We start from the raw sequence: 205,696 nt of genomic DNA, 5'->3' as shown, positions 1-205,696 counted from the left end.
GGAGACACCACTACCGTTGCTCATGAACGTCCTCCTTCTGCTCTTTGGGACACCAAGCCCGTCAAGCGCATCAGGAGGACGTTCCCCACGCCAGACCGAAGACGCTCAACGTCTTCCTATGCCGCGGTGCGTGAACTGCGGTGCGCTGCCGCCTTGAGCAGGAGATCCTGTGCAGATGCCTGACCGCGTGATGTTCGTTCAGCTGAAGACGGGCCACGACATCGACACGGGCCCGGCGTGGATCAGCGTCGTGTCGTTCAACCGCTCCTGGAAGACGGCGCGTTGGCACGGGAAGACCCTTCACCGCTGGACTGGCATGTTCGACGCGAACTTCTATGACGTGGAGACCGACGAGGAGTACTGGATATCGGGCCCCCACCGGGACCGTCAGGACACCAGGTACAGCAGCATCAGACCGACCATCGACGATGACGCCCGAAGTGCCTACGAGGCGTTTCTAGCGGGGGCTCCGCTGCCGGGGCGCGAACGCGGCTGACCACCCGCTCATACCGCTGGTCGTGCCGATGACCGCACATCTGCGTGGCCGCCTCAGCGTGGTCGATCGCTGGGCCGAGCGGCCGGCGACGAGGTTCGAGCGCACGGGGACGGCCGCCGGCCGCGCAGCGTCGCCGACCTGCGGTACCGAGGGACCGCCTGACCGACCGGGCGCAGCGCGGATCGGGGGTGGGTCAGCCGGCCCCGGCGATGTTGACCAGCCACGAGGTCCCGAACCGGTCGACGCACATCCCGAACTCGTCGCCCCACGGCTGGGTGGCCAGCTCGACCATCACGGTCCCGCCATCCGACAGCGCCTGCCAGTAGCCGCGCATTTCCTCGGTGTCGTCCCCGCCGAGGCTGACCGCGAGGTTGTTCCCGGGCCGCACCGTCTCGCCCGGCAGCAGGTCGGCGGCCATCAGCGTGAGACCAGACGCTGTGTCCAGCCGGCCGTGCATGACCTGGTCGCCGATGCCGTGGTCGTCGGTGCCGAAGTCGCCGAAGTGGTTGATCGTGAGGTCTCCGCCGAACACCTCCTGGTAGAACGCCAGGGCGGCCGAGGCATCACCCGCGAAGCTCAGGTAGGGGTTCAGTCGAGTGGTCATGGACCGACGATAGGGGGCTCATCCCCATCCGATGGTGAAGGTGAGGGCGCTGCGGCCGTCGGTGCGGCGGCGTAGCCTGCGCCGATGGCCACCGCGCCCGTCCGCCGCCTCACCGACGACGTCCCCGCCGACATCGAGCGGGCCCTGCGCCGGCTGTGCCTCGCCCTCCCGGACGCCTACGAGGAGCACGCCTGGGTCGGCACCCGCTGGCGGGTGCGAACGCGGACCTTCGTGCACGTCCTCGGGGTCGACGACCCCGTCGACGGCCCCCAGGTCGTCATGACCTTCCGCGCCGCAGGCGAGGAGCTCGAGGCGCTCCGGCACGCCGGCCCGCCTTTCTACGTCCTCGGCTGGGGCCGCAACGCGATGGGTCTCGCGCTCGACGCCGCCACCGACTGGGACGAGGTCGCCGAGCTCGTCGTCGAGTCGTACTGCGTGCTGGCGCCGAGGAAGCTGGTCGCGCTCGTCGACCGCCCGGACCCCACCCAGGCAGGCATGGGTGCGAGAGGGTGATCCGTCCTCGCGGGCCGCGGGGTCAGTGACCGCCGGGGTGACCGCTCGAGATGACGCGCCCGCCCTCCCCGTTGCTGTTCGGGATGTAGTTGCCACCGGGCGGACGTCGGGACGCAGGGCGGTCGGCCACGAGCCGGTTCATCAGGTCGCCGACCCGGCGCAGCCCTGACCGGACCGACGACAGAACAGTGCGCATCTCGTCCCCTCGGGAGCTCGTGACCTCTCCACGAGCATCCCACCAAGGCCGCCCCCGCGCCACGGTTCAGGTGTCGTGGTGCACCTCGATGCCGAGCAGGCGCGCCAGGGACCGCAGCTCGCGCTCGACGCCGGCGACGGCGGCCTTCGGCGGCTCGTCGTCCCAGTGGACGGCGTGCACCCGGAGCAGCCCGGCGTCGTGGTCGGCGTGCGCGTCGACCTTGCCGACGAGCCGGTCGCCGTGCAGGACCGGCAGGGCGAAGTAGCCCCAGCGTCGCTTGGCGGCCGGCTTGTACATCTCGAGCTGGTAGTCGAACTCGAAGAGCTCGGCCATCCGCTTGCGGTCGAAGACCAGCCGGTCGAGCGGTGAGAGCAGGGCGGTCCGCCCGGTGAACCCGCCCTCGAGGTACTCCGGGTCGACCCGCCACCGCCCGCGCACCCCCTCGACGACGGCCTCGACCCCGGCCGCCCCGACGTGGTTCGGTTCGCCCGGGGGGAAGGTCACGCGGGCCCGGGCGATGCCGAGGCCCACGAGCCGGCGCCGGTCCCGCTCGGTCTCGGCCTCGTCGTACGGCACCGTCGGCCCGTCCGGGTACACCCGCGAGGCGAGGTCCCACGTGCGTTCGCGGTTCTCCCGCGCGGACACCGCCACCTCGCCGCGCTGCTCCATCATGTCGAGCATCCGCTGCACGTTCTTGCTGTTCGTCCACCCGGATGACCGCCACGGCACGACGCAGGTGTCCGGGATCTCGCGGGCCGGCAGCGGACCTTCGGACCGGAGCCGGGTGAGGATGTCGTCGCGGCAGGCCCGGTTCTGCTCGACCCAGGCCTCGATCTCGCGCCGCCAGTCGCTGAGCGGCTCGACCCCCGGCCAGGCGTCCATCTCCGCGCGGAACAGCGCGAGGTCCTCGGCCGGCCGGAGGTACCCGACGTGCTCGACGAGGGACCGCGACTCGAGGAGGTCGTCGAGCGCGTCGGGGGAGTACGCCGACCCCAGCCGGCTCCACAGCACGAGGTCGGCGTTCGGCGCGACGTGCGCCGTGAGGTCCATCTGGAGCAGGCCGAGGTGCCGGACGACCTCGAGCGGGTCGGACGGGCGGTCGGCGGTGAGCAGCTGGGCGCGGACGGCGACCCGGCGGGCGTCCCGGCGGGAGAGCTCGATGACCATGCGGACGACGCTAACGGCCGGTGCGGACGGAACGCGTCCGCATGGCAGGGTGGAGCCGTGAGCACCGTCGGACTCCTCCTCGCCGCCGGCGCCGGGCGCCGGATGGGCGGACCCAAGGCCCTGGTGCGTCCCGACCCCACCGGTCCGACCCTCCTCGAGACGACCGTCGACCGGCTCCAGCACGCCGGCCTCGAGCGCGTCGTCGTCGTCCTCGGCGCCGCTGCCGGCGAGAGCACCCCGCTCGTGCTGTCCGTCCACGCGGAGCCGGTCCTCGCCCCGGACTGGGAGGAGGGGATGGGCGCCTCGCTGCGCGCCGGCCTCGCCCACCTCGACGAGACCACCGCCGACGACGTCGAGGCCGCGCTCGTCACCCTCGTCGACCTGCCCGACGTCGGCACCCGCGTCTACCGCCGTGTCCTCTCGGCCGGCCGCGGCGCGGGCCGCAGCGTCCTCGCCCGGGCGACCTACGCCGGGACCGCCGGCCACCCCGTCCTCCTCGGCCGCGACCACTGGGCCGAGGTCGCCCGCACCGCGCGCGGTGACCGCGGGGCCCGCGACCACCTCGCCGCGCACCCGCCCACGCCCGTCGAGTGCGGCGACCTCGCGCACGGCCGCGACGCCGACACCCCGGACGACCTCGCCCCGGGGGCGACCCCGTGACCGAGCCACCCACCCCGCGACGCTGGCCCCGGCGCGTCTACGACCACGGCACCGACCCCGACCCCCGCTTCTCGCTCGCCAACGAACGCACGTTCCTCGCCTGGGCGCGCACCGGGCTGGCCCTGCTCGCGGGCGCCGCCGCGCTCGACGCCCTCGACCTGCCGCTGCCCGACACCCTCCAGGCCCTCCTCGCCGCCCTGCTCGCCGTGGCCGGCACGCTCGTCGCCGGAGCGGCCTGGTGGAGCTGGGCGCGCGTCGAGCGGGCGATGCGCGAGGGGCGGCCGCTGCCCGGCAACCCGGCGATGGTCGTCGTCCTCGTGGCGCTCGGAGTCACCGGGCTCGCGCTCGCCGTCGCGAGCCTCACGAGGGGCGCCGGATGAGCGAGCACGTCGTCCGCGACCCCGGCGCCCAGCAGGAGCGCACGACCCTCGCGTGGCGCCGCACCGGGCTCGCGCTCGTCGTCGCCGCCTTCACGGTCGGCCGGCTGGCCCTGCCGACCCTCGGGCCGTCGGTCGCCCTGCCGACCGTCCTCGTCGCCGCCCTCGCCACCTACGTGGTCGCGGACACGTTGCGGCAGAGGCGCATCGGCGTCGCCCATCCCGACGACCCACGGTTCTGGGTGCTGCGCGACGGCCGGGTCGTCGCCGCCGTCGCGGTCGTCGTCATGGCCATCGGCGTCGGCGAGCTCGCCCTCGCCGTCGCCGCGCTCGTGTGACCGTCGTCCTTCCACAGCGGCCCGTCGTGGGTGATGCTGTCGCCATGGACCCCCGGACGACGTTCGACTCGGCCGCCGACCTCGCGAGCGCCCTCGGCGGGGCCGGCTACCTCACCGACGACGCCCTCGCGACGGTCACGTGGCTGTCCCTGCGCCTCGGCCGCCCGCTGCTCATGGAGGGCGAGCCCGGCACCGGGAAGACCGCCCTCGCCGAGGCGCTCGCCGAGACGATGGACCTGCCGCTCATCCGGCTCCAGTGCTACGAGGGCATCGACGCGAGCCAGGCGCTCTACGACTGGGACTTCCCCCGCCAGATCCTCCACGTCCGCGCACTCGAGGCCGTCGAGGGCGGCGCGCGCGACGTCCGCGAGCTCGAGGCCGACCTCTTCGACGAGCGCTTCCTCCTCTCCCGCCCGGTGCTGCGGGCGCTGCGCGAGGCGCCCGCCGTGCTCCTCGTCGACGAGGTCGACCGCGCCGACGACGAGTTCGAGGCCTTCCTCCTCGAGGTGCTCTCGACCTGGCAGGTGACCATCCCCGAGCTCGGGCCGGTGCAGGCCGCGACCCCGCCGGTCGTCGTCCTCACCTCCAACCGCACCCGCGAGCTGCACGACGCCCTCAAGCGGCGCTGCCTCTACCACTGGCTCGAGCACCCCGGCATCGACCGCGAGCTGGCCATCGTCCGCACCCGTGCCCCCGAGGTGCCGGAAGCGCTTGCGGCGCAGGTCGTCCGCGCGGTCCACGCCATCCGTGAGGACCGCGAGATGCTCAAGCCCCCCGGCGTCGCCGAGACGCTCGACTGGGCGCGGGCCCTCCACGAGCTCGGCACCCGCACCCTCGACACCGAGACCGCGGCGGCCACGCTCGGTGTCGCCGTCAAGTACCGCGAGGACGCCGAGCGGGTCAAGCGCGCCCTCGACGTCATGCTCACCCCCTGACCCGGACGCGACCGTGAGCACCGTCCAGCACCGCCTCGACGCCGCCGAGCACGTCCGCCCGCCGGAGGAGGTCCTCCTCGGGTTCGCCCGGACCCTGCGCGCCGCCGGCGTGCACGTGACGGCCGACCGCGAGCGCACCTACCTCGAGGCGGTCGCCGCGGTCGGGCTCGACGACGCGGTCGCGGTCTACCACGCGGGCCGGGCCACCCTCTGCGCGTCGCCGGCCGACCTCGAGCGCCACGACCTCGTCTTCGCGGAGTGGTTCGGCGGCACCCGCGCCGGCACCAAGGCCCGCGACCCGCTGCCCCGGGTCACCCCGCAGGCCTCGCTCGAGGCCGAGGGTGGCACCGCGGGGGAGGAGGGGGACCCCGAGGACGTCCGTGCCCGGGCCTCGGCCACCGAGGTCCTGCGGCACCGCGACGTCGCCACCTTGACCCGCCGCGAGCGCGAGGAGCTGGCCCGCCTCTTCGGACGCCTGCGCCCGCGCGCCCCGATGCGGCGGGCGCACCGCTGGGAGGCATCCCCCCGCGGCACGGTCGACGCCCACCGCACGCTGCGGGCGATGCTGCGGCGGATGGGCGAGCCGGGCGAGGTCGCGTGGCGGCACCGGGGCAGCCGGCCCCGCCGGGTCGTGCTCCTCGTCGACGTGTCCGGGTCGATGAGCGCCTACGCCGACTCGCTGATCCGGTTGTGCCACACCTACTGCGCCGCGGGGGTCCCCACCGAGGTGTTCACCCTGGGCACGCGCCTCACCCACGTCACCCGGCCGCTGCACCAGCGCGACCCCGACCGCGCGATCGTCGCGGCCGGCGAGGCGATCCCCGACTGGTCCGGCGGCACCCGGCTCGCCGAGGGGCTCAAGGTCTTCCTCGACCGCTGGGGTCGTCGCGGGATGGCCCGGGGCGCGGTCGCCGTCGTTTTCAGCGACGGGTGGGAGCGGGAGGCCCCCGAGGCGCTCGGCGAGCAGGTGCGCCGGCTGCGCGCGGTCGCCCACCGGGTCGTCTGGGTCAACCCGCACCGGGGCAGGGCGGGCTACGAGCCCGTGCAGGGGGGCATCATGGCGGTGCTGCCGCACGTCGACGACTTCGTCGCCGGGCACTCGATGGCGGCGTTCGAGGAACTCGTGGAGGTGGTCGCGCGTGCGTGACGTCCTGGACCAGCTGGTGGGGTGGTGGCGCGCCGGCGAGACGGTCGGCGTCGGCACCGTCGTCGCGACCTTCCGCTCCGCGCCACGACCGGCCGGCGCCTCGATGCTCGTCGGTCCCGGCGGCGAGGCCGTGGGGTCGGTGTCGGGCGGCTGCGTCGAGGGCGCCGTCTACGAGCTCTCGCAGGAGGTCGTCGGCGACGGCTCGCCGGTGCTCCAGCGGTACGGGGTGTCCGACGACGACGCGTTCGCCGTGGGGCTCACCTGCGGCGGCATCCTCGACGTCTTCGTCGAGCCGGTGTCGCAGGAGACCTTCCCCGAGCTCGGCGCGGTCGCCGACGACGTCGCCGACGGCCGCCCGGTCGCCGTCGCCACCGTCATCGACCACCCGGACCCCGCCTGGCTCGGCCGCCGCCTCGTCGTGCGCCCCGAGGACGCCGCCGACGCCGTGTCCGGCAGCCTCGGCTCGCCCCGGGCCGACGGCGCCGTCACCGACGACGCCCGCGGCCTCCTCGCGGCCGGCCGCACCGAGACCCTCACCTACGGCCCGGACGGCGAGCGCCGCGGCGAGGGGATGCGGGTGTTCGTCAACGCCTTCGCGCCGCGCCCGCGGATGCTCGTCTTCGGCGCCATCGACTTCGCCGCCGCCGTCGCGCACGTCGGTTCCTTCCTCGGCTACCGGGTGACGGTGTGCGACGCCCGCCCCGTCTTCGCGACGAACAGCCGCTTCCCCGCCGCCGACGAGGTCGTCGTCGAGTGGCCGCACAAGTACCTCGCCGCCGAGGTCGAGGAGGGCCGGGTCGACGGGCGCACCGTCGTCTGCGTCCTCACGCACGACCCGAAGTTCGACGTGCCGGTGCTCGAGGTGGCCCTGCGGATGACCGACGTCGCCTACGTCGGGGCGATGGGCAGCCGGCGCACCCACGAGGACCGGCTCGAGCGGCTGCGCGAGGCGGGGATGACCGACGCCGAGCTGGAGCGGCTGTCCAGCCCCATCGGGCTCGACCTCGGGGCGCGCACGCCGGAGGAGACGGCCGTCTCCATCGCCGCCGAGATCGTCGCGCTCCAGTGGGGTGGACGCGGGTCGCGCCTCCAGGACGTCGGCGGCCCCATCCACCACCACGCGGACGTCGCCGCCGAGCCGGTCTGACGGCCGTCGCGGTTTCCTGCCCGGAAAGACCGGGGCCGGGGCGCGGGCCCCTCCGTTCGGGTGGTTCAGCCGAAACCCTTGTCCGCAGAGGATGGGTGAAGCAAGATCACGCTCACGAGCCCGATCCCCCGTGAAGGAGTCAAGGATGACTCGGATCACCGTCACCGTCGACGGCGCCTCCTACACCGACGAGGTCGAACCCCGGATGCTGCTGGTCCACTACCTCCGCGAGGTGGTCGGCAAGGTGGGCACCGTCGTCGGGTGCGACACGAGCAACTGCGGGGCGTGCACCGTCCATCTCGACGGCCGCAGCGTCAAGTCGTGCAACGTCCTCGCCGTCCAGGCCGACGGCCGCGAGGTGACGACCATCGAGGGCCTCGCCACCAACGGCGAGCTGCACCCGATGCAGGCGGCCTTCCACGAGAACCACGCGCTCCAGTGCGGGTACTGCACGCCGGGCATGATCATGCAGGCCGTCGACCTGCTGAACGAGAACCCGAACCCCACCGAAGACGAGATCCGCCAGGGCATGGAGGGCAACCTCTGCCGCTGCACCGGCTACCACAACATCGTCAAGGCCGTGGCGGCCGCCGCGGGTGCCAGCGAGAGGAGCGACGCCTGATGACCGCCGTCGACGACCGTCCCACCACCGAGATCGGCACCGCCCGCCGGCGCAAGGAGGACCGGCGCCTCGTCACCGGCCGCACCCGCTGGACCGACAACATCCAGCTCCCGGGCATGCTCCACCTCGCGATGGTCCGCAGCCCGTTCGCCCACGCGAAGATCAACGGCATCGAGACCGCCGAGGCCAAGGGCGCGCCGAACGTCATCGCCGTGATGACCGGCCACGACATCGCGGACATCCAGGGCGTCAACATCACCGCCTGGCCGATCACGCCCGACCAGAAGAGCCCCGACCACCTCCCGATGCCGCTCGAGCGCGTGGCCCACGCCGGCGAGATCGTCGCCGTCGTCGTGGCCCGCACCGCGGCCGCCGCCCGCGACGCCGCCGAGCTCGTCGACGTCGACTACGAGGAGCTACCGGCGGTCCTCGACCTCAAGGCCGCGACCACCGACGAGGTGCTCGCGCACCCCGACCTCGGCACGAACAAGAGCGCCTTCTGGCAGCTCGACTCCAAGGCCGGCGGCACCGGCGGCGACATCGAGGAGGCGATCGCCAGGGCCCGCGAGGGCGGCATCGTCATCGAGCGCGAGTACCGCCAGCAGCGGCTCATCCCGGCGTTCATGGAGCCGCGCTCCACGGTCGTAGACCCCACCGGCGAGCAGGTCGTCATGTGGACCGCCACCCAGGCCCCGCACGTGCTGCGGTTCTGCATCGCCGCCACGACCGGCCTGCCGGAGAGCAAGATCCGCGTCATCGCCCCGGACGTGGGCGGCGGCTTCGGCGGCAAGCTGCAGTCGACGCCCGAGGAGTTCATCACCCTCGCCGTGGCCCGCAAGCTCGGCAAGCCGTGCAAGTACACCGAGACCCGCAGCGAGACGATGGTCTCCGCGCACCACGGCCGCGACCAGTGGCAGAAGCTGACGCTCACGGCCGAGAAGGACGGCACGGTCACCGGTCTCAAGGTCGAGCTGCTCGCCGACCTCGGCGCCTACGCCGCGCTCGTCGGCGGCGGCGTCCCGGTCCTCGGCGCGTGGATGTTCAACGCCATCTACAAGTTCCCGGCCTACCAGTTCAACACGACGAACTACTACACGAACAAGACGTGGGTCGACGCCTACCGCGGGGCCGGCCGGCCCGAGGCCACCTACGCCATCGAGCGGCTCATGGACGAGCTCGCCGCCGAGGTCGGGGTCGACCCGCTCGAGATCCGCGAGAAGAACTGGATCAAGCACGACGAGTTCCCGTTCACGACCGTGGCCGGGATGACCTACGACTCCGGCAACTACGAGGCGGCCACCGCCCGGGCCAAGGAGCTCTTCGGGTACGACGAGCTGCGCGCGGAGCAGAAGCGGCGCCGCGAGTCCGGCGACCCGGTCCAGCTCGGCATCGGCGTCTCGACCTTCACCGAGATGTGCGGCCTGGCCCCCTCCCGGGTGCTCGGCTCGCTCAACTACGGTGCGGGCGGCTGGGAGTCGGCGAGCATCCGGATGCTCGCCACCGGCACCGTCGAGGTCGTCACCGGCGCCTCGGCGCACGGCCAGGGCCACGAGACGGCGTGGAGCCAGATCGTCGCCGACCGGCTCGGTGTGCCGTTCGACAGCGTCGAGGTCCTCCACGGCGACACCCAGATCGCGCCCAAGGGCATGGACACCTACGGCTCGCGCTCGCTCGTCGTCGGGGGCGAGGCGCTCGTCCGGGCCGCCGACAAGGTCATCGAGAAGGCCAAGCCGATCGCGGCGCACCTGCTCGAGGCCAGCGTCGACGACCTCGAGTTCAGCGCCGGTCAGTTCACCGTCAAGGGCACCGACAAGGGCATCGGCATCGGCGACGTCGCGCTCGCCACTTTCGCGGCGCACAACTACCCCGAGGGCGTGGAGCCGAGCATCGACGCCGACGCCACCTTCGACCCGGTGAACTTCTCCTTCCCGCACGGCACCCACCTGTGCGCGATGGAGGTCGACACCGAGACCGGCGCCACGCGCATGCGCAAGTACGTCTGCGTCGACGACATCGGCAACATCATCAACCCGCTCATCGTCGAGGGCCAGGTGCACGGCGGCCTCGTGCAGGGCATCGCGCAGGCGCTCTGGGAGGGCGCGGAGTACGACGACCAGGGCACGCTCGTGTCCGGCTCGTTCGTCGACTACACCCTCCCGACGACCGCCGACACGATCAGCTTCGTCACCGACCACACGACCTCGCCCGCGACGTCGAACAGCCTCGGCACCAAGGGAGTCGGCGAGGCGGGCACCATCGCCTCGACACCCGCGGTGGTCAACGCCATCGTCGACGCGGTCCGCCAGTTCGGGGTCGACGACATCCTCATGCCGTGCACCCCCGAGCGGGTGTGGAAGGCCATCCGGTCGGGCGGTGGCACGCAGGACGCCGCGACGACACCCGCGCAGCAGGCGCACTTCGACGAGGGGACCCCCAACCAGGATCCCGCGGCCGGCACGACGGACGGAGTGGTGCAGTGATCCCCGCAGCATTCGACTACGTGGCCCCGACGAGCCTCGACGACGCCCTCGCGGCCCTCGCCGAGGCCGGCGACGACGCCAAGGTCCTCGCGGGCGGGCAGTCGCTGCTGCCCATCCTCAGGATGCGCCTCAACGCCCCGGAGAAGGTCGTCGACCTCGGCCGGATCGAGGCGCTGCGCGGCGTGCGCGACGGCGGCGACCACGTCGCCATCGGTGCGATGACGCCCTACGCCGAGGTCGTCGGCGACGCGCTCGTGCGCGAGCACGCCGGGCTGCTGGCCAAGGCCGTCGAGACGGTCGCCGACCCGCAGATCCGCCACCGCGGCACCGTCGGCGGCGCCCTCGTGCACGCCGACCCGGCGGGCGACGTCGGTGCCCCGGTCCTCGCCCTCGACGCGACGATGGTCGTCGTCGGCCCGGGTGGGGAGCGCACGGTGCCGGCCGCCGAGTTCTTCCGCGACCTCTTCGAGACCGCGGTCGACGACGGCGAGCTCCTCACCGAGATCCGCATCCCGAAGCACACCGGGTGGGGCTCGGCCTACGAGAAGTTCGTGCGCGTCTCCCACCAGTGGTCCATCGTCGCGGTCGCCGCGACGGTGCGGGTCGAGGGCGGCTCGATCGCCGAGGCCCGGGTGGGTCTGACGAACATGGGCTCCACCCCGCTGCGGGCGACCGCCGTCGAGCAGGCGCTCGTCGGGTCCTCGGCCTCTGGCCTGGCCGACGCGTGCGCCGCGGCCGCCGAGGGGACCAACCCCCCGAGCGACCTCAACGGCGACGCCGACTACCGCAGGCACCTCGCGACCGTCCTCACCCGGCGCGCGGTGCAGAAGGCCATGGAGGGCTGATCGCGGCATGCAGCTGACGCACGACTTCACCGTCCCCGCCGACGTCGACACGACCTGGCGCACCTTCATGGACCTCGAACGGGTCGGGGGGTGCTTCCCGGGTGCCACGGTCACCGAGGTGACCGAGGACGGCTTCGCGGGGACGGTGAAGGTCAAGCTCGGTCCGATCGCGTTGCAGTACAACGGCACCGGTCACTTCGTCGAGCGTGACGACTCGTCGCACCACGCGGTCATCGAGGCCAAGGGCAAGGACAAGCGGGGCAACGGCACTGCCGGGGCGACGGTGACCATCCAGCTGGCGCCCGACGGCTCGGGCACCAAGGTCGACGTCACCACCGACCTCGCGGTCACCGGCAAGCCCGCGCAGTTCGGCCGCGGCGTCATGCAGGACGTCTCGGACAAGCTGCTCGGCCAGTTCATCGGCTGCATCGAGAGCCAGCTCGCCCACGCGGGGGAGGCGGCGGAGGACCACGGCGGCACCGAGTCGGCGGTCACGGAGTCGGCGGCCGCCGAGCCCTCGGTCACCGAGCCGGCCGAGACGGTGCCGGCGCCCGAGGTGGAGGACGCCGCGGCCGCAGCGCCGGCGACCACACCGTCACCGACGCCGCGACCCACCCCCCGACCGGCGCCGACGACCTCGGACGACGACGCCCTCGACCTCGGGGCCACGGTGCTCCCGGTCCTCGTGCGCACCTATGCCCCGTACGTCGTCGTCGGCGTCATCGGCCTCGTCGTCGGCTGGCTCATCGGGCGGGGCTGACCGCAGGCCAGAGCGGTCTGCATCGATACCCTCGGGGGTATACGATGGCGGCATGCGAAGGATCGTCGTCGTCGGAGGGGTCGCCGGTGGCATGTCCGCGGCGACCCGGTTGCGCCGTCTCGACGAGGAGGCGTCCATCACCGTCCTCGAGCGCAGCGGCCACGTCTCGTTCGCCAACTGCGGCCTGCCGTACCACCTCGGCGGCGTCATCGAGAAGCGCTCGTCCCTGCTGCTCCAGACGCCCGAGTCGCTCGCGGCCCGCTTCGCCATCGACGTCCGCGTGCACCACGAGGTGCGCGCGATCGACCGCGAGCACCGGCGGGTGTCGGTGCGCGACCTCGCGACCGACGAGTCCTTCGAGCTCGGCTACGACGCCCTCGTCCTCTCGCCGGGGGCCCGGCCGGTCGTGCCGAACCTCCCGGGGATGTCCGTGGCGCACACGCTGCGCGACATCGAGGACCTCGACCACCTCGTCGCCGCTGCCCGCGACGTCGAGGCCGCGGTCGTCATCGGGGGAGGGTTCATCGGGGTCGAGGTCGCCGAGAACCTCGTCCACCGGGGCATCCCGGTGACGCTCGTCGAGGCCACCGACCAGGTGATGGCCCCGCTCGACCCGGAGATGGTCGAGCCGGTGCACGACGCGCTGCGGGCCGCCGGCGTGCAGCTGGTCCTCGGCGCCTCGGTCGAGCGCATCGAGCCGGCGCACGTCACGGCGACGACGCTCGACGACGGGACGGTCGCCACCGCGGTCGGCGTCCCCGTCGTCCACCTCTCCGACGGCCGGGCGCTGCCGGCCGGGCTCGTCGTGGCCGCCATCGGGGTCCGCCCGGAGCGGGCGCTCGCGGAGGAGGCCGGGCTGGCCATCGGCGAACGCGGGGGCATCCTCGTCGACGAGCAGCTGCGCACCTCGGACCCGGCGATCTTCGCGGTCGGCGACGCGGTCGAGAAGCACGACGGGCTCGACGCCTCGTCGGTCCTCGTCCCGCTCGCCAACACCGCCAACCGGCAGGGGCGGGTCGTCGCCGACGTCATCGTCGGGCGGCCGGGCGCCGACCGGCCGGTGCTCGGCACGGCGATCGTCGGGGTCTTCGGGGTCGCCGCGGCAGCGGTCGGGTGGAACGAGAAGCGGCTGCGCGCCGCCGGCCGCCCGCACCGGGTCCTGCACACGCACCCCGGCTCGCACGCCGGGTACTACCCCGGCGCCGAGACGATCGCCCTCAAGCTGCTCGTCGACCCGGACACCGACGCGATCCTCGGCGCCCAGGCCGTCGGCCGCGACGGCATCGACAAGCGGATCGACGTCATCGCCACGGCGATGACCGGGGGCCTGACGGCCGGCGAGCTCGCCGACCTCGAGCTCGCCTACGCCCCGCAGTTCGGGTCCGCCAAGGACCCGGTGAACATGCTCGGCTGGGTCGACCGGGCCGTCGCCGACGGTGACGTCGAGACCGTCCAGTGGCACGAGCTGGGCGCCGCGCTCGCCGCCGGGGCCACCCTCGTCGACGTCCGCAGCCCGGCCGAGCACGCGGCCCGTCCGATCCCCGGCGGGGTCAACGTCCCCGTCGACGACCTGCGGGCCCGGATGGACGAGCTGCCGGACGGGCCCCTCGTCGTGCACTGCGAGGTCGGGCTGCGTGGCTACGTCGCCGCCCGGCTGCTCGCCCAGCACGGCCGTGAGGTGCGCAACCTCGACGGCGGGTACCGCACGTGGCGGGCCGGGACCGCCGCGACGCACGTGGCCGAGGAGGTCAGCGCGCCGGCCTGACCCGCACCGGTCGGTGGCCGGCGGGCCGCGGGGTCCGCGAGGCGGACGGGTCGCGCGGGGCGAGGCCGGGCGTGGGCAGGGCGCGGAGCTCGGCGGCCGTGCGTCGGGCGTCGGCGTCGTGCTCGACGGCGCGCAGCCAGTGCGCGACGCGTCCGCCGTTGTCGAGGGCGGCGCGGCGGTGCGTGCGCTCCAGGAGGTAGGCGACCGGGGCGACGAGGGCGCCGGTCACGGCGAGGGTGGTGACGGTGTCGAGGATCTCTGTCGTGGTCATGGCAACAGTTTGACGATCATCGGCATCCTGCCACGAGTGGCAGATCTGTCTCTGGTCGGCAATTTCCTGCCATACTCGTGGGCATGGCCCTGCGCACCGTCGCCGTGATCCTCCAGGAGCCGGTGGCCCTCTTCGAGTACGGCGTCCTCGCCGAGGTGTTCGGCATCGACCGCACCGACGAGGGCGTGCCCGCGTTCGAGTACCGGGTGTGCTCGGAGGAGGACCGGCCCCTTGACGCTCGCAACGGGACCTCGGTGAGCGCCGCCCACCGCCTCGACGCGGCCGCCGACGCCGACCTCGTCGCGGTGCCCGCCTCACCGGCGGCGTGGAGCTCCAGCCCCGCGGTGCTCGACACGATCCGGGCGGCGCACGACCGGGGGGCCTGGATCATGTCGGTCTGCTCGGGGGTGTTCAGCCTCGGTGCGGCCGGGGTGCTCGACGGGCGCTCGTGCACGACGCACTGGCGGCACGCCGAGGAGCTCGCGGCGATGTACCCCGCGGCGCGCGTCGATCCCGACGTCCTCTACGTCCGCGACGGCAACGTCATCTCGAGCGCGGGCACCGCGGCCGGCATCGACGCCGCCCTGCACCTCGTCCGCACCGAGCTCGGTGCCTCCGTGGCCGCGACCATCTCGCGCCGCATGGTCGTCCCGCCGCACCGGGACGGCGGCCAGCGCCAGTACGTCGAGCGCCCGGTGCCCACGTGCGAGGCCGAGAGCCTCGGCCCGGTGCTCCAGTGGATGGTCGAGCACCTCGAGCAGACCTTCACCGTCGACGACCTCGCCCGGCGCGCGACGATGTCGCCGCGCACCTTCGCCCGACGGTTCGTCGCCGAGACCGGCACGACGCCGCACCAGTGGGTCACCGACCAGCGGGTGCTGCGGGCGCGCCACCTGCTCGAAGCGAGCGACCTGTCCGTCGAGGAGGTCGCGCGGGACGCCGGGTTCGGGTCCGCGGCGCTGCTGCGCCACCACTTCGCCAAGTGCACGGGGATCTCGCCCACCGCGTTCCGGGCCCAGCACCGTCTGACGGCCTGACCGGCCGGCCCCGGCTCGCTGAGGGCCGAAGAGGGCCCACCCTCCACCGACCTTCACACGATCTCCACACGGAGCCCCCGCGGGCTCCAGCCGGGCGGTCCTACGCTCGCAGCATGACCGAGGGGACGGCCGCCGCGCCGCACACCGCGACGCACACCGTGCTCGTCGTCGAGGACGAGCCGACGATCAACCGCGCCGTCACCGACCGGCTCCGGGCCGAGGGCTTCACCGTGCACCAGGCCTTCGACGGCCCCGCCGCCGTCGCCGCCTTCGAGGAGCACGACCCCGACGCCGTCCTCCTCGACGTCATGCTCCCCGGCTTCGACGGCCTCGAGGTCTGCCGGCGTATCCAGGCCGTGCGTCCCGTCCCCGTCCTCATGCTCACCGCGCGCGACGAGGAGACCGACGTCCTCGTCGGCCTCGGCGTCGGCGCGGACGACTACGTGACCAAGCCGTTCTCGATGCGCGAGGTCGTCGCCCGGCTGCGCGCCCTCCTCCGCCGGGTCGAGCGGGCGCAGGAGCTCGCCCGCACGAGCACCCGGCTCGACCTCGCCGGCCTCGTCGTCGACCCGGCCGCCCGCCGCGTGAGCATCGACGGCGGCGACGTCCACCTCACCCCGCTCGAGTTCGACCTCCTCTGCGCGCTCGCGGCCGCCCCGGGCACGGTCCGCTCGCGCGAGGACCTCATGCGCGAGGTCTGGGGCTGGGGCGACGCCGCCGGAACCCGCACCCTCGACAGCCACGTCAAGGCCCTGCGCGCCAAGATCGGCGCCGACCGGGTGCGCACCGTCCACGGCGTCGGCTACGCGCTCGAGGTCGGCCGGTGAACCCCGACCGCCCGCTCGACGGCGTCACCTCCATCAAGCTCAAGCTCGGCGTGCTCGTCGGCGCGAGCGTCGTCGCCACCGTGCTCGTCGCCGCGATCGGCGACGGGGCCGGCGTCCCCTGGTGGGCGAGCCTGCCGGTCACCGCGGGTGCCGCCGTTGGGGTGACCCAGTGGCTCGCCCGGGGGATGACCTCGCCGCTGCGGGCGATGACCGACGCGGCCCGGCGGATGGCCGTCGGCGACTACGGCCAGCGCGTCACCGCCACCTCGTCCGACGAGGTCGGCCAGCTGGCGCGCAGCTTCAACGCGATGGCCGCCGAGCTGGCCGGCGCCGACCTCGAGCGACGCCGCCTCATCGCGACCGTCTCGCACGAGCTGCGGACCCCGCTCACCGCTCAGCGCGCCCTCCTGGAGAACCTCGCCGACGGCGTGACCGACCCCGACCCCGACACCCTGCGCGCCGCCCTCGCCCAGTCCGAGCGGCTGAGCACGCTCGTCGGCGACCTGCTCGACCTCTCCCGCATCGACGCCGGCGTCGCGCCGCTCGCCCTCGCCCCCGTGCGGGTCGCCGGCCTGCTCGCCGCGTCGGTCGAGGAGGCCGGGGTCTCCGGGCGGCCGGTGCGGCTGCTGCACCGGGTCGAGCCGGCCGACCTCACCGTCGCCGCCGACCCCGCACGGCTTGCCCAGCTGGTCGCCAACCTCACCGACAACGCCGTGCGGCACAGCCCGCCCTACGGAGAGGTCCGGCTCGAGGCCCGCCGCGAGGGCGAGGACCGCTGGGTGCTCGAGGTCTCCGACGACGGTCCGGGCATCGCCGCCGAGGACGCCGAGCGCGTCTTCGAGCGCTTCGGCACGGGGTCGGACTCCGCGGGTGGCACCGGGCTGGGGCTGGCCATCGTCCGCTGGGTCTGCGAGCTGCACGGCGGCCGGGTCGAGGTGGTCCCGAGCGGCGGCGGCGCCTGCTTCCGGGTCACCCTCCCCGTCGCCCCGAGCACCGAGCGCCCCGTCCACCTCCGCGAGCTGCCCACGGCCGCACGCCGTCCCGCACCCCGTCCCACGACCCCGACCGAGGAGACCCCGATGAGCACCGCGACCCCCGTGCCCGCTCCGCCCGCCACCACGCCGGTCGGGCCCTACGGCGGGGGGTCGGGTCCGATCGAGACCTCGCTGGCCCGCATCTGGCCCGAGCCCGACCGCCGCCCGCGCATCGGTGTCGTCGGGGCCGCCGCCGGCATCGGCCTGCTGGCCTCGCTCACCTGGCCCTACCGGGGGATCGGGCTCGCGACCTCGCTCGTCATGGTCGCGACCGGCGTCCTCATGTGGGCGGTCGCCCGGCACCGGCGCGACCCGTGGACCGTCGGCGGCGCCGTCGTCGCCCTCCTCCTCGCCAGCGTGGCGACCGTCCGGGACGCCGGCGGCGTCGTGACCCTCTCGGTCCTCGCCGGCGTGGCCGTCGCGGCGGCAGCCCTCACCCGCGCCCACGGCCTGCTCGCGATCGTCTCCAGCTGGGCGGCCTGGCCGCTCTCGGCGCTGCGCGGCCTGCCCCTCCTCGGCCGCACGATCACGGCCACGAGCCGGGTGTCGGTGCTCTGGCCGGTGCTGCGCACGGTCGCATTCTCGCTGCTCGTGCTCGTCGTGTTCGGCGGTCTCTTCGCGACGGGCGACGCGGTCTTCGGGTCGTGGGCCTCGGCGCTCGTGCCGGACCTCGGCTGGGACACCATCGTCCTGCGGGGTTTCCTCTTCGTGCTCGTCACGGGGGTCGCGCTCACCGGGGCCTACCTCGCGCTCAACCCGCCGGCGGCCGACCTCGTCGCCGTCCCCCCGAGCCGGCGCACCCGTCCGGTGTGGGAGTGGGCGGTGCCCGTGGGCGTCGTCGTCCTGCTCTTCGGCGGCTTCCTCCTCGCCCAGGCCACGGTGATGTGGGGAGGCGACGCCTACCTGCGGCGCACGACCGGGCTGACGCACGCCGAGTACGTGCACCAGGGCTTCGGGCAGCTGACCGTCGCCACCGCCTTCACCGTCCTCGTCATGGCCCTCACCCTGCGGGTCGCCTCCCGCGAGAGCGCCCGCGACCGGCTCGTCGTCCGGGTGCTGCTCGGCGCGCTCGGGGTCTTCACCCTCGCCGTCGTCGCCTCGGCCCTCTACCGGATGTCGCTGTACCAGGACGCCTTCGGGTACACCGTGCTCCGGGTCTTCGTCGACGGCTTCGAGCTCTGGCTCGGACTCGTCGTCCTCATGCTCCTCGGTGCGGTCATGGGGCTGTCGTGGCGTTGGGTGCCCCGGGCCGTGCTCGTGTCGGGGGCCGCGTTCACCCTCGGCTTCGCGGCGATGAACCCCGACGCGTGGGTCGCCGGGCAGAACATCGACCGCTACGAGGCGACGGGGAAGGTCGACACCCTCTACCTGTCCAGCCTGTCGGCCGACGCGGCGCCGGTCATCGCCGAGCGGCTGCCGCGGGAGATGGCGGCCTGCGTCGTCTCGTCGCCGGCCGACCTCGAGGTGTTCGACCGCCGGGCCACCGACGACGTGCTCGGGTGGAACCTCGGCCGGGCCCGGGCCGAGGACGCCCTCGCCGGCCTCGGCGCCCGGCCGGCGGACTGCGGCGCGTACCTCACCGACACCTACCAGCGCTGACGCAGCGGCCCCGGCGGGTGGCATGCTCGCCGTCATGGACGACCGCACCGTGCTCGTGCTCAACGGCCCGAACCTCAACCTCCTCGGGGAGCGCGAGCCGGAGGTCTACGGGCACGACACCCTCGCCGACGTCGAGCGGCTCTGCGCCGAGGAGGCCGCACGGCACGGGCTGACCGTCGACTTCCGGCAGAGCAACCACGAGGGCACGCTCGTCGACTGGGTGCAGGAGGGCCGGGCCGGCACGGCGGGCATCGTCCTCAACGCGGCGGGCTACACGCACACCTCCGTCGCCCTGCGGGACGCGCTCTCGGCCTGCCGGGTGCCGCGCGTCGAGGTGCACATCAGCGACATCCACGCCCGCGAGGAGTTCCGGCACGTCTCGTACCTCGCCGATGTCTGCGACCACCACGTCATCGGGCGCGGCGTCGCGGGGTACGCCGAGGCGATCGCCTGGCTCGCCGCCCGCCGGTGACTTCCCGGTAGGTACTAGGACGTCCTACTATCTCGGGAGACCCCGACCGAAGGACCACCCCATGGCACCGCAGCCGAGCGAGGGGCTCCACGTCCCCGAGCACCCCGTCCGCATCGTCACGGCCTCCGCGCTGTTCGACGGCCACGACGCCTCGATCAACATCATGCGGCGGATCATGCAGAGCCAGGGCGCGGAGGTCGTGCACCTCGGCCACAACCGCAGCGTCCGCGAGGTCGTCGACGCCGTCATCGACGAGGACGCCCAGGGCGTGGCGGTCAGCTCCTACCAGGGCGGGCACGTCGAGTACTTCGAGTACCTCGTCGAGCTGCTCCGCGAGGCCGGCGCACCGCACGTGCAGGTCGTCGGCGGGGGCGGCGGCGTCATCGTCCCGGCCGAGATCGAGCGGCTGCGCGGGGCCGGCGTGACGATCTTCAGCCCCGAGGACGGCCAGCGCCTCGGCCTGCCCGGGATGGTCAACCAGGTCGTCGCCGCCTGCGACACCGACCTCTGGGAGGTCGCGCCGACCACCGTCGAGGCCGTGCTCTCCGGCGACCGCTCGGCCGTCGCCCGGGCCGTCACGGCCGCCGAGACCGGCCACCTCTCCGACGCGATGCGCGCCGAGCTCGAGCGCGCCGCGGCCGCCCGCACCGTCCCGGTGCTCGGCATCACCGGCACCGGCGGCTCCGGCAAGTCCAGCCTCACCGACGAGCTCGTCCGCCGGCTGCGCGTCGACCAGCAGGACAAGCTGCGCGTCGCCTGCGTCGCCGTCGACCCGACCCGTCGCCGCGGGGGCGGGGCGCTGCTCGGCGACCGGATCCGGATGAACAGCCTCGACGGCGACCGGGTCTACTTCCGCTCCCTCGCGACCCGCGGCGGGCGCGAGGTGCCCGAGGCGCTCGGCGACGTCGTCACCATCCTCAAGGCGGCCGGGTACGACCTCGTCGTCGTCGAGACGCCGGGCATCGGGCAGGGCGACGCCGCCATCACCTCCTACGCCGACGTCAACCTCTACGTGATGACGCCCGAGTTCGGCGCCGCCAGCCAGCTCGAGAAGATCGACATGCTCGACCTCGCCGACGTCGTCGCCGTCAACAAGTTCGAGCGCCGCGGCGCGATGGACGCCCTGCGCGACGTCGGCCGCCAGATGGTCCGCAACCGCGAGGCGTTCGGCAAGCGTCCCGAGGACATGCCGGTCTTCGGCACCTCGGCCGCGACCTTCAACGACGACGGCGTCACGGCGCTCTACCAGGAGCTCCGCTCGCAGCTGGCCGGTGCCGGCCTCCCGGTGGCCGAGGGCACGCTGCCGGTCGTCGACGTCCGGCACTCGACGATGCTGCGCCAGGTCGTCCCGCCGCAGCGCGTGCGCTACCTCGCCGAGATCGCCGAGACGGTGCGTGGCTACCACGCCGAGACCGAGCGCTGGGCCGATGCCGCCCGCCGCGTGCAGCGCCTCGGCGACGCGCGCGAGGCGCTCGCATCGGCGGGCAGGAACACCGCCGACCTCGACGCCCTCCTGGAGGAGGCCCGCGAGGACCTGCCCGCGGCGCTGCGCAAACAGCTCGAGCAGTGGCCGTCGGTCGTCGAGGCGTACTCCGGTGACGAGCAGGTGGTCACGGTGCGCGACAAGGAGATCCACACCAAGCTCGTCCGGGAGTCGCTCTCCGGCAACGAGATCCGTCGTGTGTCCCTCCCGCGGTACCACGACGACGGCGACCTGCTGTCGTTCCTCCGCCGCGAGAACCTTCCCGGGGTGTTCCCCTTCGCCGCAGGGGTGTTCCCGTTCAAGCGTGACGGCGAGGACCCCGCCCGGATGTTCGCCGGCGAGGGCGACCCGTTCCGCACCAACCGCCGCTTCAAGCTGCTCTCCGAGGGCCAGCCGGCCACCCGCCTCTCGACGGCCTTCGACTCGGTCACCCTCTACGGCCGCGACCCCGACCGCCGCCCCGACATCTTCGGCAAGGTCGGCACCTCCGGGGTCTCCGTCGCGACGCTCGAGGACATGAAGACGCTCTACGACGGCTTCGACCTCACGTCGCCGACGACGAGCGTCTCGATGACGATCAACGGCCCGGCGCCCACCATCCTCGCGTTCTTCCTCAACACCGCGATGGACCGCGAGGTCGAGAAGTGGGCGGCCGAGAACGGTCGTGAGCCCGACGACGCCGAGCGCGAGGCCGCCCGGGCCCGGGCGCTGGCCACGGTGCGCGGCACCGTGCAGGCCGACATCCTCAAGGAGGACCAGGGGCAGAACACCTGCCTGTTCTCCACCGAGTTCTCGCTGCGGATGATGGCCGACATCCAGGAGTGGTTCATCGAGAAGAAGGTCCGCAACTTCTACTCGGTCTCGATCAGCGGGTACCACATCGCCGAGGCCGGGGCGAACCCCATCAGCCAGCTCGCGTTCACCCTCGCGAACGGCTTCACCTACGTCGAGGCCTACCTCGCGCGCGGCATGGACATCGACGACTTCGCGCCGAACCTGTCCTTCTTCTTCAGCAACGGCATGGACCCCGAGTACACCGTCATCGGCCGCGTCGCCCGGCGGATCTGGGCGGTCGCGATGCGCGAGAAGTACGGCGCCAACGAGCGCAGCCAGAAGCTGAAGTACCACGTGCAGACGAGCGGCCGGAGCCTGCACGCGCAGGAGATGGACTTCAACGACATCCGCACGACGCTGCAGGCGCTCACCGCGATCTACGACAACGCGAACAGCCTGCACACCAACGCCTACGACGAGGCGGTCACGACCCCGAGCGCCGAGTCGGTGCGCCGCGCGCTGGCCATCCAGCTCATCATCAACCGCGAGTGGGGCCTGGCGATGAACGAGAACCCGCTACAGGGCTCGTTCGTCGTCGACGAGCTGACCGACCTCGTCGAGGCCGCGGTGCTCGCCGAGTTCGACCGGATCTCCGAGCGCGGGGGAGTCCTCGGCGCGATGGAGACCGGCTACCAGCGCGGCCGCATCCAGGACGAGTCGATGCTCTACGAGCACCGCAAGCACGACGGCTCGCTGCCCATCGTCGGCGTCAACACCTTCGTCCGGCCGGACGCCGAGGTCTCGCCGAAGGAGGTCGAGCTGGCGCGCGCGACGGAGTCCGAGAAGGAGGGCCAGCTGGCCCGCGTCGAGGGCTTCCGCGAGGAGCACCGCACCGAGGCGGAGGCGGCGCTCGCGCGGCTCAAGGAGGCGGCGACCACCGGCGAGAACGTGTTCGCCGTGCTCGTCGACGCGGCGCGGGTGTGCTCGCTCCAGCAGGTCACCGAGGCGTTCTTCGAGGTGGGCGGGCAGTACCGCCGCAACGTCTGAGGCCGGCGGACCGGTCCGGTCAGGCGAGCTGCTTGCGCACCACCCGGCGGCGCAGGGTCGGTTCGGCGTGCACGGCGTACCCGGCGTCGAGGAAGACCTGGAGCAGGCCGACCGACGCCTCGTCCCAGATGACCGTCTTCCCCGGCGGCGGCTCGGTGGGGTAGCCCTCGAGCACCCGGGCGCCGACCTGCTCGCCGTACTCGACGGTGGCGGCGGCGAGCTCGTACATGAGGCCCTGCTTCCGGAAGCCCTTGCGGACGACGAAGCAGGTGACCGACCAGATGCCCTCGGCGTCCGGATCCATCCGCATCCAGGGCTGCTTGCGCGCCCAGATGCGCGGGTACTGCTCGCGCGGCTCGACGGCGACCCAGCCGGCCGGCTCGCCGTCGACGTAGCCGACGAGGCCGGACGTCGGGCCGTCGGTGCCGCAGCCGGTCTGGGCGAGGAGCGCGGCGTCGCGCTCGTCCTGGGTGGTGTCGCGCCAGATCCAGCCCGGCACCTTGAGGGCCTGGCAGCGGCACTTCCGGGCGCCGCCGGCCTCGAAGACCGCCTCGACGTCCTCGGGCGCGGCCTCGTTCGCCGGCCTCCAGGTGAACTCGGGCACGGGAGGAGCCTACGAAACCCGGGTGCCGGGCGTCGGTGCTCCGTCGTAGGTTTCTTCCGATGGGGACGACGACCGTGACGCCACCCACCTCGGCCGTGCCCACAGCGGCCGAGGTGCGCCACGTCGTGCCCGGGCGCCGCCTCGACCTGCACCGGCTGCGCGGCTGGTCCACCGGGTGGGCGCTGCTCGCGTCGGCCACCGGCGCCGTCGGGCGCACGCTCGGCACGGTCGTCGCCGGGCTGCTCGCCGCGAACCCCTCGACCCGGCTCGTCGGCCTCCTCGCGCTCTGCGTCGTCGGCGCGGCCGTCCTCGACACCGCCGGCCGCACGGTCTGGGCCGCCGTCGTCGACCGCGCCGAGGGCCGGCTGCGCGACGACCTCGTCCACGCCGCCCTCGCCCAGCCGCTGCACGCGCTCGGCGAGCAGGCCGTCGGCGAGGTCCTCGACCGGGTCGACGCCGACACCCACGACGTCGGGGCGATGCTGCGCCGGCAGGTCTGGGACGCCCTGAAGACCGTCTTCGCCGCCGTCCCGATGTGGATCGTCGCCGGCCTCACGTGGTGGCCGGCCTGGGCGCTCTTCCCGGTCGCGGCAGCGGGCTCCTTCCTCCTCGTGCGCCGGCTGCTGCCGACCATCGCGGAGCGCAAGGTCGTCGAGGAGATGGCCTGGACCGACCACGCCGCGGCGCTCGAGGAGGGCGTCACCGCCCGCGACGACCTGCGCACCAGCCTCGGGCAGGCACACGTCGTCGCCCGCCTCAGCGGCCTGTCCGCGCGGGTGCACCGGCGCTTCCGCGAGGTCGTCGACCTCCAGGTGCGGGTCACCCGGCGCACCGGCCTGCTCCTCTACGGGATGCTCGCCGGCACGCTCGTCGCGGGTGTCGCGATGGTGGCGGGGGGCGGCCTCTCGGTCGCCCGGCTCGTCACGCTCTTCCTCGTCACGAGCACCTTCGTCGGGCAGGTCGACCAGATGGCGCGCCACCTCCCCGAGCTCCAGGCCGGCCTCGGGGCGATCACCCGGCTGCGCCAGCTGCTCGGCGCCGCCCCCGAGCCCGACGGCGGCCGGCCCGTCCCCGACGGTCCCCTCGAGCTCGAGTTCCGCGACCTCCACTTCGCCTACCCGGAGGGCGGGTTCGCCCTCCAGCACGTCGACCTGCTGGTCCCCGGCGGGCAGACCTGCGCGCTCGTCGGCCGCACCGGCTCGGGCAAGTCGACCCTGGCCTCGCTCGTGTCGCGCGCGGTCGAGCCCGCCGCCGGCACGGTGTTCCTCGGGGGCGTCGACGTCCTCGACCTCGACCTCCAGCAGCTCCGCGCGGCCGTCGGCGTCGTCACCCAGCGCACCGAGATCCTCGCCGGCACGCTCGCCGAGAACATCACGCTCTTCGCCGACCTGCCGCGCGCCCGGGTCGAGGCCGCGGTCACCCAGCTCGGGCTGGAGGAGTGGGTCGCGGCGATGCCCCGGGGGCTCGACACCCTCCTCGGTCCGGGGGGCACCGCCCTGTCGGCCGGCGAGGAGCAGCTCGTCGCGTTCGCCCGGCTGCTCGTGCGCGACGTGGCCGTCGTCGTCCTCGACGAGGCGACCGCCCGGATGGACCCGCTCACCGAGGCGCTCGTCGTCCGGGCCGCCGACCGGCTGCTCACCGGGCGCACCGGCATCCTCGTCGCGCACCGCCTCTCCACCACCCAGCGCGCCGCCCGGGTCGCCGTGCTCGACCACGGGCGGGTCGTCCAGCAGGGCCCGCGGGCCGAGCTGGCGGTCGCCGAGGGACCGTTCCGGGCCCTGCTCGCCGCCAGCGGCGACGACCTCGCCGCCGGCCCGGACGAGGCACCGGCCACCGCCCCTGCCGGCGTCGCGGTCGCCGGCGCGCGCCGGGCCGGGCCGCCGCCGGAGCTCGCCGACCCGGGGGAGGGGCCCTCGCTCGCGCGCGGCATCCTCTCCGCCCTCCTCGTCCGGCCGCGGTGGGGCATCTGGCCGGCGCTGCTGTTCCTCGTCTCCGCGCTCGGCGGGGCGTTCGGGGCCGCCACCGGCTACGTCTGGGGGCGGGTCGTCGAGCACCTGCGGGGCGGGGCCGGCTGGGACACCGAGACCGTCGTGCTCACCTCGCTCACCGCCGCGTCGGTGCTCTTCGCCCCGCTCGTCCTCGTCGCCGCGATGCGCCGGTACCCGCGGTGGTGGATCGAGGTGATGCTCCGCGTGCGGATGTCGGTGCTGCTCGGGCAGACCCGTCAGCACCGCCTCGAGCGCACGCCGGCCGGTGAGGTCGTCGCCCGCTCGATGGACGCCGACCGCTACGCCCTCTACGCCGACCGCTGGGTCGACTTCCTCAACGGCCTGGCCATCGTCGCCGTCACCGCGGCCCTCGGCGGCAGCCTGCTGGCCGGCGGCGTGCTGCTCGTCGTCCTCGTCGGGGCGGCGCTCGCCTCGGCGGTGGGGCGGCCCATCGCGGGGCGCTCGGCCGCCGAGTCCTCGCGGGCGCGGGCGCGCTTCGGGCGGGCCGTCGTCTCCGTCCTCGAGTCGGCGCGCACCGTCAAGCTGGCCGCCGCGACGCCGTCCGCGCACGCGCACCTGCGCTCGGTCGACGCCGGGCGGGTGCAGGCGGCGGTCTTCGAGCACCGGGTCCAGGCCGTCCTCGACGGCGTGCCGATCGTCATGGTGCAGGCCGGCGTCGTCGCCGCGTGGGGCGTCTACGTCCTCGAGGGATGGGGCCTCGCGACGGCCATCCTCGTCGCCGGCGCGGTCAACGGCTTCGACTGGTTCGGCCGGGTCGCGGGGGCCGTCGTCACCGAGGCACCGGGCACCCGCTCGTGGCAGCGGGCCACGAGCCGGCTCGCCGGCGGCGTCGACCTCGTCCGGCTGCCCGCGGGCATCGACCTCGTCGAGGGCACCGCCCCCGAGGCCACCGTGCCGAGCCGCGTCCCGCTCGAGGAGCTGCGGCTCACCGGTGTCGGGGCGGTGCACGACGACGGCACGCGCGGCGTCGAGGGGGTCGACCTCACCGTGCCGGCCGGCGAGCTCGTGCTGCTGCTCGGCCAGGTCGGGTCCGGCAAGTCGAGCCTGCTCGGCGCGCTCGCCGGCCTCCTCGAGCACACCGGGTCGATCACCTGGAACGGGGTCGAGGTCGAGGACGCCGAGGTGTTCCTCCGTCCGGGGCAGGTGTCGCACGTGGCCCAGGTGCCGCGGGTGCTCTCCGGCACCTTCGCCGACAACGTCGTCCTCGGCCACGGTCGCACGCTCGGCCCGGCCATCGCCGACGCCCGGCTCGACGACGACGTCCGTGAGGCCGGGGGCCACGACGCCCTCGTCGGGCACCGGGGCGTGCGGCTGTCGGGCGGGCAGGTCCAGCGGCTCGCGCTGGCCCGGGCCCTGGCGGCCGAGACCGAGCTGGTGCTCGCCGACGACGTGTCGAGCGCGCTCGACGCCGCCACCGAGGTCGAGCTGTGGTCGGCCCTGCGCGCCCGGCGCGCGACGGTCATCGGGGCGACCTCGAAGCGGGCCGCGCTCGCCCAGGCCGACCGGGTCGTCGTGCTCGTCGACGGGCGGGTCGCGGCCACCGGGCCGTGGCGCGAGCTCGCGCCGGCGTGGGGGCACCTCGCCGGCTGACGCCGGGCCGGGTGCTCGGTCGGCTGCGGCCGGTCAGGCGCCGGCGTTGGCCCGGAGCCAGGCGATGTCGGCCGACTGGCCCTCGGCGTCGCCCGGGGTCTCGACGACCACCGGCGCGCCGGCCTCGCGCACCACGTGGGCGATGTCCGCGCCCTCGATGTGCCCCGACCCGAGGTTGGTGTGCCGGTCGGCGCCGGAGTCGAAGGTGTCGCGGGAGTCGTTGCAGTGCACCAGGTCCACCCGCCCGGTGATGGCGCGCACCTTCTCGACGACGCTGCCGAGGTCGTTGCCGCCGGCGTGGGCGTGGCAGGTGTCGAGGCAGAAGCCGACGGTGTCGCCGCCCTCGGCGCGTCCGATCGCCTCCCAGAGCCGCTCGATGGCCTCGAGTCGGCGGGCCATCGCGTTGTCACCGCCGGCGGTGTTCTCGATGAGCAGCGGGACCGGCATCTCGAGGCCGTCGACGCACTTGCGCCAGTTGTCGAAGCCGACGCCCGCGTCCTCGTCCTTGCCGAGGTGCCCGCCGTGCACGACGACGCCCTTGGCCCCGATCTCGGCCGCGGTGTGCAGGTGCTGCTGGAGCAGCTTGCGCCCGGGGATGCGGATGCGGTTGTTCGTCGCGGCGACGTTGATGGGGTACGGCGCGTGGACGTAGAGGTCGACGCCGGCCGCCTCGGCGGCCTCGCGCAGCGCCGCCGCGCCGCCCGCGTACTCGACGACCGGGCCCTTGTAGCTCTGCGGGTCGCCGAGGAAGAACTGGCTGAGGGTCGCCCCGCGGGCGACCGCCTCGGCCACCGGGTCGCTCTGGTCGACGTGTCCACCGATGCGCAGCGTCATGGGGCCCACGCTACGACCCGACGCCGACGCCCGGGGACCCGCGACCTCCCGGCGACAGGGCAGGATGGCGCCCATGCAGATCGCGAACACCTCCGCCATCGTCACCGGGGGCGCCTCCGGCCTGGGTGCGGCCACCGCCGCCGCCCTCGCCGCGGCCGGCGCCCGGGTCGTCGCCCTCGACCTCCCCGACGCCTGCGCCGCCGCGCCGGACGTCCCCGGGGTCTCGTACGTCCCCACCGACGTCACCTCCGAGGCCGACGTCCGCGCCGCGGTCGCCGAGGCCGCCGGCGACCCCGAGCGCCCGCTGCGGGTCGTGGTGAACTGCGCCGGCATCGGGCCGTCCCAGCGCATCCTCGGACGCAAGGGCACCCACTCCATCGACCTGTACCGGAAGGTCCTCGAGGTCAACCTGCTCGGCACCTTCGTCGTCCTGACGGTGGCCGCCGAGGCCATCGCGGCCACCGAGCCCGACGCCGACGGCCAGCGCGGCGTCGTCGTCAACACGGCCTCGATCGCCGCGTACGACGGCCAGGTCGGGCAGGCGGCGTACTCCTCGAGCAAGGGCGGCATCGTCGGGCTCACCCTGCCCGCCGCCCGCGACCTCGCCCAGTACGGCATCCGGGTGGTCACCATCGCCCCCGGCATCGTCGAGACCCCGATGCTCGCCACCGTCTCCGACGAGTTCCGCGCCGGGCTGGCCGCGGGCGTCCCCTTCCCGCAGCGTCTCGCGAAGCCCGAGGAGTACGCGAAGCTCGCCCTGGCGATCGTCGACCACGACTACCTCAACGGCGAGGTCATCCGGATGGACGGCGCCCTGCGGATGGCGCCGCGCTGACCCCCTGATGAGCCTCCTCGACGACCTCGGCGCGCCGGTGCCCCTCGCGGGCCCGGCGCGCCGCGTCGTCTCCCTCGTGCCCTCGCTCACCGAGGCGCTCGCGGCGACCTGTCCGGACCGGCTCGTGGGCGCCACCGACTGGTGCACCCACCCGGCGGGGCTCGACGTCACGCGGGTGCGCGGCACCAAGAACCCCGACCTCGCGGCCGTCGTGGGGCTCGCGCCCGACCTCGTCGTCGCGAACAAGGAGGAGAACCGCGAGCTCGACGTCCGGCGGCTGCGCGAGCAGGGGGTGGCCGTCTGGGTCACCGACATCGAGACCGTGCCGCAGGCCCTGACCTCGATGCGACGCCTGCTCGCCGAGGCCCTCGTCGTCGACGACCCCGGATGGCTCGTCGAGGCGTCCGACGCGTGGTCGGGTCCGTTCCCGGCCCCGCGGGCCCGGGCCGTCGTCCCGATCTGGCGGAACCCGTGGATGGTCGTCGGGCGGCCCACGTTCACCGCGGACCTCCTCGCGCGGGCCGGGTTCGAGGTGGTCACGGGGGGAGCGGACGGCCGCTACCCGCACGTCGAGGTCGCCGCCCTCGACGACCCGTCGGCGGCCGACGTCGTCCTCCTCCCGGACGAGCCGTACGAGTTCACCGCGGCCGACGGTCCGGAGGCGTTCTCCCGCGTGCCGACCCGGCTGGTCTCGGGGCGCCTGCTCACCTGGTACGGACCGGCCCTCGTGGAGGCCCGGATTTCGCTCGACCGAGCGTGACCGTGTAGTGTCTCCGTCGCGCTCAGGGGTGGTTTCACCGCCCCCGCGCACGCCCCCTTAGCTCAGTCGGCAGAGCGTTTCCATGGTAAGGAAAAGGTCGTCGGTTCGATTCCGACAGGGGGCTCTGGTCCGGTCGGAGCCCAGCTCCCCGAGAGGGGCCCCGGTCGTTCCCCCAAGGCGGGGTAGCTCAGCTGGTTAGAGCGCACGACTCATAATCGTGAGGTCGCGGGATCGAGCCCCGCTCCCGCTACGCATCGGTCGCGATTTCTCCGGGAACACCGGCGTCGCGTACCCTGTTGTGCTGGTGCCGCGCGTGGGCCGTCCCCGCGCCCGCGCCGCATCCGAAGATCCACCACCGTTTTCCCGAGAGCAGGTTGCCCCGTGGCCAGCAAGAGCGCCGACGTCCGCCCGAAGATCACCATGGCGTGCACGGAGTGCAAGGAGCGCAACTACATCACCAAGAAGAACCGCCGCAACGACCCCGACCGGCTCGAGCTGGCGAAGTTCTGCCCGCGCTGCAAGAAGCACACCGCGCACCGCGAGACCCGCTGACGCGTCCCCGCGTCGCCCGACGAGGCCGCCCGCACCCCTCCGGTGCCGGCGGCCTCGTCGCGTACCGGGACCGGTCGGTCGACGCACGGTCGGGGTCGCCGGAGGGTCGGGTCCGGCCCCTAGAGTGGGCGGCATGGCCGTGAACCCCGACTACGTCGGACGCACCTACCCGCCGAGCGGGCCCTACCCGGTCGACGCCGCGCTCATCGCCGCGTTCGCCGCGGCGGTCGGCTCCTCCGACCCGGTCCACACCGACCCCGAGGCCGCCCGCGCCGCCGGGTACGCCGACGTCGTCGCCCCGCCGACGATGGCCGTGCGCTTCGCGCAGGCCTCGGACCGGGCCTACGTCGCGGACCCCGAGGCGGGCATCGACTACAGCCGGGTCGTGCACGGCGAGCAGCGCTTCGTCCACCACCGCCCGATCACCGCCGGCGACGAGGTGCTCGGCACCCTCACCGTCGACCAGATCCGCCAGGCCGGAGGGCACTCGATGATCACGACCCGCACCGAGCTGGCCACGGCGTCCGGGGAGGCGCTCGCGACCTGCACCTCGACGATCGTCGTCCGGGCAGGGGAGGACTGATGGGCGCGCGCTCCCTCGCCTCCGTCTCGGTCGGTGACGTCCTCGGGCCGGTCACCGTCCCGGTCGGCCGCGACACGCTCGTGGCCTACGCGAACGCCTCGGGCGACCAGAACCCCATCCACCAGGACGAGGAGTTCGCCCGCTCGGTCGGGCTCCCCGACGTCATCGCCCACGGGATGTGGACGATGGGCGCCGCGGGCACGGTCGTCGCCGAGTGGGCGGGGGACGCCGGACGGGTGATCGAGTACGGCACGCGGTTCACGAAGCCGGTCGTCGTGCCGGTCGGCGGGGCCCGGATCGACGTGACCGGCACGGTCACCTCCGTCGACGCCGAGTCCGGCCGCGTGGGCGTCGACCTCACCGTGACGAGCGAGGGCCAGAAGGTGCTCGGGCGCTGCGTCGCGGTCGTGCGCCTCGACTGATGCGCGAGCTGCACGACGAGCCCCTCGCGGGCTGGACGACGATGCGCGTCGGCGGCCCGGCGGCCCGGATGGTCGTGGTCGAGACCACCGACGAGCTCGTCGACGCCGTGCGCGAGGTCGACGACGCCGACGAGCCGCTCCTCGTCCTCGGCGGCGGCTCCAACCTCGTCCTGCCGGACGAGGGGTTCGCGGGGACCGTGGTCGCCGTCGCCACGCGCGGGGTGAGCGTCGACTCGGCCGACTCCTGCGGCGGGGCCAACGTCACGGTCGCCGCGGGCGAGCCCTGGGACCCGTTCGTCGAGCGGGCGGTCGCCGAGGGGTGGTCGGGCATCGAGGCGCTCTCGGGCATCCCGGGGTCGACGGGGGCGACGCCGATCCAGAACGTGGGGGCCTACGGCCAGGAGGTCGCCCAGACCATCGCCCGGGTGAGGGTGTGGGACCGGCTCGAGGAGAAGGTCCGGACGATGACGTCGGTGGACTGCCGGTTCACCTACCGGCACTCGCTCTTCAAGGGCACCGACCGGTACGTCGTGCTCGACGTGATGTTCCAGCTCGTCCTCCAGTCGCTGTCCCAGCCGGTGCGCTACGCCGACCTCGCGACCCAGCTCGGGGTGGCCGCGGGGGAGCGCGTGCCACTGGCCGAGGCGCGCGAGGCGGTCCTCGCGCAGCGCCGGCGGCGCGGGATGGTGCTGGCCGTCGAGGACCACGACACGTGGTCGTGCGGCTCGTTCTTCACCAACCCGGTGCTCACCACCGAGGAGTTCGCCGCCCTCGAGGCGCGGGCTGCGGACCGGCTCGGTGCCGACGCGCCCCCGCCACCCCGGTTCCCCGAGGCGGGGGACCGCGTGAAGACCTCGGCCGCCTGGCTCATCGAGCGCGCGGGCTTCGGCAAGGGGTACGCGATGCCCGGGCCCGCGGCCGTGTCGACGAAACACTCGCTGGCCCTGACCAACCGAGGGTCGGCGCGGGCGGCCGACGTCGTGGCGCTGGCCCGCGAGGTGCGCGACGGGGTGCGCGAGGCCTTCGGGGTGACGCTCGTCAACGAGCCGGTGCTGCTCGGGCAGGAGCTCTAGGCGGCTCCCCTCTGCACGGGCGGGACAGGCTCGCCGGGTCGTCAGGCGACTCCCTCCTCGCGGCCGACAGCGTCGGTCTCCCACGGCACCGGCGCGCTCCAGTGCGGCGGCACGGTCCCGACGCGGGTGGCCTCGGTGTTCCACCACCACCGGGGTGGGAAGTCGACCTGCTCGGTGTCGTGGTGACCCGGGAAGCGTCGGCTGCCGTCGCGGACACGGGCCAGGAGCTCGGTGCGCGGCCAGTGCTCCGGTGGCACGGGGACCGGGAGTGCGGCTCCGGCCGGGGCCGGTGCGCCGGTCGGCGGGGGAGAGGGACCGGTGACCGACCGGCGGCAGAGTGCCAACCGGTACTCGGTGCCCTCGAGGGCGGCGACGACGTCGGCGAGGCGCAGCCGCTCCGCGCCGGCCTCGAGCCGGGCCAGCCGGCTCGTCGACCAGCCGCGCAGCGACGCGTACGCGCGCTGGCTGAGGCGCAGCCGGTGCCGGGTGGCGCGCAGGGCCAGCCCGATCTCCTCGCCGAGCGTGAGGGTCGCCCGCGCCTCGAGGAGCTCGGCGGCGAAGGTGGGGTAGCTGTTCGGTCGGCTGTCCATGGAGGGAGCGTCGTCGGGCGGCGCCGGTGGTGCCAGACCCGGGCGGCGGCCTGTGGATCACGGCCTCGGGGAGCGCCCCTGTGGACGATGCGGACCCGGATGGGGGGTGTGTTCGACCGCTCTCGGTTGCTTCACATACCGACTCAACCGAGAGCAGTCGGTTGACGCCCAGGCCGGCCGGCCGACGGGTCGTGTGTGCTCTCGGTTACTTCACATGCCGACTCGACCGAGAGCACTCGCGCCGCACCCGGCGCCGTTCGGAGGTTCGGGTGGGGTGTTCGGCCGCTCTCGGTTGCTACACATGCTGACTCAACCGAGAGCAGTCGGATCACCCCCCGCCCGGGTCCTCGAGCCACGCCGCGATGTCCCGCTCCGCTGCCGCGCGGACCTCGGCCGGCGCCCGGCTCGCCGCGAACGACGCCCGTGCCAGCCCGGCCAGCTCGGCGTCGGACAGGCCGTGCACCGTCCGTGCCGTCTCGTACTGCTCGGCCAGCCGCGACCCGAAGATCAGCGGGTCGTCCGCCCCGAGCGCCACCGTCGCCCCCGCCGACAGCAGCCGCCGCAGCGGCACCTCCTCCGGCACGTCGTACACCCCGAGCGACACGTTCGACCCCGGGCACACCTCCAGCGCCACCCCGGCCTCGACGACCCGGTCGAGCACCCGCGGGTCCTCCACCGACCGCACCCCGTGACCGATCCGGTCCGGCACGGCGGCCTCCAGCGTCGCCGCCACCGCCTCGGCCCCGAGGAGCTCCCCGGCGTGCGGTACCGACGCCAGGCCGGCCCGCCGCGCGATCCCGAAGGCGGCCGCGAACTCGGCCGTGTCACCCCGCCGCTCGTCGTTGGACAACCCGAACCCGACGACCGTCCCCGCCCCGGACCCCGCGTACCGGGCCGCGAGCCGCGCGAGGGTCCGCGCCTCCAGCGGGTGGCGCATCCGGGAGGCGGCCACGACGACCGCCACCTGTGCCGCGCCCGGCACCCGGGACACCTCGGCCGCCTCGTCGAGCACGATCTCCAGGGCCGGCGTGATCCCCCCGACGAAGGGCGCGTACGACGTCGGGTCGACCTGGATCTCGAGCCACCGCGAGCCCTCGGCCCCGTCGTCGAGCGCGGCCTCGCGGACGATCCGCCGCATGTCGGCCTCGCCCCGCACGCAGGCGCGCGCGACGTCGTAGAGGCGCTGGAAGCGGAACCACCCGCGCCGGTCGGCGGCGTCGAAGAGCGGCGGGTAGTCCGTGGTCAGCGTCGCCGGCAGCCGCAGCCCGTGCGAGCGGGCCATCTCGCGGACCGTCTCGACCCGCATGGAGCCGGTGAAGTGGAGGTGGAGGTGGGCCTTCGGCAGCGTGCCGACCGGGCGGGACGCCGACGGCTCGGCGCCCGTCGCCGGACCCCGTCCGGCGCCGTCGCTCACTCCTCCGAGGTCTCCTCGTCGACGTCGCCCTCGCCGACCACGTGGACCGCGGCCTCCTCGGCCGAGGCCGCCGCACCGTCGATGCCGACGTCCTTGCCGACGAGGTCCTTCTCGTCGTCTGAGCCGAGCCCCTCGTCCGGCGCGATGAGCCGTCCGGCCCGCTCGTCACCGACCTCGCCGTCGCCGAGCCAGTCGTCCTCGGCGTCGATCGCGTCGGGGTCGTCGCCGCCGACGCGGTCCTCGTCGAGCCCGGACTCGTTGTCCGGCGCCCCGTAGGCCGACGCCGGGTCGGGCACCTCCTGGTGGATGCGCTCCTCGATGGTCTCGTCGCGCCCCTGCTCCTCGGCGGTCACCCCGTGGGCGATCGAGCCGTGCAGACGCTCCGGCGGGGAGTACCCGCGGTCGAGCACGTCGTCGACGTCCTCCTGCTCGAGGGTGTCCTCGGGCTGGAGCTGGTCCTCGTCGCCGTAGGTGGGCTCGTCGCGCTCGTCGGGGTGCTCGCTCATCCCGTCACCCTACGTCGCCGACGAGCTGCTCGGCCGCGGCCAGGGCGACGCACGTCGCGACCCCGGCCATCGCCGTCTCGACCTCCTCGAGGACCGGGAACGACGGCGCGAGACGGATGTTCCGGTCGCGCGGGTCCTTGCCGTACGGGAACGAGGCCCCGGCGGGGGTCAGCGCGATGCCGGCCTCCTTGGCCAGCGCGACGACGCGCGAGGCGCACCCGTCCGGCACGTCGAGGCTGACGAAGTAGCCGCCGCGCGGACGGGTCCACTCGGCGATCCCGAGTCCGTCGAGCCCGGCCGAGAGGGCGGCGTCGACCGCGGCGAACTTCGGCGCGAGGATCTCGCGGTGCCGGCCCATGTGCGACCGCACACCGTCCGGGGAGCCGAAGAACTGCACGTGGCGCAGGTGGTTGACCTTGTCGGGTCCGATCGAGGCGAACTTCAGGTGCCCGAGGTACCAGCCGACCGTCTCGCGCGACCCGGCGAGGAAGGCCACCCCGGCGCCGGCGAAGGTCACCTTGCTCGTCGAGGCGAAGACGACCGGACGGTGCGGGTGCCCCGCGGCCGAGGCGAGCGAGAGGATGTCCGCGGACTTGGCCTCGTCCTCGGTGAGGTGGTGCAGCGCGTAGGCGTTGTCCCAGAACAGCCGGAAGTCCGGCGCGGCGGCCGGCATCGCGGCGAGCCGGGCGGCGACCTCCTGGGTGACGACCGACCCGGCGGGGTTGGCGTAGGTCGGCACGATCCACATGCCCTTGACGCTCGGGTCGTCGCGCACGAGGGCCTCGACGGCGTCGACGTCCGGCCCGTCGGCGAGCATCGGCACCGTGACCATCTCGATGCCGTAGGACTCGAGCATCGTGTAGTGCCGGTCGTAGCCGGGCACGGGGCAGACGAAGGTGACCTTCTCCTCGTCCTTCCACGGCCGCGGCGAGTCGACCCCGCCGTGCAGCAGGTGGAAGACGAGCACCTCGTGCATCATCGACAGGCTCGCGTTGCCCCCGGCGACGATCTGGTCGGTGTCGACCCCGAGCAGCTCGGCGAACATCTCGCGCAGCTCGGGCAGTCCCTCGAGGCCGCCGTAGTTGCGGACGTCGGTGCCGGCCCGGTCGCGGTGCCCCTCGGGCAGGGAGAGCAGCCGCTCGGAGAGGTCGAGCTGCTCGGCGCTCGGCTTGCCGCGCGTCAGGTCGAGGCGCAGCCCCCGCTCGGTGAGGGTCGCGTACGCCGCGCGCTGCTCGTCGAGGAAGGCACGCAGCTCCTCGGGGGAGCGGTCGGCGAGGGGGGTCCGGGAGACGTCTGCGGTGCTCACCCACCCATCGTGGCAGAGGCGCAGCCGGGGCCGTCGGGGCCGACCAGGGAGCGACCGGCGGGGGAGTGCTCCCCATCGCGAGCCGCCGGGAGGGCTGGCACGGTCGGGGACTGCCGGGGGGCGAACCGCGCCCCTCCACCAACCCCTGGGGGAACCACATGAAGCTCCGCACCCGCCCGCTCCTCGCCGCGCTCGCCGTGGCGGGCGTCACGGCCGCCGGCCTCGTCGGCACCACCGCGACCGCACCGGCCGCCGAGGCCGCAGCCCCGACGACGATCCGGGTCATCCAGCACAACACCGACCAGCACAAGGACCGCTTCCAGCAGGTCGTGCGCGACCTCGAGCAGGGCAGGGCGGATGTGGCAACCATGCAGGAGGTCTGCCAGTCGTGGGTCAAGGACCTCAAGAAGAAGCACAAGGGGTGGACGGTCAGCTACCACGAGCAGACGTCCAACGACCGGTGCCCGGCGGGCAAGGGCAACGTCGCGATCCGTCCGGGCAAGGGGAGCATCTTCGCGGAGGCGTACAAGGTCCCCGGCGAGGGCAAGACCTTCGGCCTGGCGTGCGTCGTGTTCGGCTTCGGGGGCCACCGGACCCACGCCTGCTCCACCCACCTGTCGACGTACGACACGAACGCGGCGGTGGTGCGCCGTGGCGAGACGGAGCGGATCAAGGCGATCACGAACGCGTGGATCGACGCCCAGGACGCCGTCATCGTGGCCGGTGACCTGAACTCGCAGCCCACCTCCACCGAGCTCGACCCGCTGTACATGTACCCGCAGGCGCGCTCGGAGGGCCGCTTCGTCGAGGCCGGGCAGCTGCCCAAGGGGCGCATGAAGCGCGTCGGGCCGGACACCCACCGCAAGGGCAAGATCGACTACGTGTTCTTCTCGGAGAACCACACCCCCCTCGGGGCGGGCGGCAAGCTCGTGCAGGATCCGACCACCGGGCACAAGATCCTCCGCGTCACGACCACCCTGCGCTGAACGACGACGGACGGACTCGGGATGCCCCGGGTCGGGCGGGTTCGCGCCCGGACCGGGGCGTCACGTATGCTGTCCGTTCGGTGTGACCACCATCCTTCGGCGTGCCCGGGGGAGGTCGCACCACCCCGGGCCCGCCCCCCAACGGCGGTCCCACAGGGCAGTGGCTCAATTGGTAGAGCACCGGTCTCCAAAACCGGCGGTTGGGGGTTCGAGTCCCTCCTGCCCTGCGTCGCACGTGTGGTACGTCCACGAAACGCGGCCCGCCTCGTCGGGCTGCCTTCGCGGACGCACCGCCCGGAAGGCACCCGAACCGAACAGCTCGACGTGAAGAGGCACCGTGACTGACGTGGGTCAGACCAGGACTCCCTCCAAGCCCGCCAAGGGCACGGAGCGGGGCGGCAACCGCGTCTCCCGGTGGTTCCGCGCCATCGGCCTGTTCGTCAGCCAGATCCTCGACGAGCTGCGCAAGGTCGTCCGGCCGACCCGGAACGAGCTGTGGAACTACACCATCGTCGTCATCGTGTTCGTCACGGTGATGATGGCGATCGTCTCCGGCCTCGACTTCGGCTTCAGCAAGCTGATCGCCCTGGTCCTGGGCGACGGTTCCTGACCCGCACGCGCACGCAGCTCCCGGCACCAGCAGACGAAGGAAGAGGTCACCCGTGTCCGACCAGTGGACCGACAACCCCGACGTGGCGTCCGACGACGCCCCCGAGGTGGCGCTCGAGGCCGTGACGGAGGAGTCCGCCGCGGACGCCCCCGCCGCCGACCTCCCGGTCGACGAGACGCCCGTGCAGGAGGCCGACCTCGAGGCCGCCGAGGCCTTCGACGCCGCGCCGGCCGACGACGAGACGGACACCGACGCCGACGAGACCGTCGACGCCGACGAGACCGCCGACGCCGAGGCGGACGACGCGGACACCGACGCCGACGACACCGCCGACGCGGCCCCGGCCACTCCCGTCGACGAGGACGGCGACGTCCTCGAGGGCATCGACCCGGTCCAGGCGTTCAAGGACGACCTCGCCTCGAAGTTCGGCGACTGGTACGTCATCCACTCCTACGCGGGCTACGAGAACCGCGTGAAGGCCAACCTCGAGAACCGGACGCAGTCCCTCAACATGGAGGACTACATCTTCGAGACCCAGGTCCCGATGGAGGAGGTCACCGAGATCAAGTCCGGGCAGCGCAAGCTCGTGCGCCGCGTCCGGATGCCCGGCTACGTCCTCGTCCGGATGGACCTCACCGACGAGTCGTGGGGCGCCGTCCGGCACACCCCGGGCGTCACCGGGTTCGTCGGCAACGCCCACCAGCCGGTGCCGCTGACCCTCGACGAGGTCTTCACGATGCTCAAGCCGGCCGACCTCGAGTCGCCGGCCGCCGCGAGCGCCTCCGGTGGCACCCAGGCCGCCGGCGGCGGTGGGACGAGCGAGACCACGGTCGTCGACTTCGAGGTCGGCGAGTCCGTCACCGTCATGGACGGCCCCTTCGAGACCCTGCCGGCGACGATCTCCGAGATCAACGCCGACACCCAGAAGCTCAAGGTGCTCGTCTCGATCTTCGGCCGGGAGACCCCGGTCGAGCTCTCCTTCAGCCAGGTCGCCAAGATCTGAGCCGCTGAGGAGCCCTGCCCCGGGGACCCGGGGCTGCAAAGGGGTCATCGCCCACGGCGTCGGCCCACCACCACCGAAGAAGGACAGTCATGCCCCCCAAGAAGAAGGTCTCCGGCTACATCAACCTGCAGATCCAGGCAGGTGCCGCGACCCCCGCGCCCCCCGTCGGCCCCGCGCTCGGTCAGCACGGCGTCAACATCATGGAGTTCGTCAAGGCGTACAACGCGGCGACCGAGCACCAGCGCGGCAGCATCATCCCCGTCGTCATCACGGTCTACGAAGACCGCTCCTTCACCTTCATCACGAAGACCCCGCCGGCCTCCGAGCTCATCAAGAAGGCCGCGGGCGTCGCGAAGGGCTCGGGCGAGCCGCACAAGACCAAGGCCGGCAAGCTCACGAAGGACCAGCTCCGCGAGATCGCCGAGGCCAAGATGCCCGACCTCAACGCCAACGACGTCGACGCCGCGATGAAGATCATCGCCGGCACCGCCCGTCAGATGGGCATCGAGACCGAGCTCTGAGCCCGGTCCCACCCCCTGTGGCAGGGCCTGCTTCGGCCCGGTGACCACGACTCCACCACCACACCAGGAGCAGCACATGAAGCGCAGCAAGGCGTACAACGCCGCGACCGAGAAGATCGACGCGGACAAGCTCTACAGCCCGCTCGAGGCCGTCCGCCTCGCCAAGGACGTCGCGTCGGCCAAGTACGACGAGACCGTCGAGGTGGCCTTCCGCCTCGGTGTCGACCCGCGCAAGGCCGACCAGATGGTCCGCGGCACGGTCAACCTGCCGCACGGCACGGGCAAGACCGCCCGCGTCCTCGTCTTCGCCAACGGCGACAAGGCCGAGGCGGCCACCGCGGCCGGCGCCGACTACGTCGGCTCCGACGACCTCCTCGAGAAGGTCGCCGGCGGCTGGCTCGACTTCGACGCCGTCGTCGCCACCCCCGACCTCATGGGCAAGGTCGGCCGGCTCGGCAAGGTCCTCGGTCCGCGCGGCCTCATGCCGAACCCGAAGACCGGCACCGTCACGATGGACACCGCCAAGGCCGTGTCCGACATCAAAGGCGGCAAGATCGAGTTCCGCGTCGACAAGCACGCGAACCTCCACTTCATCATCGGCAAGGCCTCCTTCGACGAGAAGTCGCTCGTCGAGAACTACGCCACCGCCCTCGAGGAGGTGCTCCGGCTCAAGCCGGCCGCCTCCAAGGGCCGGTACATCACCAAGGCGACCCTGTCGACGACGATGGGCCCGGGCATCCCGCTCGACGCGAGCAAGACCCGCAACCTCACCGAGGAGACCGTGGAGGCCTGAGCCCCACCGCCCCTCGACCGAGCCCGCCGCCCCTTCCGGGGCGGCGGGCTCCGTCGTGCCCGGGCCGGGGCGTCGGTGACGACTTCGTCACGAGCTGGGGAACCCGCGCACGCCGGCCCCCGTCCGACACGTACGCTGGCCACACGCGGGGGTCGCAGACGACCACCGCTCCACGACGACCTCACGGGGGAAGTTCCGCATGAAGCGCTCGATCCTGTCCGCCCTCGCCCTGTCCGGGGCGCTCGTCCTCGGAGCCTGCGGCTCCGCCACCAACGACACCGCCGGCGGCAGCAAGGCCGCCGCCACCAGCGAGGCGCCCGCGGCGGCCTCCGCCAAGGTCGGCGACACCGTCGACCTCGCCGAGCTGGCGACGAAGAGCTCGGCCGCCGTCAAGGAGAAGGGCACCGCCCACATGACGATGCAGGCCGCGACCTCGGGCACCATCGAGGCCGACGCCGACTACAGCGGTGACTCGCCGAAGATGGCGATGACGGTCTCGGAGTCCGGCGACACCTTCCAGATGGTCTACCTCGACAAGGTCATGTACATGGGCGGCGACTCCTTCGCCGAGATGACCGGCGGCAAGAAGTGGATCAAGATCGACCCGCAGGGCGACGACATGATGTCGAAGATGATGGGCCCGATGCTCGACCAGATGGAGAGCACGGTCGCCAACCCGGCCGAGCAGCTCAAGGGCGTCGAGGGCGCCACGGCCACCGTCACCAAGGTCGCCGACGGCGTGACGACCTACCAGGTCAAGCTCAGCAAGGAGCAGCTGGCCGCGATGGTCAAGAAGCAGGCCGCGGGCCTGCCGGGCCTCACCGAGGAGGCGCTCAAGAAGGTCCCGGACGGCGTCACCTACGACATGTCCGTCGACGCCGAGGGCCTGCCCGTCACCGTCGCCATGGACATGGGCGGCGAGAAGATGACGATCACCTACTCCAAGTGGGGTGAGCCGGTCGAGGTCAAGGCCCCCGCGGCCTCCGAGGTCGGCACCTTCCAGATGCCGACGAGCTGACCGCTCGCACCCAGCAGCACCCGCCGCGGGGCCCCCGGGGCCCCCCCGGGGCCCCCCCCCCGGGGGGGGGGGGGCCCCCCCCCCCCCCCCCCGCCGCCCCCCCCCGCCCCCCCCCCCCCCCCCGCCGGCGATTTGGGCGGTGGCCGCGCCGTCCCGTACGCTGGTCCACGACCGAAGACCGCCGGTTGTCCCGTGCACCCGCACGAGACCGAAGGTCCCGCCGACAGCGGGCCGCCAGCGCAGGCCACGACGTACCGGACCACCGGTGGCACCACGCCGCCGCGCCTCCCGAGCCCCGTGCCCTGCGCCGGGGCTCTCTCTCGTTCCCGGGCCCCTCACCGTGTGGTCCGACCCGACGGAAAGGAGGCCCGAATGTCACGTGCCGACAAGGCTGCGGCCATCGCCGAGCTCTCGGAGAAGTTCAAGAGCTCCAACGCCGCCGTCCTCACGGAGTACCGGGGACTCTCGGTGGCGCAGATCACCGAGCTGCGCAACTCCCTGCGTGGCAACGCGACCTACGCCGTGGTCAAGAACACGCTGACCCAGCTCGCCGCCACGGACGCCGGGGTGACCGCGTTCGACGGTCAGCTCGTCGGCCCGTCCGCGATCGCCTTCGTCGAGGGCGACCCCGTGGAGGCGGCCAAGGGTCTGCGCGACTTCGCCAAGGCCAACCCCCTCCTGGTGATCAAGGGCGGCGTGCTCGAGGGCAAGGCCCTCTCCGCCGCGGAGATCACCAAGCTCGCGGACCTCGAGTCCCGCGAGGTGCTCCTCGCCAAGCTGGCCGGCGCCATGAACGCCTCGCTCAGCCAGGCCGTCTACCTCTTCGCCGCCCCGCTCAGCAAGGCCGCTCGCACGGTCGACGCGCTGCGGGCCAAGGTCGAGACCGAGGGTCCGGTGGCTGCCGCCGCCGACGCCCCGGCCGAGGCCGCTGCGGACGAGACCCCCGCCGAGGCTGCCGCCGAGGCCACCGACGTCGCCGAGGGTGGCGACGAGAGCTGACCCCCGGGTCCGCTCACCACCGAAACGCCACTCACGGCACCACGCTGAATCGAAAGGACGCCATCATGGCCAAGCTCAGCACCGACGAGCTCCTTGACGCCTTCAAGGAGATGACCCTCATCGAGCTCTCCGAGTTCGTCAAGCAGTTCGAGGACACCTTCAACGTCACCGCCGCCGCGCCCGTCGCGGTCGCCGGTGCCGCCGCCCCGGCCGCCGGTGGCGGCGACGCCGCCGAGGCCGCCGAGCAGGACGAGTTCGACGTCGTCCTCGAGGCCGCCGGTGACAAGAAGATCGCCGTCATCAAGGAGGTCCGCGCGCTGACCTCCCTCGGCCTCAAGGAGGCCAAGGACCTCGTCGACGGCGCCCCGAAGCCCGTCCTCGAGAAGGTCGACAAGGCCGCGGCCGAAAAGGCCAAGGAGCAGCTCGAGGGCGCCGGCGCCACCGTCACCCTCAAGTGACCTCGTCCCCGTGAGGGGATGACGCCACGCCCAGCGGGGCCCGACCGTTCGCGGTCGGGCCCCGCTGTCGTCCCGCCCCGGCCACCAATCCGCGCGACCGGCCGCGCCGAACGTCCTTCCGTGGCAGCCTGTCCCCACCGCGGGCGGGGGGCGGGGCACCTGAGAAAAGCCATAGGTCACCAAAGCACCGTCGCCGCGGTCGACATGGTCTGATGGTCCGCGGCCCGCTACCGAGAAGTAACTTCCGGGCCGCGCACGGGCAGGACGAACGGCTGGGAAGGGCGACATGGGTGTCGAGATCGCGGTGAGCGGGCTGACCAAGCGCTTCGGCAGCCAGCTCATCTGGGACGACGTCACCCTCACCCTCCCCGCGGGGGAGATCTCGGTGCTCCTCGGCCCGTCGGGCACGGGCAAGTCGGTCTTCCTCAAGACCCTCGTCGGCCTCATCCGCCCCGAGCGCGGGTCGATCGTCATCGAGGGCCAGGACCTCGTGCAGCTGCGGGGTGACGACCTCTACGAGGTCCGCAAGCTCTTCGGGGTGCTCTTCCAGGACGGGGCGCTGTTCGGCTCGATGAGCCTGTTCGACAACGTCGCCTTCCCGCTGCGCGAGCACACGCGCAAGGGCGAGAAGGAGATCGGCGACATCGTTCGCGAGAAGATGGAGCTCGTCGGTCTCGCCGGCGCCGAGGGCAAGCTGCCCGGCGAGATCTCCGGCGGGATGCGCAAGCGCGCCGGCCTGGCCCGCGCCCTCGTCCTCGACCCGCAGATCCTCCTCATCGACGAGCCCGACTCCGGGCTCGACCCGGTCCGCACGAGCTACATCAACCAGCTCTTCGTCGACCTCAACGCCCAGATCGACGCGACCTTCCTCATCGTCACGCACGACATCAACACCGCGCGCACGGTCCCCGACAACATCGGCCTGCTCTACCACCGCCACCTCGCGATGTTCGGCCCGCGCGAGATGCTCCTGTCCTCCGAGGAGCCCGTCGTCCGCCAGTTCCTCAACGCCCAGACCATCGGCCCGATCGGGATGTCCGAGGAGAAGGACGCCGACGAGCTCGCCGCCGAGTCCGGCCAGGAGCTGCCGCCGCTGCCGCCCATCCCGCTCCAGCTGCCGACGAGCGACGGCACGCCGCGGCGGGCCGAGCGCGAGGCGGGGGAGTGGTGCCGCAGCAACGGCGTCACCCCGCCCCCGGGCAGCTTCGCCTCGACGACGGCCGGCATCGTCGGCGTCGACCAGGGAGCCGACGCATGACCGTCGTCACCAACGGCCTCAAGCAGGCCGGCTCCTTCTTCGGGCTCGTCGTCGACGTCGCGAAGGCGGTCCCGAAGCGGCCCTTCCAGCTCAAGGAGTTCATCCAGCAGGCGTGGTTCGTCGCGTCGGTGACCATCGTGCCGACCGCGCTCGTGTCCATCCCCTTCGGCGCGGTCATCGCCCTCCAGCTCGGCACCCTGACCCGCCAGCTCGGCGCCCAGTCCTTCACGGGCGCCGCGTCCGTGCTCGCCGTCGTCCGCGAGGCCTCGCCGCTCGTCACCGCGCTGCTCGTCGCGGGCGCCGGCGGCTCGGCCATCTGCGCCGACCTCGGCTCGCGCAAGATCCGCGAGGAGATCGACGCGATGGAGGTGCTCGGCATCTCCCCGATCCAGCGGCTCGTCGTGCCGCGCGTCCTCGCGACGATGCTCGTCGCGGCGCTGCTCAACGGGCTCGTCTCGGTCGTCGGCGTCGCCGGCGGCTACGTCTTCAACGTCATGGTGCAGGGCGGCACCCCCGGCGCCTACCTCGCGTCGTTCACCGCCCTGGCCCAGATCGCCGACCTCGTCACCTCCGAGATCAAGGCCCTGCTCTTCGGGGCCATCGCGGCGCTCGTCGCCTCCTACAAGGGGCTGACGGCCGGCGGCGGCCCGAAGGGCGTCGGCGACGCCGTCAACCAGGCCGTCGTCATCACCTTCATGTTCCTGTTCGTCGTCAACTTCGTCATCTCGGCCGTGTACTTCCAAGTCGTGCCGCAGAAGATCTGACGCCGATGTCGAAGCTCTCCTCCGCCTCGCGCGCCCCGCTCCGGCTCCTCGACGAGCTGAGCGGGCAGATGCGCTTCTACGTCGCGTCCGTCCGCTGGGTGCCCCGCACCGTCACCCGGTACCGCAAGGAGGTCGTCCGGCTGCTCGCCGAGGTCTCGCTCGGCACCGGTGCGCTGAGCGTCATCGGCGGCACGGTCGGGGTGCTCACCTTCCTCGCCTTCTTCACCGGCTCGCAGGTGGGGCTGCAGGGCTACAGCTCGCTCGACCAGCTGGGTACCGGGGCGTTCGCCGGGTTCGTCTCGGCCTACCTCAACACCCGCGAGATCGCCCCGCTCGTCGCCGGCCTGGCCCTGGCGGCGACCGTAGGATGCGGCTTCACCGCCCAGCTCGGGGCGATGCGGATCAGCGAGGAGGTCGACGCCCTCGAGGTCATGGGCATCCCGAGCCTGCCGTTCCTCGTGACGACCCGGATGATCGCCGGCTTCGTCGCCGTCATCCCGCTGTACGTCCTCGGCCTGCTCTCGTCGTATGCGGCGACGCGCTTCATCGTCACCGACTACTTCGGGCAGTCCAAGGGGACCTACGACCACTACTTCCACCTGTTCCTGCCACCGGGCGACATCCTCTGGTCGTTCGCGAAGGTCCTGATCTTCGCCGTCGTCATCATCGGCATCCACTGCTACTACGGCTACACCGCGAGCGGCGGCCCGGCCGGTGTCGGCGTGGCCGTCGGGCGGGCCGTACGGACCTCGATCGTCGCGGTCAACGTCGTCGACTTCTTCCTCAGCCTCGCGATCTGGGGCGCGACGACCACGGTGAGGATCGCCGGATGAGCGGTGGGTTCCTCGGGGGGCTGCGGGAGCGGGCGTACGGCGTCGCGTTCCTCCTCGTCGTCGCGCTCGGCGTCACCCTGTCGATCGCGGCCTTCGAGAAGGTCTTCACCGATGTCGTCACGGTCGCGCTGCGCACCGACCGGATCGGCAGCCAGATGCAGGAGGCCGCCGACGTCAAGATCCGCGGCGTCATCGTCGGCGAGGTCCGCACCATCACCTCGGCCCCCGACGGCGCGACCCTGACCCTCGCGCTCGACCCCGCGTCGGTCCACCTCATCCCGGCGAAGGTCAGCGCCCGGCTGCTGCCCAAGACCCTCTTCGGCGAGCGGTTCGTCGACCTCGTGCCGCCGCAGGGCACGACCGGCCGGGCCATCCGCGAGGGCGACGTCATCCCGCAGGACCGCACGAGCGTGGCCATCGAGCTCGAGCGGGTCTTCGACGAGCTGCTGCCGCTGCTGCGCACCGTCAAGCCCGAGAAGCTCGCCGCGACGCTCAACGCGCTCGCCACCGCCCTCGACGGCCGGGGCACGAAGCTCGGCGAGAACCTCGTCCTCGTCAACCGGTACTTCACCGAGCTGAACCCGCAGCTGCCGCTCATCCAGGCCGACATCAGCGGCCTCGCCGACCTCGCGAGCACCTACGCCGACGCCGCGCCGAACCTGCTGCGGGCCGCGAACGCCCTGCGGACGACGAACGCGACGATCGTCGAGAAGAAGGACCAGCTCGCCGGGTTCCTCGCCGGCACGGCGGGGTTCGCGAACACGACCGCGGAGTTCCTCGAGAAGAACGACGACCGGATCATCCAGGTCGGCCGGGTGCAGCGGCCGACCCTCGCCGTCCTCGCCAAGCACGCGCCGGTCTACCCCTGCCTCGCCAAGGGGCTCGTCAACTGGATCCCGCGCGCCGAGGGCATCTTCGCGAACGGCCAGTTCCACATCACCCTCGAGACGCCGCCGCAACGCAACGGGTACCGGCCGGGCCAGGAGCCCGCGTGGAACGACGACCGCGGGCCGAGCTGCCGCGGCCTGCCGAACCCCGGTGGCAGCCAGGCGAACCCGCGCGGTTCGGCGGCCTTCGCCGACGGCAGCGGTGGCGCCTCCCGTTCCGCCCTGCCCTCGGCGCTGCTCGCCCCCACCGGGCTCGCCGTGGGCAACGTCGACTCCGGGCTCGCCGGCACCGAGGCGGAGCAGGAGGTCGTGGCCATCGCCCTCGCGTCCGAGGGCGGCGGGGAGCCCTCGGCGCTCACCACGCTGCTCGCCGGCCCGATGCTGCGCGGCAAGGTGGTGAACCAGTGAGGACCACGCCGAGCCTCGTCAAGCTCATCGCCTTCGTCGTCGTCACGGTGCTCGCCACCGGGATCCTCGCGGCGACCATCGCCAACGTGCTGCCCGGCGACAAGGCGTCGTACAAGGCCGTGTTCACGGACGTCACCGGGCTGTCGGCCGGCCAGGACGTGCGCATCGCGGGCGTGCGGGTCGGCACCGTCAAGGACATCGCCGTCGCGCGCGACCGGGTGCACGCCGAGGTCACCTTCGACGTCCTGCGCTCGACCTCGCTGACCCGCGGCACGGCGGCGACCATCAAGTACCGCAACCTCGTCGGCGAGCGCTACGTCGCCCTCACCCAGGAGCCGGGCAACGCCGCCCCGCTGCCCGAGGACGGCACCATCCCGGTCGCGCAGACCCACCCCGCGCTCGACCTCACCGTCCTCTTCAACGGCTTCAAGCCGCTCTTCGCCGCGCTCTCGCCGCAGGACGTCAACGAGCTGTCCGCGCAGATCATCTCGGTGCTCCAGGGCGAGGGCGGCGACATCAACAGCCTCCTCGGCCAGACCGCCTCGCTGACCACCGCGCTCGCGGACCGCGACGAGGTCATCGGGCGCACCATCGACAACCTGACAACGGTCCTCACGACGGTCGAGTCCAACGACACCGCCTTCACGGACTTGCTCACCCAGCTCCAGCGGTTCGTGTCGGGGCTCTCGCAGGACCGCAAGGCCATCGGCGACTCGCTGACCAACATCAACCGGCTCACCGGTGACACCGCGAACCTGCTCGCCGCGGGTCGTCCGGACCTCAAGGCCGACATCGCCAACCTCGGCGACCTCGCCGCGACCCTCGACGAGCCCCAGAACACCAAGGAGTTCGAGCGCTTCATCGGCCAGGCTCCGACGAAGATCACCACGATCACGCGCACGGCCACCTACGGCTCGTGGTTCAACTTCTACCTCTGCCGGTTCGACGTGAAGAACCTGCTCCTGCCCACGGGCAAGACCCCGGGCGACCTCGGCTACAACGTGGCGGCCGCGAGGTGCAACGGATGAGGTGGCGTCGGCAGGGTCCCCCGAGGGACCGCAACACCCTCCGGCTCGGCGTCGTCGGGCTGGCCGTCGTCGCCCTGCTCATGGTGCTCGCGTTCAACGCGGCCAGCCTGCCGGTCATCGGCGGCGGCGACCGCTACAGCGCCGCCTTCACCGAGGCCGGCGGCCTGCGCGACGGCGACGACGTGCGCATCGCCGGGGTGAAGATCGGCGACGTCACCGGGGTCGACCTCGAGGGGTCGCACGTGCGCGTCGACTTCCGGGTCACGGGCGACGTCGCGTTCGGACCCTCGACCGCCGCGTCGGTGCGCATCAAGACCCTCCTCGGCGAGAAGTACGTCTCCCTCGAGCCCCGCGGCACTGGGCAGATGAAGGAGGGCACGCAGATCCCGCTCACGCGCACCGTCTCCTCCTACGACGTCATCACCGCCTTCAGCGACCTGACCCGCACGACCGAGCGGATCGACACCGACCAGCTCGCGCAGTCCCTCGACGTGCTCGCCACCGAGTTCAAGGACACCCCGGCCAACGTCCGGACCGCCCTCGACGGCCTGAGCCGGCTCTCGGCCACGATCGCCAGCCGCGACGAGAAGCTGCGCGACCTGCTGCGCTCGGCGAACGCGGTCACCGGCACCGTCGCCGAGCAGAACGCGGTCGTCGACAAGCTCATCAAGGACGCCGACCTGCTCGTCGCCGAGCTCGAGACCCGGCGCGAGGCGATCCACACCCTCTTCACGAACACCAGCGCCCTCGCCCAGCAGGTCACCGGCCTCGTCCGCGACAACCGCACGCAGCTCAAGCCCGCGCTGGCCTCCCTCCAGGGCGTGCTGGCCACCCTCCAGAAGCACGAGGCCGACCTCAAGAAGACGATCGCGGCGATGGCCCCGTTCACCCGCCTCTTCGCCAACACCCTCGGCACCGGGCCGTGGTTCGACACCTACATCCAGAACCTCACGAACCCGATCGGCGGGGTCGGACGATGAGGCGCCCCCAGCTCCGGGTCCCCGACCGCCTGCGGTCGGTGTCGCGGCGGACCGCGGCCGTCGCCGGCGTCGTCGTGCTGGCCCTCGTCGCCGCCGCGGTCGTGCTGTGGCCGCGTCCCGCGCCGGTCCGCGTCAGCGCGGACTTCGTCCGGGCGGTCGGCCTCTTCCCCGGGTCGGACGTGCGCATCCTCGGTGTCAAGGTCGGCGAGGTCCTCAGCGTCGAGCCGCGCGGCGAGCACGTCCGGGTCGACTTCGAGTTCACCTCCGAGCACCCCGTCCCCGCCGACGCCCAGGCCGCGGTCGTCGCGCCCTCGCTCGTCAGCGACCGCTACGTCCAGCTGCTCCCGGTGTGGACGAAGGGGGCCCGGATGCGCACCGGCGCGCACATCCCGCTCGAGCGCACCGCCGTCCCCGTCGAGCTCGACCGGGTCAGCCAGAGCCTCGACGACCTCATGGTCGCGCTCGGCCCGGAGGGGGCCAACTCCGAGGGGGCGCTCTCGCGGGTCCTCGAGACCGGCGCCGCCAACCTCGACGGCAACGGCCAGAGCCTCCACGACACCACCGTCAACCTCTCCCGGGCGGTCCAGACCTTCTCCGAGGGCCGCGGCGACCTGTTCTCGACCGTGAAGAACCTCAACACCTTCACCGAGACCCTCGCCGCCAACGACCAGCAGGTCCGCCGGCTCAACACCAACCTCGCGTCCGTGAGCACGGCGCTGGACAGCGAGCGCGACGACCTCTCGGCGGCCCTGGCCAACCTCGCCGTCGCCCTCGACCAGATCACCTCGTTCGTCCAGGACAACCGGGCGCTGCTCAAGGACGACGTCGCGCGCCTCACCGACGTCACCGGCGCGGTCGTCGACGAGCGCAAGGCCCTCGCCGAGACCCTCGACGACGCACCGGTCGCCCTCTCGAACCTCCAGCTCGCGTACAACCCCGCGAACGGCACGCTCGACACCCGGGCCAGCATCCAGGGCACCGACGACCCGGGGCTGCTGCTCTGCGCGCTGATCACCGGTCCCACGGGGACCGGCAACACCGACCTCTGCAAGCTCTCCGGGCTGCTCGACCTCAAGCTGCCGGACCTGCTCGGCGGGCTCACCGGGGCGGCCGGCGCCCCGGACGGCGGGCTGCTCAAGGGCGCCGACCCGACCCTGGGAGGGCTGCTCGGATGACCCGCCGCACCCGCACCGCCGTCACCGCGCTCGTCAGCGCGCTGGCGCTCGTCGTGCTCGCCGGCTGCTCGAGCGTCTACGACCTGCCGCTGCCCGGCGGCCCGGGCGCCGAAGGCCGCCAGATCTCGGTCCGCGCCGAGTTCGCCGACGTCCTCGACCTCGTGCCGCGCTCGTCGGTGAAGATCGACGAGGTGACGGTCGGCGAGGTCACCGACATCGAGCTCGACGGCTGGACCGCCCGGGTGACGATGCGGATCCCCGCCGCCAGCAAGCTCCCCGACGACACCCGCGCCGAGCTCAAGCAGACCTCGCTGCTCGGCGAGAAGTACGTCGCCCTCGAGCGTCCCGAGGGCGGGGGCACCGGCAGCCTCGCCGACGGCGACCTCATCCCGCTCGAGCGCACCGGCCGCAACCCCGAGGTCGAGGAGGTCCTCGCCGCCCTCTCGATGCTCCTCAACGGCGGCGGCGTCGGCCAGCTGAAGATCATCGAGTCCGAGCTCAACGACGCGATGCGCGGCAACCACGAGGAGATCGACAGCCTCATCACCCAGCTCGACACCTTCGTCGGCGGCCTCGACGAGCAGAAGGCCGAGATCATCCGGGCCATCGACGGGATCGACCGGCTGAGCGCCTCGCTCGCCGAGCGCAAGGACCAGCTGGCGGCCGTGCTCCAGGAGCTGCCGAAGGGGCTGGCGATCCTCGCCGACCAGCGCGAGCAGCTGACCCGGATGCTCACCGCGCTCAGCCGGCTCGGGAAGGTCGGCAGCACGGTCATCGAGGCCTCGCGCGACGACGTCCTCGCCAACCTCGCGGCCCTCAAGCCGATCCTCGCCCAGCTGAACGCGGCCGGCGACGACCTCCCGAAGTCGCTCCAGCTGCTGCTCACCTACCCCTTCCCGGACTCCTCGCTCCAGGCGATCAAGGGCGACTACACGAACCTGCGGGTCACGGCCGACCTCGACCTGCGGAACCTCACCCTGCCGACCCCCACGGGCCTGCCGCTGCCCTCGGTCCCCGTCCCGAGCCTGCCCATCCCCTCGCTCCCCGTGCCGACGATCACCGTCCCCCTCCCGAGCCTGCCCGTGCCGACGCCGAGCCTGCCCCTGCCGACGAAGTCCGGTGGACCGCTGTGCCCGCCGATCTGCATCGGCGGCGCCTCGGCGTCCTCCGCCGCGGGCGAGGACATGAGCTGGACGACCCTCTACACCGGGGGGCAGCCGTCATGATCCGCCGGCTCACGAAGGTCCAGCTCGCGCTCTTCCTCGTCATCACCGTCGTCGCGACGTCGTACCTGTCGGCGCGCTACGTCGGGCTCACCGAGCGCGTCCTCGGCGGCGGCCCCACGGTCGTCGCCGACCTCGCGAGCTCGGGCGGCATCTTCGAGGGTGCCGAGGTCACCTACCGCGGGGTCCGGGTGGGGCGGGTCTCCGAGCTGTCCCTCAGCGCCGACGGCGTCCGCGTCCACGCCCGGCTCGACCGCGGCAGCGAGGTGCCGAAGGACACCCGCGCCGTCGTCGAGAACCGCTCGGCGGTGGGGGAGCAGTACCTCGACCTCCAGCCGAGGTCCGACGGCTCGCCGTACCTCGCCGACGGCGACGTCATCCCCCGGGCCGACACGGCGACGCCGCTGCGCGTCGACACCCTGCTGCTCGACGTCGACCGCACCGTGCGCTCGGTCCCGAAGGACGACCTCACGACGGTCGTCGACGAGCTCGGCACCGGGTTCGAGGGCACCGGCGACGACCTCGGCCGGCTCATCGACAACGGGGATGCGTTGACCCGCAGCGCGATCCAGGCCCTTCCGGACACCATCGCCCTGCTGAAGTCGGGCAAGGTCGTCCTCGACACCCAGCGCGACACCGCCTCGCAGATCAAGGACTTCTCGGGCGACCTGGCCCGCATCTCCGAGACCCTCCAGGCCTCCGACCCCGACCTGCGGGTCGTCCTCGACCGGGGCACGGTGGCGTCCAAGGAGCTCGAGGCCGTCGTCAAGGAGAACCGCGACTCGCTCGGCACGCTCGTCGCCAACCTCGTCACCGTCGGGCAGGTGACGAGCGCCCGGGTCGACGGCATCGACCAGATGCTCATCACCTACCCCGAGGTCGTCGCCGGCGGCTACACCGTCGTGCCGGGCGACGGCAGCGCCCACTTCGGCGTCCAGCTCACCCAGTCGCCGGCCCCCTGCACGAAGGGCTACGGGGGCACGACGAAGACCGACCCGAACCGCACGTCCGGGCTGCCGCCGGTGAACACCGCCGCCCGGTGCACCCTGCCGCGCGGGTCGTCCTCGACGGTGCGCGGCGCGCAGAACGCCCCGGGCGCCCGCCCGGTGGGCAGTGCGAGCTACGCGATGGCCTATGGTTCCGAGCCGGTGCCGCTCGGGACCACGGCCTACGGGGCGCCGACCCGGGTCGCGGCACCGCTCGCCCCCGCCGGCAGCGGCGCCGGGGCGTGGTCCTGGATCATGGAGGAGGCAGCCCGGTGACGCGCTCGGTGCGCCTGCTGTGGGCGCTCGTGGCCCTCGTCGTGCTCGCGACGGTGGTGCTCGCGGGGACCCGCGGACGGGCCTGGTACGACGCCCGGCAGGAGCAGCAGGCCCAGCGCGAGGCCCTCGCCGCCGGCCGGCAGCTCGCGGTGAACTTCGCGACCCTCGACTACCGCACGGTCGACGCCGACACCGACCGGGTCAAGCAGGGCGCCACGGGGGAGTTCCTCGACAGCTACACGACGAGCCTCTCGGACCTGCGCACCGTCGTCACGCAGAACAAGTCGACCTCGCGGGTCGAGCGCGCCGAGGCGGCCCTCGTCTCCGGCGACCGCGACTCCGCCCAGGTGATCGTCGGGGTCGTCGCGCCGACCTCGAACACCAACGCCCCCGACGGCGAGACGAAGACGTACCGGATGAAGCTCGGCCTGCGCGAGGTCGGCGGCACGTGGAAGGTGGAGCGCCTTGAGTTCGTCGGATGACCGCCGCCGCCCCCGGGTGGCCGGCCAGCGCCGCCGGCACGGCCGGCCCGTCACCGACCCGGCGTCCCCGCAGGTCACGGGCCCGGAGGAGACGGAGGAGACCACGCTCGCCCCCGTCGGCGAGCCCGACGCGCACCCCGAGCCCGAGCCCGAGGTCGCCGTCGAGCCGGCCGACGAGGAGCCCGCGCCCGACGCCGAGCCCGACCGTGCCGCCCCCGACCCGGCCGAGGACGCGGCGGGGGAGCGCACCGGTCGGCGGCTGCCGGCCGGCGCCGCGGCCCCCCTCGTCGCGCTCGTCGTGGCCCTCGTCGCCTTCGCCCTCGTCCTCACCGTCTCGCTGCGCGACCCGAGGGCCCGCGAGGCCGACGCCCGCGCGGCGACCGCCGCGGCGCGCACCAGCCTCGAGCAGCTGCTGTCGTACAGCTACCAGACCCTCGACCAGCAGACCGCCGCGAACGCCGCCCTGCTGACCGGTGCCTTCAAGGACGAGTACGCGCGGACGATGGGCACGACGATCGCCCCGGTGGCGACGAAGGACGAGGTGACGGTCCGGGCCCGCAGCTACGAGGCGGGCGTCATGGGCCAGACGCCGGACACCGTCACGGTGCAGGTCTTCCTCAACCAGGCGAAGACGAGCAAGGGCGAGGACCAGCCCTCGGTGGACCAGAACCGGGTCATCGCGACGATGCGCCGGGTCGACGGGCGCTGGCTCGTCGAGAAGCTCTCGGCCTACTGAGGACGCCGTCCGCGACCCCCGCGGCACGCCCGGATTCCCCGTATCGCTTGACGCGAGGGGGGCCGGGGGCCATCCTGTTCGCGTCGCCCGCTCACGCGGGTCGGCCGCACCGGGAGCCGCAGGGCTTGACGCGGTTGGACGGTGCTGCCTTCTTCGGGTATGCTATCTCTTTGCGCTGCCCCTAACCTTCCCCCGCTCGTCGATGAGCCGTTCCACCGCCATGCCCCCGGCTGTCCCGGGAGACCCGCGGCGGGACGTGTCCACGGTGATCGGTGGGGTCGGGAGCGGCCAGCCCGCAGTTACGACCAGGCCCGTGGAAGGAACTCTCCTTGGCTGCCTCGCGCACCACGTCGAACCCCATGAACTCCGCCCGGACGGCTTCGGGCCGTCTGTCCTTCGCCAAGATCCGGGAGCCCCTCGAGGTCCCCGACCTCCTGGCCCTCCAGACCGAGAGCTTCGACTGGCTCCTCGGCAACGAGCGCTGGCAGGAGCGCGTCGCCACCGCCCTCGAGGCCGGTCGTGACGACGTCCCCGAGCGCTCCGGCCTCGAGGAGATCTTCGAGGAGATCTCGCCCATCGAGGACTTCAGCGGCTCGATGTCGCTGAGCTTCCGCGACCACCGCTTCGAGGACGTCAAGTACTCGATCGAGGACTGCAAGGAGCGCGACCAGACCTACTCCGCGCCCCTGTTCGTCACCGCGGAGTTCATGAACAACACCACGGGCGAGATCAAGAGCCAGACCGTGTTCATGGGCGACTTCCCGCTGATGACCGAGCGCGGCACGTTCATCATCAACGGCACCGAGCGCGTCGTCGTCTCCCAGTTGGTCCGCAGCCCGGGCGTCTACTTCGAGCGCACGCCGGACAAGACCTCCGACAAGGACGTCTACTCGGCCAAGGTCATCCCGAGCCGCGGTGCGTGGCTCGAGTTCGAGATCGACAAGCGCGACATGGTCGGCGTCCGCGTCGACCGCAAGCGCAAGCAGTCGGTCACCGTCCTGCTCAAGGCCCTCGGCATGTCCGAGGCCGAGATCCTCGAGCAGTTCGGCGACTACGAGTCGATGCGGCTCACCCTGGAGAAGGACAACACCACCGACCAGGACGACGCGCTGCTCGACATCTACCGCAAGCTGCGTCCGGGCGAGCCGCCGACCAAGGAGGCCGCGCAGACCCTGCTCGACAACCTCTACTTCAACGGCAAGCGCTACGACCTGGCCAAGGTCGGCCGGTACAAGATCAACAAGAAGCTCGGCCTCGACAGCGAGCTGAGCCACTCGACGCTCGCCATCGAGGACGTCGTCGCCACGATCAAGTACATCGTCGCCCTCCACGCCGGCGAGGAGACCCTCCCGGGCCAGCGCCGCGGCGAGGCCGTCGACGTGCGCGTCGAGACCGACGACATCGACCACTTCGGCAACCGTCGCCTGCGCAACGTCGGCGAGCTCATCCAGAACCAGGTCCGCACGGGCCTGTCCCGGATGGAGCGCGTCGTCCGCGAGCGGATGACCACCCAGGACGTCGAGGCGATCACGCCGCAGACGCTCATCAACATCCGCCCGGTCGTGGCGTCCATCAAGGAGTTCTTCGGCACCAGCCAGCTCTCCCAGTTCATGGACCAGAACAACCCGCTCGCGGGCCTGACGCACAAGCGGCGTCTGTCGGCCCTCGGCCCGGGTGGCCTCTCCCGCGACCGCGCCGGCATGGAGGTCCGCGACGTCCACCCGTCGCACTACGGCCGCATGTGCCCGATCGAGACCCCTGAGGGCCCGAACATCGGCCTCATCGGCTCGCTCGCGTCCTACGGGCGGATCAACTCCTTCGGCTTCATCGAGACCCCGTACCGCAAGGTGACCAACGGTGTCGTCACCGACGAGGTGCACTACCTCTCGGCCGACGAGGAGGACGAGCACGTCATCGCGCAGGCGAACGCCACGCTCGCCGACGACAACGCCACGTTCGCCCACGAGCGCGTCCTCGTGCGCGTCAAGGGCGGCGAGGTCGAGTACGTGCCGGCCGACGAGGTCGACTACATCGACGTCTCCCCGCGCCAGATGGTCTCCGCGGCCACCGCGCTGATCCCGTTCCTCGAGCACGACGACGCCAACCGCGCCCTCATGGGCTCGAACATGCAGCGCCAGGCCGTCCCGCTCGTGCGGGCCGAGGCCCCGCTAGTCGGCACCGGCATGGAGTTCCGCGCCGCCGTCGACTCCGGTGACGTCGTCGTCGCCGAGAAGGCCGGCGTCGTCACCGAGGTCTCCGCCGACCTCGTCACCGTCGCCGGTGACGACGGCACGACCCGCACCTACCGGATCGCGAAGTTCGACCGGTCCAACCAGGGCAACAGCTACAACCAGGTCGTCCGAGTCGACGAGGGGCAGCGGGTCGAGGCCGGCCAGCTCATCGCCGACGGTCCCGCCACCGACGGTGGCGAAATGGCGCTCGGGCGCAACCTGCTCGTGGCGTTCATGCCGTGGGAGGGCCACAACTACGAGGACGCGATCATCCTCAGCCAGCGCCTGGTGCAGGACGACGTCCTCTCCTCGATCCACATCGAGGAGCACGAGGTCGACGCCCGCGACACCAAGCTCGGCCCGGAGGAGATCACCCGCGACATCCCGAACGTCAGCGAGGACGTCCTCGCCGACCTCGACGAGCGCGGCATCATCCGGATCGGTGCCGAGGTCCGCGACGGCGACCTCCTCGTCGGCAAGGTCACGCCCAAGGGCGAGACCGAGCTGACCCCCGAGGAGCGCCTGCTCCGCGCGATCTTCGGCGAGAAGGCCCGCGAGGTCCGCGACACCTCCCTCAAGGTCCCCCACGGCGAGACCGGCACCGTCATCGGCGTCAAGGTCTTCGACAAGGACGAGGGCGACGAGCTGCCCCCGGGCGTCAACCAGCTGGTCCGCGTCTACGTGGCGAACAAGCGCAAGATCACCGACGGCGACAAGCTCGCCGGCCGCCACGGCAACAAGGGCGTCATCTCCAAGATCCTCCCGGTCGAGGACATGCCCTTCCTCGAGGACGGCACGCCGGTCGACGTCGTGCTCAACCCGCTCGGTGTCCCCGGCCGCATGAACGTCGGACAGATCCTCGAGCTGCACCTCGGCTGGGCCGCCAGCCGGGGCTGGGAGATCGAGGGCACGCCCGAGTGGGCCGAGCTCATCCCGCAGGACGCGCGCCAGGCCCCGGCCGGCACCCGCGTCGCCTCGCCGGTGTTCGACGGTGTCCGCGAGAACGAGATCGTCGGTCTGCTCGACAGCACGCGCAAGACCCGCGACGACGTCCGCCTCATCGACGGCACGGGCAAGGCCCGGCTCTTCGACGGCCGCTCCGGCGAGCCGTTCCCGGAGGCGGTCTCGGTCGGCTACATGTACATCCTCAAGCTGCACCACCTCGTGGACGACAAGATCCACGCGCGCAGCACGGGTCCGTACTCGATGATCACCCAGCAGCCGCTCGGCGGTAAGGCCCAGTTCGGTGGCCAGCGCTTCGGTGAGATGGAGGTCTGGGCCCTTGAGGCGTACGGCGCGGCCTACGCGCTCCAGGAGCTCCTGACGATCAAGTCCGACGACGTCAACGGCCGCGTCAAGGTCTACGAGGCGATCGTCAAGGGAGACAACATCCCCGAGCCCGGCATCCCCGAGTCCTTCAAGGTGCTCATCAAGGAGATGCAGTCGCTCTGCCTCAACGTGGAGGTGCTGTCCAGCGACGGCTCCACCATCGAGATGCGCGAGGCGGAGGACGACGTCTTCCGCGCCGCCGAGGAGCTCGGCATCGACCTGTCCCGGCGCGAGCCGAGCAGCGTCGAAGAGGTCTGACAGGTGACCCGGCCCGACTCACACCGGTCAGACCACAGATTTCGCTAGAACGAGAGAAGGAACCACGTGCTCGACGTCAACTTCTTCGACGAGCTCCGGATCGGCCTCGCGACGGCCGACTCCATCCGTGCCTGGAGCCACGGTGAGGTCAAGAAGCCCGAGACGATCAACTACCGCACCCTCAAGCCCGAGAAGGACGGCCTCTTCTGCGAGAAGATCTTCGGCCCCACTCGTGACTGGGAGTGCGCCTGCGGCAAGTACAAGCGGGTCCGCTTCAAGGGCATCATCTGCGAGCGCTGCGGCGTCGAGGTCACCCGCGCGGCCGTGCGTCGTGAGCGGATGGGCCACATCGAGCTCGCCGCGCCCGTCACCCACATCTGGTACTTCAAGGGTGTCCCGAGCCGCCTCGGGTACCTGCTCGACCTCGCCCCGAAGGACCTCGAGAAGGTCATCTACTTCGCGGCGTACATGATCACCTCCGTCGACGAGGACCAGCGGCACGCCGACCTCCCGTCGCTCGAGGCCCAGATCCAGGTCGAGAAGAAGGAGATCGAGAACCGCCGCGACGCCGACGTCGAGGCCCGGGCCAAGAAGCTCGAGTCCGACATCGCCGCGCTCGAGGCCGAGGGCGCCAAGTCCGACGCCAAGCGCAAGGTCCGCGACTCCGCCGAGCGCGAGATGAACGCCATCCGCCGGCGCGCCGATCAGCAGGTCGAGCGGCTCGAGCAGGTCTGGGACCGCTTCAAGAACCTCAAGGTCCAGGACCTCGAGGGCGACGAGGTCCTCTACCGCGAGATGCGCGACCGGTTCGGCCTCTACTTCGAGGGCGGCATGGGTGCCGCGGCGATCCAGAAGCGGCTCGAGACCTTCGACCTCGAGGCCGAGTCCGAGGCGCTGCGCGAGATCATCGCCACCGGCAAGGGCCAGCGCAAGACGCGTGCCCTCAAGCGGCTCAAGGTCGTCAGCGCCTTCCAGACGACGACCAACCAGCCGTCCGGCATGGTCCTCGACGCGATCCCGGTCATCCCGCCGGACCTGCGCCCGATGGTGCAGCTCGACGGTGGCCGCTTCGCGACCTCCGACCTCAACGACCTGTACCGCCGGGTCATCAACCGGAACAACCGCCTCAAGCGACTGCTCGACCTCGGCGCGCCCGAGATCATCGTCAACAACGAGAAGCGGATGCTCCAGGAGGCCGTCGACAGCCTCTTCGACAACGGTCGTCGCGGCCGCCCGGTCACGGGCCCCGGCAACCGTCCGCTGAAGTCGCTGTCCGACATGCTCAAGGGCAAGCAGGGCCGGTTCCGCCAGAACCTGCTCGGCAAGCGCGTCGACTACTCCGGCCGGTCGGTCATCGTCGTCGGCCCGCAGCTCAAGCTGCACCAGTGCGGCCTGCCCAAGCAGATGGCCCTCGAGCTCTTCAAGCCGTTCGTCATGAAGCGGCTCGTCGACCTCGACCACGCCCAGAACATCAAGTCCGCCAAGCGGATGGTCGAGCGCCAGCGCCCGGTCGTCTGGGACGTGCTCGAGGAGGTCATCACCGAGCACCCGGTGCTCCTCAACCGTGCACCCACGCTGCACCGCCTCGGCATCCAGGCCTTCGAGCCGCAGCTCGTCGAGGGCAAGGCCATCCAGATCCACCCGCTCGTCTGCACCGCGTTCAACGCGGACTTCGACGGTGACCAGATGGCCGTGCACGTTCCGCTGTCGGCGGAGGCCCAGGCCGAGGCCCGCATCCTCATGCTGTCCTCGAACAACATCCTCAAGCCGGCCGACGGCCGCCCCGTGACCATGCCCACCCAGGACATGATCATCGGCCTCTACCACCTCACCTCCGAGGTCGAGGACGGCAAGGGCGCGGGCCGGGTCTTCAACGGCCCGTCGGAGGCGCGGATGGCCTTCGACGCCGGCGAGATCGAGCTCGGCTCGCGGGTCCGGATCCGGCTCGAGCACCTCGTGCCGACGCCGCTGTCCGAGCTGCCCGAGGGTGTCGAGGCCGACGCCGACGGGTTCGTCGAGACGCTGACCCTCGAGACGACCCTCGGTCGCGCGCTCTTCAACGAGACGCTCCCCGAGGACTACCCGTTCGTCAACGACCAGGTCGACAAGAAGCGCCTGTCGACGATCGTCAACGACCTCGCCGAGCGGTACAGCAAGGTGCAGGTCGCGGCGAGCCTCGACGCGCTCAAGGAGTACGGCTTCCACTGGGCCACCCGGTCCGGCACCACGGTCGCCATCTCCGACGTCGTCACGCCCCCGCGCAAGCTCGAGATCCTCGACGGCTACGAGACCAAGGCCACGAAGGTCCAGACGCAGTACGAGCGCGGTCTGATCACCGACGACGAGCGTCGCCAGGAGCTCATCGAGATCTGGACGCAGGCCACGAACGAGGTCGCCAAGGAGATGGAGGCCAACATCCCGCGGAACAACACCATCTTCCGGATGGTGTCCTCGGGTGCTCGCGGTAACTGGATGCAGCTGCGCCAGATCGCCGGCATGCGTGGCCTGGTGTCGAACCCGAAGGGCGACATCATCCCGCGGCCGATCCGTGCGAACTTCCGCGAGGGCCTCACCGTCCTCGAGTTCTTCATCTCGACGCACGGCTCCCGCAAGGGCCTCGCGGACACCGCGCTCCGCACCGCCGACTCGGGCTACCTCACCCGTCGCCTCGTCGACGTGTCGCAGGACGTCATCATCCGTGAGGACGACTGCGGCACCGAGCGCGGCCTGCCGATGCCCATCGCCGCCACCGACGAGCGCACGGGCAACCGTGCGGTCCACGACGACGTCGAGACCTCGGTCTACGCGCGCTCGCTCGCCGAGGACGTCGTCAGCGACGGCGAGGTCCTCGCCGAGGCCGGCATCGACCTCGGGGACGTCGTCATCGGCGCGCTCTTCGCGGCCGGCGTCGACTCGGTCAAGGTCCGCTCGGTCCTCACCTGCGACTCCAAGGTCGGGACCTGCGCGAAGTGCTACGGCCGTTCGCTGGCCACCGGCAAGCTCGTCGACATCGGCGAGGCCGTCGGCATCATCGCGGCCCAGTCCATCGGTGAGCCCGGCACCCAGCTGACGATGCGGACCTTCCACACCGGTGGTGTGGCCGGTGACGACATCACCCAGGGTCTGCCGCGTGTCGTCGAGCTCTTCGAGGCGCGCACCCCCAAGGGTGTCTCGCCGATCGCCGAGGCCTCCGGCCGCGTCACGATCGAGGAGACCGACAAGGCGCGTCGCATCCTGCTCACGCCGGACGACGGCTCCGACGAGCACGCCTACCCGGTGACGAAGCGGGCCCGCCTGCTCGTCCAGGACGGCCAGCACGTCGAGGTCGGCACGCAGCTGACGCAGGGGTCGATCGACCCCAAGCAGGTGCTGCGCATCCTCGGTCCGCGCAAGACGCAGGAGCACCTCGTCGACGAGGTGCAGAACGTCTACCGCCAGCAGGGTGTGTCGATCCACGACAAGCACATCGAGGTCATCGTCCGGCAGATGCTGCGCCGGATCACGATCATCGAGTCGGGCGACGCCGACCTGCTCCCGGGGATGCTCGCCGAGCGCGGGCGCTTCGAGGAGGAGAACCGTCGCGTCGTCGCCGAGGGCGGCAAGCCGGCCTCGGGTCGTCCCGAGCTCATGGGCATCACCAAGGCCTCGCTCGCGACCGAGTCGTGGCTGTCGGCGGCCTCCTTCCAGGAGACCACCCGCGTCCTCACCGAGGCGGCGATGGAGGGCAAGTCCGACTCCCTCCTCGGCCTCAAGGAGAACGTCATCCTCGGCAAGCTCATCCCGGCCGGCACCGGCCTGCCGCGCTACCGCAACATCGCGGTGGAGCCCACCGAGGAGGCCAAGGCCGCCATGTACTCCATGCCGAACTACGAGGACTACGCGTTCTCGTTCGGCCCGGGGTCCGGCGAGGCCGTCCGCCTCGACGACAGCGAGCTCGGTCTCGACCGGCTCTGAGTCGCCGCACGCCGCACGGGCGGGCACCACGGTGGGAGACCACCGGGTGCCCGCCCGTCGGCGTTCCGGGGTGCTGGACGGGGGGTAGGGCCGGGAGGACGATGGGCTCGTGCGACACCGACGACTCCTGGCGGCCGGCGCGGCCCTCGACCTGCTGGCCGTGCTCGCCTGCCTCGTCCTCCCGCTCTACTCCGGCGACGGGTCCGGTGGTCCGGGCTCGGCGACGCTGCTCGCCGTCAACGGCCCCGGCGCGCTCCTCCCGCTCGGGCTCCTCCTCGGGCTCGGCCTCCTCGCGTGGGCGGCGCCGTGGCGGATGCTGCGGCTGCTCGCCGTCCTGCTGCACGGGGTGCTCACCGTGCTGGCCCTGTTGAGCATCGGGGTGTTCTTCCTCCCCGCCGCCGCCGTGCTCGCGCTCGGGGGGTTCCGCGAGCTGACCGCACCGACGGCCCCGCGGGTCACGGCCCCGGCCTGACCGCGCGTCGTCCGTGCCTAGGGTGGCGGGCATGGACGAGCCCCCGGTGACGCTGGCCCGCGCGGACACCGCCCACGGCGAGGTGGCCCTGCGCCGCCGCGGCGACGTCCTCGAGCTCGTCGTCGACGGCGTCTTCGCGATGGACACCGTCGACACCTCCACCGAGGTCGTCCTCGCCACCGAGGCGCTGGGCCGGCACCCCGCACCCCGCCGCGTGCTCGTCGGCGGGCTCGGGCTGGGCTTCACGACGCGCGCGGTCCTCGACGACCCGCGGGTCGCCCACGTCGACGTCGCCGAGCTCGCCGGCCCGCTCGTCGCCTGGGCTCGGCAGGGACTGGCCCCCGAGCTCGCGGGTCTCGAGGGGCCCCGGTGCGCCCTTCACGTCGCCGACGTCGCCGCCGTCCTCGCCGGCCGCGCGGGACCGCCCGGGCCGTGGGACCTCGTGCTCCTCGACGTCGACAACGGGCCGGACTTCCTCGTCCACGCCGGCAACGCGGCGCTCTACCGGTCACCCGCGCTCGCCACCGCCCGGGCCGCCCTCGCCGTCGGCGGGCTGCTCGTCGTCTGGTCCTCGCACCGGGCCCCCGGGCTGCTCGCGGCCCTCCGGACGGTCGCCGAGCCCGGCGACGTCGTCGACGAGGTCGTCCTGACGGTGCACCGCGAGGGCCGCGACCTCGACTACGCCCTGTACTCGTTCGCGCGCGCGCCGCTGCCCGGGGGAGGATGAGGGCATGCGCCGCGACCTCGTCATCCGTCCGGAACGGCCCGAGGACGTCGCCGCGGTCCGCGACCTCGTCCAGGTGGCCTTCGCGGGCACCGAGTACTCCGACGGCTCCGTCGAGGTCGCGATCGTCGACGGGCTCCGCGCCGACGACGACGTGCTGCCGGCGCTGACCTTCGTCGCCGAGCTCGACGGCGAGGTCGTCGGCTCGGTCGTCTGCAGCCGGGCGTCGATGGGCGCGGGGGAGTCGGTCGGGCTCGGACCGCTGGCCGTGCGGCCCGACCACCAGCAGCAGGGCATCGGCTCGGCCCTCGTGGCCTCGGTCGTCGCGACGGCCGAGCAGCGGGCCGAGCCGAGCCTCGTCCTCCTCGGCGACCCGGGCTACTACGGCGCGTTCGGCTTCGAGCCGGCGGCGCGGCACGGCGTCGGCTCGCCGGGGCCGTGGGGCGAGGAGTACTTCCAGGTGCTCACGCTGCGGGCCTGGCGCCCCGAGCTGGCCGGCCCGTTCCGGTACGCACCGGCCTTCGAGCGTGCCGAGGCGACGGCGTGAGCGCTGCGGAGCGGACCGCCCTGCTCGGCCGCCTCTCCGGCGTGCGGCGGCACGTGCTCGACCAGCTCGACGGGCTCGACGACGAGCAGCTGCGGCGGCCGGTCCTGCCCTCGGGGTGGAGCTGCCTGGGCCTCGTCCGCCACCTCACCCTCTCCGACGAGCGGTACTGGTTCGAGGTGGTCGTCGCCGGCGGGCCGCTCGACTTCTTCCCCGAGGGCGAGAACGCCGACTGGGTCGTCGGTCCCGACGAGCCGGCCGCCGACGTCCTCGCCGCGTACCGGGCCGCGGTCGCCGCGGCCGACGACGTGCTCGCCGCCACCGACCTCGACGCCCCGCCGGCCCGTACCGAGCCGTGGTGGGCCGAGGTCGGGATGGCCTTCCCCGACGTGCGCTCCGTCGTGGTCCACGTCCTCGTCGAGACCGCGACCCACGCCGGACACCTCGACGCCGTCCGCGAGCTCCTCGACGGACGCCAGCACATCGTCCTCTGAGCGGCCGGGCGGGAAGAAACCGCCCGGATCTGCGCGTTGAGCAGGGTGGACGAGCAGCACGAGGACCCCGGCAACCGATTTGGACCGCCCCGCGCGGGCCGGTATCCTCGAACACTGTGTCTGGCTAGGTCCAGACCCTGGAGCCGGGACCGGTGCCGTGAGGCAGCGCCACCGGCCTCGCCCACCTCCTGCCGGGCGCCCCGCACACCATCCTCCCGAGGGTGGCGCATGGGGAGTGCAGGGAGGAGCAGCCGGAGCGACACACCCGAGCGCGGGGGTCGAGCACCGGCCATGACAAGGAGCGACGGCACCGCAGCCGCCGCTTGACCAGACGAGACGAAGGAACCAGGTTGCCTACCATCAACCAGCTGGTGCGCAAGGGCCGGCAGGACAAGGCCGTCAAGGCCAAGACCCCTGCCCTCAAGGGCTCTCCGCAGCGCCGTGGCGTGTGCACCCGCGTGTACACGACCACCCCCAAGAAGCCGAACTCCGCCCTCCGCAAGGTCGCCCGCGTGCGCCTCACGAGCGGCATCGAGGTCACCGCCTACATCCCCGGTGTCGGCCACAACCTCCAGGAGCACTCGATGGTGCTCGTCCGCGGCGGTCGTGTGAAGGACCTCCCCGGCGTGCGCTACAAGATCATCCGTGGCGCCCTCGACACCCAGGGCGTGAAGAACCGTCAGCAGGCGCGCAGCCGCTACGGCGCGAAGAAGGGTAAGGCCTGATGCCTCGCAAGGGTCCCGCCCCGAAGCGGCCGCTCGTCATCGACCCGGTCCACCAGTCCCCGCTGGTGACCGCGCTCGTCAACAAGGTCCTCCTCGACGGCAAGAAGTCCACCGCCGAGCGCATCGTCTACGGCGCGCTCGAGGGCTGCCGCGAGAAGACCGGCACCGACCCGGTCCAGACGCTCAAGCGCGCGCTCGACAACATCAAGCCGACCCTCGAGGTCAAGTCCCGCCGCGTCGGCGGTGCGACCTACCAGGTCCCGATCGAGGTCAAGCCGAACCGCGCGACGACGCTGTCGCTGCGCTGGCTCGTCGGCTACTCGCGCCAGCGTCGCGAGAAGACGATGACCGAGCGCCTCATGAACGAGATCCTCGACGCCTCCAACGGCCTCGGCGCCGCTGTCAAGCGCCGCGAGGACACCCACAAGATGGCCGAGTCCAACAAGGCCTTCGCCCACTACCGCTGGTGACCCGCCCCGGGGAGCCCGGCCGCACCCGGCCGGCTCCTCGGGCCACCCGCGGCAGCCACCGCACCGCACCACCCGAAGCGACGAGACGAGAGCACCGAACGTGGCACAGGACGTCCTGACCGACCTCACCAAGGTCCGCAACATCGGCATCATGGCGCACATCGACGCCGGCAAGACGACGGCGACCGAGCGCATCCTCTTCTACACCGGCGTCAACCGGAAGATGGGCGAGACGCACGACGGCGCCTCGACCACCGACTGGATGGAGCAGGAGAAGGAGCGGGGGATCACCATCACCTCCGCGGCCGTCACCTCCTTCTGGGAGGGCCACCAGGTCAACATCATCGACACCCCCGGCCACGTCGACTTCACCGTCGAGGTCGAGCGCTCGCTGCGTGTCCTCGACGGCGCCGTCGCCGTCTTCGACGGCAAGGAGGGTGTCGAGCCGCAGTCCGAGACGGTGTGGCGCCAGGCCGACAAGTACAACGTCCCGCGCATCTGCTTCGTCAACAAGATGGACAAGCTCGGCGCGGACTTCTACTTCACCGTCGACACCATCAAGGACCGCCTCGGCGCGGAGCCCCTCGTGCTCCAGCTGCCGATCGGTGCCGAGAACGATTTCGTCGGGGTCATCGACCTCGTCTACATGCGCGCCCTCGTGTGGCCGGGCGACGCCAAGGGTGACGTCACCCTCGGTGCCAAGTACGAGATCCAGGAGATCCCGGCCGACCTCGCCGAGAAGGCGGCGGAGTACCGCCACCACCTCGTCGAGCGCGTCGCCGAGACCGACGACACCCTCATGGAGAAGTACCTCGAGGGTGGCGAGCTCACGCCCGAGGAGATCAAGGCCGGCATCCGCCAGCTGACCATCTCCTCCGAGCTCTACCCCGTGCTCTGCGGCTCCGCGTTCAAGAACCGCGGTGTCCAGCCGATGCTCGACGCGGTCGTCGACTACCTGCCGTCGCCGCTCGACGTCGCCGCCATGGAGGGCCACGCCCCGGGCAACGAGGACGAGAAGGTCGAGCGCAAGCCGTCCAAGGACGAGCCGTTCTCGGCGCTGGCCTTCAAGGTCGCCTCGCACCCGTTCTTCGGCACGCTCACCTTCATCCGCGTGTACTCCGGCCACATCTCGGCCGGCACCCAGGTGCTCAACAGCACCAAGGTGAAGAAGGAGCGCATCGGCAAGCTCTTCCAGATGCACGCCAACAAGGAGAACCCGGTCGAGGACGCGATGGCTGGGCACATCTACGCCGCCATCGGCCTCAAGGCCACGACCACGGGCGACACCCTGTGCGACCTCAACGCGCCGGTCGTCCTCGAGTCGATGACCTTCCCCGAGCCGGTCATCCAGGTGGCCATCGAGCCGAAGACCAAGGGCGACCAGGAGAAGCTCGGCACGGCGATCCAGAAGCTCGCCGAGGAGGACCCGACCTTCCAGGTGCACCTCGACGAGGACACCGGCCAGACGATCATCGCCGGCATGGGCGAGCTCCACCTCGACATCCTCGTCGACCGCATGAAGCGCGAGTTCAAGGTCGAGGCCAACGTCGGCAAGCCGCAGGTCGCGTACCGCGAGACCATCAAGCGCGCCCTCGAGCGCTTCGACTACACCCACAAGAAGCAGACGGGTGGCTCGGGCCAGTTCGCGAAGATCCAGATCGCGCTGGCGCCGCTCGACACGGCCGAGGGCGAGCTCTACGAGTTCGACAACAAGGTCACCGGCGGTCGCGTGCCGCGCGAGTACATCCCGTCGGTCGACGCCGGTATCCAGGACGCGATGCAGTACGGCGTCCTCGCCGGCTACCCGCTGGTCGGCATCAAGGCCACGCTGCTCGACGGTGCGGCCCACGACGTCGACTCCTCGGAGATGGCGTTCAAGATCGCCGGCTCGATGGCGCTCAAGGAGGCCGTCCGCAAGTGCGAGCCGGTCCTCCTCGAGCCGATGATGGCCGTCGAGGTCCGGACGCCCGAGGACTACATGGGCGAGGTCATCGGCGACATCAACGCCCGCCGTGGCCAGATCCAGGCCATGGAGGACATCAGCGGCGCCAAGATCGTGCGCGGTGTCGTCCCCCTGTCGGAGATGTTCGGCTACGTCGGCGACCTGCGGTCCAAGACCCAGGGCCGGGCGAACTACTCCATGGAGTTCGACTCCTACGCCGAGGTCCCCAAGTCGGTGGCCGAGGAGATCATCAAGAAGACCCGGGGCGAGTGACCGCTAGAGTGGTCGCTGGTCTCCGCTGAGAGAAGCATCAACCCAACCCAGAACGACGCCACGTCCTGCCCGGTCGTGCGTTTCCAAGAAGAGTCCTGAGGAGGACATCAAGTGGCGAAGGCAAAGTTCGAGCGGACCAAGCCGCACGTCAACATCGGCACCATCGGTCACATCGACCACGGTAAGACGACGCTGACGGCTGCGATCTCCAAGGTCCTGCACGACAAGTACCCGGACCTGAACCCGCAGTTCGCGTTCGACGACATCGACAAGGCGCCCGAGGAGAAGCAGCGCGGCATCACGATCTCCATCGCGCACATCGAGTACCAGACGGAGCAGCGCCACTACGCGCACGTCGACTGCCCGGGTCACGCCGACTACGTGAAGAACATGATCACGGGTGCGGCGCAGATGGACGGCGCCATCCTCGTGGTCGCCGCCACCGACGGCCCGATGCCGCAGACCAAGGAGCACGTGCTCCTGGCCCGCCAGGTCGGCGTCCCCTACATCGTCGTGGCGCTCAACAAGGCCGACATGGTCGACGACGAGGAGATCCTCGAGCTCGTCGAGATGGAGGTCCGTGAGCTGCTGACCTCCTACGAGTTCCCGGGCGACGACCTGCCGGTCGTCAAGGTCTCCGCGCTCAAGGCCCTCGAGGGCGACGCCGAGTGGGGCCAGACCGTCCTCGAGCTCATGGACGCGGTCGACACCTACATCCCGGAGCCGGAGCGCGACACCGACAAGCCGTTCCTCATGCCCGTCGAGGACGTCTTCACGATCACCGGTCGTGGCACCGTCGTCACCGGCCGCATCGAGCGCGGCATCCTCAAGGTCAACGAGGAGGTCGAGATCGTCGGCATCCACGAGGGCCCGGCGACCAAGACCACCGCCACCGGCATCGAGATGTTCCGCAAGCTCCTCGACGAGGGCCGTGCGGGCGAGAACGTCGGCCTGCTCCTGCGTGGCATCAAGCGCGAGGACGTCGAGCGTGGCCAGGTCGTCGTCAAGCCGGGGTCGATCACCCCGCACACGGCGTTCGAGGCCAACGTCTACATCCTCAGCAAGGACGAGGGTGGCCGTCACACGCCGTTCTACGACAACTACCGTCCGCAGTTCTACTTCCGGACCACGGACGTCACCGGTGTCGTGAAGCTCCCCGAGGGCACCGAGATGGTCATGCCCGGTGACAACACCGAGATGTCCGTCGAGCTCATCCAGCCGATCGCGATGGAGGAGGGCCTGCGCTTCGCCATCCGCGAGGGCGGCCGCACCGTCGGCGCCGGCCGGGTCACCAAGATCAACAAGTGACCTGACGCCGGGTCACCCGGCAGCCGAAGGGCCCGCTCCCCGAGAGGGGGGCGGGCCCTTCGCCGTGCCTGCGGGTCAGCAGGTGAGGCCGATGACGAAGTAGCCGTCGGCGGCCGTGTTCGACGTGTCGGCGATGCCGACGGTCACGGTGTTCGTGCCGCCCGCGCCCACGTCGGGCGAGACGTCGAGGTTGTTGGCCCAGGTGATGCTCGAGGCCGTCGCCGCGCACTGCTGGACGTCGCGCTCGAAGGTCACCGTGTACCTGCCGGTGCCGGTCCGGGCCACCGAGGTGACGCCGGAGGAGATGCCCGAGTAGATCGAGCCGCCGGAGCTCACGGCCGCGTAGAGGGGCTTGACGTAGTAGCCCGCGACGTCGACGAAGAGGTGGGCCGCGCCCGGGGTCTTGAGGTTGAACTGCCCGGAGGAGTTGACCTTGAGGTTGACCATGTTGGCCACCGGTCCGGAGGGGTTGTAGTTGACGAGCGAGGCGTTGGGCTCGGCCGTGCCGGTAGCCCAGCCGCGGACGTCGCTCGTCGTGCCGTTGCGCGAGATCGCACCGAGGTTGAGCTGCACCGAGGTGGCGATGTCCGGGATGCCGCAGCTGCCGGCCTTGCCGCCCTGGGTGGCGTAGCTCGCCAGGGTCGCGTCGAAGGTGCGCTGACCGTTGACGAGCGCGCCACCGGAGACGCGGGTGTCGATGATGCGGCACGGAGCGACGGCGACGTACTGCAGCTCGGAACCGGGCGGGAACGCCGCCGAGATCGCCGCGACGGCGGGTGCGGCCTTGCCGGAGGCCACGCCGTTGGGCGAGTCCGGGCCGGCGGCCACCGCGGAGGTGGCGGACAGGACGAGGGCGCCGGCACAGACGGCGCCGAGGAGACCGAGCGCCGGACGGCGCAGGATGCGTGACGTGCTCATGGGAAGCACCTTTCGTGGGGTGGGCGGCGAGGACCCGCCGAGTGCCACGAAGGAGACCGGGCCGCCCCTCGTGATACGCCGCCCCCCGTCGGCGCAGGTCAGGCCGGTGCCAAGCGCTCCGCGGCCACCCGGGCGAGCTCGTCGCGGACCCGGCCGATGGCGGGGGAGGGGGCCATCGTCCGCCGCCAGGTCATCATCACCCGGCGGGTCGGCACCGGGTCGGTGACCGCGACGGGCACGACCGCCGCCGGCAGCTGCTCGCGGCCGAGCCGGGGGACGAGCCCGACGCAGACGCCCTCGGCGACGAGCCCGACCTGGGAGGAGAACTCCATCGCGCGGTGCCGGACGTCGGGCCGCCGGCCGTGCAGGTCGAACATGTGGGTGAGCCAGCCGTCGCAGACCGAGCCCACGGGGGCGCAGACCCACGGCTCGTCGGCGAACGCGGTGGCGTCGACCGGTCCCCGGCCGGCGAGCGGGTGGCCGGCCGGGACGAGCACGTCGGCGGTGTCGGTGCCGAGGAGGACGACCTCGAGGTGCTCGGGGAACGGCAGCGGCAGGTCGCCCCAGTGGTGGACGAGCGCGGCGTCGGCCGCGCCGGAGGCGACGAGGTGGATCGCGTCATGGGGGTCGTGCTCGACGACCGTGACGTCGAGCAGCGGCTCGGCGCCCGCGAGGGCCCGCAGGGCCGGCGCGACGAGGCCGCGGACCGCGGTCGAGAACGCGACGAGGCGCACCGAGCCGCTCACCGGGCCACCGGTGACCCGCCCGAGCCCGGACTCCAGGGCCTCGAGACGGGCGAGGATGTCGGCGCCCTCGTCGACGAGGTGGCGGCCGAGCTCGGTGAGCATCACCCCGCGGCCGACCCGTTCGAGGACCGCACCCCCGACCCGCCGCTCGAGCCGCTTGACCTGCTGGGAGACCGCCGACGGGGTGTACCCGAGGTCGGCGGCCGCGCCCCCGATCGAGCCGGTCCGGCGGACGGCGCTGAGGGTCACGAGGTGGTCGACGTCGATCATGAAGCAACGCTACACGGTTCGCGGTGGGGAACATCGCTGGTGCTGAACGGTCCGGTCGAGGACGATGGACGCCATGCCCCTGCGCGACGCCCTCTCCGCGGTCCTCGTCATGGTGCTCTGGGGGATGAACTTCGTCGTCATCGACCGTGGGCTGGCCGGGGTCCCGCCGCTGGTCTTCGTCGCCCTCCGGTTCGCGGTCGTCCTCCTCGCCCTGCCCTTCGTCGCCCGCCCCGCCGTCCCGCTGCGCCGGGTGCTCGCGGTCGGTGCGTGCATGAGCCTCGGGCAGTTCGGGCTGATGTACACCTCGCTCGCCGTCGGGATGCCGCCGGGCCTGGCCTCGCTCGTGCTCCAGGCCCAGGCGGTGCTCACCGTCGGTCTCGCGGCACTCGTCCTCGGCGAGCGGCCGCTGCGGGTCCAGCTGCTCGGGGTGGGGCTCGGCGTGGTCGGGCTCGGGGTCGTCGGTCTGGGGCGCGGGGGCAGCGTGCCGGCCCTCGCGCTCGTCCTCTGCGTCCTCGCCGCCCTCTCGTGGGCCACCGGCAACGTCCTCGTCCGGCGGCTTCGGGTGCCCGGCGGCCTCGGGCTCACGGTGTGGTCGGCCCTCGTCGTGCCGGTGCCCGCGCTCGGCCTCGCCCTCGTGGTCGACGGGCCCGCCGAGGTCGGGCGGGCGCTCACCCACCTCACCGCCGTCAACTGGCTCTCGACCGGCTACACCGCGGTACTCGCGAGCCTCGTCGGGTACGGCATCTGGAACCGGCTGCTCGAACGCCACCCGGCCTCCGACGTCGCGCCGTTCACCCTCCTCGTCCCGCCGGTGGGGATGGTCACCGCCTGGCTCGCCGACGGGGAGGTGCCGACGCCGCTGGCCGTCACCGGCGGTGTCGCCCTCGTCCTCGGGGTGGCGCTCGTGACCCTCGGGCCGCGATGGAGACGGCGGCGACGCGCCATGTCTCCCGGGGTGCCCACCGACGGGTCGGTGCGGGTGTAGGGCCCGATTTGGCGAGGGCGCGGGGGCTCTGGCAGACTAACGGGGTTGCTTGGCGTGCGTGAGCGACCCGCGAGGGTCGCCTGCGCCCACCGCGACGAGGAACTCGCACCGCCGGTCGGCGGGGCGGCTCGCTTCGCGAAGTGCCAGGCCCCGGTTCCACCGGGACAGCCGAACCCAGGATGAGGCACGGGAGACCGTGCGCCACCCGCACTGCGGAACAAGGGCGACACGCCCGACCGCGGGGGTCGGAGGTCCGACGGAACCGGCCTTTGACAGATGGACGGCGAGTAGAGAGACGGGAACGTCAGATGGCGGGACAGAAGATCCGCATCCGCTTGAAGTCGTATGACCACGAGGTCATCGACAGCTCGGCGCGCAAGATCGTCGACACGGTCACGCGGGCCGGTGCGACCGTGGTCGGCCCCGTGCCGCTCCCGACGGAGAAGAACGTCTTCTGCGTCATCCGGTCGCCGCACAAGTACAAGGACAGCCGCGAGCACTTCGAGATGCGCACGCACAAGCGCCTCATCGACATCATCGACCCGACGCCCAAGGCCGTCGACTCGCTGATGCGTCTCGACCTCCCGGCTGACGTCAACATCGAGATCAAGCTCTGAGGCTCGCGATGACCACCACTGCCACGAAGACCCAGAAGGGTCTGCTGGGCACCAAGCTCGGCATGACCCAGGTGTGGGACGAGAACAACCGTCTCGTGCCCGTCACCGTCATCCAGGCCGGCCCGAACGTCGTGACCCAGGTCCGCGCCGCCGACACCGACGGCTACGCCGCCGTCCAGCTCGGCTTCGGCGCCATCGACCCGCGCAAGGTCACCAAGCCGCTCACCGGCCACTTCGAGAAGGCCGGCGTCACGCCGCGCCGCCACCTCGTCGAGATCCGCACGGCGGACGCCGGCGAGTACACGCTCGGCCAGGAGCTCGGCGCCGACACCTTCGAGGTCGGCCAGTCGGTCGACGCCACCGCCACCACCAAGGGCAAGGGCTTCGCCGGTGTCATGAAGCGTCACGGCTTCCACGGCGTCAGCTCCTCGCACGGTGCGCACAAGAACCACCGCAAGCCCGGCTCGATCGGTGGCTGCGCCACCCCGGGCCGCGTGTTCAAGGGCATGCGCATGGCCGGCCGCATGGGCGGCGTGCGCCACACCACGCAGAACCTCACGATCCACGCCGTGGACGCCGAGAAGGGCCTGCTGCTGCTCAAGGGTGCCGTTCCCGGTCCCCGCGGCGCGGTCGTCCTCGTCCGCTCGGCCGCGAAGGGGGCCTGACATGGCTACCAAGACCCTCGACGTCACGCTCCCCGCGGAGATCTTCGACGTCCAGACCAACGTGCCGCTGATCCACCAGGTCGTCGTCGCGCAGCTCGCCGCCGCCCGCCAGGGCACGCACGCGACGAAGACGCGCGGTGACGTCCGCGGTGGCGGTCGCAAGCCGTACCGCCAGAAGGGCACCGGCCGCGCCCGCCAGGGTTCGACCCGTGCGCCGCAGTTCGCCGGCGGTGGCACCGTCCACGGCCCGCAGCCGCGCGACTACGCCCAGCGCACGCCCAAGAAGATGAAGGCCGCCGCCCTGCGCGGTGCCCTCTCCGACCGGGCCCGCCACGGCCGCGTCCACGTCGTCGAGGCGATCGCCAACGGTGACGCCCCCTCGACCAAGGCGGCCCGCGAGCTGTTCGCCGGCCTCACCGAGCGCCCGAACCTGCTCGTCGTCCTCGACCGCGCGGACATCGTGTCGCTCAAGTCGGTCCGCAACCTCGCCGAGGTGCACGTGCTCGCGGTCGACCAGCTCAACACCTACGACGTGCTGTGCGCCGACGACGTGGTCTTCACCAAGGCCGCCTACGAGGTCTTCACCGGCGAGACGGTCGAGGCCGCCAAGCCGGCCAAGAAGGCCCCGGCCAAGAAGGCCGCCGCCGCCAAGGCTGATGTGGAGGACGAGAAGTGAGCCAGGGCAAGAACCCCCGCGACATCCTGATCGCGCCGGTCGTGTCCGAGAAGTCCTACGGGCTCCTCGACGAGGGCAAGTACACCTTCATCGTCGACCCGCGCTCGAACAAGACCGAGATCAAGATCGCCGTCGAGAACGTCTTCGGCGTCAAGGTCGACTCCGTCCACACGATGAACCGCAAGGGCAAGGCCCGTCGCACGCGGTTCGGCATCGGCAAGCGCAAGGACACCAAGCGCGCGATCGTCACCCTCCGCGAGGGCTCGATCGACATCTTCGGCAGCGCCGGCGCCTGAGGAACAGGACTGAACTGACATGGGTATCCGCAAGTACAAGCCGACGACGCCGGGGCGTCGTGGGTCGAGCGTGGCCGACTTCGTCGAGGTCACCCGCTCCACCCCCGAGAAGTCCCTCGTCCGCCCGCTGACCAAGAGCGGCGGCCGCAACAACAACGGCCGCATCACCACCCGTCACATCGGTGGGGGCCACAAGCGCGCCTACCGCGTGATCGACTTCCGTCGCCACGACAAGGACGGCGTGCCCGCGAAGGTCGCGCACATCGAGTACGACCCGAACCGCACCGCGCGCATCGCGCTGCTGCATTACGCCGACGGCGAGAAGCGCTACATCCTCGCGCCGCGCGGCCTGGAGCAGGGCATGACGATCGAGAACGGTCCGGGCGCCGACATCAAGCCGGGCAACACCCTGCCGCTGCGCAACATCCCGACCGGTACGGTCATCCACGCCGTCGAGCTCAAGCCCGGTGGCGGCGCGAAGATCGCCCGCTCGGCCGGTGTCCGCGTGCAGCTCGTCGCCAAGGACGGCCCCTACGCGCAGCTGCGCATGCCGTCCGGTGAGATCCGCAACGTCGACGTGCGCTGCCGCGCCACCGTCGGCGAGGTCGGCAACGCCGAGCAGTCGAACATCAACTGGGGCAAGGCCGGCCGCATGCGCTGGAAGGGCAAGCGCCCGACCGTCCGCGGTGTCGTCATGAACCCGGTCGACCACCCGCACGGTGGTGGTGAGGGTCGCACCTCCGGTGGCCGCCACCCGGTGAGCCCGTGGGGCAAGCCCGAGGGCCGCACCCGCCGCCCCGGCAAGCCGAGCGACAAGCTCATCGTCCGTCGCCGTCGTACTGGCAAGAAGCGCTGATAGGAGCCTGGAATGCCTCGTAGCCTGAAGAAGGGCCCCTTCATCGACGACCACCTGCAGAAGAAGGTGGATGTCCAGAACGAAGCGGGCACCAAGAACGTCATCAAGACCTGGTCGCGCCGGTCGGTCATCTCGCCCGACATGCTCGGCCACACCCTCGCCGTCCACGACGGCCGCAAGCACGTCCCGGTGTTCGTCACCGAGGCGATGGTCGGCCACAAGCTCGGCGAGTTCGCACCGACCCGCACCTTCAAGGGTCACGTGAAGGACGACAAGAAGGGGCGTCGTCGCTGATGGCCGCCGAGAACACCACCGTCGAGTCGCGGGCCGTCGCCCGCCACACGCGGATCACCCCGATGAAGGCCCGCCGGGTCGTCGACCTCATCCGCGGCAAGAACGCCACCGAGGCCGTGTCGGTCCTGCGCTTCGCCCCCCAGGGCGCGAGCGAGCAGGTCCTCAAGGTCCTCGAGTCGGCGATCGCCAACGCCCGGGTCAAGGCCGACCAGACCGCCGAGCGCTTCGACGAGCGCGAGCTCGTCGTCTCCGCGGCCTTCGTCGACGAGGGTCCGACGATGAAGCGTTTCCGTCCGCGCGCGCAGGGTCGCGCCGGGCGCATCAACAAGCGCACGAGCCACATCACCGTGGTCGTCGCGCCCAAGCCCGCCAAGACCACGAACGGAGGCACTCGCTGATGGGCCAGAAGGTCAACCCGCACGGCTTCCGTCTCGGGATCACCACGGAGCACAAGAGCCGCTGGTTCGCCGACTCCACCAAGGAGGGTCAGCGCTACCGCGACTACGTCAAGGAGGACGTGGCGATCCGCAAGCTCATGTCCACGGGCATGGACCGCGCCGGCATCGCCCGCGTCGACATCGAGCGCACGCGTGACCGCGTCCGCGTCGACATCCACACCGCGCGCCCGGGCATCGTCATCGGTCGCCGCGGCGCCGAGGCCGACCGCATCCGCGGCGAGCTCGAGAAGCTCACCGGCAAGCAGGTCCAGCTGAACATCCTCGAGGTCAAGAACCCCGAGGTCGAGGCCCAGCTCGTCGCGCAGGGCATCGCCGAGCAGCTGTCGGCCCGTGTCTCGTTCCGTCGCGCCATGCGCAAGGGCATGCAGTCCGCCACCCGCGCCGGCGCCAAGGGCATCCGCGTCCAGGTCTCCGGCCGCCTCGGCGGCGCGGAGATGAGCCGCACCGAGTTCTACCGCGAGGGGCGCGTGCCGCTGCACACCCTCCGCGCGCAGATCGACTACGGCCTGTACGAGGCCAAGACCACGTTCGGCCGCATCGGCGTCAAGGTGTGGATCTACAAGGGCGACATGACCGCTCGCGAGCTCGCGGCCCAGCAGGCCACCGCTCCGCGCCAGGGTCGTGGCCCGCGTCGTGACGGCGCCGACCGTCCGGCCCGCGCCCGTCGCACCGACGCCCCCGCTGCCGCCCAGGCCCCGGCCGAGCAGGCCGCGGCCGCTCCGAGCACCGAGGAGTCCTGACCATGTTGATCCCCCGTCGGGTCAAGCACCGCAAGCAGCACCACCCGGGTCGCTCGGGCGCTGCCAAGGGTGGTACGACCATCGCGTTCGGTGACTACGGCATCCAGGCCCTCGAGCCCGCCTACGTCACCAACCGCCAGATCGAGTCCGCGCGTATCGCGATGACCCGCTACATCAAGCGTGGCGGAAAGGTCTGGATCAACATCTACCCGGACCGTCCGCTCACGAAGAAGCCGGCCGAGACCCGCATGGGGTCCGGCAAGGGCTCGCCGGAGTGGTGGATTGCGAACGTCAAGCCGGGTCGTGTCATGTTCGAGCTCTCCGGTGTCCCGGAGGACGTCGCGCGCGAGGCCCTGCGTCTCGCGATGCACAAGCTGCCGATGAAGTGCCGCTTCGTCCGGCGTGAGGGTGGTGACTTCTGATGGCAGTCGGTTCCAAGGACCTGACCTCCAAGGAGCTGCGGGGCCTCGACGACGAGCGCCTCGTCGACGAGCTCCGCAAGGCCAAGGAGGAGCTCTTCAACCTCCGGTTCCAGTCGGCCACCGGCCAGCTGGACAACCACGGCCGGCTGCGTGCCGTCCGCAAGGACATCGCCCGCATCTACACCGAGATGCGCGAGCGCGAGCTCGGCATCGGCGTGAAGGGTGAGGCCAAGTGAGCAACGAGAAGGACGAGACCGTGACCGCCACCGTCGACCGCAGCTACCGCAAGACCCGCCAGGGCTACGTGGTGAGCGACAAGATGGACAAGACCGTCGTCGTCGAGGTCGAGGACCGCGTCAAGCACGCCCTCTACGGCAAGGTCATGCGCCGCTCGAGCAAGGTCAAGGCCCACGACGAGGCCAACGCCGCCGGTGTCGGCGACCGCGTCCTCATCATGGAGACCCGGCCGCTGTCCGCGACGAAGCGCTGGCGCGTCGTCGAGGTCCTCGAGAAGGCCAAGTAAGCCTCCGCCGCAAGGCAGCCCAGTCAGTTCGGCCAGGCTCGCCCCCGGGTGAGAACCAGCACGACGAGTAGGAGTTAGACAGTGATCCAGCAGGAGTCGCGACTGCGTGTCGCCGACAACACCGGTGCGAAGGAGATCCTCTGCATCCGTGTTCTCGGTGGTTCCGGTCGCCGGTACGCCGGCATCGGCGACACCATCGTCGCCACCGTCAAGGACGCGATCCCCGGCGGCAACGTCAAGAAGGGCGACGTCGTCAAGGCCGTCATCGTCCGGACCAAGAAGGAGCGCCGTCGTGCCGACGGGTCCTACATCCGGTTCGACGAGAACGCCGCGGTCATCCTCCGCAACGACGGGGACCCGCGCGGCACGCGCATCTTCGGCCCGGTGGGCCGCGAGCTGCGCGAGAAGAAGTTCATGAAGATCATCAGCCTGGCCCCGGAGGTGCTCTGACCCATGGCGAAGATCAAGAAGGGCGACACCGTGCAGGTGCTCGCCGGCAAGGACAAGGGCAGCACCGGCAAGGTCATCGCGGTCAACCGTGAGACCGGTCGCGTGACCGTCGAGGGCGTCAACCGGGTCACCCGGCACACCAAGGCCGGCGAGTCCAGCCGCGGCAGCCGCACCGGTGGCCTCATCGTCCAGGAGGCGCCGATCCACGTGAGCAACGTCGCGATCGTCGACCCCTCGGACAAGAAGCCGACCCGGATGAAGACCCGCGTCGAGACCGTCGAGCGGGACGGGCGCCAGAAGGCGACCCGCGTCCGCGTCGGCGTGCGCTCGGGCAAGGACCTGTGAGAGAGATGGCTGACACCGCTACCAAGCCGCGTCTCAAGACGCGCTACCAGGACGAGATCAAGGGCTCCCTGCGCGAGCAGTTCGCGTACGCGAACGTCATGCAGGTCCCCGGCGTCGTCAAGGTCGTCGTCAACATGGGCGTCGGCGACGCCGCGAAGGACAGCAAGCTCATCGAGGGTGCCGTCCGCGACCTCACCGCCATCACCGGCCAGAAGCCCGTGGTCACCAAGGCCCGCAAGTCGATCGCGCAGTTCAAGCTGCGCGAGGGCATGCCGATCGGCGCGCACGCCACGCTGCGCGGTGACCGCATGTGGGAGTTCCTCGACCGTCTCGTGACCGTCGCCCTCCCGCGCATCCGCGACTTCCGCGGCCTCTCGCCGCGGCAGTTCGACGGCCGGGGCAACTACACCTTCGGCCTCACCGAGCAGTCGATGTTCCACGAGATCGACCAGGACCGGATCGACCGCGTCCGGGGCATGGACATCACGATCGTGACGACCGCGACGAACGACGACGAGGGACGCGCGCTGCTCAAGGCGCTCGGCTTCCCGTTCAAGGAGAACTGAGCATGGCCAAGACCGCCCTCGTCAACAAGGCGAACAAGAAGCCGAAGTTCTCGGTGCGTGGCTACACGCGCTGCCAGCGCTGCGGCCGCCCGCACTCGGTCTACCGCAAGTTCGGCCTGTGCCGGATCTGCCTCCGGGAGATGGCCCACGCGGGCGAGCTCCCGGGCGTGACCAAGTCCAGCTGGTAAGTCCTTCCCCCGCCGCCTCGCGCGGCACCCCCATCCACAGACCATCTACAGCGCAGGTCCGCCGGAGAAACCGTCCGGAGGAAACCGCACTGAGAGAGGGCGGAGAAGCCCAATGACCATGACCGACCCGATCGCGGACATGTTGACCCGCGTCCGGAACGCCAACTCGGCGCACAAGGACGACGTCTCCATGCCGTTCTCGAAGCTCAAGAGCCACATCGCCGAGATCCTCGAGGCCGAGGGCTACATCGCCGGCTGGTCCGTCGAGGACGCCGAGGTGGGCAAGACCCTCACGGTGCAGCTCAAGTACGGCCCCAACCGGGAGCGCTCGATCGCCGGCCTGCGCCGCGTCAGCAAGCCCGGCCTGCGCGTCTACGCCAAGTCGACCAACCTCCCGAAGGTGCTCGGCGGGCTCGGCGTCGCGATCATTTCCACCTCGTCTGGGCTCCTCACGGACCGCCAGGCCGCGACCAAGGGTGTGGGCGGGGAAGTCCTCGCCTACGTCTGGTAAGGGGCAGCAGACATGTCGCGAATCGGACGACTCCCCGTCACCGTGCCCTCCGGCGTCGACGTGACCATCAGCGGTCAGACCGTCACCGTCAAGGGCCCCAAGGGCGAGCTGAGCCACACCGTCGCCGAGCCGATCACCATCGAGCAGGCCGACGGCACGCTCGAGGTCAAGCGCCCGGACGACGAGCGCGCGTCGCGCTCGCTGCACGGCCTGACCCGCTCGCTCATCAACAACATGGTGCTCGGTGTGACCGAGGGCTACGAGAAGAAGCTCGAGATCCACGGCACCGGCTACCGCGTGCTCGCCAAGGGCTCCAACCTCGAGTTCGCCCTCGGCTACTCGCACTCCATCACCGTCGAGCCGCCGGCCGGCATCACCTTCGCGGTGGAGAACCAGACCCGGTTCTCGGTCCAGGGCATCGACAAGCAGCTCGTCGGCGAGGTCGCCGCGAACATCCGCAAGCTCCGCAAGCCCGACCCGTACAAGGGCAAGGGCGTCCGCTACGCGGGCGAGCACATCCGCCGCAAGGTCGGAAAGGCTGGTAAGTAACCGATGGCTCTGATCGTCAAGCGCGCCAAGGGCAAGTCGGCCGCACGCGTCCGCCGTCACACCCGCGTCCGCAAGCAGGTCGCCGGCACCGCCGTGCGTCCCCGCCTCGTCGTCTCGCGCTCCTCGCGCCACGTCTTCGTCCAGGTCGTCGACGACACCGTCGGCAAGACCGTCGCGTCGGCCTCGACGATGGAGGCCGACGTCCGCGCCCTGACCGGCGACAAGCGGGACAAGGCCAAGAAGGTCGGCGAGCTCGTCGCCGAGCGGGCCAAGGCGGCCGGTGTCGAGGCCGTCGTGTTCGACCGCGGTGGCAACCGCTACCACGGCCGCGTCGCCGCCATCGCGGACGGCGCTCGGGAAGGCGGGCTGGCCCTGTGACCCACGCTGCCCGTACCACCACGAACGTCGAGAAGAGGAACATCTGATGCCAGGACCCCAGCGTCGAGGCACCGGGACCGGTGGCGCCGAGCGCGGCGACCGTCGCGACCGCCGTGACGGCGACCGTCGCGGCGGCCGGGACTCCCGGGAGGCCGAGAAGAACCAGTACCTCGAGCGCGTCGTGACCATCAACCGCGTCGCCAAGGTCGTCAAGGGTGGTCGTCGCTTCAGCTTCACCGCCCTCGTCGTCGTCGGCGACGGTGACGGCACCGTCGGTGTCGGCTACGGCAAGGCCAAGGAGGTGCCCGCGGCGATCGCGAAGGGTGTCGAGGAGGCGAAGAAGAACTTCTTCCGCGTCCCGCGCATCCAGGGCACCATCCCGCACCCCGTCCAGGGTGAGGCCGCCGCCGGTGTCGTCATGCTCCGCCCCGCCAGCCCCGGTACCGGTGTCATCGCCGGTGGCCCGGTGCGTGCGGTGCTCGAGTGCGCCGGCATCCACGACGTGCTGTCCAAGAGCCTCGGCTCGGACAACGCGATCAACATCGTCCACGCGACCGTGACGGCCCTCCAGGGGCTCGAGCGTCCGGAGGCCGTCGCCGCCCGTCGTGGGCTGCCGGTCGACCAGGTCGCCCCCGCCGCGATGCTCCGCGCCCAGGCCGCCGGCCTGGCCGAGGCCAAGGCCGGTGCGTGATGGGACGTCTCAAGGTCACCCAGACCCGGTCCGGCATCGGGGGCAAGCAGAACCAGCGCGAGACGCTGCGCTCCCTCGGTCTGAAGCGGATCGGCGACGTCGTCGTCAAGGAGGACCGTCCCGAGATCCGCGGGATGGTCAACACGGTCCCGCACCTCGTGACCGTCGAGGAGGTTGAGTGAGCATGGCCGACACCAAGGCCACGAAGTCCGCTGCGTCCGAGGGCGCCTCGGCGCTCAAGGTGCACCACCTGCGTCCGGCTCCCGGCGCCAAGTCGGCCAAGATCCGCGTCGGTCGCGGTGAGGGCGGCAAGCGCGGGAAGACCGCCGGTCGCGGTACCAAGGGCACCAAGGCGCGCTACCAGGTTCCCGCCGGGTTCCAGGGTGGCACCACGCCGCTGCACATGCGGTTCCCGAAGCTGCGCGGCTTCAAGAACCCGTTCAAGACCGAGTACCAGGTCGTCAACCTCGACAAGCTCGCGTCGCTCTACCCCGAGGGTGGCGACGTGACGGTCGAGGACCTGGTCGCCAAGGGCGCCGTCCGCGACGGCCACCCGGTCAAGGTGCTCGGCACCGGCGAGATCTCCGTCAAGGTCTCCGTGACCGCCGACGCGTTCTCGACCAGCGCCAAGGAGAAGATCGAGGCGGCGGGCGGCTCGGCGACGACCGCCTGACGCCCACCATGACCGCGCGCCGCAGGGCCGGCTCCGGAGAGACCTTCGGAGCCGGCCCTGCGTCGCGTCGGACGCAGCCGTCCGGTACCGGGGCTTCCCGGACGGGCGGGTATGTTGTGACGGATCGCTGACTAGGCGGCCACACCCCCGGCCGCACCCTGGAGGACCCTGTGCTCACCGCTTTCGGCCGCGCGTTCCGGACGCCCGACCTGCGCAGGAAGCTGCTGTTCACCCTGTTCATCATCGTGGTGTTCCGGCTGGGCTCGCACGTGCCGACCCCCGGGGTCAGCTACCCGCTCGTGCAGCAGTGCATCGCCGGCGCGGACAACAGCAACCAGCTGCTCGGCCTGATCAACCTCTTCAGCGGCGGCGCGCTGCTCCAGCTGTCGATCTTCGCGCTGGGGATCATGCCGTACATCACGGCGAGCATCATCATCCAGCTGCTCACCGTCGTCATCCCGCGGTTCGAGGCCCTCAAGAAGGAGGGCCAGGCCGGTCAGACGAAGATGACGCAGTACACCCGGTACCTGACCATCGGGCTGGCCGTCCTCCAGAGCTCGACGCTCATCACCTTCGCGCAGAACCCCGCGACGCTGTTCAACAACCCGTCGTGCACGAACATCCTGTCCGACGACTCGGTCGTCACGATCCTCATCATGGTGCTGACGATGACCGCCGGCACCGGCATGATCATGTGGCTCGGCGAGCTCGTCACGGACAAGGGCGTCGGCAACGGGATGTCGCTCCTCATCTTCACCTCGATCGCCGCGCAGTTCCCGTCCTCGCTGTGGCAGATCCAGCAGCGCTCGGGCTGGGGCGTCTTCCTCGGGGTCATCGCGCTCGGGTTCGTCGTCATCGCCCTCGTCGTCTTCGTCGAGCAGAGCCAGCGACGCATCCCCGTCCAGTACGCCAAGCGGATGGTCGGCCGGCGCGTCTACGGCGGCACCTCGACGTACATCCCGCTCAAGGTCAACATGGCCGGCGTCATCCCCGTGATCTTCGCCTCGTCGCTGCTGACGCTGCCGACCCTCGTGGCACAGTTCAACCAGAGCCCGACCGGCGTCAACGCCGGGTGGGTCGACTGGATCAATGCCCACCTCGTGCGCGGCGACCACCCGTACTACATGGCCCTCTACACGGGCCTGATCCTGTTCTTCACGTTCTTCTACGTGTCGATCACGTTCAACCCCACCGAGGTCGCCGACAACATGAAGAAGTACGGCGGCTTCATCCCGGGTATCCGTGCCGGGCGACCCACGGCCGAGTACCTCAACTACGTCCTGACCCGGATCACCGTGCCCGGCGCGATCTACCTCGCGCTGATCTCGCTCCTCCCGCTCGTCGCGCTGGTCCTCGTCGAGGCGAACCAGAACTTCCCCTTCGGCGGCACCTCGATCCTCATCATCGTCGGTGTCGGACTGGAGACGGTGAAGCAGATCGAGGCCCAGCTGCAGCAGCGTCACTATGAAGGGTTCCTCCGCTGATGCGACTCATCATCCTCGGGCCGCCCGGTGCCGGTAAGGGCACGCAGGCGTCCCGGATCGCCGAGCACTTCGGCATCCCGGCCATCTCGACCGGGGACATCTTCCGGGCCAACATCAAGAACGAGACCGAACTCGGGCAGCAGGTCAAGGAGATCCTCGCCTCCGGCGGGTACGTCTCCGACGAGATCACGAACGCCATCGTCGAGGACCGCCTCGGCCAGGACGACTGCGCACGGGGCTTCCTCCTCGACGGCTACCCGCGCACCCTCGCCCAGGTCGAGGCGCTCGACGGGATGCTCGCGGCCGCGGGCGGTTCGCTCGACCACGTGCTCGAGCTGACCGTCGACGACGACGTCGTCGTGGGCCGGCTGCTCAAGCGGGCCGAGATCGAGGGCCGGTCGGACGACAGCGAGGAGGTCATCCGCGAGCGGATGGCCATCTACCACCGCGAGACCCGGCCGCTCTCCGACACCTACGACGCGCGCGGCCTGCTCGTGCGCGTCGACGGCGACGGGGCCGTCGACGAGGTGACCGAGCGGATCACCTCCGCCCGGGCCCCCGCCGGCCCCCCGCGGCGGCCCCCCCCCGGCTACAGCACACCACACGCCGTCTGCACCCCGTGCCGGACGGCGTGTTCTGTACTTTCGACGGGGTCCTGTGGAGAACCCGGCGGCCGACCTGGCGACAGCCGCGACGCTGGCCCGCATGCACCCGTCCGACTTGCCCGAGAGCCTCGGCAGCGGTGCCTTCAGCACGAGTGCCGCGCGGGCGGCCGGGGTGCCCGCGAGCAGGCTGCGTCGCGCAGACCTGCACCACCCCACCCGCGGAGCACACGTGCGAACGGTGCCGACCGCGCTCGTCGACCGCGCGGCGGGTTACCTCGCGGGGCTGCCGGACGGGCGGGCGTTCTCGCACCTGACGGCGGCTCGACTGCACGGGCTCCCGCTCCCGGCGCGCCTCGAGCAGGAAGCCGACGACGGGCCGCTGCACGTCATGGCGAACACCTCGGACGGGCACACCCGGCGTCGAGGCTGCACCGGCCATCGCGGCCTGGAGGGACGAAGCGCCGCGGTCGTCCACGGGCTCCCGGTGGTCGCGCCCGAGGACACGTGGTGCGACCTCGGCGAGCTGGGGCATCGGCTGGGCGTCGACGACCTCGTCGTCGTCGCGGACGCCGTCGTGGCCACCGTCCGGACCGGTGTGCCGGATGCCCAGTGGATGCTGCGCCGACCGCTGGAGGCGCGGGTCCGGCCACGGGGAAAGGTGAGGCTGCTCGAGGCGCTCGACCTGGTTCGTCCGGGGGTGCGCTCACCGATGGAGACCCGTGGGCGGCTGATGTTCGTCCGTGCCGGCTTCCCCGAGCCGGAGGTCAACGGGGTGGTCACGGACCGGCACGGGGAGTGGCTCGCCGAGGGCGACCTCGTCTGGCGCGAGGCGCGGGTCATCGGGGAGTACCAGGGCGCGGACCACGCGTCGCGTCGACGACGGAGCGCAGACGCGTCCCGGCGCCTCGGGCTCGAGGGAGAGGGCTGGACCGTCCTCGAGATCTGGGCCGAGGACGTCCTCGTCGGCGGTCGTCGGACCGCATGCCTCCTGCGGTTCGCCCGTGAGCTGCGGCTCGACCCGCGCCATCTGCAGATCTGACCCCGTCGAGAGTACAGAACACGCCGTGTGCATCCCGGGCCATGCGGCGTGTTCTGTACTCTCGACGGGTTTCAGGCGGGGGACGGGGCGCGGGTAGGGTTCCGCGGCATGGGACTGTTCAGCCGTGACCGGTGCGAGGGGAAGACGCCCGAGCAGCTCGCGATGATGCGCACCGCCGGCCTGCTCGTCGGACGCACCCTCGAGCTCGTCGTCGCGGCGGTCCGCCCGGGGGTGACGACCCTCGAGCTCGACGCCCTCGCCGAGGCGCACATCCGCGACCACGGTGGCGTCCCCAACTTCCAGCTCGTCCCGGGGTACCGGCACACCCTCTGCACGAGCGTCAACGACGAGATCGTCCACGGCATCCCGGGCGGACGCGTCCTCGAGGCCGGCGACCTGCTCTCGGTCGACTGCGGGGCCGAGGTCGCGGGCTGGAACGGCGACTCCGCCGTCACCGTCGTCGTCGGCGGCCCGGACGCGGCCCGCCCCGAGGACCTCGCCCTCTCCGAGGACACCGAGGCATCCCTCTGGGCCGGCATCGCGGCGCTGCGGGTCGGCGGCGCGCTCTACGACGTGGGTGCCGCGGTGGAGGACGCCGTCGTCGAGGCCGGCACCCGGCGCGGCCGCGAGTACGGCATCGTCGAGGACTACGTCGGCCACGGCATCGGCACCTCGATGCACATGGACCCCCAGGTGCCGAACTACCGCGTGCAGGGCCGCAGCCCCCGCGTCCCCGACGGCATGACGATCTGCATCGAGCCGATGGTCACCCTCGGCGACCAGGACAACACGATCCTCGACGACGAGTGGACCGTCGTCACGCGCGACGGCTCGCGGGCCGCGCACTGGGAGCACTCGGTGGCCGTCACCGAGGCCGGCACCTGCGTGCTCACCGCGCTCGACGGCGGCCGGTCCCGCCTCGAGGGCCTCGGCGTCAGGTACGCCGACATCGCCCCCGCCTGACCCCTCGTCGCGCCGCCCGGGTGACCGATCTCTCGGTGTCCGGCCCGTCCCGCGTGGCTAGGGTTGACGATGGACCCAGACCACCGACCGAGGAGAGCTCGATGACGACGTCGTCGCCTCCGCACGACCTCCTGCCGCTGGCCGGCGACTTCGACCCGCGCACCCGGCAGGACTGGACCGCCCTCGTCGCCGACGTGCTCAACAAGCGTCGCGCGGAGGGCGACCGGCTCGCTCCGGACGCCGCCGCGGAGGCGCTCGTCACCGCCCTCGACGGCGGCCTGGGCACCGAGGGCCTCTACCTGCGCGAGGACCGGCCGCTCGGGGTCCCCGGCGCGATGCCGTTCACCCGGGGCCGTGTCGTCCGCGACGGCACCGTGCCCTGGGACGTCCGCCAGCTCCACGACGACCCCGATGCCGCGCGGACGCGCGCGGCCGTCCTCGACGACCTCGAGCACGGCGTCACCTCGGTGTGGGTCCACGTGGGGGAGGACGGCCTCGCGGCCACCGACCTCGCCACCGTGCTCGCCGACGTCCACCTCGACCTCGCCCCCGTCGTCGTCAGCTCCACCACGGACCAGCCGGGCGCCGCCCGGGCCCTGCTCGACGTCGTCGGCGACCGGCCGACGGCGGGCGGCAACCTCGGCCTCGACCCCGTCGGGGCCGCCCTGCGCACCGGCACGACGCCCGACCTCGGGCCGCTCGCCGAGCTCGTCCGGGAGGCCGGGGCCCACGACGGGTGGCGGGCCGTCACCGTCGACGCCCGGGTGCTCCACGACGCGGGGGCCAGCGAGGTCGACGCGCTCGCGGTGGCCGTCGCCACCGGGATCGCCTACCTGCGCCACCTCGAGGCGGCCGGCATCGACCCCGTCGACGCGTTCGGCCACGTCGAGTTCCGCGTCAGTGCCACCGCCGACCAGTTCCTCACCGCAGCCGTCCTGCGCGCCCTGCGCCGGGTCTGGGCGCGGGTCGGCGAGGCGCTCGGGGTCGCCGAGACAGACCGGGGGGCCCGCACCCACGCGGTGACGAGCCTGCGGATGGCCACCCGCGAGGACCCGTTCGTCAACGTCCTGCGGGGCACCCTCGCGACCTTCGGCGCCTCCATCGGCGACGCCGACGCGATCACCGTGCTGCCCCACGACACCGTCGCCGGTCTGCCGGAACGGTTCTCGCGCAGGCTCGCCCGCAACACCCAGATCCTGCTCGCCGCCGAGTCCAACGTCGGCCGGGTCACCGACCCCGGCGGCGGCTCGTGGTACCTCGAGTCACTGACCGACGAGGTGGCCGAGCACGTGTGGACCCGCTTCCAGGAGGTCGAGCGCGCCGGCGGTGTGCTCGCCGCCCTCGAGGCCGGCCTGCTGCGCGAGTGGGTCGACACGGCCGTCGCCGAGCGCGACCGGCTCGTCGCGACGCGGCAACGCCCGATCACCGGCGTCTCGACCTTCCCGAACCTCGCCGACACCGCGGCCGAGCGGCGACCCAGGGTCGCCCTGACCACCACGGACGCCGCCTTCGCCCCCCGCCGCGACGCCGCCGCGTTCGAGGCCCTGCGCGACCGCGCGCGCACCCTCGAGCGGGCCGCGGTCACCGTCCGCACGATCGGCGCCCAGCGCGACTTCGGCGCCCGCCAGGGCTTCGTCGCCAACCTGCTCGCCGCGGGCGGCATCGCGACCACCGACGACACCACCGCGACCGCCGTCCTCGCGAGCAGCCGCGCGCAGTACGGCGAGCACGGCCGCGCCGCGGTCGAGGAGCTGCGGGCCGCCGGCGCCGAGCGCGTCCTCGTCGCCGGCCGCGCCGCCGAGCTCGGCGACGCCGCCGACCTCGTCGACGGCGAGGTGTTCGACGGGATGGACGTCGCCGCCTTCCTCGGTGACCTGCTCGACCGGCTCGGCGCCCCGGCGGAAGGAGACCCCCGATGACCGCCGTCCCCGACTTCACGACCCTCGACCTCGGCCCCGGCACCCCCGCGGACGACGCACCCACCGCGCCCGTGGGCGACACCGAGACCTGGCTCACCCCCGAGCAGATCCCGGTCAAGGCGCTCTACACCGAGGACGACCTCGCCGGGCTCGACTTCCTCGACACCGTGCCCGGCGCCCCACCGTTCCTGCGCGGCCCCTACCCGACGATGTACACGACCCAGCCCTGGACCATCCGTCAGTACGCCGGGTTCAGCACGGCCGAGGAGTCCAACGCCTTCTACCGCCGCAACCTCGCCGCCGGTCAGAAGGGCCTGTCCGTCGCCTTCGACCTCGCGACCCACCGCGGCTACGACTCCGACCACCCGCGGGTCGCCGGCGACGTCGGGATGGCCGGCGTGGCCATCGACTCGATCTACGACATGCGCACGCTCTTCGACGGCATCCCGCTCGACCAGATGTCGGTGTCGATGACGATGAACGGCGCCGTCGTCCCGGTGCTCGCGCTCTACGTCGTCGCGGCCGAGGAGCAGGGGGTGAAGGCCGAGCAGCTGACCGGGACCATCCAGAACGACATCCTCAAGGAGTTCATGGTCCGCAACACCTACATCTACCCGCCCGAGCCCTCGATGCGGATCATCAGCGACATCTTCGCCTTCACGAGCCAGGAGATGCCGCGGTTCAACTCGATCTCCATCTCCGGGTACCACATGCAGGAGGCCGGGGCGACGCAGGACCTCGAGCTCGCGTACACCCTCGCCGACGGCGTCGAGTACCTGCGGGCGGGGAGGGCGGTCGGGCTCGACGTCGACCGGTTCGCCCCCCGCCTGTCGTTCTTCTGGGCGATCGGGATGAACTTCTACATGGAGGTCGCCAAGATGCGGGCCGCGCGCCTGCTCTGGGCCCGCCTCGTGCGCGACCAGGGGGCGCAGAACCCCAAGTCGCTCAGCCTGCGCACGCACAGCCAGACCTCCGGCTGGAGCCTCACCGCGCAGGACGTCTTCAACAACGTGGTCCGGACCTGCATCGAGGCGATGGCCGCGACCCAGGGCCACACCCAGAGCCTGCACACGAACGCGCTGGACGAGGCGATCGCGCTGCCGACCGACTTCTCGGCCCGGATCGCCCGCAACACCCAGCTGCTCCTCCAGCAGGAGTCCGGCACGACGCGCACCATCGACCCGTGGGCCGGGTCGGCCTACGTCGAGCGGCTCACCCACGACCTCGCCCGGCGCGCGTGGGAGCACCTCGAGGAGGTCGAGGCGGCCGGCGGGATGGCCAAGGCGATCGAGGCCGGCATCCCGAAGATGCGCATCGAGGAGGCCGCCGCCCGCACCCAGGCGCGCATCGACTCCGGCCACCAGCCGGTCATCGGCGTCAACACCTACCCCGTCGACGAGGACGAGCCCATCGAGGTGCTCAAGGTCGACAACGCCGCGGTGCGGGCGAGCCAGGTGGCCAAGCTCGAGCGGCTGCGGACCGAGCGCGACGAGGACGCCTGCCGTGCCGCCCTGGCGCGGATGACCGAGGCCGCCCGGGCCGGGTCCGACGGCACGATGGCGACGAACCTGCTCGCGCTGGCCATCGAGGCCGCGCGGGCCCAGGCCACCGTCGGCGAGATGTCGCTGGCGATGGAGGAGGCGTTCGGCCGCTACACCGCCCAGATCCGTACGATCGGGGGCGTGTACAGCGCCGAGGCGGGGCAGGACGCCACCGTCCACGCCGCCCAGCAGGCCGTCGAGGAGTTCGAGGAGGAGCAGGGCCGGCGTCCGCGCATCCTCGTCGCGAAGATGGGCCAGGACGGCCACGACCGCGGGCAGAAGGTCATCGCCACCGCGTTCGCCGACCTCGGCTTCGACGTCGACGTGGGCCCGCTGTTCCAGACGCCCGAGGAGGTCGCGCGCCAGGCCGTCGAGGCCGACGTGCACGTCGTCGGCGTCAGCTCGCTCGCCGCCGGGCACCTCACCCTCGTCCCCGCGCTGCGCAAGGCCCTCGACGACCTCGGCCGCGAGGACCTGATGATCGTCGTCGGCGGCGTCATCCCCGACCAGGACCACGAGGCCCTGCGCGCGGCCGGCGCCGACGACATCTACCCCCCGGGCACCGTCATCAGCACGGCGGCCCTGGCCCTCGTCGGCGAGCTGCGCGAGCGGCTCGGGTGAGGGGTCCGGTCCCGGTCGAGGAGCTCGTCGCGGGGGTGCGGGCGGGGGAACGACGCCACGTCGCGCGCGCCATCACGCTCCTGGAGTCGCGGCGCCCGGACCACCGCGAGCAGGCCCGCGAGCTGCTCGCCGCCATCGCCGACCGGACCGGCGGGGCCGTGCGCGTGGGCATCAGCGGGGTGCCGGGCGCGGGCAAGTCGACGTTCATCGACGCGCTCGGGGTGCGCCTCGTCGAGCAGGGGCACCGGGTGGCGGTGGTCGCCGTCGACCCCACCTCGCGGCGCACCGGCGGCTCCATCCTCGGCGACCGCACCCGGATGGGCCGGCTCGCGGCCTCGGACGACGCGTTCGTGCGCCCCAGCCCGTCGGGCCGGCACCTCGGGGGCGTGGCCCGGGCGACCCGCGAGTCGATGCTCGTCCTCGAGGCCGCGGGCTTCGACGTCGTCGTCGTCGAGACCGTCGGGGTCGGGCAGAACGAGGTCGCGGTCTCCGAGATGGTCGACACCTTCCTCCTCCTGACCCTCGCCCGGGCCGGCGACCAGCTCCAGGGCATCAAGCGCGGCATCCTCGAGCTCGCCGACGTCATCGCGGTCAACAAGGCGGACGGCGACGGCGAGAACCCGGCGAAGGCGGCGGCCCGCGAGCTGGCGGGCGCCCTGCGGATGGTGATGCCCGGCCCCGACGTGCGCCGGCCGCCCGTCCTCACCTGCTCGGCCCTCACCGGCGCCGGTCTCGACGAGGTGTGGCAGGCCGTGCTCGAGCACCGTGCGTACCTCGAGGAGCGGCACTCCCTCGCCGAGCGTCGGGCCCGCCAGCAGGAGGACTGGATGTGGGCGCTCGTCGACGCCGAGCTGACCGACGGCGTGCGCGCGGCCCCCTCGGTCCGCGCGCAGCGGGCTGCGGTCGAGGCCGCCGTCCGCTCGGGCGAGCTGAGCGCGGTCGAGGGCAGCGCCCGCCTGCTCGGGCTCTACGCCGCGGACCTGCGCGCCACCGATTCCGAAGGCTGACCGGCCCCATCGTCCGTTCGGCCGATGCGCGGGTGGCCGGTCGGACGCCCGTGCTCGGCCGATCCGGCACGTCGGAGCGCTGTCGGTGGCCCCCGGGGGGTGGGGCGGGGCATCGTGGATTCCGCACCCGGTGATCGGGCCATCCGGCCCGAACCCTGTCCACCGGGCGCAGAGCCCGGGTCCACCCCCTGCACGGACCTGAGCTCGACCCGAGTCCACCGGGTCGGCCAACCCTGCAACGGCCGACCCGGTGGACTGTTTCGTGGGGGCCTCCCGGGCGCGGACGACCGATTTCGTGTCGACCCCCCTCCTGCCGTACCATTGAACGTCGGTCACGTGTGCGTTCCTGCATGGGTGCATCCCTGCCAGGAGCAGCTCGGGGCCGATTTCCATGAGCCAGCCCGACCGCAACGAGGGCTGGCCGCACGGCGGATTGAGAGGGTATGGCCAAGAAGGACGGCGTCATCGAGATCGAGGGCACGATCGTCGAGGCACTCCCGAACGCGATGTTCCGGGTGGAGCTGACGAACGGTCACAAGGTGCTCGCGCACATCTCCGGCAAGATGCGACAGCACTACATCCGGATCCTCCCCGAGGACCGTGTGGTGGTCGAGCTGAGCCCGTACGACCTGACTCGCGGCCGCATCGTCTTCCGCTACCGCTGAGAACCACGAATCGACGAGACAGCAAAGGCGACATGAAGGTTCAGCCGAGCGTCAAGAAGATCTGTGACAAGTGCAAGGTGATCCGCCGCAACGGCCGGGTCATGGTGATCTGCGAGAACCTGCGCCACAAGCAGCGCCAGGGCTGACGCGAGTCAGACGCAGCACCGCCCCGTGAGGGGCCGCACGAGGTCACCGATCCTCGAGCAGACGCAGAACAACAGAAGCACGCAGCACCCGACCCCCGACGGGCCACCTGGAACAGCAGGTGGGCGCGGGACGTCACCCCCGGCCCGGAGGCCGGGGACCGGACCAGGATGGCCGGACCGGTGCTGCTCCAGACCTCCGGACACCAGAGAAGGAACCATCCCCACATGGCACGTCTGATGGGCGTCGACCTCCCGCGCGACAAGCGCGCCGAGGTCGCACTGACCTACATCTTCGGAGTCGGCAAGACCAGCGCGAAGAAGGCGCTCGAGGCCACCGGGGTCTCCCCGGACACCCGGGTCAAGGACCTCGGTGACGACGACCTCGTCAAGCTGCGCGACTGGATCGAGGACAACCTGCGGGTCGAGGGTGACCTCCGCCGCGAGGTCGCGTCCGACATCCGCCGCAAGGTCGAGATCGGGTCCTACGAGGGCCTGCGTCACCGTCGTGGCCTGCCCGTCCGCGGGCAGCGCACCAAGACCAACGCGCGCACCCGCAAGGGCCCCAAGCGCACCGTGGCCGGCAAGAAGAAGGCCGGTAAGTGACCTGCGGCTGACGCAGCTCACCCCACCGCTTCCGAAGACTCAGTAGGAGAAACACATGCCTCCCAAGGGCCGCACGACCGGCGCCAAGAAGGTGCGCCGCAAGGAGAAGAAGAACGTCGCCGTGGGCCAGGCCCACATCAAGAGCACGTTCAACAACACGATCATCTCGATCACCGACCCCACCGGGGCCGTCATCAGCTGGGCCTCGGCCGGGCAGGTCGGCTTCAAGGGCTCGCGCAAGTCCACGCCGTTCGCCGCGCAGACCGCCGCCGAGGCCGCTGCGCGCCGTGCCATGGAGCACGGCATGCGCAAGGTGGACGTCTTCGTCAAGGGCCCGGGGTCCGGTCGCGAGACCGCCATCCGCTCCCTGACCGCCGCCGGCCTCGAGGTCGGCTCGATCCAGGACGTCACGCCCCAGCCGCACAACGGTGTCCGCCCGCCCAAGCGCCGCCGCGTCTGAGCGACCGACAGACTTCGCGAAAGGTAAGAGAGAGACATGGCCCGTTACACCGGACCCATCACGAAGAAGTCGCGTCGCCTCAAGACCGACCTCGTCGGTGGTGACAAGAACTTCGACCTCCGCCCGTTCCCGCCCGGCCAGCACGGCCGTCGCCGGATGCAGGAGAAGGAGTACCTCACCCAGCTGCAGGAGAAGCAGAAGGCCCGCTTCACCTACGGCGTCATGGAGAAGCAGTTCCGTCGGTACTACAAGGAGGCGGCCAACCGCCCCGGCAAGACCGGCGAGAACATCCTGACGATCCTCGAGTCCCGCCTCGACAACGTCGTCTACCGCGCCGGTCTGGCCCGCACCCGTCGTGCGGCCCGTCAGCTCGTCACGCACGGTCACTTCGAGGTCAACGGCGTGCGCGTCGACGTCCCGAGCTACCGGGTCGAGCAGTACGACATCATCACCGTGCGCAAGCAGTCGGTCGAGACCTTCCCGTTCCAGCTCGCGCGCGAGACCTACGGCGACCGGCCGACCCCGGCCTGGCTGCAGGTCGTGCCCGGCTCGCTCCAGGTGCTCGTCCACCAGCTGCCGACCCGTGCGCAGATCGACACGGTGCTCACCGAGCAGCTCATCGTCGAGTACTACTCGAAGAACTGACCGGGCACGGGTGCCGCGCGCCACGAGCGCGCGGCACCCGGACCCGAGGGTGGCCGCACGGACCGATGTGAGGTCACCGGCGGGAGGCGACTCCCGCGTTTCACGAGGCGTCATATGGCGGTCGCCCGTGGGAAGGAACAACCGTGCTCATCGCACAGCGTCCCGTCCTCAGTGAGGACGTCGTCTCCGAGTCCCGGAGCCGTTTCGTCATCGAGCCCCTCGAGCCCGGCTTCGGCTACACGCTCGGCAACTCGATGCGCCGCACCCTGCTCTCGAGCATCCCGGGTGCCGCGGTCACGAGCATCCGCATCGACGGCGTGCTCCACGAGTTCTCCACGATCCCCGGGGTCAAGGAGGACGTCACCGAGATCATCCTCAACATCAAGAGCCTCGTCGTCTCCTCGGAGCACGACGAGCCGGTCGTGATGTACCTCCGCAAGCAGGGCGCCGGCGCGGTCACCGCGGCCGACATCGCCCCGCCGGCCGGTGTCGAGGTCCACAACCCCGACCTGCACATCGCGACGCTCAACGACAAGGGCACCGTCGAGATGGAGCTCACCGTCGAGCGCGGTCGCGGCTACGTCTCCGCCGTCCAGAACAAGGCCGGCGACCAGGAGATCGGCCGCATCCCGGTCGACTCCATCTACAGCCCGGTCCTCACCGTCACCTACAAGGTCGAGGCCACCCGCGTCGAGCAGCGCACCGACTTCGACCGCCTCGTCGTCGACGTCGAGACCAAGTCCTCGATGGCCCCGCGCGACGCGCTCGCCTCCGCCGGCAAGACCCTCGTCGAGCTGTTCGGCCTGGCCCGTGAGCTCAACGTCGAGGCCGAGGGCATCGACATGGGTCCCTCGCCCACCGACGCCGCGCTCGCCGCCGACCTGGCGCTGCCGATCGAGGACCTCGACCTCACGGTCCGGTCCTACAACTGCCTCAAGCGCGAGGGCATCCACACCGTGGGTGAGCTCGTGGGCCGCAGCGAGGCCGACCTGCTCGACATCCGCAACTTCGGTGCGAAGTCGATCGACGAGGTCAAGGCCAAGCTCGCCGGCATGGGCCTGGCGCTCAAGGACAGCCCTCCCGGGTTCGACCCGAGCCTCATCGCCGACCGCTACGACGACTTCACCTTCGGTGAGGGCGAGGACGACTCGGCGTTCGCCGAGGACGAGCAGCTCTGACCTAACCGCCTCCGGCACGTCATTCAAGGAGAACAGCAATGCCTACCCCCACCAAGGGTCCCCGCCTCGGAGGCGGCCCGGCTCACGAGCGGCTGATCCTGGCCAACCTCGCGACCTCGCTCTTCGAGCACGACCGCATCACGACCACCGAGGCCAAGGCCAAGCGCCTGCGCCCGCTGGCCGAGCGCATGGTGACCTTCGCCAAGCGCGGCGACCTCTCGGCCCGTCGCCGGGTCATGACCGTCGTCCGCGACAAGGGCGTCGTCCACCGCCTCTTCGTCGAGATCGCTCCCGACATGGCCGAGCGCAACGGCGGCTACACCCGCATCACGAAGATCGGTCCGCGCAAGGGCGACAACGCCCCGATGGCGGTCATCGAGCTCGTCCGCGAGCCGGTCGCCAAGAAGGCCACCGTCAAGGAGGCCGAGGCGGCCACCAAGCGTGCGGCCAAGGACGCCAAGACGAAGGACGAGCCGAAGGTCCCGGCCCCCGGCTCCGCCGGGGAGGAGGCCCCCGCGGCCGAGGAGACCGAGACCACCGAGGCCGCCGCGGTCGAGCTCCCCGAGGGTGCCGTCGCCGCGACCGAGGACGGCTCGGCCCCCGAGGGCTACACCGTCAAGGGCAACGCCGACTCCGGCAAGTACCACGTCGAGGGTTCGCAGTGGTACGACCAGACGGTCGCCGAGTTCTGGTTCAAGGACGCGGAGGCCGCCGAGGCCGCCGGGTTCGAGCCGGCCGGTGGCGCCGCGAAGCAGCAGGTGGAGGACGAGGACTGATCTCCTCCCCACGCCTCACGAGGGCCGTCTCCCGCACGGGAGGCGGCCCTCGTCGCGTCCGCTCCCCCCTACGCTGGTCCGGTGACGGTGCGCCTGCGGATCGACCTCGGCTACGACGGCACCGACTTCTCGGGCTGGGCGGCGCAGCCCGGCCTGCGGACCGTCGAGGGGGTGCTGTCCGAGGCGCTGGCGACGGTGCTGCGGGCCCCGGACCCGGTGCGGCTCACCGTGGCCGGGCGCACCGACGCCGGGGTGCACGCACGCGGCCAGGTGATGCACGCCGACGTCGAGGAGGACGCCTACGCGCGGCTGCCCGGGCGCTCGGACCGGGCGCCGGAGGTGGCCGCGGTGGCCCGGCTCTCGGGCGTGCTGCCGGCCGACGTCGTCGTGCACCGGGTGGCCGTGGCGCCGGAGGGCTTCGACGCGCGGTTCTCGGCCCTGCGCCGGCGCTACCGCTACCGGGTGTGCGACGACCCCGCGGCCGCCGACCCGCTGCGCCGCCGCGACACCGTGGTGCTGCGCGACCGGCTCGACGAGGCCGCGATGGACGAGGCGGCGCGCTCGCTCGTCGGGCTGCACGACTTCGCCGCGTTCTGCAGGCGGCGAGAAGGGGCCACGACCGTCCGCACGCTGTTGGAGTACTCGTGGCACCGGGCCGACGACGGGGTCCTCGAGGCCACCGTCGTCGCGGACGCCTTCTGCCACAGCATGGTCCGCGCCCTCGTCGGGTCCGTCGTGCCGGTGGGGGAGGGGCGGCATCCGGTCGGGTGGCCGGCCGAGGTGCTGCGCGGCGGCGTCCGTGACCCCCGCGTCAGGGTGATGCCCGCGCACGGCCTCTCGCTCGAGGAGGTCGTCTACCCGCCGGACGACGCGCTCGCGGCCCGCGCCGACGAGGCCCGGGCGACTCGGACCCTGCCCGGCTGAGCGGGCCGCGCCTACGGTGGGGGTCGTGACCCATCCCGCCCGCTTCGACGACGCCGACCCGCTGCTCGCCCGGGTGCGTGACCTCGCCCTCGCCCTGCCGGGTGCCGACGAGAAGGTCAGCCACGGTCGGCCCACGTTCTTCACGAGGAAGGTCTTCGCCATCTTCGGTGGGGTCGTCAAGGGCGACCACGGCTCGGACGCGCTGCGGCAGGCGCTCGTGTTCCTCCCGGATGCCGACGAGCGGCCGGCTCTCCTCGAGGACCCGCGCATGGTCGTGCCGGGCTACGAGGGCGCCTACGGCTGGCTGGCGCTCGACCTGCGCGGTGACACCGACTGGACGGAGGTGGCCGAGCTCGTCGAGTCCTCGTTCCGGGCCACGGCCCCGGCCCGCCTCGTCGCCGAGCTCGACGCCCGGCCCGACTGATCGCCCAGAACCCACCCAGAACCGCCTCCTCGGGCCCCTCGGAGGTGGGTCCCGGGCAATAAGTGGGTGAACGAGGGGGCCGTCGTCCGGGAGGATGGTCGCTCGTGGGACACCTCGACGTCGGCGCCGTGAGCCTCTCGCTGCCGGACGGCCGGCCGCTGCTGCGCGAGGTGAGCTTCCGGGTCGGTGACGGCACGAAGACCGCGCTCATCGGTCCGAACGGCACGGGCAAGACGACCCTCCTGCGCATCCTCGCCGGCGACCTCACGGCCCACGACGGGGCGGTGACGCGCAGCGGCGGACTCGGCGTCATGCGCCAGTTCATCGGCTCGGTGCGCGACGACACGACGGTGCGCGACCTGCTCGTGTCGGTGGCGCCCGACCCGGTCCGCCTCGCCGCCCTCGCCGTCGACCGCACCGAGCTGGCGATGATGGAGCGCGAGTCCGAGCAGGACCAGCTCGACTACGCGCAGGCGCTCGCCGACTGGGGCGACGTCGGCGGCTACGAGTGGGAGACCCTCTGGGACGTCTGCACCGTCGCGGCGCTCGGCATCCCGTTCGAGCAGGCGCAGTGGCGGCGGGTGGCGACCCTCTCGGGCGGGGAGCAGAAGCGGCTCGTCCTCGAGGCGCTGCTGCGCGGCCCCGACGAGGTGCTGCTCCTCGACGAGCCGGACAACTACCTCGACGTGCCGGCCAAGCGCTGGCTCGAGGAGCGGCTCGTCGAGTCGCCGAAGACGGTCCTGTTCGTCAGCCACGACCGCGAGCTGCTCGACCGCGTCGCCACCCGCATCGCCACCCTGGAGCCGGGGCGGGGCGGCAACTCCGTCTGGGTGCACCCCGGCCGGTTCTCGACCTACGAACAGGCCCGTGAGGACCGCAACGACCGGCTCGACGAGCTGCGCCGCCGCTGGGACGAGGAGCACGTCAAGCTCAAGGAGCTCGTCGTCATGTACCGCGTCAAGGCCAAGTACAACGACGGCATGGCCTCGCGGCTGCGGGCCGCCGAGACGCGGCTGGCGAAGTTCGAGGAGGCCGGGCCGCCCGAGGCCGTGCCGCTGCGGCAGAAGGTGTCGATGCGGCTCACCGGTGGGCGCACGGCCAAGCGCGCCGTCGTGACCACCGGTCTCGAGCTGCGGGTCGACGGGCAGCGGCTCGTCGAGCCGTTCGACGCCGAGATCTGGTTCGGCGAGCGGGTCGGGGTGCTCGGCAGCAACGGCTCCGGCAAGTCGCACTTCCTCCGGCTGCTCGCGGCGGGCGGCTCCGACCCGGACCGCGAGCACCAGCCGGTGGGCGAGATCCGGCCCGAGCCGGTCGAGCACGCCGGTCGGGTGGTCCTCGGGTCGCGGGTGCGCCCCGGCTGGTTCGCGCAGACCCACGACCACGTCGCGCTCCACGGACGGACGCTGCTCGAGATCCTCCACCGCGGCGACGAGCACCGCGCGGGGATGCCCCGCGACCTCGCCGCGCGCGCCCTCGACCGGTACGGGCTGGCGCGGGCCGCCGAGCAGACCTTCGACTCGCTCTCCGGGGGCCAGCAGGCGCGGTTGCAGATCCTCCTCCTCGAGCTCTCCGGGGCGACCCTGCTGCTCCTCGACGAGCCGACCGACAACCTCGACCTGCACTCGGCCGAGGCGCTCGAGGACGCCCTCGTCGCGTTCGAGGGCACGGTCGTCGCCGTGACCCACGACCGGTGGTTCGCCCGCGGCCTCGACCGCTTCCTCGTCTTCCGCGCCGACGGTACGGTGGCCGCCACGGACGACCCGGTGTGGGACGAGGGGCGCGTCCGCCGCGACCGGTGACCGACCGAGGAGCACGGATGGACCCGCAGACCCCCGCCGACCGGCACCGTGAGGTCGCCTCGACCTTCGGCGCGCGGGTCCGCGGCACCCGCGACTGGGACGTGCCGGCCCCGGTGGAGGGGTGGGACGCCCGGGCCGTCGTCGAGCACCTGACGACGTGGTTCCCGGCGTTCCTCGCCACCAGCGGTGTCGCGTTCCCGGCGCAGCCGAGCGCGGCCGAGGACCCGGTCGGCGCCTGGGAGGCGCAGACGGCGGCCGTGCAGGCCCTCCTCGACGACCCGGCCACGGCCGGGCAGCGCCTCGACAACCCGCACCTCGGGTCGATGACCGTGGCGCAGGCGACCGACATGATCTACACGACCGACGTCCTGCTCCACACGTGGGACCTGGCGCGGGCCACCGGGCAGGACGACCGGATGGACCCGGAGGTCTGCGCCGCCCTCGTCGAGGGGATGGCCGGCGTCGAGGAGTCGATGCGCTCCTCCGGGCAGTACGGCCCCCGGGTCCCGGTGCCGGACGACGCCGACCCGCAGACCCGGCTGCTCGGGTTCATCGGCCGCGACCCGTGGTGGCGCCCGCCGGCCGGGTAAAGACTTCGTCAGTTGTCCGCCCCGGGCCTTCATGTAAAGCGTTTTCGCACCTAGGTTTCGACTCGCACGCCCGAGCCGGACGGCCGCCGCCGTCGACCCACCCCGAGGAGCACCGATGCTTCGTCCCCGTCGACGCCTGTCCGTCCTCGCCGCCGGGGCCCTGGTCCTCGCCGGCGCCGTCGTCGGGGTCTCGCCCGCCGTGGCCGACCACACCCCGACGCCCTCCCGGGTGACGCTCATGGGTGACCTGATGAGCGAGCTGGGTTGTCCCGCAGACTGGTCCGAGGACTGCACGGCCACCGACCTGCTGCCCGTCAGTGGGTCGCCGGGGGTGTTCGCCCGCACCTTCACCGTCCCGGCGGGGAACTACCTCTACAAGGTCCGGCTCGACGGGTCGTGGACCGAGAGCTACGGCGACGCGACCTTCGGCCTGCCCGACGGCAACATCCCGCTCCCGGTCACCGCGCCGACGAGGCTGCGCTTCACCTACGACCACGCGACCCACCGGGTGCGGGTGGGCCCGGCGTCCGCGCCGCCGAGCCGGCCGACGAGCACCGACGCCCGTCTCGCGAAGGACGGCCTGCGCAAGGACCTGACCCGCGAGAACTTCTACTTCGTCATGGCCGACCGGTTCGCCAACGGCAGCACCGCGAACGACACGGGCGGGCTCACCGGCTCGCGCAGCAGCACCGGGTTCGACCCCACCGACCAGGGCTTCTACCACGGGGGTGACCTCAAGGGCCTCATGAAGAAGCTCGACTACATCGAGGGGCTCGGGACGACGGCCATCTGGATGACGCCCTCGTTCAAGAACAAGCCGGTGCAGGGCGAGCCGGGGTCGGAGTCGGCCGGCTACCACGGCTACTGGGTCACCGACTTCACCCAGATCGACCCGCACCTCGGCACCAACGCCGAGCTCAAGCAGCTCATCGACCTCGCCCACAAGCGCGGGATCAAGGTCTTCTTCGACATCATCACGAACCACACGGCCGACGTCCTCGACTACCCGTCGTCGGCCTACGACGACCAGGGCCAGGTGCCGTACCGCACGAAGGCGGAGTCGCCGTACACGGACGCCCAGGGCAAGCCCTTCGACGACCGCGACTTCACGATGATCGGTGACGACTTCCCCGAGGTCGACGCCGCCACCTCGTTCCCGTACGTGCCGACCTTCCGCACCGAGGCGGACAAGACGGCCAAGGTGCCGGCCTGGCTCAACGACCCGACGATGTACCACAACCGCGGCACCTCGACCTTCTCCGGCGAGAACAGCGAGTACGGCGACTTCCCGTCCGGCAACCGCTCGGCCCTCGACGACCTCTGGACCGAGCGCCCCCAGGTCGTCCAGGGCATGGAGGACGTCTACAAGACCTGGGTGAAGGAGGCCGGCGTCGACGGCTTCCGGATCGACACCGTCAAGCACGTCAACATGGACTTCTGGAAGCAGTTCGGCCCGGCGCTGCAGGGATACGCGGCGTCGGTCGGCAACAAGGACTTCTTCATGTTCGGCGAGGTCTACGACGCCGACCCGCGGTTCATGTCGCAGTACACGACCGAGGGCCGCCTCCAGGCCACCGTCGACTTCGGCTTCCAGGGCAGCGGGGTGAACTTCGCCAAGAGCAAGCCGACGAGCGAGCTGCGCGACTTCTACGCCCTCGACGACTACTTCACCGACGCCGACTCCAACGCGTACTCGCTGCCGACCTTCCTCGGCAACCACGACATGGGCCGCGTCGGCAGCTTCCTGCGGCAGGAGGGCACGTGGACCGACGCCCAGCTGCTGCAGCGCGACGAGCTGGCGCACTCGCTGATGTACCTGACCCGCGGCCAGCCGGTCGTGTACTACGGCGACGAGCAGGGGTTCTCGGCCCCGAAGGACGTCCCCGGCGGGATCGGCGACCAGCGTGCGCGCGAGGACATGTTCCCGAGCAAGGTGGCGCTGCACAACGACACCTACGACCTCATCGGCACGGACGCCACGACCGCCGACGCGAACTACGACACGAAGCACCCGCTGTACCGGCACATCGCCGAGCTGGCGAAGCTCCGCGACCGCCACCCGGCCCTGGCCGACGGTGCCCAGATCCACCGCTTCGCCTCGAACAGCGCCGGCATCTTCGCCTTCAGCCGGATGGACCCGCAGGAGAAGGTCGAGTACGTCGTCGCCGTCAACAACGCGGAGACGGCGAAGACGGCGACCTTCGCCACCTACCAGCCGGCCCGCAGCACGCTCAAGGCCGTCTGGCCGGCGTCGGCGCCGAAGCACCTGCGGACCGACGCGGAGGGGCGGGTCACCGTCAGCGTCCCGCCGCTGTCGGCCGTCGTGTACCGCGCGACCTCCCGGCTGCGGGGCGACCGGGTCGCACCCCGCCCGCAGTTCGTGGCGCCCGGTGCGGCCGGCATCGTCTCCGGGCGGGCCGAGGTGGGCGTCACGGTGCCCGGTGGCGACTTCACCCAGGTCACCTTCGCCTGGCGGCCCGTGGGCTCGACGCGCTGGCAGGTGCTCGGCACCGACGACAACGCGCCGTACCGTGTCTTCCACGACGTGCGCGGCCTCGCCCAGGGCACGCCCGTCGAGTACCGGGCGATCGCCCGCGACCACGACGGCGACCTCGGGGTCGTCTCGACGAGCGCCGTCGTGGGCCAGCCGCAGCCGCCGGCCGACCCCGGCGTCGTCCTCGGACCGATCACCCAGCCGGGCGCCGTCTCGGTGCCCGGTAGCCACGGCGACGAGATCGGCTGCGCGGCCGACTGGGACCCGCCGTGCGACGCCGTGCAGCTGACCCTCGACGACGACCAGGTGTGGAAGGGCACGTTCACCCCGAAGGCCGGCCAGTACGCGTTCAAGGCGGCCGTCAACCGCTCGTGGGACGAGAACTACGGGGCGGGAGGCAAGCGCAACGGCTCGGACATCGCGTACACGGCCGACGGCAGCCCGGTGTCGTTCTACTTCGACTACCGGACCAAGTGGGTGACCAACACCGCGCTCGACCCCGTGCTCGTGGCGACCGGTGACTTCCAGTCCGAGCTGGGCTGCCCGACCGACGGCGACGCGTCGTGCATGCGCTCCTGGCTGCAGGACCCGGACCGGGACGGCACGTACTCGTTCTCGACGATCGGCATCCCCGCGGGGACGTACTCGGTCTCGGTCGGGTCCACCGGGCCGGTGTCGTTCACGGTGGGCGAGGGGGAGGCCACGACGATCTCGTTCCAGCGCTCGACCTCGACGCTGTCCGTCGACACCTTCGTGCCCGACCTCGGTCCCGACCTCACGACCAAGCGGGCGTCCTGGCTGACGCGCGACCTCGTGTCGTGGAACCTCCCCGACGCCCGCGGCCGGTGGACCTACCGGCTGCACTGGGGCGCGGCCGGGTCGCTGGCGCTCGACGCCGAGACGGTCGGGGGCTCCTCGATCCCCCTGACCCTCGACCCGCGCGGCCTGCCGTCCTCGCTCGCGACCCGGTACCCGGACCTCGCCGACCACGAGGTGCTGCGCCTCGGACGCCACGACGCGCGGGACGCCCGGGCGATCTCGCGGGCCGGGCAGGTCGCGGTCGTCGCGTACGACGAGCTCGGCCGGGTCGTGCAGGCGACCGGGGTCGAGGTCGTCGGGCGGTTCTAGCCGGTCAGCGGCCGATCGTCACGTCGGCGCCGTCGAGGCGCACGGCGAAGCCCACGGGGGTCACCCGGACCTCGCGCAGCACCATGCCGTCGGGCGCACCGGGGACGTCCTGACGGATGGTGACGAGCCGCCGCGCCAGGGCGCTCGCGGCCGAGTCGACGAACGAGGGACCGCCGAGGTCGACGGTCTCGGGCTCGATGAGGAGGTCGCCGCCGGACGCGACGACGCGGCCGGTGGCCCGCAGCGTGACGTCGCGGCCGAGGATGGTCGCCGTGCGCTCGACGCCGGCCAGGCCGTTACCGGCCGGGAAGAGGCGCACCCCGTCGCCGACGCGGGGAGCCACCGTGCCGAACGGCAGGGTCGCGGTGAGGTCGAGGCGCTGGGCGCGCAGGCCGTCCGGTCCGAACCGCACGCCGGTGCCGTCGGCCCGGACGTCGGTGAGCGAGCCCTCCTCGGCGACGACGTCCGCGCTGTCGACCCGCACCGTGCCGAGCCACGTCTCGTCGGCGGCGAGGTCGGCGGGCGCGGAGGGCGAGACGCTCGGTGCGGCCGTGGACGGTGAGGGCGACGCGCCGCCGCCCGAGCCGAGCGAGAGCAGGAGGGCGACGGCCGCCACGGCGAGCACGGCGAGGGTGGTGACCACCCCGAGGAGGAAGCGCTTCACCCGGTCAGGGTGTCACGCGGGCACCGCCCCGAGCGTCCGGGTGAACCCCTCGGGCACGAGCACGTCGTCCGGGGTGAGGTCGTGCACCGAGGCCTTCCCGAGCCCGAGCAGGGCCGAGGAGATGCCACCGGAGAGGATGTCGAGGACGTTCTCGACCCCCGCCTGCCCGTTGGCGGCCAGACCCCAGAGGTAGGCCCGGCCGATCATCACCGCGCGGGCGCCGAGGGCCAGCGCCTTGACGACGTCGCCGCCGCGCCGGATGCCGGAGTCGAAGACGACCTCGACCTCGTCACCCACCGCCTCGGCGATGCCGGGGAGCATCCGGATCGCGCCGGGGATGCCGTCGAGGTTGTTGCCGCCGTGGGTCGAGACCGAGATGGCCGTGACGCCGGCGTCGACGGCGCGGCGGGCGTCGTCGACCCGGCAGATGCCCTTGAGCATGAACGGTCCGCCCCACGCCTCGCGCATCCAGGCGATGTCCTCCCACGACGGCGGCGGCGTGGTCATCCACTCGCCGTAGGCCCCAAAGAAGGTCGGGCCCTTCTGGCCGGGGGCGCCCATGTTCGGTGTGGTGAGGTCCGGCAGGGCTCCGGAGCGGACGAAGTCGAGCAGCCACCGCGGCTTGCGGATGACCTCGGGCGCGAAGGACATCATCGCCCTCGGGGTCAGGGCCTCCGGGATGGTCGGGCTGCCCCAGTCGCGGCCGTGCGAGAACGTCCAGTCGAGCGTGGCGATCACGCCCTTGGCGCCGGCGGCCCGGGCCCGCTCGAAGCGCTGCTCGATCGTGTCGCGCCCGCCGGACCAGTAGATCTGGAAGAAGGTGTTCGGGTTCGCGGCGACGACGTCCTCGATGCTGCTCGAGCCGAACGAGCTGAGCCCGATGGCCGTGCCGCGGGCCGCGGCCGCCCGGGCGACGGCGACCTCGCCCTCGGGGTGGACGGCCTGGACGCCGGTGGGGGAGATGATGACCGGCAGCGCGAGGTCGACGCCCATGACGGAGGTCGCGAGCGAGCGCTCGGCGGGCCCCCCGGCGACGTGCGGTGCGAACCCGAGCTCGGAGAACGCGGCGATGTTGTCCTCGTAGGTCAGGCCGCGCTCGGAGCCGGCGAGCAGGGCCTTGTAGACCGAGCGGGGGAGCCGCTTCTCGGCCCGGCGCTGCGCCTCGGCGACGGTCTCGAACCATCCGGTGCTGCTCATGGGGTGGCCTCTCGTGGGGTGTCGGTGGAGTCGGTGCTGACGGGGGTGCTGCGGGTGCGGAGGGAGGGCAGGAGGGCGCGGGCCGAGCGGGCGCGCAGGCAGCCCCACCAGAGGCCGGCGCCGTAGGCGAGGTCCTCGGCCCGCCGGAGCGCGACGTAGCGGGGCAGGTCGAGGTCCGGGCGGACGCGGTGGTGGTCGAGCACCCCGTCGACGACGGCGGCCACGAGGGCGGCCCGGCGGGCGCGGCGCGAGAACGGCGCGAGGGCCGCGGTGACCGGCCAGTGGTGGCGGACGAGGAGGCCGGCGGTCTGGGTGAGCGTGGCGTGGAGCCCGACGGCGAGCACGGCGACGGCGGCCCGGTGCGGCCGGTCGCTGCCCCGGAGCCGGCGGGCGAGGGACCGCTCGGCGAACGCGGTGGCGGCGAGGGCGACCGGCAGGCTCCAGCGCCGCTGCGCGAGGACGGCCCCCGCCGCGACGGCGGCCCACGGGGCGAGGACGGCCGGCGCCACGGCATCGCCGTGTCGGGCGGCGAGCAGCGCGGCACCGCTGCCGTAGAACGCCTTCCGGCGCAACCAGGCGGTCGTGGTGGTCCGGTGCTCGTGGCGGACGACGACCGACGGGTCGTAGCGGACGACGTGCTCGCGCGCGAGGCGCCACACGAGGTCGACGTCCTCGGCGACCTCGAGCGCCTCGTCGAAGCCGCGTCCGAGCGCGTCCCGCCGTCCGAGCAGCACGGCACTCGGGACGTACGACACCCGGCCGTGCGGGTGCACGCGGGCGGGGGAGGGCCCGAGGTCGAGGGAGGAGCGGGCCGCCTCGAAGCGCGCCAGGACCCCCCGTCCCTCGTCGAGGCCGAGCACCCGGGGCGCGACGAGGGCGACGGCCGGGTCCTCGAGGTGGCGCCGCAGGGCCGCGAGCGCGGCCGCGTCGAGGACGACGTCGGAGTCGACGAACGCGACGACGTCGGAGGTCACGGTGCGCAGGCCGGTGTTGCGGGCGGCGGCCGGGCCCCGGCGCTCGGGGTGGCGGACGTAGCGCGCGTCGTGGCGCCGGCAGACCTCGACGAGGGCGGCGGGGTCGCGGGAGCCGTCGTCGACGACCACGGCCGGCACGCCGCCCAGCCCGGAGAGCAGCCGGTCGAGCGGGCCGGGGCGGTCGAGGACGGGGACGACCACGGTGACGTCGGTCGTCGGGGCGGGGGGCGAGCCGTTCCACCACGGGTGGGCGAGACCGCGGTCGAGGAGCATCCGGGCGACCCGGGCGGAGGTGGGGTCGTCGACGACGAGCGCGTCCCGCTCGTCGAGCCGCTCGAGGGCCGCGGGCCGCAGGTGGACGAGCCGGCCGGAGGACCCCCCGAAGAGGGTGCGGCCGTCGTCGCAGCGGTGGGTGTCGGCGGCGAGGCGCACCCGGAACCCGCGGGGGAGGTCAGCCACGGCCGAACCCCCCGTCCGCGGGGAGGACGGCTCCGTGGACGACCGGCCCGGCCGTGCAGGCGAGCTCGACGACGGCGGCGACCTCGTCGGGGTCGAGGGCGCGCCGTGACGCCTGGTGCTCGGCGAGCGTGGCGACGTCGTCGAGGCCGTAGAGGCGGGCCGTGGCGACGAGCATCTCGGTGTCGGTGGCTCCCGGGGCGACGCCGACCGCGGTGACCGACGTGCCGGCGAGGTCGGCGGCGAGGGCGCGCACGACGCCCGTCGCGGCGTGCTTGGCGACGACGTAGGCGGACAGCCCGTAGAGGCCGCGCTCGCCGGCGACCGAGGTCGTGACGCACACGGTGGGACGGTCGCCGGCCGGGCGGGCCAGGAGGTGCGGGACGGCCGCGGCCGCGAGGTTCCACGCCGTCGCCGCGTCGGCGGCGAGGAGGACGTCACGGACCTCGGAGGCCGTCTCCCACAGGGGGTTCCCGCCGGCGATGACCGATGCGGTGCTCACGGCGACGTCGAGCCGTCCGTGCCGTGCGGCGACGTCGTCGACGGCCGCGCGGGTGGCCGCGAGGTCGCGCAGGTCGAGGTCGGTCACCTCGATGCCGTCGGCGCGGAGGCCGTCGGCATCGACCGCGGTGGCGTGGCGGTAGCCGAGGGTGTCGGTGTCGAGTGCGTCGAGGACGACGACCGGTCCGCGGGCGGCGAGCCGCCGGGCGACGGCGGCGCCGATGCCGCGGGCGCCCCCGCCGACGACCGCGACCGGGCCGGCGCTCACGCCGGCACCTCCGACGAGGTCGGGCGCAGGAGCCGGCCGGCGTCGTCGACGAGCCCGGACCGCACCTGACGGGTCACCCGGTCGACGAGCCGCTCGAGGAGGTCCTCGCCCTCCTCGGCCGTGGCGCCGACCGGGTCGCCGAGGACACCGCCGGGCGAGACGGCGGCCACGCCACCGGCCCGCAGCCGGGGGAGGAGCGCGGCGACCGGCTCGACCGGCCCGGCGGCGGCGGCGTCCATCCGGACCGTGTCGGGCTCGAGGGCGAGCAGCAGCGAGGTCTCAGCGCGACCGGCGTGGGCGTCCCACCCCGGCTCGGCGCACGAGGTCCACGCGACGTCGTGCGACTCGCGGCGCAGCTGCCCCACGGCCCGGTCGAGCGCCTCGGCGTTGCCCCCGTGCCCGGTGACGAGGACGACCGGACCGCACCAGCGCCGTACCGAGCGGACGAGCTCGACGACGAGGTGGACGAGGGCCTCGGTGCCGATCGACACGGTGCCCGGGAAGTCCTCGTGCTCGCCGCTGGCGCCGTACTCGACGACGGGCGCGACGAGCACCGGGCGGTCGTCGAGCCGCCCCGCCACGGCGTCGGACACGGCGCGGGCGACCGCCGAGTCGGTGCGCAGCGGGAGGTGCGCACCGTGCTGCTCGAGCGCCCCGAGCGGCACGAGGACCGTCGCGCCGCGCAGGTCGGCGCCGGAGGTGCGCGTGCCGAGGTCCACGGGTCAGCCCGTCGTCAACGGGTCCCGGCCGGCGCCGAGGGGGCTCTCGTCGCACGGAGAGGCCGGTGGGCGGCGGGCGATCGTCACGGGGACGGGGGCGTTGCGCACCGGACCGCTGTGGCTGTGGTCCTGGGAGGGTGCCGGTCGGGTGCCGTCGGCGACCGCCGCCAGTGCACCCGTGGCGTTGCCCTTGACGCACTCCGGGTCGGGGCCGTCGAGCGGCAGCCCGGTGAAGAACTTGGCCGCCATGCAGCCTCCCCGGCAGGCGTCGTACGCCGAGCAGCGGGTGCAGGCGCCACCGGTCTGCGGCGAGCGCAGGTCTGCGAAGAGTGGGGCGTCGCGCCACACGCTGCCGAACCCGTCGCCACGCACGTTCCCGGCGAGGAAGCGGTCGTGGATGGCGAACGGGCAGGCGTAGACGTCGCCGACGGGGTCGACGAGGCAGACGACCCGGCCGGCGCCGCAGAGGTTGAGGCCGGGCAGCGCGTCGCCGTAGGCGGCGAGGTGGAAGAACGAGTCGCCGGTGAGCACGCCCTTGCCGTGCGCGACGAGCCAGTCGTAGATCTCGCGCTGCTGCTCGGGGAGCGGGTGCAGCTCGTGCCACACGTCGGCGCCGCGGCCGGCCGGGCGCAGGCGGGTCAGCCGCAGCATCGCCCCGTGCTCGTCGGCGATCTCCTTGAACCGGTCGAGCTGGGGGACGTTCTCGCGGGTGCAGACGACCGAGAGCTTGGTGTCCTGCATCCCGGCGTCGCGCAGGTTGCGCAGGGCGCGCAGGGCGGCGTCGAAGGTGCCGGCGCCGCGGACGCGGTCGTTGACCTCGGCGGTGGCGCCGTCGAGGGAGACCTGCACGTCGACGTAGTCGGTGCGCGCCAACCGCTCGGCACGCTCGGGGGTTATGCGGAAACCGTTGGTGGAGAACTTGACCCCGACGTGGTGGGCGACGGCGTGGTCGACGATCTCCCAGAAGTCGGGACGGACGGTGGGCTCGCCGCCGCCGATGTTCACGTAGAACACCTTCATCGCCTCGAACTCCTCGATGAGCCCGAAGCACTCCTCCGTCGTCAGCTCGCGCGGGTCACGGCGGCCGGAGGAGGAGAGGCAGTGCACGCACGCGAGGTTGCAGGCGTAGGTGAGCTCCCAGGTGAGGCAGATGGGGGCGTCGAGGCCGTGCTCGAAGTGGTCGACGAGCCGGGTCCCGGTGGCGGGGCGCTCGGGGGCGAGGGTCATGCGGTCCTCCTCGTGATCATCCGCTGCTCGGCGAGCCGGTGCAGCGCGGCGTCGAAGCCGGCGCGCTCGGCGGCCGGGACGCCGGCGCGCTCGAGGGCGTCACCGACGGTCGGGGCGTCGGCCAGGCCCTCGACGACCGCGACGAGGCGCCGGTCCTTGAGGAAGGTCAGGCGCCGGGTCGTGAAGTCGTAGAGCAGGGCGCCGAACGGCTCGGGGCGGATGGCCACCGAGCCGTTCAGCTCCCAGGGCTGCTCGAGCACGGCGGCCTCAGTAGACGCCGCACATGCCGTCGATCGACACGTCCTCGACGAGGGCGTCGGCGAGCAGCTCCTCGCGCCCGGCCTCGGTGGCCTCGGTGGTCGTGTCCTGGCCCAGGTCCTCGGGGGTCATGGCGACTCCTTCCCAGCTGCGTCGGTGGTGGCCGGACCCCGTCGTGGGGCCGTCACCCCACGCTAGGAACGGGCGCCGTCGCGGCCCACCCGTCGCCCGCACGGGCGCGGCCTGCCGGACCGGGCAGGGGAGGGGTGGCCACCTGCCCGGTCGGTGGGGTGCGACCACCGTCCGGCGAAGGGGCCCGGCCCGGGCGGGGCGGGCGGTTTCCACGACCTCGTCTACCCACGCCGGGCGGCCGTCCCTAGCGTCGAGGTCGCTGGTCCGAGACTGCCTCAACGAGGAGGATGTTCCATGCAGGTCGACGAGCTACTGAAACCGTTCCCCATCAAGGAGTTCCACCCCTTCCCCCGCGCGCTCATGGGCCCGGGCGCCCACGAGATGATCGGTCCCGAGGCCCTCAAGCTGGGCTTCCGCAAGACCCTCGTGATGACCTCCGGCCTCCGCGGCACGGACGTCGTCCACAAGATCGTGGAGTCGATGAAGTACCACGGCCTCGAAGTCGTCGTGTACGACAAGGTCGAGTCCAACCCCAAGGACTACAACGTCATGGACGCGGTGTCGCTCTACCAGGACAACGAGTGCGACTCGTTCGTGTCCATCGGTGGCGGCAGCTCGCACGACGCCTGCAAGGGCGCCCGCATCGCGGTGGCCCACGACGGCCGCAACGTCAACGAGTTCGAGGGCTTCAACAAGTCGGAGAACCCGAAGAACCCGCCGCACATCGCGGTCTCGACGACGGCCGGCACGGGGTCGGAGACGTCCTGGGCGTACGTCATCACCGACACGACGACCGACCCGGACAACCCGCACAAGTACGTCGCGTTCGACGACGCGTCGGTGACGACGCTGGCCATCGACGACCCGGTGCTCTACTACGACTGCCCGGTCGACTACACGGCCCAGTGCGGCTTCGACGTCCTCGCCCACGCGAGCGAGCCCTACGTCTCGCGGCTCAACTTCGAGCCCTCGCTCGGCAACGCGCTGCGGGCCATCAAGCTCACGGCGGAGAACCTGCGCCAGGCGGTCTGGAACGGCCAGGACCTCGCCGGCCGCCAGGGGATGATGTACGCGCAGTACATCGCCGCGCAGGCGTTCAACTCCGGCGGCCTCGGCATCATCCACTCGATCAGCCACGCGGTGTCCGCGTTCTACGACACCCACCACGGGCTGAACAACGCGATCGCGCTGCCGCGGGTCTGGGCCTTCAACATGCCCACCCAGTACAAGCGGTTCGCCGAGATGGCCGAGGCGATGGGCGTCGACACCTACGGGATGACCGACGTGCAGGCGGCCGACGCCGCGCTCGAGGCCGCCATCCGGCTGCTGCGCGACGTGGGCATCACCGAGAAGTTCACCGACGTCACCGCCGACACGTACTCGAAGAACCGTCTGGGACAGGGCCCGACGAAGTTCTACGAGAACGCGAAGACGATCACCGGTGACGAGGCGGACGTCGACCGCATCACGAACCACGTCCTCGGCGACGCCTGCACCCCGGGCAACGCCAAGGAGTGCACCTTCGAGACCGTGCGGCCGGTCGTGGACCACTGCATGAACGGTGACCTCGACGACCTGCTGTCGTGACGACCCCGGTGCCGCCCGGCGCGCGACGCGCCGCCGGGCGGCACCGGCACCATCCCCACCGACGCCGCTGGAGGACCCGTGACGGACACCGACCCAACGCCCACCACCTTCGCGAGCGTCGAGGACGCGCGCGAGCGGCTGCGGGAGGTGGGGTACCTCACCGACGACCGGCTCGCGACGACGGCGTTCCTCCAGTCGGCACTCGGCAAGCCGTTGCTCCTCGAGGGGCCGGCGGGCGTCGGCAAGACCCAGCTGGCACAGAGCGTCGCCGCCGCGACGGGCCGACGGCTGCTCCGGTTGCAGTGCTACGAGGGGCAGGACGAGACCAAGGCCCTCTACGAGTGGGACTACGGCAAGCAGCTGCTCTACACGCAGATGCTCCGCGACAAGATCGGGCAGGTCGTCGAGGACGCACCGGACATCGGCAGCGCCGTCGAGCGGATCGCGGCCCAGGACAGCGTGTTCTTCTCCGAGCGCTTCCTCGTCGCCCGCCCGCTGCTGGAGGCCATCACGTCCGAGGACCCGGTCGTCCTGCTCATCGACGAGGTCGACCGGGCCGACGAGGCGCTCGAGGCCGTCTTCCTCGAGCTGCTCGCCGAGTTCCAGGTGTCTGTGCCGGAGGTGGGCACGTTCGTCGCCGCGAGCACGCCTCTCGTCGTCCTCACGTCGAACAACACCCGCGACCTGTCGGCCGCGCTCAAGCGCCGCTGCCTGCACCTGTTCCTCGACTACCCGTCCGCGGAGCGCGAGCTCGAGATCATCCGGTCCAAGGACACCGGCCTGGCCGATGCGCTCGCCGAGCAGCTCGTCGGGGTGGTCCGTGGCCTCCGGGGGCTGGAGCTGCGCAAGGCCCCGAGCATCTCGGAGACCATCGACTGGGCCCGGACGCTCGCCGTCCTCGGGGTCACCGAGCTGTCGGCGCCGGTGCTCGCCGAGACCCTCAACGTCGTCACGAAGTACGAGCGCGACCTCGGCCTGGCCACCCGCGAGCTGCCGCGGCTCGTCGACCCGAACCAGACCGTGCCGGAGGACCGGGGCCACGGGCACGGGCACGGGCACGGCCACGGGCACTCCCACGACGACGCCGACGGCCCGGACGGACGTGACGTGCGGGCCGGGAAAGACCAGCCCGGGCGCCACGACGAGGCGTACTACGGGTCCCCGAGCGCCGGTGCAGCAGAACCGAAGCGGGTCGCGCCGGGGCAGGGGCAGCGCTCGTTCCGCGGGGGCGGCGCCAAGAAGCGGCCGGTCTAGGAGGCTGCCGTGGAGAGCTCGCTGCACCGCTTCATCCGCTTCCTGCGCCTGCACGGGATGCGGGTGAGCGTGGCGGAGGCGGTCGACGCGCTCGAGGCGGCCGCGCAGCCGGGCATCATGGCCGACCGGGAGGTGCTGCGGTCGGCCCTCGCCGTCACCCTCGTCAAGGACCGCCGCGACCAGGAGGTCTTCGACGAGGTGTTCGACCGGTTCTTCCGGCTGCGCCGCGTCGTGCCCGAGGAGCAGGGGCACGGCCACGCCCACGACGACCTGTCCGACGAGGGCGAGCTGACCGGGCTGACCATCTCCGACGAGCTGTCCGACACCCCGCAGCAGGGCCACAGCCACGGCAAGCCGCAGGACATCCGCGAGTTCTTCCGCCCCGAGGACCTCGCGCAGCAGTACAACCTGCACCAGGAGGCCAACAAGATCGACATGGCCGCGATGACCGACGAGGTCGTCCTCTCCAAGGACGGCGTGACGCCCCAGGGCGAGGCCGCGCGGGTGCAGGTGTCGACGTCGCGGCTGCACAACCCGGGAGCGCCGGGGCGGCTCACCGAGGCGCGCGGGGCCGAGCTCGGCGTCGAGCTGTCGGTCGCCGAGGAGCTCGCGCTGCTCAGCTGGCTGGGGGAGCCCGACGACGAGCTCGAGCGGCTGCTCGACGACCCCGACGTCGCCGCGCTGCGCGAGGCGCTGGCCCCGCTGCTCGCCGGCCTGCCCGAGCAGATCAAGCGTCACCTCGAGCAGCTGATGGCCGCGCAGGCCGAGGTCGAGGAGCGCGAGCTCGACGTCGCGCGGGCCGAGGTGCTCGCCGAGCCCGACCGGCTGGCCTTCGAGGAGGCCGTCCGGCGGCTGCTCCGGGCGCTGCGCGGTGCGCCCCGGCCGCGCCGGCACGTCGCCGGACGCGGGGTCATCGACAGCCGGCGGACGATGCGCTCGAACATGCGCTTCGACGGCGTGCCCTTCCGGCCGGTGCTCGTGAGCAAGCGGGAGGACCGGCCGCAGCTGCTCGTCCTCTGCGACGTGTCGCTGTCGGTCCGGGCGACCTCGGGGTTCGCGCTGCACCTCGTCCACGGGCTGCAGTCCGTGGCCTCGAAGGTCCGCTCCTTCGCCTTCGTCGACGAGGTCGTCGAGGTGACCGACCTGTTCGCCGACCACCACGTGCAGCAGGCGCTCGCGACCGTGATGGCCGGCCGCGGGGACGGCGGGGTGGTCGACGTCGACGCCGACTCGGACTACGGGGCGGTGCTGCGCCAGTTCCTCGACGAGTTCGGCTCGGCGATCACCCGGCGCACGACGGTCGTCGTCATCGGTGACGGGCGCGGCAACGGCAAGGACCCCGCGGTCGGGACCTTCGAGGAGATCGCGCGGCGGGCGCGGCACGTCGTCTGGCTGACGCCCGAGCCGCGGTACTCGTGGGGGCTGGGTCGGTGCGACCTCCCGGTCTACGAGCCGTCCTGCGACCACATCGAGGTCGTGCGCAACCTCGGTGCGCTGGAGTCGTTCTCGCACCGCATGGGGGAGGTGCTGGTGTGAGCGTCGCGCCGATCGACGCCCTGGCCCCGGCCGTCGGTGGCTGCTACCGCGACGGAGTGGTCACCGTGCGCCGCCGCGGGGCGGGGGCGCGGCACCGCCTCGGCACCGCCCGGACGGCCCACTTCGACCTCGGGCGCGACGCGGCGGGCGACCTCGTCGTCGAGCACTCCCTGACCCTCGACGTCGTCGACGACGACCTCGCCGGGCTGCTGTCGGACGAGCTCTTCGAGCCCGGGTGGCTGCGCGGGTCGGAGATGTTCGAGCGCGTCTTCACGGGGGTGGTCCTCACCTGCGCCGACGAGCCGGAGGTGGCCTGGGAGGCGTTCTACGCCAACACCCTCGCCGCCGTCGGGGCGCACGCCCGGGCCGGGGCGCGCGGTCCGGCGGCGGGGCCGTCGGGGCACGGCTGCGTGCGCGACTACGCGCCGGTGTACGCGCACGCGGAGTCGCTCGTGGGGGCGGGGTCGGTCCTCGAGCTGGGCAGCTGCTTCGGCTTCCTCGCGCTGCGGCTGGCGGCATCCGGACGCACGGTCACGGCCTCCGACGTCTCGGCGGGGACGATGCGCCTGCTGTCCGCGATGGCCCCGCGGTTCGGTGTCGACGTCGGGGTGCTCACCTGCGACGCGGCGCACGTGCCCGAGCCGGACCGGTCGGCCGACACCGTCCTCGCGGTGCACCTGCTCGAGCACCTCGAGCCCGACCACGCCGGCCGGGTCGTCGCCGAGGCCCGCCGGCTGGCCGCGCGCCGGGTGGTCGTCGCCGTGCCGCTCGAGGACGTGCCGAGCGAGCAGTTCGGGCACCTCTGGGCGGTCACGCTCGGCACCCTCCGTGGGTGGGGCGAGGAGGCGGTCGGCTGGCGGGCCGAGGTGCACGAGCACCACGGCGGCTGGCTCGTGCTCGACCGCCTCTGACCGACGGGACGGCAGCGGGCGGCCGAGCCCGTTCCCGCCGGGGGGGGCCCCCGCCGCGCGCGGCGCCGGGCCCCGCCGGGGGGGGGGGGGGGGCCCCCCCCCCCGCCCCGCGCCCCCCCCCGGGGGGGGGGCCCCCCCCCGGCGCCGATCGGCTCGATCGCGGTGTCGACCCGCGGGGTCAGGCGGTGACCGTGGCCCGGGCGACGACCATCTTGTGGTCCGAGGCGGTGGAGAACAGCTGGATCCCGCCGCCCCCCGGGAAGACCGTGCGGTTGGTCGAGAAGAACACGTAGTCGAGCTTGCCGACGGCGTGGGTGGCGAGGTTGCCGGTGCGGGTCCCGTCCTCGATCTGGTTCGCCTCGACGAAGTTCCCGTTGCCGTTCTGCGCGTACATCGAGTCCATGGCGGGGGACGTCGGCGCCGTGTTGAAGTCACCCCCGACGACGACGAAGTGCTGGTTCGAGATCCACTCCGCGGTGTAGTTCTTGATCGCCCGCGTCTGCGCACCTCGCACGCCCTCGACGTCGTGCGCCACGAGGTGGGCCGAGCACACGTGCCGCACCGGGGTGGAGCCGTACTTCACGCAGGTCAGGTGCGGGTTGCGCGTCTCGTAGTCGTCGCCGGGAGTCGTGCCGTCCTGCGGCAGCACGAGGTCCTGGTCGACCCCGTTGCCCCCGCCCGTCCAGATGGCGACGGTGCCGACGTCGTTGCCCGGGCCGCACCCGTCCTTCTTGCTGACCGACCAGTTGACGGTCCAGCGTCCGGCCCAGTACCCGTCCATCTCGTTGGCCTGGGTGACGCAGACCTCCTGCATCGTGATGCCCTCGGCGCCGAGCTCGACGGCCTTGGACACCGTCGCCTGGATGGCGTCCCAGCTCTTGGCGACGTTGTGGTCGACGATGATGATCGGGCTGGCGGCGGCCGCCGGCTGGACCGGGACGACGAGCGAGCAGACGGCGGCGACGGCGGCTGCGGCGGATGCTGCGAGCGTGCGGAACTTCATGGAGAACCCCCCCGGGTCGTGTGACGCGACGTCCTCGTGGACGCCGCGGTCACTCACCCTAGGACCTCCGGACTGGCCCCGCCATCGGGACGGAGGACGCTGCCGCGGCGTCGCGCCCGGGGGCCTCAGAGCATCCCGCGCTTGGTGGCCTCGTACACCGCCTCGGCCCGTCCGGACACGTCGAGCTTGCGCAGGATGTTGCCCACGTGGAACTTGGCCGTCGTCTCCGAGATGTAGAGCCGCTTGCCGATCTCCTTGTTGGACAGCCCTCGTGCCAACAGCTGCAGCACCTCGTCCTCGCGCGCCGAGAGGGTCGGCTGGGTCGGCGGCGGGGGTGCCTGCATCCCGCGCACCATCGCCGCCGCGGACCGCGCGTCGAAGGCCGACTCGCCCTGGCTGACGTCGTGGATGGCCCGCACGAGCGCGGCGGTGTCGACGTCCTTGACGACGTAGCCGCGCGCGCCGGCGCGCACCGCCTCGAGGACGAGGTGCTCGTCGAGGAACGTCGTGAGGACGAGGACGGCGACCGACGGGTGCCCGGTGCTGATCGCCTGCGCGAGCTCGAGGCCCTCGGTGTCGGACGACGTCGAGAGCTTGAGGTCGAGGAGGACGACCCGCGGGGTCACCCGTTCGAGGACGGCCAGCGCCTCCCCGCGCGAGGAGGCCTCGGCGACGACGGCGATGTCGGGCTCGCGCTCGAGCACCGAGCGCAGGCCCTGCCGGACGATCGCGTGGTCGTCGACGAGCATGACCCCGATGGGCTCCTCCTCGGTGGCCGCGGGGGAACGGGAGTCGGTGGTGCTCAGCACGGCTGGGCCTCCTCGGGGTCGGACAGGTCGAGACCGGGACGGACGCGGACGACGGGCAGCGGGACGCGCATCGAGACGCGGACGCCCCCGAGGCGCGAGCGGCGGAAGGCCAGCGTGCCGCCGAGGCCCCGCACGCGGCTGTCCATGTTGGCCAGTCCCTGGTGGCGGCCGTCGCGCACGGTGCGACGCTCGAGCTGGAGCATCCGGCGCAGCGCCGCGGGCTCGCCGTCGCCGTCGTCGGACACGGAGACGACGAGGGCCTCGGGCAGCCAGCGGACCCGCACGACGGCCCGCTTCGCCGCGGCGTGCGTGACGACGTTGAAGAGCGCCTCGCCGACGACGCGGGCCACCTCGTGGTGCACGTCGGGCCCGAGGCCGAGCGACCGGCCGGCGACGAGGACCTTGATGTCGAGCAGCGAGCGGTGGTGCTGGACGACCTCGCCGAGCAGGTCCTCGAGCGAGGCGACCGACTCGCTGTGCGGCCGGGTGAGCGCGAAGATCGCCGAGCGCAGCTGCTCGACCGCGGTCTGCGTCAACGACTTCGCCGTCTCGAGCTGACGCCCCACCCCGTCGGCCCCGACCTCGACCGCCTCGCCCCGCGCGACCTCGACGGCCATCCCGGCCGACAGCACGTACTGCGTGACGCTGTCGTGCAGCTCGCGGGCGATGCGGTGCCGCTCGGCGTCGACGAGCTCGCGCTGCTCGGCGACCGCCAGCCGGTGCTCGGCGGCCTCGAGCTCGGCGGTGCGGGTGGCGAGGTCGCGGGCCTGGGCCCGGGCCTCCTCGTGCAGCCGCTGCGCGCGCCGGTGCAGCGAGAGCCCGGCCTGGTACTGCTCGCTCGTGTGCAGCGAGACCGCCGCCTGGTTGGCGAGGATGCGGAGCACGGCGAGGTCCTCGGGCTCGGGGTCCTCGGCGAGGCCGTGCCGCGCGGCGAGCCCGCCGACCCGCCGGCCCTCGAGGTACATCGGCACGCGCACCCACACGTCGGTGCGCGCCGACGGCCCGGCGTACCCGGAGCGGATGGCCGACAGCTCGAGGCGCACGTTCTCGGGGACCTCGGTGGGGTCGCCGATGCTGCGCCGGTCCGGGCCGATGACGACGAAGCGCGGGCGGGCCTTCTCGAGGTGGCTGTCGGCGAGCGCGAGCACCGCCCAGTCGGCGTCGAGGTGGTCGGCGGCGGCCTTGGCGACCTCCTCGAGCAGCCCGCGCGGGCCCTCGACGGTGCGGACGACGGCCCGGCTGATGGTGTCCATGGCGCGCACCGCGCGCTGGGTGCGCTCGGTGGAGCGCAGGTAGGCCGGGTAGTACGAGTTCTTCCCGGACCGCACCCCGGTGAGCCGGGAGAGGTCGGTGGCGCCCTCGGTCACAGCGCCGCCCGGAAGATGCGCTCGATGTCCTCGGCGTCGGTGGGGCGGGGGTTGGTCGTGAGGCACGCGTCCTCGAGTGAGTTCTGCGACAGCACCGCCAGGTGCTCCTCGGTGATGCCGAGGGAGCGCAGCGACCGGGGGACCCCGACCTCGTCGGCGAGGGCCCGCACCTGGTCGGCGAGCGCCTCGGCGACGTCGGCGGCCGGCACGCCGTCGACGGGGATGCCGGCCGAGCGGGCCAGGGCGACGAACCGGTCGGGGGAGGAGGCCGCGTTGTAGCGGATGACGTGCGGCAGGAGGATGCCGTTGATGACGCCGTGCGGGGCGTCGAGCAGCCCGCCGACCTGGTGGCTCATCGCGTGGGTCGCGCCGAGGATCGCGTTCGTGAAGGCCAGCCCGGCGGCCAGCGCCGCCTCGGCCATGCCGGTGCGCGCCTCGTGGTCGTCGGGGGTGGTCATCGTCGTCACGAGGTGCTGGTTGACCAGGCCCACTGCGTTGAGCGCGTGGACGTCGGCGAGGGCGTTGTGCGCGCGGGACACGAAGGCCTCGATGCCGTGGGTCAGGGCGTCGAGGCCGGTGGCGGCGTTGAGCCACTCGGGCATCGTCGTGAGCAGCCGGGGGTCGGTGATCGAGATGTCGGGCACGAGCGCCCGCCCCATGATCGTCACCTTCATGTGCCGCGTCGTGTCGGTGATGATGCAGAACTGGCTGACGTCGGCGCCGGTGCCCGAGGTCGAGGGGATCATCAGCAGGGGCGGGATCTCGCGGTGCACCTGGTCGACGCCGCGGTACTCGAGGATCGAGCCGCCGTTGCCGGCGAGCACGGCCACGCCCTTCGCGGCGTCCATCGACGAGCCGCCGCCGATGCCGACGATGACGTCGCAGTCGTTCGCGCGGTAGAGGTCGTGCGCCGCGGCGACCTCGAGGTCCTTGGGGTTCGGCGAGACGTCGCTGCAGACGACGGGGGAGAGGCCGACGTCGCGCAGGTGCCCGAGCAGCTCGCGGACCCATCCGGCCTCGACGATGCCGGGGTCGGTGACGACGAAGGGCCGGCGCGCCCCGAGCCTCCGGGCCGCGTACCCGGCCTCGGCGAGCGCGCCGATGCCGAAGACGATCTCGGGGGCCTGGAACTTGACGAGCGCCGACGAGTCGACGGGCCACGTGGTCGTGGCCACGGCTCCGTTGCCGTCCAGCGCCGTCATCCGGCCTCCTGCGCCCGTCGGTTCCCGCCACGGTAACCCGCCGGCCGGTCGCCCGCACCCCCCGATCCGGCCGAGGCGCGAGCACGGGCCCACCTACCCGACCGGGCAGGTCACGTGAGCGTGACGGCGATCAGGCGGCCTCGGGCACCGGTTCGGCGTGGGCCCGCTCCTGCCGGAGGGCGGGGAGGTAGAGGAAGGCCCCGAGGATGCTGAATGCGCCGGCGACGAGGATGCCGGTGGCGGTGCTCGTCGCCTCGGCGAGCGGGCCGAGGACGAGCAGGCCGAGGCTGTAGCAGCCGCCGCCGACCATCGAGTTGATCGACAGGACCGTCGTGCGGTTGCCCGCGTCGGCCTGGCGGTGCAGCAGCGTGCTGTGCACCGGTCCGGCCGTGCCGTGGAGGGTGTAGACGACGAAGAAGGCGGTGACGAGCCCGAGCGGGCCGGTCATCAGGGCCATGACGACGACCAACGCGCCCTGCAGCACGCGCGAGGCGATGGCCGTCCACGTGACGCCGACCCGGCGGGCGGCGATGCCGGCCGCCGCCGACCCCGCCGCGAAGAGGCCCCAGGCCGCGGCGGACACCGGACCCATCAGCGCACCGGCCTCGGCCTCGCCGCCGACGAGCTCGGAGAGGCGGACCGGCATGAAGGTCTCGAAGGCGATCATCCCGACGCTCCAGAACACCTCGACGGAGACGAGGGCGAGCAGGACCCGGTTCGAGCCGAGCAGCCGGAAGCCGCCGAGGACGACCCTCGGGGCCTCGCGCGCGCTGTCGAGCGCCCGCTGCAGGCCGCGGCGGTCGACGTGGGTGACCGGCTCCCGGAGGAGGGCCGCCGTGGCGACGAGGTTGAGGACGACGAAGGCGATCGAGAGCCAGTACGCGTTCTCCAGCGCGGTCAGCGACTGCACGGGGTGCCACGCGATGACGCCGCCGGAGACGACCGCGCCCGAGGCGATGCCCACCCCGAGCGCGGTGCCGGCCCGCGACAGGCCGTCCTCGACCCGTACACCGGGGTCGTCGGCCTGGGCGGTGTCGACGTACCAGGCCTCGAGCGGACCGGAGTCCAGCGCCCGGAAGACGCCCTGGAGCAGGAGGGCGACGCAGAAGGCGGCGAAGGTCTGGGCGAGGACGAAGACGAGCGAGGAGACGAGGGCGACGACGCCCGAGGCGATGAGCAGGGGGCGCCGGCCGAGCGCGTCGGCGAAGCCGCCCGTGGGCAGCTCGAGGGCGAGGACGACGAAGCCCTGCATCGAGAAGATGACGCCGATCTGGGCCAGCGACATGCCGCGCTCGAGGGCCAGCAGCGTCGTGACGCCGATGACCAGCCCGACGGGGAACCACCGGGTGAAGGTGAGGGTGAGCAGCACCCGCCGGGCGGCGCCGGCGGTCATCGGGGCGCTCACCGCGGCCCACCGCCCCGGGGCGCGCGATCGAGGTCGACCGGGTACATCACGGAGTAGTGCGCGACGCGGCGCGCGCCCGGGTTGCCCTGGCCGACCCGGCGGTAGCGCGCGACGACGGCGTCGAGCTCCGCGCGCATCGCCGCCGCCTGCTCGGGGGTGGCGAGCACCCACGAGTCGTCCATCCCCATCGCGTCGCGCCACGGGGCGGGCCACGCGTGCTCGACGTCGAGCCAGCGCTCGTAGCGCTCGCCGAGGTGGCGCGAGTAGTCGCGCTGCAGCCAGCCGAGCGCGGTCTCGGCGTCGTCGTCGCCGACGAAGTCGCTCGGCTCCCACTGGTGGCTCTCGGTGGCGGCTCGCCAGAGCCGGCGCTTGCCCTCGCCCTCGCCGGTGTCGGCGACGAGGCCGACCGCCTCGAGCCGGCGCAGGTGGTACGAGGTCGCGCCGGAGTTGGTCTGCAGCCGGGCCGCGAGGGCGGTGGCGGTCGACGGGCCGTCGACCCGCAGCGAGGAGAGCAGCCGGCTGCGCAGCGGGTGGGCGAGGGTCTTCAGGCCCTGCGCGTCGAGCCGGAGGCCGGTGAGGGTGCCGTCGTCGGGAGAGCCCGGGACCGGGGTCGAGTCCGTCATGATGTGCACAATACCTTTGCACACTTCATTTGCACAAGATCTGTGCACGACCGCTGTGAGGAGCATCGCCGCAGGTCAGCGCCCTGCGCGGGAGGTCGGGCGGCGATTTGGGCGCCCCGGACGGTCCCCGTAGACTGGACGACTGTCGTGCCGTGTGCCCTCGCGAGGGCTCCACTCCCTCCCGGGAGCACTCGGCATCACGCCCCCGTCCACGAACCATGAGGAAGCCCCCATGCGTACCTACACCCCGAAGGCGGCCGAGGTGACCCGTGCCTGGCACGTCATCGACGCCACCGACGTCGTCCTCGGCCGGCTCGCCAGCCAGACCGCGGTCCTCCTGCGCGGCAAGCACAAGCCGACCTTCGCCCCGCACGTCGACACCGGTGACTTCGTCATCATCGTCAACGCCGACAAGGTCGCCCTGACCGGCTCCAAGGCCGAGCAGAAGAAGGCCTACCGCCACTCGGGCTTCCCGGGCGGTCTGCGCTCGACGTCCTACACCGAGCTGCTCGCCAAGAGCCCGGAGAAGGCGATCGAGAAGGCCGTGCGCGGCATGCTCCCCAAGACCACCCTCGGCCGCCAGCAGCTGACCAAGCTCAAGGTCTACCGCGGCGCCGAGCACCCCCACGCTGCCCAGCAGCCCCAGCCCTTCGAGATCACCCAGGTGGCCCAGTGATGTCCGAGAACGCCCAGATCGACGAGACCGCCGGGACGGACGCGAACGACGTCGCCGTCACCGAGTACACCTCCGAGTCCGACGCCGCCGTCGCCGGCGGCGAGGTCCGCCGCCCGAGCGCCTCGGCGCCCGGTGGCGCCACCGGCCGCCGGAAGCAGGCCGTCGCCCGCGTCCGCATCGTGCCGGGCAGCGGCGAGTGGAAGGTCAACGGCCGCACCCTCGAGGAGTACTTCCCGAACAAGGTGCACCAGCAGATCGTCGCCGAGCCGCTCAAGGTCCTCGAGCTCGACGGCGCCTACGACGTGCTCGTCCGCGTGCACGGCGGTGGCCCCTCGGGCCAGGCCGGCGCGGTCCGCCTCGGCGTCGCCCGCTCGCTCAACGGGGTCGACCCCGAGCTCAACCGGCCCGCGCTCAAGAAGGCCGGGCTGCTCACCCGCGACGCCCGCGTCCCCGAGCGCAAGAAGGCCGGTCTCAAGAAGGCCCGCAAGGCCCCGCAGTACAGCAAGCGCTGATCTCGCGACGCCGCGACCGCGGCGACCCGCACCCCGGAGGCGGCACCGCATCGGTGCCGCCTCCGGCGTGTGCGGAGTAGGTTCGTCCCCGATCGACGCGAAAGGCTGACCATGTCCCGACTCTTCGGTACCGACGGCGTGCGGGGGCTCGCCAACGGCCCCGTCATCACCGCCGAGCTGGCGCTCGACCTGAGCATCGCCGCGGCCCACGTCCTCGGCGAGCCGGACCGCCGGCACGGCCGCCGGCCCCGCGCCGTCGTCGGGCGCGACCCGCGGGCCAGCGGCGAGTTCCTCTCCGCGGCCGTCTGCGCCGGGCTGGCCTCGGCGGGGGTCGACGTGCACAACGTCGGGGTCCTCCCGACGCCGGCCGTCGCGTACCTGACCTCCGACATGGGCGCCACCTTCGGCGTCATGCTCTCCGCGTCGCACAACGCGATGCCCGACAACGGCATCAAGTTCTTCGCCGAGGGCGGCCACAAGCTCCCCGACTCGGTCGAGGACGAGATCGCCGAGCGGATGGGCCAGGAGTGGGAGCGCCCGGTCGGCGCCGAGGTCGGGCGCATCCACGAGAACCGCGCCGGCCAGGCGCGCTACGTCGCCCACCTGCTGCGCACGCTGCCGAACCGGCTCGACGGGCTGACCGTCGTCATCGACGGCGCGCACGGCGCGGCGAGCGCAGTCTCGCCCGAGGTCTTCCGGCTCGCCGGGGCCGACGTCGTCGAGATCGGCACCGACCCCGACGGCCTGAACATCAACGACGGCTACGGCTCGACCCACCTCGACCGGCTGCGCGCCGCCGTCCTCGAGCGGGGCGCCGACCTCGGCATCGCCCACGACGGCGACGCCGACCGCTGCCTCGCGGTCGACCACACCGGCACCGAGGTCGACGGGGACCAGATCATGGGCATCCTCGCCGTCGCCCTCAAGGACCGCGGCGAGCTCGCGCACGACACCCTCGTCGCCACCGTCATGAGCAACCTCGGGCTGCTCCAGGCGATGGAGCGCCACGGCATCGCGGTCGTGCAGACGGGCGTCGGCGACCGCTACGTCCTCGAGGAGATGCGCCGCTCCGGGCACTCGCTCGGCGGCGAGCAGTCCGGCCACGTCATCATGCTCGACCACGGCACCACCGGCGACGGCGTGCTCACCGGCCTGATGCTCGCGGCGCAGGTCGCCGAGACCGGCCGCCCGCTCGCCGACCTCGCCACCGTGATGACCCGCCTGCCGCAGGTGCTCGTCAACGTCAAGGGCGTCGACACCAGCCGGGTCGAGGGCGACGCCGGGGTCCAGGAGGCGGTCCGGGAGGCGTCCAGCGTGCTCGACGGCTCCGGGCGCGTCCTGCTGCGGAAGTCGGGCACCGAGCCCGTCGTGCGCGTCATGGTCGAGGCCGGCACGCACGACGAGGCCGAGGACACCGCCACGCGCCTGGCCGCCGTCGTCAAGGAGCGCCTCGCCCTCTGAGCGCGGTCGGACCCCGGGGCTCATCCCTCGCCGGGCTCGCGCGTGTAGCGCTCGCGGGTGACCGGGTCGAGCGCCTCGACGCCCTCGGGGAGGTTCGACAGGTCCTCGGCGATGACGATCTCCGGGAGGCCGGAGCCCGGCATCCGCGCGCCGGTCGCGTCGACGTGCGGTCCGGCCAGGACGAGGTCGCGGGAGGTGCGCATCGAGAGCGTGCGACCCATGAAGAAGTCCTCGTCGACGCCCCACCAGATGAACATCAGGACGACGCCGAGGCCGAGGGCGAGCACCCCGGTGACGCCGACGGCGCCGTAGCCGAAGATCGTGATCGGGTCGCCGGCGTCGTCGGTGAGCCACTCCGGGTCGAGGAACTGCTTGAGGCCGTAGACGAAGGTCGCGAGCATGATGACGCCGCCGAGGAGCGGGATGACGCCCTGCATGAAGAGGTCGCGGGGGTTGTGCCACAGCGTCTTCCGGTAGTACCAGACACAGACGAACCCGGTGAGTCCGTAGTAGAACGCGATCATCAGGCCGATCGAGCCGATGAGGGCCGAGAGCATGTTCGAGCCGAGCCACGTGAAGGCCAGGTAGAACACCGCCGACACCACGCCCATCCCGATGGTCGCGACCGTGGGGGTGAGGTTCGTCGGGTGGACCCGCGCGAAGGAGCGCGGCAGGGCGCGGAAGACGCCCATCGACAGCGCGGTGCGGGCGGTCGGGAGGATCGTCGTCTGGGTCGAGGCCGACGCCGAGGTGAGGATGGACGCGGCGAGCAGGGCCATGAACACCTTGCCGATGGCGCTGTCCCCGAACAGCTCCGGGCCGATCGCGTGGAAGACGTCGGCGGCGTTCTCGGGGTTGCCGAGCCCGACGCCCTCGGTCCCGGTGCCCGCGAACGCCACGGTCGCGACGGCGACCACGGCGTAGGTGAGCAGGAGCAGGACGGTGGAGATGACGGCGGCCCGGCCGGGCGTGCGACCCGGGTCGTCAGTCTCCTCGTTGCACGCGACGGCGGTGTCCCAACCCCAGTAGATGAAGAACGCGGTGAGCAGGGCCGGGGCGACGACGTCGCCGAAGGACAGCCCGCCCGGCCACAGCCAGGACAGCGACGGGGTGAGCGAGTAGGACTCGGCGTTGCCCGTCCACACCTTGGCGAGGGCGACGACCGCGAAGGCGACGAGGATGACCACCTCGATGCCGAGGAGGGCGTACTGGAGCCGCGCGCTGACCTCGATGCCCTTGTAGCAGATCCACGTCATGACGGCGATCCACACCAAGCCCGCGACCGTCGACCACAGCGTGCTGTCGGCGAGGTCGGTGAGCCCGACCAACGTGTAGGAGTACGACCCCGCGACCTGGGCGAGGTTGGCCATGACGATGACGTCGGCCGCGATGATGCCCCACCCGCCGAGCCAGCCGACCATCGGGCCGAAGGCGCGCGAGGCCCAGGTGAAGGTGGTGCCGCAGTCCGGCTCGGCCTTGTTGAGCTCCTGGTACGAGACCGCGATGAAGTACATCGGGACGAAGGCGAGGACGAGGATCGCCGGGGCCTTGACGCCGGCGAGCAGCGCCCCTCCGGAGGCCACGACGAGGCCCAGGCTGGCCGCCAGCGAGTACGCCGGGGCCGTGGAGGCCATCCCGACGACGACGCTGGACAGCAGGCCGAGGGCTCCGCCCTTGAGGCCCTTCTCCGACGCCTCGGGGTAGCCGATCGGGGCGTCGTCGGTCGGTGCGGTCATCTGCTCCTCCTGCTCCAGCGCCGATGGTCCGGCGAGCGAACAGTAGGGCCCCCGGAGCCCGTGCCGGAAGGGGTGTTCCGCCACCGGGTCCGGCGCTTCCGAGGGTGTCGTCGGGAATGGTCGCCGCGTCGGGTCGGTTGGCCATGGGGACCACCGCCCCGAGAGCAGAGGAGCCCCTTCGTGCCCCACGAGTCCGTGACCAAGACCCTGTACACCATCGCCGCGACCGCCACCGGTGGCCGTGCGGGACGCACCCGCAGCGAGGACGGGGTCGTCGACCTCCCGCTCGGGAAGCCGAACCCCTCGAGCCCGGTCGCCAACCCGGAGACGCTCTTCGCGGCCGGCTACGCGGCCTGCTACAACGGCGCCCTCACCCTCATCGCGCAGCGGGAGGGCGTCGACGCCTCGGGCGCCGAGACGACGGCCGACGTCACCTTCGGCGAGACCGAGAGCGGCTTCGGCCTCGCGGTCGCGCTGACGAGCACCATCCCCGGCGTCGACGCCGACACCGCGCAGGCGCTCGCCGACAAGGCGCACGAGTTCTGCCCCTACAGCAAGGCGACCCGCGGCAACATCGACGTCACGGTCGTGGGCAAGCCGGCCTGACGCCGCGCCGCCCCCTCACCGGCCTCCTCCCGCTCACGGGAGGAGGCCGGTGACGTGTCGGGCGATCTCCAGCGCCGCGGTGGCGGCGGGGGAGGGTGCGTTGAGGACGTGGACGCAGCGTCCGGACCGCTCGACGAGGAAGTCGTCGACGAGCGAGCCGTCGTGGCGCACGGCCTGCGCCCGGACGCCCGCCGGTGCCGGCACGAGGTCCTCGTCGCGCAGGGCCGGGACGAGCCGGCGCAGGCCGTCGGCGAAGCGTCGCGTGGAGAGCGAGCGGCGCACCTCGTCGACCCCGGTGCGCAGCTGCCGCCGCGCCAGCCGCCAGAGGCGCGGGTCGGCGGCCATCCGGGCGAGCTCGACGGGGTCGACGTCGCGCCACCGGTACCCCTCGCGGGCCAGGGCGAGCACCGCGTTGGGCCCGGCGTGCACGTGCCCGTCGACACCGCGCGTCAGGTGCACGCCGAGGAACGGCAGGGCGGGGTCGGGGACGGGGTACACGAGGCCGTGAACGAGGGGGGCGGCCGCCGGGGTGAGCTCGGCGTACTCGCCGCGGAACGGCACGATGCGCACCGACGGCCGGTGGCCGAGCCGGCGGGCGACGACGTCGGTGTGCAGCCCGGCGCAGTTGATCACGACGTCCGCGGCGACCGGGCCGCCGGTCGTCTCGACGGTCACGGCGTCCGGGTGCTCGCGTGCGCCGGTGACGGCCGTCCCGAGCCGCAGGTCCGCCCCGCCGGCCGCGAGCCGCCGGACGAGGGCGGCGCACACGGCGGGGTAGTCGACGACCGCGGTCTCGGGGACGTGGAGGGCGGCCAGCGCGGCGACGTGCGGCTCGTGCTCGCGCGCCTCGGCGGCGTCGAGCCGGCGGACGGCCAGCCCGTTGGCGAGCCCGCGCTCGTGGAGGGCCGCGAGGCCGGGCAGCTCGGCGGGGGAGGTCGCGACGACGAGCTTGCCGGTGCGTGCGTGGGGGACGCCCTCGACCTCGGCGAACCGGAGCAGCTCCTCGGCGCCGACGCGGCACCACCGTGCCTTGGCGCTGCCGGGCGGGTAGTACAGGCCCGAGTGGACGACCCCGCTGTTGCGGCCGGTCTGGTGCGCGGCCCAGCGGATCTCCTTCTCCAGCACCGTGACCCGGGCCGCCGGGTCGTCACGCAGGATGCGCTCGGCGACCGCCAGACCGACGATGCCGCCGCCGACGACGACGACCCGCCGGCTCACCGGCCCCGGTGCGCGGCGATGATCCGGGCGTACTCGCGACCCGAGTCCTTGACCGTCCGGACCTGGGTGTCGTAGTCGACGCGGACGATGCCGAACCGCTGGTCGTAGCCGTAGGCCCACTCGAAGTTGTCGAGGAGCGACCACGCGAAGTAGCCCCGGACGTCGGTGCCGGCGGCGACCGAGTCGGCGAGCGCCGCGAGGTGCCCCTGCAGGTAGGCGACCCGCTCCGGGTCGTGCACCTGCCCGTCGTCGGAGACGGTGTCGTCCCACGCGGACCCGTTCTCGGTGACGTAGACCGGCAGGCCGCACTCGCGCGCCGAGCGCTCGACGATCTGCCGGTGCGACTCCGGCGACTGCTCCCAGCCCATCGAGGTGAGCGGCGGGTGGGGGTCGACCTCGTCGACGCGCTCGCAGCCGGGGAGGAGGTGCGTCGTCCCGTGCGGCTCGGCACCCTCGGGGGTCGCCCGCACCCGGGCCGGGAAGTAGTTGTTGACCCCGAGGTTGTCGAGCGGGGCCGAGATGGTCTCGAGGTCGCCGTCGTGGACGAACGAGCCGTCGGTGAGGTGCGCGACGTCGTCGAGCATCCCCTCGGGGTAGGCACCGTGGAAGAGCGGCCCGAAGAACACCCCGTTGAGCACGTTGTCGGCACGGCGCACGGCGTCGAGGTCGGCCTCGGTGGGGTCCTCGGGCCCGTGGACCTGGCTGGGGTTGAGGGTGATCGAGACCTCGGCGTCGGCGCAGTGCTCGCGGATGACGGGGACGGCCGTGCCGTGGGCGAGCATCAGGTGGTGGGCGGTGAGCAGGCCCTCCATCGGGTCGCGGTGGCCCGGGGCGTGCGCGCCGATGGCGTGGCTGAGCATCGAGGAGCACCACGGCTCGTTGAGGGTCGTCCAGTGCCGGACCCGGTCGCCGAGGGCGCCGACGACGTGTGCGGTGTAGTCGGCGAACCACCCGGCGGCGTCGCGCGAGCGCCAGCCGCCGCGGTCCTCGAGGGCCTGCGGGAGGTCCCAGTGGTACAGCGTGACGACCGGCCGGATGCCCGCGCCGAGCAGCTGGTCGACGAGGCGGTCGTAGAAGGCCAGCCCGAGCGGGTTCGCGGCGCCGGTGCCGTCGGGCTGGATGCGCGGCCACGCGACGGAGAACCGGTAGGCGTCCAGGCCGAGCTCGCGCATCAGCGCGACGTCCTCGGGCACGCGGTGGTAGTGGTCGCAGGCGACCTCGCCGGTGTCGCCGTTCGCGACCTTCCCCGGGGTCGCCGAGAACGTGTCCCAGATCGACTGGCCGCGGCCGTCCTCCTTGGTCGCGCCCTCGATCTGGTAGCTTGCCGTCGCCGCGCCCCACAGGAAGCCGGCCGGGAAGGAGGGGGTGTCCGTCATGCCTCGCCAACCTACCGGCCGGGGAGCACCTCGTCACCGACACGGACCTCGCCGACGACCTCGGGCACGAGCTGCACCGCGAACCACGTGGCCCCGTCCCAGCGGCGGTGGTGGGCGAGGGTGCGGATCGGCTCGTGACCGCTCGCGAGGGTCGTGGGGTCGATGGTCGTCATCACGCAGCGGTCGACGGGCTTGACGACGCGGAAGGTGACCGCGCCCACGGTGACGCGGGCCCAGGCGTCCTCCTCGAAGGGTTCGAGGTCGCCGTCGACGAGGAGGTTGGGGCGGAACCGGGTGGCGGTGACGTCGACCGGCTCCTCGCCGCGCTCGAGGGCGGTCTCGGTGACCCAGTCGCGCAGCCGGCGCAGGGAGGCCGCCGAGGCGAGGGTGACGGGGTAGCCGTCGGCGAAGGCGGTGGCCTCCCCGGGGTTCGCGTGGGCCGGGTTGAGCGGACGCGGGTCGGCGACGTGCACGAGGCGGACGTCGTCGCGGCCGAGGGCGCCGCGCAGCCAGCTCGTCGCGGCTGCGCCGGCGTCGCGGCCGGTGAGCGGACGTCCGTGCACCGTCACCGGCTCGGGGTCCGCGTGCGGCACCTCGAGGTCGAGGGTCGGGTGACCGGGAGCGTTGATCCGCAACGCTCCCGGGAGGTCGGGGTCGGTGTCCGGGGTGTCCGCGGTGAGGGCGAACAGCCCGTGGTGCTCGCGCGCGGTGAGGCACTCTCCGGTGGCGTCGACGACCATCCAGCGGCGGTCGCCGCGCAGGCCCCAGCCCTCCACGGTGGCGCGCTGCACGGGGCGGACCCCCGTGCTCTTGACCGGGTGGAGCGCGATCGCCTCGAGGGTGGCCCTCACGCCAGCCGGTTGATCCGGCCGGAGTCGACGTCGTACATGAACCCGCCGACGAGGGCGCGCTTCCCGATGAGCGGGTGCGAGCGCAGGACGTGGACGTCGTGCTCGAGCGCGGCCTGCTGGTCGGCGACGACGTTGAAGTCGTGCCACGAGGCGTCGACGCCGGCCGACTCGCCGACCCGCTGCTGGAGCTCCTCCTCGGTGCTCGAGGCGACGGCGCAGCGGGTGTGCGGGATGACGAGGATGCGGTCGACGTTCAGCAGGTGCACGGCGAGGACCAGCGCCTCGAGGGCCTGCGGCGTGACCCGGCCCCCGGGGTTGCGGAAGATCTTCGCGTCGCCGGGGTGCAGGCCGAGCATCGCGAGCGGGGCGATGCGCGAGTCCATGCACGTGACGATGGCGACGCCGGCCCTCGCGACGCCGTCGAAGCCGGCGAGGTCGAAGGAGGCCGCGAACTCGTCGTTGGCGGCGAGCAGGTCGTCGAAGTCGGCGGGGGCGCCGGCCGTGCTGGGCGTGCTGGGGGTCTCGGTCACAGGAGTCCGGTCCTCTTCTCGATGGTGAACGCGACGGGCTTGGTCACGGCGGCGAAGAAGTCCTCGCCCTTGTCGTCGACGACGATGAACGCGGGGAAGTCCTCGACCTCGATCTTCCAGACCGCCTCCATCCCGAGCTCGGGGTACTCGAGCACCTCGACGCTCTTGATGCAGTCCTGGGCGAGGCGGGCGGCCGGGCCGCCGATGGACCCGAGGTAGAAGCCGCCGTGGGCCCTGCAGGCGTCGGTGACCTGCTGGCTGCGGTTGCCCTTGGCGAGCATGACCATCGAGCCGCCCGCGGCCTGGAACTGCTCGACGTAGGAGTCCATCCGGCCGGCCGTCGTCGGGCCGAAGCTGCCGGACGGCATCCCCTCGGGGGTCTTGGCCGGGCCGGCGTAGTAGACGGGGTGGTCCTTGAGGTACTGGGGCATCTCCTCGCCGGCGTCGAGCCGCTCCTTGATCTTCGCGTGCGCGATGTCGCGCGCGACGACGAGCGGGCCGGTGAGGCTGAGCCGGGTCTTGACGGGGTACTGCGTCAGCTCGGCGAGGATCTGGTCCATCGGCCGGTTGAGGTCGACGTCGACGACCGCGCCGGCGCCCGTGCCGGACACGCCGTGGGCGTCGTCGAGGCCGTCGTGGGTCTGCTCGGGCAGGAAGCGCGCGGGGTCGGTCTCGAGCTGCTCGATGAACACGCCCTCGGGCGTGACCTTTCCGAGCACCTGCCGGTCGGCCGAGCACGAGACCGCGATGGCGACCGGCAGGCTCGCGCCGTGGCGGGGGAGCCGGACGACCCGGACGTCGTGGCAGAAGTACTTGCCGCCGAACTGCGCCCCGATGCCGAACCGGCGGGTGAGCTCGAGGACGCGCTCCTCGAGCTCGGTGTCGCGGAAGCCGTGGCCGGTGGCGGGGTCGCCCTGCTTCGGCAGGTGGTCGAGGTACTTCGCGCTCGCGTACTTCGCTGTCTTGAGGGCGAACTCGGCGCTCGTGCCGCCGATGACGATGGCGAGGTGGTACGGCGGGCAGGCCGCCGTGCCGAGGCCGCGCAGCTTCTCGTCGAGGAAGCGCATCATCGCGTCCGGGTTGAGGATCGCCTTGGTCTCCTGGAAGAGGAACGACTTGTTGGCGCTGCCGCCACCCTTGGCCATGAAGAGGAACTTGTAGGTGGTCTCGTGCCCGGGGGCGGTGTCGGCGTACAGCTCGACCTGTGCAGGGAGGTTCGAGCCGGTGTTGCGCTCCTCCCACGTGGTGACCGGGGCCATCTGGCTGTAGCGGAGGTTGAGCCGCGTGTAGGCGTCGTAGACACCGCGACTCAGTGCCTCCTCGTCGGTGCCCTCGGTGAGCACGTGCTGGCCGCGCTTGCCCATGACGATGGCCGTGCCGGTGTCCTGGCACATCGGGAGGATGCCGCCGGCGGCGATGTTGGCGTTCTTCAGGAGGTCGAGCGCGACGAACTGGTCGTTGTTGCTCGCCTCGGGGTCGGCGAGGATGTTCGCCAGCTGCTGGAGGTGGGCGGGACGCAGGTAGTGCGCGATGTCGTGCATCGCGGTCTCGCTGAGCAGGCGCAGGGCCTCGGGGGAGACCTGGAGGAAGCGCCGGCCGCCCGGGCCCTCGACGACCTCGACACCCTCGGTGGTGAGCAGCCGGTAGGGGGTCTCGTCGGCGCCGACGGGCAGGAGGTCCTCGTAGGCGAACTCGGTCATCGGATCTCCTCTCGCGTGGGCGCGTACGCGCCGGCGTGGCGGACGGTGACGCCGCTCGTGGCCAGGGCACGGTCGACGGCGGGCTGGACGTCGGCGAGGGTCGCGGCGGCCAGGCGGGTGCGGGCGTCGGTGCTGCCGAGCAGGCCGTCGTCGAGGAGGCCGGACACGAGGCCGGCCATGAACGAGTCGCCGGCGCCCACCGTGTCGACGACGTCCTTGATGCGGGCGGCGGCGCGGCCCTCCTCGCCGGACGCGGCCCGCCAGACGACGCCGGCGCCGCCGAGGGTGACGACGGTGAGCGAGGCCCCGAGCGCGGCCCAGCGGGCCATCACCGCGGAGGCGCTCTCGCCGGGGTAGAGCCACTCGATGTCGTCCTCGGAGCACTTGACGACGTCGGCGAGCGCGACGAGCTCCTCGACGCGGGGGCGCACGCCCTCGACGTCGCCCATGATCGTCGGGCGCATGTTGGGGTCGTACGAGACGGTGCCGTGCTCGCGGGCGCGCAGGACGGCGGCGGTGACCTCGGCCTCGCCGGGCTCGAGGGTGGTGGCGATCGAGCCGGTGTGCAGGTGGGCGGTGCCGTCGGGCAGCTGCACCGGCGGGAGGTTCCAGTGCAGGTCGAAGACGTAGGAGGCGGCGCCGGAGTCGTCGATGGTCGCGAGGGCGGTGGAGGTGGGGTGCTCGGCGCTGCGGCTGCCCGGCAGGAGGTGCACGCCGCCGGACTCGACGTGCTCGGCGCAGCGGTGGCCGCGGGTGTCCTCCCCGACGAGGCAGGCGAAGTGGGTGTCGTGGCCGAGGCGGGCCAGCCCGAGGGCGACGTTGGCCGGCGAGCCGCCGACGTGCTCCGCGGTGCTCCCGTCGGGGTAGCTGACGATGTCGACGAGCAGCTCGCCGACGACGACGACCGGCGGCGCGGTGGCGCTCACGGCATCCCAACCTCTCTGCAGGCGATGCGCCGCGTGGCGCGGCCGGGTGGTCGCGGGCGGCGGTCAAACCCTATCGCCGCGACGGATTGGGAGTCTGCGGGGTCCGTCGGCGACGATGGTGGGGTGACCACGCCCAGCACGCCCGGTGCGCCGCCGCCCGACGCGCCGGCGGCCGACGCGCCCCCGCCGCGGAGCCGCTACTCGATGGGGTCGACGAAGAACCTCGTCTACTCGCTCCTCGCGGTGCTCGGCATGGTGCTGCTGCTCGTCCTCCTCGTGCCGCGCGTCGACAGCGTCGGCGGGCCGCCGGTCGACGTGCACGCCAAGGCCCTCGAGGTGAAGCAGCAGTCCGGCTGGCCGATCGTCGAGCCCGTGGACCTGCCGTCCGGGTGGAGCCCCACCTCGGTCCGCTACGTCGGCGTCACGGACGGCTTCATGACGTGGCACGTGGGCTACCGCACGCCCTCCGACACCTTCGTCGCCGTCGAGCAGACGCAGGACCCGAGCCGCGCCTGGATCGCCGCGCAGACCAACCGGGCCCCGCGCGAGGGGACGATGGAGGTCGCCGGGCGCACGTGGGAGAAGTACGTGCGGGACAACAAGGTCCAGAACAGCCTGCTCTCGGTGCCGGAGCCGGGGTCCGGCGAGCTCGCGACGCTCGTCACCGGCACGGCGAGCTTCGAGGACATGGCGACGTACATCGAGTCGCTCCAGCCGGTTCGGTGACGCGGGGCGTCGCTTTCCTCGACGCCGAGCGCGTCACGACCCTGCGCGCCCTGCCGCTCACGTACGACTCGCCCGGCGGCTTCGCGGGGACCTCGCGGCCCGGGTTCGACGTGCTCTCCAGGTCCCTCGTGATGGGTGATGCCGCGCTCGACGCCTGCGCCGAGGTGCTCCTGCGTTGGGGCGTCCAGACGGGTGCCGGCCTCGGGGTGCGGGCCTGCGCGCCGCGGGTCGAGCCCGGCGTCGTCGCCGAACTCCTGATCGGGGTGGGACCGGTCGGGTGGCGCGCCCCGCTGCGCGTGGTCGAGGTGTTCGACGAGCCGGGGCGACGCGGGTTCGCCTACGGCACCCTGCCCGGCCATCCCGAGGACGGTGAGGAGAGCTTCGTGCTCACCGAGGAGCCGGACGGGCGGGTGCGCTTCACCGTGACGGCGGCCTCCCGGGCGGCCCGGCTCGGTGGGCCGGTGACCCGTGGGGTGCAGGCGTGGATGGCCGGCCGCTACCTGCGCGCCTGCCGCCAGGCCGCCCGCTGACCGCCGGCGGACGAGGAGCCGGGGGAGCCGCTGGGTCCGAGCCCTCGGCGGCCGAACCGGGCCAAGCAGTGCCAGAGCCACTTGACCGCCTGCGGGTCGGCCGTCTGCCAGACCTCACCGAGCCGCGCCGGGGTGATCTCACCGCCGAGGCTGCGCGCGAGCTCCACCGGCACCGGACCCCGGTACGTCGGGTCGATGGACTCGGCGGTCACCCGGTAGCCGGGGTGCTCCTCGATGCGGCAGCCGAGCCGGTCGAGCGCCTCCGCGTGGGCCTCACGGTCGCTGGGGTCGACGACCACGGCCTCCACGTCCCGGGCGATGACGAGCCCACCGTGGACGTGGGCCTCGACGTAGTCGTTCAGGGGGTCGTCGAGCGGGAGGCCCGCTGCCTCCTCGGGCAGCAGCGTGGGGTCGTGCACCCCGGCGTCCGCGAGTCGGCAGAGCTCGTCGAGCCGCTCCGGCCCGCCGACGGCCGTCGGGTGGAAGACGCTGTCGGGCCAGCAGAAGGTGGCCCGGTCCAGCACCTCGGGCCGCAGCCGCAGGTGGGCCGACCCGAACCGCGGTGACCCGCCGTAGGAGTCGTCACGGCGGTTGAACGCGCCGTACACGGGGCGGGTGGTCGGGTCGGCGTCGTCGTACCGGCCGTCGAAGAGGCGGCTCTCCCAGCGCCACCGGGCGCCTCCGGGGACGGCGGTCAGGCCGCCGTTCGACGTCCGGGTCTCCCACTGGCTGCGGTACCGGTCCGAGGCCGCGATGGCGTCGATGACCGTGCCGTCGTCGTGTGGTCGTCCCGGATGGAAGTGCACGACGATCCCCGCGACCATGCCCGGACTGTAGCCGGGCCGGGTCAGGGCAGGAGGCGGTGCTGGGGTTCGGTGGTGCGGGTGGCGCCGTTCGGTCCGTGCCAGGTGATGGTGCCGTCGGAATCGAGGGCGGGTCGCCAGCGGGCGTGTTGCTTGAAGCGGTGGTGGCGCCGGCAGAGCGCTTCCAGGCCGGTGGGGGTGGTCTGTCCGTCGGGCCAGGCTCTGGCGTGGTCGAGGTCGCAGCGTTCGGCGGGGCGGGTGCAGCCCCACATGCGGCAGGTGCCGTCCCTGGTCTTCACGAACTCCTGCATGGCTTTCGGGGGGCGGTAGGCGCTGGTGGTGAGGCTGGCGAGGGTGCCGGTGTCGGCCTCGAGCACCGCCCGGGAGACCTCGAACGGCAGCAGCTTCAGGAGGTTGGCCAGGGTCGCGGGCTCGACCCAGCCGAGGTTGGGGACGTGGGTGCCGGAGACGGCGAACCCGGGCGTGACCTCGGCCATGGTGTCGGCGCAGTCGCCGACGAGCTCGGGAGGTTCCTCGATCCAGGAGAGCTCCTCGCGGGAGGCCGGGTCGAGGTCGCCGTAGCGGACCTCCTGACCCGTGACGTGGTCGATCAGGGTGTCGTCGTCGTCCCAGTCGACCCGGAACCGCTCACCGGCAACCGGTTCGGGTGCGGGCCGGTCGGTGACGACCGGGACTCCAAGGGTGACTTGCGCCGTCACGGTCACGTTCCGCAGCACCAGGTCGGTCAGCGCGTCCGCCCTCGACTCCGGGAGCGAGAGCGTGTCGTCGAGGCCTCGGTACTCGCCCGCGAGCTGCTCGACCGCGGACCACATCGCGGCACTGGTGGCGGTCGGGAGGGTGGCGAACCAGTCCGTCAGCCCGTCCTCGCCCGCCCTCGTCTCCACACAGCGGCCACGCTTCCGCAATGCCACGTGCGCGGCGACCTGGTCCGCAGCGACCCGCGACGCGACCCTGCGCGCCTCGCCAGTGATGCGGGCGGGGTTCATCGCGGGAAGCCTGCCCGCGAGCTCGGCATCGACCCGGACACACGCGTCGACGTCGAGGCCGGCGCACGCATCGACGACCTTGTGCGCGGTCACGGCTGCCACGTCACCGGCGAGGAGCAGGTCGCGGGTCAGGGGAAACCGCTCACCCAGGGCGGCACCGAGCGCGGCCTTCCGACCCGCGACCCCCTCGGTCAGCCCGCAGGCCAGCGCCATCTCCGTCGCAGCCATCGCGTCGACGAACCCGACCGGGTGCACCCGCTCCCACGGACCCGGTTCCCGCAGCGTCGTCTCCACCCGAGCCCCCCAGGCGCCCGCCACGGCGACCAGCGCATCGGCCGCGTTCGCGAGCCCCTGCGCCTCCCCGGCGAGCCCGAACGCCTCCTCCGCCGACAGTCCCCGACCCCCGTCGGCGAGCTCACGACCCAGCGCAGCGCACTCCTCGCGCAGTGCCGCGATGCGGCGGCTGGTCGTCCCCCTGTCCATGCCTGATTCTACCTCGAAGCGCCGGCCGGCGGAAGGTGTCATCCACAGAGAAAGCGCTGCAGCACAACATTTTTGGTCCGAGAGAGCCCGCACCCCGACCGCCCGTCGAGAGCCAGCGGCCGAGGCCGGACAGCGCGCTCCGATGAGTTCCGGTGCCGAGCCGGGTCCATGCTGGGGACAACCACCCGAACCACCGCAGGAGCTCCCCATGGCACGCACGGTCACCGCCCACCTCTTCAGCTCCGTCAACGGGGTCACCGAGTCGCCGAACGAGTGGCAGTTCGGAGCCTTCGGTCCCGAGGAGGGGGAGCTGATGGGCAGGGTCATCGGTCCGGTGACCGACATGGTCCTCGGCCGGACCCTCTTCACGGAGTGGTCGCAGTTCTGGCCCTCCATGCCCGCCGACGACCCGTTCGCGCAGTACATCAACCCGCTGCGCAAGCACGTCGTCACGAGCACCCTCGAGGGCGACCTCGGCTGGAACGCCACCCGCATCGAGGGGGACCCCGTCGAGTACGTGCGTGCACTCAAGGAGGGGGAGGGCGGAGACATCTCGGTCGGCGGAGGCATCGAGACGGTGCGCACGCTCTTCCTCGGGGGTGTCGTCGACCGGCTCATCCTCACGACGCACCCGGTCGTGGGCGTCGGGCGCCGGCTCTTCGACGAATCCGTCCCGGTGACCCGCCTCGAGCTGCTCGAGGCCGTCCCCACCTCGGTGGGCAACGTCATCCTCACGTACGCGCTGCGTCCGACCGACTGAGGGAGCGGACCCACCACCGGCGGCTCACTCGTCGCCGGCGGTGATGCGCTCCTCGGCCTGGTCGAGCCACTGGCGACAGTGCGCCGCGAGGGCCTCGCCGCGCTCCCAGAGGACCATGCTCTCCTCGATGCCGACCTGCCCGCTCTCGAGGCGGGCGACGAGGTCGACGAGCTCGTCGCGGGCCTGCTCGTACCCGAGCGAGGCGACGTCGGCGTTCGGCTCCTCGGCCTGCGCGGCCCGGGCGGCGTCCTTCGGCATGCCGCGAGACTACCGACGTGCGCCGACCCCCGTGGGACGCGGCCGCACCGTGTAGCTGAGGCTGACGAGGCCGTCGACCGCCACGACGACGCTCCACAGCCGGAGCATCCCGAGCAGCGCCCCGGTGCGGTCGGGGTCGCCGATGACGAGGATCGCCACCCCGAGCAGGCCCGCCCCCACCGCGTAGGCGAGGAGGTGGCGGCCGAAGCCCCGGCGCTCGTGAGCGGCGTGGGCGCGTCCCGAGCGCGGGCGCGGCTCGGGCTCCGGACCGCCTGCGAACCGGTGGGCGAAGCGGACGTCGGCCCACCGCACCATCGAGTGGCCGAAACCCACCGACACCCCGAGGTAGACCGCCGCCAGGGCGTGGGCGGTCGTGGCCGTCGCGCCGCCGCGCAGGTCGAGCACGGTGGCGACCAGCAGCACGAGGTCGACGAGCGGCGCGGCCACGAGCAGCCGGCCGCCGAGCCGCGGCCGGCGCAGCAGGTACCGCACGGCCAGGCCCGCGAGGACGAGGACCCAGAACAGGACCTCGCAGGTGACGATGACGGCGACGAGCACGACGACCCCTCCTCGATTTGGTACGACCGTATCAAAATCCTGCACACGGCGTCGACCGACTGGTAGACAGGGGCCGTGCCGAAGGTGGTCGACCACGACGCGCGCCGCGAGCGCATCGCCGGAGCGCTGCTCGCCGTCGTCCGGCGCGACGGTGTGGGGGCCGTCTCCGTCCGGTCGGTGGCCGCGGAGGCGGGCCTCTCGGTCGGGTCGATGCGGCACACGGCGGCCAGCCAGGCCGACCTCGTCGCCTTCGCGATGGAGGCGGTCGCCGAGCGCGTCGCCGCGCGGGTGGCGACCCGCGTCGCCGGATGGCGTGCCGAGCGACCCCCCACGCTCGACGACCTCACCGACCTCTGCGGGGAGGTCCTGCCGCTCGACGCCGAGCGGCTCGCCGAGGCCGCCGTCTGGCTCGAGCTGGTCACCCTCGCCCGCACCGACGAGCGGCTGGGCCGGGTCTCGGCCGAGGCCCACGAGGGTTTGCGCCGCCTCGCCGAGCGCGTGGTCGCCGCGCTCCGGCCGGCGGCCGGCCCGACGCGGCGGGAGGAGGAGGCGGTCCACCTCCACGCCCTCCTCGACGGCCTGGCGCTCCACGCCGTGCTGCACCCCGGTCTCGTGGACCCGGGGTCGATGGCCGCGGTGGTCCGTGCCCACCTGGCCGGGCTCGCCACCCCGGCCGGCGACCCGGGCGACCGCTAGCTCGACCCCACCACCCGGACGCCGAAGTCGCCGCGGGCCACGCGGACCCGGAGCAGCTCGTCGGCCTCGAGCGCGGCGGGGTCGGTGACGAGCGCACCGCCCGACTGCTGCACCACGGCGTACCCACGGTCGAGGGTGGACTGCGGGGAGAGGGTGCGGGCCTGCACGCGCAGGTGGTCGACCCGGTCGCGCTGGCGGTGCAGCCCGGCCTCGACCCGGTGCCGGGCGCGCGACACCAGCGCCTCGACGACCTCGTGCTGGCCGCGGACGAACGCCCCCTTGTCGGCGAGCACCGGCCGGCTCGAGAGCTCGGTGAGCCGGCGTCGCTCGTGGTGCAGCCGCCCGGCGACGGCCCGCCGTCCGCGCGCGGTGGCCGCCTCCACCCCGCGGTGCTCGGCCTCGGCGTCCGGGACGACGGCCTTCGCCGCGTCGGTGGGTGTGGAGGCCCGGTGGTCGGCGACGAGGTCGAGGAGCGGGGTGTCGACGTCGTGCCCGATGGCGCTGACGACCGGCGTCGTGGCGGCGGCGACCGCGCGCAGGAGCGCCTCGTTGGAGAACGGCAGGAGGTCCTCGACCCCGCCCCCACCGCGGGCGATGACGACGACGTCGACCTCGGGGTGCGCGTCGAGCTCGGCGAGGGCGGCGGTGACCTCGGTGACGGCGGCCGACCCCTGCACGGCCACCGGCCGGATCTCGAACACGGCGCTCGGCCAGCGGCGCAGGGTGTTCTCGACGACGTCCTTCTCGGCGGCGCTGGCCCGCCCGCAGACCAGCCCGATCCGCCGGGGGAGGAAGGGCAGCGGCCGCTTGCGCTCGCGGTCGAAGAGCCCCTCCTGGGCGAGATGGCGCTTGAGGTACTCGAGCCGGGCCAGCAGCTCGCCCACCCCGACCGGACGGATCTGGCGGGCGTCGAGGACGAGCGAGCCGCGCTGGGTCCAGAACGACGGCTTGGCCTGGAGGACGACCCGCGCGCCCTCGGTGAGCGGCCCGGGCATCGCGTCGAGGGCGTTGACGTGGACCGAGCAGGACAGGCTCATGTCGACGTCGGGGTCGCGCAGGGTCAGGTACGCGGTGCGGGCCCCGGGGCGGCGGGTCAGCTGGACGACCTGGCCCTCGACCCAGAGCACCGACATCTTCTCGACGTACTCGCCGATCTTCATCGAGAGCAGGCGCACCGGCCACGGGTGCTCGGCGGAGGTGTCGGCCGCCTTCTCGGGCAGCGGCGGCCGCGCCGGGGTGCTCATGGCACCGCACTCTAGGCGGGGCCGCCGACGGGGGTCGGGGTGCAGCGCGGATTCGGGTCGTGGAGAACCGGCACCTACGATGGAGGCATGCCTGATGCGACCAAGCGCGTGCTCCTCGCGGCCCCCCGCGGCTACTGCGCCGGGGTCGACCGGGCCGTCGTCACCGTCGAGAAGGCCCTCGGCCTCTACGGGGCGCCGGTGTACGTCCGCAAGGAGATCGTCCACAACAAGCACGTCGTCACCACGCTCCAGCAGCGCGGGGCGGTCTTCGTCGACGAGACCGACGAGGTGCCCGAGGGCGCCACGGTCGTGTTCTCCGCGCACGGGGTCGCCCCGGTCGTCCACGACGAGGCGAAGGCGCTGAACCTGCGCACCATCGACGCCACCTGCCCGCTCGTCACCAAGGTCCACCGCGAGGCCGTGCGCTTCGCCGACTCCGACTACGACATCCTCCTCATCGGCCACGAGGGCCACGAGGAGGTCGTCGGCACCGCGGGTGAGGCGCCCGAGCACATCCAGCTCGTCGACGGCCCCGACGACGTCGAGAACGTCACCGTCCGCGACCCCGAGAAGGTCGTCTGGCTCTCGCAGACCACGCTGTCGGTCGACGAGACGATGGAGACCGTGCGCCGGCTGCGCGAGCGCTTCCCCTCGCTGCAGGACCCGCCGAGCGACGACATCTGCTACGCCACCCAGAACCGCCAGCTCGCCGTGAAGCAGATGGCCGCCGACTGCGACCTCATGATCGTCGTCGGCTCGCGCAACTCCTCGAACTCGGTGCGCCTCGTCGAGGTCGCGCTCGAGCACGGGAGCCGCGCCGGGCACCTCGTCGACTACGCCGAGGAGATCGACGAGGCCTGGCTCGAGGGCGTCTCGACCGTCGGCGTCACCTCCGGGGCGTCGGTTCCCGAGATCCTCGTCCGCGGGGTGCTCGAGTACCTCGCCGCGCGCGGGTACGAGGACGTCGCGCCCGTCGTGGCTGCCGAGGAGTCGCTGATGTTCGCCCTGCCGAACGAGATCCGCCGCGACCTCAAGGCGGCCGGCCTCTCGGACAAGATGCGGCACGACGCGAGCTTCGCCGAGACCGGCTCGCTGCACTGACTCCGGCGGCCACCGTGGACACCCGGGTCGCGCTCGCCACTGCGCCGGAGACCCTCGCCCTCGCGGGTCGGCTGCTCCACGAGTTCAACACCGCCTACGACGACCCGACGCCCGGCGCGGACGCGCTCGCGACCCGGCTCGCCGAGCTCGTGGCCGCCGGCGACACGGACGTCCTGCTCGGCGACGAGCACGGCGTGGCGGTCGTCCGCTACCGGCCGTCGCTGTGGAGCGCGGCCGACGAGGCCTACCTCGCCGAGCTGTGGGTGGACCCGTCGGTGCGCCGGACCGGCCTCGGCCGGGCCCTGCTGCGGGCGGCGCTCGAGCGGGCGCGCGAACGGGGCTGCGACCTGCTCGACCTCGCGACGAGCGAGGACGACCCCGAGGCCCGCTCGCTCTACGAGAGCGAGGGGCTGCACGCGACCGAGGGGGCCGGCGGTCCCACGACCTTCCACTACGAGATCGACCTCTGAGGACCGCGCCCGGCGTCGGCGCGGGTGAGCAGCTCGTCGAGGGTCACGCACCGGCGGCCGCGGTCGGTGAGCCGCGGGAGCAGGTGCTCGAGGAGGTCGACGACCCGGTGCCGCGCGGGCGTTCCCTCGTGGAGGACGACGACCGAGCCCGGCTGCACCCGGTCGAGGACGAAGCGTGCTGACGTCTCGATGTCGTGCACCTCGGCGTCGGGGACGGCCACCGACCCGAGGACGGTGCGCAGCCCGAGCGCGGTCGCCCCGCGGACCTGGGCCGGCCGGACGGCCCCCGACCCGGGCCGGGTGAGGGTGGGCGACGTGCCGGTGGCGGCCTCGACGGCCGCCGTCGCGCGCTCGAGGTCGCGCAGGTACGCGGCGGTCGGCTGCGCCACGGCCGGCCGGTCGGCCCACCCGTGGTTGCCGATCCCGTGGCCCGCCTCGACGACGGCCCGGGCGACCTCCGGGTGCGCCTCGACCCGTGAGCCGAGCACGAAGAACGTCGCCCGGGCGTCGTGACGCGCCAGCACGTCGAGGACCCGGGGAGTGAGCGAGGGGTCGGGTCCGTCGTCGAGGGTCAGGGCCACCTCGGGCCCGTCGGTGGGCACCTGGACGAGCAGCACCCGCTGGTGGGACAGCATCCGGGCGAGCGCGGGGGACTGCCGGACGGCGAGCACCCCCACCACGGCGAGGCCGCCAACGCCCACAGCCGCCACCCCGAGCGCAGACCCCGCGAGCACCCGCCGCCCGGGCACGCTCAGCCCACGTCGCGGCGCGGCGCGGGCTCGTCGAGGCCGAGGTCGAGCTCCGGGCGGGCGTCGTCGGTGGTCACGGCGTCGATGAGCTCTTGGGCGGTGAGCGGCCGGGGGCCGGTGCGCACCGGCTCGAGGACCGCGAGGTCGTCGGTGACCACCTCGAGCTCGTGCATCCGGCGGGCGGTGACGAGCACCCGGGACTCCAGCGCCCCGACCATCGCGTTGTAGGCCTCGACGCTGCCCTGGAGGCTGCGGCCGAGCTTCGCGGTGTGCCCGCCGAGCGTCGCGAGCCGGGCGTGCAGCTCGCGGCCGAGGTCGAGCAGCTCGCGGGCGCTGCTCGAGAGCGCGTCCTGCTGCCAGGTGAAGGCGACCGTGCGCAGCAGGGCCAGCAGGGCCCCCGGCCCGACGAGGACGACCCGCTGGGCCAGCGCGCGCTCGTGGAGCGAGGGCTGGGCGGCGAGCGCCGCGGCGAGCATCGCGTCGCTGGGGACGAAGCAGACGACGAGCTCGGGGCCGTCGCGGAAGGCCGACCAGTACTCCTTGCCCGACAGCGCCGTGACGTGGCTCGCGAGCCCGTCGGCGTGCCGGCGCAGCAACGCGGCCCGCTCGTCGTCGGGGAGGTCGTCGGCCTGGGCGTCGAGGAAGTGGGTCATCGGGGCCTTGGCGTCGACGACGAGGGACTTGCCACCGGGCAGCCGCACGACGACGTCGGGACGGACCCGTCGCTCGTGGGCGCTGACGCCGGAGACCTGCTCGTCGAAGTCGCAGCGCGCGAGCATTCCCGACGCCTCGAGGACCCGACGCAGCTGCACCTCGCCCCAGGCGCCGCGCACCGACGACGAGCGCAGCGACCCGGCGAGCGAGGAGGTGGCCCGCCCCAGCCCCTGGGTCTCGGCCTCGACCCGCCCGAGCAGCGAGCGCAATGACCCGAACTGCTCGACCCGGTCGCGCTCGAGGACGCCGACGTGCTGCTCGACCCGCACCAGCGCGTCCTTGAGCGGCGCCAGCAGCGCGGCGGTCTCCATGTCCTCGGCGAGCGAGGTCTCGAGGTCGAGGACCCGCTCGCGCAGCAGGTCGCGCTCGGTCTCGACCGAGGCCACCCGGGCAGCGTGCAGCAGCCGGCCCACCGCGCCCGCGGCCAGCGCACCGAGCACCACCCCGAGGAGAACCCACACCCATCCGTCCATGGCGTGATGCTCGCACCCCCCACCGACAGGGCCCGGCAATCCGGCGTGCCGAGCGGGTCCGAACACCCGCCGACACCGGACCCCCCGAGAGGACCCCGCATGCCCGTGCTCCAGGACTTCACCGCGACCACCCTCGTCGGCGACGAGCAGCCGCTCGAGGCCTACCGCGGCAAGGTCGTCCTCGTCGTCAACACCGCCTCGCAGTGCGGCTTCACCCCGCAGTACGACGGCCTCGAGGAGCTCTGGCAGAAGTACCGCGGCCAGGGGCTCGTCGTCCTCGGGTTCCCCTGCAACCAGTTCGGCGGGCAGGAGCCGGGTGACGCCGAGCAGATCGGCGAGTTCTGCCGGGTCAACCACGGCGTCACCTTCCCGATGTTCGACAAGGTCGAGGTCAACGGCGACGCCGCGCACCCGCTCTACCGCTGGCTGCGCCGCGAGGCCCGTGGCGCCCTCGGCAGCGAGAAGATCAAGTGGAACTTCACGAAGTTCCTCGTCGGGAAGGACGGCGCGCCGATCAAGCGCTTCGGCTCCAGCACCAAGCCGGAGAAGCTGCGCGGCGCCGTCGAGAAGGCCCTCGCCGCCTGAGGCCCGCCTACGCTCGGGGCATGCCCGAGAGCATCGAGGAGTACGCGGCCCGCGTCGCCGCCGCCCAGGACGCCGACGGGCGCATCCCCATCGACCCCGAAGGCGTCGTCGCCTGGGACGTCTTCCCGTTCGAGACCGACGGCCTGCGCCTCAAGCCCGGTCCGGTCTTGGGCGAGGAACGGGTCCGCACCGGCGAGGATCCCGCGACCTGCCCGTGCGCGACCGAGCCGGCGCGCGGTCCCCGGGAGCCGTTCGGTGTCGTCTGGGAGGGCGAGCACTTCCTCCTCAAGGTGCCGCCGCCGTCCGGGGCCCCGCTGATGCTCTCGGTCGTCACGCGCGAGCACCTCGACGTGCCGGACCTGTCCGACGACCTCGCCGCCGCCTTCGGGCGCCTGCACGTCGCGCTCGTCGCCGCCGTGGAGGAGCTTCCCAGCGTCGGCCGGTGCCACGTGATGCGGATCGGCGACGGCGGGGTGCACGCGCACTGGTGGTTCCTCGCCCGGCCGGCCCGCCTGCCGCTGGTCTTCGGCTCGTTCATGGTCGACTGGGACGACTTCCTCCCGCCCGTGCCGCTCGAGGTGTGGGTCGAGAATGCGACGTTCGTCGCGCAGCGCCTGCGCGACCGTCTGGGCGGCAGCGTGGTCGGGGTCGCCGGGTAGCCTCCCAGGCATGGCACGACGCGAGGAGACCGAGGCCGAGCGCCTGCGCCGCATCGCAATCCTCAACAACCGGCTGCCGAAGAAGCGCAACATCGCCCAGGGCCTGCTGCGCAACCCCGCCGGCGAGGTGCTCCTCTGCGAGCTCACGTACAAGCAGGAGTGGGACCTCCCCGGCGGGGTCGTCGACCCCGGCGAGCCGCCCGCCCGCACCGTGGTGCGCGAGGTCGACGAGGAGCTCGGCATCGACGTGGCCACCGCGGGCCTCATCGCCGTCAACTGGCTGCCGCCGTGGCGCGGCTGGGACGACGCGCACCTCTTCCTCTTCGACCTCGGCGTCCACTCCGGCGAGCTCGACCCGGCGCGCTTCCTGCGCCGCGAGATCGTCGATGCCCACTGGGTCGATCCCTCGGCCGTGGGCGACCACGTCGCCCCGTACACCGCGCGGATGCTCGCCTCGGTCGCCGCGTGGACGCCGGGGGAGACCCTCTACCTCGAGGACGGCACGGCGCCGGGCGGTGCGGCGTGAGGGACGAGAACCGCCTCGCGCTCGTGCTGCTCGGAGCGCTGGCGCTCGTCAGCGTCGGCATCCTCGGCTACATCGTGGTCTCCGCGCTGACCGCCTGAGTGGTCGTCGGTGGGTCGTCCTACCGTCGGGGGATGAGAGCGCCCGAGCCCGTCCTCGAGTTCCCCGACCGGGACGCACTGTGGGCCTGGCTCGAGGACCACCACGAGAGCGACCCCGGGGGGTGGGTACGCCTCGCCCGTGCGCGGTCGGGGTTGTGCAGCATCTCCTTCGAGGAGCTCCTCGAGGCGGGCATCGCCTTCGGCTGGAGCGAGAGCACGCGCCGCCGGTACGACGACCGCTCCTACCTCCAGCGCTTCACCCCGCGGCGCGGACGCGGGACAACCTCCGAGCGCAACCGGCTCATCGCGCAGCGGCTGGAGGCCGAGGGGCGGATGAGCCCGGCCGGGCGGAGGGCCCTCGGAGTCGGTCGGGCTCTCGAGGCTCGGTAGACTCCCGGTCTCGTGGCACTCACCATCGGAATCGTCGGTCTCCCCAACGTCGGCAAGTCGACGATGTTCAACGCGCTGACCAAGAACGACGTCCTCGCGGCGAACTACCCGTTCGCGACGATCGACCCCAACGTCGGCGTCGTCCCGCTCCCGGACGCGCGGCTCGACCGGCTCGCCGAGATCTTCGGCAGCGAGAAGGTCCTCCCGGCCACCGTCTCCTTCGTCGACATCGCCGGCATCGTCCGCGGCGCGTCCGAGGGGGAGGGCCTGGGCAACAAGTTCCTCGCGAACATCCGTGAGGCCGACGCCATCTGCCAGGTCGTGCGGGCCTTCGAGGACGGCGACGTCGTGCACGTCGACGGTGCCGTCTCGCCCGAGTCGGACATGGAGACCATCCACACCGAGCTCGTCCTCGCCGACCTCCAGACCCTCGAGAAGGCCGTCGCCCGCCTCGAGAAGGAGGCGCGGATCAAGAAGGAGTCCAAGCCGCTCCTCGACAACGCGCTCGCCGCGCAGAAGGTCCTCGAGGAGGGGAAGACCCTCTACGCGCACGGCGCCGCCGCCGGGGTCGACCTCGCCGCGGCCGCCGGGCTCGGCCTGCTGACGACCAAGCCGTTCATCTACGTCTTCAACCTCGACGAGGACCAGCTCGCCGACACCGAGCTCCACGCCCGGCTCGCCGCGCTCGTCGCGCCCGCCGACGCGGTGTTCCTCAACGCCAAGCTCGAGATGGACCTCGTCGAGATGTCGCCCGAGGATGCGCTGGAGATGCTCCAGGGCTTCGGCGCCGAGGAGTCCGGGCTGGCCCAGCTCGCCCGCGTCGGGTTCCACACCCTCGGGCTGCAGACCTACCTGACGGCCGGTCCCAAGGAGTCGCGGGCCTGGACCATCCGGCAGGGCTGGACCGCCCCGCAGGCGGCGGGCGTCATCCACACCGACTTCCAGCGCGGCTTCATCAAGGCCGAGATCGTCTCCTTCTCCGACCTCGACGAGCTCGGCTCGATGGCCGCCGCCAAGGCCGCCGGCAAGGCACGCATCGAGGGCAAGGACTACGTGATGCAGGACGGCGACGTCGTGGAGTTCCGCTTCAATGTCTAGGGTCGACGGGAACCGCAAGTAGGCGTTGGGGATCGTTGGTCCTTGGAGTCGAGCTGGTCCGCAGACAGTCCGCACGCCTCGTCGACACGCCCGCACTCTGGCCGGGCATTGCTCGCTCCACTCGGTGGCACGCTGGTGTTGTGGCACTTCCGGAGACTGACCTGCGCCGCATCCGGCTCTGGGCACAAGAGCGCGTGCCGGCGCACCTGTGGGACGAGCTGAAGGTCGAGGCCGACGTCTCCGACCGACACGTCGACATCGTCGAAGTGCGGCCACCGTGGGACGGCGTCGGGGAGCACACCCGGTTCCCGATCGCGCGGCTGCGCTACACGAAGTCCACCGGCCGATGGGCGATCTACTGGCGCGACCGCAACCTGAAGTTCCACGAGTACGAGTACAAGCACCCAACCAAGAACGTCCAGGCGCTCCTCGACCACATCGCGGCGAGCGGCGACCCCATCTTCTGGGGGTAGTGAGCCCGAGCCCAGAGCGTGTCTCCGTTGACTCAGTGGCTTCGCCTCCGGCTCCACGAGCCGGTCGAAACAGGTGATGGCGACATGGTTGAGGCGACCTGACCACTGGGCTTCGTCCCGCGTGGACGAGACCAGTGGGCACGGCCGGATGCGCGGTGACTGGTCGCCTGACCAAACCCTAATGTGAAGCGTTTCTCATTATTGACGACAGCGGAACAATGACTAGAATGAGAAACATGCCAGCTCCTAGTCCGTACACGAGCCCCGAGCAGCAGGCGGACCTCGAACGTCTGGGCGCCCGGCTGCGCGCACGCCGGAAGGCCCTTGGCGTCACGGTGGTTGCCTGCGCCGAAGCTGCTGGCGTCTCGCGTGTCACCGTGCACCGGATCGAGGCAGGCAACCCCTCGGTCACGATCGGCGCCTACGTCAACGTTGCAGCCGCACTCGGACTTCACGTCGTCGTCCCCGTCCTCGAAGCTCCCGCAGCAGAACCGGCGTCGATCACGGTCGGCGACTACCCCGGCCTCCGCACGCTGGCCTGGCAGACCGACGCCGGCACCACCGTCACCGAGACAGAGGCGCTCAACCTCTACGAACGCGGTTGGCGACACCTCGACCAGGAAGCCCTCACCGATGACGAGAGGGCGTTCATCCAGCACCTCGCGGACGCCTATAGCAACGGGAGGCTCCTTGTTTAGGCGGCCACACCACCAACGTGTGGCCGAGGTGCTGTCGATGCTCGACGCGCCTCTCCTGGCTGAGCACCACTGCTGGTTCGGAGGCGGCACCGCGATCGTCCTCGACAACGACGAGTTCCGCGAGTCGGTCGACATCGACTTCCTGGTCTCCGACCAGCAGTCGTACCGACGGCTTCGCCAGATCGTCCGGAACCACGGGCTGGATGCTCTGGCCACGGGCGAACTGGCTTTGGGTCGAACACCCTCTGTCGACGGCTACGGGATCCGGGCCTCGGTCCTCGTTGCGGGGGTCGCGATCAAGTTCGAGATCATCCATGAGGGCCGCATCGACCTCGACACTCCCTCACCAGAGGATGAAATCTGCGGCGTACGAATCCTGACGCGTACTGACCAGGTGGCCACCAAACTGCTCGCCAACGACGACCGCTGGGCAGACACGTCGACGTTCAGCCGCGACCTGATCGACCTGGCCATGATGAGTCCCGACACCACCGCCCTGAAGGCCGGCGCCCACAAGGCGGTCGATGCATACGGCGAGACGGTCGGCGAGAGCCTGAACAAGGCAGTCACCCACCTCCGAGATCGCCCGCAACGTCTCGACGAGTACATCCGAGCACTCAAGATCGACGCGCCCCGAGCAGTTGTCTGGCAGAACATCCGCGACTTGTCCGCACGATCCAGGAAGATCGAAAGCCTGGGTAGTCGCTAGGACTGGCCTCGCGTCATGTCGGTGCTCGCGAGGAATGACCGCAGGGTCTCCGGACGTCCAGCGGTCCGCAAACAGTCCGCAAGAAGTCCGGCGGACGCCGATCTCGGTCAACGACGTTCAACGACGCCAGAGACACGTTTGTGCAGGTCAGAGCACCGTTTCCAATCTCGACTGGCGACGGTCAACAGTAGCCGAAGCGTCCAATTTCGTTCCGCTTCAACGTCTGAGTCCGGCCAGCACGGGCGAGGTCAGCGTGGCGGGGCGTCCCCGACGGCGCTCGAGAGGGCGGCGAACCCCGCGTAGTCGGCGGCCGGGCGAGGGCTGCCCCAGTTCAGCTGGGCGAGCACCCGCAGGGGGTCGCGGACGTTCGCGGCGACGGTGGCCGGGGGGACCGCCACGCCGGGCTCGCCCCACACCGACAGCTGGGCGCCGAGCAGGTGCGGGTCGTCCTCGCCGAGGACCGTGCTCTCCGTGTTACGGAGCGCGAACCGGCCGACGGAGAAGGTGTCCCACAACCGCCCTGCGCTCGGCGGGGTGTTGCCGAGGATGTAGTACAGCTCGAGCCAGTTGGCGTTGACGAGGTCGTGGCCCCGGTCGGCGAGCTGGCGGGCCGTCGGGTCGTCGCTGCCGTACCAGTGCGAGATCGAGACCTCGGGCGAGAGCGGCACGACCGTGCTCGGGACGATCTGGTCGTTCCAGATGCGCAGCCCCTTGCCGTACTCGGCGACGACCCCGGCCATGTGGTTGACGAAGTCGTACTGGAGGTCACGGCCGGTCGCCGCCGCGCCGTAGCGCCGGCGGGCCTCGGCCCCGAGCCCCGGGTAGGCGTCGACCTCGGCGGTGCTCAGCCACTCGTCGTTGCCGAGCATCCACGTCGGACCGTCGAGGAGCGGCAGGTACTCGCGCAGGACCGACTCGGCGAAGTCCCACGCGCTCTGCTGGCTGAGGTCGAGGACCCGACGCGTGCCGCCGACCGGCGCCAGGGCGATGCCGGGCCGTGCGGCGAGCAGCGCACCCATGTGCCCGGGGACGTCGATCTCCGGCACGACCGTGACGCCCTGCTGCGCCGCCCAGCCCACGAGGTCCTGGAGCTCGGCCTTCGAGTAGTGGTCGGCGGACACGGCGTCGGGCGCGACCGTGCTCTCGACGCGGAACGCCTGGTCGTCGCTGAGGTGCAGGTGGAGGGTGTTGAGCTTGAGGTAGGCCATCTGCCGGACCTGGTCGCGCACCCACGACAGCGGGTAGAACTGCCGCGCGAGGTCGACCATGAGGGCACGCTCGGACTGGACGGGTCCGTCGGAGACGGTGCCCCTCGGGAGTGTCGTGGTGCGACGCAGCAGCTGGAGCACGGTCTGGGCCGCCCAGGAGAGCCCGGTGCTCGTCGTGGCGCGGGCCCGCAGGGTCGAGCCGACGGTCAGCTCGTACTCCTCGTCGTCGAGGCCGGACCCGAGGGAGAGCACGACGTCGCCGGCCGCGCCGGCGCCGGACCCGCTGCCGACCGGCCGGCCGAGCACCGCGGTGAGGTCGCCGGCCAGTGCGGCGGCGCGGGCGGCGAGCGTGACCGGTGCCCGGACGGTGGGTGCGGTCGCGAGGGTGAAGGTGCCGCTGCCCGGGGTCCAGCACCGCAGGCCGGGAAGGCACGGGGGCAGGCCGCCTCCGGCGGCGGCGCTGGGAGCCGCCCCCGCAGGGACGGGTCGGGCGACGACGGCCGCCGCGGCCAGCCCTCCGAGCACGACCCGGCGGGCGACGGTGGGGGAGAGGGGGTGTGGGTTCGACATCGGATGTCCTTCGGCTGTGGTCGGGTCGGTCAGCGGGCCGCGAGCTCGCGGAGGATGGTCCACGAGCCCTGGGCGGCGAGGGAGCGGAGACGCAGGTAGCGGGCCGTCGTCCCGGCGGGGGCGTCGGCGTGGATCTCCGGGGTGTCGCGGTAGCGCCCGAGCTCGGTCCACGTGCTGCCGTCAGGGGACACCTCGAGGAGCACCTCGTGGAGGTAGTCGGTGTCGCGTGCCGGCGGGTCGCCCATGAGGACGTCGACACCCGCGAGGTCACGCACCGACCCGAGGTCGCGCAGCACGTAGTCGTCGAGCTGCGCACCGCGGCCACCCCAGAAGAAGGTGCTCGGGTCGCCGTCGCCGGCTCGCGCCAGGTCGTACACGTCGTAGACGGGCAGCGAGGAGGACAGCCCGGGTGCCGAGGACTGCTCGACGGCGATGCCGATCTCGGCGATCCGCAGGGGGTCCGGGGACGCGCAGGTCGTGACGAGCCGGACGTAGCGCACGGGGTCCGGGCCGGTGACGAGCGGGTGGGCCTCGGAGGCGCCGGACAGGGTGGCGACGGTCCGCCAGGTCGTGCCGTCGGCCGAGGCCTCGAGCCGCGCGCACGGCAGCGGCGCCGGCGCCTCGCCCGGCGGGTCGGTGCGCAGGTCGACCGCGACGACCTTCCGGGCCGTGCGCAGGTCGAGGGTGACCGAGGTCCCCTCCGCGGCCGGTCCGGCGGTGCGCAGGACGGTGCCGAGCCGCCGGTCGGCGGCGTCCTCGGCCGGGTGCAGCGGGTCGACGGCCGCCGAGACGGTGACGACGGGCACGTCGTCGTAGGGCTCGAGCGGGGTGTCGAACCCGGGCGCGTCACCGACGGCCCGCACGACGGGGAGGAAGTCGTCCCACGAGGCCGTCGGCCGCGGTGAGCCCCAGGCCACCTGGGCCGTGGCGCGCAGCGGGCGTGCGATGCCGTAGGCGACCTGGTTCTCGGTCTCGGCATCGGGGTCGAGGTCGCCCCAGACCGAGAACTGCAGGCCGCGCAGCCGCTCCAGGGCGGCGCCGGTGAGGGTCTGCCCACCGTCGAACGTCGTGGGCGTCACCTGCTCGTAGATCCGGGCGGGGTCGGTGCGGGTGATCCCCTGGATGTAGTAGAGGCTCGTCCACGCGCTGTTCACGAGGTCGTGACCGGCCTCGGCGAGGGTCTGCGGCGTCCAGCCGAACTCGCTGCCGTCGTACCAGGAGTCGATGACGATGCGCGGGTCGACGGCCTCGACGTACCCCGTCACGAGCTGGTCGTTCCACATCCGGGCCGTCTTCCCCTCGCGGCGGACCGTGGCGGCGGCGGTGTTGACGAAGCGGTAGAGCAGGTCACGCGCACGGGCGTCCGGGCCGATGCGCCGCTGCGCCTCCGCCTGGAGCTGGGGGTAGCGGCCGATCTCCCGCTCGGTGAGCCACTCGTCCGCCCCGAGGTGGAACTCGCGGCCGGGGAAGAAGCGCGCGTACTCGGTGTAGAGGTCGCGGGCGATGCGCCAGGCCGCGGGCTGCGACAGGTCGATGCTGCCCGCGCGCACGGTGCCGGCGGCGTCCCGGAGGGTCAGCTCCGGGTGCGCGTCGATGATCTGCTGGGCGTGGCCGGGCATGTTCACCTCGGGGACCACCGTCACGTGGTACCGGTCGGCGAGGGCGAGCAGCCGGCGCAGCTCGGCCCAGGTGTAGTGCTGCTCGGAGACCACCTCGGGGTGGCTGCGGCTCGGGAGCCGCCACGCCTGGTCGTCGGTGAGGTGGAGGTGGAGGTGGGTGTACTTGAGGTAGGACATCTGGCGCACGAGGTCCTCGAGCCACGCGGGGGACATGTACGTGCGCGCGACGTCCACCATCACCGAGCGCTCCGCGACGGCCGGCGTGTCGTGGGCGCTGCCGCGCGGCAGGGTCGTCGACTGGCGCAGCAGCTGCACGACGGTGCGGGTCCCGAGGAAGACGCCCTCCTCACCCCGGGCCGACACCGTGAGCGTGCGCCCGACCGTGAGGTCGTGGGTCTGCCCGGCGACCGAGTCGCCGTCCGCCCGACCCTTCACGTCGAGCACGATGTCGCCCTCCCGCGCCCGCGACGGCGGCAGGACGGCGACGGAGACGGCCCGGTGGGTCACCGACCGCAGCTCGCGGGCGAGGAGGGACGCCGTGCCGGACAGGGCCCGGGCGTCCTGCGGGCTGGTGACCACCCGGGCCCGCGACGGGAGCGACCAGGTGCCCTCGGCAGGGGTCCACGAGGAGAGGGCCGGGATGGTCGGCGGCAGCGGCGGGGCCGCGTCCGCGCCCCGGGGTGCAGCCCCCGCGGCCGGGACGGCCAGGGCGCCGGCGAGGCACAGGGTCGTCGTGGCCACGAGGGCGAGCCGACGAGCGAGGGATCTGGCGGGCACACGCATGGGGACCTCCGTAAGGGTTCTTTACGGAGAGCGAGTGAAGCCGGGAGGCGCCGACGGTGTCAAGAGGTGGGTGCAAAATCCTTGCAACGGTGCGCTCAACGGGCGCCTCGGCCGACGAACGGTCGGCGGTCACGGATCGCTGCGCCAGGTGGATACGACACGACGCTTGACTTTCGTAAAAGAGTCTTACTAAAGTCCGCCGCATGACGTTCAGCACCGCGGACACCCCGCTCGTCAGGGTCCACAACGCCCGGGCCGCCCTCGACCTCCTGCGCCGTGAGGCCCCGCTCTCCCGCGTGGAGATCGCCCGTCGCCTCGGGACGACCCGCCCGACCGGGTCGGCCGTCGTGACCACCCTCGTCGAGGTCGGCCTCGTCCGCGAGGTGCCGTCGCCGGCGGCCGGCGGTCGCGGCGCCCTCTACGAGCCGGTGGCCGAGGCCGCGCACGGCCTGGCCCTCGACGTCGGGGGCCGCGTGCTGCGGCTGGCGGTCACCGACCTCTCCGGCCGGGTCGTCGCGCGGCGCACCGTCGAGCACCACGGCGCCTCGCCGCGCGAGCTCGCCGAGGTCGCCGTCGGGCTGCGCGACGCCGCGCTCGCCGAGGCGGGCCTCGCCCCGGCCGACCTCAGCGCCACCGTCGTCGGCGTGCCCGGCGTCCTCGACCCCCGCAGCCACCGGCTGACCCGGGCGAACCCCGACCGGGCGGGCGGACCCGCGGTCGCGGACGCGGTGACCCGCGGCCTCGGCCACGAGCCGCAGGTCGAGAACGACATCAACCTCGCCGCCCTCGGGGAGCGGGCCTCCGGCCGGGCGCAGGGCGTCGACGACTTCGCCTTCCTCTCGGTCGGCACGGGCGTCGGCAGCGGGCTGGTGCTCGGGGGAGCCCTGCACCGGGGACGCCACGGCGCCGCCGGCGAGCTCGAGCTCTCCGGCTCGGAGGGCAGCGCCGCGGAGCACGCGCTCCTCCGGCTCGTCGCCGAGGGACGCGAGGGCGGGACCCCGACGTCGCTGGCGGCCGACGCCACCCCGGCCGACGTGTTCGAGGCCGCGGCGGGCGGCGACCCGCTGGCCACCGCCGTGCTCGGCGAGCTCGCCGCCCGCCTCGCCCGCCACATCGGGGACCTCGCCCGCGTCGTCGACCTCGAGCTCGTCGTCCTCGGCGGAGGCATCGGCTCGCGGTGCGCCGGCCTGCTCGACGACATCGAGACCCGGCTGCACGGCACCGTGCTCTTCCCGCCCCGCCTCGCGATCGCCTCGCTGCACGGCTCACCCGTCCTCGACGGCGCCGTCTCGCTGGCCACCGCGTCGGCCTATGCCGTCGCCATCGGTCGTCTCGACGCGACCTCGTCCCCGGCTCCCGCCGCGGACCCCGACACCGCGGACCGGGACCGTCCCGGGCCCGGTTCCATCCCGGCGGCCGGAGCCGGCCGCCGCCGCAGGAGGACCCCATGACCCACCGCACCGTCCGCACCGTCCGGACCGCCGCCGCCGCCCTGGCCCTCACCACGGTGTTCGCCCTCGCCGGCTGCGGCGACGACGACGCCGGCAGCCCGTCCGCCGCCACGCGTCCCGACAAGCTCGTCGTCTGGCTCCAGCCGGAGGCCGAGAAGGGCTGGCCCGACCTGCTGGCCACGGTCAACAAGGCGTTCACGAGCCGCACCGGGGTCCCGGTGGAGGTGCAGACCCAGCAGTGGGACAGCCACCTCGCCAAGCTCGACACGGCCCTCACCGGCAGGACCCCGCCCGACGTCGTCGAGCTCGGCAACACCGAGACGACGAAGTACCTCGCCGCCGGCGCCTTCGACGACCTCGGGCCCCACCTCGGCGACTTCGAGAACTCGGGCACGTGGGTGCAGGGGCTCAAGGACTCCTGCACCTTCGACGGCAAGGTGATGTGCGTGCCGTACTACGGCGGGTCCCGGGCCGTCATCTACAACACCGAGCTCTTCGCCAAGGCCGGCATCACCACCCCGCCGACCTCGCTCGACGAGCTCTTCGCCGACGCCGCGACGCTCGAGAAGACCTTCGGGTCCGACCCGGCGTTCTCCGCCTTCTACCTTCCGGGCAAGAACACCAAGGCGTCGCTGGCCTTCGTCATCGACGCCGGCGGGGCCATCGCCACCCAGGACGGTGGCACGTGGAAGGGCGCGCTCGACTCCGCCGAGGCCCGCTCCGGCCTCGCGTCGTTCAAGTCCCTCGTCGACCGCTTCTCCACGGCGGACCGCACCGGTGACGAGTCCAAGCAGGACGCCACCTTCGCCAAGGGCAAGATCGCGATGATGTACGGCCTCAGCTGGGAGCCGGGCGCGATCATCGACCCGGCCTCGGGCGGCGACCCGGCGATGAAGGGCAAGATCGGCGTCTTCCCGATGCCGAGCCGCACGCCGGGCAAGACGATGCCGGTCTTCCTCGGCGGCTCGGACCTCGCGGTACCGGCGAACAGCCCCAACCAGGAGCTGGCCCGGCAGTGGATCGCCGAGTACACGAGCACCGAGAGCATGACGGCGATCGCCGGGACCGGCCTGGTGCCGAACACGACGTCGCTGCTCGACCGCACCCCGCCGGAGGCCAAGCCGTTCGCCGAGGCGGCGCAGCAGACCTTCTTCGTGCCCGTCGCGCCCGGCTGGGCGACGGTCGAGAGCAAGGGCGTGCTCGACCGTCTCAACGTCTCGATCCTCACGGGCAAGGCGACCATCGACGAGGCGACGACGACCGCCAGCACGGCGATCACCGAGACGCTCAACGAGTCGCCGTGACCTCCGCCCCCGTTCGCCTCGGACCCCGGCGCGCCCTGCGCCGCCGGGGTCCGATGGCGCCCTACCTCCTCGTGGCGCCGGCCGTCGCCGTCGTCCTCGGGATCCTCGGGTGGCCCCTGGCGCAGCTCGTCGCGATCTCCTTCCAGCGCTACGGCCTGGCCGAGCTCATCCGGCACCGGGGCCGCTGGGTGGGCCTCGACAACTACGCCTCGATCGTCCGCGACCCCGACTTCTGGCTCGTGGCCCTCCGGACGACGGCCTTCACGGCGGTCACCGTCCTCGCGACGATGCTCATCGGCGTGGGCCTGGCCTTCCTCCTGCGTCGCGTCCGACGGCTGGTCAAGCTGCTGCTCACCGTCACCCTCGTCTTCGTCTGGGCGACCCCGGTCGTCGTCGGGGTCTCGATGTGGCAGTGGCTCGTCGACTACGAGTTCGGCGTCGTGAACTGGGTGCTGGGACGGATCGGCGTCGACGGGTTCCCGCGCCACAACTGGTTCGAGGACCCCGTCCAGGGGCTGGCCGTCGTCGGCGCCGTCGTCGTGTGGGGGGCGGTGCCGTTCGTCGCCATCACCGTGCACGCGGCCCTCTCGCAGGTGCCCGAGGAGCTGCGCGAGGCCGCCGTCATCGACGGCGCCAGCGCACCCCAGGTCGCCCGGCTGGTCACCCTGCCGCTCATCAGGCCCGTGCTCAACCTCGTCGTCGTCCTCGAGATCATCTGGAACTTCCAGGTGTTCAGCCAGCTGTGGATCATGGTGGGGGGCAGGCCGACCCAGGACTACCAGCTGTTCAGCGTGTACGCGTACACGCAGTCCTTCGGCATCAGCCAGTACGGCCGCGGCGCGGCGATCGCCGTCGTCATGGTCCTCGCCCTCGCCGGCCTCTCGGTGGTCTACGTGCGACGGATGCTCGCGACGGAGGCGACGTCGTGAGCGCGCTCCCCACCGTGGGCGACCCGGCACCCGCGCCGGGTGCGGCGCCTGTCCAGCCCGCCGTCGCCCGTCCCGCGGCACCACTGCGCACCGCCCCCGCCGGCACCCGACGGCGCCGGCAGCGCCGACGCTCCTGGGCGGCAGACGCCCTCGGGCTGCTCGCCACGGCGGTCCTCGGCTTCCCGATCTACTGGATGGTCAGCTCGGCCTTCAAGGACGGACCCGAGCTGCTCAGCTACACCCCGCACTGGTGGCCGCACCACCCGACCCTCGAGAACTTCCGCCGCGCCCTGTCCCGCGAGTGGTTCTGGACGAACGTCGGCAACTCGCTCATCGTCGTCACGGCGACCGTCGTCATCTCGCTGGCCGTCGCCCTGCTCGCCGCGATCGCGGTGGCGCGCTTCGACTTCCGTGGCCGGCGTGCGTTCGTCGCGTGCCTGCTGGCGGTGCAGATGGTCCCGCTGACGGCGCTCATCATCCCGCTCTTCCTCATGCTCGACGGGGTCGGGCTCACCGACCGCCTGCCGGGCATCGTCCTCACCTATCTGTCGTTCGTCCTCCCGTTCTCGGTGTGGACGCTGCGCGGCTTCGTCCTCGCGGTGCCCGTCGAGCTCGAGGAGGCGGCGATGCTCGACGGGTGCACGCGGGTCCAGGCGTGGCGGCACGTCCTCTTCCCGCTCGTGGCACCCGGGCTCGTCGCGACGGCGATCTTCGCGTTCATCCAGGCGTGGAACGAGTACGTGCTCGCCTACGTGCTCCTGCGCAGCCCCGAGAACCAGACCGTCACCGTGTGGCTGGCCTCGTTCACCACGTCCCGGGGCACGGAGTGGGGCCCGCTCATGGCGGCCGCCACCCTGACTGCTCTTCCGGTCGTCGTGTTCTTCGTCATCATCCAGCGACGGGTCGTCAGCGGGCTCACCGCGGGGGCGGTCAAGGGATGAGCGGCGCCGAGCTCGACCGGCTGGCCCGGCGCTGCCTCCTGCCCGGCTTCTCCGGTCACCGCCTCCCGGACTGGGTGCGACGCGAGCTGGCGCTCGGCCTCGGGGGCGTCGTGCTCTACCACGGGAACGTCGCGGACCTCGACCAGGTGGCGCGCCTCGTCGAGGAGGTGCGGCGCGAGCGCGAGGACGCCGTCGTCGCCATCGACGAGGAGGGCGGCGACGTCACCCGGCTCGAGCTGTCGACCGGCAGCTCGTGGCCGGGCAACGCGGCGCTCGGCGCGGTGGACGACGTGGGCCTGACCCGCGAGGTCGCGCGCCAGATCGGTCTCAGCCTGCGCCAGGTGGGGCTGCGGATGACCTTCGCGCCGACCGTCGACGTCAACGAGCACCGGGGCAACCCGGTCATCGGGGTCCGGGCGTTCGGCGCGGATCCGGCGGTCGTCGCCCGGCACTCCGTCGCGTTCGTCGAGGGGCTCCAGGGCACCGGCGTCGCGGCCTGCGCGAAGCACTTCCCGGGCCACGGCGCGGTCGACGTCGACTCGCACCTCGCGCTGCCGGTCCTCGACACCGACGCGGCCTCGCTCGAGGCCTCGGCACTGCCGCCGTTCGTCGCGACGATCGGGGCGGGGGTGCGCTCGGTCATGGTGGGCCACCTCGCCCTGCCCGCCCTCGGGGTCGAGCTCGCCTCGACGAGCGAGCTCGTCATGCGGACCCTCCTGCGGCAGCGGCTCGGGTTCGAGGGGGTCGTCGTGACCGACGCCCTCGAGATGGGCGGTTTCGCCGACACCGTGGGCCTCGTCGCCGGTGGTGTGCGGGCGGTGGGGGCCGGGGCCGACCTGCTGTGCATCGGCGCGCTCGACGGGGAGGACCGGACCTGCGCCCTGCGCTCGGCGCTCGTCGCCGCGGTGCGCGACGGGTCGCTCCCGGAGGAGCGGCTGCACGACGTCGGCGCCCGCCTCGCCGACCTCCACGCCTGGTCCGCGCAGGAGCCCGTCGGCCCCCTCGCCGGGCCCGACCGCGACGTCGGGCTCGTGGCCGCGCGGCGGGCGGTGCAGGTCAGCGGGCCGCCTCCGGTGCTCGGGGACCGCGTCGTGGTCGTCGAGGCCGGTGGCCCGCCGAACCCGGCCGTCGGCGACGCGACCTGGGGCATCGGGGGCCTGCTCGCCGACCGTCGCCGGGGTGTCGAGGTCCGCAAGATCGAGGCGCCCGCCTCCGCCGAGGCGGTGCTGGCCCCGGCCGCCGGTGCCGACCTCGTGCTCGTCGTCCGCGACCGGAGCGTGCACCCGTGGCTCGGCGAGCTGACCCGCGCGGTCCTGGCCCACCGTCCCGACGCCGTCGTCGTCGACGTCGGCGCCGCGGACCGTCCGGCCGGGGCGCGGCACTACCTCGCGACGCACGGGGCGTCCGCCGCGGCCGCGCGCGTGGTCACCGAGCTGCTCGACTCCGGCCGGGTCGCCGCGGTCGCGGCCGAGGTCTGAGACCACCCGGCAGCCATCGGCTGCCGACCGTCAGCCGACCATCCGGTGGAGCCGCACGCCGTGGTCGGCCGCCACCATCTCGGCGGCCTTCTCGCCGATCATAATCGCCGCGGCGTTCGTATTGCCGCTGACCACGTTCGGCATGACGCTCGCGTCGGCCACCCGCAGCCCGTCGATGCCGCGGACCCGCAGCCGCGGGTCGACGACGTCGCCGATCCGGCAGGTCGAGGTCTCGTGGTACACCGTGAGCGCGTAGTGGCGGGCGAGGTCCTCGAGCAGGGCGTCGCTCGGTTCGTCGCCGGCGGTGTGCTCGTGGGCCCCGGCCAGGTGCGGCGGGATGACCGGGTCGCCGAGCCCGCCGCCCGGCCAGGCCGCCGCGAACTCGAGGGCCTTGCGCATCACCGCGAGCATGACCGCCACGTCGTGGGGGTCGTCGAAGTAGTTGAGCATGATCCGTGGCGGCACGGCCGGGTCCGCGCTGGCGAGCGTCACCGAGCCCTCGGAGTGCGGCTGGACGGGGTTCGGCAGCAGGACGACCTGCCCGCGCGTGGGGTCCAGGAAGCTCTCGGGGTCCTCGAAGAACGCCGCCGGCGGCAGCCGGAAGACGGCCTCCCAGATGCCCGGCGTGTAGCCGCAGGCGAGGAAGCCGATCTGCGCGTCGTGGGTGTGGGTGTCGCCGAGACCGGTCGAGAAGAACGCGACCGCGTCGTAGAGCGAGGACGACGCGATGCCCCTGCCGGTCGTGAACCACTCGCCGATGCGCCGCTCGGCCTCGGCCTTGGCGGCTGCGAGCGGTTCGGGGAGGTCGGCGTCGTCCGCGGGGTCGGCCGGCAGGGGACCGGCGGGCGCCCGCAGGGCGTCCGGACCCAGGCCCATCGCGACCTCGGTCATCGTCTCGCCGATGCCGTCGGCGGCGAACATCAGCGGGGTGTGCAGGTGGTCCTTGAGGTGGCGCCCGACGTCGGGGAGGTCGACGACGCACTCGACGCCGACGGACGCCAGCTTCTCGCGCGCCCCGACCCCCGAGAGCAGGAGCAGGTGCGGTGACCCGATGGCGCCCGCGCTGAGCACGACCTCGGTGCCGGCGTGCACCTCCTCCGAGCCGCCGTCCTCGGTGCGGTAGGCCACGCCGGTGGCGCGCACGGCGTCGCCGTCACGCTCGAGCAGCACCCGCTCGACGAGGGCCCCGGTGACGACGGTGAGGTTCTCGCGGTCCATGACCGGTTCGAGGTAGGCGTGGTAGGTCGAGCTGCGCCGGCCGTCCTTCGTCGTGGTCTGGAAGAGCGAGGCCACCCCGTCGGGGTCGAGGCGGGCCGGGCCGTTGTAGTCGCCCTGCTTCATGCCGCTGGCCGCCGCGGCCTCGACGAACTGGTTGGCTGAGGACAGGACCGGCTGGCGCACCGCCACCCCGACCGGCCCGTCGCCGCCGTGGCTGTCGGGGTCGGCGTGCAGCTCGGGGGAGTCGACGAACCCCTCGGCCTTGAGGAAGTACGGCAGCACCTCGGCGTACGACCAGCCCTCGGCGCCGCCCTCGGCCCACGCGTCGAAGTCGCCCGGGTGTCCCCGCACGTAGGCCATGTAGTTCAGGCCCGACGAGCCGCCGAGCATCTTCCCCCGCGGCACCATCATCCGGCCGCCGACGATGCCCCGGCCGACGCCGCCGGGGTCGCCGTCGAACATCCAGTCCGTCGACGGGTCGTTCTGGAGGGAGGCGACCGCGGCCGGGACCATCTCGGTCGGAGGGGGCGTCCCGCCCGCCTCGAGGAGGCACACCCGGACGTCCGGGTCCTCGCTCAGCCGGGCGGCGACGACGGCACCGGCCGACCCCGCTCCCACGATCACGTAGTCGTACGTCGAACCCATGGATCCCACCTCGTCGTGGCACCTCGCCGGGCGGCGGGGACGGTGGCGTCACGGAACCACACGGACCCGCAGGCGCACAAGGGATGCGTCGAGCCGACGTCGCGCCTGCGCTCAGGCGAGCACGTCGGCGAGCAACGCACCCATCGCCCGCACCCCGGCGACCATCCGGTCGTCGGGCACGCCGGAGTAGCTCATCCGCGCGTGGTGCACCTCGGGGCGGTCGGCGAAAAACGGCGCCCCCGGCACGAGGATGACCCCCGCCCGCGGGACGAGCACGTCGCGCTGGAACGCGGCGAGGTCGAGCCGCTCGGGGAAGGTCACCCACGTGAAGAGCCCGCCCTCCGCACGCGTCCACGAGGTGCCGGCGGGGAAGTGCTCGGTCATCGTCGCGAGCATGAGGTCGCGCTTGTGCCGGTACACCGGGAGCATCGAGGCGATGTGGGCCTCGACGTCGAACCCGGAGAGGTAGGCCGCGGCGGCCCGCATGTTCAGCGTGCCGTTCTGGGTGTCGGCGGCGAGCTTGAGGAGCGCCAGCTTCTCGCGGACCTCCGGCTCGGCCAGCGCCCACCCGAGCCGCAGACCGGGTGCGAGGATCTTCGAGAACGAACCGAGGTGCACGACACGGCCGTTGGGGTCGAGGCTGCGGATGGTCGGCAGCCGCTCGCCCTCGTAGCGCAGCTCGCGGTACGGCGTGTCCTCGAGGACGACGACGTCGTACCGCTCGGCCAGCTCGACGAGGTGCCGGCGCCGGGCGAGGCTCATCGTCCGCCCGGTCGGGTTCTGGAAGTCGGGCACCGTGTAGACGAGCTTGACCCGGTCGGTCGTCCGGAGCACCTCCTCCAGCGCGACGGTGTCCATCCCCTCGTCGTCCATCGGCACCGACCGGTACTCCGGCTCGCACGGGTTGAAGGCGATGAGCGCGCCGAGGAAGGTCGGCCGCTCGGTGACGACGACGTCGCCGGCGTCGAGGAAGAGCTTGGCCGTGAGGTCGAGCCCCTGCTGGCCGCCCTGGGTGATGAGCACGTCGTCGGCGGTGCACGGCATCCCGTCGGCCGTGAGCCGCTGCGCCACGAGCGCCCGCAGCTCGGGCAGCCCGTCCGAGGCCGTGTACTGCAGGGCCGAGGTGTTCTCGGGGGTCAGCAGCGAGTCGTAGATCTTGTGCAGCTCGTCGACCGGGAAGAGCGTGGGGTCGGGGTAGCCGCCCGCGAAGGATGTGATGCGCGGGTCGCCGGCGAGCGCGAGGAACTCGCGGATGGCCGACGGCTGCACCCGCTCCGCGCGGCGCGCGAAGGAGGTCATCCGAAGGCCAGCCGGCCGGGACGCCCCTCGCGCAGGGCGGTGAGGTGCTCCTCGTAGGTCATGACGTCGAAGAGCGACGTGCCGCCGAGGATGCGCTCCTGCAGCGCCTTCTCCCGCGCCTCGATCGCCTCGGCCGCGTCGACCGCGGCCGCCACCTCGTCGGCGGTGGCCACGACGAGGCCGTCGTCGTCCCCGACGAGCAGGTCGCCGGGTGCCACCGCCACGCCGTCCAGCGCGAGCGGCACGCCGGTCTCGGGCAGGGCAGCGGCGCCGAAGGCGTTGGGCGCGAACCCCGTCGACCACACGGGCATCGACAGGCGGGCCAGCGCGGAGGTGTCGCGGGTGCGACCGAGCACGACGAGTCCGGCCAGCCCGCGTCGCTGCGCCTCCGTGCCGAAGAGCTCACCGGCGACGGCACGCTCGTCGCCACCGGCGTCGACGACGAGGACGTCGCCGGGTCCGGACTCGCGCAGCGCGTGGATGACCGACACGAGGTCGCGGTTCGCGCGGGCCGTGACGACCCGGCCGGCGCACCGTCCGCCGGGCACCACCGGCCGCAGCCGCAGGGGCAGGACCCGGAGGGCGGGGGAGGCGTCGACGAGGCTCGTCGTCGAGAGCCCGGCGAGTCGGTCGAGCAGGCCCTGCGGGGTCATGCGGTGTCCTCTCCAGTGGCGGTCGTCGGTGTCCCAGCAGTCTCCGGCGCGCTCGACCGCCGCGGCAACCCGCGTCCACGGGCGGCCCCCGCGGCCTACGGTGGGCGGATGGACCACTCGAGCGCGCAGGGCTGGCTGGACCGCTACCTCGCGGCGTGGGAGTCGTACGACCCCCGGGCCGTCGCGGACCTCTTCGCGCCGGACGTCCGGTACCGGTACCACCCCTCCGACGAGCCGGTCGTCGGCCGGGACGCCGTCGTCTCCTCGTGGCTCGGCGAGGGCGACGCAGCGGGCGCCTCGACCCGCGACGCCCCCGGCACCTACGACGCCGAGTACGCCCCGGTCGCGGTCGACGGCGACACCGTCGTGGCCACCGGGCGGTCCCGCTACCGGGACGTCCCAGGCGGCCCCGTCGTGCGCACCTACGACAACTGCTTCGTCGTGCGGTTCGACGCCCACGGACGGTGCCGGGAGTTCACGGAGTACTACATCCAGGTGCCCGACGGGGACGCCCCGACCACCGGCTGACACCCTGCCCACGGTCCGCCGGGGCCCGTCGAGTGGCCCGGTCGGGCCATGTCACCCCGCGGCGGGGCCCTGGGCTCCCTCCGCTCCTGGGCCGTGCCACGCCGGCCGAACCCTGCTCGCGGCGCGAGAACGTCTGTGGAGCAACCAGATCCGGCGCCGCCACGCCGTCCGGGCCGTGCGTCGGTCAGGCCCGCCGGATGACAGGTTCCTGACGGCGGGGTGACGCCCCCCTGACAGCGACATGACCCGTCACTGACCATTGCCTGACCGGGTCTTGACCCTTCCGTGACAAAAGTCGCCAAACCCTCGGCCCCCGGGGCGTCCGCGTCGTCTCATTCTCCCGTGAGCGCCCGCAGGGGGGTGCTCCGGCAGCAGGGGTTGAGTGGAATGCAGGGAAGTCACCACGTCCCGGCCGACGTCACGGCCACGACGACGCACAGGACGACCACCGCGGGTGCCGGACGCCGGCGCCCGGGGTCCCGCGGTCTGTGGCGTCCGGGGTCCCTCCTCCGACGCGTGGTCACGATGGTCGGCGCCACCGCCCTGGCCACCGGCACGGCGGTCGCCGTGCCGGTGGTGCTGGCGGCCCCCGCGCAGGCCGACCCCACGAACACCGTCAGCGTGCGCGTGACGAGCGCGCGCACCGAGCCGCACGCGCCCGGCGGGGCCGTCACCGCCGGGCAGCCGGTCGGCGACTTCCGCTACATGATCAACGTCGACGACACCGGGACCTCCGACCCGGTCGGCGCCCCCGAGCCGGGCTCGGGCTGCTCCGCCGAGGACCCCGGCTACCCCTCGGAGTGCACCTGGGCCTCGCTCCACGAGGTGACCGGGGCCCCCATCCAGCGCCAGGGGACCTCCGAGGACTTCGCGAACGGCGCGACCATCGACCTGCCTGACGGGCGCTACCTCATCAGCGTGCTCGCCGACGGCTACAAGCTCGACGGCGTGCACTTCACCGTGCCGACGACCGACCCGGTCATCGACGTCACCGTCCAGCCGAACCCGCTTTCCGACTCCACGCTGCGGGCGTTCGTGTTCCAGGACGAGGCCTCGAGCAACGGCGCGATCGACAACGGGGAGAACGGACTCAAGGACTTCCAGGGGCACATCAACGACGTGCTCGGCGAGGTGACGACCGACGTCTACGGGAACCCCCTGTGCACGAGGTACAAGAACGAGAACGCGAACTACGAGATCCCGTGGAACGCCGCGTCGCGCGACGCCGACGGCAACCCGATCGTCCAGACCGTCGGCGGCAAGTGCCTCAGCGACGCCGACGGGATGCTCGTCATCCCCCACCTCGGGACGAACCGGTACACGACCTACGTGACGCCCCCGGACGGCTCGGACTGGGTCCAGACGACGACCCTCGAGGGCAACCACGACTGGGACACCTGGCTCCTCGAGGGTTCTACGGGCTACGACACCGAGTTCACCCTCGCCGGCGAGCTCGTCCCCACCCCGCAGTTCGGCTTCGTCCACCCGCACAACGACATCGCCACCTCGACCGCGACCGGCTCGATCAAGGGCACCGTCGTCGGCGTCAAGCAGTACTACCCGCCGGTCGGTGGCAGCTTCAACCAGTACTGGGGGAGCGTCGGCAGCAAGCTCGACAAGCCCATCCCCAACGCGGTGCTCTCGCTCAACGACCTCGGCAACGGCGACCAGTCGATCTGGGCCGGCCGGGCCGCCGCCGACGGCACCTTCACCATCCCGCACGTGCCGGACGGCACCTACATGCTCACGTGGTGGGACGAGCCGCAGAACTACATCCTCCAGCTCGTCAACGTCACGGTCAGCGGCGGCAAGGCGGTCGACCTCAAGCAGCTGCCGCTCAACGGCTGGTGGACCCCGCTGACGGGCCACGTCTTCCTCGACAACAACAAGAACGGCAAGCGCGACCCCGGTGAGGCGGGCGTGGCCCAGTTCCCGCTGACGCTGCGCAAGAAGGACAACTCGCTGATGGACCGCGGCTCGACCGCAGCGTCGACCGACTCCACCGGCTACTTCGAATTCCCGAGCGCCTACCCGCTCGCCGAGTGGCTCATCATGGAGGCCTACTCCGACAATTTCTACACGACCGGCGTCACCTACCAGACCGACAACCAGCCGACCCCGACGACGGTGCTCGGCTCCGGGGTCGACGTCAGCATCCTGCCGATCATCGGTCTCTCCGGCCGGGTCGACTGGGGCGTCCAGAAGTACGACCCCACGGGCACGAAGGGCGGCCCGCGCAACGGCGGCATCGTCGGCTCCGTCAGCTACGACACGACCCGCAACGAGCTCGACCCGCGCTACGCCGCGACCGAGGACTGGCAGCCGGGGATCTCCGGGGTCCCGGTCAAGCTCTACGCGCCGGTCACCTGTGGGACCACGAGCGCGCCGTGCGACGCGACCGACACCTACGAGCTCGCCCCCGACGGCTCCTACGCCAAGGGCCGGCTGCTCAACTCCTACGTCTCCGAGCACTGGAGCCGGCCCACCGGCTGCACCGCTCGCGACGTCGACGGCAAGCCGTTCACCCACGGCACCGAGGAGAACGTCCTCGTGACGAACCAGGAGACCGACGGCGAGTGCATCTCGGCGCTCATCCAGGGCGTCCAGGTGGGCACCTACGCGTCGGGCCAGGGCACCCCGGACGCCGGCTTCGGCGCGTCCGTCGACGGCAACTACGGCTTCGGGGACGGTTGCACCGGCACCCTCGACGCCTCCGACCCCAGCGACCCCCAGTGCACCGGAGGCTCGTTCGCGCCGCTCGGCGCCGGCGACTACCTCGTCTCGGTCGAGATCCCCGAGGACCCGACCGGGAAGCCCATGTACCAGGTGACCCGCGAGGAGGACATCAACATCGGCCGCGGTGACCAGGTCGTCCCCCAGGCGCCGCCCGCCGCGTGCGTCGGCGCGCTGCACACCGTCGACGTCGAGGGTCGCGGCACGGACGGCTACGGCGAGAAGGTCGGCCCGGTGGCCGGCGTGCCCGCCGGGGTCACGGTGGGCGCCTCGACGCCGGTGCACAACCCGACCTTCGCCGACATCGGCGGCTCGCCCTACGAGGGCACCGTGCGCCCGGAGTGCGACACCAAGCTCGTGCCGCTGGCCAACGGCAAGTCGATCGTCCCGATGTTCCACCTCTTCACCGACGTCCCGATCCCGTCGCGCCTGCGCGGCCTCATCGTCGACGACCTCAACTACTCGACGGACAACCGCTCGGTCCTCTACGGCGACAAGGCCGGTGTGCCGAACGCGCCGGTGGGCATCTACGACTTCGCGAACGACCTGAAGTACACGGCCCACTCCGACTTCAACGGCTACTACGACGTGCTCATGCCGTCGACCGACCACATCAACTGCCCCACCCCGTCGGGCGTGTGCCAGAACATGTACCGGTTCGTCGGCAACGACCCCGGGGTGCCCGGCGCCCTCAACGCCGACTACAACCCGCGGTTCCGCACCATCGGCACCGAGTTCGAGGCGACTCCGGGGGTCACCATCCCGACCGACCTCGCCCCGACCCAGGTGGGTGTCAGCCTCGGCACGCCGGGCTCGAGCCCGACGACGGTCAAGTGCATGCCGAACCTCGCTCGCCCGCAGCTGTTCTCGGTCGACCAGCCGTTCATGCGGAGCGCGACCAGCGGCGCCGCCCGCTCGGTGACCATCACCGGCTACGGCTTCGGCGACACCAAGGGCACCGGCGCCGTCCGCCTCGGCACCACCGTCCTGACGACGACCACGTGGACCAACACCCGCATCGTCGCGACGATCCCGGCGGTCGGCACGGCCACGGGACAGCTCGCGGCCGGCCCCTACGACCTCTCGGTGACGAGCGGCAACGGGCTGCGGACGACGAACGGCCTGACCTACCACCAGCTCGGGTCGGCCTACAACCCCACCGTGCTCCAGGTGGGTCCGGGCGTGAGCAACCCCCAGTACGACCCGACGAAGGCCGCGAGCCAGCGGCCGGGGTCGCTCGTGCGGCACCCGATCCAGAACGCCATCGACGACGCCCGGGCCTCCGCGGCCACCGACCTCGTGGTCGTCATGCCCAACACCCCGAGCGCGGGCAACCCGCGGGGCGCCTACTACGAGAACCTCGTCGTCAGCGGCCCGCTCAAGCTCCAGGGCGTCGGGGCCGGAGGCTTCCAGGGCACCGACACCAACGCGCCCTACGTGCAGGGGACGGTCATCGACGGCAGCGCGTTCGGCGGCGACACCGACCTCGCGACCGACTGGTTCACGAAGGTCGGCGCGATGACCTGGTCGGGTAACCAGACCGTCAGCGACGGCGCGGTCGTCTACCTCCTCGGCAAGGCGCCCGGGGCCACCGCCACGGCGGCGGAGTACTCCACCGCGGCGAACGCCTTCAAGCCGTCGATCGACGGGTTCGACCTGCGCGGCGGTGACCAGCAGGGCTTCCCGGGCAACATCAACGACCTCACGGGCCAGGTGACCGGGCTGCCGCCGAACATCGTCACGCAGGGCGGCGCGGTCTTCGCCAACGCCTACGTCCGCCAGCTCCAGGTGACGAACAACGTCGTCGAGAACAACGGCGGCGGCTACGGCACGATCCGCGTCGGCACCCCGGACCTCACCGGGACCGATGCCAACCAGCACAACGAGAAGGTGCGGATCGCCAACAACCGCATCCTCCAGAACGCGGGCACCAACCTCGCGGGCGCCATCGGTCTCTTCGGCGGCTCGGACGGCTACGAGGTGGCGGGCAACGACGTCTGCGGCAACTTCTCCCTCGAGTACGGCGCCGGCCTCAGCGTCTACGGCTACAGCCCCGGTGGCTCGGTGCACGACAACCGGTTCACGCTCAACAACTCGAACGACGAGGGAGCCGGGATCATGATGGCCGGCGCCCTGCAGGCCGACCCCGACGTGCTCTCTCCGGGCACCGGTGCCGTGGACATCTACGCCAACGAGATCAAGGGCAACCTCGCGAACGACGACGGTGGCGGCATCCGCTTCCTCATGGCGGGCAACTACCCGATGAACGTGCACGACAACGTCATCGCGAGCAACGTCTCGACCCACGAGGGCGGCGGCATCGCGATCAACGACGCCCCGGACGTCCGGATCTACAGCAACACGATCATGGACAACATCACGACGGCCACGGCGGTGACCTCCACCGGCCTGCCCGCCCCCGCGGGTGTGTCGACGTCCGAGAACAGCCAGCAGCTCCAGGCCACGCTCCCGGCCGGGTCGCCCGCCTTCAGCCGGCCGGCGCTGTTCGACAACGTGTTGTGGGACAACCGGGCCGGCACGCGCGCCGGCACCACGGTGAGCGGCATCGGCCTGGGCGGCGCCTCGGACGTCGAGCCGTGGGACGTCGGCGTGGCCGACTTCCCCGGAGTCCTCGCCCCGCTCAACTCGGTGATCCAGCAGGACGCCTCCGTCCACCCGTACACCCAGGACGCGAGCAACCGCTCGAGCGACCCGAAGGTCGTCGAGCCGTGGACGGTGTCGGTGTCCTTCGCCACCTGGCGCCAGAACCCGGCCTTCGTCGACGCCACCGTCGTCGCGGTCGAGAAGCCGGCCGACCTCCTCGGCAACTACCACCTGGCGAGCTGCGCCGCCGGCGGGTCGCCCGCCTGCGACCTCGGGGTGATGAGCCGCGGTGGCATCACGGTCTCGTCGCGCGACATCGACGGCGACGCCCGGCCGAACGGTCCGCTGCCGGACGCCGGCGCCGACGAGGCGGCCTACGTCGCCCCGCCGCCGCCGCCGGTCGCGTTCCTGTTCTCGACGGCCGGGACCGGCACCATCGCCGGGGTCAGCGGCACGGTCGACGACTCCGACGTCATCCGCTATGACGGTGCGACGAACGCCTACTCCCGGGTCGTCCGGGCGCAGGCCAACCCCGGCCCGCGGATCCCGGCGGCCGCCAACGTCGACGGCTTCGCCTCGGTCGACGCCACGCACTGGTACATGTCCTTCACCACCGACGTCACGCTCCCGGGCGTGGGGACGGTCCAGGACGAGGACGTCGTGTACTGGAACGGCTCGGCCTGGTCGGTGTGGTTCGACGGCACCGCACGAGGCCTGACGAGCGCCGCGCTCGACATCACCTCGATCGGTGTCCGCGGCGGGTCGCTGTACTTCTCGACGACCGGCGTCGCCAACCCGCCGGGGGTGTCGGGCACCGCGGACAACTCCGACGTCTACCAGTGGAACGGCTCCGTCTTCGCGCGGGTCTGGGACGCCAGCACCAAGGGAGTCCCCACGGCGGCCGTCGTCGACGGAGCGGTCTTCGACTCGGCCACCCACGGCTGGTACTCGTTCGGTGCCGACACCACCCTCCCGGGCATCGGGGCGGTGCAGGACGAGGACATCGTCGAGTACTCGAACGGCACGTGGAGCGTGTGGTTCAACGGGACCGCCCACGGCCTGACGCCCGCCGGCCTCGACATCGACGCCTTCTCGATGCCGGACAGCGCACCCGCCCCGGCCCCGCTCGCGGCCCCGGCCCGGCAGGCCCAGGCACCCACCACACCCACACCCGTCCGGATGACCAGGGGACAGCGATGACGACCTCCGACGCGACCACCGGCGGCCCCCGCCGGACCTCGTTGAGCCGCCGGCGGCTCCTCGGCCTCACCGGCAGCGCGGCCCTCGTGGCCGGGGCCGGCGGCTGGGCCGGGCGGGTGCTCCTCCCCGAGCAGGGGGCCGCCGCGGCCCCCGGCCCGGTGAACCTCTACCTCGCCGGGACCGACGGCTGGATGCACCTGCCGGCCGAGCCCGCCATCCCGCCGTTCCACCCGGACCCGCTGGCCCCCGACGGGCTGACGACGTACATCTTCGGGTTCCGCAACGTCACCGGGATGGACACGACGCAGCGGCTGGGCCAGAAGTACAAGGCGCAGCACTCGGCGCCGATCTTCTGGGTCGACCAGTACGACGAGGCCACGCACAACGAGTTCCGCGTGCAGCTGACCAACCTCGGGCTCGAGCTGCGTCCCGACCTCTTCGACGCGCACACGCTGCACTGGCACGGCTTCCGCAACGTGATCCCGTTCTTCGACGGCGAGCCGAGCGGTTCGGTGTCGGTGCCGGCCGGGCGGGAGTTCACCTACGTGTACCGGCCGCGTGACCCCGGTACCTACATGTTCCACTGCCACGTCGAGGACGTCGAGCACGTGCACATGGGCATGACCGGCATGGTCTTCGTCCGGCCGAAGCAGGACGGCCAGAGCCACACCCACGGCGGGCGCACCTTCACCCGCTTCCTCTACAACGACGGGGACGGCAGCACCGGCTTCGACCGCGAGTTCTCGATGTTCCTCTCCGAGGTCTGGGCCGAGGCGCACTGGGACGACGCGCACATCCAGCTGCCGGAGTGGAGCGACTACCACGCCGACTTCGCGCTCCTCAACGGCCGGGTGTACCCGGACACGGTGGCGCCCAACGGTCCCGGGGTGAACCCGTTCGACGTCGAGGCCGGTCGCACCTTCGACGGCGCCGGCGACCTCATCGCCCCCGCGGGGCACCCCGAGCTGAAGTACCAGCCCATCTCCTCGCTCGTCACGTGCGTCGAGGGGGAGCGGGTGGCCCTCCGGTTCGCGAACCTCGGCTTCCGGGAGTCGGCGATGACCGTCGCCGGGATGCGGATGCGCGTCGTCGGCCGGGACGCGACGCCGATGCGCGGCCGCGACGGCACGGACACCTCGTACGAGACCGACACGCTGAACATCGGGCCGGGGGAGAGCTTCGACGTGCTCGTCACCGCCCCGGACAAGGTCGGCGACGGCGACTTCGACACGTACTACCTGTACAACCGGGCCTTCACCCGGTCGAACAACCTCGCCGACGGCGGCTTCGGCGGCCAGGCGACAGAGATCAGGGTCTACGCCTCCGGCGCCGCGGGCGCCCCTGGGGCACAGGCCTTCCCGAACGACTGGGGGTTCCCCGCATGAGCACCAGGTTCCTGACCCGGCGCGCGCTGCGCCGCGGCGCGGTGGTGGCCGTCGGTGCGCTCGTCGCGCTCGGCGGAGCGGCCGCGACGTCGGTCCCGGCCGCCACCGCGGCGGCGCCCCCGCGCAACGGCATCGTCTGCACGACCGGCGGCACGGAGGCCGGGCACCCGGTGTTCGACCTCACGACCCGCACCGGGTACATCGACCTCCCCGACGGCAACACCGCCTTCATGTGGGGCTTCTCGAACGGGTTCGACGCCTTCCAGCACCCCGGCCCCGTCCTCTGCGTCACCGAGGGCGACGAGGTCACCGTCATCCTCCACAACACCCTCGACGTGGCCACCTCGATCGTCTTCCCGGGCCAGGAGGGCGTGCGCGCCGACGGCGTGCCGTCGCAGCCGCAGGTCGACGCCGGCTCCGGGATGATGACCGGCCTCGGGCAGGGGGCCGCCCCGTCGACCGGGACCGTGAGCTACACGTTCACCGCCACCCACGCCGGGACCTTCCTCTACGAGTCGGGCACCGACCCCGAGACCCAGGTCCGGATGGGCCTGTTCGGGGCGCTCATCGTGCGGCCGGCCGGCCACGCCGACCAGGCGTACGACGCGGCGTCGAGCCGGTTCACCGCCTCCGAGGAGGTCATGGTCCTGCTCTCCGAGATCGACCCGTTCCAGCACGCGGCCGTCGAGCAGGGCAAGACCTTCAACCTCGTCAACTACAAGGCCCGCTACTGGCTGGTCAACGGACGCGGGTACCCGGACAGCATCGCCGACAACGGCGCGTCGTGGCTGCCGTCCCAGCCCTACGGCTCGCTCGCGACCGTCAAGCCGTACGACCCGGCGACCCACCCGCTGCCGGGCCTGGCGCGCTACCTCAGCGTCGGCAGCGAGGACTACCCGTTCCACCCGCACGGCAACAACGGCCTCGTGGTCGGGCGTGACGGGCACCCGCTGACCTCGGAGACCGGGCAGGACCTGTCGATGGAGAAGTTCGCCATCAACATCGGCCCCGGTCAGACGTGGGACGTCCTCTACAAGTGGTACGACGCCGAGGACTACAGCCCGTCGAACCCGGTGTCGGTGACCGTCCCGAGCCTGGCCAACCAGGTGGTCGGCACCTTCTACAGCGGCAGCCCCTACCTCGGGGACACCAAGGAGCTGCCGCCGGGCGTGCAGACCCTCAACCAGTGCGGGGAGTTCTACATCATCTCCCACAACCACGCGCTGTTCCAGATCACGTCGTGGGGCGTGAACATGACCGGCCCGATCACGTACATGCGGATCGAGCCGCCCGAGCCGAACACCTGCGCGTGAGACGGGGACGACGATGACGAAGCACGTGCGCACAGCCGTCCTCACGACGCTCGCCGGTGGGGCCCTCACCGTCCTCGGCCTGCTCCTCGGGCCGGCCGGGTCGGCCAGCGCCGACACCGTGGACATCCACCTCGACGCCACGCAGGGGACGACGACGCTCCCCGCGAAGGGCGGCACGACGACGTCCGTCCCGGTGTGGGGCTTCTGCCGCCGCGCCGACGCCGGCACCGCCTGCGGGGGCGTCGACGCCCCCGGGGGACCGGTGCTGTCGGTCACCGCGGGCGACGAGGTGACGATCACCCTCCACAACACCCTCGGCGAGGCGACCTCGCTCCAGCTCGGTGGCCAGGCGATCGTGCCCGACACGGTCGGCGCACCCGGCGGAGGGACGACGAGCTACACCTTCACCGCGGGACGGCCGGGCACCTACCTCTACGAGGCGGGACTCACGCCGAACCACCAGCACCAGGTCGCGATGGGCCTCTACGGCGCCCTCGTCGTCCACCCCGCGACCGCCGGGCAGGCGTACGACGCCTCGACGACGTACGACGCCGAGGGCGTGCTCGTCCTCGGCGAGATCGACCCGCTGCTCAACGGGTCCTCGAACCCCGCCGCGTTCGACATGCGCACGTACGCGCCGCGCTGGACGCTCGTCAACGGCAAGGTCCACCCGGCGGCCGCGCACGTCGCCGCGTCCTCCGGCGACGACGTCCTCCTGCGCTGGGTCAACGCCGGCACCTCGTACCGCTCGATGGCCGTCCTCGGCGCCGACCAGCGCGTCGTGGGCCTCGACGGCAACCGGCTCGCCAACGGCGCGGCCGACCTCTCCCGGCGGCTCGTCGCCGACACGGTGGGCCCGGGCCAGACCGAGGACGTCATCGTCGGCGCGCCGACGACGACCACCGACCGGCGGCTGGCCGTGTACGACGCCTCCCTGTCGCTGCACAACACGAACGCCGCCGGGGCGGGCGGGATGCTCACCTTCATCGACGTCGCGGGCGCGGGGTCGCCCACGGACGACTCGGGCCCGGCGACGACCGGCGTCACCTGGGACAAGGACGCCGGCACCGTCACGGCGACGGTCAGCGACGCCGCCACCGGCGGGGCGGCCGTCACCGAGGCCGAGCTGCGGCTCGACTCGATCGGGGCGACCCCGGTCGCGATGACCGGTACCTTCGGCACCCCGAGCGTCGAGGTCACCGGGCCGGCCGACATCGTCTCCGGCCAGCACGTCCTCTACGTGCGCGGCCGTGACGCCAACGGCGCCTGGGGCCCGTGGAGCTCGGTGCTCGTCGTCGGCAACGACGTCGTCGGTCCGACGACCACCGGCGTCTCGCTGACCCCCGACCGGTCCAACGGCTCGGCACCGGTCGTCATCGGTGCGACCGGCGACGACTCGGCGTCCGGCAACGGCGCCATCACCGGCGGGCGCTGGTCGCTCGACGCCCCCGACGCAGCGACGACGGCGATGACGCTCGAGACCGACGGTCCGGTGGCCTCGCTGACCGGGACGATCCCGGCCGCGACGGTGGCCGCGTTGCCCGAGGGTCAGCACACGGTCCTCGTCGCGACGCAGGACGAGTCCGGCAACTGGGGTCCGACGACCGAGTCGATCCTCGTCGTGGACCGCACGGGACCGACGACGAGCGACGTCTCCGTCGACCCGTCACCGAACAACGGCACGCTGCCGGTCAACGCCTCCTCGTCCGCGGTGCGCGTGACGGCGACGGTCGGCGACCCCGCGTCCGGGACCTCTGGCGGCCCGTTCGGGACGGCCCAGAGCCCGGTGACCAAGGCCGAGGCCTTCGTCGACACGGCGGCCGCCGGGGCTGCGGGGACGGGTGTGCCCGTCGAGTCCTCCGACGGTGCGTTCACCACCCCGACCGAGGCCGTCTACCTCGACATCCCGCTCGCGACCGTGCGGCTGATGTCCGAGGGCTCGCACACCATCTGGGTCCGCGGTCGCGACGCCGCCGGCAACTGGGGGACGGCGGTGTCGGTGCAGCTCGTCATCGACAAGACCGCACCCACCCTCGGGGCCCTGGCCCTCACCCCGAACCCGACCGCCGGCGCCCTCCAGGCGACGCTGTCCGGGACGGTCGGGACCGACCCGTCCGGCCCCGTGTCGGTCGAGTACTTCGTCGGCACCGACCCGGGTGTCGGCCGGGGCACCGCCGTGGTGCCGTCGGCCACCGGGACGTTCTCCGCCGGCGTCGACACCCGGACCCTCCCCGAGGGCGCGAACCGCGTCGTCGTCCGGGCCCGGGACGCGGCCGGCAACGTCCGGACGGCGACGGCGACCCTCACGGTGACCCGGCCGCTGTGGTTCTCGACCCTCGGGGCGCTCAACCCCACCGGGGTCACGGGCACCGCCCGGACGACGGACGTCTACCGGTGGAGCGGCACGGCCGCCTCCCGGGGCTACGCCCTCAACGCCGCGCCGTACAACGTGCCGGCCGCGGGCAACGTCGACGGCTTCGCCCGCGGCACCGGTTCACAGCTCTACGTGTCGTTCTCGAACACGGTGACCGTCCCGGGGCTGGGCCAGGTCCAGCCGCGCGACGTCATCCGGTGGACGGGCACGGCGTGGGCGAAGTTCCTCGACGGCAGCGACCGCGGGCTCGGGACGGCGACCACGAACGTCGACGCGTTCAGCGTCGTCGGGAACGCCGTCTACTTCTCGCTCGCCGACGCGACCCGGCCGACCGGTGTCGTCGGCTTCCCCTCGTCCTCGGCGATCTACCGGTGGGCCGGTGGCACGGCGAACACGTACACGATGGCCATCGCGGCCGCGGCGAGCGGCATCCCCGCCGCCGCGAACGTCGACGGCTTCGTGTGGCTCGGGGCCAACGACTGGGCCTTCTCGCTGGCGGCCACGACGACGAACCTCCCGGGGCTCGCCAACGTCGCCGACGAGGACGTCGTCCGGCGCACCAACGGGACGTGGAGCACCTACTTCGACGGATCCACCCACGGACTCGGGGCGGCGAACGGCGACGTCGACGCCTTCTCCCTGCCCTGACCGACCCGGGGCACCGGCCGTGGACCATCCCGGCCGGTGCCCCGACCCAGAGAGGACGCACCATGACCACGGGGACCCTCACCGCACCCGTCCGGCCGACGCCGCGCGCCGTCGGGGCCCGAGGCCGGCGACGGCTGCTGTTCGTCGCGGTCCTCGCGGTGCTCGCCCTCGCCGCGACCCTCGGGGTGCGGGCGGCGATGGTTCGCGCGGACGACGTGCGGTCCGGGACCGAGGCGGTGACCGCCCAGCAGTTCGCGGCCCGCACCGGGGTCAAGCTGACCCTCCTCGGGGTCACCGGCGGCGGCGGGATGATCGAGTTCCGCTACCAGGTGGTCGACCCGGACAAGGCCAGCCTGCTGCTGCACCAGCCGGACAAGCGACCGGTCCTCGTCGCCGAGGACTCCGGCCAGACCCTCGCGATGCTCTCGCGGCCGCACAACCACAAGGCCGAGCTGAACCTCGGCGGCACCTACTTCTTCATCATGGCCAACACCCGCAACGCGATCCGCGACGGGACGAAGGTCACCGTCGTCGTCGGGGACGTGCGGCTCGAGCACGTCACGGCCCAGGCGTGACCGTGGGGTCGCCGGTCGCCCGGGTCGTGCGGGCGCTGCTCGTCGCGGCGCTCCTCGTCCTCGTCGGCGCGTCGGCGGCCTCGGCCCACGCGACCCTCCTGCGCTCCGACCCGCCGAACGGCGGCATGGTCGCGACCGGGCGCACCACCTTGACCCTCTGGTACGGCGAGGCCATCACGCCGGCCGTCAGCTCCTTCGACCTGCGCGGCGGGAGCGCCGCCACCCCCGTGCCGGTGCAGGTCCGGGTCGACGGTGACGGACGGGTCGTCCACCTCACGGTGCCACCCCTCGAGCGCGGGACCTACACGCTCACCTGGGCCACGGTGGCCACCGACGGGCACCCCACCCGCGGCGAGGTCCTCTTCGGCAGCGGCTTCCGGCCGGACGGGCTGCCGAGCGACGGCGCCGCCCTCCCGGCCCCGTGGCCGGTCCTGCTCCGCACCGCCGACCTCGGCGGCACGCTGCTCGCGCTCGGTGCGCTCCTGGCCCTCTGGCGTGTCGTGCCCGCCCTCGGCGCCCTCGCCCCCGTCACGCGGCGACGGACGACCACGGCCGGGCTGGTCGGCCTCGCTCTCGCGCTCGCCTCCTCGCTGGCGACACCGGTCGTCATGACCGCCTCCCAGCTCGGCCCGGACGCGGGCGCCGGCGCCTGGCGCGCCGCCCTCGGCGACATCGTCCTCGCGAGCACGTGGGGCCGGCTGTGGCTCGTCCGGGTGGCGGTCCTCGTCGTCGCCGTGACGGCCCTGTGGCTCAGCCGTTCCCGGGTGGGTCGACGCCGGGCCGTGGCCGGAGCCGCGCTCGTCGTCGGGGTGGCCCTCGATGCCTGGGCCGGGCACGCGTCGGCCCTCCCCTCGGGGCGGGGGCCGGCCTGGGCGGCCGCGACGGCGCACGTGCTCGCCGCCGGGGCGTGGGCCGGCGGGCTCCTCGTGCTCGCGCTCGTCCTCCGACCGCTCGCCGCCCTCGACCGGGGCGACCGCGGCGCCCCCGCGATGGCGGCGTGGCGCGCCTACAGCCCGCTCGCCGCCCTCTCGTCCCTCGTGCTCGTCGCCTCCGGGACGTACGAGGCCGGGGTGCACGTCGAGGCCGCCAACGGCCTGCTCCGGGGGGTCTACGGACCGGCCGTCCTCGCGAAGGTCGTGGTCGTGGGCGTCGCCCTCTGCCTCGCGGCGTACAACACCGTGCTCGTCAACGAGCGGGTCGCCGAGCGCGTCGGCCGGGTCGCCCTCCTCGGTCGCGGCTGGCGTCCGGCCCGGCACGCGCTGCGGACGACCGCCCTCGTCGAGGCCCTCGTCCTCGCGCTCGCGGTGGTGCTCGCCGCGGTGATGACCTCGGTCCCAACGGCCCGCGAGGTGAGCGCGGCGGCCTCGGCCAGCGCCCCCCAGAGCGACCGCGCGGACGGCCTGTTCGTCACCGTCGAGTCCGTGCCGACGGGCCGCGACCTCCGGGTGCTCGTGCGCGCCCAGGCCGTCGTCCGACCGCTCGGCACCCCCGTCACCGGCGTCGAGATCGGGCTCACCGAGGGCACGGTCACCGCGCCGGCCAGCCGTCCCGAGGACCGGCTGGTCCTCACCGCCGTCGAGCCCGGACGCTGGGAGGGCCAGCTCCGGGCGCCCGCCACGACGGACTGGACGACCGAGGTCTTCCTCCGGCGCGCCGGGGCCCGCACGACCGTCGTCCTCACCCCGTGGAGCAGTGCGCCGCCCGCGTCGACCTTCGGGACAGCCGCCACCGGCGTCGCGCTCGCCCTCCTCCTCGTCGCCGGGACGGCCGTCGTCGTCGCGCGCCGCCGACGGCGGCCCGGGGCGCCGACGGAGCTGCCCCTGCCGACGCCCGGCGAGCGCGTGCTCGAGGAGGTCGGCCGATGACGACCGCACGCGGGCGGCAGCGGCTCTGCGGCCTCGTGACGTGCGCGATCCTCGGGCTCGGGGCCCTGCTCGCCCCGCCCACCGCCGCGGCGACGGCGGGCGACCCGGGTGTCGAGCGGATGCTCGCCGGGGTGGACCCCGAGGCCCCGGTGCCGGTGGTCGTGCACCTGCGCGGCCGGGCGCCGGACGCCCCGACGACCGGGAGCCGGCGGGCCCGCCGGGCCGCGCTCGTCCGGTCGCTGCGGGCCCACGCCGGCTCGAGCCAGTCCGCGCTGCTCGCCCGGCTGGCCCGGCTGCAGGCCGAGGGCCGGACCGGTCCGGCGACCTCGCTGTGGGTCACCGACGCCGTCGCGGTGTCGGCCACGCCGGACGTCGTCCGCGAGCTCGCGAGCCGGCCGGACGTGGCCTCGGTGGAGCCGGACGCCGTGACGGTGCTGGCGGCCGACGTCGCGGCCGAGGGGAACGTGTCGACCACCGGTGCGCCGACCCTCTGGGCGGGCGGGCGCACCGGGACCGGCGTCGTCGTCGCGACCCTCGACAGCGGGGCCGACCCGAGCAACCCCGACCTCGCCGCCTCGTGGCGGGGCGGCACCAACAGCTGGTTCGACCCCTACGGCCAGCACCCCGACGCCCCCGTCGACCTGTCCGGGCACGGCACCGCGACGCTCGGCGTCGTCGTCGGCGACCACGACGCCGGCACGTCCTACGGCATGGCCCCGGGGGCCCGGTGGATCGCCGCGCGGGTCTTCGACGACCGGGGCGCCTCGAGCACCTCGGCCATCCACCAGGCGTTCCAGTGGGCCCTCGACCCCGACCACGACCCCGCGACCGACGACGGCCCGGACGTCGTCAACCTGTCCTGGTCGCTCGGCACCGGCCCCGGGTGCGACCTCGAGTTCCAGCCCGACGTCGCCGCCCTGCGCGCCGCGGGGACGCTCACCGTCGCCGCCGCGGGCAACTTCGGCCCGGGCCCGGCGACGTCGGTCAGCCCCGGCAACTACCCCGAGGTCCTCTCGGTCGGCGCGGTCGACTCCTCCGACCGGCTCTGGCCCTCCTCGAGCGCCGGGCCCTCGACCTGCGGCGGGCGCGGCCGGGTGCTGCCCGACCTCGTCGCCCCCGGGGTCTCGGTCCTCGCCGCCGACCGGTGGGGCGGGTACCAGGTCGTCTCCGGCACCTCGATCGCCACACCCCACGTGGCCGGCGCGCTGGCCCTGCTCCTCCAGGGCCGCCGGGGCACCGCCGTCGACCCGCTCGTCGCGGCCCTCACCGGCGGGGCGGTCGACCTCGGCGCCGCCGGACCCGACGACGTCTTCGGGCACGGACGCCTCGACGTCGCCGCCGCTGAGGCACTGCTCGAGGCCACCCCGCCCGCCGACCCCGGCTTCGCGCTGACCGCGGCCCCCGCCTCGGTCACCGTCGCGGCGGGGCAGACGGTGAGCGCCGAGGTGCGGCTCGTGCCGGAGCCGGGCTACGACGGCCCGGTCGGCCTGGCGGTCGCCGGCCTCCCGTCGGGCGTGACGGCCACCGCGTCCCCGTCGACGCTCACGCCCGCGAGCCCGACCGCCACGCTCACGCTGACCGCGTCCCGGACGGCCGTCGCCACGACGGTGCCGCTCACCGTCACCGGGACCGCCGCCGGGCACACGGCCACGGCCACCCTCGAGCTCGTCGTCCGGCCGGTGGTCGACTTCACGCTCAGCCCGGCGGCCCCGGGGGTGAGCGTGCGGCGCGGCGCGTCGGCGATGGTGCCGGTGTCGGTGCGCGGGCTGCGAGGCTGGACGGGGCCGGTCGCGGTCGGGTCGCTGGTCCTGGCGCGCGGCGTGGGCACCTCGCTCGACGCGCGGTCGGTGACGGCCCCCGGGTCGGTGACCCTCACCGTCCGAGCCGGACCCTCGGCGGCGCTCGGCCGGACGCCGGTGCTCGTGACCGGACGGGTCGGCCGCGTCGTGCGCAGCACGTGGGTCGTCGTGACCGTCACGCGCTGACCGGCTGGCTCCCCTCGCCGGCGACGGGGACCGACACGGCCATCCGCGAGCCGCCCTCCTCGGACCGGCCGGCGACGAGGCGACCGCCCGCCGACCGGGCGATCCCGGCGACGATGCGCAGCCCGAAACCGGTCTGCGAGTAGGCGTCTCGCAGCTGCGTCGACAGGTCGATGGCGTCCCACTCGTCGGCGTCCGGGGCGTCCGTGGGGGTGTTGACCCGCTGCACGAGCTCGTCGGACAGGCCCGGGCCGGAGTCGGCGACCCCCACCTCGACGCGCTCGCCGACGCGCTCGCTGAAGAGGCGGATGCGGTCGCCGGCGGACGTGTAGCGGATCGAGTTCTCGACGAGGGTGTCGATGGCCGCCCGCAGGCGGTCCGCGTTGACGGGCACGGAGTGGGCGGTGGCCTCGACGACGATGTCGCGGTCGGTGACCACGGCCCAGCGACGCCGGACCTCCTCGAGGAGGTCCGCGGTGTCGGACGGCCGGTCCGGCGCCCCCAGGTCGAGCGACACCGCGCGCACGAGCCGCTCGGCCACCCGGGTCAGCTGGTCGAGCTCCTCGCGCACCGTCGTGAGGTCCTCGTGGCGCGCGGGGTCGTCCTCGCTCGCGGCGAGGTGGTCGACGTAGCCGCGGGCGATGGTCAGCGGTGTGCGCAGCTCGTGGGACGTCATGCGCCCCAACCGGTCCCGGGCCACCGCCCGTCGCCGGTCGGCGGCCGCGAGCTCGGAGGCCCGGTCGATGGCGGCGTCGCGGCGACTGACGTGGTAGATGACGACGGACGCCAGCACGACGGGCGCCACGACCTCGACGAGCTCGATCGGGGGCAGGTCACCGCGCACGACGCGGGGCAGCATCACCGCGGCGGCGAAGGCCGCGAAGGCGACGACCGTGACGACCGTGCGGCCGACCGGCCAGGACCCGAACCCGTAGAGCACCGCGAACGCGAAGATGACGATCTCGATCGCCACGAGCTCGAGGTGGGGCACGAGGAGGAGCACGGCCGAGCAGACCACGAGGGCGACCAGCCAGGTGCCGAAGAGCACCCGGCCGAGGCCGGGGTCACGGGCCCGCGATGCAGTAGCCGACACCACGGACGGTCTCGATCATCGTCGGGTCGAGGATCTTCGTGCGGAGGCGTCCGACGCAGACCTCGAGGACGTTGCTGCCGGGGTCGAACTCGAAGCCCCAGATGTCCCGGAGCAGCTCGTCGCGGGTGCACACGTCACCCCGGCGCCGTAGCAGGTAGGCGAGCACCGCGGACTCGCGCTCGCTGAGCATCCGCGTGCCCTCCGGTGTGTGGAGCGCGCGCCGCCGCGTGTCGAGGCGGTGGTCGCCGTGCTCGAGGAAGCGGCCGTCGTCGTTGACCGTGCGCGGCGTCCCGAGGTGGCGGTTGACGCGGGCGAGGAGCTCGGCGGTGGCGAAGGGCTTGCCGACGAAGTCCGTGGCGCCCTCCTCGATGGCCTGCACCCGCGTGCCGACGTCGCCGACGCCGGAGAGCACGATGACCGTCGGCGGCTCGGGGAGGCGCTGGATCTGGCGCAGGACGGTGAGGCCGTCCATCCCCGGCATCACGAGGTCGAGGAGGACGAGGTCGACGCGTCGGCTGCGGACCACGGCGCACGCCTCGGCGCCGTCCGCTGCCATCAGCGGCCGGTGACCCGCGGCGACGAGGGTGCGGCCCAGGAGGGTCCGGAGCCGTGCTTCATCGTCCACGATGAGAATGTCAGCCATCCCCTGCTGCCTCTCATGACGTGTTCGTGACAGGAGGTTAACGGCCTGATGAGCCGCGTGTAAGGGTTTCCTGAGTTCTTTCGACGCGCTCTGGTGCGGCGGCGCCGGACCCGCAACGGTAGGGGAGGCACCGGGGGAGCGCGTCCCGGCCGTCGCGACCGGGTCGACGACCACGGCGACCAACCTGCACCGTCGTCCCACGGGACCCGACGGGGTCGTCGTGGTCGCTCCACGGGTCGTGGGTCACACCCCGCGTGTGACCCACGAGACGGCGCGACGGCGCCCCGCGGAGCACAGTGGAGGCATGGCCGAGGACGTGCTCTCGAGGCAGTCGGACCGGCCCCCCGAGGGGACCGGTCACCGTCCGGTCGTCGCCGCGCTCGACGGCTCCTCCCGTGAGGACTCCGTCGTCGCCTGGGCCGCGGCCGCCGCGTCACGGTGGGGGGTGCGCCTCGACCTCGTCCACGTCGTCGACCCGGGGATCACGACGACCCCGTACGCGGTCTTCGCGACCGAGACCCCCTGGTTCGGGGAGCGGCTCGAGGCGAACGCCCGCGAGCGGCTCGAGGCCCGGGCCGCGATGCTCCGCGAGCGGCACCCGGGTCTTGAGGTCTCCGTCCGTGCGCCGTTCGGCTCGCCGCCCGCCGTCCTCGTCGGACTCTCGGAGCGGGCGACGGTCGTGGTCGGGGCCTCCACCCACGGCCGCCTCGAGCGGTGGGTCCTCGGGTCCACCGCGCTCGCGGTCGTGGCCCACGGGCACGGCACGGTGGTCGTCGTGCCCGAGTCGCTGCCGCCGGTGGAACCACACCGGGTCGTCGTCGGTGCCGACGGCAGCGACGCCGGGGCCCGCGCCCTCGCCGTGGCGGTCGGGGAGGCCGCCGCGGTGGGCGGCCGGGTCACCGCCGTCACCGCGTGGACCGTCGAGGTCGAGGACGGCGTCGTCGTCGCCGAGCCCGGGACGGAGCGGTGGGCGCGAGTCGAGACCCGGCTCGCCGGGGGGGTGCGGGCGAGCGTCGCCGGCGCGCTGGCGGACCGTCCCGAGGTGCCGGTCGAGGTCGTCGTGCGCCACGGCGCCCCCGCGCCAGTCCTGCTCGACGTCGTCCGCGAGCAGGGCGCCGACCTCCTCGTCGTCGGGCGCCGGGGCCACGGCGGCTTCGCCGGGCTGCTCATGGGCAGCGTGAGCCGGGCCGTCGCACAACGGGCCCCGGTGCCGGTGGCCGTCGTCCACTGACCGGCGGCCGGCCCGCTGACCGGCCGCCGGGACCCGCGGCCGGTCAGCCCATCGCGGCGCGCACCAGCGGGGCGAAGCCGTCGCGGTACCCGGCCTTGGTCGGGTGGTAGATGTCGAGCAGCCCGGTCTTCTTGCCCCAGACGTAGGGGGTGGCGGCGCAGACGTCGTGGCCGGTGAAGGACGGCACCGGGTCGAGGTAGGTGAAGCCGGCCGCACCCGCGCGGGCCGCGATGACGCGGTCGAGGTGGGCGGCGACGTCGTTGAGCAGCACCGACTCCCGGCTGTTCACCCCGCCGGCCTGGGCGCACGACACGGAGGACCCGAAGGGCTTCGGGTAGCCGACGACCATGACCTTCGCGCCCGGCGCGCGGCTGCGGATGTCGGCGTACGTGGCGTCGAGCTTCGCCGGGAGCTCGGCGTCGATGCGCGAGCCGACCTTCGAGACCGTCGAGCGGCACAGCAGCTCGTCCCAGCTGTTGAAGCAGGACAGGATGAGGTCGACGAAGCCGACGTCGTTGCCGCCGATGCTGATCGTCACGAAGTCGGTGGACGACGACAGCGCCGCGGTCTGTCCGCCGGTCACGTCGCCGGTCTTCGCGCCGGAGCAGGCCTTGAACGACAGGGTGGTGTTCGGGCGGGCCTTCGCGACGAGCGGGGCGTAGGCGAGGCTGCTGCGGTAGCAGGAGAGGCTGAGGTCCGGCCATCCGGTGCCGTTGCCGGCGGCGTAGGAGTCACCGAGCGCGACGTACTGGTCCGGTTCGGCGGCGGCCGCGGACGGCAGGAGCGTCGCGGCGAGCACGAGGGGGAGGGCCGCGACCGCGGCGGCGAGGGACCTCAGGCGGGGGCGAGCGGACAACGGGCACTCCTTCGTGCGGCGTCTCGGGCGACGCGCGCCGCCCCGGGTGGGCCCACTCTCACCCGCGGGGGATCACCCCGCAACCGGGGCGAACGGCCACCCCTGCACCATCCCCGGCTCGCGGCCGGGCTCGACGAAGTGCTCGAAGCCGAAGACCGACGCGAAGACCTCGGGAGGCATCGCGAGCATCATCCCGACGTCGCTCGTCTGGCTGGCGTGGCTGGCCAGGGCGGCCCGCTTGCGCTCGATCCGGTCGCGGACGTCGACCTGCCAGTGGATCTCGGCGGCCGGCGTGCCCATCGGGTTGCCGTCGTCCATCGGGGCGTCGGGGTCCCAGTCCTCCTCGATGCCCGCGGCCCGGGCGGCCTCGAACATCTCGCGCATCGCGTCGCGGTTCATCGTGGACTCGAGGACCCGGGGGCGCCGGGCCGCGAGCTCGGCCCCCCGGTGCAGCACCCGGTGCACCTGGACGTGGTCGGGGTGGCCGTAGCCGCCGTGCCAGTCGTAGCCGACCGCGACGTCGGCGTCCTCCTCGTCGAGGACGTCGGCGAAGCGCCGCCCGGCCTCGTCGAGGTCGGCCGCGGTGAAGGCGCCGTCGTGGGAGTTCTGCTCCCAGCCGGTCATCCCCGAGTCGGAGTACCCGAGCCACACGACCCGGTGCAGCCCGATGGCCCGGGCCGAGGCCTCGAGCTCGCGGCGGCGCCGGTGGACGAGGGTCTCGCCGGGCGCGAGGTCGTCGGGGGCGGTGCCGTGCTCGCCACCGGTCGAGACGACGAGGACGACGCGGTGCCCCTCGTCGACGGCGCGGGCCATCGAGCCGGAGGTCTGCGAGGCCTCGTCGTCGGGGTGGGCGTGGAGGAAGACGATGGTCGACACCCGCACATCATGCCGACCGCCCCCGACAGCGGGGGCGGCCGGCCGAGGGGTGGGGTCAGCCGACCGGGCGCAGCGCCGGTGGGGTCGCCCGCACGGCGTGGGTCGAGGGGGAGGCCACGAGCGCCTCGTCGACCGTCAGCCGGCCGGTCCCGGTGTCGTAGCCGCCGGTGACCCGCACCGGCGAGCCGTAGGGCGCACGCGACTCGTCGACGACGAAGGAGACGACCGGTCCGTCGACGCTCGTGCGGCCGGAGTGCACGAGGGTGCCGTCGGGCCGCACCAGCCACACCCGACCGCCGTCGCGCTGGTCGGCGAGGAGATAGGCGTCGAGGCTGTAGCGCTCGGAGCAGACCCGCTCGCGCAGCAGCGCGCCGAGCAGCCGCGGGGCGCCGAGGACCGTGTCCGGCGCCTGTCCGCGCAGCCCGGCGTCGAGGGCCAGCGCGCCGGGGTGGCCCGAGCACACGTACGGGTGAACCGAGGCCTGGCTCAGCGCGAGGCCGGGCAGCTCGCGCTCGGCGGAGGCGACGATGGTGCGCTTGGGCATCCGTCCGCCGCGGGCCCAGTCGATGGTGCGTCCGCGGGCCGCGGAGTACTTCGTCGTGTCGACGGGCTCGACGAGGGAGACCTCGAGCCCGTGCCGGTACGACAGGAGCGTCCGCGCCATCCGCAGGTCGCGGCCGACGGGCGTGGTGGGGTCGAGCCGCAGCCGGTCGAGGGACGCGAGCGCGCTCGCGTCGCCGACCCGGCCGAGGGCCCCGACGACGCGGCGCAGCACGTCCGGGCTGTCCGTGGCCAGGGCGGTCTCCAGCGCCTCCTGCGTCGCCCGGCCGGGGATGCGCCCGAGGGCGACGGCGGCGCGGGCGCGGACCCGGTCGTCGGCGTGGCCGACGACGAGCTCGCGGCCGAGGGCCGGGAGGGTCGGCGCGTCGCGGCGGGCGAGCACGGCGAGGCTCTCGCTCGCGACGTCCGGCCGGGTCGCGCGCGCCAGCCGGCCGAGGGCCGCGTCGGAGCGGTGGTCGAGGGGGGTGTGGTCGGTGGGCATGGTCGTCCTTCCGTCCTCAGCAGCCGCCGCGGACCTGGCAGCGGCCGCGCATCGTCGAGCCCTGGGAGGTGGTGAGCAGCACCGAGGTGCGGGTGCTCACCGCGCACCGGGTCTGGGCCATGAGGTTCTCCCGGGCGCTCGTGGCGGTGGGGCAGTCCTCCCCGTGGTTGTGCGACAGGTCGAGGAAGTGGCCGAGCTCGTGGGCGACGGTGCGGGAGAACCCTTCCGCGTCGCGGTTGATCTCCCCGCCGATGAGCCCGTCGTCCTTGTCGCCCTTGTCGCAGTCGCCCGGCACCGGCGAGATCCCGACGAAGTCGGTGTCGCTGATGTTGCGGACGATGAACATGTCGACGCCGTCGTTGGCGACGCTCCACTCGTCGGACAGGCTGTCGGCCTCGGACTCGCTGCCGAGGTCGTCGCGGCCGTTCGACGCCGCCGCGGTGATCCAGAAGTACTGCACCCGACCGAGTCCGAGCTGGCGGGTCGCGTAGATCTGTCGGGTGCGGTGCACGGCGTAGTCGACCTTGTCGTCGGCGGCCGCCATGTCCGTCGAGGACAGCAGGTCGAGGCCGACCTCGACGAGGTTGAGGTTGACGTGCCCGCGCGAGAGGCCGTCGAAGGCCTGGCCCAGCGAGACGGTGACGGGGGTGGACGTCGCGGGGTCGGTGGGCGGCGTGCCGCGCCAGAACCCGAGCACCTCGCGCATCACCGACAGGTTCGCCTGGCCGCCGAGGCCCATGCACGACATCGCCTGCCGGACGGAGGCGACGGTCACGGCCCGACCCGCCCCTCGAGCTCAGTGACGCGGGCGGTCAGCGCGGTGACCTGGCTCTGGAGCGAGGCGATGACCGTCGCGACGTCCTGCCCGCCGACGCTCAGCGACCCGGGGCAGCTGACCCGGCCCTCGATCGTCACGCCGCCGACGTAGTCGCGGTTGAAGTTGACGACGAGCGTGTCCTCCCAGGCGTGGACGAGGGCGCGCCGGTAGGGGTTGCGGCGCTTGGTTGGCCGGAGGACGCCGGTGGTGCGGCGGCGCTCGGTGCCGCCGTCGAGCATGAGGTCGGTGCCGAACTGCTGGACGACACGGGAGCGGACGACGAGCCAGTCGCCGTTCGTCGCGCCGTGCACGGTCTTGAGGTCGTTGATCGTCACGCCGCCGGGGTAGTCGCGGTCCCAGTTGAGGGTCAGCCCGTCGTCGAAGTCGTGGACGAGCGCGCGCCGGTACGGGGTGTCGGTCTTCCGGCGCCACGGGGCGTCGAGCATCAGGTCGTTGCTCGCCGCCTTCGTGACGGCCGCCTCCAGGTGGATCCAGTCGCCGTCGAACCTGATGTCGGTCATCGCCCTCGCCTCTCCTCGTGCGGTCGGTCGCGGAGGAGGAGGTCGGCGGGGCGGCGCTGATACACGGGCGCACGCAAGCCCCACAGGGGGCGGTCGAGTCCCTACCGTGTCCGGTGGCCCGGCGACCGCCGGACGTCCCGGGGGAACGAGGAGGTTCCTGTGACCACCACCGACCAGCCCGACGCCGGCGGACCACGCCGCGACGAGGTCGACCACGACACCGTCCCACCCGCCCGGACGGGCCTGCTCGTCGTCGCCGGCGTGCTGCTCGCGATCCCGGTCGTCGCGCTGCTCTGGGTGAGCAGCTACAGCCGCGTCGAGCCGAAGCTCTGGGGCTTCCCGTTCTTCATCTGGTACCAGTTCCTCTGGGTCTTCCTCTGCTCGGCGTTCACGTACACCGCGTACCGCATCGTCCTTCTCGCGCGGCCGCACCGGCCGATGACCGACGCCGGGGCCGACCGGGCGGGGGAGCGGGCATGAGCGGCATCGACGGCACCGCGCTGGCCGTCCTCGTCGTCCTCTTCCTCCTCGTGACGGTCATGGGCTTCATGGCCACCCGCTGGCGCCGGCCGACCTCGATGGAGTCGCTCGACGAATGGGGCCTCGGCGGACGCTCGTTCGGCACGTGGATCACGTGGTTCCTGCTCGGTGGCGACCTCTACACGGCGTACACGTTCGTCGCCGTCCCGGCGGCGATGTTCGGCGCCGGCGCGGTGTCGGGCTTCTTCGCCGTCCCCTACACGATCGTCCTCTACCCGATCATCTTCGTGTTCATGGCGCGGCTCTGGTCGGTCAGCCACCGGCACGGCTACGTGACGACCGCCGACTTCGTGCGGGGCCGGTTCGGTTCCCGCGGACTGTCGTTGGCCGTCGCGGTCACCGGCTTCCTCGCGACGATGCCGTACATCGCGCTCCAGCTCGTCGGCATCCAGGCGGTGCTCGAGGTCATCGGGCTCGGCGGCGGCAGCAACATCATCGCCAAGGACCTCCCGCTCTTCATCGCCTTCGCGCTGCTCGCGGCGTACACGTACTCGAGCGGGCTGCGGGCGCCGGCGGTCATCGCCTTCGTCAAGGACACGCTGATCTACCTCGTGATCATCGTGGCCATCGTCTACCTGCCGAGCAAGGTCGGCGGCTGGGACGCCGTGTTCTCCGCGGCCGAGCAGAAGATGGCGAAGCCGAACCCGGTGGACGGCAAGCCGACCGGCGCGTTCATCCCCGGTGCGCAGGCGCAGTGGGCGTACGCGACGCTGGGCCTCGGCTCGGCGCTCGCGCTCTTCATGTACCCGCACTCGATCACGGCCAGCCTGTCGGCGAGCTCGCGGAACACGATCCGCCGCAACGCCTCGATCCTGCCGGCGTACTCCTTCGTCCTCGGCCTGCTGGCGCTCCTCGGCTGGGTGGCCATCGCCGCCGGCACGAAGCCGATCGGCCTCGACGGCAAGCCGAACGCGCAGCTCGTCATCCCGCAGCTGTTCGAGGACTCCTTCCCGTCGTGGTTCGCGGGAGTCGCGTTCGCGGCCATCGCGATCGGTGCCCTCGTGCCGGCGGCGATCATGTCCATCGCGGCGGCGAACACCTTCACGCGCAACATCTACAAGGAGTGGCTGAAGCCCGACGCGACGCCGCAGCAGGAGGCCAAGGTCTCCAAGCTCGTCTCGCTCGTCGTCAAGGCCTTCGCCCTGGTGTTCGTCCTCGCGCTCGACAAGCAGAACGCGATCAACTTCCAGCTGCTCGGCGGCATCTGGATCCTCCAGACCTTCCCCGCCGTCGTCCTCGGCCTCTACACGCGCTGGCTGCACCGGTGGGCGCTGACGGCCGGCTGGGCGGTCGGCATGGTCTACGGCACGTGGCAGGCGTGGAGCGTCGCGAACCCGCGGGCCGGCATCAACCACTTCGGCGGCTCGCTCGACACCATCCCGGTCATCGGGCAGATGGGCTACATCGCGATGACGGCGTTCGTCATCAACCTGCTCGTCGCCGTCGTCGGGACGGTCGTGCTACGGGTCGCCAAGGCTCCCGACGGTGACGACGAGACGATCCGCGGCGACTACTTCGCCGACGCCGGTGACCCGCGCGTCGAGAAGGTCCTCCAGCCACTCCACCAGGAGGCGCCGAACCCCTGACCCCTGTGCCGGGCGGGCACGGTCGCGGCCGCGAGCCGGTGCCCGTGCCCGCCCGGGCAGTTGGCAGGATGGGGCCATGCCCGACTCCCCGACGCCCCGGCTCGCCGAGCTCGCCCTGGCCCACGGGGTCGCGACGGAGTACTGGGACTGGCTGGGCCGGCACGTGACCGTGTCGGCGGCGTCGATCCGGTCGGTCCTCGCGGCCCTCGGGGTGGCGGCGGACGACGACGCGCAGGTCGAGGCGGCCATCGCCGAGCACGCCGACGCACCGTGGCGCCGGACGCTCCAGGCCACCGTCGTCGCGCGGGCCGGGCGTCGCCGCGAGGTGCTCGTGCACGTGCCGGCGGGCTCCGGGGTCAGGCTGCACGCCGAGCTCGAGGACGGCGGCCGCCGTCCCCTCACCCAGCTCGACCGCTGGGTGCCGGACCGGGTCGTCGACGGCACGGCACTGGGGGAGGCGGCCTTCGAGGTCCCGGACGACCTGCCGCTGGGCTGGCACCGGCTCGTCGCCGAGGTCGACGCCGCACCGCTCGACCCCTCGACGCTGACGAGCACCCTCGTCGTCTGCCCCGAGCGCCTCGAGCTGCCCGAGCCGGTGGCCTCGCGGCGCGTCGTCGGGCTGATGGCCCAGCTGTACCAGGTGCGCTCGCCGGGGTCCTGGGGCGTCGGCGACCTGCGCGACCTCGCCGACCTCGCGACGTGGGCCGCCGCGGCGCACGACGCCGACTTCGTCCTCGTCAACCCGCTGCACGCCGCCGAGCCCGTGCCGCCGATCGAGGCCTCGCCCTACCTGCCGACGACCCGGCGCTTCGTCAACCCGCTGTACCTGCGGGTCGAGGACGTGCCCGAGGTGGCCGCGCTGGACGCCACCGGGCGCCGGCGGCTGGCCGACCTCGCCGCGCGCGGTCGGGCGCTCGACGCGGGCGACCGCATCGAGCGCGACGCCGCGTGGGCGCTCAAGCGGGAGGCGCTGCGCCTCGTGCACGACGTGGGGCTCACCGGCGCGCGGGCGCAGGCCTTCGCCGCCTACTGCGAGCGCGAGGGGGAGGGGCTGGCGCGCTTCGCGACGTGGTGCGCGATCGCCGACCTCCACGGGCTGCCGTTCACCGCGTGGCCGGGGGACCTGCAGGACCCCGACGGCCCCGGCGTCGAGGCCTTCGCCGCCGAGCACGCCGACGACGTCGACCTCCACCGCTGGATGCAGTGGCTCCTCGAGGACCAGCTCGCCGGGGTGCAGCGCGAGGCCACCGCCGCCGGGATGTCGCTCGGGATCGTCCACGACCTCGCGGTCGGGGTGCACCCGGTCGGGGCCGACGCGTGGGGCCTCGGCGACGCCCTGGCGCGCGGGGTGACGGTCGGGGCGCCGCCGGACCAGTTCAACCAGCTCGGGCAGAACTGGAGCCAGCCGCCGTGGCGCCCGGACCGGCTCGCCGAGCTGGGGTACGCACCGTTCCGCGACATGGTGCGCACCGTGCTCCGCGACTCCGGCGGCATCCGCGTCGACCACATCCTCGGGCTGTTCCGGCTGTGGTGGATCCCGACCGGGGGCACGCCCGCCGACGGCACGTACGTGTACTACGACGAGGAGGCGCTGCTCGGCATCCTCGTCCTCGAGGCCCAGCGCGCCGGGGCGGTCGTCATCGGCGAGGACCTCGGGGTCGTGGCGCCCAACGTCCGCGAGGTGCTCACCGAGCGCGGACTGCTCGGCACCTCCATCCTCTGGTTCGAGTGGGACGGCGACACCGTGCGGCCGCCGGAGTCCTACCGCGACCTGTGCCTGTCCTCGGTCACGGTCCACGACCTGCCGCCGACGGCCGGCTACCTGACGCTCGAGCACGTCGCGGTGCGCGAGCGGCTCGGGCTGCTCACCCGGCCGGTCGAGGAGGAGCGCGCGGTCGAGGAGTCGGCGATCGGCCGGGTGCGCGCCGCGCTGGAGTCGCGCGGCCTGCTGGCGCCCGGCGCCGACGTCGACGACACGGTCGTGGCGCTGCACCGGTGGCTCGCGCAGACCCCGAGCCGGATGCTCGCGGTCTCGCTGCCCGACGTCGTCGGCGACCGGCGGGCCATCAACCAGCCCGGCACCCACGAGGAGTACCCCAACTGGCGGCTGCCGCTCGCGGGCCCGGACGGACGGCCGGTCGACCTCGACGACATCCGCGAGTCCCCGCTCGCCGAGCCCCTCTTCGACGCCCTCCGCGGCCTCTGACCCCGGGCACCCTGACCCTCGACCTCCCCTCCCCGGGGGGGGGGGGGGGGGGGGGGGGGGGGGGGGGCGGGGGGGGGGGGGGGCGGGCGCGCGGCGGGGGGGGGGGGGGGGGCTCACCCGGGGGGGGGGCGCGCGCGGGGGGGGGGGGGGGCCCCCCCGGGCCCCCCCCCCCCCCGCCGTGCCCCCTCCCGTTTGCGTGATCGGCCACCCGGAGCGCTACCGTCGTCGCGTCACCACGTCCGACGCAGCGACGAATCCGCTGCACGTGGCCGACGGAACAGGCAGGTCAGGCATGGCATCTGGGCGCAAGCTCGTCATCGTCGAGTCCCCCGCGAAGGCACGGACCATCGCGGGCTACCTCGGCACCGACTGGGACGTCGAGGCGTCCGTCGGCCACATCCGCGACATCCCGACGCCGAGCGAGATGCCGGCCGAGGTCAAGAAGGGCCCGTTCGGCAAGTTCGGCGTCAACATCGACGACGACTTCGACCCCTACTACGTCGTCGACGCGGACAAGAAGAAGAAGGTCCGCGAGCTGAAGACGCTCCTCAAGGACGCCGACGAGCTCTACCTCGCCACGGATGAGGACCGCGAGGGCGAGGCCATCGCGTGGCACCTCTACGAGACCCTGCAGCCGAAGGTCCCGGTCAAGCGCATGGTCTTCCACGAGATCACCCGCGAGGCCATCCAGCGGGCCGCCACCCAGACCCGCGACATCAACGTCGCGCTCGTCGACGCCCAGGAGACCCGGCGCATCCTCGACCGCCTCTACGGCTACGAGGTGAGCCCGGTCCTGTGGCGCAAGGTCAAGGCCGGCCTGTCCGCGGGCCGCGTGCAGTCGGTCGCCACCCGGCTGGTCGTCGAGCGCGAGCGCGAGCGGATGGCCTTCGTCCGCGCGTCCTACTGGGACGTCGACGCCGACGTCACGCCGGGCGCCGACGAGGACCTCTTCACCGCCCGGCTCACCGGGGTCGACGGCAAGAAGGTCGCCACCGGCCGCGACTTCGCCGACGACGGGACCCTCAAGGGCGACCGGGCGGTCCAGCTCGACGAGGAGCGCGCCACCGGCATCGCCGAGGCGCTGCGCCGCGCGGAGGTCACCGTCGCCGAGGTCTCCGAGAAGCCCTACACCCGCCGCCCGAGCGCGCCGTTCACGACGAGCACCCTCCAGCAGGAGGCCTCGCGCAAGCTGCGGCTCAACTCGCGCAACGCGATGCGGGTCGCCCAGCGCCTCTACGAGAACGGCTACATCACGTACATGCGGACCGACAGCACGACGCTGTCGGACGCGGCCCTCACGGCCGCGCGCCAGCAGGCCCGCGACCTCTACGGCGGCGAGTCCGTGCCGGATGCCCCGCGCCGCTACGAGAAGAAGGTCAAGAACGCCCAGGAGGCGCACGAGGCCATCCGCCCCGCCGGCGACCGGTTCCGCACCCCGGCCCAGGTCCGCGGCGAGCTGCGCGGCGACGAGTACGCCCTCTACGAGCTGATCTGGATGCGCACCGTCGCCTCCCAGATGGCCGACGCCCGCGGCTCGACCGCGTCGCTGCGCCTCGCCGCGACGCTGCCCGACGGCGCGCCGGCCCGTGAGGTCGAGCTGTCGGCGAGCGGCACGGTCATCACCTTCCGCGGGTTCCTCGCGGCCTACGAGGAGGGCCGCGACGAGGCCCGGCGCGGCGACGACGAGGAGCGCCGCCTGCCCAAGCTCGGCGCCGGCCGCTCGCTCGACGTCAAGCGCGCTGAGGCCAACGGCCACGAGACCTCGCCGCCGGCCCGCTACACCGAGGCCACCCTCGTCAAGGCGATGGAGGAGCGCGGCATCGGCCGGCCCTCGACGTACGCCTCGACGATCGGCACCATCCAGGACCGCGGCTACGTCAGCACGCGCGGCTCGGCGCTCATCCCCAGCTGGCTGGCCTTCGCGGTCACCCGGCTCATGGAGGAGCACTTCGGCCGGCTCGTCGACTACGACTTCACCGCCTCGATGGAGGAGGACCTCGACGCCATCGCGCGCGGTGACGAGCAGCGCGCGGCCTGGCTGCGCCGCTTCTACTTCGGTGACGAGGCGAGCTCGGCCGAGGGGCTGCGCTCGCTCGTCGAGGACCTCGGCGACATCGACGCCCGGGCCGTGTCGACCATCGAGATCGGCGACGGCATCGTCGTGCGGGTCGGGCGGTACGGGCCGTACGTCGAGGAGGTCGTGCCGGCCGGCATCGACCCGCGCACCGGCGAGGTCACCGACGCCGCGGCCGCCGAGCGCGGCGACACCCAGCCGCGCCGGGCGACCATCACCGACGACGTCGCACCCGACGAGATGACGCCGGCGATCGCCCGCGAGCTGCTCGACCGCGCCGCCGACGACGGCCGGGTCGTCGGGAAGGACCCCGCCACCGGGCACGACATCGTCGCGAAGTCCGGGCGCTACGGGCCGTACGTCACCGAGGTGCTGCCCGAGGACGAGGCGGCGCCGGCCGCGAAGGGCAAGGGGAAGAAGGCTGCGAAGGCCAAGCCGCGCACCGCCTCGCTCTTCAAGGACATGGACCTCGGGACGATCGACCTCGAGACCGCCCTGCGGCTGCTGTCGCTGCCCCGGGTCGTCGGCACGACGACGGCCGAGGACGGGTCCGAGGTCGAGATCACCGCGCAGAACGGGCGGTACGGGCCGTACCTCAAGAAGGGCACCGACTCCCGGTCGCTGACGAGCGAGCAGCAGCTCTTCGACATCACGCTCGAGGAGGCGCTGGCCATCTACGCGCAGCCGAAGCAGCGCGGGCGGGCCGCCGCGAAGCCGCCGCTCGCCGAGCTCGGCACCGACCCGGTGTCCGGCAAGCCGGTCGTCGTCAAGGACGGGCGGTTCGGGCCCTACGTCACCGACGGCGAGACCAACGCGACACTGCGCAAGGACGACGACCCCGAGAAGATCACGCCCGAGCGCGGGTACGAGCTGCTCGCCGACAAGCGGGCCCGGGGGCCGGTCAAGAAGACCGCCCGCAAGACCGCGAAGAAAACGGCGAAGAAGTCGACCGCGAAGAAGGCGACGGCCAAGAAGGCGGCGAAGAAGGCCTGAGCGCGGCCGGGGCCCGGCTCGGGGTTGCCGGGCTGGTTACCGGCCAGTAGGTTGCGGACATGGCCTTCGACCCGCAGTCCCTGACCACCGCCTCGCCCGCCGAGTTCGTCGCCGCCGTCAAGGGTGCGTCGGACGGCGAGATCCGCGACGCCTTCGCCGGGGAGCACCGGGAGGCCCTGCTCGACGCCGTGTTCGGCCGCTTCCCCGGGCAGTTCCGCGCCGACAAGGCCGCCGACCGCGCGGCGCGCATCGACTTCCGGGTCACCGGCGGGCCGGGCGGCTCGAGCGACACCTACGCCGTCGTCGTCGACCACGGCACCTGCACCGTCGAGAAGGCCCCGACCGCCGACCCCGACCTCTCGCTGATGGCCGGCCCCGCCGAGTTCCTCAAGCTGATCTCGGGCACCGGCAACCCGGCGATGATGTTCATGATGGGCAAGATCAAGGCCCGCGGCGACCTCGGCCTGGCCACCGCGCTCGCGAACTGGTTCGAGACCCCGAAGGCCTGACCCTCGCCCGTCCGGCGACGACATGTCACTGCGGGCGGTGAGGGGCCCGCGACGACGTAGCGTGGCGGGCATGTCCCTCGTCACCAGCTCCGGCTACGCCCACGTCCGCCTCACCGTCACCGACATCGAGCGGTCGGTGGCCTTCTACGACCGCGTCTTCGGCTGGGAGAAGGCGATCGACGCTCGTGAGCACCAGGGTGAGCCCGGCCTCGACGACGCCCCCGAGAAGTTCTACGGCGGCGTCGTCTACCAGACGCCCCAGGGTACGCTCTTCGGCCTGCGCCCCGTCGGCTCGCAGCCGTTCCGGTCCGACGTCACCGGCCTGGATCACGTGAGCTTCGCCGTCGGCTCCCGCGCCGACCTCGACGACGCCGCCCGGGGTCTCGGCGAGGCCGGTGTCGCGCACGGTGAGGTCATCGAGCTCGCGGACGCCGGCATCGCCATCCTCTCCTTCCAGGACCCCGACGACGTCAACCTCGAGCTCACCGCGCCCCTCTCCTGAGGGTTCCCGGCGAACCGGCTTGACCCTCACGCGACGTCAGGGCCCACCGTGGATGACATGACCACGACGAGCCAGCAGACTGACCGGGTGGAGCTGACCGTCGGGCAGGTCGCCGAGACCTTCGGCGTCACGGTGCGCACGCTGCACCACTACGACGCCATCGGCCTCGTCGTCCCGTCCGCCCGCACGCACGCGGGGTACCGCCTCTACACGGAGACGGACCTCGCCCGGCTCTCCACCGTCGTCACGTACCGCCGGCTGGACCTTCCCCTCGACGAGGTGAGGGACCTCCTCGACGGCGACGGGAGCGCCGAGGAGCACCTGCGCCGGCAGCGGGCCGTGGTCGTGTCCCGGCTGGGCGAGCTCGAGGAGCTCGTCTCGGCCATCGACCGAGCACTGGAGCGAGAGATGAACGAGCAGCCCGCCACGACCGAGGACCTCAAGGAGCTCTTCGGTGACGGCTACAGCGAGGAGTACCAGCAGGAGGCCGAGGAGCGCTGGGGTGACACGGACGCCTGGAAGCAGTCCAAGCGCCGCACCGACTCCTACACCAAGGCCGACTGGGAGGCGGTCAAGGCGGAGCAGGAGGCGGTCGGCGCCGAGCTCGTCGCGGCGATGCGGGCCGGCGAGCCGCCGACCTCGGAGCGGGCGATGGACGCCGCCGAGGCCCACCGCGTGCAGATCGAGCGGTGGTTCTACGACATCGACCACGCCTTCCACCGGGGCCTCGGCGACATGTACGTCGCCGACCCGCGGTTCACGGCGACGTACGAGGAGCAGGCCCCCGGCCTCGCCCAGTACGTGCGCGACGCCATCCACGCGAACGCCGATCGGCACGAGAACGGTTGACCCACAACTGTTCTCACCCGTCGAGAGGACAGAACACGCCGTGTGCGCCCAGGTGCACACGGCGTGTTCTGTGCTCTCGACGCGCTCCGGGGGAGGTCCGGGGGGTGGGGCGAGGTACTAGGACCATCGCCGGATGGTGGGTGTCCACGGGTCCACGGCACCTTTCTCGGTGTCGGGCCGACCCGCGGCCCTCGTCCCGAGGAGGACACCATGACCCGCACCGCCTCCCTGCGGCGTGTGGCCGCGGTCGGCATCCTGACCACCGCACTCGCCGCCGGCAGCGTCCCCGCCGCCCTCGCCAAGGGGGCCGAGTCCAAGGCCGCCGGCACGTGCAGCCAGGGCGCCGCCTGGAAGCTCAAGGCCAAGGCCGACAACGGGCGCCTGCAGGTCGAGCTCGAGGTCGACTCCAACCGCAACGGCCAGGTCTGGACCTGGGCCCTCAAGGACAACGGCGTCGCCGTCGGCTCCGGCTCGGCCACCACGGTCGCCCCGAGCGGCTCGTTCTCCGTCGAGCGCCGGATCGCCAACCGCGCGGGCACCGACACCATCACCGCGACGGCGCGGCACGCCGCCACCGGTCAGACCTGCTCGGCCCGAGTGGTCTTCCCCGGCTGACCCGACCTGCCACACTTCCCGAAAGGACCCAGAACCATGAAGCGCATCGCCCTCGTCACCGTCGGAGCCGCCGTGGCCGTCACCCCCGCCCTCGTGGGTGTCCTCGGCAACGCCTCGTTCGCGGAGCGGCTGCCCGTCCGCGCCCCCGTCGGCGCGACCTCCACCGCCACGCCGTCCTCCACCCCGAGCGACTCGCCGACCTCGGACGACCCCGCCTCGCACGACGCGGACGACGACCACGGCGGCGACCGTCCGCGTGGCGGCTCGGACGACCCCGCCACCCACGACGCCGGCGACGACCACGGCGGCGACCGTCCGCGTGGCGGCTCGGACGACCCGGCCACCCACGACGCCGGCGACGACCACGGCGGCGACCGCGACCGCTCCGGCGACGACTCCGACAACTCCGGCCGCGGCTCGTCGAGCTCGGGCCACGGCTCGGGCGGCCACGACTCGAGCGACGACTCGAGCGACGACTCCGGCCACGGCGGCGACGACTCGTCCGGCCGCGGCGGGAGCGACGACGGCTCCGGGCACGACGCCGGGGACGACCACGGTGGGGACTCGGGTGGGCACGGATCCGACGACTGAGCCGCACCCCGCGCCGTCCCCGACCGGCCCTGCCCCGGTCGGGGACCCCGCGCCGTCCCCGACCGGCCCTGACCCGGTCGGGGACCTCGCGCGCGTCGAGCCGGCCTGGGTCACGGTCTCGCGCACCGTCACCGCCGACGACGACCCGCCGCCGGTGCGGCCGCGCCGCATCCTCGCCCAGCTGGCCGCGGGCGTGCTCGCGGCGATGGTCCTCGTCGGCGTCCTCGGGGCGGTGGCCGCCAGCACCCTCGCCGAGCGCGAGGCGGTCAACGACGCGGCCTCGATGGCCGGGGTCATCGCGGAGGCCGTCGTCCAGCCGGCGATGACCGACGCGCTCATGGCCGGCGACCCCGAGGCGGTCGACGACTTCGACCGGACGATGAGCCGCAGCCTCGACCCCGAGACCGTCGTCCGGGTCAAGCTCTGGCGACCCGACGGGTACGTCCTCTACGCCGACGAGCCGCAGCTCATCGGGCGCACGTTCACCCTCGACGACGACCAGCGCGAGGCGCTCGACGGACCGACCACCGTCGCCGAGATCTCGACGCTCGAGGCCTCCGAGAACCAGTTCGAGCAGGGCGACAAGCTCGTCGAGGTCTACCGACCGGTCTGGATGCCCGACGGCCAGACCGCGCTCTTCGAGATCTACGTGTCCTACGAGCCGGTCGCGAAGCGCACCGGCCAGCTGTGGCGGGGGTTCGCCGGGGTCACCGCGAGCAGCCTGCTGCTCTTCGTGCTCATCGTCACGCCGCTCGTCCTCGCCCTCCTGCGGCGGCTGCGGCGGGCCGAGGTCCACCGGGTGGCCCTGCTCCAGCGGGCGGTCGACGCCTCCTCGGACGAGCGCCGGCGCATCGCCGCGACGCTCCACGACGGCCCGGTCCAGGAGCTCGCGGCCACCTCGTTCACCGTCGCCGGGGCGTCGGCCACCGCCGCCGCGCACGGCGACGCCACCCTCGCGCGCGACCTCGGGGCCGCCGCCGGCGCCGTCCGGGCGAGCATCCGGTCGCTGCGCACCCTCCTCGTCGACCTCCACCCGCCGGCGCTGTCACGCTCCGGCGTCGTCGCCGCCCTCGCCGACCTCGCCCAGTCGGTGCGGGCCGAGGACGTCGTCGTCCGCCTCGACACCGACAGCGAGGACGAGCTGGCGCTCACCGAGGACGCGCAGCGGCTCGTCCACCGCGTCGCCCAGGAGTGCGTCCGCAACGCCGCGCGCCACGCCGGCCCCGCGGAGGTCACCCTCACGCTGCACCGCACCGGACCGGAGACCGTGGCGCTCGACGTCGTCGACGACGGGCTCGGCTTCGACGCCGAGGCCGTCCTCGCCGACCCCGAGCCCGGCCACCTCGGCACCCGGCTGCTCGCCGAGGCCGCCTCGGTGCCCGGTGCGCGGCTCCGGGTCGCGACCGCCCCCGGTGCCGGGACACACTGGCGTCTCGACCTCGACGGCCCGATGGGGGTGCGCGCATGATCCGGGTGCTCGTCGCCGACGACCACCAGCTCGTCCGGGCGGGGGTGCGCACCCTGCTCGACGCCGAGCCCGACATCACCGTCGTCGCCGAGGCGCGCGACGGTGCCGAGGCCATCGAGTCGGCGGTGGGCACCGAGCCCGACGTCGTCCTCATGGACCTGTCGATGCCCGGCGTCGACGGCGTCGAGGGCACTCGTGGCGTGCTGGCCCGTCGGCCCGAGGCCCGCGTGCTCGTCCTCACGAGCTTCTCGGACCGCGAACGGGTCCGCGAGGTGCTCGCGGCCGGGGCCATCGGCTACGTCCTCAAGGACTCCGACCCGGTCGACCTGCTCGCCGCCGTGCGGGCGGCCGCGGCCGGGCACGTGCCGATCGACCCGCGGGTGGCCGTCGCGCTCCTGCCCTCCTCGGGCGACCCGGTCCGCGACGGCGCGGTCGCCGGCCTCTCGCCCCGTGAGACCGAGGTGCTGCGCCTCGTCGCCCAGGGGCTGGCCAACAAGCAGATCGCGCGGGCGCTCGGCATCACCGAGCGCACCGTCAAGGCCCACCTCGGCCGGGTCTTCCGCGAGATCGGCGTCCTCGACCGCACGAGCGCGGCCCTTTGGGCCCGCGACAACCTGCCCTCGGCCTGACCCGCGCCCGGGTGGCACCTGCCCGCCCGCCGGCCCCGCCGTCCCGCCCCCGAGATCGAGGCGGTCGCAAAGTCCTCTGCACTCTGTATACAGAGTACGGTTCCCCGATCGGCTCCCCACCCGTCGGAGGAACGTCATGACCCGCAGACCCCTCGCCGTCGTGTCCGCCGCGACCGCCCTGGCCCTCGCCCTCGCCGGCTGCTCCGCCGTCGGCGACGACGCCGGCTCGTCCTCGTCGCCGGGCGCGAGCTCCGGCGGCACGGAGGACGTGTTCGGCGACCCGGCCGACCCCGCGGAGGTCAAGGACGGGGGCACCCTCGTCATGGCCCTCTCGGCCGAGCCCGACCAGCTCGACCCGGCCCTGTCCCGGAGCCTCTACTCGCGCTACGTCTTCCACGCGATGTGCCAGAAGCTCTACGACACCGACGAGAAGGCGCAGATCGTGCCCCAGCTCGCCACGGACCTGCCGACGACGAGCGAGGACGGCCTCACCGTCACCATCCCCGTGCGCACGGGCATCGAGTTCGCCGACGGCACGGCCTTCGACTCCTCGGCCGTCAAGGCCAGCCTCGAGCGCGAGCTGACCCTCCCGACGAGCGCCCGCAAGAGCGAGCTCGGGCCGATCGACTCGATCGCCACCCCGGACGACAAGACCGTCGTCATCACGCTGAAGACCCCGTTCGCGCCGCTCACCGCCGCCCTCACCGACCGCGCCGGGATGATCGTCAGCCCGAAGGCCGCGAAGGACCTGGGGGAGGACTTCGCGTCGGCGCCGGTCTGCGTCGGGCCGTTCAAGTTCGCCAAGCGGACGCCGCAGACCTCAATCGAGCTCGTCAAGGACCCGAAGTACTACGACGCCGACCAGGTGCACCTCGAGGGCGTCACCTACCGGATCATCACCGACGCGAGCATCCGCGCGGCCAACCTGCGCTCCGGCGACGTCCAGGTCGCCGACTCGCTCTCGGCCCAGGACGCCCCGGCCATCGGGTCGACGCAGGGGCTGCAGCTGCTCCAGTCCAACTCGCTCGGCTACCAGGGGCTGACGATCAACGTCGGCAACACCGAGGGCGTCGGCAAGCCGGTGGGCACGGTCGACACCGACCTCGGCACGAAGCCCGAGGTGCGCCGGGCGCTCGCGATGTCGATCGACCGCGAGCAGCTCGTCAAGGTCGTCTTCAACGGCCTCAACACCCCGGCCTGCTCGCCGATCTCGCCGACCACCGAGTACACCTCCGACGCCGCGCAGGCCTGCGAGGAGCACGACCCCGCGGCCGCGAAGAAGCTGCTCGCCGACGCCGGCGTCACCACGCCCGTGCCGATCGAGATGATCACCTCGAACAACCCGGACAGCCTCCGGCTCGCGCAGGCCCTGCAGGCGATGGTCAAGGACGGCGGCTTCGACCTGAAGATCACGCCCGTCGAGTACGCCAGCCTGCTCGACCAGCAGGACCGTGGCGACTTCTCCCTCCTCCAGCTCGGCTGGTCCGGGAGGATCGACCCGGACGCCAACATCACGAACTTCCTCGGCACCGGCGGGAGCCAGAACGTCAGCGGCTACAGCAACGCGTCGGTCGACGGCCTGCTCGACAAGGCCCGGACCGAGACCGACAGCGCCGCCCGCCGCGACCTCTACGGCCAGGTCGTCGGGCTCATCGAGAAGGACAACCCGATCATCTACCTCTACCGCCAGCGCAACCTCACCGGCGTCTCCGACACCGTCAAGGGCGTCCAGGTGTTCCCGGACGGCGTCATCCGCGTCGGGTTCTCCGGGTTCGCCAAGTAGCTCCGGATGGCTCGCTACCTCGCCACCCGGGCGTGGCAGTCGCTCCTCACCCTCGTCCTCGCCGCGGTCGTCGTCTTCCTCGGCATCCGGGCGCTGCCGGGTGACCCCGCCCTCGCCCTCGCGGGGGAGGACCGCAGCCCCGAGGCGCTGGCCGCCATCCGGTCCGAGTACGGGCTGGACCAGTCGCTGCCGGTCCAGTTCTGGCAGTACGTGACCCGGATGGTGCGCGGTGACCTCGGCACCTCGATCCGCACCGGCGAGCCGGTGAGCGAGATGCTGCGGACCGCGCTGCCGGTGACCCTCGAGCTGTCGCTGCTGGCCATCGTCATCGCGACGCTGCTCGGGGTGCTCGCGGGCGTCGTCGCCGCGGTGCGCCGGGGCCGGCCGGAGGAGTGGGTCGCCAACGGCCTGGCCCTCGTCGGCCTCTCGGTGCCGCACTTCTGGCTCGGGCTCGTCGCCATCCTCTACCTCGCGGTGGCGACGAACCTGTTCCCCGCCAGCGGTTTCGTGCCGCTCGCCGAGGACCCCGTCGCCAACCTGCACCACCTCGTCCTGCCGTCGGTGATCCTCGGCACCGGGCTCGCGGCGGTGATCATGCGCCAGACCCGGTCCTCGATGCTCGACGCCCTGTCGGCCGACTACGTGCGCACCGCCGAGGCCAAGGGGCTGCGCCCGCGCGTCGTCGTGACGCGGCACGCGTTGCGCAACAGCCTCATCGTCGTCGTGACGATCGTCGGGCTACAGCTCGGGGCGCTGATCTCGGGCGCGGTCGTCACCGAGCAGATCTTCACGCTCCCGGGCTTCGGCAAGTTGACCATCGACGCCGTCTTCCAGCGCGACTACCCGGTGATCCAGGCCGTCGTGCTCGTGACGGCGACGTCCTACATCGTCATCAACTTCGCGGTCGACCTGCTCTACTCGGTCATCGACCCGCGGGTGCGCGTCGCGGGGGAGGCGGCATGAGCGTCGACCCCGTGCTCTCCGAGGCGCCCGCCCGCCCCGACGGCCCCGACCACGCCTCGGGGTCGGCCGCCGGCCCGCGGCGCCGCGTCGTCCGCCGCCTGCTGCACAACCCGCTCGCCGTCGCCAGCGGCCTCGTGCTCGTCGTCGCCGTGCTCGTCGGCGTCCTCGCCCCGGTGCTCGCTCCGTACACGGCGGAGGCCACCGACTTCGGGGCGACCCTCGCGCCGCCCGGCACCCCGGGGCACCTCCTCGGCACCGACGACCTCGGCCGCGACGTCCTGAGCCGGATCCTCCTCGGGATGCGGGCCTCGCTGCTCGTCGCCGTCCTCGCCGTCGTCACGGCCATCGGGGTCGGCGTGCCGCTCGGCCTCGTCGCCGGCTACTTCCGGGCTGTCGACGGCGTCATCTCGCGGCTCACGGACCTCATGCTCGCGTTCCCGTTCCTCATCCTCGCGGTCGGCCTGGCCGCGGTCCGCGGCGCGAGCCTCGGCAACGCGGCGATCGCCATCGGCATCGCGCAGGTGCCGGGCATCATCCGGGTCGTCCGCTCGGACACGTTGCGGCTGAAGTCCCTCGACTTCGTCGCCGCCGCCGTCGTCGACGGTGCGAGCGACCTGTGGGTCCTGCTCAGGCACGTGCTGCCGAACGCGACGTCGGTGGTGCTCGTCCAGGCGACCGTGGCCGTGCCCGCCGCCATCCTCGGCGAGGCCGTCCTCTCCTTCCTCGGGCTGGGCATCCAGCCGCCGGCCCCGAGCCTCGGGACGATGCTCGCCGCCGCCCAGCCGTTCGCCGCCCGGGCACCGTGGAACGCGGTGATGCCGGGTCTGGCGATCATGCTGCTCGCCCTGTCCTTCAACGTCTTCGGCGACAGCCTCCGTGACGCACTCGACCCGAGGGGGAGCCGGCGATGACGACCGCGACCACCACGACCGGCGACCGGCCGGCCCCGGCCGACGGCGAGCCGGTGCTCGAGGTGCGCGACCTGTCCGTGACCTTCACGACCGAGGGCGGCACGGTGAGCGCCGTCGACGGCGTGGACCTCACCCTCGGCCGCGGCGAGATCGTCGGTGTCGTCGGCGAGTCCGGCTGCGGCAAGAGCGTCACGGCGATGAGCCTCGCCGGGCTGCTGCCGCGCAGCGCGGAGGTCACCGGGTCCGTCGAGCTGCTCGGGCGGCAGCTGCGCGGTGCACCCCCGGCGCAGCTGCGAGCGGTGCGCGGCAACGAGATCGCGTACATCTTCCAGGAGCCGATGTCCTCGCTGAACCCCGTGCTGACCGTCGGCCGGCAGGTCTCCGAGGTCCTCCAGGTCCACGAGCGGATGTCCCGGGCCCGGGCGCGCGAACGGGCCGTCGAGCTGCTCCGGCTCGTCGGCATCCCGTCGCCGGAGCGCCGGGTACGGCAGTACCCCCACGAGCTGTCCGGGGGGATGCGGCAGCGCGTGATGATCGCGATGGCCGTCGCGTGCGACCCCACGGTCCTCGTCGCCGACGAGCCGACGACCGCCCTCGACGTCACCGTGCAGGCCGGCATCCTCGACGTCCTGCGGGGGCTGCGCGACCGGCTCGGCACGAGCATCCTCGTCATCACCCACGACCTCGGCGTCATCGCCGACGTCGCCGACCGGGTCGTCGTCATGTACGCGGGGCGGGTCGTCGAGCGGGCGGGCGTGGAGGAGCTCTTCGTCCACCCCCGGCACCACTACGCCGCCGGGCTGCTCAGCGCCTCGCCGACCCCGGGCCGGTACGCCGCGGCGGACGACCGGCTCCAGGAGATCCCCGGCCTCGTGCCGACGCTCGCGGAGCAGCCCGACGCGTGCACCTTCGCGGACCGGTGCCCCGCCGCCACCGACCGGTGTCGCTCCGCCGCACCGCCGCTCGCCGAGCTCGACCCGGGGAGCGGGCACGAGGTCGCGTGCTGGCACCCTCGGGGGAGCACCCCGACGACGGACCACCCGGCGGGCGAGGAGGACGCATGAGCACCGACACGGCCACGGACGCGGGGGCTGCCGACCCCGGCGCCCCGGTCCTCGAGCTCGAGGACCTCGTGATGCACTTCGGCCCGGTGCGTGCCGTCGACGGGGTATCGCTCTCGATCGCGCCGGGACGGGTCACCGCCCTCGTCGGCGAGAGCGGCTCCGGCAAGTCCACGGTCGGCCGGTGCGTCGTGCGGCTCCTCTCGCCGACGTCGGGCACGGTCCGGCTCGGCGGCACCGACGTCACCGGCCTCGGCCGCCGCGCGATGCGCCCCCACCGGCGCGAAGTGTCCATCGTCTTCCAGGACCCGGCCGGCTCGCTCGACCCGCGGATGCTCGTCGGCGACGTCGTCGCCGAGCCGCTGCGCCTGCAGGGCCGCGGCGGGGGGCGGGCCGAGCGCGAGCGGCGGGTGGCCGAGCAGCTCGAGCGGGTCGGGCTCGACCGCTCGGTCGCGCAGCGCTACCCGCACGAGCTGTCGGGCGGCCAGCGCCAGCGGGTGAGCCTCGCCCGGGCACTCGTGTCCGAGCCGCGGCTGCTCGTCGCCGACGAGCCGACGAGCGCGCTCGACGTCTCGGTGCAGGCCTCGGTCCTCAACCTGCTCGCCGACCTCCAGCGCGACATCGGCTTCGCGTGCCTCTTCATCACCCACGACCTGTCCGCCGTCGAGTACCTCGCCGACGACATCGCCGTCCTCTACCTCGGGCAGGTCGTCGAGACCGGCACGCGCGAGGAGGTGTTCGCGCGCCCGCGCCACCCGTACACGCAGGCCCTGCTCGCGGCGGCGCCGGTCGCCGACCCCGTCCGGCAGCGCGAGCGCACCCGGGTGCTGCTCGGCGACGACCTGCCGTCGGCGATCGACCCACCGAGCGGCTGCCGCTTCCACACCCGCTGCCCGCTCGCCGTCGACCGCTGCGCCACCGAGGAGCCGGTGCTGCGGACCGTCGGTGGAGGCGGGAGCGTGGCCTGCCACCTCGTCGACGACGACGGCAGCGGGCCGGACGTCCGCGACGCGACGCCCGGGGCGACGCCCGACGCGACGACCGACCCCGACCACGACGACCGCCCCGGGAGCCCCGCATGACCCTCACCACCCGTCCGACGCTCGAGGGCACCTTCGGCATGGTGTCCTCGACGCACTGGGTCGCCTCGCAGGTCGGGATGCGCCTGCTCGAGCGCGGGGGCAACGCCTTCGACGCGGCGGCCGCGGCCGGGTTCGTCCTCCACGTCGTCGAGCCGCACCTCAACGGCCCCGGCGGCGACCTCCCGGCCATCATCGCGACCGCTGCCGACCCGACCCCCCGCGTCCTCTGCGGGCAGGGTCCGGCGCCGGCCGCGGCGACGATCGAGCACTACCGCTCCGAGGGCCTCGACCTCGTGCCGGGATCGGGGCCGCTGGCCGCCGCGGTGCCCGGGGCGGTCGACGCGTGGCTCGTCCTGCTGCGCGACCACGGCAGCCTGCCGCTCGCCGAGGTGCTCGGTCCGGCGGCCCACTACGCCCGCCACGGCCACCCCCTCCTCGAGCGGGTGAGCGCCACGGTCGAGCGTGTCGCCGACCTCTTCACCGAGGACTGGACCACCTCGGCCGACCTCTGGCTCGACGGCGGCCGGGCCCCACGGCCGGGCTCGCTGCACCGCAACCCCGCGTGGGCCGACACCCTCGACCGGCTCGTCGCCGAGGGTGAGGCCGCCGGCGCCGACCCCGGCGCGCAGGCCGAGGCGGCTCGCCGCGCCTGGTCGCAGGGATTCGTCGCCGAAGCGGTGGACGCGTTCTCCCGCAAGCCGTTCCGCGACTCCAGCGGTGAGCGGCACGCGGGCCTCGTCACGGCCGACGACCTCGCGGCCTTCGAGGCGTCGTGGGAGGAGCCGGTCACCCTCGACTGGCGCGGCCACACCGTCTGCAAGACCGGCCCCTGGGGGCAGGGGCCGGCGCTCCTCCAGTCGCTCGCGGTGCTCGACGCGCTGAGTCCCGACGCCGTGCCCGACCCCGGCACCGCCGACGGCGTCCACCTCGTCGCCGAGGCGCTGAAGCTCGCCTTCGCCGACCGGGAGGCCTGGTACGGCGACACCGGCCAGGTGCCGCTCGACACCCTGCTCTCGCCCGCGTACGCCGCGGAGCGGGCCGGGCTCGTCGGCGAGCGGGCGTCGCACGAGCTGCGGCCCGGCTCGCCCGACGGGCGGACGCCGCGGCTCGCCGGGCACGCCCTCGACGGGTCCGCGGCGCGGCCGGCCGACCCGACGACGGGGGAGCCCACCGTCGAGCGCACCGGCGTGACCCGGGGCGACACCTGCCACGTCGACGTCGTCGACCGGTTCGGGAACATGGTCTCGGCGACCCCGAGCGGTGGCTGGCTGCAGAGCTCGCCGACCGTGCCCGAACTCGGGTTCTGCCTCGGCAGCCGGCTGCAGATGACCTGGCTCGAGGAGGGCCTGCCGTCCTCCCTCATCCCCGGCCGGCGGCCCCGCACCACCCTCACCCCGACGCTCGTCCTGCGCGAGGGCCGGCCGTTCATGGCCTGCGGGTCGCCCGGCGGCGACCAGCAAGACCAGTGGCAGCTGCTCTTCCTCCTCCGGACCCTCGGGCAGGGGATGGGCCTGCAGGAGGCGATCGACGCGCCTGCGTGGCACACGACGAGCTTCCCGGGGTCGTTCTGGCCGCGGACGAGCGAGCCGGGCGTCCTCGTCGTCGAGGACCGGCTGGGCGCCGACGTCGTCGACGCGCTGACCCGCCGCGGCCACGACGTGCGGGTCGAGGGTGGGTGGACCCTCGGGCGGCTGTGCGCCGTGACGCGCGACGAGGACGGCGTCCTGCGGGCCGGGGCCAACCCGCGCGGGATGCAGGGCTATGCGGTCGGACGCTGACCGCCGCCCGGGGCCTCAGGCGGGGTCGG

Annotated in this window: 199 protein-coding genes, 3 tRNA genes and 2 pseudogenes (1 of these 204 only partly in view); 151 read left to right on the top strand and 53 right to left on the bottom strand. The window is 73.0% G+C overall.

Annotated features, from left to right (window positions below):
* The first annotated feature begins 175 nt into the window (after window positions 1-175).
* Window positions 176-496: a hypothetical protein gene (locus tag JQN70_RS07295; RefSeq protein ID WP_239110880.1), complete on the top strand. Its 321-nt coding sequence runs from the start codon at window positions 176-178 to the stop codon at window positions 494-496.
* A gap of 193 nt (window positions 497-689) precedes the next feature.
* Here JQN70_RS07295 and JQN70_RS07290 read toward each other — a convergent pair whose 3' ends face one another.
* Window positions 690-1,100 (bottom strand): VOC family protein, encoded by a 411-nt coding sequence (locus JQN70_RS07290; protein WP_204130644.1) that lies wholly within the window; start codon window positions 1,098-1,100, stop codon window positions 690-692.
* Window positions 1,101-1,184: 84 nt separating this feature from the next.
* On the opposite strand from JQN70_RS07290, the gene JQN70_RS07285 reads away from it, so the two are divergent.
* Window positions 1,185-1,613 (top strand): MmcQ/YjbR family DNA-binding protein, encoded by a 429-nt coding sequence (locus JQN70_RS07285; protein ID WP_204130643.1) that lies wholly within the window; start codon window positions 1,185-1,187, stop codon window positions 1,611-1,613.
* Window positions 1,614-1,635: 22 nt separating this feature from the next.
* Here JQN70_RS07285 and JQN70_RS07280 read toward each other — a convergent pair whose 3' ends face one another.
* The gene (locus tag JQN70_RS07280; RefSeq protein WP_204130642.1) at window positions 1,636-1,809 is read right to left on the bottom strand and encodes a hypothetical protein; all 174 of its coding nucleotides are present in this window, start codon (window positions 1,807-1,809) and stop codon (window positions 1,636-1,638) included.
* Window positions 1,810-1,875: 66 nt separating this feature from the next.
* The gene (locus JQN70_RS07275) at window positions 1,876-2,976 is read right to left on the bottom strand and encodes a DNA glycosylase AlkZ-like family protein (RefSeq protein WP_204130641.1); all 1,101 of its coding nucleotides are present in this window, start codon (window positions 2,974-2,976) and stop codon (window positions 1,876-1,878) included.
* Between the two features lie 57 nt (window positions 2,977-3,033).
* On the opposite strand from JQN70_RS07275, the gene JQN70_RS07270 reads away from it, so the two are divergent.
* From JQN70_RS07270 to JQN70_RS07220, 11 genes are all read left to right on the top strand, one after another.
* A complete protein-coding gene (locus JQN70_RS07270; protein ID WP_307835853.1) occupies window positions 3,034-3,636 on the top strand; it encodes a nucleotidyltransferase family protein in 603 nt (200 codons plus the stop codon).
* Window positions 3,633-4,016: a YidH family protein gene (locus tag JQN70_RS07265; protein ID WP_204130640.1), complete on the top strand. Its 384-nt coding sequence runs from the start codon at window positions 3,633-3,635 to the stop codon at window positions 4,014-4,016. The genes JQN70_RS07270 and JQN70_RS07265 overlap by 4 nt, the downstream gene beginning before the upstream one ends.
* Window positions 4,013-4,351 (top strand): DUF202 domain-containing protein, encoded by a 339-nt coding sequence (locus JQN70_RS07260; protein WP_204130639.1) that lies wholly within the window; start codon window positions 4,013-4,015, stop codon window positions 4,349-4,351. The genes JQN70_RS07265 and JQN70_RS07260 overlap by 4 nt, the downstream gene beginning before the upstream one ends.
* A gap of 44 nt (window positions 4,352-4,395) precedes the next feature.
* The gene (locus JQN70_RS07255; RefSeq protein WP_204130638.1) at window positions 4,396-5,286 is read left to right on the top strand and encodes an AAA family ATPase; all 891 of its coding nucleotides are present in this window, start codon (window positions 4,396-4,398) and stop codon (window positions 5,284-5,286) included.
* A gap of 13 nt (window positions 5,287-5,299) precedes the next feature.
* On the top strand, window positions 5,300-6,433 hold the full coding sequence (locus JQN70_RS07250) for a vWA domain-containing protein (protein WP_204130637.1): 1,134 nt from the start codon (window positions 5,300-5,302) through the stop codon (window positions 6,431-6,433).
* On the top strand, window positions 6,426-7,580 hold the full coding sequence (locus JQN70_RS07245; RefSeq protein WP_204130636.1) for an XdhC family protein: 1,155 nt from the start codon (window positions 6,426-6,428) through the stop codon (window positions 7,578-7,580). The genes JQN70_RS07250 and JQN70_RS07245 overlap by 8 nt, the downstream gene beginning before the upstream one ends.
* Window positions 7,581-7,725: 145 nt before the next feature.
* Window positions 7,726-8,202: a (2Fe-2S)-binding protein gene (locus tag JQN70_RS07240; protein WP_204130635.1), complete on the top strand. Its 477-nt coding sequence runs from the start codon at window positions 7,726-7,728 to the stop codon at window positions 8,200-8,202.
* A complete protein-coding gene (locus JQN70_RS07235; protein WP_204130634.1) occupies window positions 8,202-10,682 on the top strand; it encodes a xanthine dehydrogenase family protein molybdopterin-binding subunit in 2,481 nt (826 codons plus the stop codon). Before JQN70_RS07240 ends, JQN70_RS07235 begins: the two co-directional genes overlap by 1 nt.
* On the top strand, window positions 10,679-11,527 hold the full coding sequence (locus JQN70_RS07230) for an FAD binding domain-containing protein (protein ID WP_204130633.1): 849 nt from the start codon (window positions 10,679-10,681) through the stop codon (window positions 11,525-11,527). The genes JQN70_RS07235 and JQN70_RS07230 overlap by 4 nt, the downstream gene beginning before the upstream one ends.
* 7 nt (window positions 11,528-11,534) lie before the next feature.
* Entirely contained in the window at window positions 11,535-12,287 is a 753-nt protein-coding gene (locus JQN70_RS07225) for an SRPBCC family protein (protein ID WP_204130632.1), read from the top strand.
* A gap of 52 nt (window positions 12,288-12,339) precedes the next feature.
* Window positions 12,340-14,052 (top strand): FAD-dependent oxidoreductase, encoded by a 1,713-nt coding sequence (locus tag JQN70_RS07220; RefSeq protein WP_204130631.1) that lies wholly within the window; start codon window positions 12,340-12,342, stop codon window positions 14,050-14,052.
* Here the strand turns inward: JQN70_RS07220 and JQN70_RS07215 are convergent.
* Window positions 14,036-14,323 carry a hypothetical protein gene (locus JQN70_RS07215; RefSeq protein WP_204130630.1) on the bottom strand — a complete coding sequence of 96 codons (288 nt, stop codon included), beginning with the start codon at window positions 14,321-14,323 and terminating at the stop codon, window positions 14,036-14,038. The two genes, JQN70_RS07220 and JQN70_RS07215, sit on opposite strands and share 17 nt — an antisense overlap.
* 83 nt (window positions 14,324-14,406) lie before the next feature.
* Between JQN70_RS07215 and JQN70_RS07210 the strand changes: the two genes are divergently transcribed.
* The 5 genes from JQN70_RS07210 to icmF all read left to right on the top strand — a co-directional run bounded on the left by JQN70_RS07210 (window position 14,407) and on the right by icmF (window position 22,596).
* A complete protein-coding gene (locus JQN70_RS07210) occupies window positions 14,407-15,360 on the top strand; it encodes a GlxA family transcriptional regulator (RefSeq protein ID WP_204130629.1) in 954 nt (317 codons plus the stop codon).
* Window positions 15,361-15,473: 113 nt separating this feature from the next.
* Window positions 15,474-16,187, top strand: a complete 714-nt coding sequence (locus tag JQN70_RS07205) for a response regulator transcription factor (protein ID WP_204130628.1) — start codon at window positions 15,474-15,476, stop codon at window positions 16,185-16,187.
* Window positions 16,184-18,820: a DUF4153 domain-containing protein gene (locus JQN70_RS07200; protein ID WP_204130627.1), complete on the top strand. Its 2,637-nt coding sequence runs from the start codon at window positions 16,184-16,186 to the stop codon at window positions 18,818-18,820. The genes JQN70_RS07205 and JQN70_RS07200 overlap by 4 nt, the downstream gene beginning before the upstream one ends.
* Window positions 18,821-18,854: 34 nt before the next feature.
* A complete protein-coding gene (aroQ, locus tag JQN70_RS07195; protein WP_204130626.1) occupies window positions 18,855-19,292 on the top strand; it encodes a type II 3-dehydroquinate dehydratase in 438 nt (145 codons plus the stop codon).
* 61 nt (window positions 19,293-19,353) lie between these two features.
* Window positions 19,354-22,596 (top strand): fused isobutyryl-CoA mutase/GTPase IcmF, encoded by a 3,243-nt coding sequence (gene icmF / locus JQN70_RS07190; protein ID WP_204130625.1) that lies wholly within the window; start codon window positions 19,354-19,356, stop codon window positions 22,594-22,596.
* A gap of 19 nt (window positions 22,597-22,615) precedes the next feature.
* Here icmF and JQN70_RS19915 read toward each other — a convergent pair whose 3' ends face one another.
* Entirely contained in the window at window positions 22,616-23,200 is a 585-nt protein-coding gene (locus tag JQN70_RS19915) for a GNAT family N-acetyltransferase (RefSeq protein WP_204130624.1), read from the bottom strand.
* Window positions 23,201-23,259: 59 nt separating this feature from the next.
* On the opposite strand from JQN70_RS19915, the gene JQN70_RS07180 reads away from it, so the two are divergent.
* The gene (locus JQN70_RS07180; RefSeq protein ID WP_204130623.1) at window positions 23,260-26,799 is read left to right on the top strand and encodes an ABC transporter ATP-binding protein; all 3,540 of its coding nucleotides are present in this window, start codon (window positions 23,260-23,262) and stop codon (window positions 26,797-26,799) included.
* Window positions 26,800-26,832: 33 nt separating this feature from the next.
* Here the strand turns inward: JQN70_RS07180 and JQN70_RS07175 are convergent, their stop codons facing one another.
* Window positions 26,833-27,633: a deoxyribonuclease IV gene (locus tag JQN70_RS07175; RefSeq protein WP_204130622.1), complete on the bottom strand. Its 801-nt coding sequence runs from the start codon at window positions 27,631-27,633 to the stop codon at window positions 26,833-26,835.
* 73 nt (window positions 27,634-27,706) lie between these two features.
* Between JQN70_RS07175 and JQN70_RS07170 the strand changes: the two genes are divergently transcribed.
* The 8 genes from JQN70_RS07170 (at window position 27,707) to JQN70_RS07135 (ending at window position 31,858) form a co-directional block, all read left to right on the top strand.
* Entirely contained in the window at window positions 27,707-28,468 is a 762-nt protein-coding gene (locus tag JQN70_RS07170; protein ID WP_204130621.1) for an SDR family NAD(P)-dependent oxidoreductase, read from the top strand.
* Between the two features lie 7 nt (window positions 28,469-28,475).
* On the top strand, window positions 28,476-29,228 hold the full coding sequence (locus JQN70_RS07165; protein ID WP_204130620.1) for a helical backbone metal receptor: 753 nt from the start codon (window positions 28,476-28,478) through the stop codon (window positions 29,226-29,228).
* Between the two features lie 51 nt (window positions 29,229-29,279).
* A tRNA-Thr gene (locus JQN70_RS07160) sits at window positions 29,280-29,352 on the top strand.
* 52 nt (window positions 29,353-29,404) lie between these two features.
* A tRNA-Met gene (locus JQN70_RS07155) sits at window positions 29,405-29,478 on the top strand.
* A gap of 131 nt (window positions 29,479-29,609) precedes the next feature.
* The gene (gene rpmG, locus JQN70_RS07150) at window positions 29,610-29,780 is read left to right on the top strand and encodes a 50S ribosomal protein L33 (RefSeq protein ID WP_166099994.1); all 171 of its coding nucleotides are present in this window, start codon (window positions 29,610-29,612) and stop codon (window positions 29,778-29,780) included.
* Window positions 29,781-29,913: 133 nt separating this feature from the next.
* A complete protein-coding gene (locus tag JQN70_RS07145) occupies window positions 29,914-30,363 on the top strand; it encodes an FAS1-like dehydratase domain-containing protein (protein ID WP_204130619.1) in 450 nt (149 codons plus the stop codon).
* Complete coding sequence (locus JQN70_RS07140; RefSeq protein WP_204130618.1) at window positions 30,363-30,785, top strand: MaoC family dehydratase; 423 nt, start codon at window positions 30,363-30,365, stop codon at window positions 30,783-30,785. Before JQN70_RS07145 ends, JQN70_RS07140 begins: the two co-directional genes overlap by 1 nt.
* Entirely contained in the window at window positions 30,785-31,858 is a 1,074-nt protein-coding gene (locus tag JQN70_RS07135; RefSeq protein ID WP_204130617.1) for a UDP-N-acetylmuramate dehydrogenase, read from the top strand. The genes JQN70_RS07140 and JQN70_RS07135 overlap by 1 nt, the downstream gene beginning before the upstream one ends.
* 41 nt (window positions 31,859-31,899) lie before the next feature.
* Here the strand turns inward: JQN70_RS07135 and JQN70_RS07130 are convergent, their stop codons facing one another.
* The 4 genes from JQN70_RS07130 to JQN70_RS07115 all read right to left on the bottom strand — a co-directional run bounded on the left by JQN70_RS07130 (window position 31,900) and on the right by JQN70_RS07115 (window position 35,674).
* Complete coding sequence (locus JQN70_RS07130; RefSeq protein ID WP_204130616.1) at window positions 31,900-32,448, bottom strand: helix-turn-helix domain-containing protein; 549 nt, start codon at window positions 32,446-32,448, stop codon at window positions 31,900-31,902.
* 328 nt (window positions 32,449-32,776) lie between these two features.
* Window positions 32,777-33,862 (bottom strand): adenosine deaminase, encoded by a 1,086-nt coding sequence (locus tag JQN70_RS07125; protein WP_204130615.1) that lies wholly within the window; start codon window positions 33,860-33,862, stop codon window positions 32,777-32,779.
* Window positions 33,859-34,368 (bottom strand): DUF5709 domain-containing protein, encoded by a 510-nt coding sequence (locus JQN70_RS07120; RefSeq protein WP_204130614.1) that lies wholly within the window; start codon window positions 34,366-34,368, stop codon window positions 33,859-33,861. The genes JQN70_RS07125 and JQN70_RS07120 overlap by 4 nt, the downstream gene beginning before the upstream one ends.
* A gap of 4 nt (window positions 34,369-34,372) precedes the next feature.
* Window positions 34,373-35,674: an aspartate aminotransferase type Ic gene (locus JQN70_RS07115; protein ID WP_204130613.1), complete on the bottom strand. Its 1,302-nt coding sequence runs from the start codon at window positions 35,672-35,674 to the stop codon at window positions 34,373-34,375.
* A gap of 158 nt (window positions 35,675-35,832) precedes the next feature.
* Here JQN70_RS07115 and JQN70_RS07110 point away from each other — a divergent pair, with 158 nt between their 5' ends.
* From JQN70_RS07110 to tuf, 30 genes are all read left to right on the top strand, one after another.
* Entirely contained in the window at window positions 35,833-36,660 is an 828-nt protein-coding gene (locus JQN70_RS07110) for an endonuclease/exonuclease/phosphatase family protein (RefSeq protein ID WP_204130612.1), read from the top strand.
* A 154-nt stretch (window positions 36,661-36,814) separates the two neighbouring features.
* Window positions 36,815-36,887, top strand: a tRNA-Trp gene (locus JQN70_RS07105).
* A 119-nt stretch (window positions 36,888-37,006) separates the two neighbouring features.
* Complete coding sequence (gene secE, locus JQN70_RS07100) at window positions 37,007-37,270, top strand: preprotein translocase subunit SecE (RefSeq protein WP_204130611.1); 264 nt, start codon at window positions 37,007-37,009, stop codon at window positions 37,268-37,270.
* Between the two features lie 52 nt (window positions 37,271-37,322).
* Complete coding sequence (gene nusG, locus JQN70_RS07095) at window positions 37,323-38,273, top strand: transcription termination/antitermination protein NusG (RefSeq protein WP_307835852.1); 951 nt, start codon at window positions 37,323-37,325, stop codon at window positions 38,271-38,273.
* 89 nt (window positions 38,274-38,362) lie between these two features.
* A complete protein-coding gene (gene rplK / locus JQN70_RS07090) occupies window positions 38,363-38,794 on the top strand; it encodes a 50S ribosomal protein L11 (protein ID WP_204130610.1) in 432 nt (143 codons plus the stop codon).
* Between the two features lie 76 nt (window positions 38,795-38,870).
* Window positions 38,871-39,587, top strand: a complete 717-nt coding sequence (gene rplA / locus JQN70_RS07085) for a 50S ribosomal protein L1 (RefSeq protein ID WP_204130609.1) — start codon at window positions 38,871-38,873, stop codon at window positions 39,585-39,587.
* A 199-nt stretch (window positions 39,588-39,786) separates the two neighbouring features.
* A complete protein-coding gene (locus JQN70_RS07080; RefSeq protein ID WP_204130608.1) occupies window positions 39,787-40,605 on the top strand; it encodes an SCO4651 family lipoprotein in 819 nt (272 codons plus the stop codon).
* 372 nt (window positions 40,606-40,977) lie between these two features.
* On the top strand, window positions 40,978-41,604 hold the full coding sequence (rplJ, locus tag JQN70_RS07075) for a 50S ribosomal protein L10 (protein WP_204130607.1): 627 nt from the start codon (window positions 40,978-40,980) through the stop codon (window positions 41,602-41,604).
* Window positions 41,605-41,669: 65 nt separating this feature from the next.
* On the top strand, window positions 41,670-42,062 hold the full coding sequence (rplL, locus tag JQN70_RS07070) for a 50S ribosomal protein L7/L12 (protein WP_204130606.1): 393 nt from the start codon (window positions 41,670-41,672) through the stop codon (window positions 42,060-42,062).
* 286 nt (window positions 42,063-42,348) lie between these two features.
* On the top strand, window positions 42,349-43,320 hold the full coding sequence (locus JQN70_RS07065) for an ABC transporter ATP-binding protein (protein ID WP_204130605.1): 972 nt from the start codon (window positions 42,349-42,351) through the stop codon (window positions 43,318-43,320).
* Window positions 43,317-44,084: an MlaE family ABC transporter permease gene (locus JQN70_RS07060; RefSeq protein ID WP_204130604.1), complete on the top strand. Its 768-nt coding sequence runs from the start codon at window positions 43,317-43,319 to the stop codon at window positions 44,082-44,084. Before JQN70_RS07065 ends, JQN70_RS07060 begins: the two co-directional genes overlap by 4 nt.
* Before the next feature lie 5 nt (window positions 44,085-44,089).
* Entirely contained in the window at window positions 44,090-44,917 is an 828-nt protein-coding gene (locus tag JQN70_RS07055) for an MlaE family ABC transporter permease (protein ID WP_204130603.1), read from the top strand.
* The gene (locus JQN70_RS07050; protein ID WP_204130602.1) at window positions 44,914-46,212 is read left to right on the top strand and encodes an MCE family protein; all 1,299 of its coding nucleotides are present in this window, start codon (window positions 44,914-44,916) and stop codon (window positions 46,210-46,212) included. The genes JQN70_RS07055 and JQN70_RS07050 overlap by 4 nt, the downstream gene beginning before the upstream one ends.
* On the top strand, window positions 46,209-47,240 hold the full coding sequence (locus tag JQN70_RS07045; protein WP_204130601.1) for an MCE family protein: 1,032 nt from the start codon (window positions 46,209-46,211) through the stop codon (window positions 47,238-47,240). Before JQN70_RS07050 ends, JQN70_RS07045 begins: the two co-directional genes overlap by 4 nt.
* Window positions 47,237-48,220: an MCE family protein gene (locus JQN70_RS07040; protein ID WP_204130600.1), complete on the top strand. Its 984-nt coding sequence runs from the start codon at window positions 47,237-47,239 to the stop codon at window positions 48,218-48,220. The genes JQN70_RS07045 and JQN70_RS07040 overlap by 4 nt, the downstream gene beginning before the upstream one ends.
* Window positions 48,217-49,395: an MCE family protein gene (locus tag JQN70_RS07035; RefSeq protein ID WP_204130599.1), complete on the top strand. Its 1,179-nt coding sequence runs from the start codon at window positions 48,217-48,219 to the stop codon at window positions 49,393-49,395. The genes JQN70_RS07040 and JQN70_RS07035 overlap by 4 nt, the downstream gene beginning before the upstream one ends.
* Entirely contained in the window at window positions 49,392-50,621 is a 1,230-nt protein-coding gene (locus tag JQN70_RS07030) for an MCE family protein (protein ID WP_204130598.1), read from the top strand. Before JQN70_RS07035 ends, JQN70_RS07030 begins: the two co-directional genes overlap by 4 nt.
* On the top strand, window positions 50,618-51,880 hold the full coding sequence (locus JQN70_RS07025; RefSeq protein ID WP_204130597.1) for an MCE family protein: 1,263 nt from the start codon (window positions 50,618-50,620) through the stop codon (window positions 51,878-51,880). Before JQN70_RS07030 ends, JQN70_RS07025 begins: the two co-directional genes overlap by 4 nt.
* Window positions 51,877-52,362, top strand: a complete 486-nt coding sequence (locus JQN70_RS07020) for an Rv1363c family protein (RefSeq protein ID WP_204130596.1) — start codon at window positions 51,877-51,879, stop codon at window positions 52,360-52,362. Before JQN70_RS07025 ends, JQN70_RS07020 begins: the two co-directional genes overlap by 4 nt.
* Window positions 52,346-53,098 (top strand): hypothetical protein, encoded by a 753-nt coding sequence (locus JQN70_RS07015; protein WP_204130595.1) that lies wholly within the window; start codon window positions 52,346-52,348, stop codon window positions 53,096-53,098. Before JQN70_RS07020 ends, JQN70_RS07015 begins: the two co-directional genes overlap by 17 nt.
* 329 nt (window positions 53,099-53,427) lie before the next feature.
* A complete protein-coding gene (gene rpoB, locus JQN70_RS07010; protein WP_204130594.1) occupies window positions 53,428-56,916 on the top strand; it encodes a DNA-directed RNA polymerase subunit beta in 3,489 nt (1,162 codons plus the stop codon).
* Window positions 56,917-56,982: 66 nt separating this feature from the next.
* On the top strand, window positions 56,983-60,870 hold the full coding sequence (locus JQN70_RS07005; RefSeq protein ID WP_204130593.1) for a DNA-directed RNA polymerase subunit beta': 3,888 nt from the start codon (window positions 56,983-56,985) through the stop codon (window positions 60,868-60,870).
* Between the two features lie 109 nt (window positions 60,871-60,979).
* Complete coding sequence (locus JQN70_RS07000; protein ID WP_204130592.1) at window positions 60,980-61,342, top strand: hypothetical protein; 363 nt, start codon at window positions 60,980-60,982, stop codon at window positions 61,340-61,342.
* A gap of 31 nt (window positions 61,343-61,373) precedes the next feature.
* A complete protein-coding gene (locus tag JQN70_RS06995) occupies window positions 61,374-62,069 on the top strand; it encodes a polyamine aminopropyltransferase (RefSeq protein ID WP_204130591.1) in 696 nt (231 codons plus the stop codon).
* 4 nt (window positions 62,070-62,073) lie between these two features.
* The gene (locus tag JQN70_RS06990; RefSeq protein ID WP_204130590.1) at window positions 62,074-62,613 is read left to right on the top strand and encodes a GNAT family N-acetyltransferase; all 540 of its coding nucleotides are present in this window, start codon (window positions 62,074-62,076) and stop codon (window positions 62,611-62,613) included.
* Entirely contained in the window at window positions 62,610-63,104 is a 495-nt protein-coding gene (locus JQN70_RS06985; RefSeq protein WP_204130589.1) for a mycothiol transferase, read from the top strand. The genes JQN70_RS06990 and JQN70_RS06985 overlap by 4 nt, the downstream gene beginning before the upstream one ends.
* Window positions 63,105-63,454: 350 nt before the next feature.
* Window positions 63,455-63,829 carry a 30S ribosomal protein S12 gene (gene rpsL / locus JQN70_RS06980; RefSeq protein ID WP_204130588.1) on the top strand — a complete coding sequence of 125 codons (375 nt, stop codon included), beginning with the start codon at window positions 63,455-63,457 and terminating at the stop codon, window positions 63,827-63,829.
* Window positions 63,829-64,299, top strand: a complete 471-nt coding sequence (rpsG, locus tag JQN70_RS06975) for a 30S ribosomal protein S7 (protein ID WP_204130587.1) — start codon at window positions 63,829-63,831, stop codon at window positions 64,297-64,299. The genes rpsL and rpsG overlap by 1 nt, the downstream gene beginning before the upstream one ends.
* A 100-nt stretch (window positions 64,300-64,399) precedes the next feature.
* The gene (gene fusA / locus JQN70_RS06970) at window positions 64,400-66,514 is read left to right on the top strand and encodes an elongation factor G (protein ID WP_204130586.1); all 2,115 of its coding nucleotides are present in this window, start codon (window positions 64,400-64,402) and stop codon (window positions 66,512-66,514) included.
* A 111-nt stretch (window positions 66,515-66,625) separates the two neighbouring features.
* Window positions 66,626-67,822 (top strand): elongation factor Tu, encoded by a 1,197-nt coding sequence (gene tuf / locus JQN70_RS06965; protein WP_204130585.1) that lies wholly within the window; start codon window positions 66,626-66,628, stop codon window positions 67,820-67,822.
* Between the two features lie 75 nt (window positions 67,823-67,897).
* Here the strand turns inward: tuf and JQN70_RS06960 are convergent, their stop codons facing one another.
* Complete coding sequence (locus JQN70_RS06960) at window positions 67,898-68,740, bottom strand: hypothetical protein (RefSeq protein WP_204130584.1); 843 nt, start codon at window positions 68,738-68,740, stop codon at window positions 67,898-67,900.
* Between the two features lie 98 nt (window positions 68,741-68,838).
* On the bottom strand, window positions 68,839-69,756 hold the full coding sequence (locus JQN70_RS06955) for a LysR family transcriptional regulator (protein ID WP_204130583.1): 918 nt from the start codon (window positions 69,754-69,756) through the stop codon (window positions 68,839-68,841).
* A gap of 73 nt (window positions 69,757-69,829) precedes the next feature.
* On the opposite strand from JQN70_RS06955, the gene JQN70_RS06950 reads away from it, so the two are divergent.
* From JQN70_RS06950 to JQN70_RS06750, 41 genes and pseudogenes are all read left to right on the top strand, one after another.
* Complete coding sequence (locus JQN70_RS06950) at window positions 69,830-70,741, top strand: EamA family transporter (protein ID WP_204130582.1); 912 nt, start codon at window positions 69,830-69,832, stop codon at window positions 70,739-70,741.
* A gap of 308 nt (window positions 70,742-71,049) precedes the next feature.
* A complete protein-coding gene (rpsJ, locus tag JQN70_RS06945) occupies window positions 71,050-71,358 on the top strand; it encodes a 30S ribosomal protein S10 (protein WP_012867945.1) in 309 nt (102 codons plus the stop codon).
* An 8-nt stretch (window positions 71,359-71,366) separates the two neighbouring features.
* Entirely contained in the window at window positions 71,367-72,023 is a 657-nt protein-coding gene (rplC, locus tag JQN70_RS06940) for a 50S ribosomal protein L3 (protein ID WP_204130581.1), read from the top strand.
* Between the two features lies 1 nt (window position 72,024).
* The gene (gene rplD / locus JQN70_RS06935; RefSeq protein WP_204130580.1) at window positions 72,025-72,699 is read left to right on the top strand and encodes a 50S ribosomal protein L4; all 675 of its coding nucleotides are present in this window, start codon (window positions 72,025-72,027) and stop codon (window positions 72,697-72,699) included.
* Window positions 72,696-72,995 (top strand): 50S ribosomal protein L23, encoded by a 300-nt coding sequence (gene rplW, locus JQN70_RS06930; RefSeq protein ID WP_166118022.1) that lies wholly within the window; start codon window positions 72,696-72,698, stop codon window positions 72,993-72,995. Before rplD ends, rplW begins: the two co-directional genes overlap by 4 nt.
* 19 nt (window positions 72,996-73,014) lie before the next feature.
* Entirely contained in the window at window positions 73,015-73,851 is an 837-nt protein-coding gene (gene rplB / locus JQN70_RS06925; protein WP_204130579.1) for a 50S ribosomal protein L2, read from the top strand.
* Between the two features lie 12 nt (window positions 73,852-73,863).
* Complete coding sequence (rpsS, locus tag JQN70_RS06920) at window positions 73,864-74,145, top strand: 30S ribosomal protein S19 (protein ID WP_055815489.1); 282 nt, start codon at window positions 73,864-73,866, stop codon at window positions 74,143-74,145.
* On the top strand, window positions 74,145-74,543 hold the full coding sequence (rplV, locus tag JQN70_RS06915) for a 50S ribosomal protein L22 (RefSeq protein WP_204130578.1): 399 nt from the start codon (window positions 74,145-74,147) through the stop codon (window positions 74,541-74,543). The genes rpsS and rplV overlap by 1 nt, the downstream gene beginning before the upstream one ends.
* The gene (rpsC, locus tag JQN70_RS06910) at window positions 74,543-75,343 is read left to right on the top strand and encodes a 30S ribosomal protein S3 (protein ID WP_166118028.1); all 801 of its coding nucleotides are present in this window, start codon (window positions 74,543-74,545) and stop codon (window positions 75,341-75,343) included. Before rplV ends, rpsC begins: the two co-directional genes overlap by 1 nt.
* Before the next feature lie 2 nt (window positions 75,344-75,345).
* Complete coding sequence (rplP, locus tag JQN70_RS06905; RefSeq protein ID WP_166118030.1) at window positions 75,346-75,765, top strand: 50S ribosomal protein L16; 420 nt, start codon at window positions 75,346-75,348, stop codon at window positions 75,763-75,765.
* A pseudogene (rpmC, locus tag JQN70_RS06900) lies at window positions 75,765-75,977 on the top strand (50S ribosomal protein L29); the annotation flags it as partial. The gene rplP and the pseudogene rpmC, both read left to right, overlap by 1 nt.
* A gap of 20 nt (window positions 75,978-75,997) precedes the next feature.
* Window positions 75,998-76,288 (top strand): 30S ribosomal protein S17, encoded by a 291-nt coding sequence (rpsQ, locus tag JQN70_RS06895; protein ID WP_204130577.1) that lies wholly within the window; start codon window positions 75,998-76,000, stop codon window positions 76,286-76,288.
* An 81-nt stretch (window positions 76,289-76,369) separates the two neighbouring features.
* A complete protein-coding gene (gene rplN, locus JQN70_RS06890) occupies window positions 76,370-76,738 on the top strand; it encodes a 50S ribosomal protein L14 (protein ID WP_204130576.1) in 369 nt (122 codons plus the stop codon).
* 3 nt (window positions 76,739-76,741) lie between these two features.
* Window positions 76,742-77,083: a 50S ribosomal protein L24 gene (rplX, locus tag JQN70_RS06885; protein WP_204130575.1), complete on the top strand. Its 342-nt coding sequence runs from the start codon at window positions 76,742-76,744 to the stop codon at window positions 77,081-77,083.
* Between the two features lie 5 nt (window positions 77,084-77,088).
* Window positions 77,089-77,649: a 50S ribosomal protein L5 gene (rplE, locus tag JQN70_RS06880; RefSeq protein WP_204130574.1), complete on the top strand. Its 561-nt coding sequence runs from the start codon at window positions 77,089-77,091 to the stop codon at window positions 77,647-77,649.
* Window positions 77,650-77,651: 2 nt separating this feature from the next.
* A complete protein-coding gene (locus tag JQN70_RS06875; RefSeq protein ID WP_204130573.1) occupies window positions 77,652-77,837 on the top strand; it encodes a type Z 30S ribosomal protein S14 in 186 nt (61 codons plus the stop codon).
* 112 nt (window positions 77,838-77,949) lie between these two features.
* Entirely contained in the window at window positions 77,950-78,348 is a 399-nt protein-coding gene (rpsH, locus tag JQN70_RS06870; RefSeq protein WP_204130572.1) for a 30S ribosomal protein S8, read from the top strand.
* Between the two features lie 12 nt (window positions 78,349-78,360).
* A complete protein-coding gene (gene rplF / locus JQN70_RS06865; protein WP_204130571.1) occupies window positions 78,361-78,897 on the top strand; it encodes a 50S ribosomal protein L6 in 537 nt (178 codons plus the stop codon).
* A gap of 3 nt (window positions 78,898-78,900) precedes the next feature.
* Window positions 78,901-79,275, top strand: coding sequence for a 50S ribosomal protein L18 (gene rplR, locus JQN70_RS06860; RefSeq protein WP_204130570.1), 375 nt, complete (start codon window positions 78,901-78,903; stop codon window positions 79,273-79,275).
* Between the two features lie 46 nt (window positions 79,276-79,321).
* On the top strand, window positions 79,322-79,966 hold the full coding sequence (rpsE, locus tag JQN70_RS06855; RefSeq protein ID WP_204130569.1) for a 30S ribosomal protein S5: 645 nt from the start codon (window positions 79,322-79,324) through the stop codon (window positions 79,964-79,966).
* Window positions 79,966-80,148, top strand: coding sequence for a 50S ribosomal protein L30 (gene rpmD / locus JQN70_RS06850; protein ID WP_204130568.1), 183 nt, complete (start codon window positions 79,966-79,968; stop codon window positions 80,146-80,148). Before rpsE ends, rpmD begins: the two co-directional genes overlap by 1 nt.
* A 2-nt stretch (window positions 80,149-80,150) precedes the next feature.
* On the top strand, window positions 80,151-80,639 hold the full coding sequence (gene rplO, locus JQN70_RS06845; protein WP_204130567.1) for a 50S ribosomal protein L15: 489 nt from the start codon (window positions 80,151-80,153) through the stop codon (window positions 80,637-80,639).
* Between the two features lie 170 nt (window positions 80,640-80,809).
* Window positions 80,810-82,123, top strand: coding sequence for a preprotein translocase subunit SecY (secY, locus tag JQN70_RS06840; protein WP_204130566.1), 1,314 nt, complete (start codon window positions 80,810-80,812; stop codon window positions 82,121-82,123).
* Window positions 82,123-82,674 (top strand): annotated as a pseudogene (locus JQN70_RS06835) (adenylate kinase); the annotation flags it as partial. The gene secY and the pseudogene JQN70_RS06835, both read left to right, overlap by 1 nt.
* A gap of 154 nt (window positions 82,675-82,828) precedes the next feature.
* A complete protein-coding gene (locus JQN70_RS06830; protein ID WP_204130565.1) occupies window positions 82,829-83,767 on the top strand; it encodes a DUF559 domain-containing protein in 939 nt (312 codons plus the stop codon).
* Window positions 83,768-83,875: 108 nt separating this feature from the next.
* Complete coding sequence (map, locus tag JQN70_RS06825) at window positions 83,876-84,730, top strand: type I methionyl aminopeptidase (RefSeq protein WP_204130564.1); 855 nt, start codon at window positions 83,876-83,878, stop codon at window positions 84,728-84,730.
* A 101-nt stretch (window positions 84,731-84,831) separates the two neighbouring features.
* On the top strand, window positions 84,832-86,649 hold the full coding sequence (locus JQN70_RS06820) for a methylmalonyl-CoA mutase family protein (RefSeq protein WP_204130563.1): 1,818 nt from the start codon (window positions 84,832-84,834) through the stop codon (window positions 86,647-86,649).
* Complete coding sequence (gene scpA, locus JQN70_RS06815) at window positions 86,646-88,811, top strand: methylmalonyl-CoA mutase (protein ID WP_204130562.1); 2,166 nt, start codon at window positions 86,646-86,648, stop codon at window positions 88,809-88,811. Before JQN70_RS06820 ends, scpA begins: the two co-directional genes overlap by 4 nt.
* Window positions 88,808-89,818: a methylmalonyl Co-A mutase-associated GTPase MeaB gene (gene meaB / locus JQN70_RS06810; RefSeq protein ID WP_204130561.1), complete on the top strand. Its 1,011-nt coding sequence runs from the start codon at window positions 88,808-88,810 to the stop codon at window positions 89,816-89,818. The genes scpA and meaB overlap by 4 nt, the downstream gene beginning before the upstream one ends.
* A 443-nt stretch (window positions 89,819-90,261) precedes the next feature.
* Window positions 90,262-90,483: a translation initiation factor IF-1 gene (infA, locus tag JQN70_RS06805; RefSeq protein WP_006946284.1), complete on the top strand. Its 222-nt coding sequence runs from the start codon at window positions 90,262-90,264 to the stop codon at window positions 90,481-90,483.
* 32 nt (window positions 90,484-90,515) lie between these two features.
* The gene (gene rpmJ, locus JQN70_RS06800; RefSeq protein WP_006592630.1) at window positions 90,516-90,629 is read left to right on the top strand and encodes a 50S ribosomal protein L36; all 114 of its coding nucleotides are present in this window, start codon (window positions 90,516-90,518) and stop codon (window positions 90,627-90,629) included.
* A gap of 225 nt (window positions 90,630-90,854) precedes the next feature.
* Complete coding sequence (gene rpsM / locus JQN70_RS06795; protein WP_204130560.1) at window positions 90,855-91,232, top strand: 30S ribosomal protein S13; 378 nt, start codon at window positions 90,855-90,857, stop codon at window positions 91,230-91,232.
* Between the two features lie 55 nt (window positions 91,233-91,287).
* The gene (gene rpsK / locus JQN70_RS06790) at window positions 91,288-91,692 is read left to right on the top strand and encodes a 30S ribosomal protein S11 (protein WP_128366906.1); all 405 of its coding nucleotides are present in this window, start codon (window positions 91,288-91,290) and stop codon (window positions 91,690-91,692) included.
* Window positions 91,693-91,728: 36 nt separating this feature from the next.
* Complete coding sequence (rpsD, locus tag JQN70_RS06785; protein WP_204130559.1) at window positions 91,729-92,337, top strand: 30S ribosomal protein S4; 609 nt, start codon at window positions 91,729-91,731, stop codon at window positions 92,335-92,337.
* A gap of 143 nt (window positions 92,338-92,480) precedes the next feature.
* Window positions 92,481-93,515, top strand: coding sequence for a DNA-directed RNA polymerase subunit alpha (locus tag JQN70_RS06780; RefSeq protein ID WP_204130558.1), 1,035 nt, complete (start codon window positions 92,481-92,483; stop codon window positions 93,513-93,515).
* Between the two features lie 38 nt (window positions 93,516-93,553).
* Window positions 93,554-94,291, top strand: coding sequence for a 50S ribosomal protein L17, sunset domain variant (gene rplQ / locus JQN70_RS06775; protein WP_204130557.1), 738 nt, complete (start codon window positions 93,554-93,556; stop codon window positions 94,289-94,291).
* A gap of 87 nt (window positions 94,292-94,378) precedes the next feature.
* Window positions 94,379-95,215, top strand: a complete 837-nt coding sequence (gene truA / locus JQN70_RS06770) for a tRNA pseudouridine(38-40) synthase TruA (protein WP_204130664.1) — start codon at window positions 94,379-94,381, stop codon at window positions 95,213-95,215.
* Between the two features lie 25 nt (window positions 95,216-95,240).
* Window positions 95,241-95,639, top strand: a complete 399-nt coding sequence (locus tag JQN70_RS06765; protein ID WP_204130556.1) for an MmcQ/YjbR family DNA-binding protein — start codon at window positions 95,241-95,243, stop codon at window positions 95,637-95,639.
* A 104-nt stretch (window positions 95,640-95,743) separates the two neighbouring features.
* Entirely contained in the window at window positions 95,744-97,438 is a 1,695-nt protein-coding gene (locus JQN70_RS06760) for an ABC-F family ATP-binding cassette domain-containing protein (RefSeq protein WP_204130555.1), read from the top strand.
* A 17-nt stretch (window positions 97,439-97,455) separates the two neighbouring features.
* A complete protein-coding gene (locus JQN70_RS06755) occupies window positions 97,456-98,028 on the top strand; it encodes a TIGR03086 family metal-binding protein (protein WP_204130554.1) in 573 nt (190 codons plus the stop codon).
* Between the two features lie 115 nt (window positions 98,029-98,143).
* Window positions 98,144-101,650 carry an alpha-amylase family glycosyl hydrolase gene (locus JQN70_RS06750; protein WP_204130553.1) on the top strand — a complete coding sequence of 1,169 codons (3,507 nt, stop codon included), beginning with the start codon at window positions 98,144-98,146 and terminating at the stop codon, window positions 101,648-101,650.
* A gap of 4 nt (window positions 101,651-101,654) precedes the next feature.
* Here the strand turns inward: JQN70_RS06750 and JQN70_RS06745 are convergent, their stop codons facing one another.
* The 8 genes from JQN70_RS06745 to mftA are packed head-to-tail and all read right to left on the bottom strand — an operon-like array spanning window position 101,655 to window position 108,046.
* On the bottom strand, window positions 101,655-102,314 hold the full coding sequence (locus tag JQN70_RS06745) for an LmeA family phospholipid-binding protein (RefSeq protein ID WP_204130552.1): 660 nt from the start codon (window positions 102,312-102,314) through the stop codon (window positions 101,655-101,657).
* A 12-nt stretch (window positions 102,315-102,326) separates the two neighbouring features.
* Window positions 102,327-103,511, bottom strand: coding sequence for a pre-mycofactocin synthase MftD (gene mftD / locus JQN70_RS06740; RefSeq protein WP_204130551.1), 1,185 nt, complete (start codon window positions 103,509-103,511; stop codon window positions 102,327-102,329).
* Window positions 103,508-104,944, bottom strand: a complete 1,437-nt coding sequence (mftF, locus tag JQN70_RS06735) for a mycofactocin biosynthesis glycosyltransferase MftF (protein ID WP_204130550.1) — start codon at window positions 104,942-104,944, stop codon at window positions 103,508-103,510. Before mftF ends, mftD begins: the two co-directional genes overlap by 4 nt.
* Window positions 104,937-105,710, bottom strand: a complete 774-nt coding sequence (locus JQN70_RS06730) for a mycofactocin-coupled SDR family oxidoreductase (RefSeq protein WP_204130549.1) — start codon at window positions 105,708-105,710, stop codon at window positions 104,937-104,939. Before JQN70_RS06730 ends, mftF begins: the two co-directional genes overlap by 8 nt.
* Entirely contained in the window at window positions 105,707-106,429 is a 723-nt protein-coding gene (gene mftE, locus JQN70_RS06725; protein WP_204130548.1) for a mycofactocin biosynthesis peptidyl-dipeptidase MftE, read from the bottom strand. Before mftE ends, JQN70_RS06730 begins: the two co-directional genes overlap by 4 nt.
* A gap of 3 nt (window positions 106,430-106,432) precedes the next feature.
* The gene (mftC, locus tag JQN70_RS06720) at window positions 106,433-107,656 is read right to left on the bottom strand and encodes a mycofactocin radical SAM maturase (RefSeq protein WP_204130547.1); all 1,224 of its coding nucleotides are present in this window, start codon (window positions 107,654-107,656) and stop codon (window positions 106,433-106,435) included.
* Entirely contained in the window at window positions 107,653-107,916 is a 264-nt protein-coding gene (gene mftB, locus JQN70_RS06715; RefSeq protein WP_204130546.1) for a mycofactocin biosynthesis chaperone MftB, read from the bottom strand. Before mftB ends, mftC begins: the two co-directional genes overlap by 4 nt.
* 7 nt (window positions 107,917-107,923) lie before the next feature.
* Window positions 107,924-108,046, bottom strand: coding sequence for a mycofactocin precursor MftA (mftA, locus tag JQN70_RS06710; RefSeq protein WP_204130545.1), 123 nt, complete (start codon window positions 108,044-108,046; stop codon window positions 107,924-107,926).
* Window positions 108,047-108,340: 294 nt separating this feature from the next.
* Here mftA and mdo point away from each other — a divergent pair, with 294 nt between their 5' ends.
* The 4 genes from mdo (at window position 108,341) to mftM (ending at window position 113,334) form a co-directional block, all read left to right on the top strand.
* Entirely contained in the window at window positions 108,341-109,633 is a 1,293-nt protein-coding gene (mdo, locus tag JQN70_RS06705; protein ID WP_204130544.1) for an NDMA-dependent methanol dehydrogenase, read from the top strand.
* A 78-nt stretch (window positions 109,634-109,711) separates the two neighbouring features.
* Window positions 109,712-110,887, top strand: coding sequence for an AAA family ATPase (locus JQN70_RS06700; RefSeq protein ID WP_204130543.1), 1,176 nt, complete (start codon window positions 109,712-109,714; stop codon window positions 110,885-110,887).
* 9 nt (window positions 110,888-110,896) lie between these two features.
* Window positions 110,897-112,423 (top strand): VWA domain-containing protein, encoded by a 1,527-nt coding sequence (locus JQN70_RS20845; protein WP_204130542.1) that lies wholly within the window; start codon window positions 110,897-110,899, stop codon window positions 112,421-112,423.
* Window positions 112,420-113,334 (top strand): mycofactocin oligosaccharide methyltransferase MftM, encoded by a 915-nt coding sequence (gene mftM, locus JQN70_RS06690; protein ID WP_204130541.1) that lies wholly within the window; start codon window positions 112,420-112,422, stop codon window positions 113,332-113,334. Before JQN70_RS20845 ends, mftM begins: the two co-directional genes overlap by 4 nt.
* A gap of 178 nt (window positions 113,335-113,512) precedes the next feature.
* On the opposite strand, the gene JQN70_RS06685 is transcribed toward mftM, so the two are convergent.
* The 6 genes from JQN70_RS06685 to JQN70_RS06660 all read right to left on the bottom strand — a co-directional run bounded on the left by JQN70_RS06685 (window position 113,513) and on the right by JQN70_RS06660 (window position 119,743).
* Window positions 113,513-114,337, bottom strand: coding sequence for an endonuclease/exonuclease/phosphatase family protein (locus JQN70_RS06685; RefSeq protein ID WP_204130540.1), 825 nt, complete (start codon window positions 114,335-114,337; stop codon window positions 113,513-113,515).
* A gap of 125 nt (window positions 114,338-114,462) precedes the next feature.
* Window positions 114,463-115,146: a MadR family response regulator transcription factor gene (locus JQN70_RS06680; protein ID WP_307835851.1), complete on the bottom strand. Its 684-nt coding sequence runs from the start codon at window positions 115,144-115,146 to the stop codon at window positions 114,463-114,465.
* Complete coding sequence (locus tag JQN70_RS06675; RefSeq protein ID WP_204130539.1) at window positions 115,140-116,513, bottom strand: MadS family sensor histidine kinase; 1,374 nt, start codon at window positions 116,511-116,513, stop codon at window positions 115,140-115,142. Before JQN70_RS06675 ends, JQN70_RS06680 begins: the two co-directional genes overlap by 7 nt.
* On the bottom strand, window positions 116,510-117,715 hold the full coding sequence (locus tag JQN70_RS06670) for an iron-containing alcohol dehydrogenase (protein ID WP_204130538.1): 1,206 nt from the start codon (window positions 117,713-117,715) through the stop codon (window positions 116,510-116,512). Before JQN70_RS06670 ends, JQN70_RS06675 begins: the two co-directional genes overlap by 4 nt.
* 130 nt (window positions 117,716-117,845) lie before the next feature.
* A complete protein-coding gene (locus JQN70_RS06665) occupies window positions 117,846-119,120 on the bottom strand; it encodes an MFS transporter (protein WP_307835850.1) in 1,275 nt (424 codons plus the stop codon).
* Window positions 119,117-119,743: a winged helix-turn-helix domain-containing protein gene (locus JQN70_RS06660; RefSeq protein ID WP_204130537.1), complete on the bottom strand. Its 627-nt coding sequence runs from the start codon at window positions 119,741-119,743 to the stop codon at window positions 119,117-119,119. The genes JQN70_RS06665 and JQN70_RS06660 overlap by 4 nt, the downstream gene beginning before the upstream one ends.
* Window positions 119,744-119,975: 232 nt before the next feature.
* Here JQN70_RS06660 and rplM point away from each other — a divergent pair, with 232 nt between their 5' ends.
* The 3 genes from rplM to glmM all read left to right on the top strand — a co-directional run bounded on the left by rplM (window position 119,976) and on the right by glmM (window position 122,392).
* A complete protein-coding gene (rplM, locus tag JQN70_RS06655) occupies window positions 119,976-120,419 on the top strand; it encodes a 50S ribosomal protein L13 (RefSeq protein ID WP_204130536.1) in 444 nt (147 codons plus the stop codon).
* The gene (rpsI, locus tag JQN70_RS06650; protein ID WP_204130535.1) at window positions 120,419-120,931 is read left to right on the top strand and encodes a 30S ribosomal protein S9; all 513 of its coding nucleotides are present in this window, start codon (window positions 120,419-120,421) and stop codon (window positions 120,929-120,931) included. Before rplM ends, rpsI begins: the two co-directional genes overlap by 1 nt.
* A 111-nt stretch (window positions 120,932-121,042) precedes the next feature.
* Window positions 121,043-122,392: a phosphoglucosamine mutase gene (gene glmM, locus JQN70_RS06645; protein WP_204130534.1), complete on the top strand. Its 1,350-nt coding sequence runs from the start codon at window positions 121,043-121,045 to the stop codon at window positions 122,390-122,392.
* A gap of 20 nt (window positions 122,393-122,412) precedes the next feature.
* Here the strand turns inward: glmM and JQN70_RS06640 are convergent, their stop codons facing one another.
* Window positions 122,413-124,128, bottom strand: a complete 1,716-nt coding sequence (locus tag JQN70_RS06640; protein WP_204130533.1) for an APC family permease — start codon at window positions 124,126-124,128, stop codon at window positions 122,413-122,415.
* Between the two features lie 180 nt (window positions 124,129-124,308).
* Here JQN70_RS06640 and JQN70_RS06635 point away from each other — a divergent pair, with 180 nt between their 5' ends.
* Window positions 124,309-124,734, top strand: coding sequence for an Ohr family peroxiredoxin (locus JQN70_RS06635; protein WP_204130532.1), 426 nt, complete (start codon window positions 124,309-124,311; stop codon window positions 124,732-124,734).
* Between the two features lie 33 nt (window positions 124,735-124,767).
* Here JQN70_RS06635 and lhgO read toward each other — a convergent pair whose 3' ends face one another.
* From lhgO to JQN70_RS06605, 6 genes are read right to left on the bottom strand one after another with little or no spacing between them, the layout of a single operon-like run.
* Entirely contained in the window at window positions 124,768-125,952 is a 1,185-nt protein-coding gene (gene lhgO / locus JQN70_RS06630; RefSeq protein ID WP_204130531.1) for an L-2-hydroxyglutarate oxidase, read from the bottom strand.
* Window positions 125,949-127,328 carry a GH1 family beta-glucosidase gene (locus tag JQN70_RS06625; protein WP_204130530.1) on the bottom strand — a complete coding sequence of 460 codons (1,380 nt, stop codon included), beginning with the start codon at window positions 127,326-127,328 and terminating at the stop codon, window positions 125,949-125,951. The genes lhgO and JQN70_RS06625 overlap by 4 nt, the downstream gene beginning before the upstream one ends.
* Window positions 127,329-127,339: 11 nt before the next feature.
* Window positions 127,340-128,179 (bottom strand): MOSC domain-containing protein, encoded by an 840-nt coding sequence (locus JQN70_RS20840; protein WP_204130529.1) that lies wholly within the window; start codon window positions 128,177-128,179, stop codon window positions 127,340-127,342.
* Window positions 128,176-128,709 carry a beta-class carbonic anhydrase gene (locus JQN70_RS06615; protein WP_204130528.1) on the bottom strand — a complete coding sequence of 178 codons (534 nt, stop codon included), beginning with the start codon at window positions 128,707-128,709 and terminating at the stop codon, window positions 128,176-128,178. Before JQN70_RS06615 ends, JQN70_RS20840 begins: the two co-directional genes overlap by 4 nt.
* Complete coding sequence (locus JQN70_RS06610; protein WP_204130527.1) at window positions 128,706-130,409, bottom strand: fumarate hydratase; 1,704 nt, start codon at window positions 130,407-130,409, stop codon at window positions 128,706-128,708. The genes JQN70_RS06615 and JQN70_RS06610 overlap by 4 nt, the downstream gene beginning before the upstream one ends.
* Entirely contained in the window at window positions 130,406-131,335 is a 930-nt protein-coding gene (locus JQN70_RS06605; protein WP_204130526.1) for a carbohydrate kinase family protein, read from the bottom strand. Before JQN70_RS06605 ends, JQN70_RS06610 begins: the two co-directional genes overlap by 4 nt.
* Window positions 131,336-131,458: 123 nt before the next feature.
* Between JQN70_RS06605 and JQN70_RS06600 the strand changes: the two genes are divergently transcribed.
* Both JQN70_RS06600 and JQN70_RS06595 read left to right on the top strand, forming a co-directional pair.
* Window positions 131,459-132,061 (top strand): DUF4245 domain-containing protein, encoded by a 603-nt coding sequence (locus JQN70_RS06600; protein ID WP_204130525.1) that lies wholly within the window; start codon window positions 131,459-131,461, stop codon window positions 132,059-132,061.
* Window positions 132,058-132,591 carry a DUF1990 domain-containing protein gene (locus tag JQN70_RS06595; RefSeq protein ID WP_307835849.1) on the top strand — a complete coding sequence of 178 codons (534 nt, stop codon included), beginning with the start codon at window positions 132,058-132,060 and terminating at the stop codon, window positions 132,589-132,591. The genes JQN70_RS06600 and JQN70_RS06595 overlap by 4 nt, the downstream gene beginning before the upstream one ends.
* On the opposite strand, the gene JQN70_RS06590 is transcribed toward JQN70_RS06595, so the two are convergent.
* Together JQN70_RS06590 and JQN70_RS06585 are read right to left on the bottom strand one after the other, a co-directional pair.
* Window positions 132,558-133,415 carry a DUF3626 domain-containing protein gene (locus JQN70_RS06590; protein WP_204130524.1) on the bottom strand — a complete coding sequence of 286 codons (858 nt, stop codon included), beginning with the start codon at window positions 133,413-133,415 and terminating at the stop codon, window positions 132,558-132,560. The genes JQN70_RS06595 and JQN70_RS06590 overlap by 34 nt on opposite strands.
* A gap of 23 nt (window positions 133,416-133,438) precedes the next feature.
* Window positions 133,439-134,884 carry an HNH endonuclease signature motif containing protein gene (locus tag JQN70_RS06585; RefSeq protein WP_204130523.1) on the bottom strand — a complete coding sequence of 482 codons (1,446 nt, stop codon included), beginning with the start codon at window positions 134,882-134,884 and terminating at the stop codon, window positions 133,439-133,441.
* 208 nt (window positions 134,885-135,092) lie between these two features.
* Here JQN70_RS06585 and JQN70_RS06580 point away from each other — a divergent pair, with 208 nt between their 5' ends.
* The gene (locus JQN70_RS06580; protein WP_204130522.1) at window positions 135,093-135,644 is read left to right on the top strand and encodes a dihydrofolate reductase family protein; all 552 of its coding nucleotides are present in this window, start codon (window positions 135,093-135,095) and stop codon (window positions 135,642-135,644) included.
* Between the two features lie 24 nt (window positions 135,645-135,668).
* Here JQN70_RS06580 and JQN70_RS06575 read toward each other — a convergent pair whose 3' ends face one another.
* Together JQN70_RS06575 and JQN70_RS06570 are read right to left on the bottom strand one after the other, a co-directional pair.
* Window positions 135,669-135,902, bottom strand: a complete 234-nt coding sequence (locus JQN70_RS06575; RefSeq protein ID WP_204130521.1) for an exodeoxyribonuclease VII small subunit — start codon at window positions 135,900-135,902, stop codon at window positions 135,669-135,671.
* Window positions 135,903-135,911: 9 nt separating this feature from the next.
* A complete protein-coding gene (locus JQN70_RS06570; RefSeq protein ID WP_204130520.1) occupies window positions 135,912-136,460 on the bottom strand; it encodes a hypothetical protein in 549 nt (182 codons plus the stop codon).
* A 75-nt stretch (window positions 136,461-136,535) separates the two neighbouring features.
* On the opposite strand from JQN70_RS06570, the gene JQN70_RS06565 reads away from it, so the two are divergent.
* The gene (locus JQN70_RS06565) at window positions 136,536-137,156 is read left to right on the top strand and encodes a TetR/AcrR family transcriptional regulator (protein ID WP_204130519.1); all 621 of its coding nucleotides are present in this window, start codon (window positions 136,536-136,538) and stop codon (window positions 137,154-137,156) included.
* On the opposite strand, the gene xseA is transcribed toward JQN70_RS06565, so the two are convergent.
* On the bottom strand, window positions 137,153-138,400 hold the full coding sequence (gene xseA / locus JQN70_RS06560; protein WP_204130518.1) for an exodeoxyribonuclease VII large subunit: 1,248 nt from the start codon (window positions 138,398-138,400) through the stop codon (window positions 137,153-137,155). The genes JQN70_RS06565 and xseA overlap by 4 nt on opposite strands.
* A gap of 87 nt (window positions 138,401-138,487) precedes the next feature.
* Between xseA and JQN70_RS06555 the strand changes: the two genes are divergently transcribed.
* Both JQN70_RS06555 and JQN70_RS06550 read left to right on the top strand, forming a co-directional pair.
* Window positions 138,488-139,501, top strand: coding sequence for a 4-hydroxy-3-methylbut-2-enyl diphosphate reductase (locus JQN70_RS06555; RefSeq protein WP_204130517.1), 1,014 nt, complete (start codon window positions 138,488-138,490; stop codon window positions 139,499-139,501).
* A gap of 14 nt (window positions 139,502-139,515) precedes the next feature.
* Window positions 139,516-139,971, top strand: a complete 456-nt coding sequence (locus tag JQN70_RS06550) for a GNAT family N-acetyltransferase (RefSeq protein WP_307835848.1) — start codon at window positions 139,516-139,518, stop codon at window positions 139,969-139,971.
* Here JQN70_RS06550 and JQN70_RS06545 read toward each other — a convergent pair.
* Both JQN70_RS06545 and JQN70_RS06540 read right to left on the bottom strand, forming a co-directional pair.
* On the bottom strand, window positions 139,953-140,651 hold the full coding sequence (locus JQN70_RS06545; protein ID WP_204130516.1) for a polysaccharide deacetylase family protein: 699 nt from the start codon (window positions 140,649-140,651) through the stop codon (window positions 139,953-139,955). The two genes, JQN70_RS06550 and JQN70_RS06545, sit on opposite strands and share 19 nt — an antisense overlap.
* A 71-nt stretch (window positions 140,652-140,722) precedes the next feature.
* Window positions 140,723-141,907, bottom strand: a complete 1,185-nt coding sequence (locus JQN70_RS06540) for a DNA recombination protein RmuC (protein WP_204130515.1) — start codon at window positions 141,905-141,907, stop codon at window positions 140,723-140,725.
* A gap of 99 nt (window positions 141,908-142,006) precedes the next feature.
* On the opposite strand from JQN70_RS06540, the gene JQN70_RS06535 reads away from it, so the two are divergent.
* From JQN70_RS06535 to JQN70_RS06500, 8 genes are all read left to right on the top strand, one after another.
* Window positions 142,007-142,492 (top strand): glutathione peroxidase, encoded by a 486-nt coding sequence (locus JQN70_RS06535; RefSeq protein ID WP_204130514.1) that lies wholly within the window; start codon window positions 142,007-142,009, stop codon window positions 142,490-142,492.
* Window positions 142,493-142,512: 20 nt separating this feature from the next.
* On the top strand, window positions 142,513-143,151 hold the full coding sequence (locus JQN70_RS06530) for a hypothetical protein (protein WP_204130513.1): 639 nt from the start codon (window positions 142,513-142,515) through the stop codon (window positions 143,149-143,151).
* Between the two features lie 10 nt (window positions 143,152-143,161).
* Window positions 143,162-143,677, top strand: a complete 516-nt coding sequence (locus JQN70_RS06525; protein ID WP_204130512.1) for an NUDIX domain-containing protein — start codon at window positions 143,162-143,164, stop codon at window positions 143,675-143,677.
* A 131-nt stretch (window positions 143,678-143,808) separates the two neighbouring features.
* Entirely contained in the window at window positions 143,809-144,165 is a 357-nt protein-coding gene (locus JQN70_RS06520) for a YdeI/OmpD-associated family protein (protein ID WP_204130511.1), read from the top strand.
* 12 nt (window positions 144,166-144,177) lie between these two features.
* On the top strand, window positions 144,178-145,263 hold the full coding sequence (gene ychF, locus JQN70_RS06515; protein WP_204130510.1) for a redox-regulated ATPase YchF: 1,086 nt from the start codon (window positions 144,178-144,180) through the stop codon (window positions 145,261-145,263).
* A 140-nt stretch (window positions 145,264-145,403) separates the two neighbouring features.
* Window positions 145,404-145,736, top strand: a complete 333-nt coding sequence (locus JQN70_RS06510) for a DUF3024 domain-containing protein (protein ID WP_204130509.1) — start codon at window positions 145,404-145,406, stop codon at window positions 145,734-145,736.
* A 227-nt stretch (window positions 145,737-145,963) separates the two neighbouring features.
* Entirely contained in the window at window positions 145,964-146,434 is a 471-nt protein-coding gene (locus JQN70_RS06505; protein WP_204130508.1) for a helix-turn-helix domain-containing protein, read from the top strand.
* A gap of 19 nt (window positions 146,435-146,453) precedes the next feature.
* Window positions 146,454-147,143, top strand: coding sequence for a nucleotidyl transferase AbiEii/AbiGii toxin family protein (locus JQN70_RS06500; RefSeq protein WP_204130507.1), 690 nt, complete (start codon window positions 146,454-146,456; stop codon window positions 147,141-147,143).
* Window positions 147,144-147,391: 248 nt separating this feature from the next.
* On the opposite strand, the gene JQN70_RS06495 is transcribed toward JQN70_RS06500, so the two are convergent.
* Together JQN70_RS06495 and JQN70_RS06490 are read right to left on the bottom strand one after the other, a co-directional pair.
* Complete coding sequence (locus tag JQN70_RS06495) at window positions 147,392-148,921, bottom strand: family 20 glycosylhydrolase (protein ID WP_204130506.1); 1,530 nt, start codon at window positions 148,919-148,921, stop codon at window positions 147,392-147,394.
* 29 nt (window positions 148,922-148,950) lie between these two features.
* Entirely contained in the window at window positions 148,951-151,281 is a 2,331-nt protein-coding gene (locus JQN70_RS06490) for a family 20 glycosylhydrolase (protein ID WP_204130505.1), read from the bottom strand.
* A gap of 245 nt (window positions 151,282-151,526) precedes the next feature.
* Between JQN70_RS06490 and JQN70_RS06485 the strand changes: the two genes are divergently transcribed.
* Genes JQN70_RS06485 through JQN70_RS06465 form a run of 5 tightly spaced genes read left to right on the top strand, consistent with a single transcriptional unit; the run spans window position 151,527 to window position 157,426 of the window.
* The gene (locus JQN70_RS06485) at window positions 151,527-152,774 is read left to right on the top strand and encodes an ROK family transcriptional regulator (protein ID WP_204130504.1); all 1,248 of its coding nucleotides are present in this window, start codon (window positions 151,527-151,529) and stop codon (window positions 152,772-152,774) included.
* The gene (locus tag JQN70_RS06480) at window positions 152,771-154,078 is read left to right on the top strand and encodes an extracellular solute-binding protein (protein ID WP_204130503.1); all 1,308 of its coding nucleotides are present in this window, start codon (window positions 152,771-152,773) and stop codon (window positions 154,076-154,078) included. The genes JQN70_RS06485 and JQN70_RS06480 overlap by 4 nt, the downstream gene beginning before the upstream one ends.
* Complete coding sequence (locus JQN70_RS06475; protein WP_204130502.1) at window positions 154,075-155,007, top strand: carbohydrate ABC transporter permease; 933 nt, start codon at window positions 154,075-154,077, stop codon at window positions 155,005-155,007. Before JQN70_RS06480 ends, JQN70_RS06475 begins: the two co-directional genes overlap by 4 nt.
* Window positions 155,004-155,948 (top strand): carbohydrate ABC transporter permease, encoded by a 945-nt coding sequence (locus tag JQN70_RS06470; protein ID WP_307835847.1) that lies wholly within the window; start codon window positions 155,004-155,006, stop codon window positions 155,946-155,948. Before JQN70_RS06475 ends, JQN70_RS06470 begins: the two co-directional genes overlap by 4 nt.
* Window positions 155,945-157,426: a glycoside hydrolase family 3 protein gene (locus tag JQN70_RS06465; protein ID WP_204130501.1), complete on the top strand. Its 1,482-nt coding sequence runs from the start codon at window positions 155,945-155,947 to the stop codon at window positions 157,424-157,426. Before JQN70_RS06470 ends, JQN70_RS06465 begins: the two co-directional genes overlap by 4 nt.
* Window positions 157,427-157,456: 30 nt before the next feature.
* Here JQN70_RS06465 and JQN70_RS06460 read toward each other — a convergent pair whose 3' ends face one another.
* The 3 genes from JQN70_RS06460 to JQN70_RS06450 all read right to left on the bottom strand — a co-directional run bounded on the left by JQN70_RS06460 (window position 157,457) and on the right by JQN70_RS06450 (window position 161,241).
* Window positions 157,457-159,289, bottom strand: coding sequence for a GMC family oxidoreductase (locus JQN70_RS06460; RefSeq protein ID WP_204130500.1), 1,833 nt, complete (start codon window positions 159,287-159,289; stop codon window positions 157,457-157,459).
* Window positions 159,290-159,400: 111 nt separating this feature from the next.
* Window positions 159,401-160,588, bottom strand: a complete 1,188-nt coding sequence (locus tag JQN70_RS06455) for an aminotransferase-like domain-containing protein (RefSeq protein ID WP_204130499.1) — start codon at window positions 160,586-160,588, stop codon at window positions 159,401-159,403.
* Entirely contained in the window at window positions 160,585-161,241 is a 657-nt protein-coding gene (locus JQN70_RS06450; protein ID WP_204130498.1) for an RraA family protein, read from the bottom strand. Before JQN70_RS06450 ends, JQN70_RS06455 begins: the two co-directional genes overlap by 4 nt.
* 108 nt (window positions 161,242-161,349) lie before the next feature.
* Between JQN70_RS06450 and JQN70_RS06445 the strand changes: the two genes are divergently transcribed.
* The 8 genes from JQN70_RS06445 to JQN70_RS06410 all read left to right on the top strand — a co-directional run bounded on the left by JQN70_RS06445 (window position 161,350) and on the right by JQN70_RS06410 (window position 178,451).
* Window positions 161,350-161,769, top strand: a complete 420-nt coding sequence (locus JQN70_RS06445; protein WP_204130497.1) for a nuclear transport factor 2 family protein — start codon at window positions 161,350-161,352, stop codon at window positions 161,767-161,769.
* A gap of 525 nt (window positions 161,770-162,294) precedes the next feature.
* Window positions 162,295-168,306 carry an IPT/TIG domain-containing protein gene (locus tag JQN70_RS06440; RefSeq protein WP_239111163.1) on the top strand — a complete coding sequence of 2,004 codons (6,012 nt, stop codon included), beginning with the start codon at window positions 162,295-162,297 and terminating at the stop codon, window positions 168,304-168,306.
* The gene (locus JQN70_RS06435; protein ID WP_204130495.1) at window positions 168,303-169,691 is read left to right on the top strand and encodes a multicopper oxidase domain-containing protein; all 1,389 of its coding nucleotides are present in this window, start codon (window positions 168,303-168,305) and stop codon (window positions 169,689-169,691) included. The genes JQN70_RS06440 and JQN70_RS06435 overlap by 4 nt, the downstream gene beginning before the upstream one ends.
* Window positions 169,688-171,004: a multicopper oxidase domain-containing protein gene (locus JQN70_RS06430; protein WP_204130494.1), complete on the top strand. Its 1,317-nt coding sequence runs from the start codon at window positions 169,688-169,690 to the stop codon at window positions 171,002-171,004. Before JQN70_RS06435 ends, JQN70_RS06430 begins: the two co-directional genes overlap by 4 nt.
* 13 nt (window positions 171,005-171,017) lie before the next feature.
* Window positions 171,018-174,026, top strand: a complete 3,009-nt coding sequence (locus tag JQN70_RS06425; protein ID WP_204130493.1) for a multicopper oxidase domain-containing protein — start codon at window positions 171,018-171,020, stop codon at window positions 174,024-174,026.
* A gap of 62 nt (window positions 174,027-174,088) precedes the next feature.
* Window positions 174,089-174,601 (top strand): hypothetical protein, encoded by a 513-nt coding sequence (locus JQN70_RS06420; protein ID WP_204130492.1) that lies wholly within the window; start codon window positions 174,089-174,091, stop codon window positions 174,599-174,601.
* The gene (locus JQN70_RS06415; RefSeq protein ID WP_204130491.1) at window positions 174,598-176,466 is read left to right on the top strand and encodes a copper resistance CopC family protein; all 1,869 of its coding nucleotides are present in this window, start codon (window positions 174,598-174,600) and stop codon (window positions 176,464-176,466) included. Before JQN70_RS06420 ends, JQN70_RS06415 begins: the two co-directional genes overlap by 4 nt.
* A complete protein-coding gene (locus tag JQN70_RS06410; protein ID WP_204130490.1) occupies window positions 176,463-178,451 on the top strand; it encodes a S8 family serine peptidase in 1,989 nt (662 codons plus the stop codon). Before JQN70_RS06415 ends, JQN70_RS06410 begins: the two co-directional genes overlap by 4 nt.
* Here the strand turns inward: JQN70_RS06410 and JQN70_RS19895 are convergent.
* Complete coding sequence (locus tag JQN70_RS19895) at window positions 178,441-179,541, bottom strand: sensor histidine kinase (protein ID WP_204130489.1); 1,101 nt, start codon at window positions 179,539-179,541, stop codon at window positions 178,441-178,443. The genes JQN70_RS06410 and JQN70_RS19895 overlap by 11 nt on opposite strands.
* Window positions 179,513-180,166 (bottom strand): response regulator transcription factor, encoded by a 654-nt coding sequence (locus JQN70_RS06400; protein ID WP_204130488.1) that lies wholly within the window; start codon window positions 180,164-180,166, stop codon window positions 179,513-179,515. Before JQN70_RS06400 ends, JQN70_RS19895 begins: the two co-directional genes overlap by 29 nt.
* A gap of 322 nt (window positions 180,167-180,488) precedes the next feature.
* Here JQN70_RS06400 and JQN70_RS06395 point away from each other — a divergent pair, with 322 nt between their 5' ends.
* Complete coding sequence (locus tag JQN70_RS06395; protein WP_204130487.1) at window positions 180,489-181,415, top strand: universal stress protein; 927 nt, start codon at window positions 180,489-180,491, stop codon at window positions 181,413-181,415.
* A 43-nt stretch (window positions 181,416-181,458) separates the two neighbouring features.
* On the opposite strand, the gene JQN70_RS06390 is transcribed toward JQN70_RS06395, so the two are convergent.
* The 5 genes from JQN70_RS06390 to JQN70_RS06370 form a co-directional block, all read right to left on the bottom strand.
* Window positions 181,459-182,271, bottom strand: coding sequence for an SGNH/GDSL hydrolase family protein (locus tag JQN70_RS06390; RefSeq protein ID WP_204130486.1), 813 nt, complete (start codon window positions 182,269-182,271; stop codon window positions 181,459-181,461).
* A gap of 72 nt (window positions 182,272-182,343) precedes the next feature.
* Window positions 182,344-183,147 (bottom strand): PIG-L family deacetylase, encoded by an 804-nt coding sequence (locus JQN70_RS06385; RefSeq protein WP_204130485.1) that lies wholly within the window; start codon window positions 183,145-183,147, stop codon window positions 182,344-182,346.
* Between the two features lie 55 nt (window positions 183,148-183,202).
* Complete coding sequence (locus JQN70_RS06380; protein ID WP_204130484.1) at window positions 183,203-184,189, bottom strand: HEAT repeat domain-containing protein; 987 nt, start codon at window positions 184,187-184,189, stop codon at window positions 183,203-183,205.
* Between the two features lie 16 nt (window positions 184,190-184,205).
* On the bottom strand, window positions 184,206-184,964 hold the full coding sequence (locus JQN70_RS20835; protein ID WP_204130483.1) for a zinc metalloprotease: 759 nt from the start codon (window positions 184,962-184,964) through the stop codon (window positions 184,206-184,208).
* Window positions 184,961-185,527, bottom strand: coding sequence for a hypothetical protein (locus JQN70_RS06370; RefSeq protein WP_204130482.1), 567 nt, complete (start codon window positions 185,525-185,527; stop codon window positions 184,961-184,963). The genes JQN70_RS20835 and JQN70_RS06370 overlap by 4 nt, the downstream gene beginning before the upstream one ends.
* A gap of 159 nt (window positions 185,528-185,686) precedes the next feature.
* Here JQN70_RS06370 and JQN70_RS19885 point away from each other — a divergent pair, with 159 nt between their 5' ends.
* The 17 genes from JQN70_RS19885 to JQN70_RS06285 all read left to right on the top strand — a co-directional run bounded on the left by JQN70_RS19885 (window position 185,687) and on the right by JQN70_RS06285 (window position 205,667).
* Window positions 185,687-186,007 carry a DUF3311 domain-containing protein gene (locus JQN70_RS19885; RefSeq protein ID WP_204130481.1) on the top strand — a complete coding sequence of 107 codons (321 nt, stop codon included), beginning with the start codon at window positions 185,687-185,689 and terminating at the stop codon, window positions 186,005-186,007.
* The gene (gene mctP, locus JQN70_RS06360; protein WP_204130480.1) at window positions 186,004-187,653 is read left to right on the top strand and encodes a monocarboxylate uptake permease MctP; all 1,650 of its coding nucleotides are present in this window, start codon (window positions 186,004-186,006) and stop codon (window positions 187,651-187,653) included. Before JQN70_RS19885 ends, mctP begins: the two co-directional genes overlap by 4 nt.
* A gap of 76 nt (window positions 187,654-187,729) precedes the next feature.
* Window positions 187,730-189,859: a 4-alpha-glucanotransferase gene (gene malQ, locus JQN70_RS06355; RefSeq protein ID WP_204130479.1), complete on the top strand. Its 2,130-nt coding sequence runs from the start codon at window positions 187,730-187,732 to the stop codon at window positions 189,857-189,859.
* Window positions 189,860-190,151: 292 nt separating this feature from the next.
* A complete protein-coding gene (gene topA, locus JQN70_RS06350; RefSeq protein ID WP_204130478.1) occupies window positions 190,152-192,926 on the top strand; it encodes a type I DNA topoisomerase in 2,775 nt (924 codons plus the stop codon).
* A 59-nt stretch (window positions 192,927-192,985) separates the two neighbouring features.
* Window positions 192,986-193,435 (top strand): SCP2 sterol-binding domain-containing protein, encoded by a 450-nt coding sequence (locus tag JQN70_RS06345; protein WP_204130477.1) that lies wholly within the window; start codon window positions 192,986-192,988, stop codon window positions 193,433-193,435.
* Window positions 193,436-193,505: 70 nt separating this feature from the next.
* Entirely contained in the window at window positions 193,506-193,937 is a 432-nt protein-coding gene (locus tag JQN70_RS06340) for a VOC family protein (protein WP_204130476.1), read from the top strand.
* A 57-nt stretch (window positions 193,938-193,994) separates the two neighbouring features.
* On the top strand, window positions 193,995-194,786 hold the full coding sequence (locus tag JQN70_RS06335) for a MerR family transcriptional regulator (protein WP_204130475.1): 792 nt from the start codon (window positions 193,995-193,997) through the stop codon (window positions 194,784-194,786).
* A gap of 210 nt (window positions 194,787-194,996) precedes the next feature.
* Window positions 194,997-195,401, top strand: coding sequence for a hypothetical protein (locus tag JQN70_RS06330; protein ID WP_204130474.1), 405 nt, complete (start codon window positions 194,997-194,999; stop codon window positions 195,399-195,401).
* 36 nt (window positions 195,402-195,437) lie between these two features.
* Window positions 195,438-195,992: a hypothetical protein gene (locus JQN70_RS06325; protein WP_204130473.1), complete on the top strand. Its 555-nt coding sequence runs from the start codon at window positions 195,438-195,440 to the stop codon at window positions 195,990-195,992.
* The gene (locus JQN70_RS20830) at window positions 195,970-197,460 is read left to right on the top strand and encodes a sensor histidine kinase (protein WP_204130472.1); all 1,491 of its coding nucleotides are present in this window, start codon (window positions 195,970-195,972) and stop codon (window positions 197,458-197,460) included. Before JQN70_RS06325 ends, JQN70_RS20830 begins: the two co-directional genes overlap by 23 nt.
* The gene (locus JQN70_RS06315) at window positions 197,457-198,089 is read left to right on the top strand and encodes a response regulator (protein ID WP_204130471.1); all 633 of its coding nucleotides are present in this window, start codon (window positions 197,457-197,459) and stop codon (window positions 198,087-198,089) included. Before JQN70_RS20830 ends, JQN70_RS06315 begins: the two co-directional genes overlap by 4 nt.
* Window positions 198,090-198,225: 136 nt before the next feature.
* Window positions 198,226-199,872, top strand: a complete 1,647-nt coding sequence (locus JQN70_RS06310; RefSeq protein WP_204130470.1) for an ABC transporter substrate-binding protein — start codon at window positions 198,226-198,228, stop codon at window positions 199,870-199,872.
* A gap of 6 nt (window positions 199,873-199,878) precedes the next feature.
* Entirely contained in the window at window positions 199,879-200,835 is a 957-nt protein-coding gene (locus JQN70_RS06305) for an ABC transporter permease (protein ID WP_204130469.1), read from the top strand.
* Entirely contained in the window at window positions 200,832-201,746 is a 915-nt protein-coding gene (locus tag JQN70_RS06300) for an ABC transporter permease (RefSeq protein WP_204130468.1), read from the top strand. Before JQN70_RS06305 ends, JQN70_RS06300 begins: the two co-directional genes overlap by 4 nt.
* Window positions 201,743-202,810: an ABC transporter ATP-binding protein gene (locus JQN70_RS06295; protein ID WP_204130467.1), complete on the top strand. Its 1,068-nt coding sequence runs from the start codon at window positions 201,743-201,745 to the stop codon at window positions 202,808-202,810. The genes JQN70_RS06300 and JQN70_RS06295 overlap by 4 nt, the downstream gene beginning before the upstream one ends.
* Window positions 202,807-203,889 (top strand): ABC transporter ATP-binding protein, encoded by a 1,083-nt coding sequence (locus JQN70_RS06290; RefSeq protein WP_204130466.1) that lies wholly within the window; start codon window positions 202,807-202,809, stop codon window positions 203,887-203,889. Before JQN70_RS06295 ends, JQN70_RS06290 begins: the two co-directional genes overlap by 4 nt.
* A complete protein-coding gene (locus JQN70_RS06285; protein ID WP_204130465.1) occupies window positions 203,886-205,667 on the top strand; it encodes a gamma-glutamyltransferase family protein in 1,782 nt (593 codons plus the stop codon). Before JQN70_RS06290 ends, JQN70_RS06285 begins: the two co-directional genes overlap by 4 nt.
* 15 nt (window positions 205,668-205,682) lie before the next feature.
* Here JQN70_RS06285 and JQN70_RS06280 read toward each other — a convergent pair whose 3' ends face one another.
* Window positions 205,683-205,696: the 3' end of a GntR family transcriptional regulator gene (locus JQN70_RS06280; protein ID WP_204130464.1), read on the bottom strand. 652 nt of this gene lie beyond the right edge of the window; the window shows 14 of its 666 coding nt (coding positions 653-666); the start codon falls outside the window, past its right edge; the stop codon is at window positions 205,683-205,685.

Source organism: Phycicoccus sonneratiae, assembly GCF_016887965.1.
GTDB classification, from domain to species: Bacteria; Actinomycetota; Actinomycetes; order Actinomycetales; family Dermatophilaceae; genus Phycicoccus; species Phycicoccus sonneratiae.
This window is presented reverse-complemented; position numbering and strand designations above follow the sequence as displayed.

Excerpts from the sequence above, each read along its gene's own strand:
- JQN70_RS07295 (WP_239110880.1), top strand. The coding sequence starts at position 176 with ATGCCTGACCGCGTGATGTTCGTTCAGCTGAAGACGGGCCACGACATC.
- JQN70_RS07290 (WP_204130644.1), bottom strand. The coding sequence starts at position 1,100 with ATGACCACTCGACTGAACCCCTACCTGAGCTTCGCGGGTGATGCCTCG.
- JQN70_RS07285 (WP_204130643.1), top strand. The coding sequence starts at position 1,185 with ATGGCCACCGCGCCCGTCCGCCGCCTCACCGACGACGTCCCCGCCGAC.
- JQN70_RS07280 (WP_204130642.1), bottom strand. The coding sequence starts at position 1,809 with ATGCGCACTGTTCTGTCGTCGGTCCGGTCAGGGCTGCGCCGGGTCGGC.
- JQN70_RS07275 (WP_204130641.1), bottom strand. The coding sequence starts at position 2,976 with ATGGTCATCGAGCTCTCCCGCCGGGACGCCCGCCGGGTCGCCGTCCGC.
- JQN70_RS07260 (WP_204130639.1), top strand. The coding sequence starts at position 4,013 with ATGAGCGAGCACGTCGTCCGCGACCCCGGCGCCCAGCAGGAGCGCACG.
- JQN70_RS07255 (WP_204130638.1), top strand. The coding sequence starts at position 4,396 with ATGGACCCCCGGACGACGTTCGACTCGGCCGCCGACCTCGCGAGCGCC.
- JQN70_RS07240 (WP_204130635.1), top strand. The coding sequence starts at position 7,726 with ATGACTCGGATCACCGTCACCGTCGACGGCGCCTCCTACACCGACGAG.
- JQN70_RS07235 (WP_204130634.1), top strand. The coding sequence starts at position 8,202 with ATGACCGCCGTCGACGACCGTCCCACCACCGAGATCGGCACCGCCCGC.
- JQN70_RS07225 (WP_204130632.1), top strand. The coding sequence starts at position 11,535 with ATGCAGCTGACGCACGACTTCACCGTCCCCGCCGACGTCGACACGACC.
- JQN70_RS07220 (WP_204130631.1), top strand. The coding sequence starts at position 12,340 with ATGCGAAGGATCGTCGTCGTCGGAGGGGTCGCCGGTGGCATGTCCGCG.
- JQN70_RS07215 (WP_204130630.1), bottom strand. The coding sequence starts at position 14,323 with ATGACCACGACAGAGATCCTCGACACCGTCACCACCCTCGCCGTGACC.
- JQN70_RS07210 (WP_204130629.1), top strand. The coding sequence starts at position 14,407 with ATGGCCCTGCGCACCGTCGCCGTGATCCTCCAGGAGCCGGTGGCCCTC.
- JQN70_RS07205 (WP_204130628.1), top strand. The coding sequence starts at position 15,474 with ATGACCGAGGGGACGGCCGCCGCGCCGCACACCGCGACGCACACCGTG.
- aroQ (WP_204130626.1), top strand. The coding sequence starts at position 18,855 with ATGGACGACCGCACCGTGCTCGTGCTCAACGGCCCGAACCTCAACCTC.
- icmF (WP_204130625.1), top strand. The coding sequence starts at position 19,354 with ATGGCACCGCAGCCGAGCGAGGGGCTCCACGTCCCCGAGCACCCCGTC.
- JQN70_RS07180 (WP_204130623.1), top strand. The coding sequence starts at position 23,260 with ATGGGGACGACGACCGTGACGCCACCCACCTCGGCCGTGCCCACAGCG.
- JQN70_RS07175 (WP_204130622.1), bottom strand. The coding sequence starts at position 27,633 with ATGACGCTGCGCATCGGTGGACACGTCGACCAGAGCGACCCGGTGGCC.
- JQN70_RS07170 (WP_204130621.1), top strand. The coding sequence starts at position 27,707 with ATGCAGATCGCGAACACCTCCGCCATCGTCACCGGGGGCGCCTCCGGC.
- JQN70_RS07165 (WP_204130620.1), top strand. The coding sequence starts at position 28,476 with ATGAGCCTCCTCGACGACCTCGGCGCGCCGGTGCCCCTCGCGGGCCCG.
- JQN70_RS07145 (WP_204130619.1), top strand. The coding sequence starts at position 29,914 with ATGGCCGTGAACCCCGACTACGTCGGACGCACCTACCCGCCGAGCGGG.
- JQN70_RS07140 (WP_204130618.1), top strand. The coding sequence starts at position 30,363 with ATGGGCGCGCGCTCCCTCGCCTCCGTCTCGGTCGGTGACGTCCTCGGG.
- JQN70_RS07135 (WP_204130617.1), top strand. The coding sequence starts at position 30,785 with ATGCGCGAGCTGCACGACGAGCCCCTCGCGGGCTGGACGACGATGCGC.
- JQN70_RS07130 (WP_204130616.1), bottom strand. The coding sequence starts at position 32,448 with ATGGACAGCCGACCGAACAGCTACCCCACCTTCGCCGCCGAGCTCCTC.
- JQN70_RS07120 (WP_204130614.1), bottom strand. The coding sequence starts at position 34,368 with ATGAGCGAGCACCCCGACGAGCGCGACGAGCCCACCTACGGCGACGAG.
- JQN70_RS07110 (WP_204130612.1), top strand. The coding sequence starts at position 35,833 with ATGAAGCTCCGCACCCGCCCGCTCCTCGCCGCGCTCGCCGTGGCGGGC.
- rplK (WP_204130610.1), top strand. The coding sequence starts at position 38,363 with ATGCCCCCCAAGAAGAAGGTCTCCGGCTACATCAACCTGCAGATCCAG.
- rplA (WP_204130609.1), top strand. The coding sequence starts at position 38,871 with ATGAAGCGCAGCAAGGCGTACAACGCCGCGACCGAGAAGATCGACGCG.
- JQN70_RS07080 (WP_204130608.1), top strand. The coding sequence starts at position 39,787 with ATGAAGCGCTCGATCCTGTCCGCCCTCGCCCTGTCCGGGGCGCTCGTC.
- rplJ (WP_204130607.1), top strand. The coding sequence starts at position 40,978 with ATGTCACGTGCCGACAAGGCTGCGGCCATCGCCGAGCTCTCGGAGAAG.
- rplL (WP_204130606.1), top strand. The coding sequence starts at position 41,670 with ATGGCCAAGCTCAGCACCGACGAGCTCCTTGACGCCTTCAAGGAGATG.
- JQN70_RS07065 (WP_204130605.1), top strand. The coding sequence starts at position 42,349 with ATGGGTGTCGAGATCGCGGTGAGCGGGCTGACCAAGCGCTTCGGCAGC.
- JQN70_RS07060 (WP_204130604.1), top strand. The coding sequence starts at position 43,317 with ATGACCGTCGTCACCAACGGCCTCAAGCAGGCCGGCTCCTTCTTCGGG.
- JQN70_RS07055 (WP_204130603.1), top strand. The coding sequence starts at position 44,090 with ATGTCGAAGCTCTCCTCCGCCTCGCGCGCCCCGCTCCGGCTCCTCGAC.
- JQN70_RS07050 (WP_204130602.1), top strand. The coding sequence starts at position 44,914 with ATGAGCGGTGGGTTCCTCGGGGGGCTGCGGGAGCGGGCGTACGGCGTC.
- JQN70_RS07040 (WP_204130600.1), top strand. The coding sequence starts at position 47,237 with ATGAGGTGGCGTCGGCAGGGTCCCCCGAGGGACCGCAACACCCTCCGG.
- JQN70_RS07035 (WP_204130599.1), top strand. The coding sequence starts at position 48,217 with ATGAGGCGCCCCCAGCTCCGGGTCCCCGACCGCCTGCGGTCGGTGTCG.
- JQN70_RS07030 (WP_204130598.1), top strand. The coding sequence starts at position 49,392 with ATGACCCGCCGCACCCGCACCGCCGTCACCGCGCTCGTCAGCGCGCTG.
- JQN70_RS07025 (WP_204130597.1), top strand. The coding sequence starts at position 50,618 with ATGATCCGCCGGCTCACGAAGGTCCAGCTCGCGCTCTTCCTCGTCATC.
- JQN70_RS06995 (WP_204130591.1), top strand. The coding sequence starts at position 61,374 with ATGGACGAGCCCCCGGTGACGCTGGCCCGCGCGGACACCGCCCACGGC.
- JQN70_RS06990 (WP_204130590.1), top strand. The coding sequence starts at position 62,074 with ATGCGCCGCGACCTCGTCATCCGTCCGGAACGGCCCGAGGACGTCGCC.
- rpsG (WP_204130587.1), top strand. The coding sequence starts at position 63,829 with ATGCCTCGCAAGGGTCCCGCCCCGAAGCGGCCGCTCGTCATCGACCCG.
- JQN70_RS06960 (WP_204130584.1), bottom strand. The coding sequence starts at position 68,740 with ATGAGCACGTCACGCATCCTGCGCCGTCCGGCGCTCGGTCTCCTCGGC.
- JQN70_RS06955 (WP_204130583.1), bottom strand. The coding sequence starts at position 69,756 with ATGATCGACGTCGACCACCTCGTGACCCTCAGCGCCGTCCGCCGGACC.
- JQN70_RS06950 (WP_204130582.1), top strand. The coding sequence starts at position 69,830 with ATGCCCCTGCGCGACGCCCTCTCCGCGGTCCTCGTCATGGTGCTCTGG.
- rpsJ (WP_012867945.1), top strand. The coding sequence starts at position 71,050 with ATGGCGGGACAGAAGATCCGCATCCGCTTGAAGTCGTATGACCACGAG.
- rplC (WP_204130581.1), top strand. The coding sequence starts at position 71,367 with ATGACCACCACTGCCACGAAGACCCAGAAGGGTCTGCTGGGCACCAAG.
- rplD (WP_204130580.1), top strand. The coding sequence starts at position 72,025 with ATGGCTACCAAGACCCTCGACGTCACGCTCCCCGCGGAGATCTTCGAC.
- rplB (WP_204130579.1), top strand. The coding sequence starts at position 73,015 with ATGGGTATCCGCAAGTACAAGCCGACGACGCCGGGGCGTCGTGGGTCG.
- rpsS (WP_055815489.1), top strand. The coding sequence starts at position 73,864 with ATGCCTCGTAGCCTGAAGAAGGGCCCCTTCATCGACGACCACCTGCAG.
- rplV (WP_204130578.1), top strand. The coding sequence starts at position 74,145 with ATGGCCGCCGAGAACACCACCGTCGAGTCGCGGGCCGTCGCCCGCCAC.
- rpsC (WP_166118028.1), top strand. The coding sequence starts at position 74,543 with ATGGGCCAGAAGGTCAACCCGCACGGCTTCCGTCTCGGGATCACCACG.
- rplP (WP_166118030.1), top strand. The coding sequence starts at position 75,346 with ATGTTGATCCCCCGTCGGGTCAAGCACCGCAAGCAGCACCACCCGGGT.
- rplX (WP_204130575.1), top strand. The coding sequence starts at position 76,742 with ATGGCGAAGATCAAGAAGGGCGACACCGTGCAGGTGCTCGCCGGCAAG.
- rplE (WP_204130574.1), top strand. The coding sequence starts at position 77,089 with ATGGCTGACACCGCTACCAAGCCGCGTCTCAAGACGCGCTACCAGGAC.
- JQN70_RS06875 (WP_204130573.1), top strand. The coding sequence starts at position 77,652 with ATGGCCAAGACCGCCCTCGTCAACAAGGCGAACAAGAAGCCGAAGTTC.
- rpsH (WP_204130572.1), top strand. The coding sequence starts at position 77,950 with ATGACCATGACCGACCCGATCGCGGACATGTTGACCCGCGTCCGGAAC.
- rplF (WP_204130571.1), top strand. The coding sequence starts at position 78,361 with ATGTCGCGAATCGGACGACTCCCCGTCACCGTGCCCTCCGGCGTCGAC.
- rplR (WP_204130570.1), top strand. The coding sequence starts at position 78,901 with ATGGCTCTGATCGTCAAGCGCGCCAAGGGCAAGTCGGCCGCACGCGTC.
- rpsE (WP_204130569.1), top strand. The coding sequence starts at position 79,322 with ATGCCAGGACCCCAGCGTCGAGGCACCGGGACCGGTGGCGCCGAGCGC.
- rpmD (WP_204130568.1), top strand. The coding sequence starts at position 79,966 with ATGGGACGTCTCAAGGTCACCCAGACCCGGTCCGGCATCGGGGGCAAG.
- rplO (WP_204130567.1), top strand. The coding sequence starts at position 80,151 with ATGGCCGACACCAAGGCCACGAAGTCCGCTGCGTCCGAGGGCGCCTCG.
- JQN70_RS06830 (WP_204130565.1), top strand. The coding sequence starts at position 82,829 with ATGCACCCGTCCGACTTGCCCGAGAGCCTCGGCAGCGGTGCCTTCAGC.
- map (WP_204130564.1), top strand. The coding sequence starts at position 83,876 with ATGGGACTGTTCAGCCGTGACCGGTGCGAGGGGAAGACGCCCGAGCAG.
- JQN70_RS06820 (WP_204130563.1), top strand. The coding sequence starts at position 84,832 with ATGACGACGTCGTCGCCTCCGCACGACCTCCTGCCGCTGGCCGGCGAC.
- scpA (WP_204130562.1), top strand. The coding sequence starts at position 86,646 with ATGACCGCCGTCCCCGACTTCACGACCCTCGACCTCGGCCCCGGCACC.
- infA (WP_006946284.1), top strand. The coding sequence starts at position 90,262 with ATGGCCAAGAAGGACGGCGTCATCGAGATCGAGGGCACGATCGTCGAG.
- rpmJ (WP_006592630.1), top strand. The coding sequence starts at position 90,516 with ATGAAGGTTCAGCCGAGCGTCAAGAAGATCTGTGACAAGTGCAAGGTG.
- rpsM (WP_204130560.1), top strand. The coding sequence starts at position 90,855 with ATGGCACGTCTGATGGGCGTCGACCTCCCGCGCGACAAGCGCGCCGAG.
- rpsK (WP_128366906.1), top strand. The coding sequence starts at position 91,288 with ATGCCTCCCAAGGGCCGCACGACCGGCGCCAAGAAGGTGCGCCGCAAG.
- rpsD (WP_204130559.1), top strand. The coding sequence starts at position 91,729 with ATGGCCCGTTACACCGGACCCATCACGAAGAAGTCGCGTCGCCTCAAG.
- rplQ (WP_204130557.1), top strand. The coding sequence starts at position 93,554 with ATGCCTACCCCCACCAAGGGTCCCCGCCTCGGAGGCGGCCCGGCTCAC.
- JQN70_RS06755 (WP_204130554.1), top strand. The coding sequence starts at position 97,456 with ATGGACCCGCAGACCCCCGCCGACCGGCACCGTGAGGTCGCCTCGACC.
- JQN70_RS06750 (WP_204130553.1), top strand. The coding sequence starts at position 98,144 with ATGCTTCGTCCCCGTCGACGCCTGTCCGTCCTCGCCGCCGGGGCCCTG.
- mftD (WP_204130551.1), bottom strand. The coding sequence starts at position 103,511 with ATGAGCAGCACCGGATGGTTCGAGACCGTCGCCGAGGCGCAGCGCCGG.
- mftC (WP_204130547.1), bottom strand. The coding sequence starts at position 107,656 with ATGACCCTCGCCCCCGAGCGCCCCGCCACCGGGACCCGGCTCGTCGAC.
- mftA (WP_204130545.1), bottom strand. The coding sequence starts at position 108,046 with ATGACCCCCGAGGACCTGGGCCAGGACACGACCACCGAGGCCACCGAG.
- mdo (WP_204130544.1), top strand. The coding sequence starts at position 108,341 with ATGCAGGTCGACGAGCTACTGAAACCGTTCCCCATCAAGGAGTTCCAC.
- JQN70_RS06685 (WP_204130540.1), bottom strand. The coding sequence starts at position 114,337 with ATGAAGTTCCGCACGCTCGCAGCATCCGCCGCAGCCGCCGTCGCCGCC.
- JQN70_RS06670 (WP_204130538.1), bottom strand. The coding sequence starts at position 117,715 with ATGACGGCGCTGGACGGCAACGGAGCCGTGGCCACGACCACGTGGCCC.
- JQN70_RS06660 (WP_204130537.1), bottom strand. The coding sequence starts at position 119,743 with ATGACGGACTCGACCCCGGTCCCGGGCTCTCCCGACGACGGCACCCTC.
- rplM (WP_204130536.1), top strand. The coding sequence starts at position 119,976 with ATGCGTACCTACACCCCGAAGGCGGCCGAGGTGACCCGTGCCTGGCAC.
- rpsI (WP_204130535.1), top strand. The coding sequence starts at position 120,419 with ATGTCCGAGAACGCCCAGATCGACGAGACCGCCGGGACGGACGCGAAC.
- glmM (WP_204130534.1), top strand. The coding sequence starts at position 121,043 with ATGTCCCGACTCTTCGGTACCGACGGCGTGCGGGGGCTCGCCAACGGC.
- JQN70_RS06640 (WP_204130533.1), bottom strand. The coding sequence starts at position 124,128 with ATGACCGCACCGACCGACGACGCCCCGATCGGCTACCCCGAGGCGTCG.
- JQN70_RS06625 (WP_204130530.1), bottom strand. The coding sequence starts at position 127,328 with ATGACGGACACCCCCTCCTTCCCGGCCGGCTTCCTGTGGGGCGCGGCG.
- JQN70_RS06610 (WP_204130527.1), bottom strand. The coding sequence starts at position 130,409 with ATGACCGAGTTCGCCTACGAGGACCTCCTGCCCGTCGGCGCCGACGAG.
- JQN70_RS06590 (WP_204130524.1), bottom strand. The coding sequence starts at position 133,415 with ATGGTCGCGGGGATCGTCGTGCACTTCCATCCGGGACGACCACACGAC.
- JQN70_RS06585 (WP_204130523.1), bottom strand. The coding sequence starts at position 134,884 with ATGGACAGGGGGACGACCAGCCGCCGCATCGCGGCACTGCGCGAGGAG.
- JQN70_RS06580 (WP_204130522.1), top strand. The coding sequence starts at position 135,093 with ATGGCACGCACGGTCACCGCCCACCTCTTCAGCTCCGTCAACGGGGTC.
- JQN70_RS06575 (WP_204130521.1), bottom strand. The coding sequence starts at position 135,902 with ATGCCGAAGGACGCCGCCCGGGCCGCGCAGGCCGAGGAGCCGAACGCC.
- xseA (WP_204130518.1), bottom strand. The coding sequence starts at position 138,400 with ATGAGCACCCCGGCGCGGCCGCCGCTGCCCGAGAAGGCGGCCGACACC.
- JQN70_RS06555 (WP_204130517.1), top strand. The coding sequence starts at position 138,488 with ATGCCTGATGCGACCAAGCGCGTGCTCCTCGCGGCCCCCCGCGGCTAC.
- JQN70_RS06540 (WP_204130515.1), bottom strand. The coding sequence starts at position 141,907 with ATGGACGGATGGGTGTGGGTTCTCCTCGGGGTGGTGCTCGGTGCGCTG.
- JQN70_RS06535 (WP_204130514.1), top strand. The coding sequence starts at position 142,007 with ATGCCCGTGCTCCAGGACTTCACCGCGACCACCCTCGTCGGCGACGAG.
- JQN70_RS06530 (WP_204130513.1), top strand. The coding sequence starts at position 142,513 with ATGCCCGAGAGCATCGAGGAGTACGCGGCCCGCGTCGCCGCCGCCCAG.
- JQN70_RS06525 (WP_204130512.1), top strand. The coding sequence starts at position 143,162 with ATGGCACGACGCGAGGAGACCGAGGCCGAGCGCCTGCGCCGCATCGCA.
- JQN70_RS06520 (WP_204130511.1), top strand. The coding sequence starts at position 143,809 with ATGAGAGCGCCCGAGCCCGTCCTCGAGTTCCCCGACCGGGACGCACTG.
- JQN70_RS06505 (WP_204130508.1), top strand. The coding sequence starts at position 145,964 with ATGAGAAACATGCCAGCTCCTAGTCCGTACACGAGCCCCGAGCAGCAG.
- JQN70_RS06495 (WP_204130506.1), bottom strand. The coding sequence starts at position 148,921 with ATGTCGAACCCACACCCCCTCTCCCCCACCGTCGCCCGCCGGGTCGTG.
- JQN70_RS06485 (WP_204130504.1), top strand. The coding sequence starts at position 151,527 with ATGACGTTCAGCACCGCGGACACCCCGCTCGTCAGGGTCCACAACGCC.
- JQN70_RS06480 (WP_204130503.1), top strand. The coding sequence starts at position 152,771 with ATGACCCACCGCACCGTCCGCACCGTCCGGACCGCCGCCGCCGCCCTG.
- JQN70_RS06465 (WP_204130501.1), top strand. The coding sequence starts at position 155,945 with ATGAGCGGCGCCGAGCTCGACCGGCTGGCCCGGCGCTGCCTCCTGCCC.
- JQN70_RS06460 (WP_204130500.1), bottom strand. The coding sequence starts at position 159,289 with ATGGGTTCGACGTACGACTACGTGATCGTGGGAGCGGGGTCGGCCGGT.
- JQN70_RS06455 (WP_204130499.1), bottom strand. The coding sequence starts at position 160,588 with ATGACCTCCTTCGCGCGCCGCGCGGAGCGGGTGCAGCCGTCGGCCATC.
- JQN70_RS06450 (WP_204130498.1), bottom strand. The coding sequence starts at position 161,241 with ATGACCCCGCAGGGCCTGCTCGACCGACTCGCCGGGCTCTCGACGACG.
- JQN70_RS06445 (WP_204130497.1), top strand. The coding sequence starts at position 161,350 with ATGGACCACTCGAGCGCGCAGGGCTGGCTGGACCGCTACCTCGCGGCG.
- JQN70_RS06440 (WP_239111163.1), top strand. The coding sequence starts at position 162,295 with ATGGTCGGCGCCACCGCCCTGGCCACCGGCACGGCGGTCGCCGTGCCG.
- JQN70_RS06435 (WP_204130495.1), top strand. The coding sequence starts at position 168,303 with ATGACGACCTCCGACGCGACCACCGGCGGCCCCCGCCGGACCTCGTTG.
- JQN70_RS06430 (WP_204130494.1), top strand. The coding sequence starts at position 169,688 with ATGAGCACCAGGTTCCTGACCCGGCGCGCGCTGCGCCGCGGCGCGGTG.
- JQN70_RS06425 (WP_204130493.1), top strand. The coding sequence starts at position 171,018 with ATGACGAAGCACGTGCGCACAGCCGTCCTCACGACGCTCGCCGGTGGG.
- JQN70_RS06420 (WP_204130492.1), top strand. The coding sequence starts at position 174,089 with ATGACCACGGGGACCCTCACCGCACCCGTCCGGCCGACGCCGCGCGCC.
- JQN70_RS06410 (WP_204130490.1), top strand. The coding sequence starts at position 176,463 with ATGACGACCGCACGCGGGCGGCAGCGGCTCTGCGGCCTCGTGACGTGC.
- JQN70_RS06395 (WP_204130487.1), top strand. The coding sequence starts at position 180,489 with ATGGCCGAGGACGTGCTCTCGAGGCAGTCGGACCGGCCCCCCGAGGGG.
- JQN70_RS06380 (WP_204130484.1), bottom strand. The coding sequence starts at position 184,189 with ATGCCCACCGACCACACCCCCCTCGACCACCGCTCCGACGCGGCCCTC.
- JQN70_RS06370 (WP_204130482.1), bottom strand. The coding sequence starts at position 185,527 with ATGACCGACATCAGGTTCGACGGCGACTGGATCCACCTGGAGGCGGCC.
- mctP (WP_204130480.1), top strand. The coding sequence starts at position 186,004 with ATGAGCGGCATCGACGGCACCGCGCTGGCCGTCCTCGTCGTCCTCTTC.
- malQ (WP_204130479.1), top strand. The coding sequence starts at position 187,730 with ATGCCCGACTCCCCGACGCCCCGGCTCGCCGAGCTCGCCCTGGCCCAC.
- topA (WP_204130478.1), top strand. The coding sequence starts at position 190,152 with ATGGCATCTGGGCGCAAGCTCGTCATCGTCGAGTCCCCCGCGAAGGCA.
- JQN70_RS06345 (WP_204130477.1), top strand. The coding sequence starts at position 192,986 with ATGGCCTTCGACCCGCAGTCCCTGACCACCGCCTCGCCCGCCGAGTTC.
- JQN70_RS06340 (WP_204130476.1), top strand. The coding sequence starts at position 193,506 with ATGTCCCTCGTCACCAGCTCCGGCTACGCCCACGTCCGCCTCACCGTC.
- JQN70_RS06335 (WP_204130475.1), top strand. The coding sequence starts at position 193,995 with ATGACCACGACGAGCCAGCAGACTGACCGGGTGGAGCTGACCGTCGGG.
- JQN70_RS06330 (WP_204130474.1), top strand. The coding sequence starts at position 194,997 with ATGACCCGCACCGCCTCCCTGCGGCGTGTGGCCGCGGTCGGCATCCTG.
- JQN70_RS06325 (WP_204130473.1), top strand. The coding sequence starts at position 195,438 with ATGAAGCGCATCGCCCTCGTCACCGTCGGAGCCGCCGTGGCCGTCACC.
- JQN70_RS06315 (WP_204130471.1), top strand. The coding sequence starts at position 197,457 with ATGATCCGGGTGCTCGTCGCCGACGACCACCAGCTCGTCCGGGCGGGG.
- JQN70_RS06310 (WP_204130470.1), top strand. The coding sequence starts at position 198,226 with ATGACCCGCAGACCCCTCGCCGTCGTGTCCGCCGCGACCGCCCTGGCC.
- JQN70_RS06305 (WP_204130469.1), top strand. The coding sequence starts at position 199,879 with ATGGCTCGCTACCTCGCCACCCGGGCGTGGCAGTCGCTCCTCACCCTC.
- JQN70_RS06300 (WP_204130468.1), top strand. The coding sequence starts at position 200,832 with ATGAGCGTCGACCCCGTGCTCTCCGAGGCGCCCGCCCGCCCCGACGGC.
- JQN70_RS06295 (WP_204130467.1), top strand. The coding sequence starts at position 201,743 with ATGACGACCGCGACCACCACGACCGGCGACCGGCCGGCCCCGGCCGAC.
- JQN70_RS06290 (WP_204130466.1), top strand. The coding sequence starts at position 202,807 with ATGAGCACCGACACGGCCACGGACGCGGGGGCTGCCGACCCCGGCGCC.
- JQN70_RS06285 (WP_204130465.1), top strand. The coding sequence starts at position 203,886 with ATGACCCTCACCACCCGTCCGACGCTCGAGGGCACCTTCGGCATGGTG.